Source organism: Thalassospira sp. SN3W, assembly GCF_038070535.1.
Classification (GTDB): Bacteria; Pseudomonadota; Alphaproteobacteria; order Rhodospirillales; family Thalassospiraceae; genus Thalassospira; species Thalassospira xiamenensis.
Window position 1 is genome coordinate 1,259,513 of sequence record NZ_CP121124.1, and the last position, 230,686, is coordinate 1,490,198.

Annotated in this window: 210 protein-coding genes, 2 tRNA genes and 2 riboswitches (2 of these 214 cut by a window edge); of the genes, 99 read left to right on the forward strand and 113 right to left on the reverse strand. The window is 55.7% G+C overall.

All coding sequences use genetic code 11. The annotated features are described in order from the left end of the window. The 5 genes in view from P8T57_RS05630 to P8T57_RS05650 are tightly spaced (at most 10 nt apart) and all read left to right on the forward strand, a layout consistent with a single transcriptional unit that may run on beyond the window. Window positions 1-918, forward strand: partial view of a hypothetical protein gene (locus tag P8T57_RS05630; RefSeq protein ID WP_341364854.1) — the 3' portion only. It extends 894 nt beyond the left edge of the window; 918 of the gene's 1,812 nt are visible here — the last part of the coding sequence; its start codon lies beyond the left edge, outside the window; it ends in the stop codon at window positions 916-918. Window positions 919-925: 7 nt separating this feature from the next. Then, a complete protein-coding gene (locus tag P8T57_RS05635; protein WP_341364855.1) occupies window positions 926-2,155 on the forward strand; it encodes a glycosyltransferase family 4 protein in 1,230 nt (409 codons plus the stop codon). Between the two features lie 10 nt (window positions 2,156-2,165). After that, on the forward strand, window positions 2,166-2,774 hold the full coding sequence (locus tag P8T57_RS05640; protein WP_341364856.1) for a sugar transferase: 609 nt from the start codon (window positions 2,166-2,168) through the stop codon (window positions 2,772-2,774). After that, window positions 2,762-3,388 (forward strand): acetyltransferase, encoded by a 627-nt coding sequence (locus tag P8T57_RS05645; protein ID WP_341364857.1) that lies wholly within the window; start codon window positions 2,762-2,764, stop codon window positions 3,386-3,388. The genes P8T57_RS05640 and P8T57_RS05645 overlap by 13 nt, the downstream gene beginning before the upstream one ends. Before the next feature lie 6 nt (window positions 3,389-3,394). After that, entirely contained in the window at window positions 3,395-4,627 is a 1,233-nt protein-coding gene (locus P8T57_RS05650; RefSeq protein WP_341364858.1) for a DegT/DnrJ/EryC1/StrS aminotransferase family protein, read from the forward strand. Between the two features lie 18 nt (window positions 4,628-4,645). Here the strand turns inward: P8T57_RS05650 and mntR are convergent, their stop codons facing one another. After that, complete coding sequence (mntR, locus tag P8T57_RS05655) at window positions 4,646-5,074, reverse strand: manganese-binding transcriptional regulator MntR (RefSeq protein WP_341364859.1); 429 nt, start codon at window positions 5,072-5,074, stop codon at window positions 4,646-4,648. A 143-nt stretch (window positions 5,075-5,217) separates the two neighbouring features. Between mntR and P8T57_RS05660 the strand changes: the two genes are divergently transcribed. The 5 genes from P8T57_RS05660 to P8T57_RS05680 all read left to right on the forward strand — a co-directional run bounded on the left by P8T57_RS05660 (window position 5,218) and on the right by P8T57_RS05680 (window position 10,317). Then, on the forward strand, window positions 5,218-6,192 hold the full coding sequence (locus P8T57_RS05660) for a zinc ABC transporter substrate-binding protein (protein WP_341364860.1): 975 nt from the start codon (window positions 5,218-5,220) through the stop codon (window positions 6,190-6,192). A 23-nt stretch (window positions 6,193-6,215) separates the two neighbouring features. Beyond that, complete coding sequence (locus tag P8T57_RS05665) at window positions 6,216-7,016, forward strand: metal ABC transporter ATP-binding protein (RefSeq protein WP_341364861.1); 801 nt, start codon at window positions 6,216-6,218, stop codon at window positions 7,014-7,016. Between the two features lie 39 nt (window positions 7,017-7,055). Beyond that, entirely contained in the window at window positions 7,056-8,276 is a 1,221-nt protein-coding gene (locus P8T57_RS05670) for a metal ABC transporter permease (protein ID WP_341364862.1), read from the forward strand. Next, window positions 8,273-9,223, forward strand: a complete 951-nt coding sequence (locus tag P8T57_RS05675) for a metal ABC transporter permease (RefSeq protein ID WP_063093206.1) — start codon at window positions 8,273-8,275, stop codon at window positions 9,221-9,223. The genes P8T57_RS05670 and P8T57_RS05675 overlap by 4 nt, the downstream gene beginning before the upstream one ends. 173 nt (window positions 9,224-9,396) lie before the next feature. Then, complete coding sequence (locus tag P8T57_RS05680; protein ID WP_341364863.1) at window positions 9,397-10,317, forward strand: hypothetical protein; 921 nt, start codon at window positions 9,397-9,399, stop codon at window positions 10,315-10,317. Between the two features lie 14 nt (window positions 10,318-10,331). Here the strand turns inward: P8T57_RS05680 and P8T57_RS05685 are convergent, their stop codons facing one another. Further along, window positions 10,332-11,405 carry a siderophore-interacting protein gene (locus P8T57_RS05685; protein WP_341364864.1) on the reverse strand — a complete coding sequence of 358 codons (1,074 nt, stop codon included), beginning with the start codon at window positions 11,403-11,405 and terminating at the stop codon, window positions 10,332-10,334. Window positions 11,406-11,603: 198 nt separating this feature from the next. Between P8T57_RS05685 and P8T57_RS05690 the strand changes: the two genes are divergently transcribed. The 4 genes from P8T57_RS05690 to P8T57_RS05705 all read left to right on the forward strand — a co-directional run bounded on the left by P8T57_RS05690 (window position 11,604) and on the right by P8T57_RS05705 (window position 16,013). After that, complete coding sequence (locus P8T57_RS05690; protein WP_007090150.1) at window positions 11,604-12,455, forward strand: GNAT family N-acetyltransferase; 852 nt, start codon at window positions 11,604-11,606, stop codon at window positions 12,453-12,455. A gap of 365 nt (window positions 12,456-12,820) precedes the next feature. Further along, window positions 12,821-13,594: a MotA/TolQ/ExbB proton channel family protein gene (locus tag P8T57_RS05695; RefSeq protein ID WP_007090151.1), complete on the forward strand. Its 774-nt coding sequence runs from the start codon at window positions 12,821-12,823 to the stop codon at window positions 13,592-13,594. Window positions 13,595-13,644: 50 nt separating this feature from the next. Next, a complete protein-coding gene (locus tag P8T57_RS05700) occupies window positions 13,645-14,541 on the forward strand; it encodes an OmpA family protein (protein ID WP_114093604.1) in 897 nt (298 codons plus the stop codon). Between the two features lie 17 nt (window positions 14,542-14,558). Continuing rightward, on the forward strand, window positions 14,559-16,013 hold the full coding sequence (locus P8T57_RS05705; RefSeq protein WP_341364865.1) for a pentapeptide repeat-containing protein: 1,455 nt from the start codon (window positions 14,559-14,561) through the stop codon (window positions 16,011-16,013). A 16-nt stretch (window positions 16,014-16,029) separates the two neighbouring features. Here the strand turns inward: P8T57_RS05705 and mutL are convergent, their stop codons facing one another. From mutL to P8T57_RS05745, 8 genes are all read right to left on the reverse strand, one after another. Continuing rightward, window positions 16,030-17,973, reverse strand: a complete 1,944-nt coding sequence (gene mutL / locus P8T57_RS05710; protein ID WP_341364866.1) for a DNA mismatch repair endonuclease MutL — start codon at window positions 17,971-17,973, stop codon at window positions 16,030-16,032. Between the two features lie 119 nt (window positions 17,974-18,092). Beyond that, a complete protein-coding gene (locus P8T57_RS05715; RefSeq protein WP_341364867.1) occupies window positions 18,093-19,451 on the reverse strand; it encodes a pitrilysin family protein in 1,359 nt (452 codons plus the stop codon). A 2-nt stretch (window positions 19,452-19,453) separates the two neighbouring features. Beyond that, window positions 19,454-20,875 (reverse strand): pitrilysin family protein, encoded by a 1,422-nt coding sequence (locus P8T57_RS05720; protein WP_341364868.1) that lies wholly within the window; start codon window positions 20,873-20,875, stop codon window positions 19,454-19,456. A 186-nt stretch (window positions 20,876-21,061) separates the two neighbouring features. Beyond that, complete coding sequence (locus P8T57_RS05725) at window positions 21,062-21,640, reverse strand: DUF3035 domain-containing protein (RefSeq protein ID WP_007090157.1); 579 nt, start codon at window positions 21,638-21,640, stop codon at window positions 21,062-21,064. Between the two features lie 50 nt (window positions 21,641-21,690). Next, window positions 21,691-22,164 (reverse strand): signal peptidase II, encoded by a 474-nt coding sequence (lspA, locus tag P8T57_RS05730; protein WP_007090158.1) that lies wholly within the window; start codon window positions 22,162-22,164, stop codon window positions 21,691-21,693. 69 nt (window positions 22,165-22,233) lie between these two features. After that, window positions 22,234-25,074, reverse strand: a complete 2,841-nt coding sequence (gene ileS, locus P8T57_RS05735) for an isoleucine--tRNA ligase (protein WP_341364869.1) — start codon at window positions 25,072-25,074, stop codon at window positions 22,234-22,236. 103 nt (window positions 25,075-25,177) lie between these two features. Continuing rightward, a complete protein-coding gene (locus P8T57_RS05740; RefSeq protein WP_341364870.1) occupies window positions 25,178-26,134 on the reverse strand; it encodes a bifunctional riboflavin kinase/FAD synthetase in 957 nt (318 codons plus the stop codon). 120 nt (window positions 26,135-26,254) lie between these two features. After that, complete coding sequence (locus P8T57_RS05745) at window positions 26,255-26,692, reverse strand: MaoC family dehydratase (protein ID WP_037987282.1); 438 nt, start codon at window positions 26,690-26,692, stop codon at window positions 26,255-26,257. A 233-nt stretch (window positions 26,693-26,925) separates the two neighbouring features. Here P8T57_RS05745 and P8T57_RS05750 point away from each other — a divergent pair, with 233 nt between their 5' ends. After that, entirely contained in the window at window positions 26,926-27,717 is a 792-nt protein-coding gene (locus tag P8T57_RS05750) for a class I SAM-dependent methyltransferase (protein ID WP_007090162.1), read from the forward strand. A 12-nt stretch (window positions 27,718-27,729) separates the two neighbouring features. Here P8T57_RS05750 and P8T57_RS05755 read toward each other — a convergent pair whose 3' ends face one another. Continuing rightward, the gene (locus P8T57_RS05755) at window positions 27,730-28,536 is read right to left on the reverse strand and encodes a sterol desaturase family protein (protein WP_341364871.1); all 807 of its coding nucleotides are present in this window, start codon (window positions 28,534-28,536) and stop codon (window positions 27,730-27,732) included. A 195-nt stretch (window positions 28,537-28,731) separates the two neighbouring features. Between P8T57_RS05755 and P8T57_RS05760 the strand changes: the two genes are divergently transcribed. The 5 genes from P8T57_RS05760 to P8T57_RS05780 all read left to right on the forward strand — a co-directional run bounded on the left by P8T57_RS05760 (window position 28,732) and on the right by P8T57_RS05780 (window position 31,666). After that, complete coding sequence (locus tag P8T57_RS05760) at window positions 28,732-29,760, forward strand: M23 family metallopeptidase (RefSeq protein WP_230729478.1); 1,029 nt, start codon at window positions 28,732-28,734, stop codon at window positions 29,758-29,760. Further along, window positions 29,747-29,971 (forward strand): hypothetical protein, encoded by a 225-nt coding sequence (locus P8T57_RS05765; protein ID WP_063094707.1) that lies wholly within the window; start codon window positions 29,747-29,749, stop codon window positions 29,969-29,971. The genes P8T57_RS05760 and P8T57_RS05765 overlap by 14 nt, the downstream gene beginning before the upstream one ends. A gap of 105 nt (window positions 29,972-30,076) precedes the next feature. Next, window positions 30,077-30,199: a hypothetical protein gene (locus P8T57_RS05770; RefSeq protein WP_255414996.1), complete on the forward strand. Its 123-nt coding sequence runs from the start codon at window positions 30,077-30,079 to the stop codon at window positions 30,197-30,199. A gap of 196 nt (window positions 30,200-30,395) precedes the next feature. Continuing rightward, a complete protein-coding gene (locus P8T57_RS05775; protein ID WP_007090166.1) occupies window positions 30,396-30,722 on the forward strand; it encodes a hypothetical protein in 327 nt (108 codons plus the stop codon). An 80-nt stretch (window positions 30,723-30,802) separates the two neighbouring features. Next, on the forward strand, window positions 30,803-31,666 hold the full coding sequence (locus tag P8T57_RS05780; protein WP_065701775.1) for an NUDIX hydrolase family protein: 864 nt from the start codon (window positions 30,803-30,805) through the stop codon (window positions 31,664-31,666). Between the two features lie 38 nt (window positions 31,667-31,704). On the opposite strand, the gene P8T57_RS05785 is transcribed toward P8T57_RS05780, so the two are convergent. From P8T57_RS05785 to P8T57_RS05795, 3 genes are all read right to left on the reverse strand, one after another. After that, window positions 31,705-32,184, reverse strand: coding sequence for a hypothetical protein (locus P8T57_RS05785; RefSeq protein ID WP_065701776.1), 480 nt, complete (start codon window positions 32,182-32,184; stop codon window positions 31,705-31,707). Window positions 32,185-32,290: 106 nt separating this feature from the next. Beyond that, a complete protein-coding gene (locus P8T57_RS05790) occupies window positions 32,291-32,752 on the reverse strand; it encodes a hypothetical protein (protein ID WP_065701777.1) in 462 nt (153 codons plus the stop codon). Window positions 32,753-32,887: 135 nt separating this feature from the next. Continuing rightward, window positions 32,888-33,550 carry an NnrU family protein gene (locus P8T57_RS05795; protein WP_341364872.1) on the reverse strand — a complete coding sequence of 221 codons (663 nt, stop codon included), beginning with the start codon at window positions 33,548-33,550 and terminating at the stop codon, window positions 32,888-32,890. A 224-nt stretch (window positions 33,551-33,774) separates the two neighbouring features. On the opposite strand from P8T57_RS05795, the gene P8T57_RS05800 reads away from it, so the two are divergent. Continuing rightward, on the forward strand, window positions 33,775-34,215 hold the full coding sequence (locus P8T57_RS05800; protein ID WP_007090171.1) for a GcrA family cell cycle regulator: 441 nt from the start codon (window positions 33,775-33,777) through the stop codon (window positions 34,213-34,215). Between the two features lie 96 nt (window positions 34,216-34,311). Here P8T57_RS05800 and P8T57_RS05805 read toward each other — a convergent pair whose 3' ends face one another. Together P8T57_RS05805 and P8T57_RS05810 are read right to left on the reverse strand one after the other, a co-directional pair. Then, window positions 34,312-36,294, reverse strand: a complete 1,983-nt coding sequence (locus P8T57_RS05805) for a bifunctional 2',3'-cyclic-nucleotide 2'-phosphodiesterase/3'-nucleotidase (RefSeq protein ID WP_341364873.1) — start codon at window positions 36,292-36,294, stop codon at window positions 34,312-34,314. A 170-nt stretch (window positions 36,295-36,464) separates the two neighbouring features. Beyond that, a complete protein-coding gene (locus P8T57_RS05810; protein ID WP_341364874.1) occupies window positions 36,465-37,751 on the reverse strand; it encodes an MFS transporter in 1,287 nt (428 codons plus the stop codon). Between the two features lie 138 nt (window positions 37,752-37,889). On the opposite strand from P8T57_RS05810, the gene P8T57_RS05815 reads away from it, so the two are divergent. From P8T57_RS05815 to P8T57_RS05825, 3 genes are all read left to right on the forward strand, one after another. Next, window positions 37,890-38,681, forward strand: a complete 792-nt coding sequence (locus tag P8T57_RS05815; RefSeq protein ID WP_341364875.1) for a helix-turn-helix transcriptional regulator — start codon at window positions 37,890-37,892, stop codon at window positions 38,679-38,681. Window positions 38,682-38,695: 14 nt separating this feature from the next. After that, window positions 38,696-39,055: a GFA family protein gene (locus P8T57_RS05820; protein ID WP_063094715.1), complete on the forward strand. Its 360-nt coding sequence runs from the start codon at window positions 38,696-38,698 to the stop codon at window positions 39,053-39,055. Window positions 39,056-39,274: 219 nt separating this feature from the next. Beyond that, the gene (locus P8T57_RS05825) at window positions 39,275-40,204 is read left to right on the forward strand and encodes a DMT family transporter (RefSeq protein WP_083195719.1); all 930 of its coding nucleotides are present in this window, start codon (window positions 39,275-39,277) and stop codon (window positions 40,202-40,204) included. Between the two features lie 37 nt (window positions 40,205-40,241). Here P8T57_RS05825 and P8T57_RS05830 read toward each other — a convergent pair whose 3' ends face one another. The 3 genes from P8T57_RS05830 to P8T57_RS05840 form a co-directional block, all read right to left on the reverse strand. Next, on the reverse strand, window positions 40,242-41,132 hold the full coding sequence (locus P8T57_RS05830; protein ID WP_341364876.1) for a 2-dehydropantoate 2-reductase: 891 nt from the start codon (window positions 41,130-41,132) through the stop codon (window positions 40,242-40,244). A gap of 81 nt (window positions 41,133-41,213) precedes the next feature. Then, window positions 41,214-42,437 carry a CaiB/BaiF CoA-transferase family protein gene (locus tag P8T57_RS05835; RefSeq protein ID WP_341365365.1) on the reverse strand — a complete coding sequence of 408 codons (1,224 nt, stop codon included), beginning with the start codon at window positions 42,435-42,437 and terminating at the stop codon, window positions 41,214-41,216. Between the two features lie 75 nt (window positions 42,438-42,512). Beyond that, a complete protein-coding gene (locus P8T57_RS05840; protein ID WP_037987260.1) occupies window positions 42,513-43,703 on the reverse strand; it encodes an acyl-CoA dehydrogenase in 1,191 nt (396 codons plus the stop codon). Between the two features lie 224 nt (window positions 43,704-43,927). On the opposite strand from P8T57_RS05840, the gene gcvA reads away from it, so the two are divergent. Further along, window positions 43,928-44,833: a transcriptional regulator GcvA gene (gene gcvA / locus P8T57_RS05845; protein WP_007090180.1), complete on the forward strand. Its 906-nt coding sequence runs from the start codon at window positions 43,928-43,930 to the stop codon at window positions 44,831-44,833. 9 nt (window positions 44,834-44,842) lie between these two features. On the opposite strand, the gene P8T57_RS05850 is transcribed toward gcvA, so the two are convergent. The 3 genes from P8T57_RS05850 to P8T57_RS05860 all read right to left on the reverse strand — a co-directional run bounded on the left by P8T57_RS05850 (window position 44,843) and on the right by P8T57_RS05860 (window position 48,905). Next, window positions 44,843-46,288, reverse strand: coding sequence for a hypothetical protein (locus P8T57_RS05850; protein ID WP_065701785.1), 1,446 nt, complete (start codon window positions 46,286-46,288; stop codon window positions 44,843-44,845). Further along, on the reverse strand, window positions 46,285-47,451 hold the full coding sequence (locus P8T57_RS05855; RefSeq protein ID WP_007090182.1) for a hypothetical protein: 1,167 nt from the start codon (window positions 47,449-47,451) through the stop codon (window positions 46,285-46,287). The genes P8T57_RS05850 and P8T57_RS05855 overlap by 4 nt, the downstream gene beginning before the upstream one ends. A gap of 296 nt (window positions 47,452-47,747) precedes the next feature. Then, window positions 47,748-48,905 carry a homogentisate 1,2-dioxygenase gene (locus P8T57_RS05860; RefSeq protein WP_341364877.1) on the reverse strand — a complete coding sequence of 386 codons (1,158 nt, stop codon included), beginning with the start codon at window positions 48,903-48,905 and terminating at the stop codon, window positions 47,748-47,750. Between the two features lie 236 nt (window positions 48,906-49,141). Here P8T57_RS05860 and P8T57_RS05865 point away from each other — a divergent pair, with 236 nt between their 5' ends. The 3 genes from P8T57_RS05865 (at window position 49,142) to P8T57_RS05875 (ending at window position 50,921) form a co-directional block, all read left to right on the forward strand. Further along, a complete protein-coding gene (locus P8T57_RS05865) occupies window positions 49,142-49,534 on the forward strand; it encodes a GFA family protein (protein ID WP_341364878.1) in 393 nt (130 codons plus the stop codon). 168 nt (window positions 49,535-49,702) lie between these two features. Beyond that, entirely contained in the window at window positions 49,703-50,335 is a 633-nt protein-coding gene (locus P8T57_RS05870) for a DUF5343 domain-containing protein (RefSeq protein ID WP_341364879.1), read from the forward strand. A gap of 178 nt (window positions 50,336-50,513) precedes the next feature. Next, window positions 50,514-50,921, forward strand: coding sequence for a Swt1 family HEPN domain-containing protein (locus tag P8T57_RS05875; protein ID WP_341364880.1), 408 nt, complete (start codon window positions 50,514-50,516; stop codon window positions 50,919-50,921). A 37-nt stretch (window positions 50,922-50,958) separates the two neighbouring features. On the opposite strand, the gene P8T57_RS05880 is transcribed toward P8T57_RS05875, so the two are convergent. The 4 genes from P8T57_RS05880 to P8T57_RS05895 form a co-directional block, all read right to left on the reverse strand. Further along, window positions 50,959-51,035, reverse strand: a tRNA-Arg gene (locus P8T57_RS05880). Between the two features lie 142 nt (window positions 51,036-51,177). Then, window positions 51,178-51,702, reverse strand: coding sequence for an acyloxyacyl hydrolase (locus P8T57_RS05885; protein WP_007090185.1), 525 nt, complete (start codon window positions 51,700-51,702; stop codon window positions 51,178-51,180). A gap of 83 nt (window positions 51,703-51,785) precedes the next feature. Next, window positions 51,786-52,748, reverse strand: coding sequence for a prolyl aminopeptidase (pip, locus tag P8T57_RS05890; protein ID WP_341364881.1), 963 nt, complete (start codon window positions 52,746-52,748; stop codon window positions 51,786-51,788). Window positions 52,749-52,821: 73 nt separating this feature from the next. Beyond that, window positions 52,822-53,646: a hypothetical protein gene (locus P8T57_RS05895; RefSeq protein ID WP_341364882.1), complete on the reverse strand. Its 825-nt coding sequence runs from the start codon at window positions 53,644-53,646 to the stop codon at window positions 52,822-52,824. Window positions 53,647-53,801: 155 nt separating this feature from the next. On the opposite strand from P8T57_RS05895, the gene P8T57_RS05900 reads away from it, so the two are divergent. Next, window positions 53,802-55,283 (forward strand): M48 family metalloprotease, encoded by a 1,482-nt coding sequence (locus tag P8T57_RS05900; protein WP_037987239.1) that lies wholly within the window; start codon window positions 53,802-53,804, stop codon window positions 55,281-55,283. A 78-nt stretch (window positions 55,284-55,361) separates the two neighbouring features. Here the strand turns inward: P8T57_RS05900 and P8T57_RS05905 are convergent, their stop codons facing one another. The 3 genes from P8T57_RS05905 to fdxA all read right to left on the reverse strand — a co-directional run bounded on the left by P8T57_RS05905 (window position 55,362) and on the right by fdxA (window position 57,394). Beyond that, entirely contained in the window at window positions 55,362-56,168 is an 807-nt protein-coding gene (locus tag P8T57_RS05905) for a hypothetical protein (protein WP_065701792.1), read from the reverse strand. 92 nt (window positions 56,169-56,260) lie between these two features. Further along, window positions 56,261-56,761, reverse strand: a complete 501-nt coding sequence (locus tag P8T57_RS05910; protein WP_007090190.1) for a CarD family transcriptional regulator — start codon at window positions 56,759-56,761, stop codon at window positions 56,261-56,263. Between the two features lie 297 nt (window positions 56,762-57,058). After that, complete coding sequence (gene fdxA / locus P8T57_RS05915; RefSeq protein ID WP_007090191.1) at window positions 57,059-57,394, reverse strand: ferredoxin FdxA; 336 nt, start codon at window positions 57,392-57,394, stop codon at window positions 57,059-57,061. A 373-nt stretch (window positions 57,395-57,767) separates the two neighbouring features. Here fdxA and P8T57_RS05920 point away from each other — a divergent pair, with 373 nt between their 5' ends. From P8T57_RS05920 to P8T57_RS05940, 5 genes are all read left to right on the forward strand, one after another. Then, window positions 57,768-60,197, forward strand: a complete 2,430-nt coding sequence (locus P8T57_RS05920; RefSeq protein ID WP_007090192.1) for an EAL domain-containing protein — start codon at window positions 57,768-57,770, stop codon at window positions 60,195-60,197. 65 nt (window positions 60,198-60,262) lie between these two features. Then, on the forward strand, window positions 60,263-60,637 hold the full coding sequence (locus P8T57_RS05925) for a response regulator (RefSeq protein WP_007090193.1): 375 nt from the start codon (window positions 60,263-60,265) through the stop codon (window positions 60,635-60,637). Continuing rightward, window positions 60,634-61,260 (forward strand): hypothetical protein, encoded by a 627-nt coding sequence (locus P8T57_RS05930; protein WP_007090194.1) that lies wholly within the window; start codon window positions 60,634-60,636, stop codon window positions 61,258-61,260. The genes P8T57_RS05925 and P8T57_RS05930 overlap by 4 nt, the downstream gene beginning before the upstream one ends. 14 nt (window positions 61,261-61,274) lie before the next feature. Continuing rightward, window positions 61,275-62,876: an ATP-binding protein gene (locus P8T57_RS05935; RefSeq protein ID WP_341364883.1), complete on the forward strand. Its 1,602-nt coding sequence runs from the start codon at window positions 61,275-61,277 to the stop codon at window positions 62,874-62,876. Window positions 62,877-62,913: 37 nt separating this feature from the next. Beyond that, the gene (locus P8T57_RS05940) at window positions 62,914-63,297 is read left to right on the forward strand and encodes a MerR family DNA-binding transcriptional regulator (RefSeq protein ID WP_007090196.1); all 384 of its coding nucleotides are present in this window, start codon (window positions 62,914-62,916) and stop codon (window positions 63,295-63,297) included. A gap of 41 nt (window positions 63,298-63,338) precedes the next feature. On the opposite strand, the gene P8T57_RS05945 is transcribed toward P8T57_RS05940, so the two are convergent. Next, window positions 63,339-63,761, reverse strand: coding sequence for a YbaN family protein (locus tag P8T57_RS05945; RefSeq protein ID WP_341364884.1), 423 nt, complete (start codon window positions 63,759-63,761; stop codon window positions 63,339-63,341). A gap of 164 nt (window positions 63,762-63,925) precedes the next feature. Between P8T57_RS05945 and arfB the strand changes: the two genes are divergently transcribed. Next, window positions 63,926-64,342: an alternative ribosome rescue aminoacyl-tRNA hydrolase ArfB gene (arfB, locus tag P8T57_RS05950; RefSeq protein WP_007090198.1), complete on the forward strand. Its 417-nt coding sequence runs from the start codon at window positions 63,926-63,928 to the stop codon at window positions 64,340-64,342. Window positions 64,343-64,356: 14 nt separating this feature from the next. On the opposite strand, the gene P8T57_RS05955 is transcribed toward arfB, so the two are convergent. Further along, entirely contained in the window at window positions 64,357-64,950 is a 594-nt protein-coding gene (locus P8T57_RS05955) for a helix-turn-helix domain-containing protein (protein ID WP_341364885.1), read from the reverse strand. A gap of 282 nt (window positions 64,951-65,232) precedes the next feature. Between P8T57_RS05955 and P8T57_RS05960 the strand changes: the two genes are divergently transcribed. Further along, window positions 65,233-66,015 (forward strand): acyl-ACP thioesterase domain-containing protein, encoded by a 783-nt coding sequence (locus tag P8T57_RS05960; protein ID WP_341364886.1) that lies wholly within the window; start codon window positions 65,233-65,235, stop codon window positions 66,013-66,015. A gap of 2 nt (window positions 66,016-66,017) precedes the next feature. On the opposite strand, the gene P8T57_RS05965 is transcribed toward P8T57_RS05960, so the two are convergent. From P8T57_RS05965 to P8T57_RS06040, 16 genes are all read right to left on the reverse strand, one after another. Further along, window positions 66,018-66,632, reverse strand: coding sequence for a ribonuclease HII (locus tag P8T57_RS05965; RefSeq protein ID WP_037987234.1), 615 nt, complete (start codon window positions 66,630-66,632; stop codon window positions 66,018-66,020). A gap of 58 nt (window positions 66,633-66,690) precedes the next feature. Then, entirely contained in the window at window positions 66,691-67,206 is a 516-nt protein-coding gene (locus tag P8T57_RS05970; protein WP_065701798.1) for a GNAT family N-acetyltransferase, read from the reverse strand. Between the two features lie 85 nt (window positions 67,207-67,291). After that, on the reverse strand, window positions 67,292-67,696 hold the full coding sequence (locus P8T57_RS05975; protein ID WP_007090203.1) for a Na+/H+ antiporter subunit G: 405 nt from the start codon (window positions 67,694-67,696) through the stop codon (window positions 67,292-67,294). A gap of 11 nt (window positions 67,697-67,707) precedes the next feature. After that, window positions 67,708-67,977: a K+/H+ antiporter subunit F gene (locus tag P8T57_RS05980; RefSeq protein ID WP_007090204.1), complete on the reverse strand. Its 270-nt coding sequence runs from the start codon at window positions 67,975-67,977 to the stop codon at window positions 67,708-67,710. Continuing rightward, complete coding sequence (locus P8T57_RS05985; protein WP_223304866.1) at window positions 67,974-68,468, reverse strand: Na+/H+ antiporter subunit E; 495 nt, start codon at window positions 68,466-68,468, stop codon at window positions 67,974-67,976. The genes P8T57_RS05980 and P8T57_RS05985 overlap by 4 nt, the downstream gene beginning before the upstream one ends. Before the next feature lie 20 nt (window positions 68,469-68,488). After that, window positions 68,489-70,021: a monovalent cation/H+ antiporter subunit D gene (locus P8T57_RS05990; protein ID WP_063094173.1), complete on the reverse strand. Its 1,533-nt coding sequence runs from the start codon at window positions 70,019-70,021 to the stop codon at window positions 68,489-68,491. Then, window positions 70,021-70,377: a Na+/H+ antiporter subunit C gene (locus tag P8T57_RS05995; RefSeq protein ID WP_007090207.1), complete on the reverse strand. Its 357-nt coding sequence runs from the start codon at window positions 70,375-70,377 to the stop codon at window positions 70,021-70,023. The genes P8T57_RS05990 and P8T57_RS05995 overlap by 1 nt, the downstream gene beginning before the upstream one ends. A 4-nt stretch (window positions 70,378-70,381) precedes the next feature. Next, window positions 70,382-73,252: a monovalent cation/H+ antiporter subunit A gene (locus tag P8T57_RS06000; protein ID WP_341364887.1), complete on the reverse strand. Its 2,871-nt coding sequence runs from the start codon at window positions 73,250-73,252 to the stop codon at window positions 70,382-70,384. 181 nt (window positions 73,253-73,433) lie between these two features. After that, the gene (locus P8T57_RS06005) at window positions 73,434-74,642 is read right to left on the reverse strand and encodes an MFS transporter (protein WP_341364888.1); all 1,209 of its coding nucleotides are present in this window, start codon (window positions 74,640-74,642) and stop codon (window positions 73,434-73,436) included. 207 nt (window positions 74,643-74,849) lie between these two features. Beyond that, window positions 74,850-76,085, reverse strand: coding sequence for an AMP-binding protein (locus P8T57_RS06010; protein WP_341364889.1), 1,236 nt, complete (start codon window positions 76,083-76,085; stop codon window positions 74,850-74,852). Window positions 76,086-76,131: 46 nt separating this feature from the next. Beyond that, the gene (locus tag P8T57_RS06015) at window positions 76,132-76,953 is read right to left on the reverse strand and encodes an ABC transporter ATP-binding protein (protein ID WP_110252530.1); all 822 of its coding nucleotides are present in this window, start codon (window positions 76,951-76,953) and stop codon (window positions 76,132-76,134) included. 110 nt (window positions 76,954-77,063) lie between these two features. Further along, entirely contained in the window at window positions 77,064-78,308 is a 1,245-nt protein-coding gene (locus tag P8T57_RS06020) for an ABC transporter substrate-binding protein (RefSeq protein ID WP_341364890.1), read from the reverse strand. Window positions 78,309-78,414: 106 nt separating this feature from the next. Further along, on the reverse strand, window positions 78,415-79,488 hold the full coding sequence (locus tag P8T57_RS06025; protein ID WP_037987222.1) for a branched-chain amino acid ABC transporter permease: 1,074 nt from the start codon (window positions 79,486-79,488) through the stop codon (window positions 78,415-78,417). Window positions 79,489-79,506: 18 nt separating this feature from the next. Continuing rightward, window positions 79,507-80,400, reverse strand: coding sequence for a branched-chain amino acid ABC transporter permease (locus P8T57_RS06030; protein ID WP_037987219.1), 894 nt, complete (start codon window positions 80,398-80,400; stop codon window positions 79,507-79,509). A 68-nt stretch (window positions 80,401-80,468) separates the two neighbouring features. Further along, a complete protein-coding gene (locus P8T57_RS06035; protein ID WP_341364891.1) occupies window positions 80,469-82,418 on the reverse strand; it encodes a long-chain fatty acid--CoA ligase in 1,950 nt (649 codons plus the stop codon). Between the two features lie 2 nt (window positions 82,419-82,420). Then, window positions 82,421-83,230, reverse strand: a complete 810-nt coding sequence (locus tag P8T57_RS06040; RefSeq protein ID WP_341364892.1) for an ABC transporter ATP-binding protein — start codon at window positions 83,228-83,230, stop codon at window positions 82,421-82,423. Between the two features lie 804 nt (window positions 83,231-84,034). On the opposite strand from P8T57_RS06040, the gene acnA reads away from it, so the two are divergent. Further along, on the forward strand, window positions 84,035-86,722 hold the full coding sequence (gene acnA, locus P8T57_RS06045) for an aconitate hydratase AcnA (RefSeq protein WP_065701805.1): 2,688 nt from the start codon (window positions 84,035-84,037) through the stop codon (window positions 86,720-86,722). Between the two features lie 224 nt (window positions 86,723-86,946). After that, on the forward strand, window positions 86,947-89,511 hold the full coding sequence (locus P8T57_RS06050) for an EAL domain-containing protein (RefSeq protein ID WP_341364893.1): 2,565 nt from the start codon (window positions 86,947-86,949) through the stop codon (window positions 89,509-89,511). A 75-nt stretch (window positions 89,512-89,586) separates the two neighbouring features. On the opposite strand, the gene P8T57_RS06055 is transcribed toward P8T57_RS06050, so the two are convergent. Next, window positions 89,587-90,924 (reverse strand): sodium-dependent transporter, encoded by a 1,338-nt coding sequence (locus tag P8T57_RS06055; protein ID WP_341364894.1) that lies wholly within the window; start codon window positions 90,922-90,924, stop codon window positions 89,587-89,589. Window positions 90,925-91,205: 281 nt separating this feature from the next. On the opposite strand from P8T57_RS06055, the gene P8T57_RS06060 reads away from it, so the two are divergent. The 10 genes from P8T57_RS06060 (at window position 91,206) to P8T57_RS06105 (ending at window position 99,090) form a co-directional block, all read left to right on the forward strand. Continuing rightward, entirely contained in the window at window positions 91,206-91,949 is a 744-nt protein-coding gene (locus tag P8T57_RS06060) for a DUF1223 domain-containing protein (protein ID WP_037987210.1), read from the forward strand. A gap of 179 nt (window positions 91,950-92,128) precedes the next feature. Further along, window positions 92,129-92,851 (forward strand): heme ABC exporter ATP-binding protein CcmA, encoded by a 723-nt coding sequence (ccmA, locus tag P8T57_RS06065; RefSeq protein WP_341364895.1) that lies wholly within the window; start codon window positions 92,129-92,131, stop codon window positions 92,849-92,851. After that, entirely contained in the window at window positions 92,848-93,513 is a 666-nt protein-coding gene (gene ccmB / locus P8T57_RS06070; RefSeq protein ID WP_007090223.1) for a heme exporter protein CcmB, read from the forward strand. Before ccmA ends, ccmB begins: the two co-directional genes overlap by 4 nt. Window positions 93,514-93,562: 49 nt before the next feature. Then, window positions 93,563-94,354, forward strand: coding sequence for a heme ABC transporter permease (locus P8T57_RS06075; protein WP_341364896.1), 792 nt, complete (start codon window positions 93,563-93,565; stop codon window positions 94,352-94,354). After that, the gene (ccmD, locus tag P8T57_RS06080) at window positions 94,351-94,554 is read left to right on the forward strand and encodes a heme exporter protein CcmD (protein WP_007090225.1); all 204 of its coding nucleotides are present in this window, start codon (window positions 94,351-94,353) and stop codon (window positions 94,552-94,554) included. Before P8T57_RS06075 ends, ccmD begins: the two co-directional genes overlap by 4 nt. Window positions 94,555-94,585: 31 nt before the next feature. Beyond that, window positions 94,586-95,074, forward strand: coding sequence for a cytochrome c maturation protein CcmE (gene ccmE, locus P8T57_RS06085; protein ID WP_341364897.1), 489 nt, complete (start codon window positions 94,586-94,588; stop codon window positions 95,072-95,074). 141 nt (window positions 95,075-95,215) lie between these two features. Continuing rightward, window positions 95,216-97,258: a cytochrome c-type biogenesis CcmF C-terminal domain-containing protein gene (locus tag P8T57_RS06090; protein WP_341364898.1), complete on the forward strand. Its 2,043-nt coding sequence runs from the start codon at window positions 95,216-95,218 to the stop codon at window positions 97,256-97,258. Next, window positions 97,255-97,791 carry a DsbE family thiol:disulfide interchange protein gene (locus P8T57_RS06095; RefSeq protein WP_007090228.1) on the forward strand — a complete coding sequence of 179 codons (537 nt, stop codon included), beginning with the start codon at window positions 97,255-97,257 and terminating at the stop codon, window positions 97,789-97,791. Before P8T57_RS06090 ends, P8T57_RS06095 begins: the two co-directional genes overlap by 4 nt. Then, entirely contained in the window at window positions 97,788-98,279 is a 492-nt protein-coding gene (locus P8T57_RS06100; RefSeq protein ID WP_007090229.1) for a cytochrome c-type biogenesis protein, read from the forward strand. Before P8T57_RS06095 ends, P8T57_RS06100 begins: the two co-directional genes overlap by 4 nt. 52 nt (window positions 98,280-98,331) lie before the next feature. Further along, entirely contained in the window at window positions 98,332-99,090 is a 759-nt protein-coding gene (locus P8T57_RS06105; protein ID WP_341364899.1) for a cytochrome C biogenesis protein CcmI, read from the forward strand. 28 nt (window positions 99,091-99,118) lie between these two features. On the opposite strand, the gene P8T57_RS06110 is transcribed toward P8T57_RS06105, so the two are convergent. Beyond that, entirely contained in the window at window positions 99,119-99,877 is a 759-nt protein-coding gene (locus tag P8T57_RS06110; protein ID WP_007090231.1) for a DeoR/GlpR family DNA-binding transcription regulator, read from the reverse strand. 259 nt (window positions 99,878-100,136) lie between these two features. On the opposite strand from P8T57_RS06110, the gene deoC reads away from it, so the two are divergent. The 7 genes from deoC (at window position 100,137) to rbsK (P8T57_RS06145) (ending at window position 107,612) form a co-directional block, all read left to right on the forward strand. Further along, complete coding sequence (gene deoC, locus P8T57_RS06115) at window positions 100,137-100,808, forward strand: deoxyribose-phosphate aldolase (protein WP_007090232.1); 672 nt, start codon at window positions 100,137-100,139, stop codon at window positions 100,806-100,808. Between the two features lie 135 nt (window positions 100,809-100,943). After that, window positions 100,944-101,990 carry an autoinducer 2 ABC transporter substrate-binding protein gene (locus P8T57_RS06120; protein WP_037987471.1) on the forward strand — a complete coding sequence of 349 codons (1,047 nt, stop codon included), beginning with the start codon at window positions 100,944-100,946 and terminating at the stop codon, window positions 101,988-101,990. 86 nt (window positions 101,991-102,076) lie between these two features. After that, on the forward strand, window positions 102,077-103,579 hold the full coding sequence (locus tag P8T57_RS06125; protein WP_341364900.1) for a sugar ABC transporter ATP-binding protein: 1,503 nt from the start codon (window positions 102,077-102,079) through the stop codon (window positions 103,577-103,579). A gap of 11 nt (window positions 103,580-103,590) precedes the next feature. Further along, complete coding sequence (locus P8T57_RS06130) at window positions 103,591-104,568, forward strand: ABC transporter permease (protein ID WP_341364901.1); 978 nt, start codon at window positions 103,591-103,593, stop codon at window positions 104,566-104,568. Between the two features lie 10 nt (window positions 104,569-104,578). After that, a complete protein-coding gene (locus P8T57_RS06135; protein ID WP_037987469.1) occupies window positions 104,579-105,571 on the forward strand; it encodes an ABC transporter permease in 993 nt (330 codons plus the stop codon). A gap of 13 nt (window positions 105,572-105,584) precedes the next feature. After that, window positions 105,585-106,670 (forward strand): aldose 1-epimerase family protein, encoded by a 1,086-nt coding sequence (locus P8T57_RS06140; protein ID WP_341364902.1) that lies wholly within the window; start codon window positions 105,585-105,587, stop codon window positions 106,668-106,670. A 15-nt stretch (window positions 106,671-106,685) separates the two neighbouring features. After that, on the forward strand, window positions 106,686-107,612 hold the full coding sequence (gene rbsK / locus P8T57_RS06145; protein WP_063092034.1) for a ribokinase: 927 nt from the start codon (window positions 106,686-106,688) through the stop codon (window positions 107,610-107,612). Window positions 107,613-107,705: 93 nt separating this feature from the next. On the opposite strand, the gene P8T57_RS06150 is transcribed toward rbsK (P8T57_RS06145), so the two are convergent. From P8T57_RS06150 to P8T57_RS06160, 3 genes are all read right to left on the reverse strand, one after another. After that, window positions 107,706-107,978 carry a hypothetical protein gene (locus P8T57_RS06150; RefSeq protein WP_110252522.1) on the reverse strand — a complete coding sequence of 91 codons (273 nt, stop codon included), beginning with the start codon at window positions 107,976-107,978 and terminating at the stop codon, window positions 107,706-107,708. Between the two features lie 9 nt (window positions 107,979-107,987). After that, on the reverse strand, window positions 107,988-109,844 hold the full coding sequence (locus tag P8T57_RS06155; RefSeq protein WP_341364903.1) for a lytic transglycosylase domain-containing protein: 1,857 nt from the start codon (window positions 109,842-109,844) through the stop codon (window positions 107,988-107,990). Between the two features lie 227 nt (window positions 109,845-110,071). Beyond that, on the reverse strand, window positions 110,072-110,965 hold the full coding sequence (locus P8T57_RS06160) for a uracil-DNA glycosylase (protein WP_341364904.1): 894 nt from the start codon (window positions 110,963-110,965) through the stop codon (window positions 110,072-110,074). Between the two features lie 245 nt (window positions 110,966-111,210). On the opposite strand from P8T57_RS06160, the gene P8T57_RS06165 reads away from it, so the two are divergent. Further along, window positions 111,211-112,848, forward strand: a complete 1,638-nt coding sequence (locus P8T57_RS06165) for an electron transfer flavoprotein-ubiquinone oxidoreductase (protein ID WP_341364905.1) — start codon at window positions 111,211-111,213, stop codon at window positions 112,846-112,848. Window positions 112,849-112,907: 59 nt separating this feature from the next. On the opposite strand, the gene P8T57_RS06170 is transcribed toward P8T57_RS06165, so the two are convergent. Beyond that, window positions 112,908-114,443, reverse strand: a complete 1,536-nt coding sequence (locus P8T57_RS06170) for an aldehyde dehydrogenase family protein (protein WP_341364906.1) — start codon at window positions 114,441-114,443, stop codon at window positions 112,908-112,910. Further along, window positions 114,440-115,339 carry an NAD(P)-dependent oxidoreductase gene (locus tag P8T57_RS06175; protein ID WP_341364907.1) on the reverse strand — a complete coding sequence of 300 codons (900 nt, stop codon included), beginning with the start codon at window positions 115,337-115,339 and terminating at the stop codon, window positions 114,440-114,442. The genes P8T57_RS06170 and P8T57_RS06175 overlap by 4 nt, the downstream gene beginning before the upstream one ends. 258 nt (window positions 115,340-115,597) lie before the next feature. On the opposite strand from P8T57_RS06175, the gene P8T57_RS06180 reads away from it, so the two are divergent. The 8 genes from P8T57_RS06180 to P8T57_RS06215 all read left to right on the forward strand — a co-directional run bounded on the left by P8T57_RS06180 (window position 115,598) and on the right by P8T57_RS06215 (window position 123,084). After that, window positions 115,598-116,527 carry a LysR family transcriptional regulator gene (locus P8T57_RS06180; protein ID WP_341364908.1) on the forward strand — a complete coding sequence of 310 codons (930 nt, stop codon included), beginning with the start codon at window positions 115,598-115,600 and terminating at the stop codon, window positions 116,525-116,527. Window positions 116,528-116,749: 222 nt separating this feature from the next. Beyond that, on the forward strand, window positions 116,750-117,580 hold the full coding sequence (locus P8T57_RS06185) for a DUF3100 domain-containing protein (protein ID WP_065702149.1): 831 nt from the start codon (window positions 116,750-116,752) through the stop codon (window positions 117,578-117,580). Window positions 117,581-117,582: 2 nt separating this feature from the next. Beyond that, entirely contained in the window at window positions 117,583-118,071 is a 489-nt protein-coding gene (locus P8T57_RS06190) for a hypothetical protein (protein ID WP_341364909.1), read from the forward strand. A 64-nt stretch (window positions 118,072-118,135) separates the two neighbouring features. Continuing rightward, entirely contained in the window at window positions 118,136-119,320 is a 1,185-nt protein-coding gene (locus tag P8T57_RS06195; protein ID WP_341364910.1) for a M20 aminoacylase family protein, read from the forward strand. A gap of 89 nt (window positions 119,321-119,409) precedes the next feature. After that, on the forward strand, window positions 119,410-120,033 hold the full coding sequence (locus tag P8T57_RS06200) for a DJ-1/PfpI family protein (RefSeq protein WP_341364911.1): 624 nt from the start codon (window positions 119,410-119,412) through the stop codon (window positions 120,031-120,033). 176 nt (window positions 120,034-120,209) lie between these two features. Continuing rightward, window positions 120,210-121,976: a tetratricopeptide repeat protein gene (locus P8T57_RS06205; protein ID WP_341364912.1), complete on the forward strand. Its 1,767-nt coding sequence runs from the start codon at window positions 120,210-120,212 to the stop codon at window positions 121,974-121,976. A gap of 28 nt (window positions 121,977-122,004) precedes the next feature. Beyond that, the gene (locus P8T57_RS06210; protein WP_341364913.1) at window positions 122,005-122,931 is read left to right on the forward strand and encodes a 4-(cytidine 5'-diphospho)-2-C-methyl-D-erythritol kinase; all 927 of its coding nucleotides are present in this window, start codon (window positions 122,005-122,007) and stop codon (window positions 122,929-122,931) included. Window positions 122,932-123,009: 78 nt separating this feature from the next. Next, window positions 123,010-123,084, forward strand: a tRNA-Gln gene (locus P8T57_RS06215). A 399-nt stretch (window positions 123,085-123,483) separates the two neighbouring features. On the opposite strand, the gene P8T57_RS06220 is transcribed toward P8T57_RS06215, so the two are convergent. The 16 genes from P8T57_RS06220 to coxB form a co-directional block, all read right to left on the reverse strand. Next, window positions 123,484-124,680, reverse strand: coding sequence for a hypothetical protein (locus P8T57_RS06220; protein ID WP_341364914.1), 1,197 nt, complete (start codon window positions 124,678-124,680; stop codon window positions 123,484-123,486). A gap of 130 nt (window positions 124,681-124,810) precedes the next feature. Continuing rightward, a complete protein-coding gene (locus P8T57_RS06225) occupies window positions 124,811-125,803 on the reverse strand; it encodes a hypothetical protein (RefSeq protein WP_341364915.1) in 993 nt (330 codons plus the stop codon). Between the two features lie 135 nt (window positions 125,804-125,938). Then, window positions 125,939-126,649, reverse strand: a complete 711-nt coding sequence (locus tag P8T57_RS06230) for a copper homeostasis protein CutC (RefSeq protein ID WP_341364916.1) — start codon at window positions 126,647-126,649, stop codon at window positions 125,939-125,941. Next, window positions 126,646-127,578: an ROK family protein gene (locus P8T57_RS06235; protein ID WP_341364917.1), complete on the reverse strand. Its 933-nt coding sequence runs from the start codon at window positions 127,576-127,578 to the stop codon at window positions 126,646-126,648. Before P8T57_RS06235 ends, P8T57_RS06230 begins: the two co-directional genes overlap by 4 nt. Before the next feature lie 120 nt (window positions 127,579-127,698). Then, on the reverse strand, window positions 127,699-128,958 hold the full coding sequence (locus P8T57_RS06240) for a pitrilysin family protein (protein WP_341364918.1): 1,260 nt from the start codon (window positions 128,956-128,958) through the stop codon (window positions 127,699-127,701). Window positions 128,959-129,005: 47 nt separating this feature from the next. Beyond that, window positions 129,006-130,403: a threonine synthase gene (thrC, locus tag P8T57_RS06245; protein ID WP_341364919.1), complete on the reverse strand. Its 1,398-nt coding sequence runs from the start codon at window positions 130,401-130,403 to the stop codon at window positions 129,006-129,008. Window positions 130,404-130,574: 171 nt separating this feature from the next. After that, on the reverse strand, window positions 130,575-130,994 hold the full coding sequence (locus P8T57_RS06250; protein WP_063092049.1) for a cyclic nucleotide-binding domain-containing protein: 420 nt from the start codon (window positions 130,992-130,994) through the stop codon (window positions 130,575-130,577). A 120-nt stretch (window positions 130,995-131,114) separates the two neighbouring features. After that, window positions 131,115-132,602, reverse strand: coding sequence for a carboxypeptidase M32 (locus tag P8T57_RS06255; protein ID WP_341364920.1), 1,488 nt, complete (start codon window positions 132,600-132,602; stop codon window positions 131,115-131,117). A 107-nt stretch (window positions 132,603-132,709) separates the two neighbouring features. Continuing rightward, window positions 132,710-133,432, reverse strand: a complete 723-nt coding sequence (locus P8T57_RS06260) for an SURF1 family protein (RefSeq protein WP_007092270.1) — start codon at window positions 133,430-133,432, stop codon at window positions 132,710-132,712. 9 nt (window positions 133,433-133,441) lie between these two features. Further along, a complete protein-coding gene (locus tag P8T57_RS06265; protein ID WP_037987152.1) occupies window positions 133,442-133,810 on the reverse strand; it encodes a DUF983 domain-containing protein in 369 nt (122 codons plus the stop codon). Window positions 133,811-133,827: 17 nt separating this feature from the next. Next, window positions 133,828-134,628, reverse strand: coding sequence for a cytochrome c oxidase subunit 3 (locus tag P8T57_RS06270; protein ID WP_007092272.1), 801 nt, complete (start codon window positions 134,626-134,628; stop codon window positions 133,828-133,830). Window positions 134,629-134,711: 83 nt separating this feature from the next. After that, window positions 134,712-135,302, reverse strand: coding sequence for a cytochrome c oxidase assembly protein (locus tag P8T57_RS06275; RefSeq protein ID WP_065701828.1), 591 nt, complete (start codon window positions 135,300-135,302; stop codon window positions 134,712-134,714). A 7-nt stretch (window positions 135,303-135,309) separates the two neighbouring features. Next, window positions 135,310-135,447, reverse strand: a complete 138-nt coding sequence (locus P8T57_RS06280; protein WP_156962616.1) for a hypothetical protein — start codon at window positions 135,445-135,447, stop codon at window positions 135,310-135,312. Beyond that, a complete protein-coding gene (gene cyoE, locus P8T57_RS06285; RefSeq protein WP_341364921.1) occupies window positions 135,444-136,370 on the reverse strand; it encodes a heme o synthase in 927 nt (308 codons plus the stop codon). Before cyoE ends, P8T57_RS06280 begins: the two co-directional genes overlap by 4 nt. Before the next feature lie 87 nt (window positions 136,371-136,457). Next, entirely contained in the window at window positions 136,458-138,044 is a 1,587-nt protein-coding gene (gene ctaD / locus P8T57_RS06290) for a cytochrome c oxidase subunit I (protein ID WP_007092275.1), read from the reverse strand. An 11-nt stretch (window positions 138,045-138,055) separates the two neighbouring features. After that, window positions 138,056-138,907 carry a cytochrome c oxidase subunit II gene (coxB, locus tag P8T57_RS06295; protein WP_007092276.1) on the reverse strand — a complete coding sequence of 284 codons (852 nt, stop codon included), beginning with the start codon at window positions 138,905-138,907 and terminating at the stop codon, window positions 138,056-138,058. Window positions 138,908-139,851: 944 nt separating this feature from the next. Here coxB and P8T57_RS06300 point away from each other — a divergent pair. After that, window positions 139,852-140,673, forward strand: a complete 822-nt coding sequence (locus P8T57_RS06300) for a hypothetical protein (RefSeq protein WP_007092277.1) — start codon at window positions 139,852-139,854, stop codon at window positions 140,671-140,673. A gap of 87 nt (window positions 140,674-140,760) precedes the next feature. Here the strand turns inward: P8T57_RS06300 and P8T57_RS06305 are convergent, their stop codons facing one another. Continuing rightward, a complete protein-coding gene (locus P8T57_RS06305; protein WP_007092278.1) occupies window positions 140,761-141,339 on the reverse strand; it encodes a YqgE/AlgH family protein in 579 nt (192 codons plus the stop codon). A 371-nt stretch (window positions 141,340-141,710) separates the two neighbouring features. Between P8T57_RS06305 and P8T57_RS06310 the strand changes: the two genes are divergently transcribed. Together P8T57_RS06310 and P8T57_RS06315 are read left to right on the forward strand one after the other, a co-directional pair. Continuing rightward, the gene (locus tag P8T57_RS06310) at window positions 141,711-143,939 is read left to right on the forward strand and encodes a protein-disulfide reductase DsbD domain-containing protein (protein ID WP_341364922.1); all 2,229 of its coding nucleotides are present in this window, start codon (window positions 141,711-141,713) and stop codon (window positions 143,937-143,939) included. Window positions 143,940-144,291: 352 nt separating this feature from the next. Then, window positions 144,292-144,774: a peroxiredoxin gene (locus P8T57_RS06315; RefSeq protein ID WP_007092280.1), complete on the forward strand. Its 483-nt coding sequence runs from the start codon at window positions 144,292-144,294 to the stop codon at window positions 144,772-144,774. An 86-nt stretch (window positions 144,775-144,860) separates the two neighbouring features. Here the strand turns inward: P8T57_RS06315 and P8T57_RS06320 are convergent, their stop codons facing one another. The 7 genes from P8T57_RS06320 to P8T57_RS06350 form a co-directional block, all read right to left on the reverse strand. Beyond that, a complete protein-coding gene (locus tag P8T57_RS06320; RefSeq protein ID WP_007092281.1) occupies window positions 144,861-145,265 on the reverse strand; it encodes a hypothetical protein in 405 nt (134 codons plus the stop codon). Between the two features lie 475 nt (window positions 145,266-145,740). Next, window positions 145,741-146,646, reverse strand: coding sequence for a protein phosphatase CheZ (locus P8T57_RS06325; RefSeq protein ID WP_341364923.1), 906 nt, complete (start codon window positions 146,644-146,646; stop codon window positions 145,741-145,743). A gap of 202 nt (window positions 146,647-146,848) precedes the next feature. Next, entirely contained in the window at window positions 146,849-148,345 is a 1,497-nt protein-coding gene (gcvPB, locus tag P8T57_RS06330; protein WP_341364924.1) for an aminomethyl-transferring glycine dehydrogenase subunit GcvPB, read from the reverse strand. Then, a complete protein-coding gene (gcvPA, locus tag P8T57_RS06335) occupies window positions 148,342-149,697 on the reverse strand; it encodes an aminomethyl-transferring glycine dehydrogenase subunit GcvPA (protein ID WP_341364925.1) in 1,356 nt (451 codons plus the stop codon). Before gcvPA ends, gcvPB begins: the two co-directional genes overlap by 4 nt. 3 nt (window positions 149,698-149,700) lie before the next feature. Continuing rightward, window positions 149,701-150,072 carry a glycine cleavage system protein GcvH gene (gene gcvH, locus P8T57_RS06340; RefSeq protein WP_007092285.1) on the reverse strand — a complete coding sequence of 124 codons (372 nt, stop codon included), beginning with the start codon at window positions 150,070-150,072 and terminating at the stop codon, window positions 149,701-149,703. A 90-nt stretch (window positions 150,073-150,162) separates the two neighbouring features. After that, on the reverse strand, window positions 150,163-151,275 hold the full coding sequence (gene gcvT / locus P8T57_RS06345) for a glycine cleavage system aminomethyltransferase GcvT (RefSeq protein WP_341364926.1): 1,113 nt from the start codon (window positions 151,273-151,275) through the stop codon (window positions 150,163-150,165). 57 nt (window positions 151,276-151,332) lie between these two features. Next, a riboswitch (glycine riboswitch) is annotated at window positions 151,333-151,435 on the reverse strand. A gap of 3 nt (window positions 151,436-151,438) precedes the next feature. Further along, a riboswitch (glycine riboswitch) is annotated at window positions 151,439-151,562 on the reverse strand. A 236-nt stretch (window positions 151,563-151,798) separates the two neighbouring features. Then, window positions 151,799-152,353: a hypothetical protein gene (locus tag P8T57_RS06350; protein ID WP_341364927.1), complete on the reverse strand. Its 555-nt coding sequence runs from the start codon at window positions 152,351-152,353 to the stop codon at window positions 151,799-151,801. Between the two features lie 266 nt (window positions 152,354-152,619). Here P8T57_RS06350 and ispH point away from each other — a divergent pair, with 266 nt between their 5' ends. The 4 genes from ispH (at window position 152,620) to P8T57_RS06370 (ending at window position 157,669) form a co-directional block, all read left to right on the forward strand. Continuing rightward, window positions 152,620-153,567, forward strand: a complete 948-nt coding sequence (gene ispH / locus P8T57_RS06355; RefSeq protein ID WP_007092365.1) for a 4-hydroxy-3-methylbut-2-enyl diphosphate reductase — start codon at window positions 152,620-152,622, stop codon at window positions 153,565-153,567. Window positions 153,568-153,599: 32 nt separating this feature from the next. Then, window positions 153,600-154,574, forward strand: a complete 975-nt coding sequence (locus P8T57_RS06360) for a homoserine kinase (RefSeq protein ID WP_341364928.1) — start codon at window positions 153,600-153,602, stop codon at window positions 154,572-154,574. Window positions 154,575-154,580: 6 nt separating this feature from the next. Then, the gene (rnhA, locus tag P8T57_RS06365; protein WP_063092061.1) at window positions 154,581-155,024 is read left to right on the forward strand and encodes a ribonuclease HI; all 444 of its coding nucleotides are present in this window, start codon (window positions 154,581-154,583) and stop codon (window positions 155,022-155,024) included. A gap of 245 nt (window positions 155,025-155,269) precedes the next feature. After that, window positions 155,270-157,669 carry an EAL domain-containing protein gene (locus P8T57_RS06370; protein WP_341364929.1) on the forward strand — a complete coding sequence of 800 codons (2,400 nt, stop codon included), beginning with the start codon at window positions 155,270-155,272 and terminating at the stop codon, window positions 157,667-157,669. 23 nt (window positions 157,670-157,692) lie between these two features. Here the strand turns inward: P8T57_RS06370 and P8T57_RS06375 are convergent, their stop codons facing one another. Continuing rightward, window positions 157,693-159,750, reverse strand: coding sequence for a protein meaA (locus P8T57_RS06375; RefSeq protein WP_341364930.1), 2,058 nt, complete (start codon window positions 159,748-159,750; stop codon window positions 157,693-157,695). Window positions 159,751-160,052: 302 nt separating this feature from the next. On the opposite strand from P8T57_RS06375, the gene ccrA reads away from it, so the two are divergent. The 3 genes from ccrA to P8T57_RS06390 all read left to right on the forward strand — a co-directional run bounded on the left by ccrA (window position 160,053) and on the right by P8T57_RS06390 (window position 165,488). Next, window positions 160,053-161,333 (forward strand): crotonyl-CoA carboxylase/reductase, encoded by a 1,281-nt coding sequence (gene ccrA / locus P8T57_RS06380; protein WP_007092360.1) that lies wholly within the window; start codon window positions 160,053-160,055, stop codon window positions 161,331-161,333. A gap of 153 nt (window positions 161,334-161,486) precedes the next feature. Continuing rightward, the gene (locus P8T57_RS06385; protein ID WP_341364931.1) at window positions 161,487-163,154 is read left to right on the forward strand and encodes an acyl-CoA dehydrogenase family protein; all 1,668 of its coding nucleotides are present in this window, start codon (window positions 161,487-161,489) and stop codon (window positions 163,152-163,154) included. A gap of 234 nt (window positions 163,155-163,388) precedes the next feature. Beyond that, window positions 163,389-165,488: a methyl-accepting chemotaxis protein gene (locus P8T57_RS06390; RefSeq protein WP_341364932.1), complete on the forward strand. Its 2,100-nt coding sequence runs from the start codon at window positions 163,389-163,391 to the stop codon at window positions 165,486-165,488. Window positions 165,489-165,564: 76 nt separating this feature from the next. Here P8T57_RS06390 and P8T57_RS06395 read toward each other — a convergent pair whose 3' ends face one another. The 7 genes from P8T57_RS06395 to P8T57_RS06425 form a co-directional block, all read right to left on the reverse strand. Continuing rightward, window positions 165,565-166,908, reverse strand: a complete 1,344-nt coding sequence (locus tag P8T57_RS06395; protein WP_341364933.1) for a ferric reductase-like transmembrane domain-containing protein — start codon at window positions 166,906-166,908, stop codon at window positions 165,565-165,567. A gap of 183 nt (window positions 166,909-167,091) precedes the next feature. Continuing rightward, window positions 167,092-168,273, reverse strand: coding sequence for an adenosylhomocysteinase (locus P8T57_RS06400; protein WP_341364934.1), 1,182 nt, complete (start codon window positions 168,271-168,273; stop codon window positions 167,092-167,094). A gap of 140 nt (window positions 168,274-168,413) precedes the next feature. Further along, window positions 168,414-169,118: a glutathione S-transferase N-terminal domain-containing protein gene (locus P8T57_RS06405; protein ID WP_341364935.1), complete on the reverse strand. Its 705-nt coding sequence runs from the start codon at window positions 169,116-169,118 to the stop codon at window positions 168,414-168,416. A gap of 253 nt (window positions 169,119-169,371) precedes the next feature. After that, on the reverse strand, window positions 169,372-169,812 hold the full coding sequence (gene cynS, locus P8T57_RS06410; RefSeq protein WP_341364936.1) for a cyanase: 441 nt from the start codon (window positions 169,810-169,812) through the stop codon (window positions 169,372-169,374). Window positions 169,813-169,848: 36 nt separating this feature from the next. Next, entirely contained in the window at window positions 169,849-170,778 is a 930-nt protein-coding gene (locus P8T57_RS06415; protein WP_341364937.1) for an ABC transporter ATP-binding protein, read from the reverse strand. Window positions 170,779-170,789: 11 nt separating this feature from the next. Then, window positions 170,790-171,620 carry a nitrate ABC transporter permease gene (gene ntrB / locus P8T57_RS06420; RefSeq protein WP_007092352.1) on the reverse strand — a complete coding sequence of 277 codons (831 nt, stop codon included), beginning with the start codon at window positions 171,618-171,620 and terminating at the stop codon, window positions 170,790-170,792. A gap of 1 nt (window position 171,621) precedes the next feature. Then, window positions 171,622-173,091 carry a CmpA/NrtA family ABC transporter substrate-binding protein gene (locus tag P8T57_RS06425; protein ID WP_063092069.1) on the reverse strand — a complete coding sequence of 490 codons (1,470 nt, stop codon included), beginning with the start codon at window positions 173,089-173,091 and terminating at the stop codon, window positions 171,622-171,624. 212 nt (window positions 173,092-173,303) lie between these two features. Between P8T57_RS06425 and P8T57_RS06430 the strand changes: the two genes are divergently transcribed. From P8T57_RS06430 to rbsK (P8T57_RS06465), 8 genes are all read left to right on the forward strand, one after another. After that, window positions 173,304-175,247: a sigma 54-interacting transcriptional regulator gene (locus P8T57_RS06430; RefSeq protein WP_341364938.1), complete on the forward strand. Its 1,944-nt coding sequence runs from the start codon at window positions 173,304-173,306 to the stop codon at window positions 175,245-175,247. A 127-nt stretch (window positions 175,248-175,374) separates the two neighbouring features. Further along, window positions 175,375-175,569 (forward strand): twin transmembrane helix small protein, encoded by a 195-nt coding sequence (locus P8T57_RS06435; protein WP_007092349.1) that lies wholly within the window; start codon window positions 175,375-175,377, stop codon window positions 175,567-175,569. A gap of 54 nt (window positions 175,570-175,623) precedes the next feature. Further along, window positions 175,624-176,196, forward strand: a complete 573-nt coding sequence (locus P8T57_RS06440; protein ID WP_341364939.1) for a cob(I)yrinic acid a,c-diamide adenosyltransferase — start codon at window positions 175,624-175,626, stop codon at window positions 176,194-176,196. Between the two features lie 242 nt (window positions 176,197-176,438). Further along, entirely contained in the window at window positions 176,439-177,188 is a 750-nt protein-coding gene (locus tag P8T57_RS06445) for an electron transfer flavoprotein subunit beta/FixA family protein (RefSeq protein WP_037987118.1), read from the forward strand. Window positions 177,189-177,203: 15 nt separating this feature from the next. Continuing rightward, window positions 177,204-178,139: an FAD-binding protein gene (locus tag P8T57_RS06450; protein WP_110252491.1), complete on the forward strand. Its 936-nt coding sequence runs from the start codon at window positions 177,204-177,206 to the stop codon at window positions 178,137-178,139. 81 nt (window positions 178,140-178,220) lie between these two features. Beyond that, a complete protein-coding gene (locus P8T57_RS06455) occupies window positions 178,221-179,108 on the forward strand; it encodes a 3-hydroxybutyryl-CoA dehydrogenase (RefSeq protein ID WP_037987116.1) in 888 nt (295 codons plus the stop codon). Between the two features lie 184 nt (window positions 179,109-179,292). After that, window positions 179,293-180,759, forward strand: a complete 1,467-nt coding sequence (gene xylB, locus P8T57_RS06460; protein WP_341364940.1) for a xylulokinase — start codon at window positions 179,293-179,295, stop codon at window positions 180,757-180,759. 152 nt (window positions 180,760-180,911) lie between these two features. Then, on the forward strand, window positions 180,912-181,835 hold the full coding sequence (gene rbsK, locus P8T57_RS06465; protein WP_037987108.1) for a ribokinase: 924 nt from the start codon (window positions 180,912-180,914) through the stop codon (window positions 181,833-181,835). Window positions 181,836-181,841: 6 nt separating this feature from the next. On the opposite strand, the gene P8T57_RS06470 is transcribed toward rbsK (P8T57_RS06465), so the two are convergent. Continuing rightward, window positions 181,842-182,402: a TlpA disulfide reductase family protein gene (locus P8T57_RS06470; protein ID WP_007092017.1), complete on the reverse strand. Its 561-nt coding sequence runs from the start codon at window positions 182,400-182,402 to the stop codon at window positions 181,842-181,844. 32 nt (window positions 182,403-182,434) lie between these two features. On the opposite strand from P8T57_RS06470, the gene argH reads away from it, so the two are divergent. The 4 genes from argH (at window position 182,435) to P8T57_RS06490 (ending at window position 188,782) form a co-directional block, all read left to right on the forward strand. Continuing rightward, complete coding sequence (gene argH, locus P8T57_RS06475; protein WP_341364941.1) at window positions 182,435-183,850, forward strand: argininosuccinate lyase; 1,416 nt, start codon at window positions 182,435-182,437, stop codon at window positions 183,848-183,850. Next, window positions 183,847-183,993: a lipoprotein gene (locus P8T57_RS06480; RefSeq protein ID WP_147250134.1), complete on the forward strand. Its 147-nt coding sequence runs from the start codon at window positions 183,847-183,849 to the stop codon at window positions 183,991-183,993. Before argH ends, P8T57_RS06480 begins: the two co-directional genes overlap by 4 nt. Further along, window positions 183,990-185,255, forward strand: a complete 1,266-nt coding sequence (gene lysA / locus P8T57_RS06485) for a diaminopimelate decarboxylase (RefSeq protein ID WP_341364942.1) — start codon at window positions 183,990-183,992, stop codon at window positions 185,253-185,255. The genes P8T57_RS06480 and lysA overlap by 4 nt, the downstream gene beginning before the upstream one ends. Before the next feature lie 1,106 nt (window positions 185,256-186,361). Further along, a complete protein-coding gene (locus P8T57_RS06490; RefSeq protein WP_341364943.1) occupies window positions 186,362-188,782 on the forward strand; it encodes a DUF4175 family protein in 2,421 nt (806 codons plus the stop codon). Between the two features lie 80 nt (window positions 188,783-188,862). Here the strand turns inward: P8T57_RS06490 and P8T57_RS06495 are convergent, their stop codons facing one another. Further along, the gene (locus P8T57_RS06495) at window positions 188,863-189,678 is read right to left on the reverse strand and encodes a DUF3426 domain-containing protein (RefSeq protein WP_341364944.1); all 816 of its coding nucleotides are present in this window, start codon (window positions 189,676-189,678) and stop codon (window positions 188,863-188,865) included. Window positions 189,679-190,044: 366 nt separating this feature from the next. On the opposite strand from P8T57_RS06495, the gene ftsE reads away from it, so the two are divergent. The 4 genes from ftsE to P8T57_RS06515 all read left to right on the forward strand — a co-directional run bounded on the left by ftsE (window position 190,045) and on the right by P8T57_RS06515 (window position 193,442). Then, window positions 190,045-190,722 carry a cell division ATP-binding protein FtsE gene (gene ftsE, locus P8T57_RS06500; protein ID WP_037987102.1) on the forward strand — a complete coding sequence of 226 codons (678 nt, stop codon included), beginning with the start codon at window positions 190,045-190,047 and terminating at the stop codon, window positions 190,720-190,722. A 47-nt stretch (window positions 190,723-190,769) separates the two neighbouring features. Then, on the forward strand, window positions 190,770-191,672 hold the full coding sequence (locus P8T57_RS06505; RefSeq protein ID WP_007092007.1) for an FtsX-like permease family protein: 903 nt from the start codon (window positions 190,770-190,772) through the stop codon (window positions 191,670-191,672). 120 nt (window positions 191,673-191,792) lie between these two features. Continuing rightward, entirely contained in the window at window positions 191,793-192,518 is a 726-nt protein-coding gene (locus P8T57_RS06510) for a YdcF family protein (RefSeq protein WP_181849867.1), read from the forward strand. Between the two features lie 72 nt (window positions 192,519-192,590). Continuing rightward, entirely contained in the window at window positions 192,591-193,442 is an 852-nt protein-coding gene (locus P8T57_RS06515; protein ID WP_037987098.1) for a 1-acyl-sn-glycerol-3-phosphate acyltransferase, read from the forward strand. Window positions 193,443-193,516: 74 nt separating this feature from the next. On the opposite strand, the gene P8T57_RS06520 is transcribed toward P8T57_RS06515, so the two are convergent. The 6 genes from P8T57_RS06520 to P8T57_RS06545 all read right to left on the reverse strand — a co-directional run bounded on the left by P8T57_RS06520 (window position 193,517) and on the right by P8T57_RS06545 (window position 199,038). After that, complete coding sequence (locus P8T57_RS06520; protein WP_037987096.1) at window positions 193,517-194,452, reverse strand: EamA family transporter; 936 nt, start codon at window positions 194,450-194,452, stop codon at window positions 193,517-193,519. Further along, the gene (locus tag P8T57_RS06525; RefSeq protein ID WP_114093527.1) at window positions 194,452-195,012 is read right to left on the reverse strand and encodes a gamma-glutamylcyclotransferase; all 561 of its coding nucleotides are present in this window, start codon (window positions 195,010-195,012) and stop codon (window positions 194,452-194,454) included. The genes P8T57_RS06520 and P8T57_RS06525 overlap by 1 nt, the downstream gene beginning before the upstream one ends. Before the next feature lie 43 nt (window positions 195,013-195,055). After that, entirely contained in the window at window positions 195,056-195,937 is an 882-nt protein-coding gene (locus P8T57_RS06530) for a DMT family transporter (RefSeq protein WP_341364945.1), read from the reverse strand. Between the two features lie 89 nt (window positions 195,938-196,026). Next, window positions 196,027-196,992 (reverse strand): prephenate/arogenate dehydrogenase family protein, encoded by a 966-nt coding sequence (locus tag P8T57_RS06535; protein ID WP_341364946.1) that lies wholly within the window; start codon window positions 196,990-196,992, stop codon window positions 196,027-196,029. Window position 196,993: 1 nt separating this feature from the next. Further along, window positions 196,994-198,091, reverse strand: coding sequence for a histidinol-phosphate transaminase (gene hisC / locus P8T57_RS06540; protein ID WP_341364947.1), 1,098 nt, complete (start codon window positions 198,089-198,091; stop codon window positions 196,994-196,996). Window positions 198,092-198,144: 53 nt separating this feature from the next. Next, window positions 198,145-199,038, reverse strand: a complete 894-nt coding sequence (locus P8T57_RS06545; RefSeq protein ID WP_341364948.1) for a chorismate mutase — start codon at window positions 199,036-199,038, stop codon at window positions 198,145-198,147. Between the two features lie 177 nt (window positions 199,039-199,215). Between P8T57_RS06545 and P8T57_RS06550 the strand changes: the two genes are divergently transcribed. The 4 genes from P8T57_RS06550 (at window position 199,216) to P8T57_RS06565 (ending at window position 202,282) form a co-directional block, all read left to right on the forward strand. Further along, the gene (locus P8T57_RS06550; RefSeq protein ID WP_007091998.1) at window positions 199,216-200,376 is read left to right on the forward strand and encodes a homoserine O-acetyltransferase; all 1,161 of its coding nucleotides are present in this window, start codon (window positions 199,216-199,218) and stop codon (window positions 200,374-200,376) included. 3 nt (window positions 200,377-200,379) lie between these two features. Beyond that, window positions 200,380-201,024, forward strand: coding sequence for a methionine biosynthesis protein MetW (gene metW, locus P8T57_RS06555; protein WP_051682054.1), 645 nt, complete (start codon window positions 200,380-200,382; stop codon window positions 201,022-201,024). A gap of 87 nt (window positions 201,025-201,111) precedes the next feature. Next, on the forward strand, window positions 201,112-201,981 hold the full coding sequence (locus P8T57_RS06560) for a hypothetical protein (RefSeq protein ID WP_341364949.1): 870 nt from the start codon (window positions 201,112-201,114) through the stop codon (window positions 201,979-201,981). Between the two features lie 10 nt (window positions 201,982-201,991). Continuing rightward, window positions 201,992-202,282: a hypothetical protein gene (locus P8T57_RS06565; RefSeq protein ID WP_341364950.1), complete on the forward strand. Its 291-nt coding sequence runs from the start codon at window positions 201,992-201,994 to the stop codon at window positions 202,280-202,282. Here P8T57_RS06565 and moaE read toward each other — a convergent pair. From moaE to P8T57_RS06600, 7 genes are all read right to left on the reverse strand, one after another. Next, window positions 202,279-202,737 (reverse strand): molybdopterin synthase catalytic subunit MoaE, encoded by a 459-nt coding sequence (gene moaE, locus P8T57_RS06570; protein ID WP_110252480.1) that lies wholly within the window; start codon window positions 202,735-202,737, stop codon window positions 202,279-202,281. The genes P8T57_RS06565 and moaE overlap by 4 nt on opposite strands. Window positions 202,738-202,761: 24 nt before the next feature. Further along, entirely contained in the window at window positions 202,762-203,313 is a 552-nt protein-coding gene (gene pgsA, locus P8T57_RS06575; protein WP_341364951.1) for a CDP-diacylglycerol--glycerol-3-phosphate 3-phosphatidyltransferase, read from the reverse strand. Between the two features lie 154 nt (window positions 203,314-203,467). Beyond that, complete coding sequence (locus tag P8T57_RS06580) at window positions 203,468-204,718, reverse strand: uracil-xanthine permease family protein (RefSeq protein ID WP_341364952.1); 1,251 nt, start codon at window positions 204,716-204,718, stop codon at window positions 203,468-203,470. A gap of 175 nt (window positions 204,719-204,893) precedes the next feature. Then, entirely contained in the window at window positions 204,894-206,813 is a 1,920-nt protein-coding gene (gene uvrC / locus P8T57_RS06585; RefSeq protein WP_341364953.1) for an excinuclease ABC subunit UvrC, read from the reverse strand. A 439-nt stretch (window positions 206,814-207,252) separates the two neighbouring features. Next, window positions 207,253-207,678 (reverse strand): dihydroneopterin aldolase, encoded by a 426-nt coding sequence (gene folB / locus P8T57_RS06590; RefSeq protein WP_051682075.1) that lies wholly within the window; start codon window positions 207,676-207,678, stop codon window positions 207,253-207,255. Between the two features lie 62 nt (window positions 207,679-207,740). Further along, complete coding sequence (locus P8T57_RS06595) at window positions 207,741-208,511, reverse strand: SDR family oxidoreductase (RefSeq protein ID WP_040060167.1); 771 nt, start codon at window positions 208,509-208,511, stop codon at window positions 207,741-207,743. Between the two features lie 158 nt (window positions 208,512-208,669). Next, complete coding sequence (locus P8T57_RS06600) at window positions 208,670-209,632, reverse strand: calcium/sodium antiporter (RefSeq protein ID WP_063094364.1); 963 nt, start codon at window positions 209,630-209,632, stop codon at window positions 208,670-208,672. Between the two features lie 317 nt (window positions 209,633-209,949). On the opposite strand from P8T57_RS06600, the gene P8T57_RS06605 reads away from it, so the two are divergent. Then, complete coding sequence (locus P8T57_RS06605) at window positions 209,950-211,710, forward strand: cation:proton antiporter (protein WP_007091987.1); 1,761 nt, start codon at window positions 209,950-209,952, stop codon at window positions 211,708-211,710. Window positions 211,711-211,772: 62 nt separating this feature from the next. On the opposite strand, the gene phoB is transcribed toward P8T57_RS06605, so the two are convergent. From phoB to P8T57_RS06635, 6 genes are all read right to left on the reverse strand, one after another. After that, a complete protein-coding gene (gene phoB / locus P8T57_RS06610) occupies window positions 211,773-212,468 on the reverse strand; it encodes a phosphate regulon transcriptional regulator PhoB (protein ID WP_007091986.1) in 696 nt (231 codons plus the stop codon). A gap of 17 nt (window positions 212,469-212,485) precedes the next feature. After that, window positions 212,486-213,208, reverse strand: a complete 723-nt coding sequence (gene phoU / locus P8T57_RS06615; protein ID WP_007091985.1) for a phosphate signaling complex protein PhoU — start codon at window positions 213,206-213,208, stop codon at window positions 212,486-212,488. Between the two features lie 21 nt (window positions 213,209-213,229). Beyond that, entirely contained in the window at window positions 213,230-214,033 is an 804-nt protein-coding gene (pstB, locus tag P8T57_RS06620) for a phosphate ABC transporter ATP-binding protein PstB (protein WP_037987065.1), read from the reverse strand. A gap of 1 nt (window position 214,034) precedes the next feature. After that, window positions 214,035-215,384 (reverse strand): phosphate ABC transporter permease PstA, encoded by a 1,350-nt coding sequence (pstA, locus tag P8T57_RS06625; RefSeq protein WP_341364954.1) that lies wholly within the window; start codon window positions 215,382-215,384, stop codon window positions 214,035-214,037. After that, entirely contained in the window at window positions 215,377-216,756 is a 1,380-nt protein-coding gene (pstC, locus tag P8T57_RS06630) for a phosphate ABC transporter permease subunit PstC (RefSeq protein ID WP_341364955.1), read from the reverse strand. Before pstC ends, pstA begins: the two co-directional genes overlap by 8 nt. 135 nt (window positions 216,757-216,891) lie before the next feature. After that, window positions 216,892-217,920 carry a PstS family phosphate ABC transporter substrate-binding protein gene (locus P8T57_RS06635; RefSeq protein WP_063094360.1) on the reverse strand — a complete coding sequence of 343 codons (1,029 nt, stop codon included), beginning with the start codon at window positions 217,918-217,920 and terminating at the stop codon, window positions 216,892-216,894. A gap of 427 nt (window positions 217,921-218,347) precedes the next feature. On the opposite strand from P8T57_RS06635, the gene P8T57_RS06640 reads away from it, so the two are divergent. Beyond that, window positions 218,348-218,638: a hypothetical protein gene (locus tag P8T57_RS06640; RefSeq protein ID WP_341364956.1), complete on the forward strand. Its 291-nt coding sequence runs from the start codon at window positions 218,348-218,350 to the stop codon at window positions 218,636-218,638. Window positions 218,639-218,729: 91 nt separating this feature from the next. On the opposite strand, the gene glcF is transcribed toward P8T57_RS06640, so the two are convergent. The 4 genes from glcF to P8T57_RS06660 form a co-directional block, all read right to left on the reverse strand. Further along, the gene (glcF, locus tag P8T57_RS06645; protein WP_341364957.1) at window positions 218,730-220,049 is read right to left on the reverse strand and encodes a glycolate oxidase subunit GlcF; all 1,320 of its coding nucleotides are present in this window, start codon (window positions 220,047-220,049) and stop codon (window positions 218,730-218,732) included. After that, the gene (locus P8T57_RS06650) at window positions 220,049-221,290 is read right to left on the reverse strand and encodes an FAD-binding protein (RefSeq protein WP_341364958.1); all 1,242 of its coding nucleotides are present in this window, start codon (window positions 221,288-221,290) and stop codon (window positions 220,049-220,051) included. Before P8T57_RS06650 ends, glcF begins: the two co-directional genes overlap by 1 nt. Before the next feature lie 90 nt (window positions 221,291-221,380). Next, window positions 221,381-222,865, reverse strand: coding sequence for an FAD-linked oxidase C-terminal domain-containing protein (locus P8T57_RS06655; protein ID WP_341365366.1), 1,485 nt, complete (start codon window positions 222,863-222,865; stop codon window positions 221,381-221,383). 16 nt (window positions 222,866-222,881) lie between these two features. Then, window positions 222,882-226,349: a pyruvate carboxylase gene (locus P8T57_RS06660; protein ID WP_063094352.1), complete on the reverse strand. Its 3,468-nt coding sequence runs from the start codon at window positions 226,347-226,349 to the stop codon at window positions 222,882-222,884. 434 nt (window positions 226,350-226,783) lie between these two features. Between P8T57_RS06660 and P8T57_RS06665 the strand changes: the two genes are divergently transcribed. From P8T57_RS06665 to P8T57_RS06675, 3 genes are all read left to right on the forward strand, one after another. Next, the gene (locus P8T57_RS06665) at window positions 226,784-228,187 is read left to right on the forward strand and encodes a cache domain-containing protein (RefSeq protein ID WP_037987450.1); all 1,404 of its coding nucleotides are present in this window, start codon (window positions 226,784-226,786) and stop codon (window positions 228,185-228,187) included. A gap of 60 nt (window positions 228,188-228,247) precedes the next feature. Then, window positions 228,248-228,919: a response regulator transcription factor gene (locus P8T57_RS06670; protein ID WP_007091662.1), complete on the forward strand. Its 672-nt coding sequence runs from the start codon at window positions 228,248-228,250 to the stop codon at window positions 228,917-228,919. Between the two features lie 166 nt (window positions 228,920-229,085). Further along, complete coding sequence (locus tag P8T57_RS06675) at window positions 229,086-229,802, forward strand: Crp/Fnr family transcriptional regulator (RefSeq protein WP_341364959.1); 717 nt, start codon at window positions 229,086-229,088, stop codon at window positions 229,800-229,802. Between the two features lie 19 nt (window positions 229,803-229,821). On the opposite strand, the gene P8T57_RS06680 is transcribed toward P8T57_RS06675, so the two are convergent. Then, on the reverse strand, window positions 229,822-230,574 hold the full coding sequence (locus tag P8T57_RS06680) for a hypothetical protein (protein ID WP_341364960.1): 753 nt from the start codon (window positions 230,572-230,574) through the stop codon (window positions 229,822-229,824). Between the two features lie 46 nt (window positions 230,575-230,620). Continuing rightward, window positions 230,621-230,686 carry the 3' portion of a TraR/DksA family transcriptional regulator gene (locus tag P8T57_RS06685; RefSeq protein ID WP_007091665.1) on the reverse strand. It continues 294 nt past the right edge of the window, so only the last 66 of its 360 coding nucleotides appear in the window; its start codon lies off the right edge, out of view; the stop codon is at window positions 230,621-230,623.

A 230,686-nucleotide genomic window follows, 5' to 3' on the forward strand; every position in this document is an offset into this window, starting at 1 on the left:
TCTGGGCCCGAATGTATTGTTCCCTTCTCAGGTGGTCGCGACAGCTGTTGGGGACTTCATCTGATTGTTAAAGATCTTGAGATGCGCCCGATCACATATACTTACGACTGGGGAATGGTTACGGACCTAGGCCGCCGAAATGTAAGCCGAATGTGTGCAGAGCTGGGTGTCGAGAACATTATCGTTGCAGATGATATTTCAAAAAAACGCCGCAATATCGCAATGAATCTTAAGGCTTGGTTGAAATCCCCACATCTGGGCATGATCAGCATTCTAACGGCTGGCGACAAGCATTTCTTCCGCCATGTTGAAACGGTTAAGAAGCAAACTGGAGTTCAACTAAACTTGTGGGGCGTAAATCCACTTGAAGTGACACACTTCAAAGCAGGCTTTCTTGGAGTTCCGCCCGATTTTGAAGAAAAGCGCGTCTACATGCATGGTATCTCAAAGCAGCTTAACTACCAGTGGTTACGTCTGAAGGCCATGATGCAAAGTCCTGGTTATTTTAACCGTTCTCTTTGGGATACAATATCAGGCGAGTATTATAGAAGCTTTACAGAGAAGAAGGATTATTTCCACATCTTTGATTATTGGAGATGGGATGAAGAAACCTGTAACGACACTTTAAAACAATATGATTGGGAACTCGCACCTGATACCAACACAACGTGGCGTATTGGGGACGGTACCGCAGCCTTCTACAATTACCTTTACTACACTGTTGCCGGGTTTACGGAACATGATACCTTCCGCAGTAATCAGATCAGAGAAGGACAAATCTCACGATCCGAAGCAATTGAGCTAGTGAATGATGAAAACCGCCCAAGATATCAAAACATTCGTTGGTATCTTGATTCGTTAGGCATGGATTTCCGCGAAGTCATACAGACTGTAAACAATATCCCAAGAATGTATTAAGCGTAGAATGGCAAAGACTATCTGGTACATCTCAAAGTATGTATCCCCTTCCCGCCCCGACAGCACAGGAGCGGGAGGGCGTGGTTATCTTTTGATGCGCGAATTCTCGGATGCAGGGTACGAATGTGTGATCATTACTTCCGACTCCAACCCGCTAGCAAATGTGCCTCACGCCAGCGAAAAATGCGAACAAGAGTTTATCGATGGTATCCAACTATATTGGGTTAAGACTCTTAAGTATGTTCGCGCGAAGTCATTACGCCGAATTCTAAGTTGGCTTGATTTCGAATGGCGATTGTGGCGCATGCCGAAACGTCGCTTACCAAAACCAGACGCCATTATTGTATCCAGCCTTTCTCTTCTGACTATCCTAAATGGCGTATTGCTCAGAAGGAGGTTCAATTGTCGGCTCGTATTTGAGGTAAGAGATATATGGCCGCTGACATTGACAGAAGAGGGAGGCTTTAGTCGCTGGAATCCCCTTGTTCTTGGCTTGTCATTGATAGAGAAGTTCGGATACTGCTATGCAGATGCGATTGTTGGAACAATGCCAAACCTTCGCGAGCATGTAGAAAATGTAACCTCCTGCAAAACACCGGTATTTTGTATCCCGATGGGTGTAAACACTGCAATTCAGGAGGAACAGAAATCCATACCTACTGAGTATCTGAATCAGTACATACCTAAAGGTAAATTTATTGTCGCTCATGCAGGGACAATAGGAGCGACCAATGCCTTGGATACTTTTTTTGAATGCGCCAGATTTTTCTCAGAAGATCCCGAAGTACACTTCCTAATCATCGGGGATGGTGACTTACGCAAAGCTTATCAGACTAAATATAGCTATTTGGACAATCTAACGTTTGCTCCGAAAGTTGAAAAATCGATGGTGCAATCCGTCTTGTCAAAATGTGATTTGTTATACTTCTCTGTCCACCTTTCAGCAGTTTGGAATTTTGGTCAATCCTTGAACAAGGTTATTGACTATATGCTTTCCGGAAAACCTGTAGTTGCTTCGTATAATGGTTTTCCTTCTATGATAAACGAAGCTGGCTCCGGCACTTTTGTTGAGGCAGGGGATATTGACGCATTAAAGAGTGAAATATTACGCATTAAAAATTTACCCTCCGCAGAGAGACAAAAAATGGGGGAGAATGGTCGCAGGTGGATTTTGGATAATCGAAATTATCAGATACTGGCCAAGCAATATTTGGATATATTATTCCCTGAACATTGAGGGTAATCAATTGATATTAAAACGCATTTTTGACGTTATCATATCGATCCTGGCTTTGCTTGTTTTGGCTCCAATTTTGGCTTTCATCTTTTTTCAAGTGCGACGCAAGATCGGGCATCCAGCTTTATTTCAACAAATCAGGCCTGGCCTCCACGGCAAACCTTTTAAAATGATAAAATTTCGGACAATGTCTGAAGAGCGCGATGCTAAAGGTCAGTTACTCCCTGACAGTGATCGCTTAACCGATTTCGGGAAAGCACTGCGAGCGACAAGTGTCGATGAATTGCCAGAGCTCTGGAATGTGCTGCGGGGAGATATGAGCCTTGTCGGTCCTCGTCCACTACTTATGGAGTATCTTCCGCTTTATAACGAAGCACAAAAAAGGCGACACGAGTTACGGCCTGGCCTTACTGGTTGGGCACAGGTCAATGGTCGGAATGCACTATCTTGGGGTGAGAAGTTTGCTCTGGATGTGTGGTACGTTGATAACCGCTCTTTTTGGCTTGATGTGAAGATTTTGCTTCTCACTGTAAAAAAGGTATTTACCCAGAGTGATATCAACGCAGAGGGAACAGTTAGCATGTCACGTTTTACGGGTAACGATCAATGCAGAGACTAGCAATCCTTGGTGCAAGTGGACACGGCAAGGTTGTAGCTGATACTGCGGTACAAGCAGGTTGGAAAATCATCTCATTTTTTGATGATTGTTGGCCGGCTCCGCATGATGGGCAACAAAACCGTATTGTTGGCAATACAAACCTCTTGATTGAGGAACGAGACAATTTCGATGGCATTATTGTAGCGATTGGCAATAACCAAATACGCCTTAGAAAGACCCAAGAATTGTCTCGAGCAGGACTGCCTGTAACCAGTTTAGCTCATCCCTTCTCATACATATCAAATGATGTGAAAATTGGGGAAGGTACGGTTATATTTGCGGGAGCAGTCGTACAGCCCGGTACAATTTTGGGCAATGCATCAATTGTTAATACAGGTGCAACAATAGATCACGATTGCAATATAGCAGCAGGATCACATATCTGCCCGGGTGCGCATCTGGCTGGCGGGGTCACAGTCGGAATGTGCACTTGGGTTGGCATTGGCTCAAGTATTAAGCAAAATATTTGTATTGGTTCAGATGTTACAATTGGGGCAGGGGCTGTCGTGATAAGAAATGTACCAAGCGACGTCACAATGGTTGGAGTTCCAGCACGCGCCGTCAAAAAGGATTGATCACCATTGTTAAATACCCCTTTCTCTCCATGGCCTAGTTTTTCTGAAGAAGAAGCAATCGCCGTCCACAACGTGATTAAATCCAATCGCGTCAATTATTGGACAGGAACTGAATGCCGTTCTTTCGAAGACGAATTCGCAAATTGGTCACAAACAAATCATGCAATTGCTCTCGCAAACGGAACAGTAGCGCTTGATCTTGCGCTAAAAGGAATCGGCCTACGCCCAGATGACGAAGTTATTGTAACGCCGAGAACTTTTATAGCATCCGTTTCCTGCGTTGCAAATCTGGGTGCTAAGCCAGTTTTTGCGGATGTTGACATCGACTCCGGAAATATCACAGCTAATACTATCGAAGCGGTACTTACGCCAAGCACTAAAGCCATCATATGTGTTCACCTAGCTGGATGGCCATGCGACATGGACCCGATAATGGAGTTGGCTCGAAAACGGGGTATCAAAGTCATTGAAGATTGCGCTCAGGCTCATGGTGCATCGTACAAAGGGCGAAGTGTCGGAAGTATTGGCGATATCGCTGCTTGGAGTTTTTGCCAAGATAAAATCATGTCTACCGGTGGAGAGGGAGGCATGGTTACGACAAATGATGAGGCTACATGGAGAACGATGTGGGCTTACAAAGATCACGGAAAGTCTTTTAAGGCTGTTTATGAAACACAGCATCCCCAAGGTTTTCGCTGGTTACATGAGAGCTTTGGTACAAATTGGCGAATGACTGAAATGCAGGCAGCTATCGGTCGAATTCAACTTCGGAAAATGAAAGAATGGTCAATCAAAAGGCAAGAAAATGCCAACATCCTACTCAAAGCTCTAGAACCATTTTCGCATGATTCAGGCCCGCTTCGCATTCCATATATAAAAAATGCTAAAAGGGGCTTGCCCCAACCATCTGCAACGACACATGCGAACTACAAATTTTACGCATATGTTCGTCCAGATAGCTTGAAGCCCGATTGGAACCGTGATCGAATTATTGCGGAGATCACAAGTCGCGGTGTTCCTTGCTATCAAGGAACGTGCTCGGAAGTTTATCTTGAGAAAGCGTTTGAAAACACAACCTTCAGGCCGCCCAGCCCTCTACCCCACGCACGTGAGCTGGGCGAAACATCTGTTATGCTTCTGATACACCCAACCTTAACCAGTTTGGAGATGGAAAAAACGGTCGAGGCAACAACAAAAGTTCTAAGGCTAGCCGCACAAAACCACGCGCCTATTGAGTGAACCCGTTACAGCCTTGATTCACAAATTGATAGCGTTCTTAAAAACCCTCAACGTCTCCTCACTGACATGATGCTCAATACCTTCGGCATCAAACTCAGCGACCTCGGGGGCGATCCCGATGGAAACGAGGAAGCTATAGACGATCTGGTGGCGTTCTCGGCATTTTTTGGCGAGCGCCTCGCCTTTTTCTGTCAAAAAGATTGACCGGTATGGGCGACTTGTGACGAAGCCGTCACGCTCCAGGCGTTTGATCGTGTTATTGACCGTCGCAGCCGTCACGCCAAATCGTTCGGCAAGGGCGACAGATCGCGCCTCGCCTTCTTCCTCGATCAGGTCGGCGATCATTTCGACGTAATCCTCGGTCACTTCGCGCGCATGGGCGTCACGCAATTGCGCAAAAACTTCGGCCTTGTTGTGTCGCGGATGACGCGCAGTCGGATCGCCCATTCACAGCTCCTTTGAAATCCCCAAGCTCTTCATATCAAGATAGTGCGCAAAAATCAATTTAGTCTTGACTAACTTTAAAAGTCCGCACATAAATAGGGGATATTGGCAGACTGATTTTAACTTGCATAACAGGACCATCTCACATGTCGCTTCGCCGCATCGCCCGGAATTTCGGTTTTGCCCTTGCTGCCGTCTGCGGCTTTGTTGCCGTTTCGGTGACAGCTGCCTCTGCCAAGCCGATTGATGTTGTCGCCACGACATCCATGATCGCCGACGCGGCGCGCCAGGTTGCAGGCGACCGCGCAAAGGTCACCGCCCTGATGGGCCCCGGGGTTGATCCGCATTCCTATCGCCAGACACGAAGCGACATTGCCGCCATGGCGCGCGCCGATCTGGTTTTGTGGCATGGCCTGTATCTTGAGGCACAGCTTGAGGAATTCTTCCTTGATCTGGAAAAGCGCCGCAATGTCATTGCCGTCGGCGAAGCAATCGAAACGTCAAAGCTTCTGAGCCATGCGCAATATAAAGGCCGCTATGACCCGCATGTCTGGATGGACCCACGATTGTGGGAAACCGTGGTGCTGGCGGTGCGTGACGCGCTGATCAAGACCGATCCCGAGGGCGAGGCCACCTATCGCGCCAATACCGACAAGCATATTGCCGATATCGAAAAGCTGATTACCTACATGCAATCGGTCATCAAAACCGTGCCGGAAAAAAGCCGAGTGCTATTGACCGCGCATGACGCGTTCAGCTATTTCGGGCGCGGCTATGATTTCGAGGTTCTGGGCATTCAGGGCATTTCAACAGAATCCGAAGCCGGCCTTCGTCGGGTCGAGGAACTGGTCGACACCATTGTTGATCGCAAGATCGCCGCGGTCTTTGTTGAAAGTTCCGTGCCGGAGCGTAATGTGCGCGCCCTGATCGAGGGGGCCGCCGCACGCGGCCAGAAAGTTGAAATCGGCGGCACGCTGTTTTCCGATGCCATGGGAGAGCCAGGAACCTATGAAGGCACCTATATCGGCATGATCGACCATAACGCGACCCTGATCACACGTGCGCTTGGCGGCGATGCCCCGGCCACCGGGATGCAGGGCAAACTGGCCGCCGGCTCCTGAGCCGCGCCACCGAAGGAACTGTCATGAGCAACGCAGAACTGATTGCAGAAGCCGGAAAGATCGTTGATGTCGCGGGCAAGGATGCGCCGCTGACGGTGCGTGGCCTTACGGTATCCTATGGCAACAAACCGGCGGTCTTTTCCGTCGATGCCTCTATCCCGGCGGGCTCCATGACCGCAATCATCGGGCCGAACGGGGCGGGCAAATCGACCTTCCTGAAAGGGACACTTGGCGTGATCCCCCGGCTGTCTGGCGAAATACGCATTTTCGGCAAACCGTTTCACGAGGCACGCGACCGGGTGGCCTATGTGCCGCAACGCGCCAGTGTTGACTGGGATTTCCCCGCACGCGTTATCGATGTCGTCCTGATGGGGCTTTATGGCTCGGTCGGGCTGTTTCGTTTCTGGCGGGCGCGCCACCGCCAACAGGCCACGGAATGCCTTGAACGCGTTGGCATGAGCGACTTCGCCACCCGTCAGATCGGGCAGCTTTCCGGTGGTCAGCAGCAACGCGTATTCCTTGCACGCGCATTGGCGCAAAATGCCGAGTTTTACCTGCTGGACGAACCCTTTGCCGGGGTGGATGCCGCAACCGAGCGCGCCATTGTTGCCGTGCTGAAGGACCTTAAGTCCGAAGGCCGGACAGTTGTTTGCGTGCATCATGACCTATCCACGGTTGCCGAGTATTTTGACCGCGTGCTTCTGATCAATGTGCGCCGCATTGCCGAAGGCCCGGTCGATACCACCTTTACCGCCGCCAATTTGCAAGAAACCTATGGCGGGCGACTGGCGACCACGCATATCGATGAATTGCGTCTTGCCTGATCCCGTATCCGCCAATGCGAAATCATCGGAAAAATTCAGATGAGTTTTCTTGATTACTTCATAAGCGCCCTGTTCCTGCAGGCCGGATATAACAGCGCCCTTGTCGCGGTTGGGGCCGGGTTGCTGGGCCTTGCCGGGGGTGGTGCCGGTGCGTTTATTTTCCTGCGCAAACGCGCCCTTGTTTCCGATGCAATCAGTCACGCCACCCTGCCCGGTGTCGGTATTGCGTTCATGTTGATGGTGGCCCTTGGCGGGGATGGGCGCTGGTTGCCCGGCCTGATCATCGGATCGGCCATTTCATCGGGCATCGGGCTTTTGATGGTCGAATGGATTACCCGCCAGACCCGCCTGACCGAGGATGCGGCTATCGGGGCGGTTCTGTCGGTTTTCTTTGGGCTTGGCATCGTTTTGCTGACGATTATTCAAACCATGTCGTCGGGGCGTCAGGCCGGGCTTGAAAACTTCCTGCTGGGATCGACCGCTGGCATGCTGATCAGCGAGGCAACCACAATTGCCATTGCCGGGGCCCTTGCCACCGCCTTTGTCTTCATGTTGCGCCGTCCGATGACTCTGGTGGCATTTGATCCGGAATATGCCGCAACAACCGGCATCAATGTCCGCCATATTGATCTGGCAATGATGGGGCTGGCGCTGATTGTTACCGTGATCGGGCTTAAGATTGTTGGTCTGATCCTGATTGTCGCCCTTCTGATCATTCCGCCGGTTACCGCCCGGTTCTGGACCAATCAGGTCGGACCGATGATCGGTATTGCCGCCGCCATTGGCGGACTTGCCGGTTATATCGGGGCGGTGTTTTCGGCCGCTGCCGCGTCGCTCCCGACCGGGCCGATCATTGTTCTGGTGGCGTTCGGGTTCTTTGTTTTTTCCGCATTGTTTTCACCGCTTCGTGGCGGCCTGGCATCGGCGCTGCGTCATTGGCGGTTCCAGCGCCGCGTGCATCGCCGTCAGGGGCTTTTGGCACTGGCGCGACGCGAACCGATCTATGACGGATTTACCCTTCGCATCCTGCGTCAGTCCGGCATGATACGGCCTGACGGGGTGGCAACCCTGCGCGGTAAAACCGCATCGCAAAAGGCCGCCCGCGATGAAGCCCGCTGGGCGATGGCGCGGCGCATCCTGCCCGATGATTCAGCAATTGAACGCTATGACGGTCTAACCCCGATCGAGGATATGATGACACAGGATCAGATCGATGAAATCGACCGCGTGATTGCCGAACAAACCGGAGCCCCCGCATGATCGACAATCTGATCACCGCCCTGGGTGCTGAATTTGTGCAACTCAGCCTGACACCAATCGTGATCGGTATTCTGGGTGCGGTTGCCTGTGCCCTGCCCGGGAATTTCCTTTTGCTGCGTCGCCAGGCCCTGATTGGAGATGCGATCAGTCATGTCGTACTACCCGGTATTGTCGTGGCATTTCTGGTAACCGGCACCATCACGGCCGTACCGATGATGATCGGTGCGGGCTGTGCCGCCATTGTTGCCGTCATCGTGATCGAGCTTGTCAAACGGCTTGGCCGGGTTGAGCCGGGGGCCGCGATGGGGCTTGTTTTTACAACCCTTTTTGCCGCCGGTGTGCTACTGCTTGAAATCACAGACACCAGTTCGGTGCATATCGATGTGCAACATGCGTTGCTGGGCAATCTTGAAAGCCTGATCTGGTTTGATGCCGAAGGCTGGCAATCGTTGTTTGACCCGGCGGCTCTGGCAACCCTTCCGCCTCAGTTACCGCGACTGGCGGTCGTTCTTTTCGGGATCGTGCTGTTCATCACGCTATTCTGGAAAGAATTGAAAATATCGACCTTTGATGCCGCCTTTGCCGAGGCGATTGGCATTCGAACCCGTGTGCTTGGATTTGCGCTGGTTGTCGCCACCGCAATTGCCGCAGTTGCCGCCTTTGATGCGGTCGGATCGATCATTGTGATTGCGATGTTTGTCTGCCCGCCTGCCGCAGCCCGCCTGATGACCAACCAGCTTGGCCGGCAGATCGGATGGAGCGTTTCGTTTGCCGTAATTTCGGCAGTTCTGGGTTATGTCTTTGCCGGATACGGGCCTGGCTGGTTCGGGTCGCCCTATGCAGTCAGCGCGGCGGGCATGATTGCCACGATTTCGGGTATTATCCTGTTGCTGGCCTGTCTGTTCGGACCGCAACGCAAACGCACCGGCCAGCGCGCCGAAGCGTAAAGGAGGCTTGCATGACAATGACAAAACGGACCGGATCAACACTTGATCTCAAACGGGCATCGCGCCGATTGGCAAAAATCCGCCGCGCGATTGCCGCCGCCCGCAAACTGGGTGCCTGAAACCGGCATCAGTTTGATCTCGCCCTGAGCCTTCCAGAACGGCATACTGGGAGCATGGTGAAATCTGTATTCTATCGCTATCTGTCGGCTGCCTGTTTTAGCTGTATGCTGTCGGGCATGGCGGGTGGCATGGCATTACCTGCAAAAGCACAGGAATTCAGAACCCTTGCCGACATCGAACGTGACCTGAACCGTTATGAAAAGGTTGCCCTGCACAGTTTCGCCGACCGTGCTTCCTTTCTGTCGATCATTGATCGGACGCTTGGCCTTGAGAACATAAAAGGTGCAGATCTGCTGTTTGCCAAACTGCCGCAGTCACCCTTTACCGTATCGGGACGCCGCGGCAACAATCAGGCAGTACCTTGCCAGATTTTCATTCCGGCAAAAATCGCACCGGGTAGCGGGACTGAAATTTTTGCCGACCTGATGCGTGGCTGGTTTGGCAATCAGCTTCACTATGCCAGCAGTGCCGATCTGACCTATGGCTGGTTGATGCGCCACGAAGTGCGCCATTGCGATCCGTCACATTTTGGCGATGGCGGCAACAAGGAACGCGATAACGAAATCGAAGCCGATCTTTTCGCGCTAAACGTTATCACCGATCCGGTTGTTCGTAAAAAGCTGGCGCAGGATGCGCTGGCATTTCGCATGATCACCGCAACCCTGTTTGCCAGCAGCAGCCACATGACCGGCCTGTCTCTGAAACGTGCCTTGCATGACACACAATCAGGAAACGATCCGACGGCTGCCGACGAAATCGCGGCCTTTCTTGCGGCGCGACAACAAGTCTTCGATCACGCCAAAGCCATCGCGACAGGTGCCCGTCCGACCAATCACGATATCATTCGCGCCGTGATCGAACTGGCAGGCACGCAACAAGGCAATCCGCTGGTTGCGGAAATTCTGGTCGACCTTGATCAGGCCATCGCCCATTTCGCCCCCGAACTGCACGACCGGAGCAAATCAGTCCAATAGCACCTGAACAAAAATCAGGCCGTCTTGCGCCAGAAAGTCATCGCCAGACACTGATCACGGTCAAGGCCGACTTCCTTGCGCCATATCTGATGAATGGATTTATAGCTGGCCTGCTCGACGCCGGCCCAGCAATAGACACGCGCCCGATCCTTGGGCACTTCGATACGACTGACCGCCTCGCGGATCGGACTGGTATCGGTTGCGAGATGGGTATCACGGCACACCCATTCAATCGCGATCCGGCTTTTGGTGGCCAGGTCAATGATGTCAGCCGGGCTTTCCACCTCGATCAATGCATGGCCGCTGGCATGTTCAGGCAGTTCTTCAAGATAACGGCCAATCGCCGGAAGGGCCGTTTCGTCGCCTGCAAACAGGAACCAGTCGGCATCGGGCAGTTCCCCACCCAGCGGCCCGGTCATGCCGATCCGGTCCCCCGGTTGCGCATGAAGCGCAAAGGCAGACCCGGGGCCGTTATCGCCATGCATGACAAAGTCCACCTCGATCCAGCCTGCCTTGGCATCGATCCGGCGGATGGTGTAAACCCTTGGCGCAACCGCATTGTCACCTTCGGGCCAGACCACCATGCCATTGGGGGCCAATGTCGGCCATTGTGGCTCGACAACATCACGTGGCGGGATCAGAAGGCGCATGTGAATGCCATCGCCGTCGTAAAATTGCAGATCATCCCCCGCCAGCCGCAATCGGCGCATATGAGATGACAGGTCCGTCACACCAATTACACGAAGTTCCCGGAAGTTCGGCAGCTTGCCATTGCTTTCCCCTGCCCCCTTCCAGCGGCAGTCAAGATCGGCTTCGGGTACGATGCTTTGCAGGATGGCAATAAGTGCGGCCTTCATCTGTGCAACACCGGCCTCGCTTTTTGAGCCGACTTCGATATCAAGGTGCTTTTCACCGGGCTGCAAAGTCAGATGCCCGACCGAAAGTGAAATCTTCGCACCGTTGTCATCGTTCGTCACATCGCAATCATGTTCGGCATAATAAGCTGCAACCGCGTTTGCGACATCGGCACTTGCGCTCAGAACGATGCGGGTTTTGGCAATCAGCGGGCTGTCAGACTTTACAGGCATTAGATGACTTTCGGTGGCGGTTGGCGGCAAAGATTGACCGTGCATCATTGATAATAAAACTGATAGGCATTCTCAATAAAATTATTGTCATTGCAATCGCCGGGTCATGTTACATCATGGCCTGAACCGCACCGGCCCGATGCATGCCAGACACATGAGCGGCCGGAAGTCCATGATCCATAAAGACGAAACAATGCCATGACCGATAAAATCCGCCGCCTGAAGTCCTTTGAATTCGCCACTGCCGTTGATTGGGCCGCACAGGAAGGCTGGAATCCGGGTTTTTCGGACGCGGATGCGTTTTTCAATACCGACCCGCTGGGCTTCTGGGGGACGTTTGACAAACAGGGGCTGGCCGCCGTGATTTCAGCCGTGCATTACAATTCGGATTACGGATTTGTCGGCTTTTACATCTGCCGCCCTGATCGTCGCGGCGAAGGCCTTGGTTTGCGGCTTTGGGAAACCGTGCTGGGCGAGGCGGTTGCCAAAACAATCGGTCTTGATGGCGTTGTCGATCAGCAGGAAAACTATCGTAAATCCGGCTTTGAGTTGGCCCATCGCAACCTGCGCTTTGGCGGCGTGGTTACGGCACAAAACCCGCAAAACGACGACCTGTTCGAACTTCTGATCAATGATATCGCCATCATTGATGCCTTCGAACAGACCTGCAACCTGTTCCCCGAAAGCCGGATCGAGTTTCTGCGCGGCTGGATTTCTGCGGAAAAGCACATCGCACTGGCCCTTCGCGGCCCGATGGGATTGCGCGGCTATGGCGTGATCCGACCGTGTCGCACAGGGCATAAGGTCGGGCCGCTTTTTGCCGACAATATCGACGATGCCCGCAGCCTTTTCCATGCCCTGCTTGCCACCCGCAAGGAACAGGATCAGCCGGTCTATCTGGATATTCCCGATGGAAATGAGGCTGCACGTGTGCTCGTTGAAGAACACGGCATGCAGGCGGAATTTGAAACCGCGCGCATGTATCGCGGCAAAGCCCCAGAACTGAATCTTGAAATGACGTTTGGCATTACATCGTTTGAATTAGGCTGACTATCCTTACCGGTGGGTTGAGCCCCCGACAAAAGTCGACTAACAAACGTATAGTATGTCCTAGACATTCGCGATAAGCATATAAGCGGATCGGGAAGGCACAGACATGGATTGTTCGCGCCGAGCGAACGAATTATGCCGGATTTTATCCGCTTGCTATGGAAAATCCGTCTGCAACCTCCCAATTTGATGGATTGAAACGGAAAATATAACCGCCAACACCATGACACGTATCAGGGGTACCGCGTTTTGATGTTTGCCAGAACAGAATGGCTGCCTGACAGCCTGGAAGAAAGATTGCCTTTTTCGATCCCGAACCAGCTTTTGCCGCATGAATTCATAACGCCGGAAAACGTATAAGCATCATGGATATTGCAACACTTATCGGGATCGTCGCCGGTATGGGGGTTATCTTTGGCGCCATCCTTATGGGCGGCAGCCTGAATGCCTTTGTCGATCTGCCATCGATCATGGTTGTTTTTGGCGGCACGGCGGCGGCAACGCTGATTAAATTCCCGATGCGTGATGTGATCAAGTCGCTGAAGATCGGGATCAGGATCGCCTTCAAGAATCCAAAGGAAGATCCGCTGTCGATCTATGAAAAGGCCATCGAACTTTCAACACTGGTGCGCAAGAACGGCCTTCTGGGGCTTGAGAATGTCGAAATTGAAAACGACATCATGGCACGCGGCATTCGCATGTGTGTCGACGGCCACAGTGGCGAAGTCATTCGAAGCTCGATCTCGAGCGAGGTCGAAAAATCGATCCAGAATGACGAACTTGGCGAACTGATGTTCCGCGGGATTGGTGATACCGCCCCGGCCTTTGGCATGATCGGCACACTGGTCGGTCTGGTGCAGATGCTGGCCAACCTGTCGGACCCCGATGCCATCGGCCCGGCCATGGCGATTGCGATGCTGACCACCTTTTATGGTGCGGTTCTAGCCAACCTGATTGCGCTTCCGGTTGCCGACAAATTGGCCCTTAAGGTCGAGCAGCTTAAAAGCACCAAGCAGCTGATTATCGAATCAGTGGTCCAGATTCAATCAAGCCAAAGCCCATTGGTGATGAAGGAAATTCTTGGGCCCTATTTGCCGGGCGGTATTCCCAAAGATACCGACAGCGAAGGCGGCGAATAAGCCGCGCAACATTCATTTACGACAGATACATAAGGCAGCAGGCGTAGAAGATGGCAAAGAAACCGGCAGCAGGAGCTCCCGCATGGATGGCGACATTCGCCGATCTCATGTCATTGCTGCTCGTGCTGTTTGTGCTGTTGCTCACCTTTGCCGAAATGGATGTCATCAAATACAAACAGATTGCCGGATCGGTCAAAACCGCGTTTGGCTTTAGCAAGCAGGACGAACTGGCCGGTGTTGTCGAACTTGATGGTTCGATCCTTGGCAAAGCCCTGAAACAGCCGACCCCTGACACCCCCCGCATTGTTTCCAATATCCCGCCCGTCGAAACGCCCGAGGTCGAGATAAAGGAAGGCGACAGCAAATCTGAAAAGGCCGAGGCCCTCGAAGAAACACTGGAAACCGTGCTTCATAAAATGGGCATGACAAACCAGATCGGCGTTGATCGAAAAGACGGCGACGTGGTTGTCCGTTTTCCAAACGAGATTGCCTTTCCATCCGGCTCGTCGGGGATGACAGCGGAATTTGCAGCCATCCTGAACCGGCTTGTACCGGTCATCAACCAGACCGAAGGTCAGGTCGTGGTTTCCGGCCACACCGATAACATTCCGGTATCGTCAAATTCGCCCTATATCTCGAACTGGGATTTATCGGCGGCGCGGGCCACATCGGTCATCCATTACATGATTGATCAGAATGGCACCGACCCGGCCCGCATGGTTGTGCAGGGCCACGGTGACAGTCGCCCGATTGCCGACAACAGCACGCCCGAAGGCCGGGCACAGAACCGACGCGTCGAAATCATGATCGAAATGGTCGATGACGCCGGAAACAATAGCGGCGCGACGACATTCGGACCGACCGGTGGCACAAACACGGAAACAGGCAGTGGTGGCATTCCATCACCCGAACAACGTCGAAGCTTTTCAGTACCGGGCAACCAGTAATCATCGGATGCAACCGGGTGACAAAACCCGATAAAGCAGGCAAGCTTGGTGGAATGACAACGCGGTCGCCAAAAAAACTATCCGTCCTGTATGCCGATTACAGTGATCGGAACATCAAGGCAGTGCAGACAGCACTTGAACCGCTGCATCTGGCGGCCTTCCATGCGAGTGACGACCGCGACGCCATCATCGAACTGACCCGTACGCACCGCCCGGATCTGATCCTGATCGGTCTTTATCTGGACGGTATTCGCGGTATTTCGACCATTCGCGATCTGCGTCAAAGCGCATCGGATGCCGATCCATTCTGCAATCAGGTCCCGGTCTTGCTAGGCGCGCCAAAACTGGATCGTCGCGCCATGCGCGATGCGGTCGAAGCCGGGATTGAAGGCGTCTTTCGCCAGCCGGTCGACGCCGACCGTTTGCGCAAGATCGTTCAAACCGTGATTAAAAAGCCGCGCCGCTTCGTATTCGAAGACAATTATTTCGGCCCGGCACGCGAAGGCGACAATGTCGCCGAACCATCGCGCAAAATACGCCAGCCCCGCAATGCCAGCGCCCTGATCGACCGCGAGATTGAAAAACCGGCCCGACGTCATGACGACATCAAATCGCCTGAACCTGCCGAGGAACCGGCATCGGATCAGAATGGCGAAAAGCCCGCAGCCAAACCGCGACCGTCGCGGTCCGTCACCCTGAAACCTGCGATGCCCTCCAAAACATCATCACGCAACGCTGCCACGGTCACACAGACGTTGGACACCAAACGCCCCACCAGTGCCAAGATCGGCATTGAAACCTCTGATGCCAAACCGGGGAAAACGCAGCGCGACTATAACCTTGATGCGGCAGAATCCGTTCGCGCGGTGCTTTCCCCCGTACCGCAACCGATTGAAACCGCAAAACTGACCGATGACAGGGCAGAAGACGCAGACCCGGTCGACACCAGCATTGATGAAAAGCTGGTTGAAATCGATCTGACCGAAGCCCTTAAGGGGCATCGGCTTTGGGTTGATACCGGCGGCAAGGAGGGGGCGATGATGTCGATCCGGCACGCCGATCTGCGCGATGCCGATCTTGAAGGCATCGACCTGACCCGATGTGCCTTGCCGCATGTGTCATTTCGCAATGCCAATTGCCAAAAGGCGGTGCTGCGTCGTTGCGATATGACGGCGGGCGATTTCATCGGCTGCAATCTGGATCATGCCGTGCTTGCCGCCACCCGTCTTTCTGGTGCCAGCTTTACCGATGCCATCTTGCGCAACACGGTGTTTCTCGGCTCTGATCTGTCAGGTGCGACATTTCGCGCCATGACACTGCACAATTGCGATCTGAGCGGTGCCAATCTTGCCCAAACCGATTTCCGCGATGCCGATCTGTCCACGGCGAAGGGATTGTTCGCCGAACAGATCCAAGGCGCACGGATCAACGCCAATACCCGCCTGCCGCGTGACATGAAGCTCAAGGATTAAGGATCAGGCTTAAAGCCTAGCGCCGACCAAACATCTTTTCGATGTCGTGCAGTTTCAGTTCAACATAGGTCGGGCGGCCATGGTTGCACTGCCCTGAATGCGGGGTGGCTTCCATCTGGCGCAATAGTGCATTCATTTCATCAGCATTGAGCTTCCGCCCGGACCGCACCGACCCATGGCACGCCATGGTCGCGCAGACATACATCAGCCGGTCCTTAAGGGCCATGCCCTGCCCCAGTTCGACGATCTCGTCGGCCAGATCGCGCACCAGTCCCGCAACATCAACCTTGCCCAGCATTGCGGGCACTTCGCGCACCACCAGCGCACCGGGGCCAAACGGCTCGATCACCAACCCCAATTCGGCAAATTCTTCGGCACGCTCAGCCACCCGTTCGGCAGATGCCTCGTCCAGTTCGACGACTTCGGGCAACAGCAATCCCTGCCGTTTAACGCCATTTTCCGCCAGATCGGCCTTCATACGTTCATAGACAATGCGTTCGTGGGCGGCATGCTGATCAACAATCACCAAGCCATCGCGGGTCTGGGCGATGATATAGTTTGCATGCACCTGCCCGCGCGCAGCGCCCAGCGGATGATCCACAAATTTGGCCACGTCAGTGTCATCAATCCGTGCCGACGGGGCGGCACCGGCATACCCGCCACCATATCCCCCGGCCAGCGCACTGGCAGCAGCCGCGGCAAATCCGCCATTATCACCGCCGGTCTCTCCACCGGCAAAATCACGCCCGCGATCAAACAGGCCACCAAACGAGGTTGCCGGTGCCTGTGCCGCGTAATCGCGCTGTATGGCTGTCGAATCTGGATGGCTGGGTTGATAGGACCCGAAATTATACCCGCCCGAGGCGGGGCGCCCGCCGCCATAGGGCAAGGATGGTCCGTCACCTTCGCGCCGGGCTGCGCCCAGCGCCATATCGGCCACCGTGGTCGATGCCCGGTGCCCGGCCCCGGCCAAGGCGTGTTTGAGCGCGCCGACGATCAACCCACGAACCATGCCCGGATCACGGAACCGGACCTCGGTTTTGCCAGGATGGACGTTGACGTCAACATCACGGGGCGAAAGTTCAAAAAACAGCGCCAGCAACGGATGACGGTCGCGCGCCAGAAAATCCTGATAGGCCCCGCGCACCGCCCCCTGCAACAGCCGGTCCTTGACCGGGCGGCCATTGACAAACATGAACTGCATCTGCGCATTGCCGCGGTTCAATGTCGGCACCCCGGCATAACCGGTCAGGCGAATGCCTTCGCGTTCGGCCTCGATCTGAAGGGCGTTATCCTGAAATTCGCGGCCCATAACTGCCCCCAGCCGTTTCAGGCGGGCATCGAACAAATCACCTTCGCAGGCCGGGTAATTCAAAATCTGCTTGTTGCCGTCCCCCGACAGGGTAAAGCCGACATCGGGCCGCGCCATCGCCAGCCGATCCATGATTTCGCGCGCATACATCTGTTCGGTCCGCGCGGTTTTAAGAAACTTCAGCCGGGCGGGTGTCGCATAGAAAAGGTCGCGTACCTCAACTCGCGTGCCAAACGGGTGGGCCGCCGGTTCCGGTGCGCTTTTCGCCCCACCTTCAACCGTCAACGTCCAGGCATTTTCCGCCCCGCGCACCCGACTGGTCAGGCGCATCCGTGATACCGATCCGATGGATGGTAAGGCTTCGCCGCGAAACCCCATAAAACCGATATTGAACAGATCATCATCGGGCAGCTTGGACGTCGCGTGACGTTCGACCGCAAGGCCAAGTTCATCGGGCGTCATGCCCTTGCCATCGTCAGTCACCGACAACAGGGTCCGCCCACCATCGCGCAAGGTCACGTCTACCCGCGTTGCCCCGGCATCCAGCGCATTTTCCACCAGTTCCTTCAACGCCGCAGCCGGGCGTTCAACCACCTCACCGGCGGCAATCTGGTTGATCAGGTTCTGGGGCAGGACACGCAGGGTCATGAAGGGAAATGCTCGTTAAATCGGGGTGATATTATTGTGATTGAAACGAACCTATCAAAGCACAAAGCGCGGCGAAATGCCTTTCACCGCGCTTTGTACATTTTAAAGTCAGGATCGGCTTAAAACGCCAGATCGCCTTCGGGTTTGCCCACCACCGTCACGGTAACATTGGCCGGATCAAGCAGTTCCCCGGCAACCCGGTTGACGTCATCAAGGGTGACGGCCTCGACAAAGCTGTTGCGTTTATCAAGGAAGTCCATGCCCAGATCCTGCATCTGCATGCCAACCAGCATGCCCGACAGGTTGCCAAGGCTGGTAAAGCGCAGCGGGAAGGCCCCGGTCAGATAGGATTTGGCGTTATCGAGTTCTTCCTGCGATACGCCCTTGTCCTTCATCTTCTGCCATTCATCACCGATGATCGACAGGCTTTGGCCGATGGCATCGTTGCGCGTCGCAACCCCGCCCGTGATCAGCTCAGCCTTGTCCATATCGGCCAGATAGCTGTAAACGCCGTAAGCAAGACCACGTTTTTCACGCACTTCTTCGGTCAGGCGCGATGAAAAACCGCCCCCGCCAAGAATATAGTTCATGACATAGGCGGCATAGAAATCCGGGTCCTTGCGCGCGATACCCTTCTGGCCCCAGACTGCCTGGCTTTGCGGGATGTCCTGCTGAATGACCTCGATCCCGCCAAATTTTGGCGTGACTTCGGGAATGGCCGGAAGGTCGCTTTTGTCCGGCAGACCGCCAAAGGCTTCGTCAAGCAATGGGCCGAGTTCCTCGGCCGTGATATCGCCCGCGACCCCGATCACCAGATTGTCGCGCGCCATGGCATGACGGACAAATTCACGGAAATCATTGGCGTTCAGGCTGCTGACCGATGCCATCGTGCCCGATACCGGATTGGCATAGGGATGATCGCCAAAGATCGATTTGAAAAACGCCTTGCCTGCAATATCGCCCGGATCATTTTCCGCCCGACGCAGGCCCGAAATCACCTGTGCACGGATGCGTTCAACCGCCTCATCGTCAAAGCGCGGCTCGGTAAGGGCCAGACGCAGAAGATCAATCGCCGTGTCGCGTTCGCGCGTCAATGTCACCATCGATCCGGAAAAATCATCGCGACCGGCATCAAAGGAAATGCTGATCGACCGGTCTTCCATTTCGGTGCGGAAGGTCTGGCTGTCCATTTCGCCAGCCCCTTCGTCGATCAGGCCCGACACCATATTGGCAAGGCCCCCCTTGCCTTCCGGGTCGGTCGCGGAACCGGCCCCCTTGAAGGCAAAATCAACTGTCAGAAGCGGGTTCAGGTGATCTTCGATCAGCCATGCGGTAATGCCGCCATCCGATGTGACTTCCTGTACCTCGACAGCCCTTGCATGGCTGGCAAATGACGTCATCAACAGGGTGGCCGATGCCAGCCCCAGCAGGGTTTTGCGCATTTTCATCACCGGAATTGTCTTTGCAATATAGCTCATGATCAATGCACCTCCTGCTCGCCGGTGACCGGCGCGATTGGCATGCCGTTCACCGGGCCGCCTTCGGGCGGTTGCAACCAGCCGGTTACTGAACGTTTATCGTCAAATACCGATTTGGCAGCTTCGTTGACCTGCTCGACCGTTACCGACTTGATCCGATCCGGCCAGCTTTCAACCTGATCGACGGTCAAACCAACCGCCAGCGCTTCGCCCAGGGTACGCGCAGCCGCCGAAAGGGAGTCACGGGCGAAAACCGCACTATCAAGAAGCTTCTGCTTGGCGCGTGCCAGTTCTTCCTCGGTCACGCCATTTTCCGCAACCTTGGCAATTTCGGTATCAACCGCCTTTTCGAGATCGGCCAGTTCGACACCGTCGCGCGGGACGGCATACAGGCCAAAGCTTGCCAGATCAACCGCAACCGGGTCATAGAAAGTCCCGGCACTGGTCGCAATCGACTGATCGACAACAAGCGAGCGGAAGAAACGGCTGGTCGTGCCAGATCCAAGGATTTCGCTCAGGACCTCAAGCGGGGCGGCCTGATCGGCATTTTCGCTGTTGTAGGACGGTGCAAGGTAATAGCGCGACATGGATGCCTGCCCGACGCGCGGATCGGTCAGCGTTACCTTGCGCGGGGCATGCTGGGTCGGTTCCTTGACACGGTGGCGGGTGGCAACGTCGCCCGCCGGAATGACACCATAATATTTTTCGGCCAGCGGTTTAAGCTGATCCATGGTGATGTCCCCGGCCACGACCAGAATGGCGTTATTGGGCGCATACCATTTGCGATAAAAGGCCAGCGCGTCATCGGTCGACAGGGTTTCCATCTCATTGAGCCAGCCGATGATCGACCGGCCATAGGGATGGGCCATATAAAGGGCAGCGCGCATCTGTTCACCCAGAAGCGCACCGGGATTGTTATCAATCCGTGATCTGCGTTCCTCGATGATCACGTCGCGTTCGGGTAAAACCACATCATCGGAAAGCTGAAGATTCTGCATCCGGTCGGCTTCCATCTGCATGACCATTTCAAGCCGGTCACGCGCGATATTCTGGAAATACCCGGTATAGTCCCATGCGGTGAATGCATTGTCATTGCCGCCATTGCGCGCAACGATCTTGGAAAAATCACCCGGCGCAATGTCCTTCGTCCCCTTGAACATCAGATGTTCAAGGAAATGGGCAATCCCTGATACACCCTCAGTCTCGTCGGCGGATCCGACCTTGTACCAGACCATATGGGTTACGACCGGGGCGCGGTGATTTTCCACCAGCACAACCTGCATGCCGTTATCAAGGGTCATGGTTTGCGGGCTGAAAACCGCCGCCCCGGCCAAATGGGGGCTCAGGATCATAAGAACAGCGGCAAGCAGGCCAATTGGCCCGCGCGCAAATATCGAAATCGGGGATCGGGTCGGAAATGTCATTACGTCATCCCAATGCTATAAGCAGGATCGCCAGAACCAGGCAGGGTGCCTGATCTATATGGCAACGGACAAGTTTTGATTAAGAACTGAATATGACAGAACAAGGGCGCGGAAAGACCGCGCCCTGCCATAATTCGAATTTTGTTCTATTTCCGGGACAACTCACCGGAAAGTGACCGCAACACCCTAGAAGATATCTTCCAGCCAGCCTTTCTGACGGCGTTCGATGACTGGTGTTTCACCTTCGGAAACCGACTCACCCAATGCCTGCTGATCGCGGATGCGCTTGGCTTCGGCTTCGGCATCGACCTGGGTGCCAAATTGCGGCTTTTCCTGCCAGAAGATCAGCTTGTCGACGACGCTGTCGCTTTCTTCGATAAAGATCGATGTTTCACGATCAACCGTGGTGCGGATTGCCGGATCGGCATATTGCGCGCCCGACTGCGACAGCAGGGCAACCTGCCCCTGGCTGCGATTGCCATCGGTGATATCACGCTTGACCGCGTCCGGGTCTTCACCGGTCAGGATACGACGCGCCTGATCGGTGGTCGTGCCGGTCTGCGGGCGTGGTGCGCCCGGTTCCGGAACACGCAGCGTGAAATCAGGCGGCAGGCTCAGCGGTGCACGGGAAACAACCTGAAACTCGTCCGGAGCCGTTTTGTTCAGACCAAACGTTTCACGCGTTGATTCACAACCGGACACGGCAAATGCCAAACCGCCCAGCAGCGCAACTTTGAAAATCGATGTCGATAGTTTCCGGGCCATTGATGCCTCTTTACCACTCAGTCTCCGGCACGGAAATGCCGGATCAAAAATTACCTGGATGATTTTTTACCGCCAAACAGGGAATCGATCAACAAAAGGACTGCACCAATCGTAATTGCGCTGTCCGCAATGTTGAAAACCGGCCAATGATAGCCTGCAACATGCATGTCGATAAAGTCGGTTACCGCCCCGTGACGCAACCGGTCAACAAGGTTGCCAACCGCCCCGCCAACCACAAGCGCCAGCGCAATGCCCAACAACCGGTCGCGCGTCCGCCACATCCAGATCAAGAAGCCGACGGTAATTGCCGCCGTCGCCAAAATCATGACCCACGGCGCCTGCCCCTGGAACAGGCCGAATGAAACGCCACTGTTCCATGCCAGCAGGAAATTCATGAACGGCGTGACTTCAATCACGCGATGCGGATTTGACAATCCGTCAATCGCCAGCTGCTTGGTCCACTGATCGACGGCAAAGACAACCGCAATAATGACCAGCCCAAAGACAAAGGCACGATGTTTCATCAACACTCTTTCTGTCTTGCCTGAACACGGTCTTCCGAATGGACAGACCAGAACCGGAAACGGGCCGCCTTATTCGGCGGCCTCGATCCCCATTTCATCAACGGCATCAGCACAGCGCAGGCACACGGTTTTGTGCACCGGGTGGCTGCCGACTTCGGGCAATGTCTGCCAGCAACGCTCGCATTTCTCGCCCTCGGCCAATGCCGGAACCACACCAACGCCGGTAACTTCCTCAAGGGTATAGGCCCCTTCGGGTGCGTCGCCGGTGATCAGTTCGACATCAGATGTGATGGCGATTTCGGCAAGATTAAGGCCATTGAGCGCTTCGACATATTCCGCCGTTGCATAGACCTTTGGCGCGGCATCAAGGCTGGCCCCAATGCGTTTTTCGGCACGTTCCAGTTCCAGCGCACCGGTTACAACGCGACGCAGCTTGCGGATTTTTTCCCACTTGGCGGCCAGCGCGTCGTTTTTCCAGCCATCCGAGATCGTGTTGAACGTCTCGGAATGAACCGAACTGTCGGCACCATAGCGCGCGCGCCATGCCTCGTCGGCGGTAAAGCACAGAACCGGTGCCAGCCAGCGCACCAGACTGTCAAACACGCGGTCCATGACGGTGCGCGCCGCACGGCGTTTGGCACTGCTTGGCGCGTCGCAATAAAGCGCGTCCTTGCGGATATCGAGGTAAAACGCCGACATATCAAGCGCACAGAAGTTATGCAGTTCGATAAACAGCGTATGGAAATCGAAATCCGCCGTCGTCTTGCGCACCAGATCGTCCAGCTTGCTCAGACGATGCAGAACCCAGCGTTCCAGTTCCGGCAATTCGCTATCCGCGACCTTTTCCGCCTCGGTAAAGCCGTCAAGATTGCCCAGCAGGAAACGCAGCGTATTACGCAGGCGGCGATAGATGTCCGAATGACGCTCGATGATCTCGTGGCTGATGCGCAGGTCATCGTGATAGTCGGAACTGACCACCCAAAGACGCAGGATATCCGCACCAAGCTTGTTGATGATGTCCTGGGGCGCGATGACGTTACCAAGCGACTTGGACATCTTGCGGCCTTCGCCGTCCAGAACGAAACCGTGCGTCAGAACCGCATCATACGGCGCACGACCGCGGGTACCGCACGATTCCAGCAAAGAGCTATGGAACCAGCCGCGATGCTGATCCGATCCTTCAAGATAAAGATCAGCCGGCCATTTCAGGTCCTGGCGTTCTTCCAGCACGAAGGCATGGGTCGAACCGGAATCAAACCAGACGTCAAGAACGTCGGTGACCTGTTCGAAATCCTTGGCGTCATATTTGTCGCCCAGGAAATATTGTGCATCGCGGGTGAACCATGCATCGGCACCTTCTTCGCAGAAGGCGTCGTAAACACGGTTCAGCACGTCCTGATCGCGCAGCGGTTCACGGGTGTTTTTATTGATGAACACCGTGATCGGCACCCCCCAGGCACGCTGGCGCGAAACGCACCAGTCCGGGCGATTGGCAATCATCGAATGCAGACGGTTACGCCCGCCTTCCGGTACAAAGCGGGTTTCATCAATCGCCTTCAACGCCTTTTCGCGCAGGTCATTATCCTTCATGGAAATGAACCATTGCGGTGTGGTGCGATAGATAATCGGGGCCTTGGATCGCCAAGAGCACGGATAGGAGTGCTTCAGACGCCCGCGCGACAGCAACGCGCCAACCTCGACCAGCTTGGCGATGACCGCCTCGTTGGCATCGGCTTCCTTCCCATTTTCATCATAGATGCGTTTGCCGGCAAACAGAGGCACGGTCGGGTAATAAGCCCCTTCACCATCCACCATTTCCGGGATTTCAAGACCGTATTTCAGACCGGTTTGGTAATCGTCCGGGCCATGCGTCGGCGCGGTATGGACAAAGCCGGTACCGGTGTCGGTCGTGACATAATCCGCCGCCAGAAGCGGCACGTCAAATTCATAACCCTGCCCACGGAACGGATGGGCGGCAATCGTACCATCAAGGTCGGAACCCTTGAAGCTACCAACGACCTTGTGCCCGGTGATGCGACCGTTTTTGCAAACGTCTTCGACCAGATCGGTACAGATCGCCATTTTCTCGCCGACCTTGGCCCAGGCTTCTTCGGCAGTTTCGGTCACTTCGATCACGACATAGTCGATCTCGGCTCCGTACGAAATCGCGCGGTTGCCCGGGATCGTCCATGGGGTCGTGGTCCAGATCAGGATCGTCGCATCGGAAAGGGCTTCGACCCTGGATGAAACAACCGGGAACCGGACATGGATCGTTTTGCTGGTGTGGTCGTGATATTCGACCTCGGCCTCGGCCAGGGCGGTTTTTTCAACCACCGACCACATGACCGGCTTCGAGCCCATATAGAGCGAGCCGTTCATCAGGAATTTGCCAAGCTCGCGGGCAATCGATGCCTCGGCCTTGTAATCCATGGTGACATAGGGATTGTCCCAGTCGCCCATCACGCCAAGCCGCTTGAATTCCTCGCGCTGGATATCAAGCCATTTCTGGGCGAACTCGCGGCATTCCTTGCGGAATTCGGCAATCGGCACGTCGTCCTTGTTCTTGCCCTTGGCGCGGTATTGTTCTTCGATCTTCCATTCGATCGGAAGCCCGTGACAATCCCAGCCCGGCACATAAACCGCGTTCTTGCCCAGCATCTGCTGCGAACGGGTGATCACGTCTTTCAGGATTTTGTTGAGTGCATGACCAATATGCAGATGGCCATTGGCATAGGGCGGGCCATCATGCAGGACAAACATTTCACGATCCGCCGAAATACCGCGAATTTTGCCATAGAGGTCCTCTTTCGCCCACTGTTCCAGCAGGGTCGGCTCCATCTTTGGCAAACCCGCCCGCATCGGAAAATCGGTCTTGGGCAGGATAACGGTCTTTTTGTATTCGACACTCATCGTGACGGTCCTGTCGTCTTTAAACAAATTACAAGGGCGAACCCCCGGTGATACTGGCTGCCCCCGTAAAGGCGCGCGGATCATAACGGGTTCGTCGACAAATTCAAATCTTGCCGAGAATCTCTTTGGCGGCAATCACATCCGCGGCGATCTGGGCTTTCAGTGCATCAAGCCCGTCGAACTTCTGTTCGCCCCGGATAAAGCCGTGCAAACGCACGCGAACGCGACGGCCATAGATGTCCTGATCGAAATCGAACAGGTGGGCTTCAAGCCCGGCATCCGCATCCCCGCCAAAGCTGGGGCGAACACCAATATTTGCGACTCCGTCGACCCAGCGTTCAACGGTTTCGTCATTTGCGTCCGATATCAGGCCAAGCTCGACGGCATAAACACCAAATTTCGGACGCAGATGATTGCCAAGTGCAACATTGGCAGTCGGGAAACCAATCGTCCGGCCGCGCTGATCGCCCTTGATCACCACACCGGCTACTTCCCACGGGCGCCCCAGCAAATGGGTCGCATCCTGCGGGCGGCCATCGCGCAGCGCCTGTCGGATCGCGGTCGAGGAATAGATGATCCCGTTATCATGCGTCACCGCCTCAATCGCCGTCACGCCAAAACCCGATTTTTCGCCAATTTCGCGCAGCAGATCGACATTGCCTGCCCGGCCCTTGCCAAAGCAGAAATCCCAGCCAACGACGACATGGCGAACACCAAGCCCGTTCACCAGAATGTGCTCGATGAATTCTTCGGCGCTCATGGCGGCAAAATCGCGATCAAAGCGGGCTTCGAAAAACAGCTCAATATCCAGATCAGACGCCGCCGTAATCCTGTCATCAGCCGATGTCAGGCGGAATTCCGGTTCACCAGCACGGAACAGCATCCGGGGATGGGGTTCAAACGTAAGGATCCCCAGCGGCGCATCCAGATCGCGGGCGATTTCGCGCGCATGATCAAGCAATGTCTGATGGCCTAGGTGAAGGCCGTCAAAATTACCAATCGCAACGACCGCACCGCGTGCGTCATCTGTCAGATTGTTAAAAGATCGAAAAACGCGCATCCGCGCCGGTCTCTCTTTTTTGCTCGTCATCATGCCGGCAGATCGCATATCCGCACGGTCCAGCGGGCAGCTATAAAGCGCGCAAGCCCGAAGCGTAAAGACTTTTCCGACAAAAGATGCTTATTGGCGTGACGGCACCATCACCATCGCCTCGCCCGCAATCACGCATTTATCACCGACATAACAATTGGTTTCCAGAACCACACGGCGCTTGGGCGCGATGATTTCGCGCACCGTGACCTTTGCGGTAACGGTATCGCCAATGCGGACCGGTGCCTTGAACTGCAAATTCTGCGACAGGTAAATCGTACCCGGCCCCGGAAGACGCGTGCCCAGAACGGTTGAAATGAAACCGGCCGACAGCATGCCGTGCGCAATGCGGCCTTCAAACATCGTGGTTTCGGCAAATTCCTGATTAAGATGAACCGGATTTGTATCGCCGGACAATCCGGCAAACATCACGATATCGGTTTCGGTGACGGTTTTGGCGTAACTTCCGACCATGCCGATCTCGATATCTTCAAGATACAGCCCTTCCAGTCCGTTCATCTCTCTCATTTCCTGACTTTCCTTGCCTGTTTTTGATCGCCACGTCTGACTTGTGATTTATTTTTGCGCCGCAGCATTCGCAATATTATTTCGTGTTTTCTTTTTTCGGCAATGGATAATTGGTTGAACAAGGTAATTTAACCGGCTTGCCATATCGGCTATGCCTGCCCAAATGGGAGCTTCCGTCACGCCCCGTCACGGTGCAAACTGCCTCTCAGAACAACAAATTGCGGAAAACGTCCATGAATGCGACCACTGCTGACATCTATGAAATCGCCATGGGCCGATGGAGCCGCCGCCTGTCGCGCAGCTTCCTTGATTTCGTTGCCGCCCCATCCTGCGGTGCGCTGATTGATGTCGGTTGCGGTACCGGGAGCCTCACACTTGCCGCCGCCACGCGCTATCCCAAGGCCCGGATTGTCGGGGTGGACCTGATCCCCGATTACCTGTCCGAAGCCCTTCTCAGCGCTGCGGAAAATGTCAGCTTTGAAACCGGCGACGCCAGCAATCTGCCCTTTGCCGATGACAGCTTCGACACCGCCTTTTCGCAATTGCTGTTAAACGATCTGGATGGTCCGGCGGGTGCTGTTTCGGAAATGGTCCGGGTCACGAAACCGGGCGGGCGGATTGCGGCAAGTGTCTGGGACCGTGCCGGGGGATTATCCTTTATCCGGCTGTTTCTGGATGCTGCCGCGGTTGTCGCCTATCCATCAGGCGACGAATTGCGCAGCAGGATTTTCGATATCCCCTATCAAAGCGAAGACGCGCTTTTTGATCTTTGGTCCGATGCGGGTTTGGGCGATGTTGATACCGCGACCCTGTCGATCCGCATGGATTTTCTGGATTTCGAAGATTACTGGCAGTCGCTTCTGGGGGCACACAGCCTGATCCGCGATTTCTTTAACGATCTTGATCCGGAACTGGCCCACCAACTGCGCACCGCCACCGAACGGTCCTATCTGGGGGGCAAGGATGATGGCCGCCGGTCGCTGGTGGCATCCGCCATGGTCGTACGCGGGATCGTAGGAGAATAAGCGGCGATCCCATCAAGAACGGCGAAATGGCATCCACAACACCGCCCAAAGGCTTTGGCTGCGTTTGTCGCGAAAATCTTCAAGTCCGATCTGCATGTCATGATCATTGGTTTGCGTGTGATCGACATAGCTGGCAAACAGCCGGTCCCACACAGACAGGATATTTCCGTAATTGCTGTTGGTTTCACACATCAGGCTGGAATGATGGACCCGGTGCATATCGGGCGTCACAATCAATCGGCGCAATAGCCGGTCAAACCCGCCCGGCAAATGAACATTACCATGATTAAACAGCGCAAAACCGCTTAGCATGCTTTCATAAATCACCACCGCCCACGGATCGGCCCCCAGCAGGATCACAAAGGTCGATTTGTAAATTGCTGACGCCACGATTTCGAACGGGTGGAACCGAACGGCGGTCGAGACATCAAATTCGATATCGCAATGATGCACCCGATGAAACCGCCAGAAAACCGGTATGATATGGGTCAGGCGATGCTGCCAGTAAACCGCACAATCCAGAACGACAATCGCGATCAAACCGCCAAGCCACGCCGGAACCCCGATCAATGCTTTGGCCTGATTGATCACGCCCCAGCCATGCTGACCTGCCAGAATGGCGGCCGCAATCATCGCCGCACCAACGGTAAACCGGCTAAGCGCGGTCCCCATCAGCAGCAAACCGAAATTGGTCAGCCACCGCCCCGGATGGCGAAGCCCGCCCGCCGGACGATAGGGGGCAAATGCCTCCCACATTGTCATAACGACAAGGATGGCGGCAAAGATGCCCAATCTTAAAAACCCTGCCTGTTGATCCATCTTGTTCCTGCCAAACACCACGCACTGCAACGACGACTGTGTCTTTATGGTCATAGTCGATGATATTGAAACAATACAGTACCTTGCCCATCGCAAGTCCATCACCATTATGTTAGATGAAGGATGTGTGACGAAGCAGTCCTGCCAAAAACCGTTTCTGAACCGGTTGTCGCAGGGCACCGGCAGGAGGATTTGATGGGTCAGGCGACAGGACGTATTGCGGCAATGCTATTCGGGGTTCTGATCCTCGTGCCGTTCGCGACCATCGCCCGCGCTGATGGCCCGCCTTTTGACCTGCCGGTCGATTGCCTTTATGGCCAGTGCGATGTGGTTCATTATGTCGATCACGATCCCGGCCCTGAAATCCGTGATTTTGCCTGTGGCACTACCACCTATGAAGGCCATCGCGGAACCGATTTTTCCATTCCTGACGAAGCCACCATGATTGGTGGGGTCGAGGTCAATGCAGTTGCTGCCGGAACCGTGATCGCCACCCGCGACGGGGTCGAGGATATCGACGCCGGCCGTCTGGTCGGGGATGCGCTTAAGGGGATCGAATGCGGCAATGGCATTCTGATCAACCATGATGACGGCTGGCAAAGCCAGTATTGCCATCTGCGCCGCGGATCGCTGGCGGTGAAAAAAGGTGATACGGTCGAACGCGGTCAGACAATCGGACTGATCGGCATGTCCGGTCAGGCCACCTTCCCGCATCTTCATTTCAACCTGCGCAAGGATAACCAGCTGGTCGATCCGTTCAGCGGCACGCCGATGGGTGCCGTCACCCCGCAGGATTGCAATGCCAGTAACGCCGTTCTCTGGAGCGAGACCGCCAAGGAACAGATGTCCTATCGCGCTATAACGCTTTATGCGTCGGGATTTTCGCCGGCCAAACCCAATGCCACCGACATTAAACGCGGCTATGGCAAAAGCAGCGAACTCCCCGCCTCAAGCCCCGGCCTGTTTTTCTGGGCTTATCTGATTGGTGCCAGCAACGGCGATATCATCCGTTTAAGCATGGATGGCCCGAACGGCATTGGCGGACACCGCGATTTCACCATCAATGTCGAAAACGATAACGGCCCGCGCGCCAAGTGGTTTTATGTCAATATCAACCGCCCCGGTGATCGCTGGCCCGCAGGGGCCTATCGCGGTGAAGTCACCTTTACCCGCCCCGGCCAACCACCCAGGGAAATCGGCATCACCGAGCTTGCCATTCGCTGACAACGCCGCCGATAACGCTGCGGATAACATCGACATTGCCGACGGGTATCGCAGCACAGCATGCCAATATCGCGGGAATCGGCAGCAACTGAGCCACGTGCCAATTCCGATTCTCGCGTTTTTTATGCGCCGCACCATCAACCTTTGGTTATTTATGACCAAAACAGGCACAGAAAAGCTGGCCTTTTCCATCAGGTTGAAAGTTTTTTGACGTTTTTATCAGGACAGCACTTGTATCGGGACCATATGCCTGCATATATTTCAACCGTGCACCGTGTGGTGCATTAAAAGATACCTGTCATAAGACGGAGTAAAAATGATGAATAAGCGCAAAGCCGTTGCTATCGCCATTGCCCGTGAACAGCAGATCGCCCGTTCGATGGAAATCCTGTTTGCTGGCACCATTCTGGCCCTGATTGCATCGCTCCTGATCCTCTGATCTTTATCCAAGCGCTTTGTCATTTTACCGGTCGTTAGCCAATCGGGGATAACGACCCGAAAGTTCAAGAACATCTTCATGAACAACCGCCGCCTTTTCATCGTTGCCATTACGCGAATTACCAGCCCGGTGGTCTGAGGACCCCGGGACGTGTCTTTTCGCCTACTGGATGCAATGAAAATGTGTGTGCATTGTCATGACCGATCATGCTTTTCTCGCGCCGCTTGAAAGCGCGCAGCCGACCAAATCCGTTTATTGTTTCGCCGTTCACGCCGCCGCAGAACCCGATGTTATGCCGCGTGTGCTGGAACTGTTTTCCAAACGCAATCTTGTCCCCGCAAGCTGGCATTCCACCGTCGCCGACAGCCATGCCGGTTTCAGCGAATTGCAGATCGATATCCAGATTCAGCAACTCGAAACCAAAGTTGCCGAACATATCGCGCGTTGCCTGCGTCAGATCGTGCATGTGAATACGGTTCTGACATCGGAAAAGGGTTATTCCAACTCTGCCCTTGGCGCTTAGGCCTTGGACGCTTAGTCTGTCTGGGTCGCGGCACTGCAACATGATCGTGTTGCAGTGCGCCCCAACCGACGGAGCCCGTCTTGACCTATCTTGACCATATCAAAGCCTGCAACAACGCCAATCCATCGCGCTATGTGCCATTCCGCATTGATGGAATGTCTCTGGGTGCCTTGCGTCCGGACTTTGCCACCGCCCTGTCCGCACTTGGCCCGGACTTTGTCCGCGATGAAAATGGCGAATTTTGCTTTGCGTCACATATCGGAACCCTTGATGATCGCAACCGTTCGCTCGATACCGCCACCAAGGCGCTTTGCGATCAGGGCGTCATCCGTCGTCTGCATGGCGAACGGTTCGATATTCGCCCGACACTGGGTCACGATCCCCTGTGTCAGTTGGATCGGTCCGCCATGCCCTATTTCGGGTTCCGGTCCTGGGGGGTGCATATGAACGGCTATGTGCAAAAAGATGATGGCATCCATATGTGGATTGCCCACCGCGCCAAGGACAAACCGACCTATCCCGGCATGCTCGACAATATGGTTGCAGGCGGCCAGCCGACCGGACTTGGTTTTCTTGAAAACATGATCAAGGAATGTGCCGAAGAAGCCGCCATCCCCGAAAACCTCTCCAGAAATTTGAAACCGGTCGGTACCGTTTCCTATCTTTACGAAACCACCGAAGGGCTAAAGCCCGATGTCATGGTCAATTATGATCTGGAATTGCCCGCCGATTTCGTGCCGCGATGTGCGGACGGCGAAGTCGAACGGTTTGAATTGATGCCTTTGGCCGAGGTTGCCGAAATCGTACGCAGCAGTTTTGATTTCAAATTCAATTGCGCGCTGGTGATCATCGATTTCCTGATTCGCCACGGCTTCCTGACCGCCGACAATGAACCGGATTACAGCCAGCTGACCACCGGGCTGCATCGCAATATTTTCCGATAGGGATTTGTTGATTTGTCCCGCGCAAAAGCGCCCCAAACTTACTGTTTGGTCGGCGGACCGCCCATAAGCGCCCCAACCGCCATCAGGGTCAATTTGGCGCGCAATTCCGGATCAAGCTTGTCCAGATCTTCCTGCTTGTTGCGGATGGCAACCAATGCTTCGGAAATCAGTTTGGCGCGCGCATCGTCGGCTGCACTTGGCATCCGGCTTTTCTTTTTGCCGATCTTGGCATCGGCGGCTTCAAGAGCCTTAAGGATCGCGGCCTGCGGATTATCCGACTGTTCTGTCAGGGTCTCGGCCAAGGCCTGTGCGCGGGCCTCCTCAAAGGACATGCCACTTTCCTGATAGGCCATCGCGCGGTCTTCGATCCGGCGTGCCTGTTTGGCCTGGGCAGCACTGCGTGCGGCCAGTTCGGGATCATTGAGTTGAAGGGACTGTGCATCGCCATAGGCCTTAAGGGCCTCCCGTCCGCGTTTTCCTACGAAAACGCGCAGCAGCGTCTCCTTGAGCATTCCCATCAATCGTTCCTGCTATGGTTTGGTTGCCCGCATCACAAGGCAACCATCATGCACCCAAAGGGTTTCAAAATCATTGCCTGCGGCCGGCAAGCAATATCGCAACGCCTTATATATGTTGCGCAACCCGGTCTTCTTCAATCTCAAGAATGTAACCGACCAGCGCCTCGCAATCATCCGTTCCCAGATGTTCAAGATCAAAGACGAAATCAACATTGTCACGCGCCGGGTCATCGGTTTTCCCGACAATGCCGAATTTGATATATTCCGCATCAAGGGCGGCCAGCGACGATATCACATCGGCTACCCCCACCCGGTCTTCAGCCGTCAGCGACAAACGGATCAGAACCAGAATATCGGCATCGCAATCCACCGCCTGACGGGCAATCGATTGTGCGTCGGAATTTTTCGGGGCGATATCAACGTCAAACCCGCCATCGGCAAACAGGGTCGCGACATGCTTGTGATGGGATTCTTCCGCCGACGATGCCGTCGCCAGAAGCAGTCTGGGGTGGCGGCCTTCCATCTCGGCGAAACGGGCAAGATTGGTCGCAAGTTCAGGAGACGTCATAACACCTCACAGAAATAACCTGTCCAGGATGGACATTCTGCGAACCAGTATTCCAATGAAACCTTGGAACTTCAAGCGTTGCGGCAAGGTTTTCTGCATCAGACCTCACAACCGCAAAATGCGGTCAATGGTGGTTCAGCCGCCGATTACCGCCGATGGATCAACCCCGATGACATAGGGATGCGCCCAAAGGAGCACGACATAAAGCAGAATTCCCAGCCCGATATCGCGCCAGCCAAGCGCGCCTTTGGCAAGCCCCGCGACGTCAAACCGTCGAGTCCCGTCAAGGATTGCCTTGTATTCGGCCACGTCCATGTGGCGGGCGCGGATTTTTTCCATCCGCCAGAACCCGGCAACGGCAAAAACCGTCGCCCCGCCAAAGAACATGAAAGCCACCAGATCACCATTGGGCACGATATGCCCAAGTCCCCACAACATCATGCCCAAAAGCAGCGGATGACGGGTCAAACGGTTGATCCCCGAGCGCGCCGGATCAAAGCCCTTTTTTCGTCCTATCGACAAAGGACAGGGTTGAATAATCGCCGCAGCCCACAAAATACAGGCAGGCAGCATGAAGGTCAGCGTCACATGGTTTTGCCAGATTTCGTAGGGCCACAGCGCGATGAAGTCCGCATGACGCACTTCATAAATCACCCATCCCAGCAGGAACAGCGACGTGACCGAAAACGTTATAATATATGCCGTGTGACCGATCCTTGCCGTGATCGCACCGCGCAGAAGACCGGGCACGATATGCCCCGCCATAAACACCGCGACTGAAACGAAAAACCATGTCAAATGACGATCTCCCCTTTACATTGACGCGCTGTCATGCAAATTGCGCATCTTTCCGCGTGCAGCAAGCCGGTCGTCAAACTGGTCCCGATTGGTCCAAAATGGCTAAGACCCTTGCGCCGCGTGATATTAGCGGATACGTCTGTATCCCTGTTTGACTTCGGACAATAAGCACCTGCCTATGGATTTTCCACCGGGCAGACAAAGAAACACGGAATATACTCGAAATGAGCTGGACGCCGGAAAAGATTGAACTGCTGACCTCGCTCTGGAATCAGGGCTGGACCACAGCACGCATCGGTGAAGAACTGGGCGTTGGCAAAAACGCCGTCGTTGGCAAGGCACACCGCCTTGGCCTGCCCAAGCGCCCCTCCCCGATCCAGCGCCGCGCCGAAGAGAGCGAGCCGAAAAAGGCACCGACCCCGAAAGTGCAGAGCAAAGGCATCAGCATCTTTGATCTCGGTGCCGGTATGTGCCGCTGGCCGTTCGGTGATCCGGGCGATGAAGACTTCCATTTCTGCGGCAAGAAATCTGTGCCGAGCAAACCTTACTGCGACGAACATTGCGCAGCCGCCTATCTGAACGGCAAAAACCCGCGCGAAGACGGCCCGCGGAATGTTCCGGGTCGCCCGAATGCGCCGCATATGTCGCACGGTCCCAAAAAGTAACAGTCTGGCTGTCGCTGACCTTCACGGTCTTCGCGCACGCCCAATTAAAAAGCCGCCCTCTTCCGATGGGCGGCTTTTTCTGTTTCGGGTCCAGTCCTATTTCGACTGAAGGACATATTGGGCAAAGCCGTTTTCATCCTCGCCGACAAAGCTGATATTGTCGGGTGCGTTCATTGCAGAGGATGCCTTGGGACTGGTGACAAACGTCACCTTGGATGCCTCCCCGATGGGGGCCAGGCTCCAGTTGCCGTCGGCCTTCGGATCGATTTCCTTTTCCTCAAGGATATAGTTCGCCAGAACCGTACGGTTTTCATCGGGTGCTTCGATGATGATGCTTGAACCATCAAGTCCCGGGAAATTGCCCCCGCCGCCAGCACGGTAATTGTTGGTCGCAACCACGAATTTCTGATCCTCGGCAACCGGCTTGCCATCATAGGTCAGATTGATGACGCGGTGTGCGTCCTTGTTTACCACCTCGCCTGATGCGTTGTATCTGGCCGGTTGGGTTACATCGATCTGGTAATCGACCCCATCAATGACGTCAAAGTTATAGGTCGGGAATGTCTCGTTGATCAGCGGCTGCTCTTCCCGGCTGTTCGGGTCAATCTGATTGAACTGTACGGCCGACATTTCCAACCATTCACGGACCTGCGCACCATCAAGCAGCACCGCCCGCAATGTATTGGGATAGATATAAAGATCGGCAACGTTCTTTAGTGCGATCTTGCCTTCGGGGATGTCGGTGAAATATTCCGGGCCGCCACGGCCACCGGCCTTGAACGGTGCACCCGCCGACAGGATCGGCATCCCGTCATATTCCGATCCCTTCAGGATACGTTCCAGATACCATTTCTGGGCATTGGTCACGATCTGGATCGACGGATCATCCGCCACCAGTGCAAAGAAACTGTTGATCGGGTCGACCGTCGTACCGACACCTTCGCGCATATAGGCAATGGTTGCCTCGTGCTCTTCTTTAACCGCCTCTATCACTTCCGGGTCGGCATCGACCAGCGGGGTGATATCACGGCCTTCGCGGTGATAAATCGGACGTGCTTCCGAAAAGCTGTCGGTCACCTTCCATTCCCCGGCATCATTGACCGAAAGTGTCAGGTCAATCACGCCAAGGTGGCTGCCCCAGAAGCCCGGCATAACGGCGGCCACACCATTGATCGTGCCTTTGGCAAGGTCGACACCGTCTATATTTGCATAGGCGTCGGACGGGAACACCGTATGGGCATGACCAAACAGGATGGCATCAATGCCGTCAACCTGGCTCAGATAATAGGTGGCGTTTTCTTCCATACCTTCACGTGCCAGTGTCGACAGGCCCGAATGCGGCACCGCAATCACGATGTCCGCGCCCTTTTCGCGCATTTCCGGCACGTATTTTCTGGCCATTTCGACAATGTCCTTGGTCACGACATTGCCTTCCAGATTGGCCTTGTCCCACTGCATGATCTGCGGCGGAACAAACCCGATCACGCCGACCTTGGCCTTGTGCTTTTTGCCGTCGCCATCGGTAAATTCACGATCAAGGATCACATAGGGCTGGAAATACGGTTTGTCATTTTCGGCATCATTATCGCCGTCATCGGCAAAAACATTGGCACTGACATAGGGGAATTTGGCCCCAGAAAGACTTTTGCCCAGGAAATCGAGACCATAGTTGAATTCATGATTGCCGATATTGGCCGCGTCATAACCCAAAAGGTTCATCGCCTTGTAAACCGGATGCACCTCGCCCTCTTTCAGGCCGTGGCGCTTTGCCATGTAATCGCCAAGCGGGTTGCCCTGGATCAGGTCACCATTATCGATCAGGACGACGTTTTCGGCCTCACCGCGCGCGTTTTTCAACAGGGTCGCGACCTTGGCCAGACCAACCGTATCCGACGAACTGTCGCGATAGTAATCGTAATTGACCAGATGCGTGTGGATATCGGTGGTTTCCAGAATGCGCAACGATACGGCGCTGTCGGCCAATGCCGTGCCGCTGGCAAGTGCGACCGTCAGCGACAAGACTGATCCCGCAACTGCACGACCAAAAACTGCACGACCGGCCAGACGAAAATATGACATGTGAAAGGGTCCCTGTTGAAGCGATGCTCGTGCCTGACATTATGATTGTTCGTTTGGTCAGGATTTGAAGATTTTGCGAAAATAGCAAGGCAAACACAAATGAAAACGCCCGCAAGATGATCGCGGGCGTTTGGCATATTGAAATTCTGCACCAGTTAAGGCGGCTTTTGTTACTCCGCCGGGCGCAGCATCGGTTGATCGGACTTGTATCCCATAACCACCTCGTTCCCCGGCTCCGGGTCATCGGGCACATTCAGCGCCAGGACCAGTGACACCAGCGCCATCGCCGCCCCGGCCAAAAACACCGCTGACGGCGAAATCAGCCACAACAACCCGAACGCCACCGGAATGAACACTGCGGCAATATGGTTGATGGTAAAGCTGACACCCGCCGTCGATGAAATGTCGGCCGGATCGGCAATCTTCTGGAAATAGGTTTTGATCGCAATCGCCATCGCAAAGAACAGATGATCGATGACATAAAGCGCCCCGGCCAGCTTGTCGCTTTCGACAAAGGCATAAGACACAAATACAATGAACAGACCTATATATTCAAATGTCAGGGCCTTGCGTTCGCCCCACTTGCCGATCAGCTTCCCGATCTTGGGGGCCATCACCATATTGATCGCATGGTTCAGAAGGAACAGAAGCGTAATGGTGGCGGCATCATAACCAAACTTCTCGACCATCAGGAACCCGGCAAACACGGTGAAAATCTGGCGGCGTGCCCCGCTCATGAAGGTCAGGGCGTAATAAAGCCAGTACCGTTTACGCAGGATCAGTTTCTTGGTCTGCGGGTGGGCATCGGCAAATTTCGGGAACGCCATCCAGGCAAACAGCGCGGCAATAATCGTCAAGGCCCCGCCAAACAGATAGACATAGCGATATTCGACATCGAGAAGTTCCAGCATCGCCCAGACAATGCCAAACATCACCAGCGACGATAACGATTTCGCCGAAAGCTGCCGGCCCATCACCATCGCAGTGCGGTCCTTTTTCACCCATTGCAACGACAACGCCTGCTGCATGGTTTCAAAATAATGGAACCCGATCGACATCAGGACCGTCGTACAATAAAGCCCGACGACGGTGGGGAAATAGCCAGAAATCGCTACCCCAATGCCCAACACCAGAAGCGAGATCAGCGCAAAAGTCTGCTCGCGAAGGATGATCAGCACAAAAATCGCGGTGAAGGCCATAAAGCCCGGAATTTCGCGCAACGACTGCAAAATCCCGATCTCGCGACCGGTAAAATCGGCCATCTCGACCGAAAAGTTGTTTAACAACGCCATCCAGGTCGAAAACGACAACGGCATCGCAGCCGCCATGAAAATCAGCAGCACTTCCGGGTTGCGCCATCCCTTATGCGCAACAGTCGCACCTGACAGATCGGGATTGCCCGGCACCTCGATGGGGGCGGCATGGGTGCTTGTTTCCGGTGGTAAATCCTTGGACATGATGTTTCCCCGCACGGAACCGGTGGCAATCGGGGCACGTGCTTTTATCTGTTTGGTTGGAAGGACTTCAAACTAGCGTTGCCGCACACGTCTGTCTTGCGATAATCTGCCATCATGTGTCGCAAACAGGACATTCTTATGGATGGATCACGGGATATCCCGAAATATCCGCAACATTCCCGTCCCCGGCCAGACCGCCTGCCGCGTCCGGTTTATGTCCGCATGAGCGACCTTCCCGCCGGTTACAGCATCGGCGCGCACAGTCACGACTGGCATCAGCTGATTTTTGCCATCGAAGGCACCATGACCGTCACAACCAAAGCCGGCATCTGGGTCGTCCCGCCCCAGCGCGCGGTCTGGGTGCCGCCGGGCGTTGAACATGCTGTCAGTCACGCCACCTTCACCCGTGCGCGCCATATCTATATCGATAAAAATGCTCCGGTCGATTTGCCGGATCGCTGCACGGTGCTGGATGTAAGCCCGCTTCTGCGTGAACTGATCCGGGCCGCAACCGAAATCCCGATTGAATATGACGAAGCCGGGGCTGAGGGACGGCTGATCCGCGTGCTGCTTGATCAGCTTAAACCGCCCAGAGACGATAACCTGCATCTGCCCGCCCCCAAGGACCCGCGCCTGGCGCGCATCTGCGAACAGTTGCAGGCCAATCCGTCTGATAACCGAACCCTTGATGAATGGTCGCGCGATTGCGGTGCATCGTCACGCACGCTGGCCCGCCTGTTTCAACGCGAAACCGGCATGCCGTTTCGCGACTGGCGGCAAAAGCTGCGCCTGCTTTACGCGCTTGAAAAACTGGCCCATCATAGACCGGTCACCGAGGTCGCTCTTGATCTCGGTTATGAAAACACCTCGGCCTTTATCGCGATGTTTCGCAAGGCCACCGGCAAAACGCCGGGTGGGTATTTCCGGTAACGCAGGAGGATGAAATGAGCGAGAAATCATACAATGGCGGCTGCCAGTGCGGTGCGGTGCGTTATCGTGTCGACAAGCTTGATCTGGATAAATCGATCACCTGCAATTGTTCACGCTGCCAGAAACTCGGATCGGTTCTGGCCTTTACCCCGCGCGATAATTTCGTGCTGAAATCCGGCGGGCAGAACCTGACCGAATATCTTTTCAACGATAAAAAGATCAGTCACCAGTTCTGCAAAACCTGCGGCATCCAAAGCTTTGCCTATGGCCAACTGCCCGACGGCAGCAAAATGGCCGCCATCAACGTCAACTGCCTTGACGATGTCGACCCGCGCAGCCTGACCCCGCATCATGTCGATGGCAAAAGTCACTAATTATCCCCTCACAATCATCATTCCTGCGAAGGCATGAATCCAGACGGGTCCGCAGGAACAGCTGGCAAATTGGTGTATCGACGGCGCGCGATCCCCAAAACCGACCACTGAGTTTCGCTCGACCCTGATATGAAAAAATCTCAGTATTTCATACGACTTATTCAGGGTACTGCTTGATAAGCGGGACATCCTTCCCGCCAAATGCAGGGTAATCCCGAAATGGGCAGTGTATGGTCCGGGATCGGCTTGCGGCTTGCCGCCACCGGTCTGTTTGCAGTGATGAGTTTGTTTGTCCGTCTGGCCTCGTTCGAGGCACCGGTCGGCCAAATCATGTTCTGGCGAAGCTCTGTCGCCCTGATCCCCATCGTCCTGTATCTGATGTGGCGACGCCAGTTTCCGCGCGGCCTTCGCACCGCCCGGCCGTTCGGGCATCTTAAACGCAGCACCTTCGGCCTTGTGTCGATGTTCTTTTCGTTTCTGTCGCTCGCCTATCTGCCGCTTGCCCTTGCGACGGCTCTTGGCTTCCTCGCCCCGCTTCTCGTCCTTCCGGTAGCGATGATAATGTTGCGTGAAAAGCCCGGCATGGCGGTCTTTACCGCGACCTTTGCCGGTTTTGGCGGGGTGTTCCTGATGCTGTGGCCAACATTCTCGACACCGGGGATCGATACCGGCGTTCTGATTGGCATCGGGGCGGGTCTTGCCATGGCGGTCACCACCGCCTTTGCCAAGGTGCAGATCAAGGCCCTGACCAGCACGGAATCATCGGGCACCATCGCATTTTATTTTGCCGTGATCTGCTCGCTTGGCGGTTTGCTGACCCTGCCGTTCGGCTGGGCCGATCCGTCGCCTGAAATCCTGATGTGGCTGATCGGGGCGGGTCTTACCGGCGGTCTTGCCCATATCTTCATGACCGAGGCACTGGCACGTGCGCCCGCATCCACATTGGCGGCATTCGAATATACCGCAATGATCTGGGCGTTGTTGCTGGATGTCACGGTATTTGGCCTGCTGCCCGAACCGGTTTCCCTGTTTGGTGCCTTCCTGATCGTGCTGGCCGCCGCCATCGTGATGTTTGGGGACAAGCTCGGTGTGCCCGTTCCCAAACCCGATATCACTGCCGCTCAAGCACAGGGAAAGCCGGGGGAATAGCCCCCAAAATAGCCCCCGGCCCATTACAAAGCCCGGATCAATCCCGGCTTTCGCGCAATTTGGTCATCGCATGCAGGGCAAGATTGGTGGGGGTTGGAATGCCAAGTTCCGCCCCCTTGCGCACAATATAGCCGTTCAGGAAATCGATCTCGCTGGTTTTGCCCCGCGCCAGATCCTGTGCGGTGGATGAATATTGCCCCGGCATGGTTTCGGCGATCTTTTCAATCGCCCCCCAGACATCGCCGGGTACGGTCACCCCGCATCCCTTGGCGACCGCAAGGCATTCATCAACCGCATTGCGCATGACATCCCAAATGCCTTCGCCCTGAACCAGACGGCCATAGGGCATCTGCGATATTGCCGATAACGCGTTATAGGCACAGTTCAAAATCATCTTGGCCCAAAGCGCACCTTGGGCATTATCCGAAATCTCGACCGGGATATGCGCCGGGCGCAGCGTTTCGGCAACGGTTGCACTTTGCGCAGACTGCCCGATTACCAGTTCGCCGCGCCCATGATGTTTGACATGCCCCGGCCCTTCCATGCTGGTCGCGACATACACCACTGTCGGGATCACCGGCAATCCAATGACGGCCGATAAACGTTCGGCGTTATCAACCCCGTTCTGAAGACTCATGACAATGGTATCAGGGGCCAGAAACGGCTTGATCTGCGCCCCGGCATCATTGGTATCGGTGGATTTGACACAAAACAGAACCAGACCGGCACCAGAAATTGCTGCCGCGTCGGCGCAGGCATTCATTTCAATATACTGCTGCGTTCCACCAAATTCCAGAAGCAGTCCATCTCGATTGACAGCATCGACATGGGCTGGCCGTCCGATCAGGGTCACATCATGCCCGGCCCGCGCCAGCATCGCCCCGTAATAACAGCCAACAGCCCCTGCCCCCATCACCGCGATTTTCATGTCCGGTATCCTGTCCTGAATGAATGTTCCTGCCGTTACCTTTTCATACCGGCGGGCATTCTGCCAAGCAGGAAGACGGCGTCAGATAATTCCGGCTTCGCGCAATCTGGCAATCTGCGCGTCGCTCAGATCAGCCACCTGACGCAGGATGTCATCGCTATGCTGGCCCAGCATCGGCGGGGCAGTTTCACCGGCAATTGGCGTTTTGGAAAATTTGATCGGATTGGCAACTGTGGGCACCTTGCCCGCGGTTGGATGATCAAGATATCGCACCGTATCGCGATGTTTGACCTGCGGGTTATCAAACACCCGATCCAGCGTATTGATCGGGCCGCATGGCACATTGGCGGTTTCCAGAATGGCGATCCAGTCATCGGTGGTTTTCATCACCATCGCCTGACGGATTTGCGGCACCAGCGTTTCGCGGTTGGCGACCCGGGACCGGTTGGTGGCATATCGTGCGTCATCGGGCAAATGCCCGATCCCGGCAACGTGGCAAAAGCTTCTGAACTGGCTGTCATTGCCGACCGCAAGGATGATGTAACCATCCGCCGTCGGGAACGCTTCGTAGGGCACGATATTGGGATGCGCATTGCCAAGCCGCCCAGGCGCCTTGCCCGTCGTCAGGTAATTCATCGCCTGATTGGCAAGGATCGCGGTCTGAACATCCAGCAGTGCCAGATCGACATGCTGTCCCTCGCCCGTCGCATCACGGTGGCGAAGGGCGGCAAGGATGCCAATCGTCGCATAAAGCCCGGTAAAGATATCGGCAACCGCCACACCAACCTTCATCGGCTGGCCGCCCGGTTCCTGATCGGGTGCGCCGGTGATGCTCATAAGCCCGCCCATGGCCTGGATCATGAAATCATAACCCGGCCGGTCCTTATAGGGGCCGGCCTGCCCGAAACCGGTGATCGAACAATAGACGATCTTTGGATTGATTTCCGATAGCGATGTGTAATCCAGCCGGTATTTGGCAAGGCCACCGACCTTGAAATTCTCGATCACCACGTCGCATTCAGCGGCAAGTTTATGCAGGATTTCCTGCCCCTCGGGCTTGGTCATATCAATTGTCAGCGACTTTTTGCCGCGATTGGCCGACAGGTAATAGGCGGCCTCACTGGTATCATTGCCCGCCGCATCCTTGGCATAGGGCGGGCCCCAGCCACGCGTGTCGTCGCCCGCGCCCGGACGTTCGATCTTGATCACCTCGGCACCCATATCGGCCAGTGTCTGGCTGGCCCAAGGCCCCGCCAAGACACGCGAAAGATCAAGCACACGAAGTCCAGAAAGCGCGCTGGTCATCATTCCATCCCGGGATCGTCGTCAAAAAGGAAAAAGGGCGACACCAAAGATCGGTGCCGCCCGTAATCGAAGTCCTCAGCCCTCGGCGCTGAACGCCTGAATGCCGGTCTGGGCACGTCCAAGGATCAGGGCATGCACATCATGCGTACCTTCATAGGTATTGACCGCTTCAAGGTTCATCACATGGCGGATGACATGGAATTCATCGGCAATGCCGTTGCCGCCATGCATGTCACGGGCAACACGCGCGATATCAAGCGCCTTGCCGCAGTTATTACGCTTCATCAGGGAAATGGCTTCCGGTGCGGCTTTTTCTGCATCCAGCAAACGGCCCAGCTGAAGCGCGCCCTGAAGACCAAGGGTGATTTCGGTCTGCATATTCGCCAGTTTCAACTGGATCAGCTGATTGGCGGCCAGCGGACGACCGAACTGTTTGCGATCAAGGGTATATTGACGTGCCGCATGCCAGCAGAATTCAGCCGCCCCCATCGCCCCCCATGCAATGCCGTAACGTGCCTTGTTCAGGCAACCGAACGGCCCGCCAAGGCCCTTGGCATTGGGCAACATGTTTTCCGCCGGGACAAAGACGTTATCCATAACGATCTCGCCGGTGATCGACGCACGCAGCGAAAACTTGCCTTCGATCTTTGGCGCGCTCAGGCCCTTCATGCCTTTTTCAAGGATGAAACCGCGAATGACACCTTCGTCATCCTTGCCCCAGACGACAAACACATCGGCGATCGGGCTGTTGGTGATCCACATTTTCGATCCCGACAGGGTGAAACCGCCATCGGCCTTGCGGGCACGCGTTTTCATGCCGCCCGGATCGGACCCGTGATCCGGCTCGGTCAGACCAAAACAGCCAACCCATTCTCCGGTTGCCAGTTTCGGAAGGTACTTCTTGCGCTGTTCTTCGCTGCCATAGGCATAGATCGGATGCATCACAAGCGAGCTTTGCACCGACATTGCCGAACGATAGCCGCTATCGACGCGTTCGACTTCGCGCGCGACAAGGCCATAGGCCACATGGTTGACACCCGGTCCGCCGTATTCTTCGGGGATGGTCGGGCCAAGCAGACCAAGTTCGCCCATCTCGGTCATGATTTCGCGATGGAAAATCTCGTGCCGGTTGGCTTCGAGAACGCGGGTCTGAAGGTTTTCCTGACAATAGGCGCGCGCCGCGTCACGGATCATGCGTTCTTCTTCGCTCAGCTGATCTTCAATCAGCAGCGGGTCTTCCCAGTGAAAAGGTGCGCGGCCTGCCATCGTCCTGATCCCTTATGAAATTTTTGAAACCAAAGCAGGGATGACGCCATAGAAGGGCGAGACGGCATCATCCCTGAAAGCTTATCGCTTCTGGGCTAAAGCTAGGGATTGGCAGGCAAGCTTGCAAATGATAAATCGGATATAGTTTATGCGTAAAACTCATAAACTAGCGACAACAAGCCCAGATAAAACGCAAATATCGACATATTTCGAGCAATCAGATCATGAGCCGCCGCATTCCGAGCCTGAAAGCACTCAGTTGCTTTGAACAGACCGCCCGCTTTGGCAGCGCATCACGCGCCGCCGAGGAGCTTTACCTGACGCAAAGTGCGGTCAGCCGACAGATACAGGGGCTTGAAGACTGGCTGGGCTGTAAACTGTTTGCCCGCCAGAAGCAGCGCCTCGTCCTGACAGTCGAGGGTGAAAGCTATTTACAGGCAATCCGCCCCGCACTCGATCAGCTGGAAACCGCCACCCTGACATTCCTCTCTGGCGGAGCCGAGGGCGGGGTTCTGACCATCGCCGCCCCACCGACTTTCGGGTCGCGCTGCCTGATCCCGTTGCTGCCCGATTTTCGCGGTCGCCATCCCGATATCGTCATCAATTTCATTTCACGGATCGGCATTCCCGATTTTGACCGTGAACAGATCGACATTGCGGTGCTGTTTGGCGATGGCAACTGGCCGGGGCTGGATGCGCATTTGCTGCATGGCGAGGAAATGGTCCCGATCTGCAGCCCGAAGCTGATCGAGAATCTCGATTACTCACCAAAACCAAATAATCTTCGTGATTATTCACTTTTACACATAGCAACCCGCCCCCGCGGATGGAGCGACTGGCTGGCCGCGAGTGACCTTACCGATATTGATGGGGAAAACGGTCCGAAGTTCGAACATTTCACCATGGCGATGCAAGCCGCCATCGCAGGCCTTGGGGTGGCGTTGCTGCCGACATTCGCGATCGAGGATGAGTTGGCCAATGGCCGGATCGTTGCACCGTTTGGCCCGCCACGCGCAAGCCCGTTTCATTATTACGCGACAAGCCCGGTCGGCCGGTCACGCAATCCGAAAATCCGGGCCTTCATGACCTGGCTTGATCAGCGCAAAAAACAGGAAGAACTGACGGCATAAAAGGCAGGCTCAACTTGCCTTTCTGCCTTCAAGCGCGCGCAGTGCATTCATGCCGCGACGGCGCAGAAGATCGGCTTCTTCGGGGCCATCGATGATTTCAAGCAGCCGGACAATCGCCATCATGTTGCGCTGGGCATTATCCAGTTCGTCGGCATCAAGCCGCCCCATGCCATCCACCCCGGCACGCCCGATCTGGTTGAGCTTTTTCTTGAGCTCCACCACCGCCTTTGTCGCCGAACTTTGAGCGGCCAGAACATGCGAAATGCGCGCGGTTTCGGCAATCGCCTCGGCTGATTGTTCGGCGGCCAGAACCTTTTCCTCGTCAAAGGGCTGGGCAAAAATCGGGCGCACACCCTGCCGGCCGGACCCCGGGCCCTGCTTGGTTTCGATCTGTGGCAGGGCATCGATGATGCGATCAGGGCTGGCGCCAAACATGGTATTGGCCATCGCCTTGGACACCCGACGACGCGTTTCCAGAAGCTTCTCGCCCCAGCGGCCATCCTTGCGGATGTTAAATTCACGCGTGATGCGGGTAAATTCCGACGCATACCAGCGCGCAAGCGACAGGATGTGATGTTCGCCCTTGCCCGCACCGACCCCCTGTTCGATCTCGATCACGGTTTCCGCCAGAAGATCAATGATCAGATCACCGGTGGTCGCAAGATTGGTGCTGGAAATCGTTCGGTCATCGGCCTTGCTTGATAGCACGCGGATCAGTTTGAAAAGTTCGCTTGGCCGAAGCAGCCGGGCCAGAACAGCCAAAAGGTAAACCGGCTCGTATCCCGGTTTTTCTTCGGAAATCTCAACAAACCGGTCGCGCAGCCAACTGATATCGGCCGTGCCCAGACTTCTGATCGGGGCCGATGGGAACCGTTTGCGCATCGCAGTGATTTCTTCGCCAACATTCAGGATTTTGCCGATCTGCTCGAATGCGGGAAGATGGCTGCGCGAACCAAGCCGCGTTGCCAATGCGCGTTCGGTCTTGACCCCGTTCAGCGAATTTTCGATTTCCTGCGCAATACACACCGACGCCAGCTTCCACATCCGGCGTTCTGCCTGTTCAAGCATATCCTGATCACGTTTGGCCGCCGCCTTTTCGATATCGGCAATCGCCTTGGTCATTTCAGGGCCGCCCGTGGCCTCGACCACCTTCCAGATCGGCATCAGGGATGAACGGCTGATACGGATACTTTTCTCGACCGGTGGTGCCGAAGTCAGCAGATCTTCGAAAGGGTCGCAGAACTGGCGCATCGGCGTCGGATAGCGTTCAGGCTTCAGCGACGCCAGACGCGGGCGCAGGATTTGCAAAATCTGTTCATGCGGCAGCGGCAGCTTGGGATCGGCGCGGTCACTTTCGATTGCGCGGGTAAAGCGGGCAATTTCCGAACTGCTCAGCGATTCAAACAGATCACCAAGCTGGGAAACACCCATATTAGCGGCATTTTCAACCTTCACGCCGACTGCCTCCGGAACCGCTCCAGCCGGTCGACCATGTCGGCGTCAATTTCACCACTGCCCAGTTTGCGCAACTCGGACGCCCACAACATCTGGTTAACACGGACATCGACCCAGAATTCATATTCAATTTTCTCTAGTGCCTCGATCGGCAGGACCGGCGCAAAACTTGCGATTTCCTCGACAATCTCGCGCTGGCGTACCCGATCATGTTGCGGACGCGACCGCCACAGATCAATCAGCTCCTGCCACCCGTCAAGCACCCACCACAAGCGGTCAATATGCTTTTGCATATCTTCCTTGGCCTTGGCCCAGTCTTGCAGGACCTTGCCCAGTTCATTGTTCCACAAATCAATCTTGCGCAGCAACCGCAAGGCATGGTCCTTTGTGGCACTGGCGGCATTGATCACGCGGGTCGCCATAAAGCGGAAATCGGATTGTTCGGAAATCGACCATTCCTCGACCTCGCCGGCAAGTTTCTGCAAACCGAATGTCAAATGACGCAGAGGCCCTTCGCAGCCCTCTATCGCAAGGCCTACCGGCGCGCTCAGGATGCTCCAGTCACCCAGGGTATCGATGATCGAATCATTTTCCAGACCGGTCGATGTCGCAAAACGGTTCAGCGCCTTGCGCGCCCTGATCTGACCATCCATGGTCAGCAGGTCTTCGCGCTTCATGTCCTGAACGTCATTACCGCCAAGCTGGCGCAGCGCCTGATAAAGCAGCGTCAGTTGCCCCAGTTCACGTGCGGCCTTTTCGTCCTTGTTGCCGGTAATCCCGGCACGAGCCAGCGCAACACCGCCAACACCAGTCACCGCCACCGCGCGCGCATGCTCGCGCACCATTTCCGGGGTGAATTTTTCAAGTGTGATCAACCGGTCAAACAGCATCCGGTCATGAACCGACAGATCAAAAACCTCGCGCAGGGTTTCAAGCGGCATTTCATAGGTGCCAAGCCCGCCCGAAAGCCCCGGAAGACTGACAAGCGTGCGACCGCTTTGGCCGATCAATACGCGCGAATAGCGCAAGCTTTTGGTCGTGAATGGTGTCCGCACGCCGCGCGACGCAAAAGATGCGGGCAAACAGGACAAGGCATCGGGCTGCCCTGCACCGATTTTGGGGGAACTACCTGCCCCTTTATTTGCAAGCTGCTGTCTGGTCATTCTCGGCTTTGATCAACCCATCCCGACTAATCTGTTCTTCGGTCCATCTGCTTTTGGCCCTTCGCGCTCTCAGCTCACGCCATCAGTACCGCTGCCAAGCTTATACTAACGCGCAGGCCAGTCCACGACAAAGGAACCGGTTTTGCGAACTTGCAGGTTACCGGGACAAGCTGATGAAACCCTTAACGCTTCGGATAGGTCAAACAGGCCGGAAGATCAATGCTCAATAACCGCAAAAGTGCAGAAACCCGCCCCAAAACAACTTTTGCCCCCTGCGCCCGGGGTCAGATCGAACATCAAAGTGTTTCCTTCGCCTTTTCCCAGGTATTGACATAAGCCTTCCATTCCGCGCCATCGGGGATGCTTTCATCGATATTGACCATGTCGGCACAGTCGATCATCACCGCCACCTCGTCGGTTTCAACCGGCACCTTGATCATGGTTTTCTGATAGGAGTACGGATGCGGCCCATGCGGGAAACCGCTGGGGTGGAAGGTTGCCATACCGGGCTTGATATTGCCCCGGCTGTAAAACTCGCCCCGGTGATAGAAGATGAACTCGTCGTAATCCTCGTTCGAATGATAAAACGGCACGCGAAGCGTCCCTGATTCACCTTCGCCAATTTTCGGCACAAAGGTACTGATGGCAAACCGGTTGGCGACAAAGGTGCTGTGTGCCGCGGGCGGCACCGGTTGGCCCGGTTGGCGGTCCTGTCGCAAGTCGCGCCAGTTCAACCTTACGACACTCAGGTCGCCCTGCCAGCCCACCGCATCCAGCGGGTTATAGGGATAGGTCAGGGTCGAAATTGCATTGCGACGCTTGATGTGAATTTCCCAATAGGCTTCGTCCTGCTGGGCACGGAATTTGTCATCAAGTCGCGGCACTTCGAAACTGGTCGGGTTGATCGACGGATGACCTGCCGACTGGGTGTCGTTTGGCAGGCCAAAGGCATCGTTGGTGGCCTCGATAAACAGGAATTCGGACGGATCGGTTGCCTCGAAACGCCAGGCCGTGCCGCGTGGCAGCAGGATGTAATCCCCATCACGATACGGCATGTGGCCGTAATCGCAATAAAGCGCGCCGCTGCCATTGTGAACAAAAGCCAGCGTATCACCATCGGCATTGCGCGCCAGCGCATGCATTTTGCCATCAAGCCGCCAATAGCGGACTTCCATCACGGCATTATGCACGATACGGCGCGCCTGCAACGGGCAATCCGGCCCGGCGGCCAACTTGTTCAGATCGAACGCCCGCGGTCGAAGCGGCCCTTCGAAAGAGGCCCAGCCTGCCGGTGGGTGTTTATGATAAATGTGGGCAGATGGCCCAAGGAACCCGTTACGCCCTATTTCGCGTTCATGAACGGTAACGGATGGGGAATTTGTTGAACCTGCGGCATTCTTGGACGCTGCAACGCAATTGCCTTCGCTGTTCGGAAGACGAATCCAGTTCTTCACCTGACACCTCCCGGCCGGATCGGCCATATAAAAGGGCTTGTCGGATTTGCCCGTTATATAAGGATATGTGCAGGACCGGAGGTCATTTCAAGGCGTGCAGGAAATTGCAAAAATACAACTTTTCGCTGCACCCGCAACAAGGAAGCCGTCAGGACGGAAATCGGCCGAAATCGGCAATGGACGCCCGCATGACCAAGGCACTAAACTTCCCGCTCCCTGATTAACTGGAGAAACCTATGGATAAAATCACCGGTGGCTGCCTATGCGCCAAAGTCCGGCTTGTGGCAACGGGAAAGCCGTACCGGGTTGGCCTGTGTCATTGCCTTGATTGCCGGAAACACCATGGCACGCTTTTTCACGCGTCGGCGGTTTATCCAAAGAACGCGGTAACGGTCGAAGGCGACGTGCGTAATTATCAGGGGCGCTATTTCTGCCCGACCTGCGGATCATCGGTTTTCGGCCATAGCGGGGACGAGATCGAGGTGAATATCGGGTCGCTCGACGCGCCCGATCAGTTAAAGCCCACCTACGAGCTTTGGACCATCCGCCGCGAGGGGTGGCTGCCGGAATTTCCGCTTGCGAAACACTATGAGCGGGACCGGGAGGGTAACGGGCGTTCGGAGGAATAGGCGCATCAAGGGCAAGCATCCCGATTCAAATCCGTTGAATTTTCACGTATTGAGATACTCAAAAAAAAACCCACGCCCCATTTACAATTAAATCTTAGGTAGCAAAAACTCTAATACTGCTTATAATATTAGACCAAATTAATAATACATGTATCAAGGAGTGAAATAGTGTCATCTTTGCCTTACGTGACATCTCCAGGAAACATCGACAAGGCTCTGAAAGAGATAAAAAAAGCCGCTGTACCTGAACGTGTCAGTCAAGATTTTGTTAAGACAATACTGAAAATACCCGGTGGCTCGGGTGATCAAATGACAACCTTCTTAAAGAAACTCGGGTTAGCTAATTCTGACGGTTCTCCTAACGACCAGTATCGAAAATTTCGAAATCCTAGCCAATCCGGCGCCGCAATCGCAGAAGCCATTAAGCATACATACGCGCCGCTATACACGCGGAATGAATTTATGCATGAACTGAATGACTCCGATCTTATGGGTCTAGTGGTAGAAGAAACTGGTCAAGCGCATGACTCTACACCAGTCAAACTGATAGTGAGTTGCATAAAGCACCTCAAATCTCATGCAGATTTCCAAAGCACATCAGCGGAGAGCATTTCTGACACCTCCCACGCACAACCAATCATGCAGCAAGCTCAGTATAGAGACTCTCGACCAACACAAGAGTTTGGCCTCAACCTCGGGTACACAATAAATCTAAACCTGCCTGCGACAACAGACCCTGCGGTCTTTGACGCAATATTCAAAAGTCTGAAAGAACACTTACTCCGGCAAGACGATGCCTAAACGACCCGATGGAATAATCCGTGCATTTGGTATGTCTGGATTACAGATCACAACCAATCTCTCAAAAATTGAGAGACAGCACGGTATCAACCTTGGCCATCTAACGCATGATGCAGCAGATAGAAAAGCGACCGAGTACTCTCAGTTTGAAGCCGACCTCCGCAAGGAGGCTGCAAGGATGTCCGAATTCTATGAGATTTTCTATTGTCTCGAAAACTCAATCAGAAAATTAGTCGCGGATATGATGGTTGAAGCTGAGGGAGCAGATTGGTGGAACAGTAGTCGTGTTGATGCAAAAAGGATAATGGAGCCTGCCACTGCACGAAGAAAGAAAGAAATAGACAGTGGGATTACGGCACGCTCTGAGCAATTGATTGATTACACCACTTTTGGAGAGCTCTCTCAGCTAATCACTGATAACTGGGATCTATTTGATCCAATTTTTCAATCCAAAACCGCAGTGAGCAACGTTTCCAATCAACTAAACCTGCTAAGAGGTCCTATAGCTCATTGTAATCCGACCGATGAACTGGAACAAGAGCGCCTAAATTTAGCCGTAAGAACATGGTTTAAAATCATGTCTTAGTATCTAAAACAACCTGCTAAGAGTTTTTAGATAAAAATGGTGCGCCCGACAGGATTCGAACCTGTGGCCCCCAGATTAGGAATCTGGTGCTCTATCCTGCTGAGCTACGGGCGCACTTTATCGGCAAGAGGCATTCAATTAGCAGCTTCGATAGCTGCGATCAATCCGCCAGCGCCGCAAATATGTCGTACCATGGCCAGAAAAGCAAAAAGCCCCGCAAAATGCAGGGCTTGAAGCGGCGTTCCGGAACGTCGGATCACTCAAAGATCGCGTCGATCGGAATGGCATAGGTCAGAGACAGGATTTCCGTGCCCGGGTTTTCGTCGCCGATGCTGGCGTTCGAAATGTGGGCGATACCGAGGCTCAGACGTTCGCGGCTGTCAAAGCGGAAGCCGAGCTCAAGACCGGAACGGAATTCGATCCAGTGACCGAGGTCTTCGCCGTCACCCTGATGGTAGGCACCAACCGAGGTATAGATGCTGGAAACGAAGTGATCGCCCCACAGCACATCCATCGCCAGACCGCCATAACCGTGTGCTGCCTTGTCGCTGGTGACCATCACGCCAGTGATCGGACGCAGAACGCCGAACATCGCGTGCTGGAAACGGTAATCAAGACGGAATTCAGCGGCTTCTTCATCCTGCGTGATATCGACCATACCGGTCGAGAATTCCAGCAGGCCGCTGTCATTGTTATTGCCAAGAAACTGCTGCGCGTTTGCCGCACCTGCAAATCCTGCGACCAAAAGCAGGGCCAGGATTTTCCCCAAAACCAACCGCATTAACCTAAGTCCCCTCTAGGATAAATTTGGGCATATACTACCCAACCGTATGATATAAACAACAAAACAATGACACGACTGTTTTAATTTTTATCAAAGCCGATGCCATTAAAGGAATTCGTGGCACGCACAAGTTCGCGCACGATCCCCGGTTCACTTGCCGCGTGACCGGCATCCTCAACGATATTCATTTCAGCACCCGGCCATTGCGCGTGCAGCTCAAACGCGGAAACCGGCGGACAGACAACGTCATAGCGGCCCTGAACAATGCGGGCCGGCAGATGACGGATTCGATCCATATTCCGAAGAAGCTGGTCAGGGGCAAAGAACCCCTTATTGACGAAATAATGATGTTCAAGCCGCGCCAGCGCCAATGCGATCCCGTCACCTTCGAAATCCGCGACCAAGCCATCATCGGGCAGCAACGTGCAGCAGGTCGCCTCGAACCCGGACCATGCGCGCGCCGCTGCAACCGCAGCAGCTTCGCCGTCCCTGCCGACAAAGACATCGCCATAGCGATCCAGCAGGGCAGCACTTCCGGGGTTGCGATCAAACCCGACAGCGGCGAGGAATTTTTTCTCGGCCTCGGCAAAGAATTTGCCCATGCCATCCATGAACCAGTCGATTTCCCGATCCCGGCACAGGAATATCCCGCGCAGAACAAAACCAAGCACCTGTTCCGGGTGGGCCTGCCCATAGGCAAGCGCCAGCGTTGACCCCCACGAACCGCCAAACACCAGCCATTTATCAATGCCGCGATCCTGACGGAGCGCTTCGATATCGCCAATCAGATGGTCGGTGGTATTGTTTTCAAGGCTGCCGAACGGGCGGGATTTACCGGCACCGCGCTGGTCATGCAGGATCACCCGGTATTTTTCGGGATCAAAGAAGCGGCGCGACTTGGGCGATATCCCACCGCCGGGCCCGCCATGCAGGAAAGTCACCGGAATGCCGTCGGGATTGCCGACTTCCTCCCAATAGATCGCATGCCCGTCGGGCCGTTCCAGCCAGCCGGAATAAGCAGGTTCGATCTCGGGATAAAGCATTGGGGAGCCTCTTGGAATCTAGCGGTTCATTCTTCTACACGTCCAGAGTGTAATTGGACAAGTCCAAAGCCGTTTACGGTTGACCGACAGACTGTTCCACACATAGGGACGCCGGATTGGTCAGTTCCAGGTACGGTCCGCCGCGATCTTCGATCATGCCGCGCACACGGATTTTATGGCCAATCCAGTCTTCCATATGCTGTCCGGCCGCTTTGATCGCATCGCGCAGATCGCGATCGACCATCACGGTGAAATCGTTGCGCCAGTCGGAACCAAAATTAAGGTAGCTGCGCCATTCGCGGTCTTCGATGCGTTGAAGGATGCCATCAATTACGGCAAATCTTCCAACGGCCCGCGCCGCATCGGGAAGATCACCATCAATTTCCGACGACCCGGCATAATGATAAGCCGGGCTCTGGCCCGGTGCCCAAAGCCCGATTTGCTGCGACATGGCCGCTTGCTCGGCCGCAAGTAAAGCATCAATCGGACGGCCTGTTTCGGGCAAAAGCATCACAAGCCCTGTTTCAAGCAGCTTTTCCTGCCAGAGTTTACCAAAACCATCCCGCATATCGGCCAGATGCCGCCCGGCGAAATCGGGCGTTTGATCATAGGCAACAAGATCGGTGATGGCAGAAGCCCCGTTTTGCATGGCACTTAAAGCCGCATCCTCGAATTCCGGAACAAAGGCGATATCGGCCAGCCGCCAAAGGATATCTGGCCGGGAGGTCGCAATCAGCGCATCGACGGTTTCGGGCTTTGCCAACCGGATCGGTATCGACCTGACATCACTTCCACGAGCATTGACGGAACCAAAGGACGGCCCGCACAGCCATTGATCCGCCTTTGCCGGGATGCCAAAGGCCAGAATTCCGGCAATCAGACACAAAAACAGCGACATATGGCAGATCGCCGCAAAATTTCCCGATTTTTGCGAATAGGTTTGATTGTTGCGAGATATTGATTGGCAAGCCAACACGCGCTACCACATCGTAAGGGATAAAATTGCGGTTCCGGCAAAGGATACGCATCGCGGGCACAAGAGGAAAGACTTCAATGAGCTGGCTTTTTCATCGCAAGACAAGACGATTGGCAACCGCCCTTGGCGCGCTGGGTCTGGTGGCAACCCTTGCGGGCTGTTCGACCAACCGCGCGACCGGCGAGGACAGCTTTACCGCCTTTATGTCCCCCGATCAGGAAAAACAGGTCGGCGCGGAAGAACATCCGAAAATCGTGCGCGAATTTGGCGGCGATTATGACGAGAAGAATATCGAGGCCTATGTGACCGAAATCGGCAACAAGCTGGTGGCGGTTTCCGAAGCCCCCGACGAGAAATTTACCTTCACCGTCCTTGATTCACCCGTGATCAATGCCTTTGCCTTACCGGGCGGCTATGTTTACATCACGCGCGGACTGGCTTCGCTTGCCTCGAACGAGGCGGAGCTTGCCGGGGTTCTCGCCCATGAAATCGGCCATGTCGTTGCACGCCATTCCGCCCAGCGTTACAGCCGCGGTGTCCTGACCCAGATTCTGGCCGGTGGCCTTTCGGCGGCCCTTGGCAATGGGGCCGGCGATATCGTCGGTGTCGGCGCGAACGCCTATCTGAAGTCATTTTCGCGCGAACATGAATTCGAAGCCGACATGCTGGGCGTGCGTTACATCACGCGCGCCGGATACGACCCCGAAGGCATGGCGTCGTTCCTGAAAAAACTGCGCGCCCATTCGCGCCTTCAGGCAAAACTGGCAGGCCGGTCGCCCGATGAAATCGATCAGTTTGATTTCATGGCCACCCACCCGCGCACCGTTGACCGCATCGAACAGGCCCACAAGGCCGCCAATGTTACACCGGTCGCAAATCCCGAAGTCGGCAGTGTCCGCTATATGCGCGCCATTGACGGGATTATTTACGGTGACGGCCCTGATAACGGTTATGTCCGTGGAACGTCGTTTATCCATGTGCCGCTTGATTTCCGGTTCGAGGTGCCCGACGGATTTTCGATGATAAACCAGCCCGATGCGGTGATTGCACAGGATGAGGGCGGCGCACAGATCGTGTTTGAAGGCGCACCAAAGGCCAAGGGTGTCGCGCTTGATCAATATCTGGCGCGCGGTTTTTCCAGCAAGATCGCCATCACCAATATCGAAAAAATCGATATCAACGGTCAGGAAGCCGCCACCGGATATGCCGATGTCAACCTGAATTCCGGTGGCAAGGCGCGCCTTCGGGTGGTTGTCATCCGGCACGGCGATAACGCCTATCAGTTCCTGTTCATCATGCCGCTTGATCAGGTTGATGCCTATAACGTTGCACTTCGCCGCACGACATACAGCTTCCGCCCACTGACCCGCGAAGAGCAGCAGAAATACCATCCGCTGCGCATCAAGGTGCGCGCCGTGAACCCGGAATATGATCTTTCGACCTTTGTCGGCCAGATGGCGGTATCACGTGAACCGGCCGAAACCTTTGCCGTACTGAACGGGCTTGAACCCGGGCAGCCACCGGCAACCAATTCGATGGTCAAGGTTGTCATCGACTAACCAGAACAAAGGGGCAGCAAATCCGGTTTGCTGCCCCTTTTGGTATCTAAAGCGTTTTGTGTTTAATGCCCTGAAAAATCAGCTTTCGATCTGATCGACAATCCTGCCGTCGCGCCCGATTGCAACCGCAATCAATGGGCCACCGCGCCCTGCCCCGCCGTCAATCGACAGGGTAAATTCGCGTTCCTGAAGGCCAAGATTGGCCAAGGCAGATCCGCGCACGATCCGGCGGCAATCGTAATAACGATCCGTGATGCTTTCAAACATCGACCCGCCCCACCAGAAGGTATCGGTCTGTCCGGTCAGCGGACGCGACGCATCAAGCCCGGCATGCACAAAGATCAACGAGCCATCCGTGGCATAGGCCGCGTGCTTCAGGTCCGACAAAAGCGAACTGTGACCAGGCCTGCGACGAAATGCTTCGCCAAACTGGCCGGTCCATTGCGAAATCGCATGCGCCCCCTGCCGCATCAGCGATTGGGTATGCGACGGATCAAAGCCATAGGCGCGCAGCGTCCCGGCAATACCGCGCGACAGCATCCAGTCGAATACCTCGCCCGGGTTCGGGGCAAAGTGAATCTGTTGCAGTTTGCTCAGCATTTCTTCGGTGGAACCGCGCAAAAAGGCGATATCGGCAATATCAACGCCTTCTTTCGCCAGGAAGTAACGCCGGAACAGCAGTAATTCATTGATAGCACCCGATACGGCCTCGGCCGTGCCATCGCCCCAGTAATTGCCAAGATAGATCAGGCGATCACCGGCTGTGATTTTGCCCCGAAGCTTGCCATGAACGGCTTGCAGCGCGGCAAGATCGCCATTGATCGCCCCGACGGTCCATATTTTATCCGCCGGTTTTATCGGTGCCAGAACTGCGCTCATCGCCATAACGTGCCCAAAATAAACAAAACCGGCCCAAGATTACCTTGTAGGCCGGTTTTTAAAAAGAGGTCTCTGTATAACAAAGCTGTACAGGCGTATCAGGCAGCTTTCTGCAACAGTTTTTCAAGCTTGCCCGAAGCCTTGTCCTTGTCGATCTTTTCGATCGCGGCCAGTTCATCAACAAGGCGTTCAAACGCTGCTTCGTAAATCTGGCGTTCGGAGAACGACTGTTCAGGCTGGGTGGCGGTGCGGTGCAGGTCACGAACCACTTCGGCGATCGAAACCGGGTCACCGGAATTGATCTTTGCCTCATATTCCTGCGCGCGGCGCGACCACATGGTGCGTTTGACGCGCGCACGGCCTTTAAGGGTGATAAGCGCCGAGTCCATCTGTTTTTTCGAGGACAGCTTGCGCAGCCCGGAGTTACCCACCTTGTTGACCGGCACGCGCAAGGTCATGCGGCTCGAATCAAAAGTGATGATGTAAAGGCGTAATTCCTGACCCGCGATTTCCTGGGTCTCCAGGCCATCAACACGGCCAACACCGTGTGCGGGGTAAACAACGTAATCGCCAACAGCAAAGGGCAACTTATCCGACATCAAGCTTCCTTCCGGCCCAAACAGGCCTGGTCATTCAACTGTAACACTATAGACCCAGCGACACGAAGAGCTGCACACGACGATGCTTTTGGCGAAGTCGCGGTTTTTGACAGGATATAATAGCGGAGATCCGACTGCGCGGAGCGAGCCTGCCGAGCCCTTGAACGCGAGTTGCCCACAATAACACAAAGAGCCGGCCTATCACAGATTTTTTCCGTGCGACCGGCTCAATGCAGCCATGCGCCAATAAAATCAGGGCGCAAAAACATTGGTTTTACAGGCGTTTAACGCGTTTTATCAATCACCGGTTCCCGGTGCTTCACTGAGCAATTCAGTCTTGCCCGACTTGCCATTCCATTCGTCGGCATCGGCCGGTGCATCACCCTTGCGCGTAATATTCGGCCAGACTTCCGCGAATTTGCGGTTGATCTCAAGCCAGTTATCCAGATTCGGTTCCGTATCGGGAATAATGGCCTCGGCCGGACATTCAGGTTCGCAGACACCGCAATCAATGCATTCGTCCGGGTGAATAACCAGGAAGTTTTCACCTTCATAGAAGCAATCGACGGGGCAAACCTCGACGCAGTCCTGATACTTACACTTGATGCAGTTTTCTGTCACCACATAGGTCATGGTGTAACTCCGTTCAGGTTGCGAGGCCGTGATGCGGCTGCGCCCGCGCTCGGCCTTGTTCTCTCTCGGGGCATTGGGTTATCACGCAGTGCGGTTGTGTGCAACTCCAATAAAATCCCATTTTTTTTAGTAGTATTGCCGTTTCGGTGCATTGCGATATCGCAGTTAAACAGACCGCATCGGACGTTCAAACCGGCTTTGGCGGGAAAATACATAAATCCCGGCAATTTTCCAGTATTAGAACCCGCGCAACAATTGCTTTTGCGGTGCCAAGCACATAGTCTGGACTGTGAAACATGGTCATAGAGCCATGCAGGGGTGTGGATTGGCGGAGGGTAGCCTGAAAACACAACGGCTCAGATGGCGTGACCGCTTGTCTGTCAAACAGGCACGTGCCGCTGTCGTTATCACCCTTCTGATTGGCCTGTTTTTCAGCGTCGTACAGATTGTCTGGGATCTTTATGAAGAACGCAGCCTGATTGACCGAACCGTTAATCAGGTTTTGTCGACGTTGCGCGAATCCGCAACACAGGCGGCCTATGGCCTTGACGAAACGCTTGCCGCACGCGTGGTGTCGGGCCTGTTTGAATATGAACCGGTTTACAGCGCGACGCTGCGCGACAATTTCGGAAATGTTCTGGCGCAAAAATCGCGCGCCCCGTCATCATCGGGGCGATCCGCATTTAGCGAAGTGATGTTTGGCAACAACCAGCAATATAACGTGCCGTTGCTGACCGGTGAAAGCCGTGATCTTGTCGGCCATCTGGTCGTTCGGATCGATACCGACCTGATTGCCGATGGTTTCATCAATCGCGCCACCCGCATCCTGACGTCGGGCATTTTGCGCAACTTCCTGCTGGGGCTTGCGCTGGTGGCATTCTTTTACCTGACACTCACCAAACCGCTTTTGCGCATTTCACAGGCCGTCACCGGCATTGATCCAGACAGTCCCGATGCAACGGGGCTGACCGTTCCCCGTCATCATCAACGCGATGAACTGGGCCTTTTGTCACGGTCCGTTGCCACACTGGTCGAGGGTATTGCATCAACACTTGGCAAATTGCGCCAGGCCGAACAGCAGATGCGTGATAACGAGTCCCGCCTGCGCGCGATTGTTCAGAACGTGGCCGATGGCATTCTGACCATCACGCCGAACGGCACCATTGTTGAGTTTAACAATGCATCCTATCCCCTGCTGGGCCTGAAAGAAGGTGAAACGCCAAAGGGACGGTCGCTTCTGGAATTTATCGCCCCGCGCGCCATTCCGAATTTCGAGGAAAGCCTTGCCGAGCTCTCGGGTCTGGACCTGCGTCATCATATCGCAGAGCAGCGCCTGACGCTGCCGCTGGTACGGATGGACAAGACCGAGATCGAGGTAAGCGCCGCATTTCGCCCGATCCCCGATGCGCAAACACCGCTGATTACGGTTGTTCTTCACGATATCACCGCGCGCAAACGCTATGAGGAACAACTGGTCTATATGGCCAATCACGATGCGCTGACCAACCTGCCCAATCGCAGCATGCTGGAATACAGCCTTAAATCAGCACTTGAGAATCACAAACGTGATGCCGCGAGCCCGCATGACCGGGCAACCGCGATCCTGTTTATCGATCTGGACCGGTTCAAGCTGATCAATGACAGCCTTGGTCACAATGTCGGTGATTTGCTGCTTAAGGCCGTGGCGGACCGTTTGCGCCGGGTGATCAGCCGACAGGAAATCATCGGCCGACTGGGCGGGGACGAGTTCCTGATTATCATCCCGCGCCTGCGCGAAACGCAGGATGCCGCCACACTTTCGCAGGCGGTTCTGGATGCGCTGGCCCCGGCCTTTGACATTCAGGGGCGTCACTTGTTCATCACACCGTCAATCGGCATCGCCCTTTGCCCCGCGGATGGCGATGATTTCCCGACCCTGATGCGCAATGCCGATACGGCGATGTATAGTGCAAAGGCCCGTGGCGGCGGGACCTATCACTTCTTTACCAAGACGATGAATGAAAGTGCGGTTGCGCGGCTTGCCATTGAAAATGACCTGCGCGAAGCCCTGAAAGAGGGACAGTTCGAACTTTATTACCAGCCAAAGATCGAACTGCTATCAGGCAAGCTTGCCGGGCTTGAGGCCTTGATCCGCTGGAACCAGCCGGGGCGTGGCTTTATATCACCAATGCAGTTCATCCCGGTGGCCGAGGAAACCGGACTGATTGGCAAGATCGGCGAATGGGTATTGCGCCGGGTCTGTGATCAGATCCGCGAATGGGATCTGCTGGGTCTGCCGCCGGTCAGCATTGCGGTCAATCTGTCCCCCAGACAATTGATCGAAGGCCGGATTACCGAAACGATTTCGCGCATCCTTGATGAAACCGCAACACCGGCATCACGCATCGTTCTTGAAATCACTGAAACCGTGATGATGCATGAAATCAAACGATCGGCATCAATCCTTGATGAATTGCGCAAGCTTGGCCTGCAGATCGCAATTGACGATTTCGGGACGGGTTATTCGTCGCTGGCCTATCTGAAACGATTGCCGATCAATTCGATCAAGATCGACCGGTCGTTTGTCCGCGATGTGACGACCGATCCAGACGATGCGGCGATCACCAACACGATTATCATCATGGGGCACAATCTTGGCCTGAAGGTGGTTGCAGAAGGGGTTGAAACACAGGAACAGCTTGAATTCCTTCGCGAACATGGCTGCGACGAAATCCAGGGCTTCCTGATTTCCGAACCACGCCCGGCCAATATCACAGCCAGACAGATCGAACAGCTTTCGCGCACGGTTGCGTCTATTCTATAATCGGCCCTATCCTTGCGGATGATGCCTGATACAACAAGAACACAAACCGAAAATCAGAGAAAAACATGTCCCAGAATCGATCCGTCCTGCTTGTCGATGACAGCAAATTTGCCAGACTGCTGGTAAAGGCCTTTATCACCAGCAACTATGCCGACTGGCGGGTGGACGAGGCCGAAGAAGCCGAAAAAGCCCAGGCAATGGCCGCCGAGCATGCCTATGATTACCTTTTGATCGATTTCAACATGCCGGGCATGAACGGGCTCGAATTGGGGGAAAAGCTGCGCGCGGCTTATCCCGATGCTGCAATTGCGCTTCTGACGGCCAATATACAGAAGGAAATCCAGAACAAGGCCCACGGGCTTGGCATGGACTTTCTGGCAAAACCGCCAACCGAAGAAAAGATTTGCGATTATCTGAAGGGCAAGGAAGCCGGGCGATGATCGACCTTAGCGAGCTTGAACACGACACAATAAGCGAATTGATCAATATCGGGGTCGGCCGTGCTGCCGCGTCCCTGTCGGAAATGGTTGATCAGCCGGTGGAACTGACAGTTCCGACGATCACCTTTGTCGAAAGGTTTTCCGATTCAAACCTGACATCTTCGCCCGAAGAAGTGGTTTCCGCCGTCAGCCAGTCATTCGATGGCCCGTTCAAGGGCGAGGCGATGCTGGTTTTCCCGGAAAAGCGCAGCCTTGAACTGGTGCGGCGGTTGCTTAAGGTCGATGTGCCGCTCGATACCCTGACCGATCTTGAACAGGAAGCCCTGATGGAGGTCGGCAACATCATCCTCAATGCCTGCCTTGGCAGCATTGCCAACGTGCTGGGCGAGCCGATCAATTGTTCGATGCCGACATTTCGCAAACGCGAAACCCGTGCATTGTTAAATGAAGACACCGCATTTGATGCCGCGTCTGGCAAGATGCCGGTTCTGATGATCCTGCATGTGCAATTCATGCTGCGCCAGAACGATATTGATGGCTATGTGCTGTTTGTCATGGATCTTGACTCCATCCAAACCCTGAAGGAACTGGTGCGACGCTTCCTTGAAAACGCACTTGGTTGACGGGCAGCGCCAAGATGACAAACCCTACCCCACCGATTGTCGATATCAAGGATGCCGCCGAGGCCGCCGACCTATACAGCAATCTGCTTGATACTGCCGATGTCGGATTGGTGGTGATCGGGTCGGATCATGCCATCTGTCACTGGAACCAGTGGATGCAAAGCCGGTCGGGTATTCCCGCCGATCAGGCCATTGGCAAACGGCTGAGTGCGGTTTTCACCGAAACACGTTTGGGGCGGCTCTGCCAAGCAATCAAGGATTGCTTGGAATTCGGCATGCCTGCGGTGATTTCGCCGTCGCTTAATCAAGGTGCGCTGCCGCTTCGCCCATTGCCGCAATTTGCCGCAACATTTGACCGTATGGAACAATCCATTCGCGTTCATCCGATTACGACATCGCGCGGCGAAAAGCTGTGTTCACTGACCGTACGTGATGTGACCCTTGCCGTGCAGCGTGACCGGCTTTTGCGCCAACAGGCCGCCGAACTGGCCGAACTGGTCACCCAGACCCGACGCAGCGAGGACCGCACGCGCGCGATTTTGCAAAACACCATTGATGCCATTCTGGTCGCATCTGATGACGGCAACATAGAACCGCTGAATGCCCGCGCACAGGAACTTTGCGGCCCGGAAGGCGACCCGGAACTCAGCAACATTATCCGGTTTCTGCTGCCTGATAGCGAACATACCCCACCACAACGCCCGACAGCCGACAGGTTACTGACCGATCTGGGGACCGGCGTGATCGAGGTTCTGGCATGCACCCCAAATGGCCGCAACGTGCCGCTTGAAGTTGCGATCAGTCATTTTTCGGCAGACGGACGCTATCATTACATCATCACGCTTCGCGATATTTCCCAGCGCAAACGCCATGAAATGGAAATCCAGCGCACCATGGCGGAACTGGAACGTTCCAACAGCGAACTTGAACAATTCGCCTATGCGGCGTCCCACGATTTGCAGGAACCGCTTCGCATGGTGTCAAGCTATACACAGCTGATTGCGCGGCGATACAAGGATCAGCTTGACGAAACCGCAGATGAATTCATCCATTATGCGGTTGATGGCACCCAGCGCATGCAGCGCATGATCGACGACCTTCTGACCCTGTCGCGGGTCGGACGGCATGGCAAACCGTTCAATGCGGTCCCCCTTGATAGTCTGTTTGATGCGATTGCCGCCAATTTCCGGCGCGCAGGCCTTGGCCCGGCGGGCAATATCGTGCGTGACGGGTTCCTGCCAACCGTAACCGGGGATGCCAGCCAGCTTTTGCTGCTGTTTCAGAATCTTGTTTCGAATGGCCTTAAATACAGCGACCCTGACAAGGGTGAAGTCCGGATTTATGCCACCGAAACCGATGAAAGCTGGAAGGTTTTCGTTGCCGATAACGGCATCGGGATCGAACCGCAATATCACGCGACAATCTTTGAAATCTTCAAACGCCTGCACGGTTATGGTGAATATGCCGGGACAGGGATCGGTCTTGCGATCTGCAAAAAGATCGTCGACCGGCATGGCGGAATGATTTCGGTAGAAAGTGAACCGGGCAAAGGCAGCACGTTCTGCATTGAATTGCCGAAAGAATTGCCGATTGTGATCCCGCCAGAAAGCATGTAGCTTTCGTTTACGTAAGCGTAAACCTGAACGGGATGTCATGAGCGACAATTATTCCATCACCGACCTTGCCCGCGAGTTCGACGTCACGACCCGTACCATCCGTTTTTACGAGGATCAGGAACTGATCGCCCCGGCCCGTCAGGGGCAGACCCGCATTTACAGCCATCGCGACCGGGTGCGCCTGCGCCTGATCATGCGGGGCAAGCGGCTTGGCTTTTCGCTTAAGGAAATCCGCGATCTGCTTGATCTTTATGACACCGACCGCAGCGAAATCATGCAGTTGACCATCCTTGTCGACAAGATCAATGAACGCCGCGACACGCTGCGCAAACAGCGTCAGGATATCGATGCGACACTTGATGAGCTCGATAAGCTTGAAGAAACCTGTCAGGAAGAATTGACCCGCAAATCGGGGAACTGATCTGCACTGTTGTGTGCCTTGACGTGGTCAGGGGTCAGGAATCAGGAGCCTGCACCCGGCTCCCCGCCCTGCGTCTGTACCTGTGCCATCGGCATCGATGCGGGCAGATGCGACGGGCGCGACAGGATAAAACAGCTGACCGGGATCGCGACAAGCAACTGGATCATCACCACCCAGCGGTTTTCGACAAAGATCAGGGATGCGGCAATCACCACGACAAAGGCCGACATCGCCATGATCTTGGCCCGGCGATGGATCACGCCATGTTCGTTCCAGTGCCGGATCGACGGACCAAAATGCGGATGATTGTAAATCCACGCATGCAGGCGCGGTGACCCTTTGCTAAACAGCCAGGCGGCCAGCAGCATGAAGGGGGTGGTCGGCAGAATTGGCAGAAATGCGCCAACAATTCCAAGCCCTACCGAAAGCCAGCCCAAGGCCAGATAAAGATACGATACCTGCACGTCTTATTTCCTGTTTACAGCCCTGCCCGCCCCTGACAGGGTAAGTGCCTTCAATGTAGGTGGAATGCCATTGTTTTTCAATCAACAGCACCCACCGGTTTTCGGGCTTCTGCCGTGCGGGTTCGCCGCATAACTTGCCGCCCCTATTACTTAGACGATCCGCCATGCTCGAAATCTCAAATGATCTTTATCTTGATGAACGCCATCTGCAATTCCAGTTCGTGCGCGCATCCGGACCGGGCGGCCAGAACGTCAACAAAGTATCGACCGCGGTACAGATGCGCGTGCGTATTGATGACCTGACGGAATTGCCGCAACGCGTGCGTGATCGCCTGCGTGAACTGGCTGGCAGCAGGCTGACCAATGACGGGGAAATCATCTTTGACGCGCAGCGTTATCGCACCCAGGAACGGAACAAGCAGGATGCCATCGAACGGCTTCTGGCCCTGTTGCGCAAGGCCGCCGAACGCAAGAAATTCCGCGTCAAAACCCGCCCGTCTCTATCGGCCAAACGCAAACGGGTCGACACGAAAAAGAAACGCGGCGACGTAAAGAAAATGCGCCAGCGACCGATGGATTAGGCCGCAGATACCGGTCAGGACAACGGGCATTTATGCAGCCAGTCATCCATCAGTGCCGCCATTTCCGAGTTTTCCACCCCCGCCTGTGACAGCGATTGCCAGGTCGAAAATTGCACCGAATGTCGCGCAACCGCTTGGCACATCTTGCCCTTGCGCCGTTCGGCAGGCAGGCTTGCCAGTGCATCGGCAGACAACATGTCGAGATAGGCATCAAAACCCTTCATCTGTTCATGAAGGGCTGGGACATTTTCCCGATCACGATAGCAATGATCCCACATATAAGCCGTTTCACCATAATAGTGATAAAGCATGCTCAGTATCGCGAGGCCCCAGTCAACTGGTGCCACCGACTCGCGCCATGATGCGGGATCGGGCGGCGGATTAAGGCTCCGCCAATGTGACGAGCACGCATCAAGCAATTCATTTTCTTCGGGAAAATGCCGATAGACCGTCAAACGCTGCACCCCGGCGCGGTCTGCAATCGCGCTGATGGTGGTGCGTGCCGGGCCGACTTCGCCATGCAATTTCATCGCAGCTTCGAGAATCTTGAGGCGCGTTTCGTCTTCTTTTTCTGCGCGTAATGTCTTGTTGTATTTTCGTTTTTCCATTTAATAAAACATCACTGTTCTTTTAAATTTAAACCAAAGGAACTGCGTTCTTCATTTTAAATGAACACATATGATCATTCACTTTTTGGCAGTTCCCCAAAGAGCCACAAAATACAAATGATGCAGCCCAACCCTGAATTTAACCATCATCACCAGCTTTGCCGAAATGAGCAAGATGAACCTTCGGGACATCCCGGTTCGTATTGCGGATTTCCAATCCGGATTTGCACGCAGCCAACCGGTTTTCTATAACAGTCATGGAATGACACAGGATTTGCCAACATGACAATCCAATGGGACGAAATTGCCAAGCCCGCCCTGCCCGCCAATTGCGGATGGCGCGGGAACTATCGCGTGAGGTATTCGGAAATTGGCGATAACGGCCTTGCGATGTTGCCGGCCCTCGCCGATTACATGCAAGACGCCGCTGGTTGGGGCGCACGCATCCTGAAACTCGCCTATGACGACACGGTTGATAAAGGCATGGCATGGGTGCTGGCGCGGATGGTCATTCATGTCCGACGCTATCCCGGCAATGGCGAGGAAATCATTGTCGAAACATGGCCATCGGGCGTTGCAAGGCGTGTGGCCACCCGCGATTTCCGTCTGATCGACGGCAAGGGTGATGTGATTGCAGTCGCGCAAAGTTTCTGGGTGATGTTTGACCTGCTGGAACGGCGCGCGGCAAGCTGGCCCGACTGGATCGAAGAACGGCTGCCGAAACCGCCCGGCCCGAAACTGATCGAACCACCATTCCGGCCGCCCTTCACCACCGACCCGTTACCCGAAATCGACAGCATAAAGGCCCGCCCATCCGATCTTGACCTGTATGGGCATGTCAATAATGTGCGCCTGATGCAGTGGGTGCTTGGAGCAACCGGTGCGGATGCAAAACCGGACTTCCATCCCGAAAGCATCGATATCCAGTTCCGCACCGAATGCCGGGTTCAGGAACGGGTCACGGTGCGCCAGAAGGACGGATTTGCCGCGATTACACGTGATGGCGACGGGGTTGATCTGGTCCGTGCGCACGTCGTGCCCAAAAACCGTACCGCATTAGCCTAGGATCAGGACAGAATTCCGAGCAGTTCGGCAATCGGTCTGAAACTACGGCGGTGATGCAGGGTCGGCCCGACAATGCCAAGCCCCTCCATATGCTTTTTTACGCCATATCCGGCATTGCCATCCCATCCGAAATGCGGATAGCGCGCGGCAAGGCGGGTCATGGCGCGGTCGCGTACGACCTTGGCAACGATGGATGCCGCCGCGATGGATAATGATCTGCCATCGCCCTTGATGACCGTTTCCACCGCGCACGGCAGCCCCGGATCACGATTGCCATCCACCAGCGCCTGATCGGGGCATTGCGGCAGGCGGGCTACCGCACGGCGCATGGCAACATAGGTCGCCTGAAGGATATTGATCCGGTCGATTTCACGGACTGATGCCGCGCCTATACCAACCTCGGCGCATCCCATGATCAGGTCAAACAACAGATCGCGTTTCTTGACCGACAGCTTTTTGGAATCGTTGAGTTCCCCCAGAAGGATGTCAGGCAGCCGTTCATCACGCGGCAGGATCACTGCCGCGGCAACCACCGGCCCGGCAAGCGGCCCGCGGCCGACCTCGTCGATCCCGGCGATGCGTCCGCGATATTGATCCTCGATGCTGAAATCCGGCATGTAAAACCTGTCCCTCCTGCCTTGTCCTCATAGCAAGGATGTGGGGCGGTCGACAATGTCATCTGTGATGACGTCTGGCAAAATCATCCGCCGTGATGGCATATCGCACGCCATCACTATCGGTCTTGTGATGGCGCATGCCGATCTTTCGTGCGACCGCAAGCGACCCGATATTACGTGCATCGATACAGGCAATGAAACTGTCCAGTTTCATTTTTTCAAACCCGTGCGATAACACGGCGTTGGCGGCCTCGGATGCATATCCCCGCCCCCAGAAAGCCGGTTTCAGACGCCAGCCGATTTCGATTTCGGGTCCAACGGCGTCCTCGGGGATCAGCAGAACCCAGCCAATAAAACTGTCCGGTTCCGTTTTTCGAAACAGCGACCAATATCCCAGCCCCGGCCCGTAATCCATGGTGATGCGATCATGGATAAAGGCGCGATGTTCGGTTTCATCGGCCCAAGGTCCCTGAACGAAATCGGTTACGCCGGGTTCGCGATCCATCGCAAAACAATCGTCAAGATCATCCAATGTCCGCGGGCGCAGCCATAGACGTTCGGTTTCAAGAATCATTCGGTTTTCCTGCCATTCGAGCACCGCAACAGCATAATAAAACGGCACCGCTTGAACGGTGCCGTTTTAAGGTTTGCAAACCCGGCTATTTTTCGTCGGGTTTATATTCTTCGCTGGGGTCATAGCCATCCGGGCCAACCGGATCAAAGGTCGCCCAACCTTCGTCCCGACCACTTTCCGGAAGGTCCTTATGCGGGTCAACATGACGCAGCAAATAGGCCTTGGCGATCAGGTTTGCGGTGATCGGTGCCGTCAGGAACAGGAACAGCGTGATCAGCAATTCATGAATGGTGAAATGCCCGCGTTCGATCCAGAAGAACAGCATCGAAGCAATCAGAATGGCGCCAACACCCACGGTGGTTGCCTTGGTCGGCGCATGGAGCCGCGGCAGCAATTCGCGCAGCTTGATCATCCCGAACGACCCGACCAGCAGGAAAATCCCGCCAATCACGATCAGAACAGAAATGACGATTTCAGCAATAAACGGCATCCTGTCTCTCCCTATTCGATGATGTCGCCACGCAAGACGAACTTGCAATAGGCAACGGTGGAGACAAAGCCGAACATGGCAAACAGAAGCGCGCCTTCGAAATACATCGAGGTCGCGCGGCTGATTCCGTACAGCACCAGAAGGGCAATGGCGTTGATCGCCATGGTATCAACCGCCAGAACACGATCAGCAATGGTCGGCCCCTTGGCCAAACGCCACAGATTCATCAACAGGGCCACCGCCACACAGATAAAGCCGAAATTCAGTGCATATTCGATCATTCGAAAATCTCCTTCAGACGGCCTTCGTAGCGGGTCTTGATATCATCAACCACGCCCTGCGGGTCCGGCGCATGCAGGCAATGCACCAGAAGGCTTTTGGCATCCGCACTCAGGTCGATGGTCACCGTGCCCGGCGTCATGGTGATCGTCCCGGCAAGGGTCGTGATCGCCTCGGGCGAGGTCAGATCAAGCGGCACAACCACGCTTTTGGATTCAAGGCTTTCGGTCTTGCGAAACAGGATCAGTCCGGCAACCACAACATTGGCGACCAGAATGTCCCACAACACGATCAACCCGTATTCGCAGATGGCATAGGCATTGCCGACCTTTGGGCGCGCGGGCCAGAAGTTTGACGTGATCAGCGGGATGGCAATCGCCAGGATCGCACCAAAGACCACGGCACCAGCCGATATTTCATTGACCAGCAACACCCAGACAACCAGCAGGGCCAGCGACAGCAGCGGGTGGGGAAGACAACGTTTCAACATCATCACTATCCTTTCATCACCGCTTACTGGCCAGGCTGTGTGGCGGGTATTTCACCCAGCACAGCCCGGATGTAATCCGTGGTGTCAAACAATTGCGCCGCCGTTCCCTGCAGGTAATCCGTGATCGGGGCGGCAAAGACCGTCAGCACAACCAGCGCACCAAGCATGCCGCAGGCGGCAATGATCGGAAGAACCGGCCAATTGGCGCCTTCGACCTCAATCACGCCTTCGACAGACGCGCTTTTCCAGAACAGCACACTGCCAGCCCGACCGAAACCGACAATCCCCATCAACGACGTCACAAGGATCACCGCCCAGATCCAGACGCCGAACGCGCTATCGCGTGCGGCATCAAGGATAAGAAGCTTGCCGATAAAGCCACTAAGCGGCGGCATCCCCGCCATGGCGATGGCGGCAATAAAGAACAGAACCGCCAGCAATCCGGACTGATGGAAAACTGGCGCAGTGTTCAGGCGATCGCCATACTGGCCACGGCGCGATGCCACAAGATCACCGATCAGGAACAGAGCCGCACCGGCAAAGGTCGAGTGCAGCAGGTAATAAAGACCTGCCGAAATGCTTTCGGGCGTAAACAGCGCGATGGAAATCAAAAGCGTTCCCATCGATCCGATCACGGAAAACGCGATCAGGCCATTAAGCCGCTTGGCCGCCAGAACCCCGATCATGCCAATCGCCAGTGTAACAATCGCGGCTGGCAGGATATAGGGCTGTGCGAGCCACGCCATATCACCGGCATTTTCACCAAAGCCCAGCGAATAGACGCGCAGGATCGAATAAGCCCCGACCTTCGTCATGATGGCAAACAGCGCCGCCACCGGGGCCGGTGCGTTTGCATAGGTGCCCGGTAGCCAGAAATGAACCGGCACAAGGGCCGCCTTCACACAGAACACCAAAAGCAGGATCAACGCCCCGGCACGCAGCAGCGCGGCATCACCAGCCGCCACCAGCGGCACCTGAACGGCAAGATCGGCCATGTTCAGCGTACCGGTAACGGCGTAGATCATGCCGACCCCGACCAGGAACAGCGACGACCCCGTCAGGTTGATGACGATATATTGCATGCCCGCCTTAAGGCGTTCCGCCCCGGCCCCATGCAGCATCAGACCATAGGATGCGATCAGCAGGACTTCGAAGAAGACAAACAGGTTGAACACATCCCCCGTCAGGAAGGCACCATTGACCCCCATCAGCTGGAACTGGAACAGGGCATGGAAATGCTGGCCGCGCTTGTCCCATTCGCTCGATGCAAACAGGATGACGCCAAGACCAAGGATCGATGTCAGAAAGATCATCATCGCCGACAGACGATCCAATACGATCACGATCCCGAACGGTGCCGGCCAATCGCCAAGCGCGTACATTTCCGGGTTGTTGTTATTGGCAAAAATCACCAGCGACAGGGTGACCGCCACAAGGGCGACGGTCGCGGTGATCGAGAATATGCGCTGCAAGACAATGTCGTGACGCACCGCCAGAACAATCAGGGCGGCCATCACGGCAGGCAGCAAAATGGGAACGACAATCCAGTGACCCATCAGTTTTTATCTCCTGCTTCGGATGGTGCGCCTTCCGGGCGACCGTCAACATGGTCATTACCGATTTCAAGATAGGCCCGGATTGACAGCACAACGATCAGTGCGGTCATCCCGAACGAAATCACGATCGCTGTCAGGACAAGCGCCTGGGGCAGCGGATCGGTATATTCGGTAACACCATCACGCAGGATGGGCGGCATATCGATGGTCAGGCGTCCCATGGCGAACAGGAAGACGTTCACCGCATAGGACAACATCGCCAAACCGATCACCACCGGGAAAGTACGACCACGCAGCAACATATATGTGCCGCACATGGTCAGAAGCCCGATACTGCTTGCTACAAGAAACTCCATGATATCAGGCCTCTTTCTCAGCTGTCGCGACCTTCGCGGTCGCGACGGACGGATCATGGTCCATCGGTTCCGGATTGATGTCGACATGTTCGGCCATGCGTTCCACCTGCGACAGTTTGGCAAGTGCAAGGGTAACCGCCCCCACCACCGTCAGGAACACGCCAAGATCAAAGCCCATGGCAGATGCCAGCTCAAATTCGCCGACAATCGGCAGATGAACATGGACAAAACCACTGGTCAGGAACGGCAGCCCCGCCACCCAGGCCGAAAGCCCCGTAATGGCGGCGGCAATCACGCCAAGCCCGATCATGCCATGGTAATTGGCCTTCATGCGATTCTGGGTCCAGCCAAAGCCCGACGCCATATATTGCATGACCAAGGCAACCGAAACGACCAGACCGGCAATAAAGCCACCACCTGGCTCGTTATGACCGCGCAGGAAGATGTAAACCCCCACCAGCAGCGACAGCGGCAGCATCACGCGCGTTGCAATGACCATCATCATCGGATGACGGTCTGCCGACCGGCGATTATCGACCACCCAGCTTGCAAGGCGTTTGGCGGCCTCGCCCTGGGTGACGGTTTCAATCAGGGCAAAGATCGACAACGCGGCAATGCCAAGAACAATGATCTCGCCAAAGGTATCAAAACCACGGAAGTCAACGAGGATCACGTTGACCACGTTGGTGCCACCACCTTCGGTTTTCGAATTGGCCAGATGAAACGCCGAAATCGAATTGGGCAGTTCACGGGTCATGATCGCCCAGACAGCCCCACCCATGCCAAGACCGGCCGCGATTGAAATCACCCAGTCGCGGAATTTGCGCCCCGGCTGGCTTTCTTTCGGGGTTTCCTTTGGCAGGATGTTAAGCGCCAGCAACATCAGGATGACCGTTACCACCTCGACCGAGATTTGGGTCAGGGCAAGGTCAGGTGCCGACAGATAGATGAAGCCAAGCGAGACAATCAAACCGATGACCCCCACCAGAAGAAGGGTCAGAAGCCGGTTATGATGCATCGCGACCGCCGCGATACAGGTCCCGACCAGAAGCACCCAGCCAATGGCGGCAGGTGGCGAAACGGCCAGAAGTTCGCGCGTACCAGCGGTGTGATCGGGTTCGGCATAGAAACCCGAAAGCCCGATGGCTATGGCGGCAAAGATCATGATCGCCAGATAACGTTGCAGCGATCCGTTCTGAAGATTGTCGGAAATCACGCGACTAAGCGCCACGACCTTGACGATCAGACAATCAAACATTGCCTTTGCATCCGGCCGCGACAGGTTGGAGGTTACCGACATCAGGCCGCCATGACGCAGAAGAATAAGCGCACCGGCAATCAGGGCAATCACGCTCATGCCAAGTGCCGGGGTCAGGCCGTGCCAAAGTGCCAGATGATATTCCGGAAGGTTCCCCCCCGTGACCGCATTGGCCGTGGCCGCAACCAGCGGTCCGGCAATGGCCGCCGGGAACAGACCGATCAGAACCACCAGAACCGTCAGAAACGCGGGCGGTGCCCACATGCCAAACGGCGGGTCATGGGGATGATGGGGCAGTTCGTCACGGGTTTTGCCAAACCAGACATGGAAGATAAAGCGCAACGAATAGGCGACCGAGAACACCGCACCAATCGTTGCCAGCAACGGCACAAGCCAGTTCTGATCGAACCAGACGGTGTGCCATGCTTCTTCCAGCATCATTTCCTTGGACAGGAACCCGTTCAGCGGAATGATCCCGGCCATCGATGCTGCCGAAATGATCCCGATGGTCCCGGCAATCGGCATCAGGTTCAGCAACCCGCCCAGACGGCGGATATCGCGCGTTCCGGTCTCATGGTCAATGATCCCGGCGGTCATGAACAGGGCCGCCTTGAAGGTTGCATGGTTGATGATATGAAACACGCCCGCAACGGCGGCCATCGGCGTCCCGAAACCAAACAGCATGGTCACAAGACCAAGGTGGCTGACGGTGGAGTAAGCCAGAAGTCCCTTGAGGTCATGTTTGAAGATCGCAATCCAGGCGCCCAGCACCATGGTCACAAGGCCCGCACTCGCCACGATATAGAACCATTCCTCCGTTCCCGAAAGAACCGGCCACATGCGCGCCATCAGGAAGATACCCGCCTTGACCATGGTCGCCGAATGCAGATAGGCCGAAACCGGGGTCGGTGCGGCCATGGCATGCGGCAGCCAGAAATGGAACGGGAACTGTGCCGATTTGGTAAAGCAGCCCAGCAGGATCAGAACAAGGGCTGGCACATAAAGCGGGGACGCCTGGATCAGGTCGGCATTTTGCAGGATCACCGTCAGATCATAGGACCCGACGATATTTCCAAGGATCAGCATCCCGGCAATCATCGCAAGTCCGCCTGCCCCGGTCACGGTCAGCGCCATACGCGCGCCCTGACGACCTTCGGGCAGATGCTTCCAGTAACCGATCAGAAGGAAGGATGACAGCGACGTCAGTTCCCAGAAAATCAGCAGAAGCAGGATGTTGTCGGACAGAACAATACCGACCATCGCGCCCTGGAACAGCAGCAGGAACACATAAAACCGCCCCATCGGATCGTCTTTCGACAGATAGAACCGGGCGTAAATGATGATCAGCAAACCAATCCCGAGGATCAGGGTCGCAAACAGCAAACCCAGACCATCAAGAAAGAAGGTCACGTTCAATCCAAGATCGGTCAGCCAGTCATAGCGGACCTGAAACACTTCGCCGCCAATGACGGCGGGTGCCTTGGCGATAAGCAGGATCAAGGCAAGCAGCGTGACCGAGCCGGTAGCTGTGGCGCACGCATTGCGCCCGGCCCTGATCATGACGGCGGGTAACACCGCCCCAAGGAAGGGAAGCAAAACAATGAGGGTGAGACTCATGAAAGACCCTTATTTTTGGAAAACGCCGCAGCGCCCCCAATTTGCGCAACAGCAAGAAAATTCTGGCAGAAAGTAATATTTGTACTGAAAATGGTCAAGAAAACCCAACCGGCGCAGTTTTTTACCTTCCGGTTGTCAAGTGAAGCGGATCACCGCCCATTTTCATTGTTTCAGTTCAAAATTATCGCCGCCCCCCTGCCAGACGGATCGCTTCGGGCATGTTGCGCAACCGGCCCATGGCAATAAAACCCAGTAACGGCCCCACCGCCAGCATGGCAAACGCCCCCCACCAGCCAGATGCGTCGGCAATCACCGGCACCAGATGGATGGATCCCAGTGCAATGATAAAGCCGATGGCATTTTGCAGGGTCAACGCTGTTCCGACCTGATGGGGATCGGCCAGCTCGATCACGCAGGATGAAAATTGCGCAGAATCGGCAATCACCGAAATGCCCCAGACGATACAGACAACAATCAGGATCGGGATCGACGTATCGCCTAGCGCACCGGCAACAAGTGCGCAGATGCCACTGATGGCCATCGCCGCCATGGTCACCGTCGTCCGGCCGATCCGGTCGGCCAGCAAACCGCCCGCAAGGCTTCCGAATGCGCCGATCCCCACAATGGCAAAGGTCAAAAGTGCTGCCCAGATACCCGGATTATCAAGTTCACGCCCGGAAAGGGCCCCATACAGGAACAACCCGATCCAGCCCCACATGGCATAAAGTTCCCACATATGCCCGAAATAGCCATAGCACGCATGACGCAATGGTTTGTTCGCCCAGATGTGCCCGACCATACGCGGATCAAAGCGCGGGGATTTTCCCGGTGTCCCGCCCAGTTTGACAAACAGGATCGCCACACCCGCGATATAGGCCGAAATACTTGCCGCCACGATCACCATCCGCCAATCGAGCGGCACCGCCACCGCAAACAGATGCGGCAGGGCCGACCCCATGGTCAATGCCCCAACCAGCAAGCCGACCAGAAACCCGGTATCACCGCGAGACCAGGTCGCGACCATTTTCATGCCAATGGGGTAAATCCCTGCCATGCAGATACCGGTAATCAGGCGAAGCCCGATCACAACAACCCCGTCGACGGGCACGGCAAGGATCAGGATATTGGCCGTCGCGGCAATGAATGCCGATGCCGCCCAGAAATGCCGTGCCTCGACCCGGTCGGCCAGACCGAAAAAGGCGCTGATCAAAGTCCCCAGAACAAAGCCCAGCAAGACCGAACTGGTAAACAGGGATGATTGAATGGCACCAAGGTCAAACTCGGCGCGCAATTGCGGCAATACCGCCGTTGCCGAAAACCACAGCGAAAGCGCCATCAACTGGCAAATCGTAATCATGCCAACGGCAAATGGCTTGCCTGCCTGCGCCATGCTTTCCCCTGTAATCATTCAAATTTATGCACCATCATACATTCCCGAAGGGCGATGAACAGTGGCCCCATGCACAAAACAAAAAAATGCCGCCCGAACCAAGCCGGACGGCATCAAGTTTCCCGAGCGGGAATGAAAAATATCGATGCCCTCGTGACGGGCCCGGTCCCGTGACGGGGCAGCGTCAAAAAGGGTTCTGGCGGTTGCTCAGGAATAGTCGCGCTGGTCGTCGATCACCTTGCCATCATTGGGCAGGCTGCCCGGTGTTGCAATTTCGACCTTGCCGCGCAGCTTGCAGATCGCATGCAGGCTATCCATCACCGCATCGGCACTGAACCCGGCGGCATCGGTTTCACAGGCCAGCGTCATGACATCGACATCATTTTCACGGGTCACGATCAGGCGCGCCTTGCCGATATCAGCATGTCGTTTGACGACCTCGGCAATCTGATGGGGATGAACAAACATGCCCTTGACCTTGGTCGTCTGATCGGCACGCCCCATCCAGCCTTTGATACGCATATTGGTGCGCCCGCACGGGCTTGGTCCGCGTGCAATCGCCGAAAGATCACCGGTGGCAAACCGGATCAGCGGATAATCCATATTAAGGGTGGTGACGACAACCTCGCCCACCTCGCCCTCGGCCACCGGGTCACCGGTGCCGGGACGCACGATTTCAAGGATGATGTCCTCGGCAACGATCATGCCGCTTTTGGCATCGCTTTCATAGGCAATCAGCCCCAGATCGGCACTGGCGTAACATTGCAGCATGGCAACACCGCGTTCCGAAAACCAGTCGCGCAATGACGGTGGCAATGCTTCGCCCGAAACAAGCGCACGGGTGATCGATGATACATCCCCGCCCAGTTCATCGGCCTTTTCCATCAGGATTTTCAGGAACGACGGCGTCCCGGAATAACCGGTCGGCTTCAGGTCGCTGATCGCCTTGATCTGGGCTTCGGTCTGGCCAACACCGGCCGGGATCACCGCACAGCCACACGCACGTGCGCCGCTGTCAAAAATGAAGCCCCCCGGCGTCAGATGATAGGACAGGCAGTTATGGATGATATCGCCCGGCCGAAACCCGGCGGCAAAAAACGCGCGCCCCATCCGCCACCAGTCATCCCCCTTGCCTTCGGGATCATAAATCGGCCCCGGACTTTGGAAAATACGGCCAAGGGCCGGAACCGGTGTTGCATTCAACCCGGCAAAGGGCGGGTTTTCCGCCTGCATGGTGATCAGATCGGATTTGCGCGTCACCGGAAGTTTGGCCAAAGCGTCCCGACTATTGACCGTCTGCGGATCAACCCCTTCAAGGATACGGCCAAAGCCCGCTGCCTTGCTTTTTGCGTGATGAACAACCCGCGGCAATGCCGCCATCAATCCGGTTTCACGGTCTTTGGGGCTGCGGGTTTCACTGGCGTCAAAAAAGGTATTGAGCATGATGGCCGGGTCCGTTTTCTGGTCATTGAAAGGCGGCAAACACGTGTTAAAGCCAGCGTTTGCGGCGCTTGTATGATTTGATGTTCTTGAAGCTTTTGCGTTCTTCCGAACCACCGCCAAGATAGAATTCCTTGACGTCTTCGTTGTTCAGAAGCTCGTCACGGGTACCATCCAGAACCACCTTGCCGCTTTCCATGATGTAACCGTAATCGGCAACCTTCAGCGCAAAATTGGCATTCTGTTCCACGATCAGCATGGTAATGCCCTGTTCGCGGTTGATCTTTTCGATGATCCCGAACACTTCCTTCACCAGCAAGGGTGACAGACCCATCGACGGTTCATCAAGCAAAATCATTTTCGGGCGTGCCATCAAGGCCCGGCCAATCGCCAGCATCTGCTGCTCCCCGCCCGACAGGTAACCTGCAAGCCCGGTACGTTCGCGCAGGCGCGGGAAATATTCAAACACCATGTCGATATCGTCCTTAACGCCCTTGTCCTTGCGGGTATAGGCGCCAAGCCGAAGGTTTTCGACACAGGTCATGTCTTCGATGATGCGGCGGCCTTCCATGACCTGAAACAGGCCGGAACGCACGATATCCTCTGGATTGCCGTTGGCAATCTGCTGCCCCATGAAATTGATATCGCCGCGGGTCACCTTGCCATCCTCGGTCTTGAGCAAACCGGAAATAGCCTTGAGCGTGGTCGATTTCCCCGCACCGTTCGGGCCCAGAAGGGTCACGATCTTGCCTTGCGGGACTTCAAGCGACACCCCGCGCAGGACAAGGATCACCTCGTCATACACGACTTCGATATTATTGACCGACAGCAACGATTCTGCGGTTTCGGTTTTGCGGGCCGGCTCTGCCATGGTGTCCCCTTCGATCACGTTCTGATTACATCCCCCGGTGTCGGGGCGGACGCGCTTTTCGCCACCCCGCCCCGAACACCATCGGGAGACATCCGTCTTCTGACTACGACTTAATAGCCAAGCCAGTCGTCACGGCGCGGCAGGGTCACGGTTGCCGCCTTGGTTACGGTCGGCTCACCGCCGATTGCACTGCCGTTATAGATATTCACGGTGTTGATGCCGCGATGGTCTTCGGCAGTCCAGGTCGCGGGCATGCAAACGCCTTCAAGACCGGCAGGCACCCAATCCGTGCGGGCATACATGCCGGCCTTGATGTTTTCGCCGGTGATGCCGCCATTGGCCTTGGCCCATTCCATGGCTTCTTTCATGTAATAGGCCGAGCAAATGCCGCGGATATAGTGATGGGTGCGGAACTGTTCGCCCGAACTATCGGACATTTTCGAAATTTCGCGCACAAGATCCATGCCCGGTACGCCCTCGTCGCTCCAGAAGCTGGTCATCGCCGGGAAGACATAGTTTTCAACATCACCGATGGTTTTCAGCGTTTCGTAGTCCCCCGCCCAGATATTGGCCAGCCATTTCGGACTTGCACCAACCGTATCGCAGGATTTGACCAGCGAAACGACCGACGGGCCGAGGTTGCCAAGGTAACCATAATTGGTTCCGGCTTCCTTGATCGTCAGGCACTGCGCCTTGAAATCGCCCGGCTTCATCGAAACGACGACCGGCTCGGTCACGTCAAAGCCAAGTTCGGTTGCGTATTCGGCACAGGCTTCTTTCGGTGCATTCGGATAGGGATGGTTATCCCCGATATGCGAGAAGACCGGTTTGCCCGAACCACCCGATGCTTTCCAATCCTCGGCAGCCCACTGAACCAGTGCACGGCAGGCGTCGGAATAGGATGCGCCATAGAAGAAGTTATAAGGTGCCGGTTTCGCGGTTTTCGGGTTTTTGCCGGTCGGATCGGTCAGATGGCCGGAATAGGACGCGGAATAAACCGGGACCTTGTCCTGGGCCACAAAGCTGATCAGGGCTTCGGTGTCGCCCGTGCCCCAGCCCTGCATGGCGACCATGTTGTTGCGCGAACGCCATTTTTTGTAGTTCGCAATCGCCTGCGGAACCTTATAGGCGTAATCGACCGATTCTGAATCCAGAACCGTCCCGTCAATGCCACCGTGGGTATTGATATACATAAGCGCGTCACGGACACCATCGGCATAGAATTTGCCAATGAACCCGGTCGCCCCGGTGATGTCCATCAGATGGCCGACAAAAACCATGTCGTCATCTGCTTTGGCTGCCGAAACCGACAGGCCGGTTGCAACAATCGCTGTCGCAGCAATCAGTCTTTTCATCACGACGTCTCCCTTGGACGTTTTTCTAAACAAAGTAGCCTCCCGGCCTTCGCCGATTTTCGTCCCGATCTTTGTTTTTTAAGCGACCGGGTTTCGGCGATATTGATCAGTACGAGAAGGGATAAAGCTTCCAGTACGCCCTGATCTGCTGCCAGCGGTGCGCGAGCCCGTCCGGTTCGAAGATCAGGAAAAGGATGATGGCCAGACCGATCGCCATCTCCTTGATATAGGCCAGCCCGTCGGTCACAGCCGTCGAATTGGCCCAGTCGAAAACACTTAAAAGCCCGACACCGTTTTCCATGACTTCGGGCAGCAGAACCATAAAGATGGTCCCCATCAGCGTGCCCTTGACCGAGCCAAGGCCGCCAATGATGATCATGCCCAGAAACTGGATCGACAGCAGGATGGTAAAGCCCTCGGCCGAAACGAAGCCAAGGTAATGGCCATACATTGCCCCGCCGATCCCGGCATAGAACGATGAAATCGCAAAGCTCATCAGACGGTATTTCGTCAGATTGATGCCCATGATTTCCGCCGACAGATAATGATCCCGTACCGCAACAAAGGCGCGCCCGTCACGGGTCCGCATCAGGTTGGTGCCCAGCAAGTACATGATCACCAGGAAGAACAGGCAGACATAGAAGAAGCTGAAATCATCGAGCACTTCATAGCCAAACACATTGACCGGATTTGCCGCCGCCCCGTATGAGCCGCCGGTAAACCAGTCGGCCCGGGCAAAGAAATCTTCCAGAATGAACTGGGCGGCCAATGTTGCAATCGCCAGATAAAGGCCCTTGATCCGGGCCGCAGGCAGACCGAACAGAAGCCCGACAGCCGCCGTCATCAGACCGGCCAGCGGGATCGACAGCAAAACCGGAATGCCGGTCGTATTGTTGATCCAGGCCGATGCAAAGGCACCAAACCCAAAGAATGCCGCATGACCCAATGAAATCTGCCCGGTGAAGCCGACCAGAATATTCAGACCAAGGGCGGCGATGGCAAAATACGAAATCTGAATGAACAGGTTAACGTAATAGCCGTCCAGAACAAACGGGATCAGGGCGGTTGCAATCACACCCAAAATCGCGGCATTGCGGACAAAGGTGGTATCAAAAATCCGCGTATCCTGTCGGTAGGTGGTGCGAAAATCACCGCAGGGACGCATCGAAAATCCAGCCATAACCTATTACTCCGCCCCTTAGATGCGTTCGATGTCTTTGGTGCCAAACAGACCGTATGGCTTGATGCAAAGAATGATGATCAGCACATAGAACGGTGCGATCGAAAACAGGTTGCCCCAGTGCAGATACTGACCGTCGACAAACTCGGCGGTGTTTTCCAGAAGTCCGATGATCACACCCCCGACAATCGCACCGATGATTGAATCAAGCCCGCCCAGAATGACCGCCGGGAACACCTTGATCCCGATGACCGAAAGCGCCGATGAAACCCCGTTGACCATCCCGATCACGATACCGGCAACCCCCGATACCAAGGCCGAAATCGCCCAGGACATCGCAAACACGGTTTTCACCGAAATACCAAGGCTTTGCGCGACCTGCTGGTCAAAGGCCGTGGCCCGCATCGCAAGGCCCAGCTTGGAATATTTGAAGAACCAGTAGAACGCCGCCATGATCACCAGCGAGATCACGAAACTCATGATATAGGCGGTTTCGATCTGCATCCCCATCAGGTTGACCGACCGTGTTTCAAACACCTGCGGATAGGTCGCCGTGGTCGCACCGAATATCCATTTGGTCGCCGCCTGGAAGAAAATCGAAAGCCCGATCGTCACCATGATCACCGAAATGATCGGCTCGCCAATCATCGGGCGCAGAACCACCATTTGCAAAATGATGCCAAACGCCATCATGAACAGTAATGTAAAGATAAAGCCCAGCCAGAATGGCATATGCATTTCGACAAGGAATGCGTAACAGACCCACGCCCCGATCAACAGGAACTCGCCCTGTGCGAAGTTCACGATCTGGGTCGATTTGTAGATCAGCACGAAACACATGGCGACGACGCCATACAATGTTCCGACAATCAGCCCGTTAAGCAGAAGCTGGAACAGAAGTTCGAAATTCATGTTGCCATCCCTGTAATGGCGGCCCCGCAACCTTGATGGCGTTTGGGGCGCACTGTTTTATCGCAGCCTTATTCGGCGGCTTTGGGGGCCGTCTGTGCGGCCTTGTCCCCGTCCAGATCGACAACCTTCACACTTGTCTGGATGCGGGTTTTCGACCCGTCCTGGAAGGTGATCATGGTGTCGATATCAACCTTGTCATTGCCGGCATAAACCGCATCGATGATGTCGGCGTATTTTTCGGCGACCACACTGCGGCGGACCTTGCGCGTGCGCGTCAGTTCGCCGTCATCGGCATCCAGTTCCTTGTAAAGCAGCAGGAACCGCTTGATGCGCTGGGCTTCCGGCAGGGTTTCATTCACCTGACGGATTTCATCAACGATCATGTCATAGACCTGCGGCTGGGCCGACAGATTGGTATAGTTGGTAAAGGCAATCCCGCGCTGCTCGGCCCATTTGGCCATGATCGAGTACCGGATGCAGATCATGGTCGACAGGAACGGCAATCCCTTGCCAAGGATCACGGCCTCGGCGATGAAGGGAGAGAATTTCAGTTTGTTTTCAATAAACTGCGGCGAATACCGCACGCCTTTTGATGTTTCCGCCAGATCCTTCAGACGGTCGATCACCACAAGATGCTTGTTGTCTTCCTTGAAGTAACCGGCATCGCCCGTATGCATCCAGCCATCCCGGACATCCTCGTCATAGGCGGCCTGATTTTTATAGTAACTGGTAAACATCCCCGATGTGCGCGCGACAATTTCGCCAACACCGTTTTCATCGGTATTGATGATTTTGATTTCCGAATTGTCGAACGCGCGCCCGACCGTATCGAAATCAATGTCATCGGGCTGATGGATCGTATAGGCACCGCAAAGTTCGGTCTGGCCATAAAGCTGACGCAGCGGAACACCCATGGCATGGAAGAACTTGAAGGTTTCCGGCCCCATCGCCGCCCCGCCGGTCGCAGCAGACCGCAAATTCGAAAAGCCCAACCGATCCTTTAACGCATTCATCAACAGAACATCGGCGACCTTGGAATGCCCGCCACCATCAAGGGCGGTACGGGCCAAAGCCATGCCGAAATCATACATTTTCTGTTTGAACAGGGTGGCATCCATCATGCGGGCGCGGACATCGGCGGCAATCGCCTCCCAGACGCGCGGTGCCAGCAGAACGAAGTTCGGTCCGATCTCGCGAAGATCGGCCATCATCGTTTCCTGTTCTTCGACGAAATTGACGATCTGGCGGCTGATCAGCGACTGACCAACGACATAAACCTGTTCCATGATCCATGGCAGCGGCAGAACCGAAACATAATTATCCCCCGGATATTTCGGGTCGGCCCGCAGATAGGCGGCACAATGATCAAGGAAATCCCCGGCATTGAGCATCGCCATTTTCGGCTTGGACGTCGTACCCGATGTCGTACACAGGATCGCGCATTCATCACCGCGCGTATCGGCGACCATCACATCATAGGCACCGGGGTCTTTTGCCTCGATCTCGCGACCAAGTTCATAAAGCTTTTCGATATCCATCAGGCGCGGATCTTCGTATTTCCGCATCCCGCGCGGATCGCAATAAACAATGTGCTCAACCGTCGGAATCTGATCAGAAAGTTCCAGAAGCTTGTCGCACTGTTCTTCGTCCTCGGCGATCAGAACCCGCGCACCGGAATAGGTGATCAGATAAGCGACTTCTTCATGAAGACTGTCCTGATACAGACCGACCGACATCGCACGCAGCGCATGGGCGGCGATTTCACCCCAAACCCATTCCGGCCGGTTTTCGCCAATAATACCGATCACATCGCCGGGCGTGATACCCATATCGCGCAGACCAAGCGCCATCCATTTGACGCGGTCGTTGTAATCTTTCCACGTGAATTCCTGCCAGATGCCGAATTCCTTCTCGCGCATGGCAATTTCGTCGCCCCAGTGGCGCGCGTTATACGCCAGCACCTTCGGGAAGGTATCAAGCGCCTGCACATTTGCGTAATCGGGGGTATTGCTGCTCATGTTCAGGCCACCTGCTCGTCTTCGTCGGTTGCGTCATCGTCTTCGCCGAGATAGGCCTTTTTGACATGCTTGTTGGCCATGACTTCTTCGGGCAGGCCAGCGGCAATCTTGCGACCGAAATCAAGAACCATGACCCGGTTGGAGATATCCATCACCACCCCCATGTCATGTTCGATCATGACAACCGTCATGCCCCATTCTTCGTTCAGATCGATGATAAAGCGCGCCATGTCCTCTTTTTCTTCGAGGTTCATGCCCGCCATCGGCTCATCAAGCAGGATCAGATCGGGGCGCAACGCCACCGCACGCGCCAGTTCGACACGCTTGCGCAATCCATAGGACAGCGTCCCGGCGGTTGCCTTGCGGATATGGGAAATTTCAAGGAAGTCGATCACGTCTTCGCAGAAGCGCCGATGTTCAAGCTCTTCCTTCTGCGCGCCGGAAAACCAGTAAAGCGGCCCGGTCAGGTAATTGTTTTTAAGCAGGTGGTGCCGCCCGACCATGATGTTGTCAAGGACACTCATATGACCAAAAAGGGCCAGGTTCTGGAAGGTACGCCCGATGCCAAGCTCCGCCCGGTCATTGGGCTTAAGCCCCGTGACATCCTGCCCCTTGAAGGACACTGACCCGGTGGTTGGCTGATACCGACCCGAAATGCAGTTCAGCATCGATGTCTTGCCGGCCCCGTTCGGGCCAATGATTGAAAACAGCTCGCCGGGCTGGACGGAAAAGCTGACGTCGCTTAGCGCGCGCACGCCGCCAAACACAAGCGATACGTCGCTGATCTGCAAAATGGGACCCTGTGACGTCATAACGTCGCTTATCCTCCCTGACTTGGGCCGCAGGCACCCCTTCTTCCGGTTGACCGGATTTTAAGGTGGATACCCCGTGCCTCTTGTTCAGTTTCCCTGATGATGTACCGGTTTTTATCTGACCCGGACCTTACGGAAACCGGGCTTGGCACATTTAATACGTATTTAAGTACCAATTTCAGCAAATGCCGTCAACGTGTTGCACAGCAACGCATTGACACTTTTCACAAATTCGCATCGCACAATTTTTGCGTTCTGGTCTGATGAATGTACTTCTACCTATAATTCCGTAAGGTCATCACGACACAACCCGCATACTGAAAGGCTGAAAATTATTGCATCGCAACATTCAGGTTCCTGTTCGCGCTGCACCAACTGTGCTCTGACAAATGCCGAAATTGTCCCCTGTTGCATTCAGGCGATCACCCGATTCGTTCCCCTTCGGACAGGATTTCCCCCAATAGTACAGGGCATCCTCTACATTCGAGTCTTTCCAGATATGGCGGTGATCCTGTGGACTCGCGAATGATCTTCGGGCGGATTTACGGTGTTTTTCACCCGAATCAGATACCTTCTGATTGCCATTACGCGCCAACCATTCACCAATTCGTTGTTATCGCAGGGATTTCAAGAATGACCCTTTTGCGGGTCTGGACTTTCAGGGGGAATTGTGGTGTAACCCCGTGGCACATACATATGTAGCCGTGACCCGCGTCACGAGATACAGATAGCCCACCGCTCGGCGCTCCGACGGTCGGGGTGTCTTGTCACGACAAGCCCTTTAACCACCTTGAGGAGGGTCTGATGTCCATTTGTGGCAAAGACAACCTGCAAACGCGCCGCACGCTGAATGTCGGGGACAAGTCCTACGACTATTACAGCCTTAAAGTTGCTTCCGAAAAAATCGGCGACGTTTCCAAGCTTCCGTTTACGCTGAAGGTCGTTCTGGAAAACCTTCTGCGCTACGAAGACGATTTCACTGTCAAAACCGACGATGTCAAAGCTGTTGTCGAGTGGCTCAAATCCCGTTCGAGCTCGCACGAGATCAACTATCGTCCGGCCCGCGTTCTGATGCAGGACTTCACCGGCGTTCCTGCCGTTGTTGACCTTGCCGCGATGCGTGATGCCGTCGTCAAGATGGGCGGCGACGCCCAGAAGGTGAACCCGCTTTCACCTGTTGACCTCGTCATTGACCACTCGGTCATGATCGACTTCTTTGGCACCGACGACGCACTCGACAAAAACATGGAAGTCGAGTTCGAACGTAACGGCGAACGCTACGAGTTCCTGCGCTGGGGCCAGAATGCGTTCAACAATTTCCGCATCGTTCCGCCGGGGGCTGGCATCTGCCACCAGGTGAACGTCGAACATCTCGCCAAGGTCGTATGGACCGGCAAGGATGATAACGGCAAAACCGTTGCCTACCCCGATACGCTGGTTGGTACCGATTCCCACACCACCATGGTCAACGGCCTTGCCGTTCTGGGCTGGGGTGTTGGCGGTCTCGAAGCCGAAGCAGCCATGCTCGGCCAGCCGATCTCGATGCTGATCCCCGAAGTCGTCGGTTTCAAACTGACCGGCTCGATGAAAGAAGGCATCACCGCAACCGACCTCGTGCTGCGCGTCGTTCAGATGCTCCGCGAGAAGGGCGTTGTTGGCAAGTTCGTCGAATTCTATGGCGACGCGCTGGATCATATGAGCCTGCCGGATCGTGCGACCATCGGTAACATGGCACCGGAATACGGTGCGACCTGTGGCTTCTTCCCGATTGACGATGAAACGCTGAACTATATGCGTAACACCGGTCGTTCCGAAGAACAGATCGCACTGGTCGAAGCATATGCCAAAGAACAGGGCATGTGGCGCGACCCGAGCTTCGAAGCCGAATATACCTCGACCCTTGAACTCGACATCTCGACCGTTGAACCGGCCCTGTCCGGTCCGAAACGTCCGCAGGACCGCGTTCTGCTCAAAGATGCCGTTTCAAGCTTCACCAAGACCTTTGCCGACATGGCACCGGGTGTTGATGCGGATCGTTCTGTTCCGGTTTCGAACGAAAACTTCGCAATGAAAGACGGTAACGTCGTTATTGCCGCCATCACGTCCTGCACCAACACCTCAAACCCGAGCGTGCTGATCGCAGCCGGCCTGCTGGCGAAAAAAGCGGTTGAACTCGGCCTTAAAAGCAAACCGTGGGTGAAAACCTCGCTTGCACCGGGCTCGCTGGTTGTTGCCGACTATCTCGAAAAAGCCGGTCTTCAGACCTATCTCGACAAGCTTGGCTTTAACGTTGCCGGTTTCGGTTGTACCACCTGTATCGGGAACTCCGGTCCGCTGGCCGACCCGATCATCGAGGCAATTGACGGCAACGACATGCTCGTGACCGCCGTTCTGTCGGGCAACCGTAACTTCGAAGGTCGTATCAGCCCGCAGGTCAAGGCAAACTATCTTGCCTCCCCGCCGCTGGTTGTTGCCTATGCTCTTGCCGGTAACCTGAAGGTCGATCTGAACAAAGACCCGATCGGCACCGACAAAGATGGCAAAGACGTCTTCATGAAAGACATCTGGCCGACCAACAAGGAAATCGCGGACACCATCGCGTCCTCGATCTCTGCTTCGATGTACAAAGATCGTTATGACAACATCTTTGCCGGCCCGAAACCGTGGCAGGAAATCGAAGTCACCGAAGGCGAAACCTTCGAATGGGATGGCAAATCGACCTACGTCCAGAACCCGCCCTACTTCGTCAATATGGCGAAAGAACCGGGTGCGTTCTCGGAAGTTCATGGTGCACGTCCGCTCCTGATCCTTGCTGACTCCGTGACCACCGACCACATTTCTCCGGCCGGTTCGATCAAGGAAGAAAGCCCGGCAGGTGAATACCTCAAGGCGCACGGCGTTGCGGTTCGTGACTTCAACTCCTATGGCGCACGCCGCGGGAACCACGAAGTCATGATGCGCGGCACCTTTGCCAACATCCGTATCCGTAACGAAATGGCACCGGGCACCGAAGGCGGTGTTTCGGTTCATTACCCATCTGGCGAACAGGGCTGGGTCTATGATGTTGCCATGCGTTACCAGGCCGAGGGCACCCCGCTGGTTGTCATCGCGGGTAAGGAATACGGCACCGGTTCGTCCCGTGACTGGGCAGCCAAAGGCACCAACCTGCTTGGCGTCAAAGCTGTTCTGGCCGAAAGCTTCGAACGTATCCACCGCACCAACCTGGTCTGCATGGGCGTCCTGCCGTTGCAGTTCAAGAATGGTGAAGGTCGTGCGACTTACAAGCTGGATGGCACCGAAGTCTTCGACGTTCTGGGTATCGGCAACGGTATCAACCCGATGCAGGACGTTACGGTTCGTATCACGCGCAAGGATGGCTCCACCGAAGAGGTCATCGCCACCTGCCGTATCGATACCGAAAACGAAGTCCTCTACTACCAGAACGGCGGCATTCTGCAGTTCGTTCTGCGTAACATGATGAAAGCTGCCTGATTTCGCCTGAAATCAGAAGCTTGCTGAATGCGAAACACCCCCGTCCTTGACAGACGGGGGTGTTTTTGCAGAAACCCGCACCTTTAAATTGCGCCAAATCCAAACCACATCTATCCATTGATTTATAACAAGTCAGCCGTCCCGACGATTTGATAGGGATGAGGCTAGAGCGATAATGCCCGCAAACCGGGTGCCAGACAGGATTTGGACAGCAACAGGTTATCATGACGCGCCCCAGTTTTGCCGATGGCAATACCACCCACCTGACCGTAGGTACGATTTCCCCCGGCATCGTGTTGCGTTGCGGGCCGGAAACCGCGATTGGTCAGGCCATCGACATGATGCGCGAAGCCAATTGCAGCTCCATCATCGTGACACAGGATCACCTGCCGATCGGAATCTGGACGGAAAAGGATTGCCTGTCCCTGCCCGCCGACTGCGAAGCCACCCTGAACGAGCCGATATCGAAATGGATGTCGGCCCCGGTTCACAGCATATCGGTCCATGCCACGCCCGAAGCCGCCATCATCCGTATGCGCGAACGCCATGTCCGTCATCTGGTCAGCGTGGACGCGGAAAACCGCCTTGCCGGGATCATCAGCCAGTCTGACCTGATCCGCCAACAGGGCAGTTGGCGCAAACTGGGCGATGGGGATGTCGGGGCCGCCATCCGCCGCACGACAATCTTTGTCGATGGCGATATCCCGATGTCGGAACTGCGCGCGCGCATGCATGATGCCAAATGCGATTGTGCGATTGTCTATGATCCGTCGGTCGCGACCGACCCGGTTTCGATACTTGATCACACCGGGATCATTACCGAACGCGATATCCTGCGCAATCTTGCCAATGGCGATCACGCAACACCGGCCATCGAAATTGCCAGCCGCCCGCTGCGTGTCATTTCCGCCAAGTCCAGCCTGAACAACGCCCGCGACACGATGCTGGCCCAACATATCCGCCATCTTGCGGTCATTGATGAAACCGGCAATGTCATCGGTGTTCTGTCATTCGCCGATCTGCTGGAATTCATCGAACAGGATTACTTCGCCCATCTCAGGTCCGTTATGGAAGGCCGCGATGTCGAACTGACCAAGGCGCGCCGGTCGCTGTTTCTGGCAGACAAGATCATTGAAACATCGCCGGACGGGATCATGGTCTGTGCCGCCGATGGCACGATCGAACTGGTCAATCCGGCCTTCACCCGGGTCACGGGTTACAACGCATCGGACGTGATCGGCAAAAACCCCAATATCCTGCAATCGGGTCGTCAGTCTCCCGAATTTTACACCTCGATGTGGCGCGATATCCAACAGCACGGTAAATGGGAAGGCGAAATCTGGAACCGCCGCAAATCCGGCGAAATTTATCCCGAATGGCTGTCAATCATCGCGATCCGTGATGCCGATGGCCAGATCAGCCAGTATGCCTCGATCTTTACCGACATCAGCGAACGCAAGAAAAACCGCGAAGACATTCTGCGGCTTGCCCATATTGACGAACTGACCGGCTATCCCAATCGCCGCCGGTTCCTTGAACTGCTGGCCCACGGCATCGGCGAGTCCCGCCGCAAGGGAACCCGCCTGACGATCCTGCTGCTCGATATCGATAATTTCCAGCGGGTGAACAACACACTGGGACACAGTGACGGTGACGACGTTCTGGTCGAAGTTGCCCGTCGGCTGCATCGCCGTCTGGATCAGGGGGGTGTTCTGGCGCGTGTTGGTGCGGATGAATATGCCATTCTGCTTTCGGGGGGGACTTCCGCCGATGATGATGCCGCACTGGCCGATGATCTTTTAAAAGCGTTAAACCAACCGCACCTGACCAGCAAGGGACAGGAAATCTATATTTCGGCCAGCATCGGCATCGCATCCTTCCCGCACGACGCCAACGATACCGCCAATCTTTTGCGCAATGCCGAAATTGCGATGATGCATTCCAAGGAACAGGGCCGAAACCGGTTCAGCCGCTATAACCGCGCCAGTCATTCACGCAGCGATGCCGACCTTGCCCTTGAAAGTGCCCTGCGTCAGGCGCTGGATCGCGATGAATTTCATCTGGTCTATCAACCGCAATTCGAAGCCCGCACCGGCAACCTGCACGGGGTCGAAGCCCTGTTGCGCTGGAACCACCCGCAACGGGGGGCGATCCCCCCCTCGGTCTTTGTTCCGGTAGCCGAGGAAATGGGCGTGATCGGCGAACTGGGGCGCTGTGTATTGCGTCACGCCTGCCGTCAGGCGGTCGCATGGCGTGAAAAGGGCCTGCACAACGTCACGATGGCGGTGAATGTCTCGGTCCAGCAATTCTATGGCACCATTGATCTTGCCGAACAGATCAGAACCATTCTGGTCGAAAAGGGCATGGCGGCGGACCGGCTGGAAATCGAAATCACCGAAAGCCTGTTCATGCAGAATATCGAAGAAATGCGCGCCAACATGCAGCGCATTCGCGATCTGGGCGTCAAAATCGCACTCGATGATTTTGGCACCGGTTTTTCCAGTCTCAGCTACCTGCGCAAACTGCCGTTTGACACGATCAAGATGGATCGCAGTTTTGTCGACGACATCAATCAGGGACGCGAAGGCAGTGCGCTTGCGATCACCATCCTGAATATGGCGCAGAACCTGCACAAAAAATGCGTCGCCGAAGGTGTCGAAACCAACGCGCAGCTCAAACTGCTGCGCGATGCCGGATGCGATTACATACAGGGATACCTTCTGGGCAAACCGATGTGTGCGGATGAAATCCTCACCCTGTCTCAGCAAAGACCGGCCGAAGCCTCCTGATCCGGTTTGATCCCCAGCAAAAAGGGCGGGGAAATTCCCCGCCCTTCGCATGTCGTCTGCTGTGAAAAAAGCGGCCTAAAGCACGCCAAGTCCCTTCAGCAGAATGAAGGCAATCGCAAGCGGTGCGATGAACTTCACGATAATGCCCCAGCCATTGATCCAGAACGGCACCACGCCATTATGGGCGGCAATATCTTCCTTGGCCTTGCCCCAGACAACCCAGCCGACAAACAGCGAGATGAACAGGCCACCAATCGGCAGCAGCAATTTCGAGCTGACATAATCCATCAGATCAAAGAAGCCGAGGCCAAAGATCTTGAACTCGCCCATGAGCCCCATCGACAGCGAGGACGGAATCCCCAGCAGGAAGATGATCACCCCCACCGTGATCGATGCCCATTTGCGGCTGATGCCGCGGTCATCAACGAAATAGGCAACAACCACCTCAAGGATCGAAACCGCCGACGTCAATGCCGCAATCCCCAGCAACAGGAAGAACATGAACGCAAAGATCGACCCCATCGGCATATGCGCAAACACCGCTGGCAACGTAATAAAGGTCAGGCCCGGACCGGCACTTGGATCAAAGCCGAATGCAAACACGGCTGGCAGGATCAAAAGACCGGCCATGACCGCAACCGACGTATCAAGCAGCGTCACCCAACCGGCCGAACTGGCGATATTTTCCTTTTTGCTCAGATACGAGCCATAGGTAATCATCGCCCCCATCCCAAGCGAGAGCGAGAAGAACGCCTGCGAAAGCGCTTCCGATACCGTTGCCCATGTCACTTTGGAAAAGTCCGGCGACAGCAGGAAGGCAATGCCTTCACCCGCACCTGGCAGGGTCACGGAACGCACGATCAGCACCAGCAACAACGCAAACAGGGCCGGCATCAAAATCTTTGACGCACGTTCAATACCCGAACCAACACCCGCCAGGACGACAAAAACCGTCAACGCCATGAAGATCGCATGATAGATCAGCGGCGAAACCGGATCGGCAATGAACCCGCCAAAGATGCTGCCCAATGCGGCCGGATCTTCAATCGCCAGCGCCCCGGTGATCGATTTGACCATATAGGAAATCGTCCAGCCGGCGACGACACTGTAAAATGACAGGATGATAAAGGCAGCCGCAACACCACAAAGCCCCACCAGCGGCCATGCACCGCCCTTGAGCTTTGCAAACGCGCCAATCGCGTTCTTTTCGGCCATCCGGCCAATGACCATTTCAGCCAGCATGACCGACAGGCCAATGGTGAAAACCAGCGCCAGATAAATCAGCAAGAAGGCACCACCGCCATTCTCGCCCGCCATATAGGGAAACTTCCAGATGTTGCCCAGCCCCACCGCCGACCCGGCAGCCGCCAGGATAAAGCCGAGGCGTGACCCCCAATGCTCTCGTTTAATCATTGCCTGCAAACCTTTCTTGGACTGGCATCCGCGGTAAGTCGCTCCCGCCGCAGTGCCGGTTCCTCATTTTTCTCTATAAACGCAAAGGTGATTTCACCTCACGCATTCCGTGAAGACCTTTTGCCTCCTTTCGGAATTGACCGGAGCTAATAACACCGATCTTCCGAAATCTCCTGTCTAAATTGCCGTGTTTTGCGCAAAAATCGGTCGTTTTGGCGCAAACGGACCTTTCAACGCCTTGTGATTGGTGGTTGATAGACATTTTGGGGCATCATCAATGCATGAAACAGCTTCGCCCCATTATCTTCATGCTTGGAACCGCGTTCATGGGTGGTTTATCGCTGGCACATGCTGGCGAGTCCACATCACCCCGCGCCGTGATCGAGCTTTACACATCCGAAGGATGCAATTCCTGCCCTCCGGCGGATCGTGTTCTTTACGAATTAAATCAGGAACATGGTGACCTTCTTGCCCTGTCGTTTCATGTCGATTACTGGAACTATCTGGGCTGGGAAGATCCGTTTTCCAGTGCGGCCAATACCGAACGGCAACGCGACTATGCTGGTCGCATGCGTGAACGCTATGTCTACACCCCGCAGGTCGTGATCAACGGCGATCAGGTCGTTCGCGCCACCGACAAAGGCCGAATCGTCACCACCAGCAATGAAACGACCCCGCTTCGGGAATGGGCGGAACTGGCCCTGCTATCGGATAATCGAACCAGCCCCGCCAGTGGCAAATTAAAGCTCGGCATGCTCAATACCCCGCCTGCCGGGCAGTCCTATCAGCTTTGGCTGATCGGGTTTGATCGCGAGCAGGCACGCGATGTCCGGTCTGGTGAAAATGCCGGGCGGCGTCTGGTTCATGCCAATGTCGTGCGCGAAATGATCGATCTTGGGCAGTGGGACGGCATGCAGCGCGAACTTGATTTCGCCCTGAACCAGCCTTGCGACGGCGGTGTCGCGGTCCTTGTTCAGGAAGGCCGCGGCGGGCCGGTTCGAAGTGCCTCGGTCATCCGCTTCTGATCTGCTATCGCTTTGCCCGCGCCGCAGCCGATTTTTGATCGCTGCGGCGTTTCACGTCTTTTTGGATTGATTTGAAACAATGTCATCACATCCAATGTCGGATAAAGCATGATTAATAACGTCGGGCGCGGTATAGAAAAAGCGCATCCGGCATGAATTCCGACAGTCAAACGAGTTAGATGACAGTTTTTACCGGTTCTGATCTGACCTGTCTGCGTGGCGAACGTCTGGTCTTTGGCGATCTTTCCTTTAGCGCCAATACCGGCGATGCCGTGATGCTGCGCGGTCGCAATGGTGCAGGAAAATCAAGCCTTTTGCGCCTGATGGCGGGCCTCATGGCCCCGCGCCGCGGCACCATCCGCTGGCAGGGTGACGATATCGCCGATGATAAAATCGGCCATCGCGCGCGCCTGCATTACCTTGGTCATCAGGACGCGATCAAACCGGTCCTGACCGTTCGCGATAATCTGCGCCTGTGGGCCGAACTGCGCGGTATTTCCGATATTGATGCCGAAATCGATCAGGCGCTTCGCGCCCTTGATATTCATCACCTTGGCAAAACCGCCGGGCGATATCTTTCAAGTGGTCAAAAACGCCGCACCGCCCTTGCCCGTATCCTGCTGGGTCAAAGCGACCTTTGGCTGCTCGACGAGCCGACCGTTGGCCTTGATCGCGAAAGCTGTGCCGAACTGGCGCGTCTGATCGCCGAATTCCGGGCCAAAGGCGGCATCGTGATTTATTCCACCCATGTCGATCTGGATATCGCGGCACCGATCATCCTTGATCTTGATCCGTTTGCCATCCCGATGATGGAATGGCTGATCGAACATGATGATGAAGATGCCAACCAGCATCTCTCACTCGACATGGATCAAGGCAGAGCGACGGAGGCCGCGATATGAATGCCTTTGTCGCCATCCTGCGTCGTGATTTGCGATTGGCCCTGCGTCAGGGCGCGGATTCCGTGATGGTGGTTGCCTTCTTTATCGTAACCACCACCCTGTTTCCGTTTGGTGTCGGCCCCGAAGCCAATATTCTGGCGCGCATTGCATCGGGTGTGATCTGGGTCTCGGCCCTGCTGGCGGCCATGCTGTCACTCGAACGTGTCTTTCAGACCGATTACGAGGATGGCACGCTGGAATTGCTGACCCTGTCGCCTGCACCGCTGGAATTGCTGGTTCTGGGCAAGGTGTGCGCCCATTGGCTGACGACCGGCCTGCCGCTGATTATTGCGGCACCCGTGATGGCCGTGATGCTCAATATGGATCAGGATGGCTTTGGCACCCTGATGATCGCCATGCTGATCGGCACACCGGCACTCAGCCTGATCGGGGCGATTGGTGCGGCACTGATTTTGGGGGCACGACGCGGCGGTGTTCTGGTGTCATTGCTGGTCCTGCCACTATATATACCGGTACTGATTTTCGGTGCCGGTGCGGTCGAGGCCGCATTGCTTGGCATTTCCGCCCAGGCACAGTTACAGATCATGGGGGCGATCCTGTTACTGTCTTTGGCTGCCGCCCCGTTTGCCACGGCCCACGCCATCCGGCAGGCCGTGGAATAACTTAAAACAGACGACCTTCGGCGGCATCGCCGCAAACGGACGAGAGAAAATGCATCGTTTCGCCAAACCAAGCGTGTTTCTGAAACTGACCAGGGCCATGATGCCCTGGGTGGTCGCGCTGACCGTCATTCTGACCGCCGTCGGGCTTTATCTGGCCCTGATCGGATCGCCGGTTGACTATCAGCAGGGCAACACCGTCCGCATCATGTATATCCACGTGCCCGCGGCATGGATGGGCCTGTTCTGTTATGTCGGCATGGCTCTTTGCGGGGCCATGAGCCTGATCTGGAAACATCCGCTTGCCGATATCTGCGCGCGCGCCACCGCCCCGGTTGGCGCAACATTCACCGCCCTTACGCTTATTACCGGGTCGCTTTGGGGCGAACCAATGTGGGGAACATGGTGGGTGTGGGATGCGCGTCTGACATCAATGCTGATCCTGCTGTTCCTCTATCTTGGCTATATCGCGCTTGTGAATGCCTTTGACGATCCCGAACGCGGATCAAAGGCCGGATCGGCTCTGGCACTGGTCGGCGCGATCAATGTGCCGATCGTCAAATTTTCCGTCGACTGGTGGAATACCCTGCATCAACCGGCATCGGTTGCCCGTATGGGCGGGCCCAGCATCGATCCCAGCATGCTCGCCCCGCTTCTGATCATGGCCTTTGCCTTCACCGGTTATTATTTCATCGTTCTGGTGCTGCGCGTTCGCCTTGAACTCAACCAGCGGCGCATCCGTGCGCTTCAACTGAGCGGCCTGTTTGACGAACGCCCGGTTGCCAGCGGCGATCATGACGAACTCGCCTATGATCAGGGTCACAACGCCGGAGCCAGCAAATGAACGAATTCTTCTCAATGGGCGGCTATGGCAGCTATATCTGGGCCAGTTACGGTATCGCAGCCCTTGCGATGATCATTCTTCTGATCATGACCCTGCGTGGCCTTCGTCAAAGCCAGACCGAACTTGATCAGCTTGAAACTGTTCTGAAAGCTCGCCGTCCCAGACGTGCCCGCACAACAGACCAGTCCCCGACTTCCTGAGCCCAAGCCTTCCTGAGCGGAGAATATCAAAGTGTCTCTTTCGCGTGCCAAATCCCGCAAACGTCAACGCATGTATATCGTCATGGCTGCCCTTCTGGCGGTCGGGGCGGCGGCTGCCTTGGCCCTTACGGCATTTGAAGATTCGGTTGTGTTCTTCTTCAGCCCGACCGAAATCGCCGAAAAATCGCCGATTGATCCCGATCAGCGCCTGCGCGTCGGTGGCCTCGTCGAAGAAGGATCGCTTAAAAAGCTTGGCGGCGGTGAAACCGTCACCTTTATCGTCACCGACATGGCAAATTCGGTCACCATTTCCTATACCGGCATCCTTCCCGACCTGTTCCGTGAAGGCCAGGGGGTCGTCGCCGAGGGCCATATGGGTTCCGAGGGCCAGTTCATCGCATCCGAAGTTCTGGCCAAGCATGATGAAAACTACATGCCGCCCGAGGTCGCTGACTCATTGAAAAAAAGCGGTTATTGGGAAGAAATCGAAGCCCGCAACGCCGAAGAGATGCGTAATTAAGCCACATTCTGCCATCATAAAAACCTCATATTGAAGCCATCAAAGCGGCATTAAACTGGGTGGATGCCTTGCTGTTTGACAGCAGGGGCTGAGTGGTGTTCGTTTGGTGAACACCACATATCGGGGAAATCTGAAGAACGCATGATCGCAGAGTTTGGACATTTTGCCCTTATCCTGATTCTTGCATTGGGAACCTGTCAGGCCGTCCTGTTCTGTCCGGCCCTGTTTCGCGCAAGCTATCGCGCGCTCGGCCCGACAACGGCAATTGCTGGCGGAACCTTGCCAGATGGACTGACCGGCAATATCCGGACTTCCGAAAATGTCGGTTTCGGTGTCTGGCCCCTGCCCTTTGCCATGTGCGTTCTGGCAATCATTGCCGAAGCTGCCCTGATCCATTCCTTTATTGTCAGTGATTTTACCCTGCCCGTGGTGGCCGATTACAGTCATTCATCTACCCCGATGATTTACCGTATCGGTGCCTCCGTCATCTCCGATAGCGGCGCCATGCTGTTCTGGGTCGCGACCAGCACGCTGGCGACACTGATATACGCGCTGCAAAGCATTGCGCGCGGCGTTACCGAACAGGATCGTGTCGCCCTTGGTATCCTTGGCATCATTGTCGCCCTTCTGGCGGCGGTAACAATCATTGACGCCGATCCGTTTATCCGGTCGGGCATCGCACCGCTTGATGGCAACGGTCTTGATCCGGAATTGCAGGACCTTGCCGGTATGGCACGCGGGCCGATCCTGTATGCCGGTCTTGCTGGATTATCGGTGATTTTCGCGGTGACCTTTGCCGCACTGCCGGGTGCGAAGCTTGACCGTGCATGGTCGGAACAACTGCGCCCGTGGACGATGGTTTCCTGGACATTGCTGGGCGGTGCCATCGCCATCAACGCTTACCGTGCTTATACCGAACAGGCATGGGGCAACTGGTGGTACTGGGATACATCCGAAAATGCACTATTGCTACCCTGGCTGTTGACCACGGCATTCCTGCATTGTCGGGCCGTTCTTGAAAAAACCGAAACCCTGAAACCCTGGACGGCTCTTTTGGCGCTGTCGGCCTTTGCTGCCGGCTGGTTCGGGACATTCCTCGTACGCTCCGATCTATTGGGTCCGTTGCCAACCGCCCTGCTCAGCAGCGGCGACGCTGTTGCCCTTCTGGTTGCCTTCTGCGTTCTGTTTGGCGGGGCCTATTTCATGTTCTGGCGGTGCGCGACCGACATGATCGATGACAAGGACTTCTCGCTGGTATCGCGCGAAAGCGGCATGTTCCTCAACAGTGTGATGCTCTCGGTTGCGGCGGCCACAGTCCTGATCGGCACCATTTATCCGCTGTTCCTGCGCTGGCTGGGCGGCGATATCATCACGGTTGGCCCACCGTTCTTTGTTCAGGCCCTGATCCCGATCGGTTTGCCGCTTCTGTTTCTGATGGGCTTTGCCCCGACGCTGCGCTGGCGCAAGGACGAGGCATGGCAGATCGGGCGGCGGATGAAGCTGGCCGCCATGATGTCGCTGATCGTGATCCTGTTTGTCTGGATGCGCTTTATCGATGCGTCCCCGCTGCCATTGCTGGGTATTGGTCTTGCGGCCTGGGTCTTTACCGCCGCCCTTGGTGATCTTTGGGAACGCCTGTGGCGTCAACCCGACCACGGCGAAGGCAAATACCGCAATCTGCAGCTTCTTGGTCCCCGCTATCTCAGCATGACCTTTGCCCATATCGGGATCGCCATCCTGATCGCAGGCGGATCGGCCAGTGCCATCTGGGAACAGCAGATATCGCTTTCGGCGCGCACCGGACAGAGTATTCAGATCGGCCCCTATAACCTGCAATACGAAGGTGTGGCGCTGCTGCCCGGTGAAAACTTCGCCACCCGCAAGGCGACCTTCATCATCTATCGCAACGCCCAGCCGGTCGCCGAACTCTTCCCCGAAGTCCGCTATTATCCAATCCGCGGCATCGAAACCAAGGAAGCCGATATCTGGCATGGACGCGATGGGGATTTGCATGTTTCCGTTGGCGAACGGGCCGAAGATGGCGGGCGTGTCGTGACCGTCCGGTTCCTGCCAATGATGCCCTGGGTTTGGGGCGGAATGTTACTGATGCTGATCGGCGGTGCCATCAGTATCTGTACGCGCATTATCCTGCGCTATAAGAAAAACGGAGTTCCCGCTTCATGAGATTCTGGATCGCAGTCATCCCGCTGGTACTCTTTGCTGCTCTTGCCGGTGTCTTTTTGACGAATATTGGTAAAGATACATCTGTTGTGCCGTCGGCCTTGCTGGGTAAACCGGCACCCGATTTCCAGTTGCCCCCATTGCCAGGCCGTGACCGCGGATTGTCACGCGCCGATATTTCAAAAGGCGAGGTATCGGTTCTGAACGTGTTCGCCAGCTGGTGCATTCCATGTCGTGCGGAACATCCGCTCATCAAGCGCCTCGCGCGTGAGGCTGACGTTCCGGTTTATGGCCTGAACTACAAGGAAAAAGACCCGCAGGACGGTGTCAACTGGCTTGATGAACTTGGCGATCCCTATGCCGCGGTCGGGATGGATTTATCCGGGCGGACCGGTATTGATTTCGGGGTCTATGGCGTGCCGGAAACCTTTATTATCGATGGCACCGGTCAGATCCGGTACAAACATGTCGGGCCCATCTCAAATCAGGTTCTTGAAGAAGTCTTACTGCCAAAGATTGCGGAGTTAAAAGGATGATCCGTCGAAATTATTCACTGTTCGCGGCCTTTGTCATTCTGCTGGGCCTGCATACGGCACCGGCTTTTGCGGTCAATCCTGACGAGATGCTGTCCAATCCCAAGCTTGAAGAACGCGCGCGCGACATCAGTCAGGGCTTGCGCTGTCTGGTCTGTCAAAACCAGTCGATTGACGATTCCGATGCCGATCTGGCCCGTGATCTGCGCATTCTGGTGCGCGAACGTCTGGTTGCTGGCGACACCAACGAAGAAGTCGTTGATTACATCGTCGAACGCTATGGCGATTATGTTCTGCTGAACCCGCCGCTGAAACCCGAAACCTACATCCTGTGGATCAGCCCCGCCGTTCTGGCATTTCTGGCCCTGATTGCGGTGATCGCCTTCTACCGCCGCAAACAGCGCGAAGACGGTGCGGGCCCGAAATCGCTTTCCAATCAGGAACAGAAGCGGCTTGATGAAATCCTTGGCACGTCACAGGATCGCTCGTAACGATGCAGTTTGGCCGCCCCGCATATAGTATTCTCCCGTCGCGAGGTTCCTTTTGATCTGGCTTGGCCTTGTCATACTTGCCGCGTTTGGCGGGCTTGCGATCTATGCCAGCCTGCCGCGTCGGCCTGCGGGGGTGGATAGCCACAATACACCCGATGCCCGCCGCGCCTTTGGCCCGATGGCGCGGATCGGCTTTTCAACCCTGCCCGTGATTGCCGCAGTTATTTTGTATAGCGCGATCGGCATGCCACAAATTCCGTCGCGCCCCTATTCCGAACGGGCGGGCGAACGCAATCTTGCCGCCGCTGCGGCCGCGGCAAACGATGTGACTGATCCCGACTTTCAGACCGATCAGCAGATCCGCCGTCTGCTCAGCCAGATCGTCCTGTCGCTTGAAGCCAATCCCCGCAATTTGCAGGGCTGGGTCGTTCTGGCGCGTGGGTCATTGCGTCTGGGCGATATCGAGCGGGCGGTTGCCGCCTTTGCGCGTGCCTATGCGCTTTCCGGTCATAATCCGTTACTCGCCATCGAATATGCCGATACACGCATTACCGCCCAACAAGGCCAGATTGACAAGGTGTCACGCGATCTGATCCTGCATGCGCTTGGCCAGATGCCAAACCATCAGCTCAGCCGCTATTACTATGGCATGATGCTCAAACAGCAGGACAAGTATCAGCAGGCCCTGAATGTCTTTACCGATCTCTATCGTGACATTCCAAAGGACGACCCGCTCAGCGGTGCGACCGAGGCGGAAATACAATTGCTGAACGCAGAAATCGCCGACGCAACACAGGCCGAACCGAACTAGCTCAAGCGACAGCCCTTGATGCCCTTCGCTATTGCGTAATCAGGGGACAACCGGTTTTGGTTGCCAGTTCCGGATCGCATTTCGGATCGGTACAGATCATGTCGAACTGCTCCAGCTTGGCAAACAGCATGGGCTTGATGACATTGAACTTTGTTGAATCGACAACAAGGATCTTGTTGGCCGCGGTCTCAAGAACCGCCTGTTTGATATCAACCTCATGCGGGTTGGAACAACTGACACCCCGGCTGATATTGACCCCGCCCGCCGACATGAAGGCGGTATTGATATTCAGGTTCAGAATGGCATTCACGCTGTTGCTATCGGCAAAGGATGCCGAAGACGCGTGATACATCCCGCCCAGCATGATGACCCGAAGGCCCGGCTTTTTGCACAGGATTTCGGCGACATTGATCGAATAGCAGATCGCCGTGATATCCCGATTTTCTGGTAACGCATTGGCGAGATAGGGAATGGTCGTCCCGCAATCAAGAAATATGGTATCGCCCGGTTTGACATAACGCGCGGCAATCTGACAGGCTGTGCGCTTGAGATCGGTATGCGAACCGCGTTCACGGTCCAAGATATATCCAAGGCCACCGGCTGCTGGCGACTTGAGCGTGATGTACCCCCCCATATATGTGAAAATATTTTCACAATTGGCGACATCACGGCGGACCGTCATTTCCGAAACGCCCAGCAGATCGGCGGCATCCTTCAACCGAATGACATTGCTGACCTCCAGATTGCGGGTCAGGGCTTCTATCCGGTCCTGCGATTTGATCGACATTCAGACTCCGTTCACTGCCGATATACTGGCTGACAGGCCGCAGACACACCTGAAATGATGTCGAAAACCGCTCAGCACAACCATAAATTTCATCCTAAAACCCCTGATTATAGCGAGACGGGCAGCAACTCAATCAAGTTCTGTTCTGATATGTTTTTGGCTTGACCGGATGTTAACCCGATGACAGGATCATTTCAATAAATGTTAAAAATTTAACAAAACGGCGATAGCAACCCGTTATCGTCGAGGGAAACGTTACATGTCGAATGCTCCACTTCCCGCCGTTGCAGGCGATCTTGCCGCTTATATTGATCACACCCTTCTGGCGGCGGACGCCACCCCCGATCAGATTGTCTCGCTGTGCGCCGATGCGCGAAAACACGCTTTCAAGGCGGTCTGTGTCAATCCGATCTATATCCCGCTGGTCGTGCGCGAACTGGCCGATACCAATGTTCTGGCATGCTCTGTGGTGTGTTTCCCGTTCGGGGCCGATCCGGTTTCCGCCAAGGTTTCCGAAACCCGCTGGGTGGTTGAACAGGGTGCCCGCGAAGTCGATATGGTCATAGCACTTGGCCTGCTCAAGGCTGGCGATACCGATGCCGTTCGCGCCGATATTGCCGCGGTAAAAGAAGCCTGCGGCGATGCCACCCTCAAGGTCATCATCGAAACAGCATTGCTGACAGACGAACAGAAAGTCCTTGCCTGCGAACTGTCCAAACAGGCCGGTGCCGATTTCGTCAAAACCTCGACCGGTTTCGCCGGCGGCGGTGCCACTGCCGAAGACATCGCCCTGATGCGCAAAACCGTTGGCCCGGATATCGGGGTCAAGGCGTCGGGCGGCGTTCGCACCACCGAAGACGCATTCAAGATGATTGCAGCCGGGGCATCGCGCATCGGTGCCAGCGCCAGCATTAAGATTATCGGTCAGTAAACGGTGCCGGTGGCCGCATCCCGGCCACCGGAAAATTGCTGTTTTCGGAACGAACCGCGTGAAAAGCCTTGGCTTTCATGCCAATAAGACGCAGAAAACTGCCAGCTAAAAAACGATTTCAATTTGGAGGTAACAATGAACAAGCTTCTTTCATCGCTTGTCGTCGCCGGTTCCCTGCTTGCAGGTGCGGCCCATGCAGACGAAGCGGTCAAAACGCCGGACATCATTTCGAAATTCACATCCGAAACCACCGGCAAGGAATATTCCATCGCCACCGTGGTCAAGGTTGACGGCATCGCATGGTTTGACCGTATGCGCGAAGGTGTCGAACAGTTCGGCGCAGACACCGGTCACGATACCTGGATGGTCGGACCGAGTGCCGCGGACGCCGCCGCACAGGTGCAGCTGATTGAAAACCTGATCGCACAGGGCGTTGATGCCATCAACATCGTGCCGTTCTCGGTCGAAGCCGTCGAACCGGTTCTGAAAAAGGCCCGTGACCGCGGTATCATCGTGATCGCCCACGAAGCATCAAACCTGAAAAACGCCGACTACATCCTCGAAGCGTTTGATAACAAGGCATATGGCGCGAAGCTGATGGAAGTCCTCGGGACCTCCATGGGTGGCAAGGGCAAATATGCCGCCACCGTCGGCAGCCTGACCTCCAAATCCCAGAATGAATGGATCGACGGTGCCGTCGAATACCAGAAAAAGCATTTCCCGGACATGGAACTGGCGACCGAGCGTCTCGAAACCTATGACGACGCCAACACCGACTACACCAAACTCAAAGAAACCCTGACCACCTACCCGGACCTTCAGGGTATCGTTGGCGGCCCGATGCCGACCTCGGCAGGTGCCGGTCGTCTGATCGCCGAACGCGGTCTTCAGGGTAAACTGCACTTCGCAGGTACCGGTCTGGTGTCGGTTGCCGGTGAATATCTGGCAAATGGCGACATCGAATACATCCAGTTCTGGGATCCGGCGGTTGCTGGCTATGCCATGAACATGCTGGCCATTATGGCGCTCGACGGCAAAGGCGACCAGATCAAGGCTGGTCTCGACCTTGGCCTTCCGGGTTACACCAATCTCAGCACCCCGGAAGGCAGCAATGCCAACCTGGTTTATGGCCAGGGCTGGGTCGGTGTGACCAAGGAAAACATGGACAAGTATAACTTCTGATTTCATCCTTTGGTGAAGGCGTCCATTAAGGACGCCTTCATTTTATTATGAGATCAGGCCCTTTGTTTCACGTTGACGGGCTTGTCATGTCTGAAAATTTCATTGAATTGCGAAACGTCCGGAAAGAATTTGCCGGCGTTGTTGCGCTTAAGGATCTTTCGCTGACGATCCGAAAAGGCGAAATCCACTGTCTTGCCGGTGAAAACGGTTCGGGCAAATCGACCCTGATCAAGATCATGTCCGGTGTATATCAGCCAAATGCCGGCGAGATTTACATTGATGGCAACAAGGTTGAAAGCCTGCACCCCATGGCCTCCATCGAACATGGGGTGCAGGTGATCTATCAGGACTTCTCCCTGTTCGGGAACCTGACCGTGGCCGAAAACCTTGCCATGAATGTGCAGCTTCGCGAACAGCGTCAGGTTCTGAACTGGCGCAAGGTCCGCGAGATTGCCAAGGAAGCGGTCAAACGTCTCGGGGTTGATATTGACCTTGATACCGATGTCGAAAAACTGTCCACGGCAGGCAAACAGCTTGTGGCGATTGCCCGTGCGCTGATGTCAGATGCCCGTCTGATCATCATGGACGAACCGACAACCGCCCTGACCGGCAAGGAAATCGAAACGCTTTTTCGCATCGTCAAGGATATCCAGTCGCGCGGGATTGCCATTTTGTTTGTCAGTCACAAAATGCGCGAAATGCTGGAAATCAGCGAACATATCACCGTCATCCGTAACGGCCAGAAAGTGGCCGACGGCCCGACCGGTGATTTTGACGAAGCCCTGATCACCCGTCACATGACCGGGTCTGATATCATTTCCGAACCCTATATCTGGGACCAGCAGAAATATGGTTCGATGCCGCCGCGCATTGAAACCAAAAACCTGACCCACGGAAACGATCTCGACAATATCAACCTCGCGATCAAACCGGGCGAGATTGTCGGTGTTTCCGGCCTGCTTGGGTCGGGTCGCACCGAACTTGCCCTGTCCCTGTTTGGCATGATGCCCGGTTACAGCGGCACCATTTCGATCAACGGCACGCAAACCGTGCTTGATACGCCGCAAAAGGCGATCAGGGCCGGGGTTGCCTATGTTCCCGAAGACCGTCTTAGCGAAGGACTGTTTCTAACCCAGGGCATTGATCGCAACATGCTTGCGACCAGTTACGAAAAACTGGCCCCCGGCCTGCTGATTGATCATAACAAGGCCGAAGAATGGGTTGAAACCATGATCCGCGACATGCAGATCGCAACCCCCACCGGCAAAAAGCTGGTCAAGGAACTCTCGGGCGGCAACCAGCAACGTGTGGTGATTGCCCGCTGGCTTCTGACCAATGCCAAATTCCTGATCCTGAACGGCCCGACCGTCGGGGTGGATGTCGGATCGAAGGCGGAAATTCACCGGATCATTCGCGAACTGGCCCAAAAAGAAGGGCTGGCCGTGCTGATGATTTCCGACGACGTGCCGGAACTGGTCCATAACTGTAACCGTATTGTCCTGATGCATCGCGGAGCCTTTGTCGAGGAAATGGCATCTGCCGATACCTCCGAAGACCAGATCAGCGACAAGCTCAAGAATTTAACGTAAGGAAAAACTCGATGGCCTGGTTTCAAAAATCAGAGGTGGTCATCGCGGGCATTCTTGTGCTTGCCATGATCCTGATCGGGCTGGTCAACCCCGCCTTCTGGAGCCTGGACAACATGTTCAGCCTTCTGCGCAGCAACGTGATCATCGGCATCATGGCGCTTGGCGTTTTGCTGGTGATGATTTCCGGCGGGATTGATGTTTCGTTCCCGGCATTCGCTGTTGCCGCGATGTATCTGACCATCAAGGGCATGCTGTATTTCAATTATGACGGTGTTGTCCTGCCCTTCGTTGCCGCGGCGACGATGGGGGCGCTGTTTGGCTGCCTGAATGCGTTCTTTGTTTATAAATTCCGCATGATCCCGCTGATCGTGACCTTGGGTACGGGCAGCATGGTGCGCGGGTTCCTGCTGGGCGTTGTTGGCACCAGCATGATCAACATCAACAAAATGCCCGATGCCCTGATTGATTTCGGAAAGTCCGATATCATCAGCATGGTCAAACCCGATGGCACGACCTATGGCCTGACCGCGATGGTTGCTGTCTATGTCGTTCTGGCCGTGGCCCTGCATCTTGTGCTGCGTTATACCATGATCGGCCGCGGGGTTTATGCCATGGGCGGCGATCCCGAAGCCGCCAGCCGCGTTGGCTTCAACATCCGCAAGATCACCTTCTTCATCTATTGTGTGGCCGGGGCGTTGGCCGGTTTTGCCGGCCTCCTGCACAGCGGCATGATCTGGCTTGCCAACCCGCGCGATTTCGTCGGTCTTGAACTGGACGTGATCGCGGCTGTGGTTCTGGGCGGTGCTTCCATCTTTGGGGGGCGCGGTTCCGTTCTGGGAACCATGCTGGGTGTGTTCATGCTGGTGATGGTGAAAAACAGCCTGATCATCATGAAGATCGACACGACGTGGCAGCGCGTTGTTGTCGGCGTCATCATTGTAATTGCCACCGCCATTACGGCATGGCGTGACCGCCGTGCGAATGCGTGAGGGGGCCGATATGAAACGTGAACTCGATTTCCGCAACCTTCTGAACAAGGACAACAATATCGTTCAGCTGATCGCCATGACGATCCTGATCTTTGTTGTCATGACCGCCCTTAGCCCGGATAAATTCCTGCGCTATTACAATTTTGAATCCATCACCTACACCTTCCCGGAACTGGGCCTTCTGTCGATTGCAATGATGATTGCCATGCTGACCGGCGGCATTGACCTTTCGGTGATCGGCATTGCCAACCTGTCGGGCATCTTTGCCGGGGTGATGTTCAAGAAATTCGCCACCGACGCAGGTGTTGCCGATACCGGTTTTGGCATTGTTCTGCTGGGTGGTGTTGTCGCCCTTGGCACCGGGCTTGTCGCTGGGGCTTTGAACGGTCTGTTGATTACCCGGTTAAAAATCACGCCCATTCTGGCCACCCTTGGCACCGGGCAGGTCTTTACCGGCCTTGCCATCGTCATGACCGGCGGCCCGGCAATTGTCGGCTTCCCCGAAGCCTGGGCCTTTATCGGCAATGGCAAGATCTTTGGTCTGGCAACGCCGTTTGTCCTGTTCGTGGTTCTGGCCTGCCTGATTGCCTTCATGCTGCGCCGCACGACCTTTGGCATCAATCTGATGCTGATCGGTACCAACCCGAAGGCCGCCCTGTTTGCCGGTCTGAAACGCGAAAAGATGGTCCTGCTCAGCTACATGCTGACCGGGGTGATGGCGTCCATCGCCGGAATCATTCTTTCGGGGCGTACCAATGCGGCAAAGTCGGATTACGGCACATCCTATCTGCTTCAGGCGGTTCTGATTGCGGTTCTGGGCGGCACCAACCCGGCCGGTGGCCGTGGCACGGTGCTCGGTGTGTCGATCGCGGTTGCGGCCCTGATGCTGCTGTCAAGCGGCTTCCAGATTCTGCGGTTTTCCAACCATCTGATCGATTTTATCTGGGGCGTGTTCCTTCTGCTGGTGATTGCGCTCAACGCCTATAAAAACCGTTCGCGTTAAACGAGGTGACTTCATGACTGCGTCAACCAAGGTTAACCTGCGCAAAACCTTCTTCGGCGACGCCGAACATGTCATCGCATCGCACGGTGGCATGTCGGCCAGCCTGTTTCGCTATGAAACCGGCATCGAAGCAGTCCGGCTGAAAAACGAACGCGGCTATCTGGTCATTCTGCCCTTCATGGGGCAGATGATCTGGGATGCGGTGTTTGATGGCGTGGATCTGACCATGGAAAACATGTTCAGCATGCCGCGCCCGGCCAACGTCATTGTCGAAACCTATGGCTGTTTTGCGTTCCATTCGGGGCTGCTGACCAATGGCTGCCCCGGTCCGACCGATACCCATCCGCTGCATGGTGAAATGCCCTGTGCCGAAATGGATAGTGCCGCCATTGAATTTGGCCATGACGACGACGGTGCCTTTATGGCGATCAGTGGCACCCGCGAATATGTCATGGGCTTCCGGGCGCATTACATGGCGCGACCCCGTGTGGTTCTGCGCCCGGATGCGACGCTTTTCGATATTCAGATGAATGTCGAAAACCTGTCGGGTGCAGCAATGGACCTGATGTATATGTGCCACGTCAATTTCGCGTTCTGTGACGGCGCACAAATCATCCAGCCCGCCGGTTTCACTCCCACCGACACCATCGTTCGCACCGAAGTCCCGGCCCATGTGCCGCGCAACCCGGATTACGATGCGTTTCTTGAAACGCTGGCGCAAAATCCGGCGGCGATGGAAACCCTCGACGAACCGCATCGCTATGATCCCGAACAGGTGTTTTACATCCGCAACGCCAAAACCGATGCGCATGGCAACACCGCCTGCATGATGCGCCGCGTCGAAGGCGATGCGTTTCACATTGCCTATAACACCAATGATTTTCCCAAAACGGTCCGCTGGATACTGGCAAATCAGGATCAGAAGGTCGCGGCCTTTGCCCTGCCATCCACCTGCGAACCCGAAGGCTTCAACGCCGAAAAAGCCAAGGGACATGTCATTTCCCTGCGATCTGGCGAAAGCCGGAATTTCTCGGTAAGGCTGGGCTATATGACGCAGGCCGAAAGTGACACGGCCGAACAGGCGATCCGTTCGCTGTAAATCAGGAGAATGAATATGGCAGGCAAAATTGCCATTGTCGGAAGCAACATGGTCGATCTGATCACCTATACGGATCGTATGCCGTTGCCCGGCGAAACCATCGAAGCACCACGTTTCGAAATGGGATGTGGCGGCAAGGGCGCCAATCAGGCCATCGCGGCGGCACGTCTTGGCGCCGATGTCATGATGGTCACCAAGGTCGGCGACGATATCTTTGCCGATAACACCATCCGCAATTTCGAAACATCGGGCATTGATACCCGCTTTGTCGAACGGGTACCGGGCACCTCAAGCGGCGTCGCCCCGATCTTTGTCGAACCGTCAGGCGAAAATTGCATCCTGATTGTCAAAGGGGCCAATGCACAACTGTCCCCGGCCGATGTCGACCGTGCTGCCGATGCGCTCAAGGAATGCGACCTGATTTTGATGCAGCTCGAAATTCCGCTGGAAACGGTCTATCACACCGTCGCCTTTGGTGCCGAACATGGCATTGAAACGCTGGTTAATCCGGCCCCGGCCCCGGCTGACCTCGACAGCACCAAAATCGAAAAGGCCACCTTCCTCGTCCCGAACCAGACGGAACTTGCGACGATTTCGGGTATGGCCGTGAATTCACTGGCCGATGCCGAAGCCGCCGCAAGAAGCCTGATCGCCCGTGGTGTCAAAACCGTAATTGTGACACTGGGCGGCGATGGCGCGCTTCTGATCAATGGCAATGACGACGCAGTCCATATTGATCCTGTATCGGTCAAGCCGGTCGATACGACCGGTGCTGGCGATGCCTTTATCGGCAGCTTTGCGCGCTACTATGCCGAAAACCGTGACGTCAAAGCCGCCCTTGAAATGGCCGTGCGGTATGCGGCAGACAGCATCACCCGTCCGGGTACCCAGAAATCATATGCAACCGTGCAGGATTTCGAAAAATTCTGCCAGTCGCTGTAACCCGGTCTGATCTTCGGACAACAAAAACGGGCGCAGACATCTGTGCCCGTTTTTTTATGTGGTCCGACGACGCGGCACAGATTGCACCGTCCCCTAGGAACCAATCAGATACAGCACACCCAGCAAAGCCGCGACAATCAGAATGAAAGTTCCCGCGACCGCCGCAAATCGCATCACCGGATGCAGTTTGGCAAGTTCCGTGGTTTCATCGCTCTGTGATTTATGGCCGCCTGCTTCGCGGTCTTTGTGGAACCGGCGAAGCGCCTCATCGCCACTCATCGGTGGCATCTGCATCCGGTCCAGAACCGTTCCCTGATCACGACGATCAGATGCCGGTTCACCATTGCGATTATTGTCTGCGGTCATCAATCCCGATCAGCGTTCGGCGGTCAGGCCGTCATCACCAGCACCAAGGTCCTGCGACTGGTAAACCGGCCACTGCCCCGCAGCAAGACGATCAAGCGACGGGCTGTCCTGCCCCAGACGCGACCGATACATCCAAAGGTTCGCCATCACACGCTCGATAAACAGGCGCGTTTCACGCGACGGAATGCTTTCGATGAAATAAAGCGGATCTTCGTTATCCTTCAGCGCCTTCTGCCAGCGCCCCAGATTGCCGATCCCGCCATTATAAGCCGCCATCAACTGCAAGAAGCCGTTATCGACCCCGTTCTGCCCCAGAAGATGATCGACATATTTCTGACCCAGCGACAGGTTGACTTCCGGCTCGTAAAGTTCTGCACGCTTTTCACCGCGATAACGGGTATTGCCGATATAGCTTGCGGTTGCGGGCATCAGCTGCATCAAACCACGCGCCCCGGCGTGGCTCCGCGCCTCGGCATTGAAGCCGGATTCCTGACGCATCAACGCATAAATCAGCGCCCGGTCAACTTCATACCCGCCTTGCGGCGCCCATGGCGGCACCGGATAAAGCGCATTGACGATGACCTCGCCGGTTTTCTGCGCGATATAACCGCCAAGCCGCATGGTCAGCGCCGCAAAATTCGCACTATCGGCAAGCGCCAGGGCCGCACGGCGCAGCTTGGCATCGTCGCTGGCTGCGGCCTTGCGCAATTCCTGTTCGGCCTCTTCACGCCTGTCGATCTGGATCAGGGCAAGGGCACGACGGCCATGCGGATCAAGCTTCAGCTTGTTGGCGCGATTTTCATCAAGCGCCAGACTGTCCCAGTCAAAAACGTCATCCCGGCCAAGCGACCGCAACGCCAGAAGCCCGTAAAACGACCGCGGATATTCCGCGGCCTTCTGCAACATCTTGTCGGCTTCAACAAAACGTCCCGCCGCCAGATCAATCCTTGCGGCCCAGAACGCCCCGGCCGACCGCGTCCAGCTTGACGCATAGTCGTTCTTGGTCAGGGCCACAAAATGGTCATGCGCCTGATCCATCTTGCCCAGCCGCCACGCCGTCAGGCCCGCCGTCCAATGCGCCTGCGGCAGGTATTTGCCCGACCGCTTTGCGGCTTCGGCGGCATGGCGCAAAGCCAGATCGGGCTTGCCGAAATAATAATATCCCGATGCAATCGACGTCCGCGCTTCGTCCTGCTCATAGGCATCAAACAAACGCTTGGTTTCCAGTGCCTCAAGCACCTCAAGCGCGCCGGTGGGCCAACCGCCGCCGATCCGCTGGCGAATACGACGTTTCAGAACCGAAGCGCGCGAACGCTGTGCCGATGAAAGGCTTTTGGTCGATTTGTGGTAATAGGGACGGATATCTTCGTAATCATATCCGGCACCGTTGACATACCCGCCAACCGGTTTCTTCGGATAGGTTGCATTGCCACGGCGTTGCAACGCCAGTTTGTAGATGGTCGGCGCTTCGGGCAGATCGGCATAAAGTGCCAGCCAGTCCTTGAGTTCCTTGTAGCGCGACCGATACGCCGTCGGATGCAGATAGCGCTGTGCTTGGACATGCCCCATCAGCAGGTCATCGGACAGACGCGAAATCAGGTTGTCCGCATCTTTCCAGCGGCCCTGCTCCTGCACGGCAAAAATCTGTTCGTAAAGTTCCGCATCACGCTTGGACAGCACAGTCGGTGTTTTGACCGAGCCCGCATCATCACTGGCCGCAGGCGCACTAAGGGCAGCCTGTTCCTTGGTCGCCTGGGCGTCCGTTACAGGCAGCACCAATGCAATGGCACCCAGTCCGGAAATGAGAACGGTGCGCCGAAATGCCGATATGGCACGCGGCAGCCTTGTTTGTAGTGCTTCGATCAAAACCAGTCTTTCCCCTACGAGACTCCGGCAAAGCCGTGTTTGTATCCCGAAGCAGTTTCTCGTCGCAACCTGTAGAGTGCGGTGTCCCCCCGCATTTGGCAGAGATATATACCAGCAAAAGCCGGTGCCGCGAAATGATTTCTCCGAAATCAACCACTTGGCGGGGGTGGCCGCACATTGCCTGCCCGCTGCATATCGGCCATGCATCGTGCGTTTCGTAAGGTAATTTACGACAATTTCTGCGCAACAGCCCGCAAATCGCGCCACGCCATCCGTTTCTGTTCCGGTGTCCGAAGCAGATAGGCCGGATGGAACATCGCCGTCACATCGGCAACACTGGCAGCCCCCAGCGGAATTTCTTTCCATGTGCCGCGCAACCGGGTGATGCCGCGGTCTTCTTCCATCAGGGTCTTGGCCGCACTGCCGCCAAGGCAGATAACAACCTTTGGCCCGATCAGTTCAAGATGACGGCGGACAAATGGTTCGCACACCGCGATTTCGGCGGTGGTCGGCTGCCGGTTTCCCGGCGGACGCCAGGGCAGGATATTGGTGATATAGACTTCCTCGCGCGCAAAACCGATGGATCGCAACATCGCATCGAGCAACTTGCCGCTCGGTCCGACAAAGGGTTCGCCCTGCCGGTCCTCTTCCGCCCCCGGTGCTTCGCCGACCAGCACCAAACGTGCTTCGGGGTTCCCCACGCCAAAGACGGTATTGCTGGCCGATTTCTTAAGTGCGCAGCCTTCGAACTTTTCGACCGCTTCCTTTAGATCGGCCAGATTTGTTGCCGCCGCGGCAAGGTCACGGGCCGATTGGCGGGCTTCGTGTGGCGTATCGGATAACAGGAACCCTGCCCCCGGTGGCATGGGCGGCGGCGGGGTCATCGGGGTTGCACCACCGGCGGGCCGTGGCATCGCCGGGCGGGCAGCCGCGCCACCATTGGGCGGCAATGACGCACGGCCGGGCTGGCTTGCTGCCTGTCGGCTCAGGCTTTCGGATGCCTTGAAACGGTCCAGCGGCTCGTCGGCAATCGCCTCGTCCGCGCCCATTTCAAACTGCCAGATCAATGCCTGCAGCGGGTCCAGGTTATTTACATCAAAATCTGTAATTGGTTTGCTCATCTACACAGGAACGGTGTATGTTGCGGCGCATTCTTTGGAATGGCGCATGGATTTCAATCGACTTTAACGATTTTGGATCACTTGCACCATATACAAACGTGACTCAAATCGGTACACCTATACCGATTAAACAATGAATGTGAGAAATCAGGGCTTGGGCGAGACTCTGATCGGTGAATACCGGCTTGTGACCCATACGGGCGAAAACAGTCCGAAACGGTCGGCAGCCAAAGGAGAGAGGCCATATGGAACGCGAATCCATGGAATTTGACGTGGTTGTCGTCGGTGCCGGTGTATCCGGTCTGTCGGCTGCCATTCGACTGATGCAACTCGCCCAGGAACATGAAAAAGAAATCACCGTCTGTGTGGTGGAAAAAGGTTCCGAGGTCGGCGCGCATACGCTTTCGGGTGCGGTGATGGAACCGCGTTCGATGAACGAACTTTTCCCCGACTGGAAAGAACGCGGCGCACCGCTGAATGTCCCCGCTGGCAAGGACGAGTTCCTGATGCTGAGCGAAACCGGCGGTATCAAGCTCCCCACCCCACCGCAGATGCATAACAAGGGCAACTATATCGTCAGCCTCGGCAATGTGTGCCGCTGGCTTGGTGAACAGGCCGAAGCCATGGGGATCGAAGTTTATCCCGGCTTTGCCGCCGCCGAAGTCCTGTTTAACGAGGACGGTTCGGTCAAGGGGATCGCGACCGGCGATATGGGCATCGCGCGCGATGGCACGCCCGGCCCGAACCACGAACCGGGCATGGAACTGCATGCGAAGTACACCTTCTTTGCCGAAGGTTGCCGTGGCTCGCTGTCCGAACAGCTGATCAAAAAGTTTGATCTGCGCAAAAATTCCGATCCGCAAACCTATGGCATCGGCATCAAGGAACTGTGGGAAGTTGACCCCGAAGTTCACGAAGAAGGCAAAATCACCCACACCACCGGCTGGCCGCTCGATAAAAACACCTATGGCGGGTCGTTCCTGTATCACCTTGATAACAATCAGGTCGTGGTCGGTTTTGTCATCGGTCTTGATTACGAAAACCCGCATCTCAGCCCGTTTGACGAATTCCAGCGGTTCAAAACCCATCCGAAAGTCCGCAAGATTTTCGAAAAGGGCCGCCGCATTTCTTACGGTGCGCGTGCGCTGAACGAAGGCGGTTTTCAATCGATCCCCGATCTGGTCTTCCCCGGTGGCTGTCTGATCGGCTGTTCGGCCGGTTTCATGAATGTGCCGAAAATCAAGGGATCGCACACCGCGATGAAGACCGGCATGCTCGCCGCCGAAGCCGCGTTCGAGGCGCTAACTGCCGAAACGCCACCCGCCTCGATGGAAAGCTACCCGGAAAAACTTAAAAACAGCTGGGTCTATCCCGAACTGCACAAGGTCCGCAACATCCGCCCAAGCTTCGCCAAATGGGGCTTCTGGGGCGGCATGGCCTATAGTGCGGCTGATACCTATCTGTTGGGTGGCAAGGCCCCCTGGACCTTTAAAAACCATGCGGACCATGCCTGCCTGAAACCGGCTGCCGACATGCCGAAAATCGACTATCCGAAACCGGATGGTGTGGTCAGCTTCGACAAACTCTCGTCGGTGTTCCTGTCAAACACCAACCACGAAGAAGACCAGCCGATCCATCTGACGCTCAAGGACGCCAGCGTGCCGGTGAACGTCAATCTTGCGGTTTATGACGGGCCCGAAGCCCGCTTCTGCCCGGCAGGTGTTTACGAATTTGTCGCGGACGAGGACAAAGGCGGCAAACGTCTGCAAATCAACGCGCAGAACTGCGTGCATTGCAAGACGTGTGACATCAAGGACCCGACCCAGAACATCGTCTGGGTAGTGCCCGAAGGCGGCGGTGGCCCGAACTATCCCAATATGTAAACGTCAAAAGGGCCGCGTCATGCGGCCCTTTTTCGTGATCCTGATGATCGATATGCGTTCTATTCCGGCGCATAGCCAAATGCGGCGGGCGGATTGGCCGCCGTTTCGGTCCAGACACTTTTGGGCTGCATATATTCCATCAAGCCTTCCTTGCCGCTCGACCTTCCATACCCACTGGCACCAAATCCGCCAAACGGCGACATGACATTGATCGTCTTGTAACTGTTGATCCAGAACGTCCCGGCACGGACATTCGCCGCCACCCGGTGCGCCCGGTCCACCGATTGCGTCCACACCGCCCCGGCCAGACCAAACTTGCTGTCATTGGCAATCGCCACTGCCTCGGCTTCATCCTCGAACGGAATGACGGAAACCACCGGGCCAAAGATTTCCTCGCGCGCAATCGCCATCTCATTGCGCACATTGCCCAACACCGTCGGACGCAGGAAATAACCCTCCTGACACGCGGCCCCTTCCGGGCGGATACCCCCGGCCAGCAATTCCGCGCCTTCTTTCTGGCCTGCTGCCACCAACCGGCGCACCGTCTGATATTGTGCGTCATTGTTGATCGGGCCGATCTGGGTTGCGCTATCCATCGGATCACCGACCGGAATGCGATTGGCCCCGTCAACCAGCATATCAAGGAAACGATCAACCACATTGCGCTGCACCAGCAACCGCGATCCCGCGACACAGCTTTGCCCCGCCCCGCTAAATATTGCGGCCTGCGCGCCGATCACCGCACGGTTAAGGTCGGCATCACCAAACACGATATTGGCCGACTTCCCGCCAAGTTCCAGCACGCAGGGCACAATATTCTGTGCCGCCTGTGCCGCAATGCTCGCCCCGGTGCGCGGTGATCCAACGAAAACAACCTTGCGCGTGACGTCATGGGTGGTCGCCGCCGCCCCGGTCGTCATGCCAAGCCCGGTCAGAACCGTGATCACGCCGTCGGGCAATCCGGCCTTTTTGGATAAAACACCAAGGGCAAGTGACGTTAACGGCGTCATTTCCGATGGTTTCAAAACCGCCGCATTGCCGGTGCAAAGCGCCGGGGCCAACTGCCATCCGGCGGTAAAGATCGGCGCGTTCCACGGCGTAATCTGTGTCACCACGCCGTATGGTTCGGGCCGCGTATAATTCAAATGGCTGCTCGGCACCGGGATCACATCGCCATGCAGCTTGTCGGCCCAACCGGCGTAATATTCAAACATCTCGGCAACTTTAAGCACCTCGACCTTTGTATCGCGGATCGGCTTGCCCGCGCTCACGGTTTCCAGCAACGCAAGCGCATCAAGGTGATCACGCACCTGTTGCCCGATCCGCCACATGATCCGGCCACGTTCAGCCGCCGTCATGCCCCACCAGACTTTCTGCCCGGCCACCGCGGCCTCCATCGCTGCATCGACAACCTCCGCCCCGGCATCCTTAAGGGTCAAAAACGCCTTGCCGGTCGCCGGATCGATCAGTTCGAACATATCGCCACGTCCGGGCATCATCGCCCCATTGACCCAGCTTCCGATCTCATCACTGCCAAAAAACGGCGCCATGGCCTTGTGATAGTCACGCGCCATCATATTGGAATCACTGCTCATGATTTGGCTCCTTTGTGGGTCGGGTCGCATTCGGTGATACGGTTGAAATCGGCATTGTCAGACAGCAGTTCCTCGCTCGCCGCCCAGATCTGCCCCGCCAGTTCCGAAACCGGCATCGCAACACTCTTGTCCTTGGCCAACGCCATGGCAAGGCGCACGTCCTTTCGCATCAATCCCATGGTAAAGCCGCTGTCAAAGGCCCCGTTCATCACCCATTTCGGATAATTGACCTCGCTGATCGCACTGCGGCCCGACCCAGCATTAAGGGCTGCAATCAGGTTTTCGGTGGTAACACCTGCCGCATTACCAAGCCGCACCGCCTCGCTCATGGTCAGAAGGTGGCTTGCCACCAGCATGTTATTGACGATCTTGACCGCATGGCCCGCCCCCACCGGCCCGACATGGGTGATCTTGCCACCCAACGAGCTTAGAACCGGCATCGCACGCGCCACATCGGCATCCCCGCCGCCGACCATCATGGTCAGATTGCCGCTATTGGCACCGGCTGGTCCGCCGCTGACCGGGGCATCAATCAGGATATGCCCCTGCATGCGCAGCACCGCATCAAGTTCGCGGGTCACATCGGGCTCGGACGTGGTGGTATCAATCACCAATCGCGGATCGATATCGCGTCCGCCAAGGCCCTCATCACCGCCAAGAACCTTGCGCACATGGTTTGCCGTCGGCAATGACAGGATGATCGTCGGGCACGCCTCAAACAATTCGGACAGTCCGGCGACAATCGTCACCCCCGATGCGGCGGCCTTGGCCTGGCATTCCATCGAAACATCAAACCCGATGACCGAAAAACCATCCCGCAACAGGGTGCGCGCCATGCCCAGCCCCATATTGCCAAGACCAACGACACCAATGGTGCCGGTTTCTGGATTACTCACGATATTTGCCTCTTTGCTTTCAGACAGCCGGGCTCAGCCGGTGAAGGCACGCGCCTTCCCGTCACGGCACCGATGCGGTCCGATGTGATTTTTTGATTTTGCCCCCGAACTTTCCGGTGGATATCGGGCGAACTCAAGATCAATTGCCGGAACATGTTGTTGCCGAAACAGCAACACATATGCTCTGATTACGTGATCAGCTTCACAAGCACCAGACATCAACCACCCAATCAGGCACCCCAAACAGGCACGAACACCATGAAGATCGACGACAAGCCACTGCGTTATTTCCTTGCCGTGTTCGAGGCCGGATCCATCCGCACCGCGGCCGAAAATCTGCGCATCGCCCCATCCGCCATCAGCCGCCAGATCGCCGCCCTCGAAGCCCATCTTGAAACGCTTCTGATGGAACGCACCAAACGCGGCATCATCTTTACGGAATCGGGCCATATGGTCGCTGCCCATGCCCGGCGGCGTTTTGAAATGGACGAGGCCTTTTCGGTCGATCTGGCGGCTGCGCGCGGTGCCATCGCCGGAACCGTGCGCATTGCCACCGGCGAGGGATTTGTGGTTGATCTGGTCAATCACGTTGTCCGCCCGCTTCGCGATGAATTCCCCGATATCCGCCTTGAAATCGATGTCGCGGGCACCGAAAAAATCACCCACGGCATCCTGCGTGATGATTACGATATGGGGCTTGTCTTCAACCCGCCGCGCAATCCCGATCTGGAATTGCTGGCCGAGGATCACGCACCGCTTTGCGCCCTTGTCCCGCCGGGATTTGATCTGGCGAAAAAGGAAAACTGCACGCTTTCCGATACGCTGAATTACCCGGCGGCCTTGCTTAACCCGCATTTTGGCGTTGCCAAACTTCTGGCCAATGTCGATCAGGGCAACCGGCTGGCCCGTGATGCGTTCCTGACCGCCGATTCGATCAATGTCGCGGTGCATTTCGTCCTGTCAGGCGGCGGCATCACCTTTCTTCCGGCCTTTGCCGTATCGCGACAATTACGCAGGGGCGAGGTCGTCGCGATCCCGATGACCGACCCTTTTCTCGCCCGTGTTCCATCGCATCTTCTGGTGCGCAAGGGACGCCCGAAAACCGCCGCCGTGCGGGCGGTTACCGGCATGATCCGCGACCGGATGGAGGCCTTCGGCTCCGCCTGGTATCCCGAAGAACACGCATAGCATCAAGGCACCTGTTGCCGTTCTGGCAACATAAGCATCCCAAAATGGCACTTGCTCCACCCCGGTCGAGTTTTCATTGTCGGACAAAATCCCCGGCGCCAAAAATGGCAAAATTGTGAAATCTGCCAATGCCGGGATACCGCAGGGATGATGCAACAGTTCTGGCCTTTTTTGACCGTGGCCATGGTTGCGTCGAACACGCCACGTCAAGGAGACTGGGAAATGAACGCGCTTCGGGGACAATTGGAGCTCTGGCGGCTCCACCTCGCCGTTATCGTACTCGGCGCCATCGCCGAACTGATCGGCATTCAGAAAATTCCATTTGGCATCGGCGCGATTTTGCTGCTGCCGCTGCTTTACGCCTTCGTCATGGCGGCATTGATGAACCCCAATATCATGCCGAAATTCGGGAAATTCATCCGCCAGAAGGAAGTCAAGGCCGCATCACCGCTGATCGTGATTGCGATCATGCCGTTTATTGCGAAATTCGGCACCACCATTGGCCCGGCAATCCAGACCATCATTGATGCCGGTCCGGCCCTTCTGTTGCAGGAACTGGGCAACCTTGGCACCATCGTTCTGGCCTTCCCGCTGGCGGTCTGGGGCCTGAAAATGGGCCGCGAGGCGATTGGTGCGACCTTCTCGATTGCACGTGAACCCAACCTTGCGATCATCGCTGACCGCTATACCCTCAAAAGCCCCGAGGGCACGGGTGTGATGGGCGTTTACGTGATCGGCACCCTGTTCGGGACCTTCATCTTTGCCATTCTGGCGTCCCTTTTCGCCAGTGCGGACATCTTTGATCCGCGCGCCCTTGCCATGGCATGTGGCATCGGCAGTGGCTCGATGATGGCGGCCTGCACCGGTGCGCTGACCGAAGTCATCCCGACCATGAAGGACGAAATCCTTGCCCTTGCCGGGGCCAGCAACCTTCTGACCTATGCGACCGGGCTGTATGCCGGCCTGTTCATCGCCCTTCCGATTGTTGAAAAACTCTATAACGCGACCGCTGGCAAAAACGATATCGCCACCGCAAACAAGAAGGAGGCCTGATCATGTCCGAGAATGCAATTGCAATGGAACGTACCCGTCCGAACATTGATCTGACAGATCACGCCGTTACCCTTGTCATCGTCTGCCTTGTCGGGCTGGTGATGAATACGGTCGGCCCGGCCATCCCGCTTGCCGATGGCTTTGTCGGCATGGTGGTGATCTATCTGATCACCATGGCCGGCCTGCTTCTGACCCGCTTTGCACCGTTTTACCTGCCAAGTGTCGCATGGATTTCGCTGGTCGGTATTCTTGCAACCCTGCCCTGGACCCCGGGGTCGGAATGGATCGTCGCACAGGCCAAATCGGTCAACTTCCTGGCCCTTGCCACCCCGGCCCTTGCCTATGCCGGTTTTGCGATTGCCAAAAAGGAAATCGAGGTCGCCAAACATTCCGGCTGGAAACTGGCACTGGTTGCCTGCCTTGTCTTCCTTGGCACCTATGCCGGGTCGGTTCTGGTTGCCGAACTGATCCTGCGCCTGCAAGGCGCCTGATCCAACACCATATAAACGGGGGCCATCCGCCCCCGTTCTTTATGACACGCAACAGAGTATGCAGATGACTGTCACCCAATCCTCCCTTCATCCTCGCGCCACCGAACTCGTTGATGAATTCACCCAATGGCGACACCATCTGCATGCCCATCCCGAAACCGCGTTCGAGGAAAAGCTGACCAGCGCCTTTATCGCGCAAAAGCTTCAATCCTTCGGGCTTGATGTCAAAACCGGCATTGCCAGAACCGGCGTTGTCGCCACCCTTCACGGTAAAAAGGGTTCGGGCAAACGCATCGGCCTTCGCGCCGACATGGATGCGCTTGATATCCACGAAACCACCAATCTGCCCTATGCCTCGAAACATCCGGGCAAAATGCATGCCTGCGGTCATGATGGTCATATGACCATGCTACTCGGTGCGGCCAAAATCCTCGCCGAAAATCCCGATTTCACCGGCACGGTCGATTTCATCTTTCAGCCCGCCGAAGAAAACGAAGGCGGCGGGCGCGAAATGGTCGAAGAAGGCCTGTTTGACAGCCACCCGGCCGATGCGGTTTACGGCATGCATAACTGGCCCGGTCGCGATGTCGGCACCATGGCGATGAAGCCCGGCCCGATGATGGCCAGCTACGATATTTTTGAAATCATTGTGGATGGCCGCGGCTGCCATGCCGCCATGCCCCATCTGGGCCGCGATCCGATTACCGCTGCCGGTCAGGTACTGCTGGCCCTGCAAACCATTACCGCGCGCAATGTCAATCCGCTGCAAAGTGCGGTGATCTCGCCGACCCAGATTTTCGCGGGCGACACATGGAATGTCATCCCCGATACCGCCACCATCCGCGGCACGGTGCGCACCTTCGCACCCGACATTCAGGATCTGGTCGAAGACCGCCTTAAAACCGTGGCCGATGCCACCGCCAAGGCATTCGATTGCACCGCGCGCGTGATGTATCAGCGCCGCTACCCCGCCACGATCAACAGCGAAGCCGAAACCGCCATCGCCTTTGCCGCCGCCTCACGCGTCGTCGGGGCCGATCAGATCGACCAGAACCCCGAACCCTCGATGGCGAGCGAGGATTTCGCCTTCATGCTCAATGCCAAACCCGGAAGCTATGTCTGGCTTGGCAATGGCCCGACCGATGGCAACTGCCTTTTGCATAACGCCGCCTATGATTTCAATGACGCTGCCATCCCCTATGGTGTCAGTTACTGGATATCACTGGTCGAAGAATGCCTTTCCGCATGATTTTCTGACGGAAATCTCGCATTTTTCTTGTCTAAGCCCCAATCTGCGCGTTCAATGTCCGCCCTTTTTTGACTGGCGATGGATGTGTGATGGAAATCGCGATTGTAACGCTTGATGGTTTTAACGAGATCGACAGCTTTGTCGCCCTCTCGATCCTGAACCGGGCCAGGGGCAATGGCCTTCGTGCCGCCATTACCGGGCCCGGCCCATCCGTGACCTCGATGAACGGGGTCGAAGTCAGGATACAGGAACCGTTATCCTTCACCGCCACGGCCGATGTCGTCCTGTTTGGCAGCGGCATCCACACCCGCGATCATATCAATGATCCCGACCTGATGGCGCAAATCCAACTTGATCCGTCGCGCCAGATGATCGGCGCGCAATGTTCGGGTGTGCTGTTCCTGCACAAACTGGGCCTTCTGCCCGCGACCATCACGACCGATACCAAAACCCGGTCCCTTCTGGCGCGCACCGACACGGTGCTTGAAGACCGCCCGCTGGTCGCACAGGGCAATATCGTCACCAGTGGCGGCTGCCTGTCATCGCACTATCTGGCCGGGTGGGTTCTCGCACGTGCGCTTGGCACTGACAGGGCGATGGCCATTCTGGAATATGTCGCCCCGGTCGGCCAGAAATCACATTTTACCAAACAGGCGCGCGACATCATCGTGCCCCAGCTTGATGTTCCCGCCAAACGCCCGCTTTACTGCTAGCTATATCCTCATCACGGGAACGTTTCTGGCTTTGCGCAACCACCTGTGGGAAGTCCCCGTACAATCCCGTATGCTGGCCCATATGCTGGCCCGTAACCGGTCGCGCAAAATGCAAATGCTTTGCCTTATATTTGCCGACTGGTTAGGGTTAGCTCCATAAAAGTTAGTGGCCCGCATTGAGCGCAGAAAATGCGGCCGGTTGGGAATTGCAGACGCAGGACAAGTTTTTGAAACGCCATCTGTTAAACATCGTCATTCCGATGACGGCTCTTGCCCTTTCGGCCTGCGGCACCATGTCGCAGTCCGCTGATCGTGCCGAGTTCGAATATCCGCAAAGCAACAGCTTCTCGGGCAATTTCCTTGCCGGCAAGGCCGCCCAGATCGAAAACCGCACGGATTATGCCGCGCGCTATCTGCTGCGTGCCCATGAAATCGATCCGGGCAACGATGATCTGCGCCGCCGCGCCTTTCTGGCCCTGATCGCCGAAGGCCGCATTGCCGATGCCGAACCGGTTGCGCGCGTGCTCGTCGATGAAAATCCCGAAGACCTGTTTGCCATCATGACGGTGATGGATGCCGAAATCCGCGATCAGGATTATCAGGCCGCCCTTGATGCCGTATCGACCCTGCCGCAACGCGGGATCACAGCCCTGATCGTACCGCTGGCCAAGGCATGGATCTATACCGGCCTTGATCAGCCGCAAAACGCCATGGCCGCCCTTAACGAATTGCAGGGCAACGGCTCGCTCAATCCGCTGTCGGAATATCATCGCGGTCTGATCCTGGCCTATTTCGATGACCTGAACGCCGCCGAAGTCGCCCTCGCCAGCGCCTATGGCGATCCGGCCGATGCGCCGCTGCGCGCGGCCGAAGCATTGGGGTCGGTCTATGAACGCAAAGGCCAGACGCAAAAGGCATCCCTTCTGTATGAAAGCTATATGGACCGCCATCCGCAGTCCCTTGCGATGCCCTATCACCTTGACCGTCTGGCAAAGGGGGAGCCCCCCACCAGCGTCATCCTGACCCCGGCATCGGGTCTGGCCGAGGCCTATCTTGATATCGCGACCCTGCTTAGCCAGGAAAACGCGGTTGATCCGGCCTTGCTCATGGCGCGCTATTCGCTGTCGCTGCGCCCCGGTGATGACATCACCCGCCTTCTGGTCGGCGAGATCATGGAAATCCAGGAACGCTTTGACGCAGCCGTCATTGTGTATGAATCGATCCCCAAAGACTCCCCGCATAGCTGGAACGCGCGCCTGCGCGCCGCGTCAAGCTATGAACAGCTTGGCAAGACCGACGATGCGATTGCCCTGCTCGAAACCATGGTCAATGAACGCAGCGACCGTCCCGATGCCCTGATCCAGCTTGGCGATATCCTGCGCATCGATCAGGACTTTGCCGGGGCGGCCAATGCCTATGACCGGGCGATTGAACGTCTGGGCGGCACGGATGCTGTCGGCTGGCGTCTGCTCTATCGTCGCGGCATTGCCTATGAGCGCGCCGGAAACTGGCCAAAGGCCGAGGCCGACTTCCTCAAGGCGCTCGAACTTGAACCCGATCAGCCCTATGTCATGAATTATCTTGGCTATAGCTGGGTCGATATGGGCAAAAACTTCGATCAGGCCGAAGACATGCTCAAACGTGCCGTCGAACTGCAACCCGATGACGGTTACATCATCGATAGCCTTGGCTGGGTCTATTACAAGCTCGGCCGTTATGATGATGCGGTCGAACAGCTTGAAAAGGCGGTTGAACTCAAACCCGATGATCCGACCATCAATGATCATCTGGGCGATGCCTACTGGCAGATCGGCCGCTTCCACGAGGCCCGCTTCCAATGGCACCGTGCGCTTTCGTTCAATCCGACCGACGAATTGCGCGCCGATGTCCAGGCCAAGCTTGACGGCAAAACACCCCATGCCGGTGACGTTGCCGCAAACTGATTGATCGGGGATAAAGGGCATCCGCATCATGTCTTCGACCCATACCGAACCGGCCCCGGCCAAACTCAACCTGTTCCTGCATGTCACCGGCAGGCGCGATGACGGCTATCACCTGCTCGATAGCCTCGTCTGCTTTGCCGATTGCGGCGATGTGATTACCGCAACCGCGCGCGATGATGCCGAACTGACCCTTGCGATCACCGGCTCGATGGCGGGTGATCTTGGCCATGGCAATATCGAAGACAACCTGATCCTGCGCGCCGCCCGCCTGCTTCGGGCGGAGGCCAATGTGACACAGGGCGCTGACCTCACGCTTGAAAAAAACCTGCCCGTGGCGTCTGGCATCGGCGGCGGATCGGCCGATGCGGCCGCCACCCTTCGCGTGCTCTGCCGGGTGTGGCAGCTTGATATCCCGACCCCGGAACTTGAAAAACTCGCGCTTAAACTCGGGGCCGATGTGCCGGTGTGTTTGCATGGCAAGACCGTTTTGATGCAGGGCATCGGGGAAAAACTGATCGACCTGCCGGAATTGCCCAGCCTGTCACTGGTGCTGGTCAATCCGGGCAAGGCGGTTTCAACGCCCGAAATCTTTGCTGCGCGCGATGCCGGTTTTACCGAAGAAAATCTGTGGGATCGCACGGCAAAGTTTCAAAGTGCCGCCGCCCTTGCCGCCGCCCTTCAGGACTGCCGCAACGACCTCACCCTTCCGGCATCGGGCATTTTGCCCGAAATCTGTGACGTACTGACTGCGCTGGCCCGCGAAGACGGATGTTTACTCGCCCGCATGTCGGGCAGCGGGGCGACCTGCCTTGCGATTTACGACACCGAAAATCAGGCGGAACGTGCCGCAAACGCGATTGCCGAAAGCCAGCCCGACTGGTGGGTACAGGCCACCGGAATTCAAACAATGCAGGATCGCGCACGCGCGCAGATCGGCGCATCCTTCCCGGCCTAAATCCCCGGCAAAAAAAGGTTCAAATAGAGGGTTGCACTCCGGCGCGGGGAACGCTATTTTCCGCGCCACACACGCTGATGGGGCGTGGCCAAGTGGTAAGGCATCGGTTTTTGGTATCGTGTACCGTAGGTTCGAATCCTACCGCCCCAGCCAAGACAAACCGCTTTGAGGTTTTCCTCAAAGCGGTTTTCTTTTATCCACGTAATAAGCGAATTACGACCCTGCCATTGTGCGGCGCAATATAGTTGGTGGTACACGTTTGATGTAACACTGCCACAAAATTTCAATTCAAATATCACTCTGTTGGTGAACAGATCTTTGCTAACTGTGTTGAAAGTCCCCCTAAATCGGATTTAGCCTTCTCATGGGGATCAAGTAATCGGACAGCGAGGGCCGGGTTACTACCTCACAAACATCGGCCACCACGAACCAAGGGTCATCATCAATAGAGACAACCCGGATGTCATACTTGTTGTTCGAGCTTATGGTCGGGCAGGTTTGAAAGTGAAGGCGGCAAGGATGTTAGCCACGAAACCGAACCAACAGAAGGGCTTAAAAATGATCCTTGGGATCGGGGTTAAGTAGCGCATCCCATTGAGAAGGATGGCCTTGCTTGGCTACTGTATGCGTTTCTATTGCATCTAGCATCGGCCTCAACCGTGCATATGTTTTCTTTCGTTGCTCTTCGGTCGAAGGCATTTCCTCATCTACAAATTGCTTTCGCCAGTCCGGCCAGCAAGTATCCCATACTTTCTCTGAATAGCTATTCGGTAAAGGATGGCGAACGAAAGACATAGTACCTGACGTACCATCTTGGTTTGTATCCCAAGCGTCAGCAATTTCGCGAAGGTCTTGCTTGAGATGCTCAGCCTCTAAAAAAACCTGACCATCTCGAAGAAAAAATGGCACCAAACTTTGATGAAAGCGATCACCAGAGACAAACACTTTGCAAAATGGAAGATAATATAAATATTGCAAATCTATTAGATTTGTTGGTCTAGTACTTAAAGTGTCTGATGCTATCCCAATGGAAAAGAATATATTTACCGAAAAGCAGTGCACCGCATAAGGTGCGTATTCAATAATTTTCGGCCTTCCATTCATTCTCCAGTTTCTTATAACATTCTTTTCATATTCGATGTCTCCGGGTTCAAGTGTATTAATTATTTGCCTTAGCAGTTCAAAATTTCCCGTTCTACCGCTGCTTATCTTTGCAACCACATCTTGAATCGAACTTAGATCAGGAGCCACTTCTCGCCATTTTGGATAGACCTTTCTATAGGATTTTCCCAGTTCTACTAGATCAATTAACTTAATCGCATCTCTCCACCGCTGAGCCAGCACTCCTTCAAATTCATTGAACCTCCCTTCTACCCATCTACTCATTGCTTTGTCTTCAGGGGAACGGCCTAGAAAATTCGCCTCCGCTCCAGTGGCATCAACTATGCGCTCTCCTCGCGGCACCAAAACGTGACCATCCATTGGCACTTCGTAACCAAGCAGATTGTGGTACCAGATTTCCCGATGATGGAGGTTCTGCCAAACGTCAATTTGAGGGATTTTATTTGCCAAGCCCTGAACGTGACCCTCCGGTGCCCTCCCGTCCCTCCAATCTTTCTTTAAATTGGCTAGTATCTCCATAAACAGAGTTGGCACTCGGTTTAATGCATACAGGTTTGTCAGCCATCGGGATTCTCGTTCCGATAAACATTCAATAACAGATTTATCAAAGACTAAAGTTGGTCCCATTCATGTCTCTCTTAAAAATTAGGCATGAATACTTTATGGATGCCGTCTTATCGAATTAAGGCATTCCAATTGCACCTTGCAAATATGCAGCAATTAGAGTTGCGGCCAGCCCAGCAGTCAACGCTATTGCTCACGAGACAACAGAAGGGAAAGCTCTTCTGATTAGACTATCAGATTTCTCTGATAGATATATAGCCGTAAATGGAAGGTACTTAGTATGTAAGTAGGTTACTAGGCGAGTTATGAAAAATACAGATACAAAGAAAATGAATCTTTGGCCTAGATTATTTAGGCTAGGTATATAAACTAATGCACCAGCAAATATAATCTGATTTGCTCCAAGATTTAACTTCTTAAAATGTGTTGCATATGACCTTTCATATCTTTTGAAATCATTCTTGATTTTCTCAAGCCTCCCCAAAGTCCATGCTTCGCTAGAGCTTTGGGTCATAGCCGAATTAACGTGAGGCCCTAATTCGATTTCGATCAATCTCTTGGTACCTTCCGGCTCAGGCTCATTGACTGAAATCTTAAGAATCTCGGCACGCTCATTCTTGGCAAACTCTAAGAGCTTGAATGCCGGGAGAAAACGAGCCTGCTCCGCCCCTCCTTCTTTGACAATCGTAACAACTACATTTCCTCGTTTGAATTCCTGCTGTAAATTTTCTGCTACACGAATGATTTGCTCATGATCAATGCTAATAGCACCGAACCTCCAGCGAGAGGTGTGTAACTGCATCATAGAAAGATCAGGTAATTGTTGTTCACTGGGAGCATCTTGAGCAAACAAAGTGAAAGCACCTCCAGTGCCTTCATCTGCTTCCCATTGCCCATCAATCGAGCCTTTGGATGACAACTTGCCTTTTGCGGTGAGGTTATTCCACCTGTCTTCGGGGGTTTCGACGCGATGCACTCCGACAATGCTTAGATTCTCGCCATCGAAATTGCCTGAGATATCGTAGAGAGTAACGCCGTCCCTGTCAGTTTCGTTAAACCTCAGCACTCCGACGAGCGCATTATCTGGACCAGAAAGCTCCAAAAACAATTTCCCAGTATTGGTACCTCTGGCTGTACCAGCCCATAGTTTTGCAAGCGTCATCTGTGCCTCATCAATAAACCGCATATGCTGCTTCTGCGTAATTTATAGCACAGACTGGCCAATCTATATTGCTCAATGAAAATCTAATGTTGGTCAGATCGATCTTACGAGCGGAGAACATCTGGAAGAATTGAGACGCACTCAGATTTAAGCCGGTCTTCATCCCGCCATCCCCACCTTAACCCCCCGCACAATATCCCCATCGGTCGCTACCCGTCCGGCCGCGTAACCGTCCCCCGCCGGGTTCGCTTTCTTGCACGATGCATGCAGTTCCGTGGCCCCGGTTGTGCGCAGCAATTTTGCCGCATTTTCCGGCGTGATGCCCGATCCGGGCAGGATGGTGATCCGTCCGTCGGCCTGTGTGATCAGGCGCGCAATCATGTCCGCCCCCTGTTCGGCAGTCGGCTGCTGGCCCGATGTCAGGATACGGTCAAAGCCAAGGTCGATGGCACCTTCAAGCGCGTCAAACGGATCGGGCACCGCGTCAAACACCCGATGCAATGTCGCCCCAAGCCCGCCCGCCACGGACAGAAGATCGGCCAGCATGTCGCGATCAAGCCGCCCATCCGGCGTCGCCGCGCCAATCACGATCCCCTCTGCCCCGTGGTCGCGGGCAAGGGCGATGTCATGTTTCATCATCGCCACGTCAGACGCGCCATAGATGAAATCGCCGGGCCGTGGCCGGATCATCACCCGGCAGGGCACCGGGATATCGCGCAAACCGGCCATCGCCCCGGCACTTGGCGTCACCCCGCCGACCGCAAGGGCCGCGCAATATTCAATGCGGTCCGCCCCGGCGCGCGCGGCCACCATCGCATCGTCAAAACTTTCAACACAGATTTCCAGAAGCGGCTTTTTTGCGGTTGTCATACGCCCGCCCCGTCATCCAGAAGATGCAGCATCGCCGCCCCGCGAAGCCCGCCATCGCGGCTATGCTGCCCCGGCACCACCAAAGGCGCGTCATAGCGGCCCAGAACCCGTTTGCGGACCGCGTCATCGATCATCGCAATCAGGCGGCTTTCGGATGCCAGTCCGCCGCCGACCGGCACGCAATCGGGGTCAAGCACATTGACCATCAATGCAAGCTCCCCCGCGATCAGATCAACAAAGATGTCCACCGCGCGGGTCGCCAGTGCATCCCCTGCCTGCCAGCCGTCGGTGATCTCGTAACTCGGCCGTTCCTGTCCGGGGGAAAGTCCGGCAATCTGCGCGTAAATCCGTTCAAGCCCCCGCGCCCCGCCCCAGGCATCAAGGCACCCGGTCCGGCCACAGCCGCACACCACCGGCGCAAGCCCATGACGGATCAGCGCACCCGAAACATCATTGCCATGCCCCCATTCGCCGCGAATGCCGCTGCGCCCGCCAATGAACTGCCCATCCACCACAATGCCGCCGCCCACCCCGGTGCCAAGGATGATGGCAAAAACCGTCCGCGCGCCCTTGGCCGCCCCGCCGCGTGCTTCGGCAAGTGCAAAGCAATCGGCATCATTGGCAACCCGCACATCGCGGGTAAGGATTCTGGAAAGTTCCGGGCCAAACGGCCATCCCTTGATCGCCGGAATATTGGCCGAAATCACCGCCCCGGTCTTGGGATCAAGCCCCCCGGCAAAGCTGATGCCGATATCGGCATTCTCGCCAAATTCACCGTCCGCATCGGCAATCAGCCCGGCAATCGCCGCAACAAAGGCATCGCGATCTTGCGTGGGTGTCGGCACCTTGATCTGGGACCGGATATCGCCCCCGCCATCAAACACCCCAAACTCGATTTTCGATCCGCCAATATCAAATGCGTAATGCATGCCAGCCTGCCCAAAACCCCGTGATCTTTCCTATCGGATATACCACAGGACCGCCGCCCGCAAAAACAAACGGCGTCCGCCACATGTGCGAACGCCGTTCCATATCGACAATCAGATTGATCAGGCGCGCAGCCGTGCCGCCAGATCATCATAACCCGGCATGCCCTTGACCGGGCCAAGCGCTGTCACCGTCGGCGTCCCGCCCAGAAGCGACTTGCCCGCCGCACGCACCCGTTCAAGGTCAACCGCCTCGACCTTGGCAATGATTTCTTCCATGGTCTGCGGACCACCAAAAATCTGGATCTGGCGCGCAAGCGTTTCGCAACGACCGGAATTGCTTTCCATGCCCATCACGACCGATGCCTTAAGCTGTGCACGCGCCCGGTTCACTTCTTCCTCGGTCAAATCGACCGTGGCGCGGACCAGCTCGTCACACATCACCGGCATCAATTCGCCAATGTCGTTCGGCCCGGTTCCGGCATAAATCGAAAACAGCCCGCCATCGACATAATGTGACGAGAAGCTATAGACCGAATAGACAAGCCCGCGCTTTTCACGGATTTCCTGGAACAGCCGCGAAGACATGCCGCCACCCAGAAGCGTGTTGAACACCTGCAGATCATAGAAACTGTCATCGGTATAGGACACCGTCGGCAGGCCGAAAATCACATGCACCTGTTCAAGGTCGCGCTGCTCGATCCGGCTGCCGCCCTCATAGCGAAGGGCTTCCATTTCATGATCTTCATGCGCCGGAAGGTTATCGAACTTTTCCGAGACCAGATCGACAATCTGCTGATGATCAACCTTGCCCGATGCCGAAAACACCATGCGTTTCGGGCTGTAACGCCGCGACATGAAATCAAACAGATCATCACGCGATAGCGACGATACATTTTCAGGGCTGCCAAGGATCGACCGGCCCAACGCCTGATCCGGCAGGGCCGTTTCCTGGAAATAATCGAAAACAATGTCATCGGGCGTATCATTGGCCTGCCCGATTTCCTGCAAAATCACCTGACGTTCGCGCTCAAGTTCCTTCGCATCCAGCGTCGAATTCTGCAAAATATCGGCAATCACATCAATCGCCAGTTCCTGATCTTCATGCAGGACCTTGCAGTAATAGGCCGTATTCTCGCGCGAGGTATAGGCATTCATCTGCCCGCCAACATTCTCGATTTCCTCGGAAATCTGAAGCGCGCTGCGACGCCGCGTTCCCTTGAACGCCATATGTTCAAGCATATGGGAAATGCCGTTGATATCGGGTGTTTCGTTGCGCGCACCCACATCAACCCACGCGCCAAGCGCTACGGATTGAACATGTTCAAGGCGGTCGGTCGCAACGATCATCCCGTTGTCAAGCCGGGTGAGCTCGACTGTCATATAGCTTTACTCCTGTGTTTCATTTCATGCCCTCGTATTACTGTATTTCAGGCCGCACGTCGCCTGTCGCGAACATGCGCCATCAATGCACCAACATCATTGGACATGGGCTCGACCTTCTCAGGCCGGTCATATAGGTCAGACAGCCGTGCGGGCAAGTCCGGATAAATCCCCGATGCCTGTTTGACCGCATCCGGGAACTTCGCCGGGTGTGCTGTCGCCAGCGCCACCATCGGCACCGATTTGTCACGATTGCATTTGCGCCCGGCGACAATACCGATCACCGAATGCGGATCAACAAGCTCGCCACTGGTCGCCAGCACATCCCGGATCGCCGCCCGGGTTTCATCATCGCTTAGCCGATAACCGTCAAAATGTTCGCGCGCCCGGGCAAACTGCCCCTGCGACATTTCCATGATCCCGGTTTCGCGGAACTTCGTCAGCATCCCGGCAATCGCCAGACCGTCACGATCATAAAGATCAAACATCAGACGTTCAAAGTTCGAACTGACCTGAATATCCATCGACGGGCTGATGGACGGCTCGACACCTTCCATCTTCATCACACCACTTTCGAAAAAGCGGGCCAGAATGTCATTGCGGTTGGCCCCGACCACAAACTGTTTGATCGGAAGCCCCATCTGCATCGCGGCATATCCGGCATAGACATTGCCGAAATTGCCCGACGGCACGGAAAACGATATTTCGCGTTCCGGCGATCCAAGCTGCGCCCCCGCCCAGAAATAATAGGCGATCTGGCACATGATGCGCGCCCAGTTGATCGAATTGACCGCCGAAAGGCCGACCTCGTCACGAAAGGCATGATCATTGAACAATGCCTTCACAAGGTCCTGACAATCATCAAACGATCCCTCGACCGCGATGTTATGCACATTGTCCGACAGGATGGTCGTCATCTGGCGACGCTGCACTTCGGAAACGCGGCCTTTCGGATGCAGGATGAAAATATCGATATTTTCCCGGTCCCGGCACGCTTCAATCGCGGCCGATCCGGTATCACCCGACGTCGCCCCGACAATCGTGATCCGTTCGCCGCGCTTGGCCAGAACATGGTCAAACAGTCGCCCGACCACCTGCAACGCATAATCCTTGAACGCCAGTGTCGGCCCATGGAAAAGCTCCATCACCCAGTCATTGGCACCAAGCTGCTTAAGCGGTGCGACGGCTTCGTGATCAAACCCGGCATAGGTTTCTTCAAGGATGGTTTTAAGCGCCGCATCATCGACCGATCCGGTCGTAAAGGGCTGGATCACCTTATAGGCAACCTCGGCATAAGTCAGGGTCCGCAGCGCACGAATGTCATCGGCAGTAAAAGTCGGCCAGATTTCCGGCACATACAATCCACCATCACGGGCCAGACCGGCCAAAAGGACATCATCAAACTGCAAAACCGGCGCGGTTCCCCGCGTGCTGACATAACGCAACGACCTATGCTCCTGAACTGGGCTTTCACAACATTCAGGCACCCCTGCCCCAAACGGGCAAAGACACTCCAAACCGAAAGTTAGTGAGGGGAACAGCCGCCATAGTCAAGGGTCAATCCGGCAGATCAGGCGTGCTTTGCGCAATATCGCGTAACGCCGCGTGATCGCTGCCTATTTATCAAGCTCGATCCCATGTTCCTTGAGCTTGGCTTCCGCCACCGCGGCACGACGCACCACCGTGCGGTAGTTATTCAGCAGAATCCGCAGGATCGCCTTGATGAAGCGATCCGACGCCGCCATTTTCTGCTCAAACGTCTGGCGATTGATCGCAATCAGGACCGTGCGTTCACGCGCCCGCGCCGATGCCATCCGCGGCTGGTTGTCCACCAATGCCAGTTCACCAAAAAGCCCCCCGGCTTCGATGGTGCCAAGGATGACTTCTTCGTTGCCATTCATGGTCTTGAAGATTTCAACCCGGCCTTCCTGCACGACAAAGGCTGCACTGCCGGGTTTTCCTTCCCGGAAGATCACCTGATCGGCGGCATATACCTGCCGATCCATCACTTTCTTGTTGCCGTCGGTTATCCCCATGACACTTCCGGGAAAATGGACATTAAATCAGAATATCCTGATGTGGGGCTATTTGCCTGCCGTCACCTGTGCCGGAAGGACGAGTGATGCTATCAGATAAGCATCGCCAATCAATCAGTTTCACCCGCCATATCTGTTTTCCATATGCGCCTTGAAGGCCGCCACGCCAAGCGGTTGACCGGTTGCCTCGATCAGAATCTCGTCGGTTGATTTGCTCGATGCCTTGCCGTGGATATTTTCGCCAAGCCACCCCATCAACGGGCTGAAATCACCGCGCGACAGTGCTGCGGGGATTTCCGGCTTGGCCTTTTTCGCTGCGGCAAAAATCTGGGCCGCTGCCATCGCGCCCAGCGTATAGGTCGGGAAATATCCCCACGCCCCCGACGGCCAATGAATATCCTGCAGGCAGCCATCCCTGTCATCGGGCGGCGTAATGCCCAGCAATTTGCCCATCATTTCGTTCCACGCCTCCGGCAGATCGGCAAGCTTCATGTCGCCTTCGATCAGGGCACGCTCCAGCCGATAGCGCAGGATCACATGCGCCGGATATGTCACCTCGTCGGCATCCACGCGGATCAGGCCCGGCTCGACCCGTGTATAAAGCCGATGCAGGTTGCCTGCATTCCATGCCGCGTCATCGCCACCAAACGCCGTCTTGAAGACCGGCCCGGCATAGGTCAGGAATTCTTCCGACCGGCTGGCCTGCATTTCCACCAGAAGCGACTGGCTTTCATGCAGGGTCATGCCGCGCGCCTTGCCCACCGGCTGATTGCGCCACGCGCCGGGCAATCCGCGTTCATACATCGCATGGCCGGTTTCATGCAGAACCCCCATGATCGCCGATGTGAAATCATTCTCGTCATAGCGCGTCGTAATGCGCACATCATCGGGAATGCCGCCACAGAACGGATGATGCGAAATATCCAGACGGCCATGCTCGAAATCAAAACCGACCGCCTGCATCAGATCAAGGCCGACCTTGTTCTGAACCGAAACCGGGAACGGCCCGGTCGGGCTTATCGGGGCTTCTTCGTACTTCTGGCGTTCAATCACCTCGGCGGTGAAAGACGGCAGGAACGATTCCAGTTCGGCAAACAGGCTATCGATCCGATCAGACCGCATCATCGGGTCATACTGATCGAGAAGCGCGTCATAGACCGACGTGCCAAGGGCTTCGGCCTTGGCTTTGCCCGCCTCTATCGACAGGTCAAGAACCGTCTGAAGTTTCGGCAAAAGCCCGGCAAAATCATTATCGGCACGCGCCCCGCGCCATGCGACTTCGCAACTGGTCGCCGCCAGCGACATTTTCTCCACCAGATCGGACGGCACCGCCGTGCCATGCACCCAATTGCGTTTCATTTCCGCCAGATTGGCTTTCTGCCACGCATCAAGGTTTTCACCCCCTGCCGCTTCGATCAGATCGCCCATATCGGGTGCGGTGATCAGTTCATTGGCCATGACATCAAGGGTCGCCAGTTGCTCGGACCGGGCATTGGCCCCGCCGTTGGGCATCATCGCCGCCATGTCCCAATGCAGCATACCGCCAATATCGGACAGAACATTGATGCGGCGAAAACGGGCTTCAAGCGATTTATAGGCGTCAGTCATGGAAACTCCTGTTCGGCGGAACCGGAAAACGGGGCAAAAAAGCACGGCCAACATGCCGCACAATGGCGGCATCCGGCAATCAAAGGGCTGGACCACAGGCAGCCAGATCAGCTGTCTGTGCCATCCTTCTGCGGGCGGCGGTGATACAGAATAAAGATCACAATCAGTGAAAGCGCAAGGCTGTACCATGTGATCGCATATTGAAGATGATTGTTCGGAAGATCGATTTTGGCCTGACCACCAATCGGCAACCCGCCGGGGATTTCCGTTTCGTCAAGTTCAAGATAATAGCGGCTGGCAAGATCCGCCCCGCTATCCTCGGCCATCGCATCGACATCGACAAAGAACCACTGATTTTCCAGCGGTTCGTTTTCCGGCTGAACCCAGTGTCGGGTCTGCGGCAGGCGCAACACGCCGGTCACCCGGACATTGCCTTCAATCAGGCTGTCAGGCCGGGTTGACGGATCGCGATAATCCTGCGGCACCCAGCCGCGATTGACCAGAATGATCCGGCCATCTTCCTGTTCCAGCGGCGTGATCAGATGAAACCCGATATTGCCCCGGCGTGTGCGCGCCATCAGATACATTTCCTGATCGTTCAGGAAATGGCCGTCGGCATAGGCGGCCCGGAATGCCATCGCCGGGTCCGGTGCCACATCGGTTGGCACGGCAATCGGCGGCTCGGACGCATGCGCCTGACGTTCCGCGATCAGGTTCTGTTTCCAGAACAGACGATCCACCTGCCAGGACCCAAGTCCCAGAAGGATCACAAGGGCAAGACCGGCACAGATTTTGATCGCAGGGCTGGGGCGTGTCGTCAGAAGGGGCATCTATTGGGTTCAATCCTGTTCGGAAGTCGACCGATGGCGATATTGCAGCGCCACCATGAGGCCTTTTAACGGTCGCAGCAAGGCCAGTGTTACCCCGATGATGGTCGGAAACCATAACACCGCATGCAACCACAAAGGCGGCATATAGGTCATCTCGACCCAAAGCGCCAGCGGCACCACGACAAAGCCGAGGATGAAAATGATGAAAATCGCCGGGCCATCACCGGCATCATGACCACGAAGGTCAAGACCGCACTGATCACAGCTTTCGCGAACTGTCAGAAAGCCCGAAAACAGCTTTCCCCCACCGCAGCGGGGGCATTTGCATGCCAGCCCGGTGCGTATGGGGGAAAGTGCAGGATAATAATCCATGGTCATTGGGTGACCGGTATCCTTTATTCGCCGCCCCAGATGTAAACGGCAAAGAACAGGAACAGCCAGACAACGTCAACGAAATGCCAGTACCAGGCTGCGGCTTCCAGACCGAAATGATGATCGGGTTTGAAGCCGTCCTTGATCGCGCGCCCAAGGCACACCGCCAGGAACACTGTACCGACAAACACATGGAAACCGTGGAAACCGGTCGCCATATAGAAGGTCGATGAATAAATGCCATCGGCAAAACCGAATGCGGCATGGCTGTATTCATAAGCCTGAAGACACAGGAAGATAACGCCAAGGGCAACCGTAATCGCCAGCCCCTGCACCATATCCTTTTTCTTGCCTTCAAGGCAGCCATGATGCGCCCAGGTCAGCGTGCAGCCCGACAGAAGCAGGATCAGCGTATTGAGGAACGGCAAATCCCACGGATCAAGGACTTCAACGCCTGCTGGCGGCCATTCGGTCACACCGGGGCTGAAAATCACAAACGCGTTGTGGAAGAAGGCCCAGAAGAAGGCGACAAAGAACATCACCTCGGACGCGATAAACAGCGACATGCCATACCGCAAGCCGATCTGCACCACCTTGTTGTGGTAGATGCTGGACTCGCTGATCACGTTGCTCCACCAGCGGAACATCACAAAAAGAATGCCCGCCAAACCAAGTGCTGCCAGCCAGAAATCTGTCGGCGCACGATCCGAATGCATGAACATGACCATGCCACCGGTAAACAGCCCTGCCGACATCGCAGCCACCAACGGCCACGGGCTCGGGTCTACCAGATGGAACGGATGTTTCTGAGCGTGATCACTCATTCCTCGCCCCCCTCAATCCTCACAAATGAAACCTTTAAAGCTCTCTTCATTGGAAACCGGGATACCTGCACAATCATCAGGCCCTAGCCTCCATTTTCTTCGTCCCCGTCCGGCCCTTCAACCGATGCCTCGGCCTTATAGAAGGTATAGGACAGGGTAATGGTCTTCACGTCTCGGGTATTCGGGTCTTCTGCAATCGCCGGATCGACATAGAAACTGACCGGCATATCCACACGCTGGCCGGGTTCAAGCGTCTGTTCGTCAAAACAGAAACAGGCGATCTTGCTGAAATACTGCCCGGCCTTAAGCGGCGTTACATTGTAAACCGCCTGACCGGTGATCGGTTTGACCGACATGTTTTCGGCCATGTAATGGGCAAGGTTGTCTTCGCCCAGTTTCACGGTCATTTCGCGCTGCTCGGGCTTGAACTGCCACGGCAGACGGGAATTCACATCGGCATTGAACCGGATTTTGATGGTCTGTTCCGAAACATCGCGCGGCGCATCGGTGCCAACCTGTGTTGTGCCGCCATATCCCGTCACCTGACAGAACAGCGCATAAAGCGGGACCGAAGCATAAGACAGGCCAATCATGCCGCCAACAACGGCAACACAACCAAGCAATACGCGCTTGTTGCGCGCCTTTGTTTTGTCCGCATGCTTCTGATCAGCCATATATGCCCTAGCTCATCTTAAGAATGGTGATGGCGAAAAACAGAACCGCCAGCCCGCCAAGAATGACAAGAAACGCCCAGTTCTTTTTGCGCCGTTTGGCGTAAAACGCGTCGAGTTCGGCTTTACTCATTTTGGGCTCGGTCATGCCAGATATCCTTTGATCCAGACATCGGCGACCATCGCCCCGAACAGAACGAACAGATACAGGATCGAATATCCGAACATCTTGTGCGGTGCTTTTTCTTCCGCATTGCGCAACACGCGAACCGCATGACGCAGGAACCAAAGCCCGGTCAGTCCCGCCGTCACACCGTAAAACACGCCAAGCAATCCGGTCGCGACCGGCACAAACGTGATCGGCAACAACAGGATCGTATAGATCAGCATCTGTTTTTTGGTTGCGGCCTCCCCGGCCACAACCGGCATCATCGGAACCCCGACCTTGGCATAATCACCACACCGGAACAGGGCCAGCGCCCAGAAATGCGGCGGCGTCCACATGAAGATAATCAGAAACAACGCAATCGAATTGATATCGATCCCGCCGGTCACCGACGCCCAGCCGATCATCGGGGGAAATGCCCCGGCGGCACCGCCAATGACGATATTCTGCGGTGTGCTGCGCTTCAGCCACATGGTGTAAACGAACACGTAAAACGCAATCGACACCGCCAGAAGGGCGGCGGCGGCAAAATTGATCGCAACCGCCATCACGGTCACCGAAAGAATGGATAACGCAATCCCCAGCGAAAGCGCCTCGTCGGCGGGCACACGCCCCGCCGGGATCGGACGGTTCTGGGTGCGTTTCATGTGGATATCGATGTCGCGGTCGTACCACATGTTGATCGATGCCGCCGCACCGCTGGCAACGGCAATGCAGGCAATCGCAACCAGTGCCAGGAACGGATGCATTGTTTCCGGTGCAATCAAAAGACCCACGGCACCGGTAAACACCACAAGGGTCATCACACCGGGTTTAAGCAACGCGATATAGTCGCGCACTTCCGATACCGGTAATGCGGCGATGTTATCGATTGCAAGGGTCTGCTGGGCGGCCTGCTTGGTCATGTAATTCTGGTCTTCTTTTCTCGGGGCGGTCGTATGTTCCCCGCCGGGAACCCATGGTCACCGGCGGGGAACGCAAGATCGGATCAATTACTTGATGCGCGGCAGTTCGTCAAAGGTATGGAACGGCGGCGGCGAGCTGACGGTCCATTCCAGTGTATCCGCACCTTCGCCATATGGGTTGGCTTCGGCCTTTTTGCCACGGATGAAGGCATGCGCCACCACCCCGACAAAGAAGATCGTCGCTGCGAATGAAAGATACGCACCATAGGACGAAACAAGGTTCCAGCCTGCAAACGCATCCGGGTAATCGGCATAACGGCGCGGCATGCCGGCCAGCCCCAGGAAGTGCTGCGGGAAGAAGGTCAGGTTGACACCGATAAAGAACAGCCAGAAATGAATCTTGGCGCCCAGATCGGAAATCTCGTAACCCGACATTTTGCTGAACCAGTAATAGAAGCCCGCAAAGATCGAGAACACCGCACCCAGCGACAGCACATAGTGGAAATGCGCCACCACGAAATAGGTATCATGCAGCGGCAGATCCATGCCCGAGTTCGCAAGGATAACGCCGGTCACACCACCAACCGTGAACAGGAAGATAAAGCCGATCGCCCACAGCATCGGTGCGCGAAGCTCGATCGAGCCGCCCCACATCGTTGCAATCCACGAAAAGATCTTAACCCCGGTCGGCACCGCAATCACCATCGTTGCCGCGGTGAAATAGGCACGCGTATCAACATCAAGGCCGACGGTATACATGTGGTGTGCCCACACGATGAAACCGACAACACCGATTGCGACCATGGCATAGGCCATCCCGAGATAGCCGAAAATCGGCTTGCGCGAGAAGGTCGAAATGATGTGGCTGATGATGCCAAAGCCCGGCAGGATCATGATGTAAACTTCGGGATGACCAAAGAACCAGAACAGGTGCTGATACAGGATCGGGTCACCGCCACCGGCCGGATTGAAGAAATCCGTGCCAAAGTTACGGTCGGTCAGAAGCATGGTGATCGCACCACCCAGCACCGGCACCGCCAGAAGCAGAAGGAACGCCGTTACCAGCATCGCCCACGCAAACAGCGGCATCTTGTGAAGCGTCATGCCCGGCGCACGCATGTTGAAAATGGTGGTGATGAAGTTCACCGCCCCCAGGATCGAGCTTGCACCGGCAAGGTGCAACGCAAAGATCGCCAGATCAACCGATGCATCGGGATGGCCAAGCGAGGCCGACAGCGGCGGATAAACCGTCCAGCCGGTCCCGGCACCACTGCCGACAACCGCCGACAGCATCAAAAGCGCAAAGGCCGGCACAAGCAGCCAGAACGAAATATTGTTCAGTCGCGGGAACGCCATGTCGGGCGCACCGATCATGATCGGCACGAACCAGTTGCCAAAACCGCCAATCATGGCGGGCATGACAACAAAGAACACCATGATCATGCCATGTGCGGTGACCAGAACGTTAAAGAACTGGTGATCTTCGATGATCTGGGTGCCCGGATGGGCCAGTTCCATACGGAACCAGACCGAAAACGCACCACCGATCAGACCGGCAACCAGCGAGAATGCAAGATAGAGCGTGCCGATATCCTTGTGGTTGGTCGAAAGGAACCAACGGGTAAAGAAACCGGGCATGTGATCATCATGCGAATGTGTGTCAGCGTGAGCCATAAATCTCTCCCTCACTCTGCCGAAGCCACAGAAACCGGCGACGGCAGATCAACCGACGCGAATTTCTCCTGGGCCTGTGCGACCCATGCTTCGTATTCTTCCATGGTCACGGCCTTGACCGCGATCGGCATGTAGGCGTGGTTCACGCCACACAGTTCCGAACACTGACCATAGAAGGTGGTGCCTGCATATTCGCCCGGAATGCGGGTCCAGGTTTCGTTCAGGCGGCCCGGCACGGCATCCAGCTTGATGAACAGCGACGGCATGGCCCAGTTATGGATCACATCGTCCGATGTCATGATCAGGCGGATATTGGTGTCAACCGGCAGAACGACGGGGTTGTCCACATCCAGAAGGCGCATCTTGCCCTCTGCAACGGCGGTTTCCTCGTCGATCATCAGGGAATCGAACGTGAAATTGCCGCTGTCGGGATATTCATACGTCCAGTACCACTGCTTGCCGATGATCTTCAGCGTCATATCGGCGTCTTCGACGCGGTCTGCGAAATACAGCAGACGGAACGACGGGATCGCAATAATCAGAAGGATCAGGACCGGCGCCACGGTCCATACGATTTCAAGAAGCGTATGGTGGGTGGTCTTGGACGGGATGGGATTCCGTTTCCGGCTAAAGCGGAAAAGAACATAAAGCAACAACAGCAGGACGATCACCGTAACGGCGGTCATCAGCCATGTCAGAAGAATAAAGAAATCATGGCCCTGTACAGCCACCGGCGAAACCGGGTGCTGAAGACCCAGTTGCCATGGCTCAGGCTGACCAACCGCGGCAAGCGCGGCACTATCCAGTCCGGTCAGAACTGCCAATCCCAGCAAAAGAATGGGAAACAGCATCTTGATCGACATGCGAATCTGCCCCCTCGCATTACATCTCAAGGCAATTTGTCCAAAGGAAAGCCACATCGTGACCCTCGACATATACGAACATAACGGGTTGTTCGTTCATCGAAAAGGCATGCCGTGATGACTCAACCATAAATCGGCATAGCCACCAGGATCTCGACGTAACATCAGACAAACCTGATTTTCAAACCCGCATGCACTGCGGCACAACGGTATGGAAGGCGAATAGCCTATCTTAACAGCCTGTTCCAGAAAAAACCTCGCTGCGTTGCACAAAAATATTACTTTTCCTTTCAGGAATTTAGCGCATGGGTTCAATTTTTTTCTAAATCCAATCCCCTACCCTTGCGATAGAAATGGTGCCATTCCTCATCGCGCCGGACCATCATAGCCCGCTTTGCTGCCACGCAACAGACAGGGCAAAATTATCCTTTAGGCGATACAAACCGCAGGTAAAATCCTTATTTAGGTACGGATTTATCGGCATCCCCCGAACGACGCGTGTTTTACCGCCAGAATCACCCCCGTTTGCCCACTTTATCCACAGGCAAAACCATCACAATCAATCATTTACCCTGTTCCGAGTCGTAAAATCATCACTCCCCGTTTCAACACCGGGCCCGGCATGCCCCGACCGCACGCATGAAGTTTTTCGAATGCACCGCACAAAGGTTGATAAACGCTGCGATCTCTGTGATTGTAATCACAAGGAAATCACCGGAAAAAAGCGCACCGGCTTCCGTATTTCGGGACACGAAACCTACATAAAAACGCGCAGATGCCTTTAATTGAGGGAATCTTCCCCAATATCAGGGGAATGGTCTTGCCAAACTGATCGTTTGGCTGAAACCATTCTATGCAAAAGTATTATATTTTTCTGTTCCGGGATGATTTGTGGATTATCATCGGAACAGGATTACCGTGACGTTTCAGATCGAGGTTCGCTCATGTCCCGCCAAGGAAGCAAAAAGCTTTTCACCGCAGAGCTCCGGCTGCTCAACAAGCTGGAAAGTATGAGTGATATCGTCTCCCTGCCGCTACCGGCCCCGTCCCCTGATGGCGGCGGCGCAGTGGGTGGCACGGATATGTCGACACTCCATAATGCGATCGAGGATCTGAAGGCAGAACTTCTGTCCGACATCCGCATCATGATGGAAGAACAGAAGAAACTGAATGCGCGCGCCGATGATGATGATCAGGACGACGCCCGCAAAGAGCTTCGCATGCTCAAGACCGAAATTCGCGCCCTTGCCAATTCCATTCAGGAAACCAAGCGCGAAATCGCCGCCCTCTATACCGCGCCGGACGACAGCAGCGGCACGCGGATCAACATCGTCAAAGGCGAGCTTGATTCCGTCGTCGCCGCGACCGAGGATGCCACCGCCAACATCCTTGAAACCGTCGAAAAAATCGATGCGGTTGCCCATAATATCCGCTCTGCCGCCCCTGATGACTATACGCAGGGGCTGGCCGACGATATCGTCGATCTGGTGGTCAAGGTGTTTGAATCCTGCAACTTCCAGGATCTGACCGGGCAGCGCATCACCAAAGTCGTCAACACCATGAAATATATCGAGGAACGCGTCACCCGCGTCATCGAAATCTGGGGCGAGGATGACTTTGGCGAATTCGATCTGCCCGCCGACCCCAAAGGTCAGGACAATCTCGATAAAACCGTCACCCGCGCGCCGCAAAACGTCGAACGCGTCAGCCAGGACGAAATCGATCAGATATTCTCGCAGGAAGAAATCGACGCCCTGTTTGACTGATCCGTTTACTGGCCTGAAACGTCACCAAAACACCAAAGCCTGCCGGAAACGGCAGGCTTTTCACGTGCAGGGTTTGGTCCCGTGGCCTTAGGCGTGGCCCGCTTCGCCTGAAAGAAGTTCCGGGGCAAAGCCCAGCTTGGCAAAGGCCTGTTCCCATTTGTCTTCGCAATCAACACCAAACAGAAGGTCGGCATCGGCATCGACATGCAGCCAGCCATTGGCAAGAATCTCGTTTTCAAGCTGCCCGCTGCGCCATCCGGCATAACCAAGGGCCAGAATGCTGCTTTTCGGACCTTCGCCCAGCGCAATCTGTTCAAGGATATCGACCGTTGCCGTCACCGAAACACCCGGATCGACATGCAATGTCGCCTCGTTCTCAAAATCGGTACTGTGCAGAACAAAGCCCCGCCCGCTTTCGACCGGTCCGCCGAAATGCACCTGAATATCTTCAATCGTCGGTGCCGGGCGCGCAATGCCAAGCTGTTCAAGCAATTCCGGGAAGGTGATGCTGTCGATCAGCCGGTTGATCACCAGCCCCATCGCCCCATCCTCGTTATGGGCACAGATATAAACCACGCTTTGCGAAAAACGCGGGTCGCGCATGCCCGGCATCGCCACAAGCAGCTTCCCTTCAAGATATTCGCCAGTGTGATCTCTAATTCCCATTCCCAAACTTTTCCTGTGCTGTTCACTCAAGCCTAGCGCGATCCGTCACACATTACCATCGAAAGCCACCCTTGGCGTCAAAACGGGTAAAAATGACATTGATCAAAGACGCAGCGCGCCACTGCGTTACATGTAGGTAGCCTGACACGCAATCGACAGCAACACCGGCATAAAAATATGGTGTTGAAGATCACATCGATGCGCACACATCCCGGTAACGCAGTCGTGCCTTGCCATGAACATCAACAGCTATTAGCCATCGCCACATGGCACAAAGCAGCCATTTGTGCCATATCCATGAAATGGAACATCATCGTTCCTGCCGCGCCCCGAAAGATGTAAAAAGACTTCACGACCAGAAGGAAGCCACCGTGATCCGATCTTTGTTCCTAGCCCTTGGCCTTGTGATTGCGACTATCCCCCCGTTTGGGGCGGGTGCAAGCGCGCAGACAGCGGCCAGCAACTGGGTTGACGAGGATTTTGCATCACTCCGCCTGATCAGTGCGCGCGATGCCATCAATGGCCGCGATGAAATCCGTCTTGGTCTTGAATTCGAACTTAAGCCCGACTGGAAAATCTATTGGCGCAGTGCCGGGGATGCCGGTTTCCCGCCGCAACTCGACTGGACCGGATCAACCAATATCGGCGACGGTCAAATCCGCTGGCCCGCCCCGCATCGTTTTTCGATCTTTGGGCTGGAAACCTTTGGCTACAAGGATCACATCATCCTGCCGATTGATGTGCCGATCACCGATCCGGCACAAGGCGCAAACATCAGTCTTGATGTCGATTATCTGGTCTGTAGCGACGTCTGCATCCCCGCACAGGCAAACTTCACCCTCGATATCCCCGCCAGCCTTTCGGATGGCGCAAACAGCGATACAGCAGGCATCAGCCGCTTTGCCCATGATATCGAAAAATTCGCATCCCGTGTGCCGCTTCGCGGGGACAACCTGCCGATGTCGGTCACCGATATCTGGCAGTCGACAGCACAATCAGGCGAAAATGACCAGACCGTCCTGAATGTCGCGATCACCGGCCTTGATCAGACCGCATCCGACCCGGTCGAAATCCTGATCGAAGGCAATGTTCGCCTTGGCTTTGGCGTGCCGGTCCCGACCGCAACCGATGCAGCAACCGGCACACAGCAGTTCCGGATTCCGATCTATGGCCTGAAAGACGATCAGACCACGATTGGCGATGACGTGATCGTCACCGTTATCGCCGGCCCCCTTGCCATCGAACAGGACCGTCAGATTGCCGCCGCGCCGTCTGGCACAAGCAGCACAAGCACCACCACCAGCAGCAACGCGACGTCCAGCCCCGGCATCGCCACCACCAGCCTGTGGTTGCTGGGCGCGCTGGCCCTTCTGGGCGGGTTTATCCTCAATTTCATGCCCTGCGTCCTGCCGGTCCTGTCGCTCAAGGTGATGTCGGCGATGAAGGCCCAAGGTTCTGCGCGCAGTGCGACGCGCCGCGGCTTCCTTGCCAGTGCGGCGGGTATCATCACCTCCTTCTGGCTGATCGCGGCCGTCCTGATCGCCATCAAGCTTGCCGGTGGCACGATTGGCTGGGGCATTCAGTTCCAGCAACCCCTGTTCCTGACCGTGATGACGATCATCGTCGCCCTGTTTGCCTTCAATATGTGGGGCCTGTTTGAAATCAATGGCCCGGCCGAACTCGGCAATGCCGCCAACGATACCATCACCGCACGCGAAAAATCCGGTCACCATCTTGGCGGTCACTTCCTGACCGGCATGTTCGCAACCCTGCTGGCAACGCCGTGCTCCGCCCCGTTCCTTGGCACGGCGGTCGGTTTCGCACTGGCCGGCAGCAGCTTTGACATCTTCTGGATATTCACCCTGCTCGGCATCGGGCTGGCCGTGCCCTATCTGGCGATTGCCGCCCGTCCCGAAATCGCCCGCCTTCTGCCCAAACCGGGCCGCTGGATGGGCTTTGTCAAAGGCATTCTGGGCGTGGCCCTTGCTGGCACCGCCATCTGGTTGCTGTCGGTTCTGGCCGTGCAGATCGGGATGGCCGGGGCGATTGCGGTTGGCATCGCCCTTGTCATGACCGGTATTCTTTTGTTTGCCCGCCATCGCACGACGGTGCAGAAACGCAAATATGTCTTTACCGCACTCGCCACCCTTGGCGTGCTGGCCGCCCTGTTCGCACCGGGCTTTTCCAAGGCCCCGCTCAAGAACACCGCATCGCGCACCAGCAGCCAAACCCTGCCGTGGCGGCCCTTCGCCCCGGATGAAATCGCCCGCCATGTTGCCGATGGCAAAACCGTGCTGGTCGATATTACCGCCGAATGGTGCGTGACCTGTCAGGTCAATAAAAAGCTGGTCCTTGAAACCGACGATATGACCGCTGCCCTGACCGCCGATAACGTCATCCTGATGCAGGGCGACTGGACCCGTCCCGATCCGGTGATTTCGCAATATCTGGCGGGTTATGGCCGCTATGGCATTCCGTTCAATGCCGTATTCGGGCCCAAGGCACCGGACGGTGTTCTGCTGTCCGAACTGCTTGGCAAACAGGAAGTCCTTGATGCCATCGCCCGCGCATCCGGTGGTACCGACCTTGTGAAAAAGTGATGTGATGCACATCTTTTCGGGATCACGATAAACCGTGACAAAGATTTGAAACCATCGAAACCCCAACGGATATGATTGAAGATCAACCCGTTTTGCTGTTTGATGGCCCTAGAGCCTTTTCCGTTGGGATTGAAGCGTTTTGCCGGAGGCATTCTTCTGTCCCGCAAGGAAGGGATCGCAGAGCGTAGCGGGGCTACGGTCAAGATCCCTGACGCTGCGGGGCAGAAGAATGTCCCGGCCCGAAGGGTTCGGGTTTGGCGAACAAAATCGCTTCAATCCCAACGGAAAAGGCTCTACCCAATCACCAGAACAAGGGCGGCAATCAAGCCCCCCGCATGACGGAGAAAACCCCATGACCATCGAAGTCGGCAGCAAACTTCCCGAAGTCACGCTTTTCCGCGCCACCGCCGACGGCCCCGAAGCCGTCAACACCAACGAATTTTTCGCCGGTCGCAAGGTCGTTGTCTTTGCCGTGCCGGGCGCTTTCACCCCGACCTGCTCGGCCAAACATCTGCCGGGCTTCGTTGCCAATGCCGATGCCATCAAGGCAAAGGGTGTTGATGAAATCGTCTGCCTGGCATCGAACGATGCCTTTGTTCTGAACGCCTGGGCAAAGGCCGAAAATGCCGGTGAAAACATCACCATGCTGTCCGATGGCGACCTCGCCTTCGTTAGCAAGACCGGCCTTGAACTCGACCTGACCGGTCGCGGTCTTGGCAAACGCGCCAACCGCTTTGCCATGATTGTCGATGACGGCAAGGTCACCGATCTTGCGGTCGAGGAACCCGGCGCCTTTGACGTGTCGAGTGCCGAAACCGTGCTGGGCAAACTCTAAGCCCGAAACACCCGCTACAAAGCAAAAAGCTCCGCCTGATCCGCGGAGCTTTTTTCTTTTGATGCCGTATCCTTGGGGGCAGGCCCCTAACGCGGCAGCAAAACCGGTATCGGTTCTGACCGGCTGTCAAAATCGCATTCAAAAGTCGGGTCGGTGTGTTTGGCAATGAAATGCACCACACCTTCGCGGAAATCTTCCTTGATCGGCGACCAGCTCATGAAGACACCGCCGCGATTGTCATATTCGCGAATGTCTCGGTCATGGGACAGTTCAACAAAACTGTGGCCCAGATCTTCGGTGGCCCCGGCGACAAGCCATGACGGTTTGATCCCGCCATGCCACAGCAGATAGACACCGCCAACATTGTCAAGTTTCAGCTCGCTGAAATCATCGATCATGAACAGGCGATAATACTCGCCACGCGGGCTTTTCCGCCATTTGATATCTTGTGCCTTTGGCTGGCGCAAAGTGCCAAGCGACCAGAATCCCATTTCATCCTCCAAGCGCACCAAAACGCGCGCAACTGCACGTCACACGCATCCCAACGCTGCTTTTGTTTTTTATGAATTCCACTATATCGGAAAACCGTAAACTTTTGGTTGACCGATGAGAAGTCGGAAATTCGTAAAATCTTGTTCAAGGGTCTGGATCTATTAATTTGTTTGAAATGGTCAATCAGATTTGTGCGGATACGCGGAGCAAAAACGCAGGAAGATATTTATCTTTCAAGGTTTTGCGACAAAGTAGCCCGTGCAAATCCGATTGATCCGTAGGACAGGTTTTATCTTTGCGAACTCCAGCGTCAAACCCCTTGTGCGGGGTACCAACCCGCTCTGCGGGCTTTTCCTTGCATTTCGCAAAGATAAAACCTGCCATTCCAATCAAATTAATAGGTCCAGACCCTAGACAAGACTTCTTCAGGGCTTCAACCCTGAATATAAGACGCGTACCCCGATTTGGAAATACTCAGTCGAACAATTTGTCGATGTCGTCCTGACTGATCCCCTCGCCTTCCAACTGCGGACCATTCAGAAGATCGTCATCCTCGTTCTTCGGCGTCCCGTCATCATTTTCGGGAACCGGCAGATCGGTAAAGGCATCCTCGCCCCAGATCAGGATCATGTTGTGAACCCGTTCTTCAACGAATTCAAGGGTCCGAACCACCTTGTTGATGCGCTGGCCGGTGATGTCCTGGAAGTTACAGGACTCGAAAACCTTGGTGACCAGAAACGCGATCTGTTCGACATGTTCGGCCACAAAGTCGGATGGTGCCGAATTTTTAAGCGTCATCGCCAGATCGTCGATCTGTTCGGCGGATTCAAGGATCGTATGCGTTGCCATTTCCGTATCCTTGATGATCGCATCAAGTTCGGTGGTCGCACTGACAAGGCGGTCATCCTCGGCCTTCGGATGACGCAGCGACGCGATCTGCATCTTCGCCCTGTGAATATGTTCGTTCATTTCCTCGATCTGCTTGCGGATCAGTTCAAGGTCGTCTTTGTCCGGTTCCGACGCACCCGGACGATTGCTATGGGTAAAATTGCTGCTGACCGGATCGGGCAATACATCCATCGCATCACCATCCGATGCCGGTGCGATATGGGCGGCATCAATACTGCCACCGGCACGCACCGCATCGCGAAGCTGGGCGACTTCCGACCTCAGGGCACGAATTTCATCAAGTACAGCCTGATTGATCCCGGATGGCTCAACGGTCGCAGCCGGTTTCGGCGCTGGCAATGGCGCACCTGCACCCATACCGGTTTCAAGCGTCGGATCGAAAAAGGAATCCGACCAATCTTCGACCACACCACCCGAACGTTCTTTTAAACGGCGTTCTGCGGTGAAAACCTTCTGCACGCGACGTGTCATGGCTGACTTCAATCCTCCGGCAACGGGCTTTACCCGATCCCTGTTCCCCCGATCACCCACCCCCGTGGTCAGATGATCACATTAAAACGAGTATAAGGGTCCAGATTGCTACAAGTCCAATGGGTTTCAAGAACAAGCCCTTGAAAAAGAACACCCCGGCCAGATGACCGGGGTGCGCAAAAAGGTTATGTTGCGTTGCAAATCAAGCAGTTTCAGGCATCCAGCGCAGAACCGGCTTTCTTGCCGCCGCCGTTTCGTCAAGACGACGACGCGGTGTCAGATACGGCGCATTTTTAAAGAATTCCGCATCGCCCGATTCTGCCTTGGCCACCAATGCCAGCACCGCATCGCAGAACTGGTCAATCGATTCCTTGGTTTCGGTTTCCGTCGGCTCGATCAAAAGCGCACCATGCACCACCAGCGGGAAATACATGGTCATCGGGTGGAAGCCCTCATCAATGATCGCCTTGGCAAGATCCAGCGTCGAAACACCGGTATCTTTCAGGAAATCATCGTCAAACAGCGCTTCATGCATGCAATAGCCGGGGAATGCCACGCTCAGCTTGTCTTTCAGACGCGCCAGCAGATAGTTGGCATTCAGCACCGCATCGCCCGACGCCTGACGCAATCCATCCGCCCCGTGGCTTTTCATATAAGCCAGCGCACGAATGAACATGCCCATCTGGCCGTGGAACCCTTTCAGGCGACCGAACGGCTTGTTGCCATCCTTCTCGTCTGCCGTTTCTACCAGATGGAATGTCTCGCCCTTGCGCACGACATAGGGGATCGGTGCGAACGGGGCCAGTGCGTCGGAAAACACAACCGGACCCGAACCCGGTCCACCGCCGCCATGCGGGGTCGAAAAGGTTTTATGCAGGTTGATATGCATCGCATCAATGCCAAGATCGGCCGGGCGCACCCGTCCGACAATCGCGTTGAAGTTCGCCCCGTCGCAGTAAAAATACCCACCGGCCGCATGGACCAGATCGGCAATCTTGCGAACGTCGCGTTCAAACAGGCCACAGGTATTCGGGTTGGTCAGCATGATACCCGCCACATCGTCGCCAAGCTTGGCTTCGAACGCGGCAAGGTCCACACGGCCATCTTCGGTGGCCGGGATCGAATCAACCGTGAAACCGCACGCTGCGGCGGTTGCCGGGTTGGTCCCGTGGGCCGATTCCGGCACCAGAACACGACGACGGTTTTCACCGCGCGCATCAAGGGCCGCCCGGATCGCCATCATGCCGCAAAGTTCGCCCTGTGCGCCCGCTGCCGGCGACATGGCAACCGCTGGCATCCCGGTCAGAACCAGCAACCAGTGTGCGCAACTGTCAATCAGTTCAAGCGCGCCCTGAACCGTGCTTTCGGGCTGCATCGGATGCAGGTCGGCAAGACCGGGCATCCGCGCAACCTTTTCATTCAGGCGCGGGTTATGTTTCATCGTGCACGAACCCAGCGGGAAGAAGCCAGAATCGATGCCAAAGTTTTTCTGCGACAGGCGCGTGAAATGACGCACCACCTGCGGCTCGGACAGGCCCGGAAGACCAACATCGCTATCGCGATCAAGGCCGCCAAGGCGTGATTTGATGCCCGCTGGCTTCGGAAGGTCAACACCGGTACGACCCGGTTCGCCCATCTCGAAAATCAGCTTTTCCTCGAGCACAAGGCCACGGTTACCGGTATGGGTGGTAAAGCTCATGCCAGCACCTCCTTCAATGCAGACGCAAGGTCCGCGATGTCTTCGTCGGTGTTGGTTTCGGTCGCCGCCACCAGCATGTAATGGTCCAGATCGTCCCGGTTCGGATACAGGCGCGACAACGGAACCCCGCCAAGGACACCCTTGCCAACCAGTGCCTCGACCACCTCGGCTGCCGGTTTGGCAAGCTTGACGGTGAACTCGTTAAAGAAGCTGTCATTGACAACTTCCGCACCCGGCACCGCATCAATCGCATCGGCGGTCTTGCACGCGGTTTCATGGTTAAGCGTTGCCACACCACGATACCCGTCTTCACCCAGAAGGCTCATATGCACCGTAAAGGCCAACGAACACAGCCCGGAATTGGTGCAGATGTTCGATGTCGCCTTTTCACGACGGATATGCTGTTCACGCGTCGAAAGTGTTAGAACAAAACCACGTTTGCCGTCCTGATCGACCGTTTCACCGCACAGGCGACCGGGCATCTGGCGTACCAGTTTGCTGGTCGTGGCAAAAAGCCCGACATATGGCCCGCCATAATTCAGGTTGTTACCGATCGACTGGCCTTCGCCGCAGACGATATCCGCGCCAAAGCTGCCCGGCGATTTGATCGCGCCAAACGCCATGGCCTCGGTAAACACCACGATCAGAAGCGCCCCCTTGGCATGGCACGCATCCGCAAGCTTCGTGTGATCCTGAATGCGTCCGAAAACGTCCGGGTACTGGACAACCACACACGCCGTCTGATCATCAATCAGATCGTCAAGCTCATCCGCGGTTGCCTGCTTTTCCGGGTGCCCGTCACGACCGGCAACTTCGGTATCGCTATACTGGCAATAGGTTTCCGTGACTTCACGGTAATGCGGATGCAACCCACCCGACAGAACCGCTTTCTTGCGGCGCGTGGCCCGGCACGCCATCAGAACGGCCTCCGCGCACGACGTTGCCCCGTCCCACATCGATGCGTTGGCCACATCCATGCCGGTGATCGATGCCACCTGGGTCTGGAATTCGAACAGATACTGCAACGTACCCTGCGCGATTTCCGGCTGATACGGGGTATAGGCCGTCAGAAACTCACCGCGCTGGATGATGTAATCGACCGTGGCCGGAACATGGTGGCGATACGCCCCCGCGCCCAGGAAACTTGGCACGCTGGCCGTGCCGATGTTTTTGGCGGCCAGTTTCGCCATGTCGCGTTCGACCTGCAATTCACCAAGATGATATGGCAGATCGACCGGCTCGGACAGCAGCGCGCCGTCGGGCACGTCGCTATATAACTCGTCAACGGACCCGGCCCCGATGGTTTCAAGCATCGAGGCGCGATCCGCACTGGTTAGCGGAAGATAACGCATATCTTAAAGGCCTTCGACAAAGTCTTTATACGCAGCTTCGTCCATCAGCTCATCAAGCTGGGACTCATCGGAAAGTTCCATGCGGAAGAACCAGCCATCGCTTTCCGGGGCTTCGTTCACCAGTGCCGGATTGTCATCAAGCTCTTCGTTGGCTTCGACAACGACACCATCAAGCGGCGCATAAACGTCGCTGGCGGCCTTGACCGATTCGACAACCGCCGCATCGCCATCCTTGGTCAGCTTTTTGCCAACTTCCGGCAGCTCGACATAAACGATATCGCCAAGCGACTGCTGGGCGTAATCGGTAATGCCAACGGTCGCGACACCGTCTTCATATTCAACCCATTCATGTTCCTGCGAGAATTTTTTAGCCATGGTAATTCGTCCCTGTAAGATCAGTTGTCTCTAAAATCTCGGTATCTTTTGCGGGCCGCAAACGCTGCCCGAACTCTTTTTTTCTGATGATCAGCCGCGATAGTAACGATGTGCCGCAAACGGCAGCTCGACGATTTCCGCCGGGCGTGCCTTGCCGCGCACCATCAGATCGACTTTGGTACCCGGGGCGGCAAATTCAATTGCGACATATCCCATCGCAATCGGGCCATCCACGGTCGGGCCGAAACCACCGCTGGTGATTTCGCCAATTTCTTCACCGTCACTGTTCAGGACAGCCGTATGTTCACGCGCCGGTGCCTTGCCTTCGGGTTTGATCCCGACACGTTTGCGATCCGCGCCATTGGCAAGCTGATCAAGGATGACATCCGCCCCCTTGAACCCGCCTTCTTCGCGACGACGCTTGTTGATGATCCAGTTAAGGTCGCCTTCGACCGGGGTGGTCGTGGTATCGATATCGTTGCCATACAGGCAAAGACCAGCTTCAAGACGCAGCGAATCACGCGCGCCAAGGCCAATCGCCTCGACCTCTTCCTCGGCCAGAAGCTTGCGCGCCAGCTCTTCGGCGCGCTCGTTCGGCACGGAAATCTCATACCCGTCTTCGCCGGTATAGCCCGACCGGGTGACAAAGCACGCGATACCGGCAATATCGATCTCGGCAAAGCTCATGAATTTCATATCGGCAACCGAGGGTGCAAACCGCGCCAGCACGCGGGCGGCATCCGGGCCCTGCAAGGCCATCAATGCGCGGTCATCAATCTCGATCAGCTCCACACCGTTATCCAGATTGGCCCGCATATGGACAATGTCATCATCCTTGCACGCGGCATTGATCACCAGAAACAGGCTGTCGCCCGCATTGGTGATCATCAGATCATCCAAAATCGTGCCATCGTCATTGGTGAATGCGGAATAACGGGTGCGGCCGGGTTTCAGGATCGCGATGTCACCGGGCACCAGCTTTTCAAGCTCGGCCACGCGATGTTCACCGGTCAGGCGGACCTGCCCCATATGCGAAACGTCAAACAGACCGGCCTTCGCACGGGTATGCAGATGTTCGCCCTTCACCCCCAGCGGATATTGCACCGGCATGTCGTATCCGGCAAACGGCACCATCTTGGCACCCAGTTCCACATGCAAATCATAAAGGGCAGTTTTCAGCAGTTCGGTTTGATGATCGGCCATCAAGGTCTCCAGACAGTCGTTGCGAAACATAGCCGACCAGTGGCCAACCACGTCCCCCTCTGTCTTGGAGCCTGAAAGAATCACAGCCGGTTTGAATACCGGTCTGCTTACATCTTCGGCGAGGCGCACATCCATGTTCGATGCCGCCTGCTTTCCAGAGTCCCATCTCCCCGCGGTCCGTTTGCCTGAGAGTTTCCGGGGTGGTTGCTCCTTCGGCGTCCGCGCAATCCCTATCGATGTAATCACGCACATCGATCAAGACCGTGGCACTCTCCCACGGGGATCATTTGGGTATGCCTCCTTATACGGATTTGAATCCGACCAGACCAGCCCCAAAAATCATATCCTCTCCACCCCATCCATTGGTATGAGGATTAAAAGCCCTTTTTTAGCCCCTCCGGCAAATGCCCATTATTTTGTATGAGGATTACCGAAAACGAACTTTTGTTCAAAAACGAAAACCCCGCCACGCGAGGCGGGCGGGATTTGATTATTCACCAAAAATGAATAATAGGCGGGATTATTAATTTTTTCCGAAGCGCCGATTGTAATCAAGCTGATCGGCACTCAGCTGGAAACCAAGGTAAATTTCATAGTCCGGACCGGCCCAGACATCATCCAGCGGCACGTTCAAAGTCACCTGCTCGTCGCGATAGCGCGCCAGGTTCAAATTGCTCGGAAACGCCATCTGAACATCAAACAGATTCTTCTGGATAAACTCGCCAGACGGGTCCTTAAGTGCTACGAAATACTGGAGTTTTGCGTTGCGCCCCTGTGCGGCCGGGCCCAGTTCGGCATTGATCACCGGGCTGATCACGACGTTCAGCACCTTGTCATCAAGGTCATAGCCGCAATCACCCAGATAACCGCCAAATTCGGCTTCAAGGATCACATCGGTCAGGTCTTTGCCCTGACCGCTGAACTGCACCAGTCGGGCGGTATCATTGGGCAGGAAGGCCCGCGGACATGCCGGAACCGGCTGCTCTTCGAACGGGTTGCTGCTGCACGCCGCCAGAAAACCGGCAAACGACACCAAACCCAATGCACAAACACGCCGCAGTCCGTTCGCAATCGTCATCCAAGCCTCTATAGAACTGGTCAAATTCGCGGTCATCCCCCACCATGGGCACAACCGCGCGCAGTCTATTCGCTCCGATATGGCGACACAACCCGCTTCCGTTTCAAATCGCGGTATGCGGCGTAAATACATGGCCGGACATAGCTGAACATGCATCTTTACACGGTGTCTGTCATTGCGTGCACGGTGCTGGCAGGTTATGTAACGAAGACATTTGAATAATCGCGCGGCTGGTGTCGCGCATCATGAACATTCGGACCCGTATCATGTCTGACAAAGCCGACCTTCGGATCATTCTTGCCAACCCGCGCGGTTTCTGTGCCGGGGTGGATCGTGCGATCGAGATCGTCGAAAAGGCGCTGGTGAAGTATGGCGCGCCGGTCTATGTCCGCCACGAAATCGTCCACAACAAATTCGTGGTCGACCGCCTGCGCGATATGGGCGCTGTTTTTGTCGATGAACTCGATAGCGTCCCGGATGGCGTGCCAGTAATCTTTTCCGCGCACGGTGTGCCGAAATCGGTCCCCGAAGCCGCCGAAAGCCGCCAGCTTGAATATCTTGATGCGACCTGCCCGCTGGTGTCCAAGGTCCATCGTGGGGCTGAACGCCACCATGCAGATGGCAAACATATCCTTCTGATCGGCCATGCCGGTCATCCCGAAGTCATCGGCACCATGGGGCAGTTGCCACCGGGCAGCATGACCCTGATCGAGACCGAAGAAGACGCCGAAAACCTTCAGGTCGAAAACCCCGAAAACCTTGCGTTTGTGACCCAGACCACCCTGTCGCTGGACGATACGGCCAAGATCATCTCGATCCTGCAACGCCGCTTCCCGGCGATCGAGGTCCCGAAGAAAGAAGACATCTGCTATGCGACCACCAACCGCCAGCACGCGGTCAAGCTGATCGCAACCGACGCCGATGCCATTCTGGTTCTGGGCGCGCCAAACTCGTCAAACTCGAACCGACTGGTCGAAGTAGCCAAACGCGAAGGATGTGACCGTTCGGTTCTGGTCGAACGCGCCAAGGATATCGACTGGTCCAAGCTTGACGGCATTTCGACGCTTGGCATTACCGCGGGCGCATCCGCCCCGGAAATTCTGGTCGAGGAAGTCATCGATGCCTGCCGCGAACGTTATAACGTCACGGTCGAAACCCTGACTTTGACCAATGAAAACGTCACCTTCAAGCTGCCCCGCCAGCTTGCCAGCTAACCCCGCCCTGATGCAGGAAATCCGGATATCCCATGGCCGTCTATACCGACGTTTCTGACGAAGATATCGCCCGTTTTGTTGCCGAATACGATATCGGCAATGTGATTTCGTTCAAGGGAATCGCCGAGGGTGTCGAAAATACCAACTTCCTGCTTCAGACCGATCAGGCATCCTTCATCCTGACCCTGTATGAAAAGCGTGTGAACCCCGATGATCTGCCGTTTTATCTGGGCCTGATGGATCATCTGTCGGCCAAGGGGCTGAATTGCCCGACACCGATCCACGGCAAGGACGGGGTTGCGTTACGCCGTTTGTGCGGACGTCCGGCCGCCATCACATCCTTCCTGAACGGCATGTCGCCACGCCGGATCATGCCCCATCACTGCACCGGGCTTGGTGCAGCACTGGCGCAACTGCACACCGCCGGTCAGGATTTCGACATGTATCTTGGCAATGCGCTAAGCGTTACGGGCTGGCGCCCGCTGTTTGAAAGCTGCCGTGCTGATGCCAACGGCGTTCAGCCCGGCCTTGAAAAACTGATCGAGGATGAGCTGGCCTTTCTTGAAGCCAACTGGCCCCATCAGTTGCCCGCGGGCGTGATCCATGCCGACCTGTTCCCCGATAATGTGTTTTTCTTCCCGGGCAAGGATGACGTATCGGGCCTGATCGATTTCTATTTCGCGTGCAATGACCTTCTGGCCTATGACATTGCGATCTGCATGAATGCCTGGTGTTTCGAACCTGATAACAGCTTCAACGTCACCAAGGCGCGCAACCTGCTGTCAAGCTATGGCAAGGTGCGCGCCTTGTCCGATGACGAACTGGCCGCCCTTCCGATCCTTGCGCGCGGGGCGTCGTTGCGGTTCCTGCTGACCCGTCTTTATGACTGGATCAATACGCCCAAGGATGCGCTGGTCACACCGAAAAACCCATGCGAATACATCAACAAACTGCGCTTTCATCAGCGGATCGACAGTGCCAGCGCCTATGGCCTGGGCGAGGAATAGAATTACATGACCGGAACGGACAATAAACGCGTCGAGATTTATACCGACGGCGCGTGCAGCGGCAACCCCGGCCCCGGTGGCTGGGGCGCGATCCTGCGATTTAATGGCGTGGAAAAGGAAATGTCGGGCGGCGATCCCGAAACCACCAACAACCGCATGGAAATGATGGCCGCCATCAGTGCGCTTGAAGCGTTGAAACGCCCCTGTGTGGTCGATATCTACACCGACAGCAGCTATGTCCGTGACGGAATTACCAAATGGATTTTCGGCTGGCAGAAACGCGGCTGGAAAACGGCGGATAAAAAGCCCGTCAAAAATGTCGAGCTTTGGCAAAGGCTTCTGGATGCCCTGAAACCTCACAAGGTTGAATGGCACTGGGTCAAAGGACACGCCGGACACCCGGAAAACGAACGATGCGATGAACTCGCCCGTCAGGCCGTGCCGAAATAAACCCGCCCTAAATAAGAAATCCGAAATAAACTGGCATACAAGTGCTTGAAGCTGCTGCACTTCGATCCAAAATAGATGGATCGGATTGCTTTTTGTGAACGCTATATGAAAAAAATGAAATCAAACTTGCTTTTGGGCTGACTTCCAGATTGAGTAACGTCAGTGTCAGGGATGTTGGACCCCGTCCTAAGGTCGGGTATGGTTGCCATTAACTAGTCGATAGTGGGTGCCGAGGAGAAATACGCTTGTCGCGCGGATCGTACGGCTTTTTACAACGGAAGTCGCTTAGCAGCCGATTGCTTTTTATCGCGCTGCCGCTGGTTTCCCTGTTCTCCCTCGCGCTGTTCGTTGTCTTCGGATACGTCAGTTACACGGTTCTGCGTGACGACCTGACTGAAAAAATCGAACAGACCGCCGATATCAATGCCCGCGTTCTGGCGACACCGTTCTGGTATCTGGATGTCGACAATATCGAATCCGCCCTGAATGCCATGAGCCGGGATCGCGATATTGTCGCCGTGCTGGCACTAGGTGCTGACGGCACCGAATTTGCCCATACCGGCGTGTCACAATCCGAACTGAACGACACCCTGCGTCTGTCGCGGCGCGTGTTCTTTGAACGCAATAATGTGCGTCATGACGTCGGCGAACTTGTGATTTACTTCACAGAAGCCCGCGTTCAGGATTTGCTGTTCCGCCGGATGGTGATCGACATGATCCTGTTCGGCCTGCTGATTGCGGTTGTCGCCGCCAGCCTTCTGATCGCCAACAAACGGTCGATCAAGGAACCGCTGAACCGGCTTTTGCATTCCATCCGCATGACCAAGCATGGCCGCCTGCGCCGTCCGGTGGAATGGAACAGTTCGGATGAACTGGGTCTTCTGATCCGCGAATATAATGAAATGGTGACCCTGCAAGGGCAGGCACAGGAAGAAGCCCAGCGCAAACAGGCTCTTCTCGAAGCAACCCTTCACAATATCGGCCAAGGCATATGCCTGTTCGATCAGGACCTGAACCTGATGGTCTGGAACGAACGCTATATCGAATTGCTGAACCTGCCGCGCGATCTGGTCAAGGAAGGCACACCGCTTTCCGATATTCTGCGTTACAACGCCGAACGCGGCGAATATGGCGATGTCAGCATTCAGGCCCTGATTTCCGACCGGGTGGCGATTGCGCGCCGTCGCGAACCGTACCGCATGGAACGCACCCGCCCGAATGGCCGGGTCGTTCAGGTGGACCACAACCCGATGCCCGGCGGCGGTTACGTTGCGACCTATACCGACATTACCGAACGCAAACAGACCGAAGCCCGCATGCGCCATCTCGCCGTGCATGACGTCCTGACCAGCCTGCCGAACCGCACCCTGTTCCTTGACCGTCTGCGTCAGGCATTGCTATCCGCCCGCCGGTTCCAGCGCGGGGTCACGGTGCTGTTTGTCGATCTGGACCGGTTCAAGGACATCAACGATCACTTTGGCCATGATGTCGGCGATCTGATGATCCAGGAAATGGGGCAGCGCCTGTCACGGATCATCCGTGATTCCGATACCGCCGCCCGCCTTGGCGGCGATGAATTTGCCATCATCCAGACCGATGTGCAGAATATCGAAGACACCATCGCCCTTGCCCAACGCATCATCGATGAACTATGCCAACCGTTCGATTGCCGCGGCATCCGCCTGCATTCGACCGCCAGTGTCGGCATCACCCTGTTCCCCGAAGACGGCGAAAATCCCGAACAGCTGGTCAAAAACGCCGATATGGCGATGTATGCCGCCAAGGCCGAAGGGCGCAACAATTACCGGTTCTTCCTGCCGTCGATGCACGAGAGGGTCAAGGAACGCAAAACCATCGAAGAAGATCTGCGCAACGCGCTCGAATATGATCAGCTTGAACTTTACTATCAGCCGAAAATCGACTGCCGCACCGAGCGGGTTGTCGGCGCGGAGGCACTGGTGCGCTGGCACCACCCGGATCGTGGTCTGATCCTGCCGGGCGAATTCATTTCCGTGGCCGAGGAATGCGGCCTGATCAACCGGCTGGGCGCATGGGTTATGAACAAGGCCTGCCAACAGACGCAAATCTGGCGGGAAACCACATTGCCGGGCCTTCGGATCGCGGTGAACCTTTCACCGGCACAGTTCCAGGATGCCGAACTGGTCAGTTCTGTTACCAAAATCATGGATCAGACCCGCCTGCCCGATGGCACGCTGGAACTGGAAATCACCGAATCGATCCTGATGAATAACCCGGAAAAGGCCGTTTCCACCTTGAACGAGCTTAAGGCCCTTGGCGTGCGGATCGCGATTGACGATTTCGGCACCGGTTATTCATCGCTGAACTATCTGAAACGTTTCCCGGTATCCTCGATCAAGATCGACCGGTCGTTTGTCAACGACATCCATGTCGATATGGATGACAAGGCAATTGTCGATGCGGTGATCGGCCTGGGCCACAGCCTTAATCTTGAAGTCGTCGCCGAAGGTGTCGAAGAAGTCGAACAGCACGAATATCTGCGCGACAAGGGATGCGACTTCATTCAGGGCTTCCTGTTTGCCAAACCATTGCCCGCCGCAACCTTTGAAAGCTGGGTTCTTGAACGCCACAGCAGCGAACCGGCACGGGTTGCCGTCAAGAGCTGAGCAAATCCGCAAAACCGCCGCAATCAATAAATCGCCGTTCCGGCCCCTTCCGGCTTGCCTTCGATGTTACGCGGTGCCGGATGTTCGGTTGATTTGCGATCCACCAGATCGACAATTTCGGAAATCACCCGGACCAGCTGGTAATCCTTTGGCGTATAAACCGCCGATACCCCCATCTGGCGCAGGACAAGCATATCCGCATCCGGGATGATGCCGCCAACAACGACCGGGATATGCCCCGCCCCGTGGGCACGCAACCCATTCACGACTTCGCGCACCAGCGGCACATGCGACCCTGACAGGATCGAAAGCCCGATCACATGCGCGCCTTCGTCGATAGCATTGCGCACCAGTTCATCGGGCGTCCAGCGAATGCCGTCATAAAGCACGTCGATCCCGGCATCGCCCGCCTTGACCGCGATCTGTTCCGCCCCGTTGGAATGGCCGTCCAGCCCCGGCTTGCCGACCAGCATTTTCATGCGTTCGCCAAGTTTTTCGGAAACCTCGTCCACGCGACTGCGCAGTTTCTTGATGTCTTCTTCGTCACCGGTCACGATCATCGATGTGATGCCGGTCGGTGCACGGTATTCGCCAAACACCTGACGCAGCGTTTCCGACCATTCCCCGGTCGTGACCCCGGCATGGGCACACGCAATCGAACTTTCCATGATGTTGCGATCTTCGCGGGCGGCGGCTTCAAGATCGGCAAGGCTTCTGGCAACCGCGGCCGGGTCGCGACCGGCCCGCCATTCTTTCAGCTTTTCAATCTGTTCCTGTTCGGCCATGTCATCGACCGTCAGGATCGATTTTTCCCCCGATGTCAGGGGTGATGCTTCGGTTTCGGTATAGGCATTCACACCGATCACCTTGGTCAGCCCGGTTTCGATATCGGCCAGACGGCGCGCATTGGATCGCACCAGTTCCTGTTTCATGTAACCAAGATCGACTGCGGCAATCGCCCCGCCCATGGCATCGATTTTCGCCAGTTCTTCGCGTGCACCGTCCTTAAGCAATCCGACCTTGCGTTCAATCGCCGGATTGCCGTCAAACAGGTCGTCATATTCCAGAAGGTCGGTTTCATAGGCCATGATCTGTTGCAGGCGCAGCGACCATTGCTGATCCCACGGGCGCGGCAGGCCAAGGGCCTCGTTCCACGCCGGAAGCTGCACGGCACGCGCGCGCGCATTCTTTGACAGCACCACCGACAGCATTTCGATCAGGATGCGATACACATTGTTTTCGGGTTGCTGTTCGGTCAGGCCAAGCGAATTGACCTGCACGCCATAGCGGAACCGGCGATATTTTTCATCGGAAATGCCATAACGATCCCGCGTGATTTCATCCCACAATTCGCAAAATGCCCGCATCTTGCAAATCTCGGTCACAAACCGGATACCGGCATTCACGAAAAATGAAATGCGCCCGACAACCTTGGCAAAATCTTCTTCGGGCACCTGACCGGATGCCTTGACCGCATCAAGCACGGCAATCGCAGTCGCCAGCGCATAGGCCAGTTCCTGCTCGGCAGTCGCCCCTGCTTCCTGCAAATGGTACGAGCACACATTCATCGGGTTCCATTTCGGAACCTCGCGATAGGTAAAGGCCGCAACATCGGTGATCAGTTTCAGACTGGGTGCCGGCGGGAAGATATAGGTCCCGCGTGACAGATATTCCTTGATGATGTCGTTCTGGGTCGTGCCTTGCAGGCTGTCGCGCGGCGTTCCCTGTTTTTCGGCAACGGCAATATAAAGCGATAAAAGCCATGCCGCCGGTGCGTTGATCGTCATCGATGTGTTCATCTGATCAAGCGGAATAGCCTCAAACAGGGTCATCATGTCGCCCAGATGCGATACAGGCACGCCGACCTTGCCGACCTCGCCGCGCGCCAGAACATGGTCCGAATCGTAACCGGTCTGGGTCGGCAGATCGAACGCGACCGACAGCCCCGTCTGCCCCTTTGCCAGATTCTGGCGATACAGCGCGTTCGATGCGCTGGCCGAACTGTGCCCGGCATAGGTACGGATCAACCACGGGCGGTCGCGTTCCGGCTTTGCTGCACTGCGTTGATTTTTCATCGACATAGCGACCTCGCGTATCTTTATTACCCAAAAGCTTTATGTTTGTTACAAGAAAACGTTATTAAATTACCTACTAGACATCACTTGGATAATTATATAACAATTTGTGCAACGCGATAAAAGCAAAAACTAAGAAAGCATTCGGGGAACCCGGCTACAACCCAAGGGAAACCGGTGCATTTCAGGGAAAATATCACAAGTTCCGTGGCTTGGAGGATTCGTCGACCGCAGCGCAACACAAGGTAATTTTATTACCAGCCATTTACAGCGCATCCCGGATCGACCCCGAACAAGGAGTGAAGGCCATGAATACGACTGCTGAAGTTCTGCCGTTCCGTGGTGGTCATGAAGAAAAAGACCTGTATGAAATCGGCGAAATCCCGCCGCTGGGTCATGTGCCGAAAAATATGTATGGCTGGGCCATTCGCCGTGAACGTCACGGCGAACCCGATACCGCCATGCAATGCGAAGTCCTGCCCGTCATCCAGCCCGACAGCCACGAGGTCCTCGTCCTCGTGATGGCGGCAGGTGTGAACTATAACGGTGTGTGGGCGTCGCTTGGCAAACCGATCTCGGTCTTTGACGTGCATGACCTGCCCTATCACATCGCGGGATCGGATGCGTCGGGCATTGTCTGGGCGGTTGGGTCAAAGGTCACGCGTTGGAAAGTCGGTGACGAGGTCGTCATTCACTGCAATCAGGATGACGGCGATGACGAGGAATGCAACGGCGGTGACCCGATGCTCTCGCCCACCCAGCGCATCTGGGGCTATGAAACACCGGACGGATCATTCGCCCAGTTCACCTGCGTGCAGGCCCAGCAGCTCATGCCACGGCCCAAACACCTGACATGGGAAGAAAGTGCGTGTTACACGCTGACCCTTGCCACCGCATACCGCATGCTGTTTGGCCATCGCCCGCATATCCTGCGCCCCGGTCACAATGTTCTGGTCTGGGGGGCGTCGGGTGGCCTTGGATCGATGGCGATCCAGCTGATCACCACGGCGGGTGCCAATGCGATTGGCGTGATTTCCGATGAAAGCAAACGCGATTTCGTGCTGGGCCTTGGGGCCAAGGCCGTGATCAATCGCAAGGATTTCAATTGCTGGGGCCAGCTGCCAACCGTGAATGGCCCGGAATTTGGCGACTATATGAAAGAAGTCCGCAAATTCGGCAAGGCGATCTGGGACATCACCGGCAAGGGCAATGATGTCGATATCGTCTTTGAACATCCGGGCGAACAGACCTTCCCCGTATCGTGCAATGTGGTCAAACGCGGCGGCATGGTCGTGTTCTGTGCCGGAACGACGGGCTTTAACCTGACCTTCGATGCGCGTTTTGTCTGGATGCGCCAGAAACGCATTCAGGGCAGCCACTTTGCCAACCTGAAACAGGCCGCCCAGGCCAACAAGCTGGTGATTGAACGCCGCATTGATCCCAGCATGTCCGAAGTGTTTGGCTGGGACGATATTCCGCGTGCGCATATGAAAATGATGCGCAACGAACACAAGCCCGGAAACATGGCCGTTCTGGTTCAGGCCAAACGCCCGGGCATGCGCACCCTTGAAGAAGCAGTCGACGCCTAACCCACATAAAGCGTCGGCTGACCGTTGGTGGCCCTGATGCGTTCTCGCCCGATCCGCATCGGGGCTGCCACTTTTCAATCCTTGCCGAACCGGCAGGACAACAATGATAGTCTGCTTCATGCACCAGATGGACCGAACCCGAGGACCAGACCGATGACCGATAATGCCCTGCTGCCCGAACTGACCCGGCTTTGCGATGATGCGCTGGCGGCCCTTGCCCCGGTGCATCACGCCGCCGAAACCGCCATGCGCGAAGACGTGACGGTGGATGGCAAAATCGATGCCAGCGCACTGGATGAAAACCAGTATGCCGCCCATGGCTTTGCATGGTTTTCCACCTATGTCACCGCACTTAAGCAGATGAAGGCATGGGCTGATCGGCTTGAAACGCAGGGCAAATTCGGAACACTTGAACAATTGATCCTTCAGGCGGCCTTTGGCGAATATCTGGCGCAAATTCAGGGCGGTATCGCGATGTCGCAGGGCGAGTTCATCCGCCTTTCAACCCTTGGCGTTCCGGGCGATGTGATAGCAGCCCTTGGCGACAGCCGTGCGGTCACGACCCTGTCAGGCATGGGCAACAGCGACGCCACCCGGCGCGCCATTGCCGATCAGATCAAGGACAGCCTTGATACCGGCCGATTTGGCGAAACCGGGCTTGAAGACGAAACCCTTGATATGGTCCGCGATCAGTTCCGGCGCTTTGTCGATGAAAAGGTCAGCCCGCACGCCCATGGCTGGCACGAACGCGACGAACTGATCCCGATTGAAATTGTCAACGAGATGTCCAAACTGGGCGTTTTCGGCCTGACCATCCCCGAAGAATACGGCGGGCTTGGCATGGGTAAAACCGCGATGTGCGTCGTGACCGAGGAACTCTCGCGCGGCTATATCGGGGTCGGATCGCTTGGCACCCGGTCCGAAATTGCCGCCGAACTGATCCGCCTTGGCGGAACGGATGCGCAAAAGCAACATTACCTGCCCAAACTGGCATCGGGTGAAATCCTGCCAACCGCGGTCTTCACCGAACCCAATAACGGATCGGATCTGGCGCATCTGCGCACGCGCGCGACCAAGGATGGCGATACCTATAAGGTCACCGGCAACAAAACATGGATCACCCACGCGGCGCGTTCCGACCTGATGACGCTTCTGGCGCGCACCAACCCCGATGAAACCGGATATCGCGGGCTATCCATGCTGCTTGCCGAAAAGCCGCGTGGCACGGAAACTGATCCGTTCCCGGCCAAGGGCATGAGCGGCGGCGAGATCGAGGTGCTTGGCTATCGCGGCATGAAGGAATACGAGCTGTCCTTTGACGGCTTCGAAGTCCCCGCCGAAAACCTTCTGGGCGGCGATGAGGGCCAGGGCTTCAAGCAATTGATGGCGACCTTTGAATCGGCGCGCATCCAGACGGCTGCGCGTGCCGTTGGCGTCGCCCAGAACGCGCTTGAAATCGGCATGCGCTACGCACAGGACCGCATCCAGTTTTCCAATCCGCTTTACAGCTTCCCGCGGGTTTACGGCAAAATCGCCTGGATGGTGGTTGAAACCATGATCGCGCGCCAACTGACCTATTTTTCCGCCATCGAGAAAGATCAGGATATCCGCTGCGATATCGAAGCCGGCATGGCAAAGCTTCTGGGCGCGCGCGTTGCGTGGTCAAATGCCGATAACGCGCTTCAGATCCATGGCGGCAATGGCTACGCGCTTGAATACCAGATCAGCCGGGTTCTGTGCGATGCCCGCATCCTCAACATCTTCGAAGGGGCGGCCGAAATTCAGGCGCATGTGGTAACCCGCGGTCTTCTGGGCCGATAGCCAACGATTGGTCCCTGATGTCGTCTCTCTCCAGCGAACCGTGGCCCCGGTGAAAAACCTGGGTAAACTTGGCCCGTCACCCTTGACGGGCCTCTTTCTTGTGTCAACCTAAAGTATGATATCTCTATACCTACCTTGCGGTGGTAACATCACCCCAATCAGCAGGTAAAAAATCGAAAAAATCGAAGCCTGCGCGGCCTGATGTGCCGATGGGGAAACAGGGAGAGACGTTTCATGAATCACGCGTCTGCATCACCGGAAAATGCAATTTTCACGCGTGCACATGCTGCGCGTGAAATCTTTGACAAACATGCCGACAAGCTCGCCGAAAGCCTTCTGGCAGAGCTGTTTGGCACAGGCCAAAGCAGCCGCAATCCGCACGATCCGAAGGCCCATGTCAGCGAACTGGCCAAACGCCTGCGCACCTTGATGGCAGCCAATAGCGGATCGGATTTCGATGCCTGCTTTGCCGATCACATTCTGGCCGATGCCATTGCCGGCATCCCCGCCAGCCGCATCGTCCAAGCCTACCACAACACAATCGAAAATTTCGCCAAACTGGCGGCAACCGAGGGGCGCGGCCGACGCGATCCCGGCGTTCTCGATGCCTGCCGTTCGATGCTGATGGGCGATATGGCCTGCCTGATGGCCAAGGCCGAACGCCACGCGGCACAGGCAAGGTCGGCATCGGAAATCCAGTCGATGTCGGAAATCATCGAACGCGAAACCGATAACATCATCGCCGAAGTCGGGTTTCAGGCCGGGCGCACCAATGACGTCGCGCAAACCATGGCGTCCGATGCGCATGATCTGTCGGAACTGGTTGAACGGATCACGTCAACCACCGCCATTGCCAGCAACAATGTTTCCACCGTCGCCTCCGCGACCGAGGAATTGCAGGCATCGAGCGAGGAAATCGCCGACCGCATCCACAAAACCAACGACATCGCCAGTCAGGCCGTGACCCGCGCACAGGAAACATCGGTCACGATGAACAGCCTGTCAGACACCGCAAGCGAGATCGGCAAGGTTGTCGATATCGTCAAACGCATTTCCGATCAGACCAAGATGCTGGCGCTGAACGCCACCATCGAAGCCGCCCGCGCGGGCGATGCTGGCAAGGGCTTTGCGGTTGTGGCAAACGAGGTCAAGAACCTCGCATCCCAAACCGAAAAAGCCATTTCCGACATCAACGCTCAGATCACCGCCATTCAGGACGCAACCTCCGACGCCGTTGGCGCGATTGAGGGCATCGGCGGCGCGATTGACGAAGTCAGCCAGCTGTCATCGGATATCGCATCATCGGTTCAGCAACAGACCGCCGCCATCAGCGAGATTTCAACCAGCGCGCAGGAAGTTTCCACCCACATGCAGGGCATTTCCAGCGACATCGCACTGGCCAGCGAAAGATCGCACAATGCCAGCAAGACATCGGAAAACCTGCGTATTCTTTCTTCGAATATCCGCAAGGATATCAACGAAATGGAAAACCGGTTCCGCGTTGTTCTGCGCACCAGTGACAGCAGCAACCGCCGCAATCAGGAACGCGTCCCGATTGCCGTTGATATCGAAATGGATTTCGGCAATGGCGACAAACGCAAGGGCGTTTCCGCCGATATGTCGGTTGCCGGTCTTCTGGCGCGCATCAAGGCCAGCGATCAGGACAATGGCAAACCGGTTTCGATCCTGCTTGATGGCACCACACGTTTGCATGGCATTTTAAAAGCGGTTTCAGGTCTGGGATCGCATGTCCAATTCACCGAACTGGACGAAGACGCCAACCGCACGATCATGGGGCTTTTGCAAAAAACCCGCGATCACGACAACAAGATCTCCGAACTGGGTGCCCCCTTGGCGGCCCAACTGGCAAAGGTTCTGGAAAACGGCATCCGCAGCGGCGAGATCCGCAAAGATGATCTGTTCCGTCCCCGCTACGAACCGATCGAGGGCTCTGATCCGATACAGTTCATGACGCCCTATATCCCCTATACCGACCGGCATTTCACCCCCTTGCAGGAAGAAATCCTGCAAAAGGACAAACATATCGTCTTTGCCGCCGGGGTCGATATCAACGGCTTCCTGCCGACCCATAACAAGGTTTACAGCCAGCCACAACGCCCCGGTGAACCGGCATGGAACATGGGCAATTGCCGCAACCGCCGTATCTTTGACGACCGGGCGGGCCTGATGGCGGCCCGCAACACCAAACCCAAACTGTTGCAGACCTATTTCCGCGACATGGGATCGGAAGTCGTGTTCATGAAGGAATGCGACATCCCGATTGTCGTGAATGGCGAACAATGGGGCAATCTGCGCATCGGATATCGCGCCTGATCAGATCGGGCTGCCCGCCAGATCGCAGATTGAAAAAAGGGGCAGATCACAAGACCTGCCCCTTTCGCATTTTGACCTAGCGAAATTCAAACAGTTCGGTATGGAATGATTTGGCAGGCAACCCCTCACGGACCAGATCGCGTTTCAGGGCTGCGGCAAAGGGCTGTGGCCCGCAGAACCAGAAACTGGCGGCATGCCAGTCGGGGATATCGGCCCGAACCCGCTCCGCTTTCAAAAGGCCATCCTCATCATCACGCCAGACATGCAGGGTAACCCCGGCCTTGTGCGCCAGTTGCCTGATACGGTCCATCAGGGTCGCATCCTCGCTCGGGGCGACCTGATAGAAATCGATCTTCTGTTCGCCCGCAGCCGGTTTCAGCGCGAGTTCTTCAAGTTTTGCAAGGAACGGGGTCAAACCGATACCACCAGCAATCCAGACCTGACGATCATTGCCCTGCCCAAAGGTGAACCGGCCATAGGGCCCTTCAAGCCGGACGTCACCCCCGACGCGCAAATTGTCTGGCAGTGTTTGCGTATAATCGCCCAGTGCCTTCACCAGCAGGGTGATCTGCGGGAATTCCGGGTTCCAGTTCGAGGAAATCGTAAAGGGATGCGGGCGTTCGTCATCCCCAAAGGCAACGCAGGCAAACTGCCCTGCCTTGTGCCCCTGCCAGCCCGCCTCGGGCATGATGGTGATCTGCACGGTATCGATATCATGCAGACGCACGATATTGACGATCTTTCCGGCGACCTGCCGGTTACGGCCGACCCGCCCGGCAAGGACAATACATGCCGATATCGTGCCCGCGATCAGAAGCACAGCCGTCACAATGCCAATCGGGCTGATCCAGTTGCCAAATTCAAACAGGAACATCGCATGCACCACCAGCACCAGATACGCCGCAGCGATAAAGGTGTGTGTTTTGGCAAACCAGCGATAGGGAAACCATTTGATCAGCGCAATAATCATCAGGGCCGCGGCAACATAGAACGCCCATTCGCCAATCCCCTCGGCAAAGCCGCGCTGACCGGCAAAGAAGCCCTGTAACTGGGAAAATCCGGTCTGATCCCCATGCGACCTGCGCCGATCGCCTTCAATCAGGCCAAGGGCCGATGCCCATTTCGGGCCATTCGACCAAAGCCAGTGGATCACGGATGTCACCAGAACCGTAATGCCAAGCCATTTATGCAACCGATAGGTTTTATCCAAGCCGCCGGTATAATCTTCAAGCCATACCGGACGTGTCGCCAGGATCATGATCAGGCTCATGATAGCAATCGACAGGGTGCCGAAATACTGGACCATGAAATTTCGAAGCTGAATGAATTCGGCAACCTCGAACAGGCCCGGATTGGCCGCCAGCCAAAGCAGCGTAATCACAGAAAGAAAACCGGCATAAATGAAGGATATGTTTTTCATGATCGTGGTCCCGAATGTCACCCCGCAGCCGGGAACACCCCGACATCGGAATGAACTAACCAGAAAAACTTCACCATATTATGCCAGATGGGGCATTAACTTGTATCAAACCGTATCAAAATACCGATTCTGATACAAAAGGCGGGAAATCGATATCCCCGCCCTGTTGCATCTTCCGCCCTATCAGCTGTGCGAATGCAAAACCGCCTCGGCAATTTCGCGTTCGACATCGGCCGGGTAATCATAGAATCCCGGCTTGAACGACGATGCACCACCCGATGCCAGCCAGTCGATCCCGCGGATCAGAATGGCGGAAAACGGATCAAACAGATCCTTGCCCGATCCCCCCATGCCCGGCGCGAGGTTAAGCAGGCTACCACGGTTCAGAAGGTAAACTTCCTTGCCATCATCAAGCGTGAAACGCTCGATATAGCGGCGCATGCGGGTGCGTTCCTGCGTATCAAGCCATTTGACGTCAATTTCGGTATTGGAATGCCCGACATTGATCAGAATGGCACCGCGACGCGCCAGCTTGATCTGATCCGCGCCAAGGATGCCGGAAAAACCCGTCGCGGTAACAACAATCGCACACTCCCGAAGCCCGTCTTCAAGGCCAACAACCCGGCAACCGTGATGCTGGGCCTCAAGCGCACGAACCGGATCGCGTTCGGCGACGCAAACCACTGCACCCAGATTACGCGCCCGTTCGGCAACGCCGCGCCCGACCGGGCCAAAACCGATCACCAGAACCGAACGCCCATAAAGCGCCAGACCGGTGACATTGGAAAAGACCGGCCACATTTCCTGTGCCACGTGATGGCGGTTATGCAGGCGATCCTTGATCGCGATATCGTTCCAGTTAAAGACCGGGAAGGTGAAATCAAGCTTTTCAACGCGGTGAACGCCGGTCGTGGTCGCTTCAAGCGCGCCATCAACCTTATGGCCCTTTTTCACGAACGCCTCGATCAGCTCCCCACCCATATCGGCCACGATATCGGCCGGGCTGTCTGACAGGATATCGATGCTTTTGGCATATTCATCGGGCGTCATGCCGGAAAAGGCATGGACCTCGACCCCGTTCGCCGCCAGATAGGCCGCGGCAACATCATCGGTGCTATCGGGGTTGCACGCCCCCACCTTGACCGTGGCCCCCGCTTTGACAAACGGCAGCAGGGTCGGAATGGTGTCTTCAAGAACGTGCTGGAAACTGACGATGGTTTTGTCACGCAGGTCGCGTTTGGCAACGTAATTGCCGTATTTGGCGGTCACCGGGCAGATCACCTCGCGCCAGGCAAGGGTTTCATCGGTGATATTGGCGGCAAGTGCCGGATCCTTGATACGGCTGGTGGTCTGGGCGGTGCTCATGGGTGGGCTCGCTTGAAACGTGGGACGAATACTGGATTACCCCCATGTGTTAATCCCAGCCCGGCCGGATGAAAAGCATTTCTGACCGGCTGGTCAGATTTTTCATCCGGCGGGCCAATTGATTACACAACCCCGGCAAACTAAGGACGCGCCGGAATTTCCAGACCGCGCTTTACCGCCGGTCGCGCAAGCCCGCGTTCAAGCCATGCCGGAACATTTTTCAGGCTGTCATAATCCACCAGTGCCCCGGCATCATAGAAACCGATCAGGTTGCGCACCCAGCCAAGGGTCGCGATATCGGCAATGGTATATTCATCACCCATGATCCAGTCACGCCCGGCAAGACGGGTTTCGAGAACACCCAGCAAACGTTTGGATTCCCCAACATACCGATCCCGCGGGCGTTTATCCTCGTACTCGCGCCCGGCAAATTTGTGGAAAAAGCCAAGCTGACCAAATATCGGGCCAATCGCCGCCATCTGGAAAAACACCCACTGGATGGCTTCGATCCGGGCAATCGGATCAGACGACAGGAATTTTCCGGTTTTCTCCGCCAGATACAAAAGAATTGCGCCCGATTCAAACAGGCCAACCGGTTTTCCATCCGGGCCGCTCGGGTCAATGATGGCCGGGATTTTGCCATTCGGGTTCAGCGACAGGAATTCCGGTGTCCAGGTTTCGTCCTTGCCGATATCAATGAAATGCGGCTCGTAATCGATACCGGTTTCTTCCAGCATGATCGAAACCTTGACCCCGTTTGGCGTCGGCAGGGAATAAAGCTGCAGGATATCGGGGTCCTTGGCGGGCCAGCGTTTGGTGATGTCAAATGCAGACAGATCAGCCATCTGAATATTATCCTTCCTGATGAGGGTCATGGCGGTTGATGGGATCGCACATTGCGCCAGATCATCAACCCTTATCCAATGTGATGTCCCCAAGATGCAGGATAAGACGGCCTTCCCGCCAGCGCGAATTTGGCAATTGACTGTTTCCCGCCCTGTTTCAGTCCTACGGCAACAACAGATCAGGCCAACCCGCTGATGCAGATTGGCCTGACTGGACTGCGACATGCGGATCAATATTCATCCGCTGCCGATATTACCAGGCGCGATACGGCAGGAATTTACCATCAAGGGTCACAACAACACGGTCGCCCTTCGGATCGGCCTTGCGTTCGATATACATCTCGTAATCAATCGCACTCATGATGCCGTCGCCAAACTTCTCATGGATGATTTCCTTGATCGTTTCGCCGTAAACGCCCATGATTTCATAAATGCGGTAAACAGCCGGATCGGTCGGCACGGCCTGTTCCCAGATTTTCATCGGGCATTCCTGCAACACGGCGGATGCCTCCGCCGGAAGCTCCAGCAGGGCCACCAGCATATCGGCCTTTTCCTTGGGCGCGGAATTCATGCCAAGGCAGACCGAGGTGGTCCAGACCGGGGACATGCCGATCTTGCTGGCGATTTCTTCCCAGCCAAGGCTCTTGGCTTTTTTGGACGTAATGATCAGTTCTTTCACATCTGCTTTTTTCACAGCTTTTCTCCACTTCACTGTCTGTGTCGTTACGGATTAGTCGGCACCATTCACCACCCGCGCACGCGCAGGTGTTTCCCCGGCACCTTTGTTGGATGTATTGGCAACCTGCCCGTTCACGCCAAAACGGATGACGTTTGGCTCGGAAACGCCATCTTCGTCGCGTTTTCCGGCCAGTTCGCGGGATCGCTTGGCAAGGAATTCGACCAGATGGTTGCGAATGTCGTAATAGTCGGGATGATGGATGATATCGGCGCGAACGCGCGGGCGTTCGATATCGACCTGTACCGATTCCGCGACCCTGGCATAGGGGCCGTTGGTCATCAGAAGGATACGGTCGGCAAGAAGGATCGCCTCGTCGACATCATGGGTGATCATGAAAACGGTCTGATCCGACCCGGCCCAGATACGGATCAATTCATCCTGAATGCTGCCACGTGTCAGGGCATCAAGCGCGCCAAACGGCTCATCCAGCAACAACAGTTCCGGCTGAATGGCAAAGGCCCGCGCAATCGAAACGCGCTGCCGCATACCACCTGATAATTGCGATGGTTTGCGAAGCTCCGCCCCGCCGGTCAGCCCCACCATTTCCAGATATTTGATCGAATGATCATGGACCTGTTTTTTGGTCCAGTTGCGATGGCGCGCCTGCACGGCAAAGGTCACGTTTTTAAGCGCGGATAACCACGGCAACAGGGAATAGTTCTGAAACACGATACCGCGATCAAGACTTGGCCCCGATACTTCCTTGCCATTCATGATCACCGCCCCGTCGGTCGGCTCGTCCAGCCCGGCAAGGATATTCAGGATCGTCGATTTGCCGCAGCCCGAATGACCGATGATGCAGACAAATTCGCCCTTTTCGATCCCCAGATTGACGTTCTCAAACACGGTTAACGGATCGGAGCCCTTGGGGCCGGGAAACCGTTTGCTTAGTCCCTGTACGCTCAGGAAGGGTGTTGGCATGGTGCTTTTCCTTATTCCTGGTACTGCACAAGGCGGGCGCAATAGGCGAACGCCGTATCAAGAAGCATCCCGACAAGGCCGATCATCAGGATCGAAAAGATCACACTGGTCAGATCCAGATTGTTCCATTCGTTCCAGACGTAATAGCCAATGCCGGTACCCCCCACGAGCATCTCGGCGGCCACAATCACCAGCCACGCAATCCCGATGGAAATCCGCATCCCCGTCAGGATGGTCGGTGCCGCCGCCGGAAGGATGACGATCCACGCGGTTTTAAGCGTACCAAGTTCATGGGTGCGCGCGACATTGACCCAATCCTTGCGCACACCGGCAACGCCAAAGGCCGTATTGATCAGCATCGGCCAGATCGAACAGATAAAGATCACAAAGATCGCCGATGCCTGACTGTCCTGAATGACAAACAGCGCAAGCGGCATCCACGCCAGCGGCGAAATCGGGCGAAGGATCTGGATGAACGGATCAAGCGCGCGATACATCAATGGCGACATGCCAATCAGGAACCCGGCCGGAATGGCAATTGCGGCGGCCAGAAAATAGCCCGACAGCACGCGATAAAGCGAATAACCGATCTGGATGCCAATCCCCTTGTCGTTGGGACCGGCATCATAGAAAGGGTTGGAAAGTTCTTCCCACGCCTTGACGAATACCGCAGATGGCGGCGGCACGGCGGCCTTTGGCTCCGCCCCGCCCATCAGGATTTCATATTCTGTCAGTTCACTGCCCAGTTTCTGCTGGGGGCTGGCGGCCTCCCATATTCCAAGAAGAACCGCCAGCAAAACAGCAGACAACAGCAGCGCCCTGGCATTCAGGGATGCGATCATATCAGCTTACCCCTTTACCAATCGGGAAGCTGTTGACATAGGCCTCGGGCTGATCAGGATCGAACACTTTGCCCATGATCGTGTATTTCTGATAGGTGCTGTCTGGCGCTTCGTAACCAAGGTCTTTCATGATCTTGGCACAGTCAGCCGCGACATAGACTTCTTCGGCGATTTTCTTGTAATCGACATCGCCGTCGATATAGCCCCAGCGCTTCATCTGCGTCAGAATCCACACCCCCATCGAATGCCATGGGAACGGATCGAAATCGATGCGATCGGGCACATTTTTGACCTCGCCCAGACCATCGGCATAACGCCCGGTCAGGACCTGCTCGATCACCGGCACCGGCTGGTTCAGATAGTTGGTCGGCGCAATTGCGGCCGAGATTTCCTTGCGGTTTTCGGGCTTGGATGCGTATTGCGTCGCATCGACAATCGATTTCAAAAGCGCGCCATAGGTATTGGGCATTTCATCGGCAAATGCCTTGGAACAGGCAAATGCGCAGCACGGATGACCTTCCCAGATATCCTTGGTCAGGGTGTGGATGAAACCGATTTTTTCCCAGACGGCACGCTGGTTGAACGGATCGGGCGACAGATAACCATCAAGATTACCGGCACGCAGGTTCGCGACCATTTCGGGCGGCGGAACGACACGGATCTGGATGTCTTTATCCGGATCAAGGCCATGTTCGGCGACGTAATAACGCAGCAGGAAGTTGTGCATCGAATATTCGAACGGCACACCGAACTTGAAGCCCTTCCACTGTTTCGGATCGCGTTTATCAAGGTGGTCGTTATGCAGGACAATCGCCTGCCCGTTGATGTTTTCAACTGCTGGCATCAGGAACGGGGTCGCGGTCGAACCGGCCCCCATGGTGATGGCAAGCGGCATCGGGGTTAGCATATGCGACGCGTCATATTCATTGTTCAATGACTTGTCACGTGCGACCGCCCAGCCCGCCGTCTTGATCACATCAACATCAAGACCGTATTTCTCATAAAAGCCCATCGGCTGGGCCATGATGATCGGTGTGGCGCAGGTGATCGGAACAAAACCGATATTCAGTTTGGTTTTTTCCGGCGTGCCCAGATCATCAAGGATCGCCGCCTTAACCTTATCAAGCGGCAGGACGGATGCCAGTGCCGCCATCATCGTGCCGCTACCAACCATTTTAGCAAAGGAACGACGCGAAATCTCGTTATGCCCGAAGACAGAGCGGACCACCGCACTTTCAATCGCGCGATCCAGCATTTCCTCGCTGCTGGCAAGCTTGCCAGATGCTGATGCCGCCCCATCCACAGCCATATCGCTATGGGCGGGCATCGATGCCAGATCGTATGTGTCTTCGTGATGGTCATGACCGGCATGGTGATGTTTGCCGGTTGCGCAAGCCTCGCAGCCGCACGATTTGCTATGCCGCAGATCGCTTTCGCCACTGAATGGATCGCCCAGACTTTTGATAGACATGTGGTCACCCCCTGTTTTGTTTACGTCGCCCATCAGGCGACACCGATATTCGGGGTGATAACAGCAACCGGCGTGCCAGATTTGTGCGGCGCGACAAACTCTAGGGAAAGACTGGACTTTGGCGCGAAACAGGCGCAATCTCAGGCAATACGAAATTTCGTAATTTACGATATTTCGTAACCATATTTACGAAATATCGTAGGCCGACCACGATGGATCAGATTGCAAACCCTCCACCCCCAACGGTTTCGTACGCCCTGTATCAACAGGCCCTTGCATCGCATATTCATCCGACTTTGCTGGTGCATCCGCAAAGTGATCGCATCATGTTTGCCAATCAGGCAGCGGCGCATTTGCTGGGCCGCAGCATTTCCGATCTGAAATCCACCGCCATGAGCAGCCTGCACAAGGGACAGGTGCCAAGCCTTGTGGTGTTCAGCCAGGCCGCCCTTTATCACGGTTTTGCCTGGACACGGGGCCTGAACCTGATGCATGCCGATGGCACCGAAATCCGGCTTGAACACGAAGCCCGCGCCCTGCATTGGGAGGGCGAGGATTATCTGATCATCATCCTGTGCGATCTCGATGCCCGCCACCGCCGCGATGTCGATTCCGAAGCCGATAATTACCTGCGCGAAGGCATTGCCGAATGGCGGCGCGCCGAACGTTTCTTCCGTGAAATCGAACGCGAAAACCAGTTGATACTGGGTGCGGCGGGCGAAGGCATTTACGGGGTCAACAGCGACGGCGTCACCACCTTTGTCAATCCCGCCGCCGAACGCATGCTGGGCTGGACGGCCGAGGAACTGGTGGGCAAGGAAATCCATTCGATCATCCACCATTCGCATGTCAATGGCGATCCCTACCACGCCGAACATTGCCCGATTTACAATGCGTTTCGCGAAGGCATCGTTCGGCGCGTTGACGACGAAGTCTTCTGGCGCAGCGACGGCAAACCGATCCGGGTTGAATATACCTCCACCCCGATCCGCGATCATGGGCTGGTGATCGGGGCGGTGATCGTGTTTCGCGATATCACCGAACGCAAGATTGCCGAGGAAAAGCTGCATGCGGCGCTTGCCGAAGTCGACCGCCTGCGCGAAAGGCTGGAACTTGAAAACGCCTATCTGCAGGAAGAAATCCTGTCGACCAACAACCACCACGAAATCATCGGCCAGTCCGAGGCGATCAACAGTGCACTTAAACAGATCGATCTGGTCGCCCCTACCGATGCCAACGTCCTGATCACCGGGGAATCGGGGACCGGCAAGGAACTGATCGCGCGCGCCATCCATCAGGCCAGCCATCGGCGCGACCGCGTTCTGGTGCGCGTAAACTGTGCCGCCATCCCCCATGAACTGTTCGAAAGCGAGTTTTTCGGCCATGTCCGCGGTGCCTTTACCGGCGCGGTGCGTGATCGCGTCGGGCGGTTTGAACTGGCCGATGGCGGGACGCTGTTTTTGGACGAGGTCGGTGAAATCCCGCTGGAGCTGCAGGGCAAGCTTTTGCGCGTTCTGCAGGATCAGAAATTCGAACGCATCGGCGAGGAACGCACCCGCGAGGTCAATGTCCGCCTGCTGGCCGCAACCAACCGCGATCTCAAGGAAGAAGTCCGGCTGGGCCGCTTCCGCGAAGACCTGTATTTCCGCCTCAATGTATTTCCCATCGAATGTCGGCCACTGCGCGAACGGCCCGACGATATCCCGCCATTGGCGACACATTTCCTGCGCAATATCTGCCAGCGGCTGAACATCCCGCAACTGACCCTGACCAACGGGCAGGTCCGAAGCCTGATGAAATATGACTGGCCGGGCAATGCGCGCGAACTTGAAAACATTATCGAACGCGCCGCCATTCTGGCCCGTGACGGCAAACTGAATTTTGACCTGCCCGAACCCAACCGCCGTGAAACCGACCATGGCAATGCCAACCCCACGCGTGATCAGGCAAGCCCCCAATCGGCAATCCTGACCGAAGATGACCGGCGCAAACGTGAATATGACAATATCATCCGCGCCCTTGAAACCACACGCGGCCGGATTTTTGGCCCCGATGGCGCGGCGGCCCTTTTGAATGTAAAGCCGACAACACTGGCATCGCGGATCAAAAAGCTTCGGATTGACCGGCGCGATTTCACGCCATCCGGCCAGCAATAGGAACCAGTCATCAGAAATCGCAAAGATTTTTCGATCTGCGACCTTGCCCCCGCCCGCAGTTTGACGCAGCATGTCGCCCCGCCCGGCACATTACCACCGCAAGGGCGGCACAAAGGAGTAGTCCGGTATGGCTGGATTTTTACAGATTGGCGTTCTGATCGCGATGGCCGCGGTCGCGGTTATTCTGGTTCTTGGCATCGTCACCATGGCGCGCGGCAAGGATGCCAGAAAATCCAACAAGCTGATGCAGCTTCGCGTACTGGTACAGGGGATTGCCCTTTTGCTGCTGGTCATACTGTCCTTCATGGCGCTTGGCAAATAAGCCCGCCGAAGGTCTAGCCTCAGAAAGTCACGTCTCAGAATAACGGAATTCAAGATGGTTCAACTGACCCGCATCTACACCAAATCCGGCGACAAGGGTAAAACCGCCCTTGGCAATGGCACCCGCGTTGCCAAAAACGATGTCCGCGTTGCGGCCTATGGCACGGTGGACGAAACCAATGCGGTGATCGGGGTCGCCCGCCTGCATGCGACCGGTGACGCTGATGCCATGCTGGCCCGCATCCAGAACGATCTTTTTGATCTTGGGGCTGATCTGTGTACGCCCGGTGACGGCAGTGACGATAACCCGGAACGCCCGGCCCTTCGCATTACGGCCACGCAAACCGAACGGCTGGAAAGCGAAATCGATGCGATCAATGCCGGTCTGGATCCGCTGACATCCTTTGTCCTGCCCGGCGGCAGCGCCCTTTCCGCCCAGCTTCATGTCGCGCGCACCGTATCGCGCCGCGCCGAACGGCTGATTGTCGAACTTGCGGGAATCGAGGCGATCAACCCCGAAGCGGTGCGCTACATCAACCGCCTGTCGGACCATATGTTCGTTCTGGCCCGTCATGCCAATAATGGCGGCAAGGACGATATCCTGTGGCAACCCGGCCTGACCCGCTAGGCAAATATTCGAATAAATCCCTGTCTTTTCGGGGGCTGGTTGCCTATCAATGCCGCCAGATACTTCAGAATTTCAGTAAAGAGGTTATCGTTAACGTTAACCTCTTTACGTAAATTGACAAGCCCCGTAGCACCCCCTATTGTGCATCGCGGGGAAAACAGTAACATCGGGCCCCGCTACGGACTGCCCCGGCAGAACGCAGCAAGCCCATAGCTTCGACAACAAAAACGAACAGGTCTGTCATGAAGGTTCTTGTCGCCGTTAAGCGCGTTGTGGATTACAACGTCAAGATCCGTGTCAAACAGGACCAGTCTGGCGTTGAATTGAACAACGTCAAAATGTCCATGAACCCGTTTGACGAAATCGCCGTTGAAGAGGCCGTCCGCCTCAAGGAAGCCGGCACCGCGACCGAAGTGGTCGCCGTATCGCTGGGTGTGAAACAGTGTCAGGAAACACTGCGTACCGCCCTTGCCATGGGTGCCGATCGCGGCATTCTGGTCGAAACCGACGACGAACTGCAACCGCTTGCCGTTGCCAAACTTCTCAAGGAAGTCGTTGCCAAGGAAAGCCCGGATCTCGTGATCCTCGGCAAACAGGCCATTGATGACGACGCCAACCAGACCGGTCAGATGCTGGCCGCCCTTCTGGACTGGCCGCAGGGCACATTCGCGTCCAAGGTCGCCGTTGCCGATGGCAAGCTTGACGTCACCCGCGAAGTCGATGGTGGCCTTGAAACCATCAAGATCGATCTTCCGGCCATCGTCACCACCGACCTTCGCCTGAACGAGCCGCGCTATGCGTCACTTCCCAACATCATGAAGGCCAAGAAAAAGCCGCTTGATACGTTAAGCCCGGCTGATCTTGGTGTCGACACCGCGCCGCGCCTGAAAACCCTGAAAGTGACGGAACCACCGGCACGTCAGGCAGGTGTGAAAGTTGCCAGCGTCGCCGAGCTTGTCGACAAGCTTCGCAACGAAGCCAAAGTGATTTAAGCGGGGGCCGATCAAATGAGCATTCTTGTTATTGCCGAACACGACAATACCGAACTGAAGGGCGCAACGCTCAATACCGTTGCCGCCGCACAGAAAATCGGTGGCGACATCACCATTCTGGTCGCGGGCGAAAACTGCCGTGCGGTTGCCGATGCGGCCGCAAAGGTTGCGGGCGTCTCGAAGGTTCTGGTTGCCGATAACGCGGCCTATGGCCATTTCCTGGCCGAAAACATGGCGGGTCTGGTCAATGAACTGGCCGGTGATTACAGCCACGTTCTGGTCGCCGCCTCGACCACGGGCAAAAACTTCATGCCCCGCGTTGCCGCACTAAAAGACGTCGCACAGATTTCCGACATCACCGATGTCGAAAGTGCCGATACGTTCGTCCGTCCGATCTATGCCGGTAACGCGATGGCAACCGTTCAGTCGTCCGACAGCCTGAAACTGATCACGGTGCGTACCACGGGCTTTGATCCGGTCGCGGCCGAAGGCGGTTCCGCATCCGTCGAAGATATCGCAACTGCGAAAGATGCCGGAAAATCCGCTTTTGTCAGTCAGGAACTGACCGAGTCGGAACGTCCGGAACTGACCGCAGCCAGCGTTATCATCTCTGGCGGTCGCGGTATGGGCTCGGGCGAGAACTTCCACCTGATCGAACCGATTGCCGATAAACTCGGCGCTGCCATTGGTGCTTCGCGCGCCGCCGTCGATGCGGGATACGCCCCGAACGACTGGCAGGTCGGCCAGACCGGCAAAGTTGTTGCACCGCAGCTATACATTGCGGTAGGCATTTCAGGTGCGATTCAGCACCTTGCCGGCATGAAGGACAGTAAGGTCATTGTTGCGATCAACAAGGACGAAGAAGCACCGATCTTCTCGGTTGCCGATTACGGTCTTGTCGCGGACCTGTTCGAGGCCCTTCCCGCATTGGCGAGCGAACTCGACAAATAATCAGATCCCATCTAGGGTCAGAACAATCTAAAGAACGTTGTTCTGACCTTGTTTTGACCCTTGGGGATGAGTGGGGAACAAATGGCTTCGCTTGAAGATATCAAGACCATTGGCGTAATCGGCGCCGGTCAGATGGGCAATGGCATTGCTCATGTGATTGCACTTGCCGACTACGACGTCCGACTGCTTGACGTATCGGCAGAGGCGCTCGACAAGGCGCTTGGCCTGATTGGCAAGAACATGGATCGTCAGGTCAAGAAAGACCTGATCACCGAACAACAGAAAGCAGCAGCCCTCGCCCGGATTACCACGGGTACGGAATACAGCTTCCTGTCTGATTGCGATCTCGTGATCGAGGCCGCAACCGAGAACGAAGAAACCAAGAAACAGATTTTCAAGGCTCTGTGTCCGGTTCTGGGCCCCGAAGCCATCATTGCGACGAACACCTCGTCCATTTCGGTGACGCGTCTGGCATCCTATACCGACCGCCCGTCGAAATTCATGGGCATGCACTTCATGAATCCGGTGCCGCTGATGAAGCTGGTCGAACTGATCCGCGGCATTGCCACGGACGAGCCGACCTATCGCACCATTCATGAACTGACCAAGAAACTGGGCAAAGACACGGCAAGTGCCGAAGATTTCCCGGCCTTCATCGTCAACCGCATTCTGCTGCCGATGATCAACGAGGCGATCTATACGCTTTACGAAGGTGTCGGCAATGTCCGGTCCATCGATGATGCCATGCGCCTTGGCGCAAACCATCCGATGGGGCCGCTGCAACTGGCCGATTTCATTGGTCTGGATACCTGCCTGTCGATCATGCATGTCCTGCATGATGGTCTGGCCGATACCAAATATCGTCCCTGCCCGCTTCTGGTCAAATATGTCGAAGCCGGTTGGCTTGGCCGCAAGGTCGGCCGCGGCTTCTATGACTATAGCGGTGACGAGCCGGTCCCGACCCGCTAATCATTGCCAGGTTACGCATTCAAGGGCCATCGCATCGCTGCGGTGGCCTTTTTGCATTGGATTGATGATTTAACCAACGTGCAAAGCTTTTGATCTTTCGATCAGAAATTGCCCTGCTATGATGACGGCCAAGGAACCAAGACCAAAAAAAGAGTCCAGGTCAGGACCCAGGAGGCCGTCCCACATGTTTCTCGGAATAGATGTCGGTACATCTGCCGTTAAAGCGCTTCTGATGGATGAACATTCGGTCACCGTCGCCGAAACCGATGTGCCCCTGACGCTGAGCAACCCCAAACCATTCTGGAGCGAACAGCACCCCGATGACTGGTGGGCTGCGACCTGCACCGCGCTGGATCAGTTGAAATCATCCAACCCCAAAGCCCTTGCCGCGGTTCGCGCGATTGGCCTGTCGGGCCAGATGCACGGTGCGGTGATCCTTGATGCCGATGATAAACCACTTCGTCCGGCGATCCTGTGGAATGACGGCCGGGCCAAGGCCGAATGCGATGAATTGCAGGCCGCCCTGCCCGATCTGCCATCGCAGGCCGGTGTGGTTGCCATGCCCGGTATGACCGCGCCCAAACTGATGTGGCTGCGCAAACACGAACCCGAAATCTTTGCCCGAATCAAAACCGTCCTGCTGCCCAAGGATTATATCCGTTTCTGCCTGACCGGTGAAAAGGTCACCGAAATGTCGGATGCCGCCGGAACCCTTTGGCTTGATGAAGAAAGCCGCAGCTGGAATTTTGACGCCATTGCCGCAACCGGCATGGATATCGCCCAATTGCCCCGCCTTGCCGAAGGAAGCGATCCCACCGGCCATCTGCGCGGTGAACTGGCCGCGCGCTGGGATATGAAGCCGACCGTGATTGTTGCCGGTGGTGGCGGCGATGCCGCGACCGGTGGTATCGGTGTCGGCGCGGTCAGCCATGGCGACGGCTTCATTTCGCTTGGCACCTCGTCACAGATTTTCGTGGCATCCGACCGTTATCGCCCGAAACCCCAGGAACTTTTGCACAGCTTCGCCCATGCCGTGCCCCAGCACTGGTTCCAGATGGCGGTATTGCTCAACGGGGCAAGCTGCCTTTTGTGGGCGGCAAACCTGTTGGGGGAAAAGGATATCGGCGCATTGCTGCAACGCACCGAAGCCGCGCATAAGGCCCCGTCGGATGTTGTGTTCCTGCCCTACCTTAATGGCGAACGGACCCCGCATAACGATCCCTATGCACGCGGCGTGTTCTTTGGCCTTGGTAGCGACACATCGCGCGAAACAATGGTCCAATCGGTGCTCGAAGGTGTCGGCTTTGCCCTGCTGGACGGGCAATCGCGCCTGCATGCCGCCGGAACGCATTGCGAATTGCCCGGTGTCATTGGCGGCGGCGCGCGCAGCCGATACTGGATTCAACTGATATCTGACATCATGGGATGCCCGCTTGCCCGATACGAAGGGGCGGCCAAGGGCCCGGCATTTGGCGCGGCCCGTCTGGGGCGGCTGGCACTTGATCACGAAACGGTCGAGGATGTCTGTCAGAAACCGGTCATTCAGGAAGTGATCGAACCCGATATGCGCAAACATGCCGATTATCAGCCGCGATTTGCCAAATTCAGACGAATCTACGCTGCCCTGCGCGATGAATTCCAACCTGTCTGAATACGTCATCAGACCATACCGATTGCCTTACCTGACCGGCCTTTCAGCGGTGTGATGCATTTCACCTGAAATGTTGCATCCGGGTTCTTTAAACACCTGAAAAGATGCCAATATCAGTAAAAGGTATTAGAAATTTTCTAATCGGATAGTCCATGACCATTGCCATCGTCGGAAGTTCCAATATCGATTTTGCCGCCCGCGTTGCCCAATTGCCCAAACCCGGCCAAACCGTATCGGCCAAGGATTACATGACCGGCCCGGGCGGAAAGGGATGCAATCAGGCGATTGCCGTTGCACGACTGGGTCAAATGCCTGTTTTCATTTCCAAAATCGGCAATGATGTTCTGGGACGCAGCCTGATCGATACCCTGAACGCCGAAGGCTTTGACACCAACCAGCTGATCCAGTCGGCCGACGCCCAGACCGGAACTGCCCTGATATCCATCGACGATGCTGGCGAAAACATCATCACGGTGGCCGGTGGGGCAAACATGACCATGAGCCGGGCCGACATCCGCGAAAAACAGGTGTTTCTGGAACATTGCAATTATCTGCTGGTGCAGCTCGAATGCCCGGTTGTTGCCATTGCCTGCGCAATGAAATACGCCCGCGAAGCTGGCGCAACCATCATCCTTGATCCGGCACCGGTGCCCGACCGGGTTGTTTTGCGCGATCTGATGGAACTGACCGACATCGTCACCCCGAATATCAGTGAATGTTCTGCCATGACCGGCATTCACCCCGACAATGATGAAACCGCCCACGCGGCCGCATCAAAACTGCACGAAATGGGCGCGCGTATCGTGGTGATCAAAATGGGATCAAGGGGCGCATTTTATTCCGACGGCGACCAGTCGGGCAGGGTCGAACCCTTTGACGTTGCCGCAATTGATACGGTTGCCGCGGGGGACTGTTTCAATGGCGGGCTGGCCGTTGCCCTGCATGACGGACGACCACTGCGTGATGCCGTCCGGTTTGCCTGTGCGACCGGGGCATTGGCGACCACGCGCTATGGGGCTGCCGACGCCGCCCCGACCCTTGATCAGGTTCTATCACTGATGGAAAGTGCTGATTGATCCCAATCAGGACGCGGCATCAATCAGATTGTTGAAATAGTCGATAACCCCGTCGGCATCCCATTTGGCCGTGCCTTCCAGTTTGCCGATAACCTGCCCGTTGGCATCGATCACGAAACTGGTCGGAAGGCCGCGCGCGCCAAATGCCCGTGCGGTTGCCCCGCGCGGATCAAGCACGACATCAAGATGGCCGATTCCGTTTTCATCAAAGAATTCCTGCACGATTTCCGCCCCACCGCGATCCTGACTAAGCGCAAGAACACGGAACGGCTTGCCATCCATTTTCGCCGCCAGTCGATCAAGATCGGGCATTTCCTCGATGCAGGGCGCGCACCATGTCGCCCAAAGATTGACCAGAATAACCTTTCCTTTCAGGTTCTTAAGGTCACTTTCGCTGCCATCGGCCTCGATGAAAACCGCCTTTTCCGGCAGGCTTGAGCCCTCAGGCACCGTCTCCATTTTCGAAAGTTCTTGCGGCAATTGCGTATCTGCAAAGGCAGGGCTTGCATAAATGGCCGATATGGCGACAATCACGCCCAGTTTTACGTAACGAAGCAATGCCTTCACAATACTCACCTTTCCAACGCTTGCGGATCACAATGACCGATCAAAACGCCACCGACCAGAAAAATGCCAACGCCCTGTGGGGAGGCCGCTTTGAAGCGGGCCCGTCCGCCATCATGGAAGAAATCAATGCTTCCATCGGCTTTGACAAACGCCTGTACGCCCAGGACATTCAGGGTTCCAAAGCCCATTGCGCCATGCTGGTCAAGCAGAAGATCATCCCCGCAGAAGATGGCGACAAAATAGTCGCGGGTCTAGACCAGATCCTTCAAGAAATCGAGAGCGGCCAGTTTACCTTCTCTGCCGCCCTTGAAGACATCCACATGAATGTCGAAAGCCGCCTGCGTGATCTGATCGGGCCTGCCGCCGGTCGTCTGCATACCGCGCGCTCCCGCAATGACCAGGTCGCGACCGATTTCAAACTCTGGGTGCGCGACGTGGCACTGGCCGATCTTGAAGCCGGGCTCAAGGGCCTTCAGGAAGCATTGGTCGAACAGGCCGGCACCCATGCCGAAACCATCATGCCGGGCTTTACCCACCTTCAGGCCGCCCAGCCGGTCACCTTTGGCCATCATCTTCTGGCCTATGTCGAAATGTTTGGCCGGGATCGTGGCCGCGTTGCCGATTGCCGCACGCGCGCTAATGAAAACCCGCTGGGTTCGGCGGCCCTTGCCGGAACGCCCTATCCGATTGACCGCCACATGACGGCATCATCGCTTGGCTTTGATCGCCCGACCGCGAACTCGCTGGATGCGGTGTCGGATCGCGACTTTGCGCTGGAATATCTGAACGCAGCCTCGATCACCGCCATGCACCTGTCGCGCCTGGCCGAGGAAATGGTGATCTGGTGTTCGGCACAGTTCCGCTTTGTCGGCATGTCGGACAAGTTTTCGACCGGCTCCTCGATCATGCCGCAGAAACGCAACCCCGATGCCGCCGAACTGATCCGTTCCAAGATCGGCCGTATCGTTGGCTGCTACAATTCCCTGATGCTCTCGATGAAGGGTCTGCCGCTGGCCTATTCCAAGGACATGCAGGAAGACAAGGAACCGGTCTTCGAGGCCCACGACCATCTGGGTCTTTGTGTCGCCGCCATGACCGGCATGATTGCCGACATGAAGGTGCATAAGGACAATATGCGTGCGGCCGCCGGTGCGGGTTACACCACCGCAACCGATCTGGCCGACTGGCTGGTTGCCGAACTGGGCATGCCGTTCCGCGACGCCCATCATGTGGTGGGTGCCACCGTGAAACTTGCCGAGGGCAAGGGGTGCGATCTCGATCAGCTTTCGCTCGAAGACCTTCAGGGGATCGAACCGAAAATCACCAGCGCCGTTTACGATGTCCTGACTGTCGAGGCATCGGTCAGTGCGCGTCAAAGCTTTGGCGGCACCGCCCCGGTCCGGGTGAAGGAACAGGTCGCGGCGGCAAAGGAAAGGTTCCTGAAATGAGCAACCCGATCTTTAAACGCAGCACAGTGATCGTACTGGCGGTGATGCTGGGCCTGTCTGTTGCCGCCTGCGGCAAAAAAGGCCCGCTTGAACCACCGACCGACGAAGGCAACAAATATCCACGGACATATCCGGCACAATGAACCATTTTGAATATATTGATGGCGTCCTTCACGCAGAAGGCGTTTCCATCCCCGAGCTTGCCGAAAAGGTCGGCACGCCGTTCTATTGCTATTCCACCGCCACCCTTGAACGTCATTACAGGGTTTATGCCGGTGCGTTTGACGGGCTTGATGCCACGGTTTGCTATGCGATCAAGGCAAACTCCAATCAGGCTGTCCTGAAAACGCTCGCCAAACTGGGTGCGGGTGCCGATGTGGTTTCGGTTGGTGAAATGCGCCGCGCCCTGCGTGCCGGTGTCGCCCCGGGCAAAGTCATTTTTTCCGGCGTTGGCAAGGCCGATGCCGAAATGCGCGAAGCCCTTGATGCCGATATCGCCCAGATCAATGTCGAAAGCATCCCGGAACTTGAAGAACTCAACCGGGTTGCCCTCGACATGGGCAAAAAGGCCCGCATCGCGATCCGTATCAACCCGCATGTCGATGCCAAAACCCATGAAAAGATCGCCACCGGCAAGGCCGAAAACAAGTTCGGCATCGACTGGACCCGCGCGATCGAGGTTTACCGCATGGCAGCCGCCATGGACGGGATCGAGGTCACCGGCATTGCGATGCATATCGGATCGCAGCTAACCGATCTTGCCCCCTTCCGGGAGGCGTTCACCCGTCTTGCCGGGCTGGTCGAAAAGCTTCGCGCCGAAGGCATCAATATCCGCAACCTTGATCTTGGTGGCGGGCTTGGCATTGCCTATCAGGGCGAAACACCGCCCCTGCCCGATGCCTATGGCCAGATGGTGCGTGAAACCGTCGGGCACCTTGGCTGTCACATCACGCTCGAACCGGGCCGCCTGATTGCGGGCAACGCCGGTGTGATGATTTCGCGCGTCATGTATATCAAGGATGGCGAGGCCAAACGCTTTGTCATTCTCGATGCCGCGATGAACGATCTGATCCGGCCAACCCTTTACAACGCCTATCACGAAATCATCCCGGTCGATGAACAGGGTGAAGGCGACAAACAGGCAACCGTCGATATCGTCGGCCCGGTCTGCGAAACCGGCGACACCTTTGGCAAGGACCGCAAACTGCCCGATGACCTGAAACCGGGTGATCTGGTCGCGGTCATGTCGGCAGGTGCCTATGGTGCGGTGATGTCATCGACCTACAACACCCGTGCCCTGACGCCCGAAGTTCTGGTCAAGGGCGACGACTTCGCCATCGTCCGCCCGCGTCAGTCGATTGACGAACTGATCGGTCTGGACCGTATCCCCGACTGGCTGGACTGACCCGGACCGACGGCAGAACCCGAAAAACTTTGCAAGGCGGCCTTTCAACCCGAAAGGCCGCCTTTTGCATATCCCCATCCTGCCCGGCAGGTTTCATCGGCCCCTGACACCCCAAGGGTATCGTTGATCGTATCAGCACTTTCGGCTCATCCCTTTCGATCTCCCGGATGCAGGTCAATGCCCTGCCCGGACAAACCTCCGGCCTCCGCCAGCCCCGCCAGCAAACGGCCCACGGCCTCGCTGCCCGCTCCGGTCCCTTTCGGCAATGCCATGACACCGACGCCGGACAAACTCCGGGCCCTCGTCAGACTCGCCCTCAGACGCCCCACGACCTCGCTGCCCGTCCCGATCCCGTCCGGCACGGCCACGACCATCGACGCCGGACAAACCTCGGGCCTCCAGCAACCCAACCGTCGCCGACGGACAATCAATCGGGCTCTCTGCCGCCTCGATCACCGTCCGGCCAAGGCGGCAACCTGCCACCCCGACATCCAGACACTCTTCGGGCGTTCGCCATTTTCACCAGCAGACACTCTTCGGGCGCACTGCCCCCAACCTGCCCACCGCTGACGGGCCACAAATCCCCGCAGCCACTGCTGCCATTGCTGCCGCTTCCGGCAAATTCGGGGTCCGTTCCCCGACAAGACGCACCTCTCCCGTCATGACAAATAAGCGTTTTCGAAACCTGTTAGCACCAACGCGGAATGCCGCCGTAATGGCTTCGCCATCCGCCGATGAGCATCCTGCGGAGTGCCCCGCCGCCCTGCCTCAATCCTTGCCGCTGCATCCTGATCACCTCTTTGATCCCGGCCCCAAACGCAAAAACCCGCAAGGCACAAGGCGCTTCGCGGGTTTCGGTCCGGGTGCATTTCTCCCGTTGACTTTGTCCTTATGCCACAATGAAAAGAACAAATCAAGAACTTTTTGAAAAAACTTTATATACCGCCAAAAGCCGCCCCCACCCGGGACCGCCTTTTATTTTGGCTCACGCGCGATCCTGACTTGACCCGCCGCGTCAAAGCCCCAAACTTAGATGAGGGTCCTGTCAGACCCCGCTGGCGTCACATGTCTCGGGCACGGGGCGATTGCAGGGGCCGAAATTCGATATGTCGATCATACCACCCAATCCCCGACTGGAACGGCATCTGCGACTGGCGCGGATGATCATGTCGTGGGAACGGGTATGGCCGCGGCTGATCCCGCCTTTGACAATCGTGATGCTGATTGCCGGTCTGACCCTGACCGGTACCTTTGAAATACTGCCCGCGACCGGGCATATCATTTTGCTGTCGATCCTCTCAGTTGCCGGTCTTGCTGCCATTATCCTGCCGTGGCGCCATTTCACATGGCCCAATCGCCGTGCTGTCCTGCAAAGGATGGAACAGGAAAACGGCCTTGAAAACAACCCGCTGCAAAGCCTTGAAGACCATATCGAAGATCGCGACGATCCGCTGACCAGCTATCTGTGGCAAAAACAGTTGCAACGCCACGAGGCAATGCTGAACCATCTGCATCTGCCCCGTCCGGTGCCGTCCCTTGCCAGGGTGGATCGATACGGGTTGGTCATCTTGCCCGTATTGCTTCTGAGCGTTGGCCTGTTTGCCGGTCACGACCGCATGAGCGAGCGGTTTTACAAGGCATTCAGCCCGCTGCAACGGCTGGGTGCTGCTGATTTCAGCACGACATTGTGGGTGACCCCACCGGCCTATACCGGACAAATCCCGCGCGTCCTGCGGTTCGAGCAGGTTAAAGGCCAGCAAAAGCAGGATGATGGCGGCTCTGACGCATCGCGCGTCATTGATGTCGACGTGCCTGTCGGGTCGACACTTGCCGGCAGCATCGGCAGTGTCTGGCAACCGACCCTGCATACGCCGACCGGTGAACGCGACATATCCGAAAGCAGCGACAACAGCTATGTCCTTTCGACCGCACTTGATCAGGCCGGACCATGGCGCATTTCGGTCTGGGGCACGGATCGGCTGACCCTTAATGTCAATCTGGTTGCCGATAAACCGCCCGCACTTTCATTTGCAAGCCCGCCTTCGATTACCCGGCGCGAACATATCCGGCTGGACTACGTTGCGACCGATGATTACGGCATGAAAAACCTTGAACTGGTTATCACGCCCGCAACCGACGGCACTGATCGCGAACAGTTTGGCACCATCGATAATATCCGTATCGATCTGTCTGGTGGCAACACCCCGGGTGGTACGGCCGCCATGCCGACACGGATCGAAGGCCCCCGCTTCATTGATCTGGTATCCCATCCATGGGCGGGGCTTCCGGTTAATCTGCAACTGGTTTCGCTCGACAACGCCGGACAAAATGGCGAAAGCGACATACGTTCGATCATTCTGCCCGAACGTGAATTCACCCATCCCGTGGCCAAAAAACTGATCACGATCCGCCGCGGATTGCTGCGCTATCCCGACAAGGCCCTTGAAATGCGCAACGCCCTTATGCCTGTCATTTATGCCCCGCAGGCATTTAACGGCCATATCGGCATTTTTCTTGCACTTTCCGTGACAGAGGCAAGGCTTTCGGCACATCTGCGCGACCGTAAGGTCCATCAGGACGTGGCCGGTTTGCTTTGGCACATCGCCGAAGAGATCGAACGCGGCAGCTATGGCATGGCCGAACGCAATCTGATGGAGGCCGAGGAACGGCTGCTGGATGCCCTTGCCAACCCGGACGTGACCGAAGCCGAAATCGCCGATCTGATCGAAAACTATCGCCGCGCCCTTAACGAATATATGGCCGCCCTCGCCCGCGAGGCACCGCAGAATCAGCAGAACCAGCAACAGGGCCCCGCCGCCATCCTTGAACAGCAGGACCTGTCACGTATCGTCGATCAGATCGAAGCACTCATGCAGGCTGGTGCGCGTGATCAGGCGCGCGCCCTGATCGACCGCCTGCGCGAACTGGTCGAAAACATGCAGGTTACATCGGGCGACGGCGGGGCCGATATCACATCCACCTTGCGCGAAATGCTTGATGGCATTCGCGATCTTGCCCGCCGCCAGCAGGACCTGATGAATCAGGGGGATAATCCCTCAAGCCCCGGCGGCAATGGCAACCGCGCCCGGCAGCAGCAAAATCTTGCCGGGGATGCGCAGAACCTGACCAATAATTCCGGCTTTGGCCAGTTTGGCAATCTCAGCGGCATAGAAACCGCGATAGAGGCCATGCAACGCGCCGCAGAGGCCCTTGACCACAATCGCGCCCACGAAGCCCTGCAACAACAGGGGCAGGCCATGGAAGCCCTGCAACAGGGTATTGGCGAGCTAAGCCGTGCTCTTGAAGGTTTAAGCCAGATGATGCCGATGCTTGATGAACTTCAGGGGTCGGGCAATCGTGATCCGCTTGGTCGGCCGGTGGGCGGCGATGGCACCACCGTCATCCCCGAAGTCGACACCCTTGAACGGGCATGGCGTATCTTGCAGGAACTCCGCCGTCGTTCCGGCGACCCGGACCGCCCGGTGATCGAACAGGAATATATTGATCGCTTGCTGAAACGGTTCTAAAGGCCGGTCAAAAGGACCACACAGATAAAACAAAAGGGCAGCGACGGATCGCTGCCCTTGTCATTTTCAGATCAAACCGATCAGGGCTCAACCGCCTCGCGCGGGTCAAGGAATGTGACTTGCAAACGGGTTGCTGTCGGGTTCGGACGACGGATTTTGGTTTCGACCGTCATGGTTTCGCCAACCGGCAGCATCTGGGCTTCCATCGGCATGTCCGCCCCGCCCTGCACCGCACTTTCGTCATAGATCAGCGGCACTTTTTTGCGCTGAACCACACGATCCAGCGGATCAAGAAGCTCGATCAGCAGATAGGGCAGAACGCGGTCGATCTCGCTGATATTGACGATCTCGGCACGAACGACAAGAACATCAACCCCGTCTTCCTCTTCGCGAGTCGGCGGCAATTCCCGAATATCAAGGCCTTCGCCAACATGGGGTACATCAAGCCCGACCATGTCATAGACCTTGGCAATCGGCGGCCATAGGTTGATCAGGATATCTTTGGCAAAATATCCGCCCGCACCAATCCCGCCAAGGATCAGGAAGAACAGGATCCAGCCAATCACACCCTTTTTCGATTTCGCAGGCGGTTTCGGATTGTTGCGAATCAGCTGCTGCGGGATGGGGGGCGGATCGGGAATTTTGTCCGCATCCTCGAAACCGGGATCAACCTGACCTGGCATCTGATCGGCATTGAAATCGGCACCAAGCGCGCCATCCTGATCGAAAGGCGGCGGCAGCTTGTTTTCCTGTGCTGGCGACGGGGTTTTCATTCCCGGCGGGTCCTGATGCCAGCTATTGCCGCAGTTTTTGCAGCGTACGGTTCTGCCCTTTGGGCCGATCGCCTCTGTTTTCACAGAGTATTTTTTTGAACAATCTGGGCAAGTAATGATCATTGCAAACCTGGCATCTCGATGTCAGCGGCATGAAACCCGGGGCACGGCCATAACCTGAGTGATTTCCGACGATCCCCCGAATTCGCCGGTGTAGGGCAGAACCTACACTATATGTAAATAGCGGCGATTTAACAGACTGTTAAGCACAGATAACTGAAGCTGCCCCAATTTGGATGGCACAGCATTGCACATATGGTGCTTAGATGACATCCGAAGAACTGTTTAAGTCGTCATATTTTCGGCCAATCTATAATGATACCCACTCTGGGATCAGCCAGATCGGACTTTTGCAATTGTTCAAGCGGCCCCATCATTATCATGTTATGTCGGGTCTGATACGTCGTGCTGCGATATGGAGCGCAAGTTTTGACTGAAGTCGTAAGTTTCAGGAATGTGGGTGTCCGCTATGAATCCGGGCCGGAGATTCTGCGCGATCTGAACTTTACCCTGCATCGTGGCAGCTTTCATTTCCTGACCGGGGCTTCTGGTGCAGGCAAATCGACATTGATGCGCCTGCTCTATCTTGCCCTGCGCCAGACACGCGGCGAGATCAATATTTTCGGACGCGACAATATCCGCATTCCGCGCGACGAACTGCCCGCCATCCGCCGCAAGATCGGCGTGGTGTTTCAGGACTTCCGCCTGATCAATCATTTGACGACTTTTGAAAATGTCGCCCTGCCGCTTCGCGTCGCCGGGGTCGAGGATCTGCAAATCCGCAAAAATGTGACCGAACTTCTCGAATGGGTCGGCCTTGGTGATCAGATCAATGCGGTTCCATCGCGGCTTTCCGGCGGGCAGCAGCAACGCGTTGCCATCGCGCGCGCGGTTATCGGCCGCCCGGCTCTGCTTCTGGCTGACGAGCCGACCGGCAACGTTGATGACCGGATCGCCATGCGGCTGTTATATCTTTTTGAAGAACTGAACAAACTTGGCACCACAGTGCTGATCGCCACCCATAACCGGCAACTTGTGCGTCGCTTTGGCCATAATCAATGGCTGCTTGAGGCTGGCACCCTGCACGACATCACGCATAGCGCGTAACCGACCAAACCGACGGCAACTGGCTCAGACAGGACCCAAAATCGATCATGGCTTTTCGTTCGCAACCGTCACATCTGCCACTTGATAGCGACTCATCGACGCGCTTTTTGCCAAGCATCGTCGCATTGATGGTGGCCTTACTGACGTTTTCGATCGTTGGCCTGGCGGCCCTGCATGACAGTGTCGGCAAATGGTCCGGTCAGATCGAAGGCAGCCTTTCGATACAGGTTCCCCCGACCGGCATGGCGGATCGCGACACCGAAGAACGCGAACAGGCTTTGCAGGCAACCGTTGACGATATTATCGAACAGCTCGCCGACATGCCCGGCATCTCCCGGATCGAGGAACTCAGCCCCGAAACCATGTCGGCCCTTCTTGAACCGTGGCTTGGCCCCGATGAAATCGTCAGCGAATTACCAATCCCGCGCATTATCGAAATCACCCCGGAAACCGGGTTTAATTTCGATATGCTTGAACGCCGTCTGGGTGAAATCGCCCCCGAAGCCGTTCTGGATGATCATCGCATCTGGATAGAACGGATTGCCGATGTTGCCTTTTCGGTGGAACTGGCATTGATGGCGTTAATCGTCGTGCTGTTTGGGGCAACGATGCTGTCGGTTGTTTTTGCCACACGTTCGGGTCTTTCAATCCATCGGACGATCATTGAATTGCTGCATCTGATCGGGGCACAGGATTCCTATATCGCGGGCCAGTTTGCCCGCCATAACCTGCGGCTGGCATTTTTCGGGGCATTGATCGGCCTTCTGATCGCCCTGCCGGTTTCGGGTGTGATCGCGTGGCTTGGCATGCGGGCGGGATGGCCAATCCCGACACTGGTTTTCAGCCCGCTTTTCATCGGCATCATCATCGCCATTCCGTTCGTGGTCGCCGGTGTCGCACAGATGACGGCCAAAAGAACTGTGCTGCGTGTCTTGCGCAGAATGTTGTAACCTGCCTCACTCCTCCGTATAGTCGGCCTGCAGCGTCGTGATCATTTACTGTTTCGGATCATGACCTTGTCCCAAAAGGAGAGCCCTGTCGCATGCCAGCGTCCCGTCAGGCCCAATCATATGAATAGGCCGCCCCTTTCCGTTCAGCACCGACGACGCTTTCGCCGGTTCCGGTTTTTGCTATCGACCCTGATCCTGCTGGGGCTGGTCTGGGCGGGTGGCTTTATCTGGTATGTCGACATCATTCCAACTGCGGTTGATGAACCTGATCGCAAGACTGACGCCATCGTTGTTCTGACCGGTGGCAGTGAACGGCTTTCGGAAGGGCGCCGTCTTCTGACCCGCCAGCTTGCCAGAAAGCTGTTTATTTCCGGCGTCTATCGCGGGGTTGAAGTCGACGAGCTTCTATCGGCGGGCAAAGCCGATCCCCGGCTGGTTTCATGCTGTGTGGTTCTGGGTCATGTTGCGGAAAACACCCGCGGCAATGCGCAGGAAACGGCGGTTTGGGTGTATGAGGAAGGCTATAAAAGCCTGCGCATCGTCACGGCAAACTATCACATGCCGAGGTCGCTTCTGGAATTTCGCAGCCTGATGCCCGATGTCGAAATCATCGCCCACCCGGTGTTCCCCGATAACGTCAAGGTCGACAGTTGGTGGCGGTGGCCGGGAAGCGCCAGCCTGATCGCAAGCGAATATAACAAATTCCTGTTTGCCAGCCTCAGGAACTATATCCTGCGGCTGCTGCCAGACGGTGATCGCGCCAACCTGCATGGCCCCGCCCCGACACCAGAACCCTCCGGACAGGATTATTCCGCATCAAATCGCCCGGCACAGAAATCGGGTTGAAGATACAGCGTTTCACTCGTGTCGTATAACTGTTACAAACCCTTTGACTAAGTGTTTGAAGGATCTGTCTGCATGAGAGCCCTGCGCGCGTTTTTGTTTAACGTGTTGTTTTTCGCCGGTACAACAGCACTTTGCATTTGTATGGTTCCCCTGATGCCGTTTGGTCGCAAGGCCAATCAGCTTGTTGGACATATGTGGTGTCATTTGACGCAAGGCGCGTTGGCCATCTCTGTTGGCATGTATAAACGTATTCGCGGCCTTGAAAACCTGCCCAAAGGCCCCTGTATTCTGGTTGCCAAACATCAGTCTGCGTGGGAAACCCTGACCTTTCACACGGTCGTGCCTGACCCGGCCTATATCCTGAAAAAGGAACTGACCCGCATTCCGTTGATGGGGCAGTTCCTGTTGTTTTCCGGGCAGATTGCGGTCGACAGATCGGCTGGATCATCCGCCCTGAAAGACATGATCAAGGGTGCCGAACGTGCGCTTGAGGACGGCAGGCAGATCGTAATCTTCCCCGAAGGAACCCGCACACCGCCCGGTTCGGATCGGCCGTATCATCCCGGTATTTATGCGCTATACAAGGCGTTCCCCAATACGCCGGTCATTCCGGTTGCCATCAATTCCGGCATGTTCTGGGGACGTCACAGCTTCATGAAATACGGTGGCGAGGTCACCATGGAATTCCTGCCCGCGATTGAGCCGGATCTGGATCGCAAAACATTTATGAAAACGATCAAAAGCAGGATTGATGACCGCACGCGGGAACTTGAACGCGAAGCACAGGCCGAGTTTAATCTGCCGACCCTGACATCACGTGACGTCGAGATCGAGGAAGCCCGCGAAAAAGCCGAAGCCGAACAGCAGGAAGCCAAAACCGCGATTCCGATGAAATCCGTCGACCAGGAAAAAACGCCGTCCTGATCATACGGATCGTTCGAACACCCAAAAGGCCGGAGTTTGATCCGGCCTTTTCGATTCTATCCGTCCGGCAGCTTTTATGCTTTCCGGCGTGTTGCCTGCCAGATGCCAAAGGCAATCAATGTGATCCCGCCCAGATGGTAAATGTGCAATTCCTCGCCCAAAAAGATGATGGCAAGGATGCTGGCAAACACCGGCATCAGATACAGAAACACACCGGCATTTGCCGGGCCGACAACCGCAACCCCCTTGTTCCAGAACAGATAGCCCAAAAAAGCGGGCCCCGCGCCGATATAGAAAATCTTGAGCATATCGGGCCATGCCGGATCAAGATGGGTAAAGAACGGCTCATTGCGAACAGTCACCGACCAGATATAAAGCGGAGTCAGGAACACCAACCCGATCAGGGCCGAAACAAACACGAGGCTTAGTGGATGGACCCCTTTGGGGGCACGTTTCAAAAGCATCGAGTATGCCGCCCAGACCATTGCTGAAATCATCGCAAACAGATCGCCCGAGACAAAGTTCATCTCGGCAAAGACCGAAAAGTCGCCTTTGGCAATGATCACCGCCGTCCCGACACCGGCAATCAGCACACCGGCCCACTGGCCAAGCTTGGGTTTATCGGCCGTAAGCACCGCTGCAAATAACAGAACCCAGACCGGGGTTGTCGCATTGAGAAGCCCGGTATTGACCGCCGTTGTGTTGTAAGCCGCCAGATAAATGACGATTGAAAACATGAAAACGCCGGTTGTTCCGATCAGGAACATCGACATTTTATGATCGGCCATCAGCCTCAGATCGCGTTTAAGGTGCGGAATACAAACCGGAAACAATAATACGGCGGCCACAACCCAACGCCAGAACGCCAATGCTTCAAGCGGCACCGTGGCATTCACCCCGCGTGCAACGACATGGTTTGACCCCCACATCATCGCGCAGGCAACCAGCATCAGATAGGCGGCCATCAATGGGGCATTGGCACCTTTGGACGTTGTGGTGGCGTCCGACATCAGATTCCGGCTCCCATATTGATTTCACCGTATTCGCGGCGCACCAGATCCATCAGATCATGCAACGGCGGGTCGACAATTCCCATCTCGTCAAGATGGCAGACCGTGTTTTCAAGATATTCCAGGTTCGGGCCAATATTGCCATGTGCCGCAACAATGATTTCAACCGCCGTTCGCACCGGCAGGTTTCCGGCGAACTGTTCATGCGTTGGATCGGCGACATAGGTGTGCGCGATGACCGTGCGTCCGTCGGCAAGCTCGACCTCGACATCGGCGGGAATATAGGTGTTGGTCACCAGTTCGCGTTCATCAAGATAGGCCTTGACCAGCAGCCAGTTGTCAGGCGCGATCCGAAACGCGTTCCCGACACATTCCCCGCCAACATTCAGCCCCAGAACCAACCCCGGATTTTCCGGTGTGCCGCGATAGTGATGGGAATAGATACAAAAGGACCGGTGATAGCCACGCAGCGTCGCGCGTGCCCGTTCTTCAAATTCGAAGCCCGGACGCCACAGCAGCGATCCATATCCAAATACCCATCTTTCCTGGGGCTCAGTCAAAATTTCCTCCGGTCATGCTGGCGTTTTATGTCCGGTTCTGAACCTAGCGTTTCACCATCACCAATGCCACCCCAAGTGCGGCAATTGCAAATCCGGCAAAGCCGAGCATGCCCAGATGTTCATCAAAAAGCAGCCAGGCAAAGAAGGCAGCCGTGGGCGGGACAAGGTAGAACATGCTTGCAACCCGGGTTGCCTCGCCCTGCTTGATCAAAACCATCAGAAGCATGATCGCGCCGATTGACAACACCAGAACCAGCCACGCCATCGCAAGAATGAAGTTCATGCTCCATTCGATCACCAAGGGTTCCTTGATCAGGGCAACCACCCCGACAAAAGCCGCCGCGGCAACATACTGGATGGCCGTACCGCTCATCAGGTCCATGCCCGTGCAGAACCGCTTCTGATAAAGCGTCCCGGCCGTCATGCCAAACAGTGCCATGATGGCAAGCCCGATGCCAAAGGCCGTAATACCGATCCCATCACCGATTTTGGGCACCAGCACCAACGCCACACCGATCAGGCCAAGAACAAGCCCCGCCCACTGGCGTCCACTGACACGTTCCCCAAGAAGGGCACCGACGACCGATGCGGTCACGACCGGCTGCAATCCGACGATCAAGGCCGCCAAACCCGACGGAAGCCCCGTATCAATTGCCCAGAAAACACCGCCCAGATAAATCCCGTGTACAAGAACACCGGTCGTGCTGATATGGGCAACCTGCCGCCAGCTTTTGGGCCATTTGGTACCTAGCAACGAAATCACCGGCACCATCAGAACAATCACAATGGCGAAACGGGCAAACAGAAAGGTAAACGGGTCGGCATAGGGAAGTCCGAACTTTGCGCCAACAAAGCCCGTGCTCCAGAGGAACACAAACAAGAACGGCATAATCAGTGCAAAAGCCGGATGATCGGTGGCAGGCATGACGTTCCCCTTTTTCCCGCAAAAGATGCTGTTTGGGGCGCATCTTTCCGCCCGACGACGGCCTGCCATTTGCAAACCGTGAAAATTGATTATTTATCGGTCTTGTTTTTGCCCTTGGCGTCGCTTTGGCGGTCTTCACCTTCGGCCGAGAAATTGGTGAAATACTGCCCGGCATCGACAATACCACGGCGGATTTCACGCGTACGGCTGAACAGGTCGAACAGTTTTTCACCCTCGCCCCAGCGGATCGCGCGTTGCAACGCCATCAAATCTTCCTGAAAACGGCCAAGAACCTCAAGGACCGCTTCGCGGTTGTTCAAAAACACGTCGCGCCACATCGTCGGGTCGGATGCGGCAATACGGGTGAAATCACGGAAACCCGATGCGGAAAACTTGATGACTTCCTGACGCAGTGCATCTTCAAGATCGGTTGCCGTCCCGACGATGGTATAGGCGATCAGATGCGGCAGATGCGATGTGATGCCAAGAATGCGATCATGATGATCGGCATCCATGCATTCGACTTTCATGCCACATGCTTCCCAAAGAGCCTGCACGCGTGCCGTCGCACTTTCCTTTTCACCGGGAACCGGGGTCAGAATGCACCACCGGCCTTCGAACAGTTCGGGAAAACCTGAATCCGGTCCGGAATGTTCGGTCCCGGCCAAAGGATGGCCCGGCACGAACGAGACGCCTTCGTCAAGATGCGGCGCAATGTCGCGAATGACCGCCTGTTTGACCGATCCGACATCGGAAACAATCGCACCTTTTTTAAGGTTTCCGGCAAGCTGTGCGCCGATGGCTTCATTGGCCCCCACCGGCGCACAGATCATCACCAGATCAGCATCTTTAACCGCTTCCTTGATGCCGCAATAGGCTTCATCGGCGATACCAAGTTCAAGCACCCGGTCACGGGTGGCTTCGGAACGCACGGCACAAGTGATCTTTTTCGCCAGACCATCGCGCAGGATACGACGGGCAAGTGACGAGCCAATCAGCCCCATGCCGATAAAGGCAACGGTATCAAAAAGCGGTTCGGATGCGGTGTTGGTCATTTTACCTGTTCACAAAGTCTTTAATCGCCTGAAGGCAGATTTCCATTTCTTCCTTCGTACCGATGGAAATACGAAGCATCTGCGGCAGGCCATAAGCACCGATTTTGCGCGGAATAACGCCCTGTGCCATCATGAAATCATTGGCAGCATCCGCGTTCTTGCCTTCTTCCTTGGGGAATTCGACCAGAACAAAGTTGCCATAGCTCGGATGGGCGATCAGCCCGTCAATCGCGTTCACCTGATCGCGGAACCACGCCAGTGTTTCGGCATTGTGACGCACGCAGGCATTGACGAATTCATCATCATCAAGTGCCGCAAGACCGGCTTCCTGTGTCGGAAGGGCCACGTTAAACGGATTGCGCAGGCGTTGCAGAACATCGGCAATATCAACCGGCGCATAGCACCAGCCAAGGCGAATGCCACCAAGACCATAAATCTTGGAAAAGGTGCGGGTCATGACGGTATTTTTACCGGCACGCACCAGTTCTTCACCGGCAGAATAATCTTCCTGACCAGTCATGAATTCGGCATAAGCCGCATCAACAACCAGAACGATATCTTCGCGCAAACCATCACGCAGGCGTTTCATTTCCACATCATTGATGTAGGTGCCCGTCGGATTGTTCGGGTTCGCGACAAAAACGATTTTGGTTTTTTCGGTCACAGCCGCCAGCAACGCATCAACGCTGGTGGTCATATTGGTTTCGGCCGCAGTCACCGGAACCGCACCGACACCCTTGGCCGCAATCGGATACATCAGGAAGCCATGCTGCGAATACAGCACTTCATCCCCCGGACCCGCATAGGCACGGATCAGAAGGGTGATCAACTCGTCCGAGCCGGCACCGCAGACAATCTGATCGGCTTCAATATTGTATTTTTCGGCCAGCTTGTTTCGGAGCGCCTCGCAACCGCCATCGGGATAGCGATGCAGCTTTTCAGCCGACTTGCGGAGCGCCTCGATGGCCTTGGGGCTCGGACCAAGCGCGCCTTCGTTCGATGAAAGCTTGATCACGCGGGTTGCACCATCGGTGCGCGACTTGCCGCCAACATAAGGCGCAATATCAAGAATGCCGGGACGTGGGGTGGGCGCAGACATTTCCTAGTTTCTCCCAGTGGGCAGGGCCGGTGACAATCAACCGACCGGTATTATCAACTCAGCGCGTCTTCAGGAATCGGCACGCCATAGGAACCGACAACACTGAGCCCTTCGGGATCAAGTCCCTGATCGGTCAGTGCACGCTGAAACGCTTCGGCGCGATTACAAAAGAATCCCGGCACATCAACAAGAACAAAACGTCGATCACCGGTTTCATCGGCAGAAAAGCCAAGGATTGCCGATCCATCGATGCCATTCGCAATTTTTTTGCGCGCCGTATCCATCGAAATCTCGTTTGGCAGGCTGACGATAAACAGCGTGCGATCATCACCGCTTTCTTCAAGCTCGATTGCCGCAAGAACAAATCCTTCGGTCTGCTCACCCCGTCCGACCGGACGTCCGCCAAATGGCAGTTTCGAGACAATGCGCACCGGGCTGTCATCGGACAACAAGGTCCACCATGGCTGTGCTTCGCCAAGTTCGGGTTTCGGGAACACACCGACCGCCGCACGGCCTTCTTCAAGGGCATAAAATGCTTCGCGCGGTGTATCGAACTCGACGATTTCGTTCAGGCAGCCAAAGTTAAGGCGCGCAAGTTCCCAGCAATCCACCCCGTCGGCATTGCGGCAAAGGGCGACCGTATAAGGGGCTTCAAGGCGCGTTCCGGCAGCGATCATTTCGCGCCAGATCTGGATCAGGGCCGTTTTCGGAAAGGCACCATCGTGACGATCAACCAGTGTACGCATGATACGGGCTTCACGTGCCGGACGATACGGCACCTTGACCTTGCCACCGGCCGCAATCACCCGGTCCTTATAGGCCCCGACTGCCTGCACAACCTTGGTACGCCGAATGATCAGGGATTGCAGTGCCTGATCGATATCATCGATTTCCGCCCTCAGCCCGTTCAGGTCAAGATTTACTAAATTTTCGTCGCTTTGCGCCATGATCCGCTCTTTTGTCAAACGGGGCCCAGTATTAGGACAGGGCAACCGAAAAGCAAAGAAAAGATTGACTAAATCCCGGTCTATTCCTAGCTAGAACAGGCTTGTTTTCTTTGATGCCAAGGAACAGCCAGCCCTGCCTGCAACAAAAACAACCTAATCCAAGGGAAACGGACATTCATGTCGACCGCCGCCAGCACAAATCAGCGCAGCAAACTTCCCGGCCATCACATGGTTCTTGGGGAAACGGAAAAGCTGCGTCTTGATAGCGGCATCGAATTCGGGCCGTTCACCATTGCCTATCAGACATATGGTGAACTTAACGCCGACAAAACCAACGCCATTCTGGTTTGCCACGCCTTGACCGGCGATCAGTATGTCGCCGATGAAGTCCACCCGATCACCGGCAAGGAAGGCTGGTGGCGTGAAATCGTCGGGCCGGGCAAAATCATCGATACCAACAAATATTTCGTCATTTGTTCGAACGTGATTGGCGGTTGCCTGGGAAGCACCGGACCCAAGGAAATCAACCCGGCTACCGGCAAGCCTTGGGGCCTTGATTTCCCGGTGATCACGATTGCCGATATGGTGCGTGCGCAGACCATGCTGATCGATGCATTGGGCATCGATACCCTGTTTGCGGTTATTGGCGGCTCGATGGGCGGCATGCAGGTTCTTGAATGGTGCAAAAGCTATTCCCATCGCGTTTTTGCCGCCGCGCCGATTGCAACCAGCTTCCGCCATTCGGCGCAAAACATCGCGTTTCACGAAGTCGGGCGTCAGGCGGTCATGGCCGATCCGGACTGGTGCGGGGGCAATTACCTGCTGGAAGGCAAAAAGCCTTCCCGCGGGCTGGCCGTGGCGCGGATGACGGCGCACATCACCTATCTGTCGCAACCGGCCCTGCATCGCAAATTCGGTCGCAAGCTTCAGAACCGCGGGGCGATTACCTATAGCTTCGATCATGATTTCCAGATCGAAAGCTATCTGCGCCATCAGGGCAAAAGCTTTGTCGACCGGTTTGATGCCAACAGCTATCTTTATATCACGCGGGCGATGGATTACTTCGATCTGTCCGCCGATGCCGAAGGCCGTCTTGGCGAAGCCTTCGTTGGCTGCAAAACCCGTTTCTGCGTCATTTCGTTTTCCAGCGACTGGTGCTTTACCACCGCCGAAAGCCGCCAGCTTGCCCACGCATTGAATGCGTCATCGTGCAATGTCAGTTGTGTGGAAATCGAAAGCGACAAGGGGCATGATGCCTTCCTGCTCGACGAGCCGGATTTCCATATGGTGTTAAGCGGCTTTATCGAAGGCGCTGCTGAAATCCGGGGATTGAAATAGGTTATGAATCACTCTTTACCCAATGGCAGCGGCGTTATTCCGAATGATCGCATTCGTGTCGATTTGCAGGTTATTGCCGATATGGTCGAACCCGGCACCCGTGTGCTTGATATCGGGTGCGGCGATGGTGAATTGCTGGGTTATCTGACGCGCAGCAAAAATGTTGATGGCCGCGGGCTTGAGCTTTCCAACGAAGGGGTTCGCAATTGCGTGGCACAGGGTCTTCCGGTGATGCAGGGCGATGCGGATCGTGATCTTGGTGATTATCCCGACGGGGCGTTTGATTACGCCATCCTCAGCCAGACATTGCAGGCGACCAACCGCCCGAAACAGGTTCTGACCGAACTGCTTCGCATCGGCCAGAAGGCCATCGTTTCCTTCCCGAATTTCGGTCACTGGCGTGCGCGGTTTGATTTGATGTTCCGCGGGCGCATGCCGCAAAACCCGAACCTGCCGATCATGTGGTACGAAACTCCGAACATCCATTTTTGTACCGTCCGGGATTTTGTCGCCCTTTGTGATGAATGCGGCTTTAAAATCGAACGGTCGATGGTGCTGAATGAAAGCGGATCGAAAGTCAGCCTGGATAGCCATTCACGGCTTGCCAATTTCTTTGGCAATCAGGCGCTTTTCATGCTGAGCAAGTAGTTCCTGCCAACGCCTTTGTCATTTTTGCCATCACAATTACCCCCCATCCCCGTCAGATGACGAGCATGATCACGTGATGGGGACGTTATGGCAGTTTCATCGATCTACCAATTCACACGCAAGGCAGTTCTGATTATTGGCATCGGGCTCTTGGCAGCCTGTTCGCAAAAGGCCGAAACCCTGAAAATCACGGTCACCCAGTTTGGCAGCGCGACCGAGGATGCCTTTGATGCCTATGGCACGGCACAGACCGCGCAATTTGCGCCAGCGCCAAAATCGCAAAACGCCCGGCAATCGGAATTCATCGCGAATATGGAAGCCTTCACAGGCAAGGTGACGCCATCCAATCTGCCCACCCTGCTTGATCCGGATGCGGTTAAAATCGATCCGAATGTTGCGCAACAATGGCAAAAGACACTGGCCAGCCTGCGAAACCAGTATCAGCAATTTGTCGCGATTTTCGATCAGATCGAAGCCGGATCGGCACTTGGGGCATCGGCGGTAACGGATTCCGGTCCGATCCTTGAAAAACTACGCAATCAGCTTGACGCCATCACAAGCGATCTGGCCAAAGACCCGCCGCAATTTCTGGTGCGCCGTGGCACACTGATTGCCGATTTGAACAAAATCCGTTCCGAACCGAACGATGATGACGATGCCAAATCACTGCGTCTGCAAATCTGGTGGCAGGATTGGAACGCTTTGATGGCCGAAGAAAAACTGCTTCAGGCACATACATTGCGCAGTTTCATGGCAGCATCTGCGTTAGGCAGACATTTGCAAACGCAGATCGATAATTACGCCAAGCTGGATGTAAATGCCCTGATCGGGGCTGCCGAACAAGGCATAACACTGGCCGGAAAAGTGCGCAGCCTGTCCCCAACGGAACTTGTCGCCGAGGGCCGCAATCTGTTTGAGACCGCAACCGGCAGCACAACAGCCACACCGGCACAATAGGGAGATTCCCATGAACAATCTTGATGAATTGATCCGTGCGGCCAAAAACAGCTTTGTTGAAATTGACGCAGCCTATCAGGCAGCCGACATCAACGAAAAACTCGTGATGGCCGAAACGCGCAACAAGGCCGCCGATCAGCTTATAGCGCTTCAGGCCAAGCGACTTATCCGGAATGCATCGGCAATTACCGATGCGGATATAACCGAGATGAAAAGCCTTAAAGACCGGGTCGACGATGCCGCCCAAATCCAGACAGCCCTGCTGAAATTTGTCGGGTTGCTGGCAAAATTTGTCGGTTAATCCGTGTTCCAGCGCTCGGCATCGGCATCGTCCGATGCCTTCGCTGTGACCCAGTGATCGCCTTTGGGGGTTTGTTCGCGTTTCCAGAAGGGTGCACGGGTTTTAAGGAAATCCATGATGAAGTCGCAGGCTTCGAACGCGGCGCGACGATGGGCCGACAACGTGATCACCAGGACAATCCGTTCACCGGGCAACATACGGCCGAACCGATGCACAATCCGCACATCATCAAGCGGCCAGCGTCTGGCGGCCTCGTCTGCGATATTTTCAAGTTCGCGTTCGGTCATCCCCGGATAGTGATCAAGGGTCAGAGCCGAAACCTGATCACCGCCATGAATATCACGCACCAGTCCAACGAAACTGACCGCCGCCCCGATATCGGTACGGCCATCGGTGAGGGCGGCCAGTTCGACGCCCGGATCAAAATCGTTTTCCTGAACGGATACGCGTGCCATGCGGAACCTTATCCTATGCAGCCCTTAGTCGAGATGCTTAAGCCCGGTGCGAAGATAGATATACCCGGTCTGAACCGTCACCAGCCCGGCAATCCATAACAGGATATCACCAATCAGGATCGACGGGATCATGTCCGGCGACGCATCGCCAACCAGAAGAAACCCGATGGCAAGGATTTGTGCCGTGGTTTTCCATTTCGCAAGCACCGTCACCGGCAGCGGTACTTTCAGTTCGGCGAGATGTTCGCGCAGGCCCGACACCATGATTTCCCGGCACATGATGATCACAGCCGGCAAAACAGCCAGACCGGAAATACGTTCAAACGCCACCATCATCATCAGGGCGGCGGCAACCAGAAGCTTGTCCGCGATGGGATCAAGGAACCGGCCAAGCGGCGAAACAACATTCATGCTGCGCGCAAGGTAACCATCAAAAAAGTCCGTTACCCCGGCAAAGGCAAACAGCGCAAACCCGATCCAATTACCAACCGATCCGCTGATATAGAAGGACGCAACCAGTGCCGGAATCACAATGATGCGCGACAAGGTTAGCAGATTGGGAATCTGGTTTTTCATAAGGGGCCTGTTTGCGGATATGTGCGGCAGTAAAAAGTGTGGATGACCTGTTATGAGCCAAACCGCACAATTATTAAAGTCTTGAATATATGACAACAAGGGCGATGTTTCAGATGTCAAACAACCGAAACATCGCCCTTGCGTTTCAAACGCCTCAGTCCGCGGGGGCCTCGGATGATTTGCGACCAATGCTCAGCAACTGGTAGAGAATGATTGCCGCAAGCGTCGCCGTGCCGATCCCGCCAATCGCGAAACCACTAAATTTCACCGTGAAGTCGCCGCCCCCGAAAATAAGGGTAATACCAACGGTGAACAGATTGCGCGGATCGGAAAAATCGACCCGGTTATCCACCCAAAGGCGCACCATTGCCGCCGCAATAAGTCCAAATACCGCAACACCAAGCCCGCCCAGAACCGGTGCCGGGATGGTATGGAGCAACGCCCCGAATTTCGGCGAAAAGCCCAGCAGGATTGCAATTACCGCCGCAATCACAAAGATCAGGGTCGAAAAGACGCGCGTTACGGCCATGACACCCATGTTTTCAACATAGGTGGTCACCCCCGTACCGCCACCGGAACCGGCCAGCATGGTTGCCAGACCATCGCCAACAAAGCCACGGCCGATATAGCGATCCATATTCTGTTTGGTCATGCCGCCAATCGCCTTGATATGGCCGAGGTTTTCCGCCACCAGAATGAAGGCCACCGGGGCGATCATGAACATTGCCGAACTTTCAAAGCGCGGCCCGACAAAGGATGGCATGCCAAACCACGCTGCCTGCGAAAGTTCTGTAAAGTCAATCGCTGGCATCAGGCCAAACCCGTTCCCCAACACCAGAACCAGCACGTAACCCGCCAGAATCCCGATCAGAATCGAAACACGGCGCACTGAAACCGGCGCATAGACAGAAACCATCGCCACCGACAGCAATGTCAGAAGCGCCACCAGCATATGCATGTTATCGCCGGAAATACCGTTGATCCCGACGGGTGCCAGATTAAGACCGATGGCCGCCCCCACCGCCCCCGTCACAGCCGGTGGCATCAGTTTTTCAACCCAGCCCGTCCCGGTTGCCATGACGATCAAACCAATCACGACATAAAGTGCACCCGCCGCAATAATACCGCCAAGCGCGCCACCGATATCCGGGTTGGGGCCAGATCCGGCATAGCCGGTCGCGACAATAACCACCGCAATAAAGGCAAAGGAAGATCCCAGATAGCTGGGCACACGCCCCGCCGTGCAGATAAAGAAGATCAGCGTGCCGATCCCGGAAAACAGGATCGCAAGGTTCGGATCAAACCCCATCAGAAGCGGGCCAAGAATGGTGGCACCCGACATGGCGACAAGGTGCTGCAAGCCCATCGGGAACATTGCCCCCCACGGCAGACGTTCGTCAGGCATGACGGTAGAAGACCGGGTCAGAGACCAGGAAGGAAAATATCGCATCGGTTTCCTTAAGCTGACTTTTAGACGTTACCCCAGTAACGCACTCTGCCCGATCAGCATGGCGCGTTATCAAACCGCGTCGGGTATCGCGCCCTGACCGGCAAAAAGCAAGATGCCTGCCGCAGGTTTTTTATTCCGTGTCATGAAAATGATCGTAAATCTTGCGGGCAAGGGCGGCACTGATGCCATCCACCGCCTCAAGATCGGTCAAACCGGCATCCGCCACGCCGCGCGCCGATCCGAAATGATGCAGCAACGCCTTTTTGCGTGCCCCGCCAACGCCGGGCACATTATCAAGAACGCTTTTGCCGATCTGCTTGGACCGTTTGGCGCGATGCGTGCCAATCGCCCAACGGTGCGCTTCGTCGCGCAAACGCTGGATGAAATATAAAACCGGATCCTGCATATCAAGACGCACGGGCGGTTTTCCGGGGATATGCAGCACTTCCTTGCCCGCATTGCGATCAACACCCTTGGCAACGCCGACAAGCATCACGTCTTCGATCCCAAGGTCTTCAAACACTTCGCGGGCCACGCCAAGCTGCCCCAAGCCACCATCGATCAGACAAAGGTCCGGCCATGTACCGTTTTCCCGGTCCGGGTCTTCCTTTTGCGCACGCGCAAACCGCCGGGTCAGAACTTCGCGCATCATGGCGAAATCATCACCCGGCGCGATATCGCCCTTGATATTGAATTTGCGATAGGCACTTTTCATAAAACCCTCGGGTCCGGCAACGATCATGCCGCCAACCATGTTGGTGCCCTGAATATGACTGTTATCGTAAACCTCAATCCGTTCTGGCGTGCCGTCCAGTTCGAGTTTATCGGCCAGATCTTCCAGCAATTTCCGTTGCGAAGCACTTTCGGCCATGCGCCGCCCAAGCGCGTCCTTGGCATTGGTCAACGCATGTTCAACAAGCTTGCGTCGACCGCCACGCTTGGGCACCTGCAAGGTGATCTTACGGTTATTGTTGATCGACAATGCGGTTTCGACCAGTTCCTGACCTTCGATCTCATGCGATAGCAGCACCTGTTTCGGGGCCGGTTTATCGGCATAGAACTGCCCGACAAAGGCCGACAGGATTTCGGCAATTTCCGCCCCCTGTTCATGGCGCGGAAAATAGGACCGGTTGCCATAGTTAGAGCCCGAGCGGAAGAAGAAGACCTGAACACAGCTTTGCCCGCCTTCATGATGCAGGGCGATCACATCGGCCTCTTCTACGCCTTCCAGATTGATGTCCTGATGCGACCTGATCTGGCTTAACGCACGGATACGATCGCGATACATCGCGGCCTGCTCGAAATCCATCCGTTCAGACGCGGCAAGCATGTCGGCTTCAAGCTGCTTGAGGATTTTCTGGCTGCGCCCGGTCAGGAAGTCACGGCAGATATCGACAAGCCGGTCATATTCTGCCTTGGCAACCCGATCCACACACGGTGCGGAACAGCGTTTGATTTGATACAGCAAACACGGACGCGACCGGTTGGAAAATACGGCATCCGTGCAGGAGCGCAGCAAAAAGGCACGCTGCAAATGGTTGATCGTGTTGTTCACCGCCCAGGCGGACGCAAACGGACCAAAGCAACTGCCATCCTTGGCCCGTGCCCCGCGATGCTTGACGATGCGCGGATAATCATGATCCTCGGTGATCAGGATATAGGGGAAACTTTTGTCATCGCGCAGAAGGATGTTGTAACGCGGTTTAAGCTTCTTGATCAGGTTGGATTCAAGAAGAAGCGCCTCGGCTTCGGTGTGGGTGGTGATGATTTCCATCCGCACCGTCTGTGCGACCATACGGGCAATCCGTATCGGCAACTGCATCAGACGGGTATAGGCCACCACCCGCTTTTTAAGGTTCTTGGCCTTGCCGACATAAAGAACCCGGTCCTTGTCATCAATCATGCGATAGACACCGGCCGATCCCGGCATGGTTTTCAGCGCATGTTTGATGGCCTCGACACCGCGCGCAGCCCCCCCGTCATAATCATCGCCATCAAGCGACAATCCGATTTCCCGAGCGGGGTTTTCGGATGGGGTTTCAGGCTTCATCAGGCGTCTCCGGCAGATTTATTAAAAATCAAAAGTTGTGACGGCTGTCACTTCTCAAAGTGGCTTCCGACAATACCCAAAAAGATTAACGTCGCAACATCACTTCACAGAATCGCAACCCAAAAAAGATGTCCACCAAGGCTGTGGATAAGTTTGTGGGTAATAGGGGGGCTCTTTGCTGCACCCCTTGAGAGTCTTAACGTTCTATGAAGTGCACATTTATTGAGCAAACAATCTAAGTTATTGTTTTTAAAAACAAAAAATACTGTCAACCTGAAAACATTCGGTAATACAGGAGTCAAAAAAGAATATTTTCCTTTGATTCCATGCCCCCAGATGCTTGTGCATAAGGGAGACAGCGATTCGGCCTAGAGGAATCACAGAGTCCCCGTCCAAAACCGTTAACAAAAGTAAATTTTAAGCAGATTTATGGATGGGATCAGCGCGCGATATTAAAGCGCTCTATTTCCACTCCGACCGCGGCAACGTCGTCAAAGACATCAAGCTTTTCAACCCGGACGTTTACCTTGCGTACCCGACGATCCGCCAGGCACATATCGGCCAGTTTTTCCCCAAGGGTTTCCACAAGGTTCACATGACCGTCGCGGCAAATTTCCCGCGTGCCGGTCACCAGATCCTCGTAGCTTAAAACAGTGGCAATATCGTCATTCTGGACACCCTCGCCTTCCAGAACGGCAAGGTCCAGATTGATCCGCACCCGCTGCGGAGCATGTTTTTCATGGTCATATACGCCAATGGATGTCTCGACAACCATGTCACGCACGAAGACACGACGCAAACTGCCGGCATGATCTGCATAGGGCAGTGTCGTAATGTTATCGTCCTGCTTAAGGCCTGCGGTCATGGTCTGGTCTTCCTTGTGCTGCGCTTGGTGCGGCCAGATGTCCGGAACCCAAGCCCGACGCATCATTCCTCTGGCATATTCTGTTCGCCACTGGGCGCCCAATTGAGGTGCTGCCCGCCGTCAAGCGCTAACATTTGCCCGGTGATGGCTGGCGCGGCAAGGAAAAATCGTACCGCGTCGCAAATCTCTTGCGGGTTTGTCCCAATTTTCAGGGGCGTCTGATCGCATTGCTGATCGAAAACTTCCTGTGTTTGCCGGACACTAGGCAGTGCCGGGCCGGGACCAATCGCATTGACCCGGATGTGCGGCGCCAATGCCAGTGCCAGTGTCTGGGTCAGCGTCCAAAGGCCGGCCTTGGACAAGGTATAAGTCATGAAATGCGGTGTCAGATTCCAGACACGCTGATCAATCAGGTTGATGATGACGCCCTTTTGCCCGGCGGGCAGCCGTTTGGCGAAATCCTGCGACAACACAAACGGTGCGCGCAGATTGGCTTCCATATGATAGTCCCAGCCCTCACGCGTGGCGGTGCTGATATCATCATATTCAAAGGTGGATGCATTATTGATCAGCACACCAATCGGGCCAAGTGCAGCCGTTGCTTCGCGTACGACACGGCTGCTGTCTTCTTCCTTGCCAAGATCAGCGGAAATAACGCAGGCGCGACGACCAAGGGACCGGATTTCCTCGGCAAGCTGTTCCGCATCCCTGCGCGAGGAATGGCAATGAAGGGCAACATCATAACCCTGTGTCGCCAGATCAAGCGATAAAGCCCGTCCGATACGCTTGGCAGCCCCGGTTACAAGAGCCGTTTTAGGCATTTTCCCTGTCATCTGGTTTCCATCCCGTTCATCAAGATGCGCCCCTTCCCGGGGAAGGCAGCCCCCTTAAATATCGGCCGCCGTCATTTATGTTTGGTCATTCCGGAACTTACAATCAAACCCGCCAGCCGGTCCATAACCGCATTTACCGTTTCAGGCATGAAGATCAATCATGCCGTAACCAGACTCGCGACATATCCCAGATAAGCCAGAACAAAGACGATCCCGGTGATCCGCGACACTCCGCGCAGGAAATAGCCGACCACCAGCAAAAGAATGGTAACTGCCAGCATGATCCAAAGATCGGATTGCAGAATCTGGTCTGGCACGGCAATCGGCGCAATCAGCGATACACCACCGATGATCACCAGCAGGTTCAAAAGATTGGAACCAACAACATTGCCAAGTGCAACGTCGGAATGCCCGCGGAACGCAGCAACAATCGATGCCGCCAGTTCAGGAAGCGATGTTCCGAATGCGACAAGGGTCAAGCCAATGACGGCTTCGGACACACCGAACTGACGCGCGACAGAAACACCACCATCCACCAGCAGATCCGCCCCATAGGTCAAGGCGACAATCCCGATAACCGTAGCAACAATCGGCTTGAGCCAACCACTTGGTACTTCGCCGACTTCGTCGACTTCTTCCTCATGCAGGTGGCTGGCATCACCCGGGCTTTTTTTGTCATGCTGATAGGTAAAGTACCAGATCGCTGCCAGAACCAGCAGCATCACCGCCCCAGCCCAGCGTTCGACAACGCCAAACATGCAAAGCCCGATGAACAGAACGGTTCCCAGCAGCATGGTGCCGCCATCGCGTACAACCATGGTCCGCGATGCCGTAATCGGTTTTAGAACCGCTGTTGCGCCGAGGATCAAAAGAATATTGGCAATGTTAGAACCAACCACGTTCCCCATCGCGATGTCGCCCGACCCGGCAAGCGCCGCATTCAGCGACACGACAAATTCGGGGGCCGACGTCCCTGCGGCAACCACGGTCAAACCGACAATGATCTTGGAAACCCCCATCAACAGCGCCAGACCGACAGCACCGCGAACAATGAACTCACCACCGGCAGTCAAAAGCACAAGACCACCGATAATCTGCAAATAGGGGATGAACTGTTCCAATTCCGGCCTGCTCGTTTGGGGAAATTTCTGATTTTTTCATGCCCTTTTACAGGCCAGCGGAACATGGCATTGCGAACGCAGAATAGCAAGCTGCGTCGTCCCGTCGTAATACCATTCTTCACATCGGTGTGATGCGGTTCCCACACTGGCACGCATGCCGAAAGCAATCGTCGCGGTCGCCTGCTCTTAAGACGTGTCATCCATCACAGATGCCCTCTCATACGCGAAATTTCCATAGAAATCATAGGGGTATTTCCGCTATCCTGATTTGAACGACTTCCTTTACACGCCTATCTGCGCCGGACGCATAATCCATCATGTCACACAGCGTTCTTTTCGAGCTGTTCCTTGTCCTGACCGCCGCGGTGATTGCCGTCCCGCTGGCACAGAAATTACGTGCGAACTCGATCATCGGTTTCCTGATCGGTGGCTTTTGCATCGGCCCTTTCGGTTTTGGCCTGATCAGTGACCGCGAAGACATTTCAACCGTCGCCGAGCTTGGCATTGTCTTTCTGCTGTTCATGATCGGTCTTGAATTGTCGCGCGAACGCCTGCGTGTGATTGGGGGCCGGTTCGCGACCCTTGGTTTCCTGCAGATCGGCGTCACGATGGCCGTGATGTTCGGTGTATTGCTGCTGATCAATTACGATATGCCCGCCTCCATCGTGATTGCCGGGGCGCTCGCCCTGTCATCAACAGCCATTATCCTTAAACAGCTTTCCGATGAGCGCCAGTTGCACACACGTTTCGGGCGTGCAGCCCTTGCCATCCTGCTGTTGCAGGACGTTGCGGTTGGTCCCTTCCTGATCATGGTGCAGGCCGCAGGCAATGCCGGGAGCGAAACCAGCCCCTGGATCAGCGCACTAAGCGGTGTGGGGGCGGTTGCTGTATTGTTGCTGACCGGTCGTTATCTGCTGCCACGACTGTTTCGGTATATTGCGGCCCTTAAAAACCCGGAACTTTTTGCAATCGGGACCCTGTTTGTCGTTCTGGCTGCCAGCACATTGACCGAAGCCGCGGGCCTTTCAATGGCGCTTGGTGCCTTTATCGCCGGAGTAATGTTGGCCGAAACCGAATTCCGCCATCAGATCGAAGCCGACATTTCGCCATTTCGCGGTGTTTTCCTGTCGCTGTTCTTCATGTCTGTGGGAATGTCGGTCAATGCCAATGTGGTCATCGGTCAGGCCGGAACGATCATTTTGTGGCTGATCGGGCTTCTGGTCATAAAGGCAGCGGTTCTTTTCGGATTGTCCCTGCTGATCGGCTTTAACCGGGCATCGTCAATCCGGGTCGCCATGAGCCTGGCCGCCGGTGGTGAATTCGCCTTCGTCATGCTTGCACTGGCATCGCAGAACGGGGCGGTTCCGATTGACATCGCCGTGATGCTGATCCCGGTGGTTGCGATTTCGATGGGTCTGACGCCGACTTTGATTTCGCTCGGCCATCGCATCGAACAGAAGCTTCATCCCAAGGAAACCGATCAGCTAAGCGAGATCTCGGATGAAACCGACGGCATTCAGAAACATGTTCTGGTGATTGGTTGCGGGCGCGTGGGCCGGGTTCTGGCCCGTCTGCTGCGCACCAAGGAAATCCCGTTTATCGTTCTGGAATCCGATGCCCAACAGGTTTCGCGTGGCCGAGCCGAAGGTCTGCCGGTTTATTTTGCCGATGGGTCCCGACCGGAAACATTTCGTGCCGCCCATACCGAACAGGCCCATATTGCCGCCGTTGCCATGGGCAACCCGCACGCAACGGAAAAGACCGTCGCCTTGCTGCGACAGCATTATCCGCATCTGAAAATCTTTGCCCGTGCCCAGGACATCACCCATATCGGTCCGCTGTCACGCAGTGGTGCCGATGCGGCCATCCCAGAGGTACTTGAAACCGGTTTACGCCTGTCCGATCACGTTCTGGCGGCCTGCGATATCCCGCAGGAAGATATCGATATCGAAATAGCCAAGTTCCGGCGTGCCGATATGCTGCTGATGAACGAACTTGCCCCGCGCACCGCGCGCCAAAAAACCGAAGACCAGGCACAAAAAACTGCCAAACCGGCAAAATCCAGGAAAAGCACCTGAAACGCAAAGACCCCCATCACAATAATGGGGGTCTTTCGTTTCGTCTTCCGGAATAACCGCAATCAGGCGGCTTCGACATCCAGTGCATAACCCGCGGCACGAACCGTGCGGATCACATCGCGCGTTCCCTTGACGTCATTCAATGCCTTGCGCAGACGACGAATGTGAACATCAACCGTGCGGGTTTCGACATAGATATTCGGCCCCCAAACCGCATTCAGAAGCTGCTCGCGCGAGAAAACCCGCCCCGGATGTTCCAGGAAATAACGCAGCAGACGGAATTCGGTCGGGCCAAGATGGATAGCCTTGCCGTTACGACTGACACGATGGGCGGCCAGATCCATTTCGATATCGGAATAGATCAACTGCCCTTGTGGTTGCGCCGGACCGGATCGACGCAGAAGTGCGCGAATACGAGCCAGCAATTCACCAATCGCAAACGGCTTGGTCACATAATCATCGGCCCCGGTATCAAGGCCGCGGATGCGGTCGCCTTCTTCGCCACGCGCCGTAACCATGATCACCGGCAAATCGCGGCTTTCAGGCTTCCGGCGGATCTGGCGGCAAACCTCGATCCCTGACATCACCGGCAGCATCCAGTCCAGAAGGACCAGATCGACATGGGTTTCGGCCAGAATTTTCAACGCTTCGTCACCGTCCCCGGCTTCGACAACCTGCATCCCCTCGCGTTCGAGGTTGTAGCGCAACATGGTTACGATTGCAGCTTCGTCCTCGACGATAAGAACCGTTGGGTCCATCTTCCTATGCTCCAGTGTCACTCATTCGGTTCTACGACGGCAAAGTTCGCCGCGTCATTTTTTGGCCGAGTATCCATCGGCAGGTCTTCGCCCTTGATCCGGTAATAGATCGTTTCGGCAATGTTGGTCGCATGATCGCCAATACGTTCGATATTCTTGGCGATAAACAGCAGATGGGTCGATGCCGTGATGTTACGCGGATCTTCCATCATATAGGTCAGCAGTTCACGGAACAGGGAATTGTACATATCGTCAACTTCCTGATCGCGCGCCCAGACACGCTGGGCCTTTTCCGCATCACCTTCGATATAGGCATCCAGAACGTCCTTGATGATTTCCTGGCACAGCTTGGCCATGTTCGGGATCACCTGAACCGGGCGGATCGGCGGCACCTGGTTAAGAACCTGCGCACGCTTGGCGATGTTTTTCGCCAGATCACCGATACGTTCCAGATCGTTGGACAGTTTAAGCGCGGTCACCACCTGCCGCAGGTCATCTGCCATCGGCTGACGCAGGGCCAGAAGACGTACGGCAAAATCCTGCACTTCCTGTTCCAGCGTATCGATACGGTGATCGGAAAGAATGACCTTCTCGGCCAGTTCCGAATCCCGTTTAACGATCGCACGAATGGCGGAAATCAGCTGACTTTCGGCAAGCCCGCCCATCTGCGAAATGATGTTGTTCAGACGGGTCAGTTCTTCGTCAAACGAACTGACGATATGATGTTTCTCATCGACCATCGAAAATACTCCTGCCCGGACTTAACCGAAGCGACCCGTAATGTATCCCTTGGTGCGTTCGTCCTTGGGATTGGTGAAAATCTGATCGGTTTCGCCCACTTCGACCAGCTTGCCGAGATGGAAAAACGCCGTGCGCTGCGACACGCGGGCAGCCTGCTGCATGGAGTGCGTCACGATCACAATGGTGTAGTTCGAACGAAGCTCGTCGATCAGTTCCTCGACCTTTGCGGTTGCAATCGGGTCAAGTGCCGAACACGGTTCATCCATCAGGATGACTTCGGGGCTGACGGCAACCGCACGTGCAATGCAAAGACGCTGCTGCTGCCCACCAGAAAGACCGGTTGCCGGTTCCGGCAGACGGTCTTTGACTTCTTTCAGTAGACCCGCCCGTTCAAGCGAGGTCATGACGATTTCATCGAGCTCGTCGCGCGAATTCACCAGACCGTGAATACGCGGGCCATAGGCCACGTTGTCATAAATCGACTTCGGGAACGGGTTCGGTTTCTGGAACACCATGCCAATGCGCGCGCGCAACTGAACAACGTCGATTGCCTTGTCATAGATATCACGGTCATCAAGCGTTACCTTGCCCTTGATCGTGACACCGTCAATCGTGTCATTCATGCGGTTCATGCACCGCAGGAAGGTTGATTTGCCGCAGCCCGACGGGCCGATAAGTGCTGTGACCTGGCGTTCGACAATGTCAAGATTGACATCAAAAAGCGCCTGGTTGTCGCCGTAGAAAAGATTGAGGTCACGGGCCGTCATTTTCGGGCTAGTGACTGACGGCTCTGCCGTCATTGCGCTTTGAGTTACAACAGCCATTTTACCACTTCCGTTCAAATTTCTTGCGCAGATACACGGCCAATCCGTTCATCAGGATCAGGAAGCCCAGCAAGACCATGATGGCCGCCGAAGTCTTCTCGACAAAGGCACGTTCCGGACTATCCGCCCACAGATAAATCTGCACCGGCAGAACTGTCGCCGGATCAAGTGCACCGCCCGGGATATCAACAATAAACGCCACCATACCGATCATCAGAAGCGGCGCGGTTTCCCCAAGAGCCTGCGCCATGCCGATGATGGTCCCGGTCAGAATACCGGGCATCGCCAGCGGTAACACATGATGGGTCACCGTCTGAACCGGCGACGCCCCAAGACCAAGGGCCGCCTGCCGGATCGACGGCGGCACTGCCTTGATCGCCGCACGTGATGCGATGATGATGGTCGGCAATGTCATGAGGGCCAACGTCAGACCACCAACAACCGGGGCCGACCGCGGCAGGTGCATGACATTAAGGTAAACCTCAAGCCCAAGAAGACCGAACACGATCGACGGCACAGCCGCAAGGTTGTTGATGTTGACTTCGACAATCGTCGTGAACCGGTTTCGCGGTGCAAATTCTTCCAGATAGATCGCCGCCAGAACACCAATCGGAAACGACAGTATCAGTGTCACAGCCAGGGTATAGAAAGACCCGACCGCAGCGCCCCAAATCCCGGCCAATTCCGGTTCGCGGGAATCACCATTGGTAAAGAACCGCGTATGGAACTGCTTTTCAACCGATCCTTGGGAGACCAGTGAATTGTACCAACCAATTTCCTGATCATTCAGGCGACGGTCGCCTTCGTCTGTGTTTGCACTGATGTAACCTTTGTTGAGCATATCAAAGTCGTCACCGGAAATCAGCCAGACCTTCCGGGTCTGTCCGATCAGAGACGGATTTTCAAGCACCCTCTCGCGCAGATCATAAGATGCCCCGCCCGAAACAATGTCATAGAGATCACGCCGTTCGCTACGTCCGCTCACTTCCGGGAACTGTTTGCTCAGTGCATCCCTGATCAGACCATCAAAATTGGCCCGGCCAATAATTGCCGGGTCACCTGTTCCGTCCGGATCGATCTTGGCCGGGTCGAAAAAGATTTCCATCTGAACATAGGTCTGGAAAAAGGCACTATAACCTTTCGAAATGATCGAATAGCCAAGCACAACCAGCGCCATAAGAGCGATGGCAATTGCGCTTAAGCCGTAAATCTTGAACCTGCGTTCCGCTGCGTAACGTTTTTTAATGTTACGTGCCAATTTCGGGCTGTCCCAGTCAACCGGCGTGTGCAGATTGCCAGAGATCACTTTTGCGGCGGCTCTGTCTTCCATAAGCGATGCCATATCAGTCATATTTCTCGCGATACTTCTGAACAACCTTAAGGGCAAACACGTTCAGACCCAAGGTGATAAGGAAAAGAAGCAGACCCAGTGCAAATGCCGACAGGGTTTTGGCACTGTCGAATTCCTGGTCACCGACCAGAAGTGTTACGATCTGCACGGTAACAGTGGTCACGGCCTGCAACGGGTTTACCGTCATGTTGGCGGCGAGTCCGGCAGCCATCACAACGATCATGGTTTCCCCAATCGCACGCGACACCGCCAGCAATACCGCACCAACAATACCGGGCAGGGCTGCGGGGAAAATCACATGCCGAATGGTTTCAGACCTTGTTGCACCAAGGCCATACGATCCGTCGCGCAACGACTTCGGCACCTGTGACATGACATCATCAGACAGCGATGACACGAACGGAATGATCATGACCCCCATGACCAGCCCCGCAGCCAGCGCACTTTCGGAACTGACATCAAGTCCAAGCACAGCACCATTGTCGCGCAAGAACGGAGCAACTGTCAGGGCCGCAAAGAAGCCGTAAACAACCGTCGGAACACCCGCCAGAATTTCAAGCGCAGGTTTGGCAACGGCCCGGAATTTGGGCGATGCATATTCACCCATATAGATGGCAGAGAACAAACCGACCGGCACCGCCACAAACATTGCAATCAGCGTAATCAGCAATGTTCCAACAAAAAGTGGGATTGCGCCAAATGCACCGTCGGACGCCACCTGATCTGCGCGGATGGCCGTCTGCGGGCTCCATTCCAGACCGAACAGGAAGTCCAGCGGGCTGACCTTGCCAAAGAAATGCAGCGCTTCAAACAAAAGCGAGAAAACAATGCCGACCGTCGACAGGATGGCAATCGCCGAACACACGATCATGATATAGCGAAACAGCCGTTCGACATTGTTTCGCGCGCGCATTTCCGAAGAAATCCGGCGATAAGACAGAGCCAAGCCCACCAGGGCAACAGACACCATCACGACAATAAGAGCCGCATTTGCGATGGTGTTAAGATTGGCAAGCCGATGGCCGGCCTCTACAATCTCGGGAGAAACGGTAAGATGTTCCCCGCCTCCGGCAGCAATTTGCGAGATGCTGTTAAGCGCCAAAGATAACAGCCCGGAATTGGACGTCACTTCTTCGGGAAGATCGGCAACGATCATTGTCTGAATGATCGTCCCTTCAAACATCATCCAAACCAGCAAAAGGCCCAAAGCCGGCAGGCCGCACCACAACGCCGTATACATCCCGTAATGCGCAGGCAGCGAATGAAGATTGCTGTATCGACCGTTCGACAGGGCAACCGCGCGCTGTCGACCGAAATAAAATGACACGGCACACAGGAGTGCCAAAGCAAGCAGCAAATAGGTCAGGGACATTGCGATTAATCCATTTGCCAAAGAATGACCAAAAAACTTGGTGCGCGTTTAAGGCAGGTCCAAGAATAAATCAATTAAAGCCTGAAAACAAAGAAACCGGTGGCAGAAAAGGCTGCCACCGGTTGAAAGATCGCGTTACATGCTCAGCGGAGCAAGGTTCAGCGCAGCATTACGGACTGCTTCACGCTCGGCCGCATCCATCGGGATGAGACCACGGTCAGCAAGGTAACCTTCGTCACCAAATGCTTTGTCGGAGGTGAATTCGGTCAGATATTCTTTGATACCCGGAATGGTACCAACATGGGCGTTCTTGACATAGAAGTACAGCGAACGCGAAACCGGGTAATCACCAGCAGAGATGGCTTCGAAGGTCGGCTCAACACCGGCAATCAGGGAACCCTGAAGTTTGTCGCCGTTCTGATCAAGGAACGAGAAGCCGAAGATGCCAAGCGCATCATGGTTTGCTTCGAGTTTCTGAACGATCAGGTTGTCGTTTTCACCGGCTTCAACATAGGCACCGTCTTCACGAACGCCTTTGCAAACTGCACCGTGCTGATCTTTGTTGTCCTTGATTGCCTTAATGGCTTCGAAGGAGTCACAGGCTTCTTCAAGTACCAGCTCGGTGAAGGCATCACGGGTACCGGAGGTCGGGGGCGGGCCGAGAACTTCGATTTTAACGTCCGGCAGGCTCGGGTCGATTTCGGCCCAGGTGCTGTACGGGTTATCGATCAGCGACTTGCCGTCTTTCGAAGGAACGGTTTTGGCCAGCGCCAGGAAGATCTGTTCTTTGGTCAGGTCAAGACGCGGAGCATCTTTGGAGTTCGACAGAACGATACCGTCGTAACCGACTTTGACTTCGGTGATTTCGCTGATGCCGTTTTTGGCACAGGTTTCAACTTCGGACTTCTTGATGCGACGCGAAGCATTGGTAATGTCCGGATGCTGTTCGCCAACACCGGCGCAGAACAGCTTCAGACCACCGCCGGAACCGGTCGATTCAATAACCGGTGTCTTGAACGAGGTGGTTTTACCGAATTCTTCAGCAACCGCAGTTGCGAACGGGAAAACGGTGGACGAACCAACGATACGAATCTGGTCGCGTGCCTGAGCCGCGCCAACAAAGGCAACGCTCATCAGCGCCGCAACAGCAAGAGTCTTCTTCATGGTAAATTCCCCAGTAATTGTTCCAAACCGGAACGGTGCAACGATCTGCGAGGCGGACTCTAACGCTGGGTGCTTACGGTATTGCGTCACTTTTGTTAACATTATGTGACAACGCATCGGAGATGAAAAAAACCTCGAAAAAACCTTTATTTATCAAAGGTTTTCTAAAATAGATCCGGGCCGGAATCAAAACTGAAACCGGCATTTTTCCTGTTTCCAGCCGCAGGTTTTACAGTCTTCGTTACATAAACTGTAACATTGCCCCGAAACATCACCCGGACTGGATAGACGACGGCACGGCAGCAGACCGTTAACTGTTTTCGGTTTCCCTGCCTTTACAAAGCCCCCCGAAAACACGAAGCTTGTTCATAAGATATCAATCCGTTGGGAACAAAGTAGCGCAGAACCGCGCAAAAGGGAGACGACCATGAGCACTTCGCTCGACGAGATTCAGGAACTGATCCAGAAGCTTTCCGGTGAACTGGGCGACATGTCCGAAGCCGCATCACGCCACATTGATGACCTGCATGTCGCGGTCAATAACATTGCGTCTCATGTCCTTGCCATGGAAGCCGTCATTGCGGTGATGGCAACAAAGGTCGATGTCAGCGAAGCCGAAGTTCAGAACTGGATTCGCGAAAAAACCGCTGCTTTTGCCGAAGACAGCAGCGAAGGCTCTGCCGCCGAAAGTATCGCCAACAGCCTGCTTGCGAAATAAGCGGTTTCGTAAGCAGTCTTTGCCAGATTGCATAAAAGCTCGCACGACGCAACGTCGGCGGGCTTTTGTATTTAGACGTCCAAACCGTTGTCTAGGCGATCTTTTCAGCATAATACGGTAAAAGCTTTTCGGGGGTCGGTCCCCCTGCTGCCCAGTCAAGCAATTGCACCGTATGCACAACTTTCAACGCACCGGTTTCAAGCTGCACCATGCAGCCGATATTGCCCGTCGCAACCAGATCCGGTGCCGTGTTTCTGATATTGCCAAGTTTGCGGTCGCGCAGTTGGCCCGCGATTTCAGGCTGCAACAGGTTATAAACCCCCGCCGACCCGCAGCATAAATGCCCCTCGGCAATTTCAAGCACCTCGTACCCGGCCTTTTTCAGAAGGTCGCGCGGTTCACGAATGATCTTCTGACCATGCTGCATCGAACATGCCGAATGATAGGCAACCCGCGCCCCGCCATGAGTCGCCCCGGCGAAACGATCCGCCGGGACATCAATCCCTGCCAGATATTCGGTCACATCACAGGCAAGGTCGGAAATTTTGGCCGCTTTCGCCGCGTAATTCCGATCATGGCGCAACATGTGCCCGTAATCCTTGACCGTTGTGCCACATCCCGATGCCGTAATGACAATCGCATCAAGCCCCACGCCCGCAAGTTCCCGGGTCCAGGCATCAATGTTGGCTTTGGCCTGTTGATGGGACTGCGCTTCCTTGCCCATATGATGAACAAGCGACCCGCAACAACCCGCCCCTTTGGCCACAACGATTTCGATGCCAAGGCGTGTCAGTAAACGCACGGTTGCCTCGTTTATCTCGGTCTCAAGAACCTGTTGCGCACAGCCGGTCAGGATGGCGACCCGGCCTTTGCGTTGACCAATTGCCGGGATCACCTGCGGCTTGTCGACCCAGCTTGGCGGCGGCATATGGCGCGCTCCCATTTTGACCATGCCCTTCAGACGGCCCGGTAAAAAGCGTGCGAATGGCGATGCCAGTTTCACCCCGATCAGCGAAAGCCTGAAAAGCATCGGGTTTGGCACGACAATCGATAAAATCCGGCGCAGCCATTTATCAGCAAACGGCCGGTCATAGGTTTCTTCGATATGGGCGCGCGCATTGTCGATCAGGTGCATGTAATCGACACCCGATGGGCATGTCGTTGTGCAGGACAGGCACGACAGGCAACGATCAAGATGTTTGACCACCTTTTCTGTCGCCGGTTTATCGTTTTCCAGCATGTCCTTGATCAGGTAAATCCGCCCGCGCGGACTATCAAGTTCATCCCCCAAGGTCACAAAAGTCGGGCATGTCGCGGTACAGAACCCGCAATGCACGCATTTGCGAAGGATCTGTTCACTTTCGGCAATTGCCGGGTGGGCAAGCTGGGCGGCGGTAAAGTTCGTTTGCATTACGCGTTCCCCCGCTTGGCAATCATGTGTCCGATCCGGCCCGGATTAAGGATACCTTCAGGGTCAAAATTCTCGCGGATTCTCGCATTGATCAGGGCCAAAGCCGCGTCCTCGGCATGGAAAACCGGCACCTGATTTCTAATATCTTCGGGCGCGCGCACCAGAACCGCCCGCGCATCGTAGGACACGGCAATGTCGCGCACTTTATCGGCCATCGCATCACCCCCGGCCAGTTGCAGCCAGGTTTGCGCCCCGGCCCAATCCATCATGATCTTCCCGCCGGTTTCGTCGGCCAGTTTCGCAGCAATCGCCCCCCCAGATGCCGGTGGCCCGGAAACACGCCATAGCAATCCGATCCCCCCTGCAAACGGGGCAACATCGGCAACCGCCTGCCAGAACGCGTTGCTGTTGGCGCTATGAAGTTCTTCACTGGCACCGATATCGGACAGAAGCTTACGCAATGCCTCGCACCGCCAGGCAACCGAGGGTGCAGGGCCTTCAACGCGCAGCGCAACAATACCGGTCCCGATGCCGGTCACAATGTCCAGACCAAGTTTTACAACCTGTTCCCGCGCAATCCATGCGGCGGCCGAAACCTCGTTCTCGCTGCCCAGGGCACGCGTCATGGCACTGCCTGCAATTTGCATATCGTCACAGGCGATCAGAACAGTTCGGGTTTTCTCGTCGCGCGGCATGACTTTCATGGTGATGGTATGCATCACGCCAAGCGTGCCAAACGATCCCGCCATCAGCTTTGACAGATCAAACCCGGTTACGTTCTTCATGACCCGTCCACCGGATTTAAAATCCTCCGCCCGGCCGCTGATGGCTTCAAATCCCAAAAGATGATCGCGTGCCGCACCGACCTTGATCCGGCGCGGTCCCGAAAGATTGGACGCAATCAGTCCGCCAATCGTTCCGGCATGATCCGCAACACCATCGACGAGCAACCCCGGAAAATTTCCGGGTTCAAAATGGAATTGCTGGTTCTTATCGCGCAGCAATGCGTGAATTTCGGCAAGAGACGTGCCCGCCCGCACAGAAACCACCAGTTCTTCCGGTTCATAAAACATGACCCCGGTCAATTTCGACAGGTCCAGAACATGGTCGGCTGCTACCGCATGCCCATATGTTTTCTTGCTGCCCGATCCAATGATTTCAAGCGGGTTTTTTGAACCAAGCGCCCAACTGATGGCCTCACGCAATTGTTCGGGCGTGGTGGGGGATATGACTTCCGTCATTGCGGCTTCTCTCTTCCTCTCCTGATCCTTGCCAACCGGTTGGTGGGAACCGGTGGCAGGATTATTTTTCTTCTCGTCTCTCGTTCCGGCCTAAAAGCGCGGGATATCCGGGAACTTGTTGGCAACTTCGCGCGCATGCAGGGTTTTAAGCTCGCCACAACCATGCAAGGTCGGGAAAACCTTGCCGGGGTTCAGCAATTCATCCTCGTCAAACGCCAGTTTCAGGCGTTCCTGATGTTTCATGTCATCTTCGGTGAACATTTCAGGCATCAGATCGCGTTTTTCGACGCCAATCCCGTGCTCGCCCGACAAAACCCCTCCGACCTCGACACACAGTTTCAGGATATCGGCACCAAATGCCTCGGCCCGTTCCAGTTCGCCGGGCTGATTGGCATCAAACATGATCAGCGGATGCAGATTGCCGTCGCCTGCATGAAAAACATTGGCAACCCACAACCCGTGGCGTTGCGACAAAACCTGCATCCCGGTCAGGACTTCGGCCAGACGTCGGCGCGGGATGGTGCCATCCATGCAGATATAATCGGGCGAAATACGGCCAATCGCCGGAAAGGCATTCTTGCGCCCCGACCAGAACAGCAGTCTTTCATCCTCGCTTTCGGAAATACGCGAATAAACCGCACCGCATTCCCTGGCAATCGCGCCCACCCGTTCAATCAGGTAATCGACCTCGACCTTTGGCCCGTCAAGTTCGACAAGCAACAACGCCTCAACATCAAGTGGATAACCCGCATGGACGAAATCCTCGGTCGCCTTGATGGCCGGGGCGTCCATCATTTCAAGACCGCCCGGAATGATCCCGTCGGCAATGATCCGGGCAACGCAATTGCCACCTTCTTCGCTGCTATTAAAGCCAAGCAGAAGCGCGCGCGCCGTTTCAGGCTTTCGCAGGATGCGCACCGTGACTTCGGTTACAATGCCCAGCAAACCTTCGGACCCGGTAATCACCCCCAAGAGGTCATAGCCCGACTGATCCAGTCCCTTACCCCCGATCCGAAGGATTTCGCCTTCGATCGTGACCATTTCAACACCAAGGACATTGTTGGTGGTTAGTCCGTATTTCAGGGAATGCACCCCGCCCGAATTTTCCGCGATATTGCCGCCAATCGAACAGGCGATCTGGCTAGACGGGTCCGGGGCGTAATAAAACCCCTTATGTTCGACCGCGCGCGTGATCCCAAGATTGGTCACACCGGGCTGCACGACGACCGCCCGATTGTCCCAGTCGATATCCAGCACGCGGTTGAATTTCATCATGCTGATCGTGATCGCATCCGCCATCGGCAACGCCCCGCCCGAAAGGCCGGTGCCCGCCCCGCGTGGAACGACACGAATTTTGTGGGTATGGCAATATTTCAGAATGGCCGCGACCTGCCCGGTATTTTCGGGCAGGACCACGATCATCGGAAGCTGGCGATAGGCCATCAACCCGTCGCATTCATAGGGCCTGAGCTGGTCTTCATCAACAATAACCCCGCCGTCATTGGGGACGATGTCCCGCATGGCGGCAATGATGTCCTTGCGACGCGCAAGGGTCGATTGATCCGGCTCAGGCATCCTAAGCATGCGACGTTTACTCCCGTAATTCGATCAGCAAATCCTTGCTGTCGACCTGTGTACCGGCGGGGGCATGAATGGTGGCCACAACCCCGTCCCTTTCCGCATGAACCGCGGTTTCCATTTTCATCGCCTCAAGCGAACACATCACATCGCCCGCCTTGACCTTCTGGCCTTCGGCAACATGGACCTCGACGACAAGGCCCGGCATCGGGGCGGCAATATGAAGCTGGTTACCATCCTCGGCCTTTGGTTTGACCTTGCCAGTCGCAGCCAATGTCTTGTCGGCAACCTTGACGGTCCGGGGCTGGCCGTTCAGTTCAAAGAACACGGTCCGATTGCCTTCCTCGTCCCCGCCTTCGGATGTCGCGAGATAGCGGATCACAAGCGTCTTGCCCTTTTCCAGATCGACGGAAATCTCGTCATTCTGGCTCATGCCATAGAAGAAGATCGGGGTCGGCAGGATCGAGACATCGGCGTTGTGACTACGATGTTCGGCATATTCAAGGAACACCTTGGGATACATCACATAGGATGCAACCTCGGCATCACTGATGCTGCGATGGGTTTTCTTTTCGATTTCCTTGCGGGTTGCTTCGAAATCAATCGGGGCCATGGATTTGCCCGGTCGATCCGAAAGGGCTTCGGCCCCCTTAAGCACCTTGCGCTGAAGGGCTGGCGGGAAGCCACCAACCGGTTGACCGATTTCACCACGGAAGAACGAAATGACACTATCGGGGAATGCGATGTCCTTTTTCGGGTCCAGCACATCCTTTTCGGTAATGCCCGACGTCACCATCGTCAGCGCCATGTCACCGACAACTTTCGAACTTGGCGTCACCTTGACGACATCGCCAAACATCTTGTTGACTGCGGCATAAGCTTTGGACACTTCCGGCCAGCGTTCCTCGATACCAAGGGAACGTGCCTGCTGGCGCAGGTTGGTATATTGGCCGCCGGGCATTTCATGGACATAAACATCCGATGTACCGCTGCGGATATCGCTTTCAAATCCGGCATAATACCGCCGGACCTGTTCCCAATAGGTCGAAACTTCTTTAAGCGCCTCGGTATTAAGCCCCGGATCACGTGGTTGCCCGATATAGTTATTGGCAATCGAACCAAGGTTTGGCTGAGATGTCAGGCCAGACATCGAATCCATGGCTGCATCCACCGCATCCACCCCGGCATCAATCGCGGCAATCACGGTGGCCGCCGAAATGCCGCTGGTATCGTGGGTATGGAAATGGATCGGAATATTGACCGTATCCTTCAACGCCTTGATCAGGGTCGTTGCCGCTGCCGGACGCAGAACCCCCGCCATATCCTTAAGTCCAAGGATATGCGCACCGGATGCCTCAAGCTCCCGGGCCATTTTGACATAGTAATCAAGGTTATATTTCGGGCGTTTCTCGTCAAAGATATCGCCCGTATAGCAAATGGTTGCTTCGCACAGCTTGTCGGTTTTCAGAACCGCATCCATGGCAACCTTCATGTTTTCGACCCAGTTCAGGGAATCGAACACACGGAAAACATCCATGCCGTGTTCTGCCGCCTGCTTGACGAAATATTCGACCGCATTGTCGGGATAGTTGGTGTAACCGACCGCGTTCGACGCCCGCAACAACATCTGTGTGAGGATATTGGGAACCCGTTCACGCAACTTGACCAGACGATCCCACGGGTCTTCCTTAAGGAACCGCATCGCGACGTCAAACGTCGCCCCGCCCCAGCATTCCAGCGAAAACAGCTCCGGCAGCCCATGCGCATAATAAGGCGCGATTTCAAGCATATCGAAGGTTCGCATCCGGGTCGCCAGCAACGACTGATGCGCATCACGCATCGTGGTGTCGGTGATCAGAACGCGTTTCTGATCCTTCATCCAGCGTGAAAATCCCTCGGCCCCCAACTGGTCAAGCTTCTGCTTGGTGCCCGGGCGGATTTCACCCAGATCAATCGATTTCGGCATCACCGGCGCATGCAGGTTTGTCGGCACGACCCGGCCTTCGACTTCGGGGTTACCGTTGACCGTAACCTCGCCAATGAAACGCAGCAAACGGGTCGCGCGGTCGCGACGGCGCACGAACTTGAACAGTTCAGGCGTTTCATCAATGAACCGCGTGGTATATTCACCGGCCCTGAATTTCGGATGATTGATCAGGTTTTCAAGGAAGGCCAGGTTGGTCGCAACACCGCGAATACGAAACTCGCGAAGGGCACGGTCCATACGGTCGACCGCTTCGCGCGGGGTACTTCCCCATGCGGTGACCTTTTCCAGCATACTGTCATAAAACGGGGTGATCACCGCCCCGGAATAGGCCGTGCCGCCATCCAGACGGATGCCAAAACCGTTGGCCCCGCGATACACCTTGATGATCCCGTAATCGGGCACAAAGCTGTTTTCGGGGTTTTCCGTCGTGATGCGGCACTGAAGCGCATGATCACGCAGCTTGATCTTGTCCTGCCACGGAATGCCGGTTTCCGACGGGAAACCGATGCGTCCCCCCTGCGCAACAAGGATTTGCGCCTTCACAAGGTCAAATCCGGTCACGCATTCCGTCACGGTATGTTCGACCTGGATGCGGGGATTGACCTCGATGAAGTAAAACTTGGATGTATCAACATCCATCAGGAATTCGACGGTCCCCGCATTGACGTAATTCGCGGCCTTCCCCAGACGAAGGGCTGCTTCGCAAAGTTCTTTGCGCTGTTCTTCGTCAAGGTAGGGGGCGGGTGCGCGTTCAACGACCTTCTGGTTGCGGCGCTGAACCGAACAGTCACGTTCAAACAGATGCACCAAAGTGCCATGCGTATCACCCAGAAGCTGGACTTCGACATGGCGGGCGCGACGGATCAGTTTTTCAAAATAAACCTCGTCATTGCCAAATGCAGCGGCGGCTTCGCGTTTGGCGGCCAGAACCTGCTTGGAAAGATCCTTGGAATTCTCGATGACGCGCATCCCGCGGCCACCACCGCCCCAACTGGCCTTCAGCATGATCGGATAACCGACCTGATCGGCGATGCGGGTAACTTCATTCATATCGTCAGGCAATGCACCCGATGCCGGCATTACGGGCACACCGGCACTTTCTGCCAGATTACGCGCGGCAACCTTGTTGCCCAATGTCCGCATGACTTCGGAATCAGGACCGATAAACGTTATTCCGGCCTCGGCACAGGCGTCGGCAAAATCGGGGTTCTCAGACAGAAACCCATAGCCCGGGTGAATGGCATCAACACCGGCTTCACGGGCAACACGCAGGATATCCTCGATATCAAGATAGGCGCGAATGGGTTTGTTGCCCTTGCCAACGGTGTAACTTTCGTCGGCCTTGAACCTGTGCAGGGCAAAACGGTCTTCGTCGGAAAAGATGGCAACTGTGCGAATGCCAAGCTCGTTGGCGGCACGCAGAACACGAATCGCGATTTCACCGCGGTTCGCGACCAGAAGTTTACGGATACGCTTTGGTGCAGAACGCGTCATGGACACCGGGCTCCTACCAGATTTGTAGGGCAGGTGCGTCCCTGTGCGCCCCTGCCGAAAACCAAGAGAAACGCCACGATATGATCCCGGAATGCGTTGCGGTGCGGGATGCCTGCAACGCCATACCATCTGTGGCGATAAAGGATGTCTGTCACGTTAAAACGCGTGCAGCGCATCCAGGGTTCCTGGCGCCCGGTGGGCAGGCGACGTGTCTGATATATGCGCAATGCGCTGCCTCTGTCAAAGCATGATCTTCGAAATTGGTAATACCAATTTCACTTTATCGCAGCCAGTGTCTTTTCACCATGTGGAAAATCGCGCCCGCGCCTAATGCAACCCAAAGGTTCAAAACCTGTTATCAGGCGCAGACTTTTGGTGCTTTTGTGATATTGTCCGGCCCGAAAATTCTTCCTGTATCCGAGACTGTTGTGCCCATGCGGAAAATCAATCTTCGACTAAAGTTTTTGCTGCTGTCGATCCTGCCACTGGTTCTGGCCGCCGCGGCAATATCGTATCTGGTATTTGCACAGGCCGAACGACTGGCCGAAGCAGAAATCAGAACGTTCGAACGCAATATTCTCGAAGCCCGCAAGGAAGAGCTTAAAAGCTATCTTGAACTCGCCCTTGCTTCGATAGATCACATTTATTCGGTAGCAAGCCCGCTGGATGCCGTTTCCAAGGAACGGGTCAAAAGCATCATCGAAGACCTGTCCTATGGCGAGGATGGCTATTTCTTTATCTATGACCGTGATGGTACGGCCCTTGTCGACCCGCCACAGCCATGGCGTCTGGGGCGCACATATTGGAACCTGCGCGATCTGAACGGAAATTCCGTCATTCAGGCGCTGATTTTCAATGCCGAAAAAGGTGGTGGTTTCCTGCGCCATGTCTGGGAAAAACCGTCAACCGGCGAACCCGCCGAGAAAATCGCCTATTCCCTGATGCTTGAAAAATGGGGCTGGATGATCGGTACCGGGATTTATATCGATGACATTTCCGAACAGGTGAAGGAAATCGAGACCGAGGTATCATCCCACATCCGTGACACGACAATATCGATTGTCGGCATCACCATTCTGGCGGTTTTGCTGGTCGGCATTTCGGGCACCGTCGTCACCCTTTCGGAACGCAAACTTGCTGATTCGAAGCTAAAGGAACTGACCCATCGGGTTGTTGATGTTCAGGAACAGGAGCGTTTGCGGGTGTCGCGCGAATTGCATGACGGCATCAGCCAGATTCTTGTTTCCGTCAAATATTCGGTCGAAACCGCAATCGCACGCCTGGGACCGGAAAAGAATGCAGCAACCGAACCTATGGAAAAGGCCGCCAAGCGATTGCAGGATGCCATCCACGAAGTCCGTCGCATATCGCGCGACCTGCGTCCGGCCGTGCTTGATGATCTTGGCCTGCGCCCGGCGATTGAAAGCATGTGCAAGGAACTGGCAGACCGGTCCGACATGCAGATTGATGTCAAATCGGACAATATCGATGTGGTTCTCGATATCGCAAAGAAAACGACGCTCTATCGCGTCTTGCAGGAAACCCTGACCAATATCGAACGTCACGCCGATGCCACGCATATCAAGGTCACGATCCGCCGCGAAGGTCAAAGTGTCGTGATGAAAATCATCGATAACGGTGTCGGATTTGAAACCAATCGGTATATTCGCAACCGTGATCCGCGTGCGGGGATCGGCCTTCGCAATATGCGCGAACGCATGGAATTCCATGGTGGGGGCATGACCGTCAAATCCGAACCGGACGATGGAACAACCATAACTGCCTATATTCCGGTTTCGCGTGATAATGATCTACCCGTCACCGTCATCAGCGGCTAAGGTGGCAACAGATGTTTCGGCCCAGATGTTTCAGCAATGTGACAGAGAACTGAATTGACCATGAGCAGCGCAAATACCCCCTATTCGCCCAACCGTCCCATTCGTGTTTTGCTGTGCGACGACCATGCGCTGGTCATGGATGGCATTCGTTCGCGTCTTGAATGCTATGACCATATCGATATCGTCGGCGAGGCTGGAAACGGCATGGAAGCCCTGTCGCTGGCCGGAAATGTCAAACCCGACATCGTTCTGATGGATATCTCGATGCCGGTCATGAACGGGCTGGAAGCCGCCGAAAAATTCCGCGAAACCATGCCCGATATCAAGGTCATCATCCTGACCATGCATGAGAATCCGGAATATCTTCGTACTGCCCGACTGGCAGGTGCGCGCGGCTTTATACTGAAAGATGTATCGTCAAACGACATGGTGCGCGCGATCGAGGCAATTGCAAATGGCGGCGAAGCTTACAGTCCGACATTTGATCGCATCAGCAACACCGAAGGCGTGCCTGACGATGGCATGCCGCTGACCACACGGGAACGCACCGTCTTGCGGCTTCTGGCCAAAGGTGCCAGCAACAAACATGTCGCCCGCGAACTTGATATCAGTGTGCGTACCGTGGAAACCCATCGCCGCAACATCAAGCGCAAGCTCGACATCGACAGCTCCGCCGGCCTCGTGCGTTATGCGATAGAAAAGGGCCTTGTCACCCTGGACAGCACCGCCTGACGGCACGCCCGAAAAAGTCGTACTATTGTGATGTTTTTCACCTTTTGATCGCTATTAGGTTGAATTTACAAACCAATAGGATAGATTGCTCAAAGATTTAGAGTGCTTCCATTTAACAGCCTGCGGCGACCGATCCTGCATCTGTCCCGTTCCGTCAGGGGGTTTTGTGAATTACTCCGCGCCGCAACCAACCATGCCCGACATGTTGCGCTGCCGCCGATGCGGCGTCCGGCAACTTGCGCTTTTCAACGATCTGACGGATGACGATTTCAAACTGGTTCATCTGCCGATTGAGGACATGGCAATTGCCAAACGCGCGATCCTTTACAATGCCGGGGACACTGCAAACGCGCTGTTCACCTTGCGCAGCGGTCTGATCAAATTGACGCATTATCTGGCCGATGGTTCACAACGGGTTGTGCGCCTCGTCCGCCCCGGTGGCACAATCGGCCTTGAAGCCCTCGTCAGCGACAGCTTTGCCCATCACGCCGAAGCCCTTCAGGACAGCGCGTTATGCCGGATTCCGGTTGCGGTTGTTGAAAAACTTGATCGCGAAAGCCCCCATTTACACAAACAGTTGCTCACACGCTGGCATCAGGCGGTAATGGAATCAGATAACTGGTTGACCCAGATGTCGACCGGATCTGCCCGGGAACGGGTTGCACGGCTGTGCCTTTATCTATGTGATCATGCGGATGACAGTTGCGTTCTGCCCGGACGGGAAGATATTGGCGCAATGTTGGGTATCACCACCGAAACCGCCAGCAGGATCATCGCCGAATTTCGCCGAAACGGTCATCTAAACCCGCGCTGCCGTTCGGAATTCGATCTTGATGTCAAAGCACTTCAGGTCGTCGCCGGACTTGATCACGAAGCAGCCTGATCAGATTGTGCAAAATCCGTCAGCGCATTGCATCGGGCAATGTTGTCTGGAATGCCGAATTTGGCCCGCACGCCTTCGATAGCCGTTCATATTCATCCGGGGTATCTATCGCGCGATGGTCTTCGCGCCGCGCAAGATCGATGGTGCGCAAACGGCGTTTGAAATCCTGTCCATACTGGTTCAGTAACCGCCGTTGCAGGCGTTGCACCTCGCCCGCACCAACCGGTCGCATGGCGGCAAAGTCCGCCATGATTTCGGAGACCATGGCATCAAGTTCCCGCTGGATATCCTGTTCCATATGCTGATTGATCTGCACGTGCTGCCCTTCATGGGCATAGACCACGTCATATTCACATGTGCCACGCTCTAGCTCGGATGCGACATACACCAGATGCTTGATCACTTCGACCTCGGGGTTAATCCGGATCGGATACAGACAGAATGCCCCAACGCCGACCTCGACCGGCTCAAGGCGCATGTCAAACCGCGCCTGAAGTTCATATTCGGTCAAGCCGGTCACCAGATAACGACTTCCCTGATTGGCCCGGTTGTTAAGCCAGCGCACAGACCGATGACGATCCAGCATCGGGTCCTGATTGATAAATGACAGGCTTGCAACAGGCGCACGCGCAACCGCACAACTGTTTTGCTGTGCGGAGGCATGATCGTTGGGCGTCACAAACAGAAACACCGCGATCAGAATGCATACTGCAACCGCGCCCCACCTGATCGATGATTTGGGTGCAACGTGTTTCGCCCTTTGATCTGCCATATAAAAGATACGTTAATTCGGTCTGACCGGTTTGATCAATCCGTCCCTAACTGTGTTTGACATGGGCAGCGCAATCAACGCAAAGCGGTGTGGTCGGGTCAAATTCCAGACG

What these genes read in the sequence shown, in the direction of transcription:
- ileS (WP_341364869.1), bottom strand. Translation starts at nt 25,074, where the DNA reads ATGAGTGTCGAATACAAAAAGACCGTTATCCTGCCCAAGACCGATTTT.
- fdxA (WP_007090191.1), bottom strand. Translation starts at nt 57,394, where the DNA reads ATGACCTATGTGGTGACAGAAAACTGCATCAAGTGTAAGTATCAGGAC.
- P8T57_RS06315 (WP_007092280.1), top strand. Translation starts at nt 144,292, where the DNA reads ATGACCATCGAAGTCGGCAGCAAACTTCCCGAAGTCACGCTTTTCCGC.
- P8T57_RS05645 (WP_341364857.1), top strand. Translation starts at nt 2,762, where the DNA reads ATGCAGAGACTAGCAATCCTTGGTGCAAGTGGACACGGCAAGGTTGTA.
- ispH (WP_007092365.1), top strand. Translation starts at nt 152,620, where the DNA reads ATGTCTGACAAAGCCGACCTTCGGATCATTCTTGCCAACCCGCGCGGT.
- P8T57_RS06605 (WP_007091987.1), top strand. Translation starts at nt 209,950, where the DNA reads ATGTCACACAGCGTTCTTTTCGAGCTGTTCCTTGTCCTGACCGCCGCG.
- P8T57_RS06000 (WP_341364887.1), bottom strand. Translation starts at nt 73,252, where the DNA reads ATGAGTCTCACCCTCATTGTTTTGCTTCCCTTCCTTGGGGCGGTGTTA.
- P8T57_RS05930 (WP_007090194.1), top strand. Translation starts at nt 60,634, where the DNA reads ATGATCGACCTTAGCGAGCTTGAACACGACACAATAAGCGAATTGATC.
- P8T57_RS06490 (WP_341364943.1), top strand. Translation starts at nt 186,362, where the DNA reads ATGTCGATCATACCACCCAATCCCCGACTGGAACGGCATCTGCGACTG.
- P8T57_RS05725 (WP_007090157.1), bottom strand. Translation starts at nt 21,640, where the DNA reads ATGGCCCGGAAACTATCGACATCGATTTTCAAAGTTGCGCTGCTGGGC.
- P8T57_RS06595 (WP_040060167.1), bottom strand. Translation starts at nt 208,511, where the DNA reads ATGACAGGGAAAATGCCTAAAACGGCTCTTGTAACCGGGGCTGCCAAG.
- P8T57_RS06200 (WP_341364911.1), top strand. Translation starts at nt 119,410, where the DNA reads ATGGAAATCGCGATTGTAACGCTTGATGGTTTTAACGAGATCGACAGC.
- P8T57_RS06075 (WP_341364896.1), top strand. Translation starts at nt 93,563, where the DNA reads ATGCATCGTTTCGCCAAACCAAGCGTGTTTCTGAAACTGACCAGGGCC.
- P8T57_RS06550 (WP_007091998.1), top strand. Translation starts at nt 199,216, where the DNA reads ATGTCGACCGCCGCCAGCACAAATCAGCGCAGCAAACTTCCCGGCCAT.
- P8T57_RS06030 (WP_037987219.1), bottom strand. Translation starts at nt 80,400, where the DNA reads ATGAATTTCGAACTTCTGTTCCAGCTTCTGCTTAACGGGCTGATTGTC.
- P8T57_RS05865 (WP_341364878.1), top strand. Translation starts at nt 49,142, where the DNA reads ATGGATAAAATCACCGGTGGCTGCCTATGCGCCAAAGTCCGGCTTGTG.
- P8T57_RS06095 (WP_007090228.1), top strand. Translation starts at nt 97,255, where the DNA reads ATGAGATTCTGGATCGCAGTCATCCCGCTGGTACTCTTTGCTGCTCTT.
- P8T57_RS06305 (WP_007092278.1), bottom strand. Translation starts at nt 141,339, where the DNA reads ATGGGAATTAGAGATCACACTGGCGAATATCTTGAAGGGAAGCTGCTT.
- P8T57_RS06395 (WP_341364933.1), bottom strand. Translation starts at nt 166,908, where the DNA reads ATGAAAAACATATCCTTCATTTATGCCGGTTTTCTTTCTGTGATTACG.
- P8T57_RS06510 (WP_181849867.1), top strand. Translation starts at nt 191,793, where the DNA reads ATGAATAGGCCGCCCCTTTCCGTTCAGCACCGACGACGCTTTCGCCGG.
- P8T57_RS05835 (WP_341365365.1), bottom strand. Translation starts at nt 42,437, where the DNA reads ATGACCAGCGCGCTTTCTGGACTTCGTGTGCTTGATCTTTCGCGTGTC.
- P8T57_RS06235 (WP_341364917.1), bottom strand. Translation starts at nt 127,578, where the DNA reads ATGCATTACGCATTTGATATTGGCGGATCGAAAATCGAGTTTGGGGTG.
- P8T57_RS06025 (WP_037987222.1), bottom strand. Translation starts at nt 79,488, where the DNA reads ATGGCTGGATTTTCGATGCGTCCCTGCGGTGATTTTCGCACCACCTAC.
- P8T57_RS05690 (WP_007090150.1), top strand. Translation starts at nt 11,604, where the DNA reads ATGACCGATAAAATCCGCCGCCTGAAGTCCTTTGAATTCGCCACTGCC.
- P8T57_RS06140 (WP_341364902.1), top strand. Translation starts at nt 105,585, where the DNA reads ATGACTGCGTCAACCAAGGTTAACCTGCGCAAAACCTTCTTCGGCGAC.
- P8T57_RS06405 (WP_341364935.1), bottom strand. Translation starts at nt 169,118, where the DNA reads ATGGCTGATCTGTCTGCATTTGACATCACCAAACGCTGGCCCGCCAAG.
- glcF (WP_341364957.1), bottom strand. Translation starts at nt 220,049, where the DNA reads ATGCAAACGAACTTTACCGCCGCCCAGCTTGCCCACCCGGCAATTGCC.
- P8T57_RS05995 (WP_007090207.1), bottom strand. Translation starts at nt 70,377, where the DNA reads ATGGAGTTTCTTGTAGCAAGCAGTATCGGGCTTCTGACCATGTGCGGC.
- P8T57_RS06390 (WP_341364932.1), top strand. Translation starts at nt 163,389, where the DNA reads ATGAATCACGCGTCTGCATCACCGGAAAATGCAATTTTCACGCGTGCA.
- P8T57_RS05965 (WP_037987234.1), bottom strand. Translation starts at nt 66,632, where the DNA reads ATGCCGGATTTCAGCATCGAGGATCAATATCGCGGACGCATCGCCGGG.
- P8T57_RS06445 (WP_037987118.1), top strand. Translation starts at nt 176,439, where the DNA reads ATGAAGGTTCTTGTCGCCGTTAAGCGCGTTGTGGATTACAACGTCAAG.
- P8T57_RS06635 (WP_063094360.1), bottom strand. Translation starts at nt 217,920, where the DNA reads ATGAAGAAGACTCTTGCTGTTGCGGCGCTGATGAGCGTTGCCTTTGTT.
- P8T57_RS06265 (WP_037987152.1), bottom strand. Translation starts at nt 133,810, where the DNA reads ATGACCATGGATTATTATCCTGCACTTTCCCCCATACGCACCGGGCTG.
- P8T57_RS06450 (WP_110252491.1), top strand. Translation starts at nt 177,204, where the DNA reads ATGAGCATTCTTGTTATTGCCGAACACGACAATACCGAACTGAAGGGC.
- pgsA (WP_341364951.1), bottom strand. Translation starts at nt 203,313, where the DNA reads ATGAAAAACCAGATTCCCAATCTGCTAACCTTGTCGCGCATCATTGTG.
- P8T57_RS06520 (WP_037987096.1), bottom strand. Translation starts at nt 194,452, where the DNA reads ATGTCGGACGCCACCACAACGTCCAAAGGTGCCAATGCCCCATTGATG.
- P8T57_RS05760 (WP_230729478.1), top strand. Translation starts at nt 28,732, where the DNA reads ATGGGTCAGGCGACAGGACGTATTGCGGCAATGCTATTCGGGGTTCTG.
- P8T57_RS05680 (WP_341364863.1), top strand. Translation starts at nt 9,397, where the DNA reads ATGGTGAAATCTGTATTCTATCGCTATCTGTCGGCTGCCTGTTTTAGC.
- P8T57_RS06415 (WP_341364937.1), bottom strand. Translation starts at nt 170,778, where the DNA reads ATGCCAACACCCTTCCTGAGCGTACAGGGACTAAGCAAACGGTTTCCC.
- P8T57_RS06195 (WP_341364910.1), top strand. Translation starts at nt 118,136, where the DNA reads ATGACTGTCACCCAATCCTCCCTTCATCCTCGCGCCACCGAACTCGTT.
- P8T57_RS05900 (WP_037987239.1), top strand. Translation starts at nt 53,802, where the DNA reads ATGAGCTGGCTTTTTCATCGCAAGACAAGACGATTGGCAACCGCCCTT.
- P8T57_RS05715 (WP_341364867.1), bottom strand. Translation starts at nt 19,451, where the DNA reads ATGAGCTATATTGCAAAGACAATTCCGGTGATGAAAATGCGCAAAACC.
- P8T57_RS05785 (WP_065701776.1), bottom strand. Translation starts at nt 32,184, where the DNA reads ATGGGAATGCTCAAGGAGACGCTGCTGCGCGTTTTCGTAGGAAAACGC.
- P8T57_RS06055 (WP_341364894.1), bottom strand. Translation starts at nt 90,924, where the DNA reads ATGATTAAACGAGAGCATTGGGGGTCACGCCTCGGCTTTATCCTGGCG.
- P8T57_RS05960 (WP_341364886.1), top strand. Translation starts at nt 65,233, where the DNA reads ATGACAATCCAATGGGACGAAATTGCCAAGCCCGCCCTGCCCGCCAAT.
- P8T57_RS05970 (WP_065701798.1), bottom strand. Translation starts at nt 67,206, where the DNA reads ATGATTCTTGAAACCGAACGTCTATGGCTGCGCCCGCGGACATTGGAT.
- P8T57_RS05985 (WP_223304866.1), bottom strand. Translation starts at nt 68,468, where the DNA reads ATGATGTTGAAACGTTGTCTTCCCCACCCGCTGCTGTCGCTGGCCCTG.
- P8T57_RS05830 (WP_341364876.1), bottom strand. Translation starts at nt 41,132, where the DNA reads ATGAAAATCGCGGTGATGGGGGCAGGGGCTGTTGGCTGTTATTACGGG.
- P8T57_RS06150 (WP_110252522.1), bottom strand. Translation starts at nt 107,978, where the DNA reads ATGACCGCAGACAATAATCGCAATGGTGAACCGGCATCTGATCGTCGT.
- P8T57_RS06035 (WP_341364891.1), bottom strand. Translation starts at nt 82,418, where the DNA reads ATGAGCAGCAATACCCCCGATTACGCAAATGTGCAGGCGCTTGATACC.
- P8T57_RS06190 (WP_341364909.1), top strand. Translation starts at nt 117,583, where the DNA reads ATGTCCGAGAATGCAATTGCAATGGAACGTACCCGTCCGAACATTGAT.
- P8T57_RS06005 (WP_341364888.1), bottom strand. Translation starts at nt 74,642, where the DNA reads ATGGCGCAGGCAGGCAAGCCATTTGCCGTTGGCATGATTACGATTTGC.
- P8T57_RS06495 (WP_341364944.1), bottom strand. Translation starts at nt 189,678, where the DNA reads ATGATCATTACTTGCCCAGATTGTTCAAAAAAATACTCTGTGAAAACA.
- ccmD (WP_007090225.1), top strand. Translation starts at nt 94,351, where the DNA reads ATGAACGAATTCTTCTCAATGGGCGGCTATGGCAGCTATATCTGGGCC.
- pip (WP_341364881.1), bottom strand. Translation starts at nt 52,748, where the DNA reads ATGCTTTATCCCGAGATCGAACCTGCTTATTCCGGCTGGCTGGAACGG.
- P8T57_RS06530 (WP_341364945.1), bottom strand. Translation starts at nt 195,937, where the DNA reads ATGCCTGCCACCGATCATCCGGCTTTTGCACTGATTATGCCGTTCTTG.
- P8T57_RS06230 (WP_341364916.1), bottom strand. Translation starts at nt 126,649, where the DNA reads ATGACAACCGCAAAAAAGCCGCTTCTGGAAATCTGTGTTGAAAGTTTT.
- P8T57_RS06165 (WP_341364905.1), top strand. Translation starts at nt 111,211, where the DNA reads ATGGAACGCGAATCCATGGAATTTGACGTGGTTGTCGTCGGTGCCGGT.
- P8T57_RS05975 (WP_007090203.1), bottom strand. Translation starts at nt 67,696, where the DNA reads ATGCCGTTTATTGCTGAAATCGTCATTTCTGTTCTGATCGTGATTGGC.
- P8T57_RS05770 (WP_255414996.1), top strand. Translation starts at nt 30,077, where the DNA reads ATGATGAATAAGCGCAAAGCCGTTGCTATCGCCATTGCCCGTGAACAG.
- moaE (WP_110252480.1), bottom strand. Translation starts at nt 202,737, where the DNA reads ATGGCACGCGTATCCGTTCAGGAAAACGATTTTGATCCGGGCGTCGAA.
- P8T57_RS05685 (WP_341364864.1), bottom strand. Translation starts at nt 11,405, where the DNA reads ATGCCTGTAAAGTCTGACAGCCCGCTGATTGCCAAAACCCGCATCGTT.
- P8T57_RS06505 (WP_007092007.1), top strand. Translation starts at nt 190,770, where the DNA reads ATGGCTTTTCGTTCGCAACCGTCACATCTGCCACTTGATAGCGACTCA.
- P8T57_RS06435 (WP_007092349.1), top strand. Translation starts at nt 175,375, where the DNA reads ATGGCTGGATTTTTACAGATTGGCGTTCTGATCGCGATGGCCGCGGTC.
- P8T57_RS06280 (WP_156962616.1), bottom strand. Translation starts at nt 135,447, where the DNA reads ATGACCGAGCCCAAAATGAGTAAAGCCGAACTCGACGCGTTTTACGCC.
- P8T57_RS06090 (WP_341364898.1), top strand. Translation starts at nt 95,216, where the DNA reads ATGATCGCAGAGTTTGGACATTTTGCCCTTATCCTGATTCTTGCATTG.
- P8T57_RS05825 (WP_083195719.1), top strand. Translation starts at nt 39,275, where the DNA reads ATGGGCAGTGTATGGTCCGGGATCGGCTTGCGGCTTGCCGCCACCGGT.
- P8T57_RS05740 (WP_341364870.1), bottom strand. Translation starts at nt 26,134, where the DNA reads ATGCGCGTTTTTCGATCTTTTAACAATCTGACAGATGACGCACGCGGT.
- P8T57_RS06480 (WP_147250134.1), top strand. Translation starts at nt 183,847, where the DNA reads ATGAGCAACCCGATCTTTAAACGCAGCACAGTGATCGTACTGGCGGTG.
- acnA (WP_065701805.1), top strand. Translation starts at nt 84,035, where the DNA reads ATGTCCATTTGTGGCAAAGACAACCTGCAAACGCGCCGCACGCTGAAT.
- P8T57_RS05700 (WP_114093604.1), top strand. Translation starts at nt 13,645, where the DNA reads ATGGCAAAGAAACCGGCAGCAGGAGCTCCCGCATGGATGGCGACATTC.
- P8T57_RS06160 (WP_341364904.1), bottom strand. Translation starts at nt 110,965, where the DNA reads ATGAGCAAACCAATTACAGATTTTGATGTAAATAACCTGGACCCGCTG.
- P8T57_RS06565 (WP_341364950.1), top strand. Translation starts at nt 201,992, where the DNA reads ATGAACAATCTTGATGAATTGATCCGTGCGGCCAAAAACAGCTTTGTT.
- P8T57_RS05635 (WP_341364855.1), top strand. Translation starts at nt 926, where the DNA reads ATGGCAAAGACTATCTGGTACATCTCAAAGTATGTATCCCCTTCCCGC.
- P8T57_RS06275 (WP_065701828.1), bottom strand. Translation starts at nt 135,302, where the DNA reads ATGGCTGATCAGAAGCATGCGGACAAAACAAAGGCGCGCAACAAGCGC.
- argH (WP_341364941.1), top strand. Translation starts at nt 182,435, where the DNA reads ATGACCGATCAAAACGCCACCGACCAGAAAAATGCCAACGCCCTGTGG.
- P8T57_RS05790 (WP_065701777.1), bottom strand. Translation starts at nt 32,752, where the DNA reads ATGACGTCTCCTGAACTTGCGACCAATCTTGCCCGTTTCGCCGAGATG.
- P8T57_RS06430 (WP_341364938.1), top strand. Translation starts at nt 173,304, where the DNA reads ATGGATCAGATTGCAAACCCTCCACCCCCAACGGTTTCGTACGCCCTG.
- P8T57_RS06300 (WP_007092277.1), top strand. Translation starts at nt 139,852, where the DNA reads ATGTCCCGCCAAGGAAGCAAAAAGCTTTTCACCGCAGAGCTCCGGCTG.
- P8T57_RS06320 (WP_007092281.1), bottom strand. Translation starts at nt 145,265, where the DNA reads ATGGGATTCTGGTCGCTTGGCACTTTGCGCCAGCCAAAGGCACAAGAT.
- metW (WP_051682054.1), top strand. Translation starts at nt 200,380, where the DNA reads ATGAATCACTCTTTACCCAATGGCAGCGGCGTTATTCCGAATGATCGC.
- P8T57_RS06545 (WP_341364948.1), bottom strand. Translation starts at nt 199,038, where the DNA reads ATGGCGCAAAGCGACGAAAATTTAGTAAATCTTGACCTGAACGGGCTG.
- P8T57_RS06440 (WP_341364939.1), top strand. Translation starts at nt 175,624, where the DNA reads ATGGTTCAACTGACCCGCATCTACACCAAATCCGGCGACAAGGGTAAA.
- P8T57_RS06580 (WP_341364952.1), bottom strand. Translation starts at nt 204,718, where the DNA reads ATGCCTGACGAACGTCTGCCGTGGGGGGCAATGTTCCCGATGGGCTTG.
- P8T57_RS05940 (WP_007090196.1), top strand. Translation starts at nt 62,914, where the DNA reads ATGAGCGACAATTATTCCATCACCGACCTTGCCCGCGAGTTCGACGTC.
- P8T57_RS05810 (WP_341364874.1), bottom strand. Translation starts at nt 37,751, where the DNA reads ATGTCCAAGGATTTACCACCGGAAACAAGCACCCATGCCGCCCCCATC.
- P8T57_RS06255 (WP_341364920.1), bottom strand. Translation starts at nt 132,602, where the DNA reads ATGACTGACGCCTATAAATCGCTTGAAGCCCGTTTTCGCCGCATCAAT.
- pstB (WP_037987065.1), bottom strand. Translation starts at nt 214,033, where the DNA reads ATGGCTGTTGTAACTCAAAGCGCAATGACGGCAGAGCCGTCAGTCACT.
- P8T57_RS06325 (WP_341364923.1), bottom strand. Translation starts at nt 146,646, where the DNA reads ATGACACGTCGCGTGCAGAAGGTTTTCACCGCAGAACGCCGTTTAAAA.
- hisC (WP_341364947.1), bottom strand. Translation starts at nt 198,091, where the DNA reads ATGTCTGCGCCCACCCCACGTCCCGGCATTCTTGATATTGCGCCTTAT.
- ccmA (WP_341364895.1), top strand. Translation starts at nt 92,129, where the DNA reads ATGACAGTTTTTACCGGTTCTGATCTGACCTGTCTGCGTGGCGAACGT.
- P8T57_RS05925 (WP_007090193.1), top strand. Translation starts at nt 60,263, where the DNA reads ATGTCCCAGAATCGATCCGTCCTGCTTGTCGATGACAGCAAATTTGCC.
- P8T57_RS06250 (WP_063092049.1), bottom strand. Translation starts at nt 130,994, where the DNA reads ATGGGGATAACCGACGGCAACAAGAAAGTGATGGATCGGCAGGTATAT.
- pstC (WP_341364955.1), bottom strand. Translation starts at nt 216,756, where the DNA reads ATGTCCCTGACCTATTTGCTGCTTGCTTTGGCACTCCTGTGTGCCGTG.
- P8T57_RS06560 (WP_341364949.1), top strand. Translation starts at nt 201,112, where the DNA reads ATGGCAGTTTCATCGATCTACCAATTCACACGCAAGGCAGTTCTGATT.
- P8T57_RS06425 (WP_063092069.1), bottom strand. Translation starts at nt 173,091, where the DNA reads ATGTCTATCAAAAGTCTGGGCGATCCATTCAGTGGCGAAAGCGATCTG.
- P8T57_RS05820 (WP_063094715.1), top strand. Translation starts at nt 38,696, where the DNA reads ATGAGCGAGAAATCATACAATGGCGGCTGCCAGTGCGGTGCGGTGCGT.
- P8T57_RS05980 (WP_007090204.1), bottom strand. Translation starts at nt 67,977, where the DNA reads ATGATCGAATATGCACTGAATTTCGGCTTTATCTGTGTGGCGGTGGCC.
- P8T57_RS05910 (WP_007090190.1), bottom strand. Translation starts at nt 56,761, where the DNA reads ATGTCGGATAAGTTGCCCTTTGCTGTTGGCGATTACGTTGTTTACCCC.
- P8T57_RS05905 (WP_065701792.1), bottom strand. Translation starts at nt 56,168, where the DNA reads ATGGCGATGAGCGCAGTTCTGGCACCGATAAAACCGGCGGATAAAATA.
- lysA (WP_341364942.1), top strand. Translation starts at nt 183,990, where the DNA reads ATGAACCATTTTGAATATATTGATGGCGTCCTTCACGCAGAAGGCGTT.
- P8T57_RS06125 (WP_341364900.1), top strand. Translation starts at nt 102,077, where the DNA reads ATGTCTGAAAATTTCATTGAATTGCGAAACGTCCGGAAAGAATTTGCC.
- P8T57_RS06015 (WP_110252530.1), bottom strand. Translation starts at nt 76,953, where the DNA reads ATGGCAGAGCCGGCCCGCAAAACCGAAACCGCAGAATCGTTGCTGTCG.
- ccrA (WP_007092360.1), top strand. Translation starts at nt 160,053, where the DNA reads ATGAATACGACTGCTGAAGTTCTGCCGTTCCGTGGTGGTCATGAAGAA.
- folB (WP_051682075.1), bottom strand. Translation starts at nt 207,678, where the DNA reads ATGACCGCAGGCCTTAAGCAGGACGATAACATTACGACACTGCCCTAT.
- P8T57_RS06640 (WP_341364956.1), top strand. Translation starts at nt 218,348, where the DNA reads ATGAGCACTTCGCTCGACGAGATTCAGGAACTGATCCAGAAGCTTTCC.
- P8T57_RS06455 (WP_037987116.1), top strand. Translation starts at nt 178,221, where the DNA reads ATGGCTTCGCTTGAAGATATCAAGACCATTGGCGTAATCGGCGCCGGT.
- P8T57_RS06515 (WP_037987098.1), top strand. Translation starts at nt 192,591, where the DNA reads ATGAGAGCCCTGCGCGCGTTTTTGTTTAACGTGTTGTTTTTCGCCGGT.
- phoB (WP_007091986.1), bottom strand. Translation starts at nt 212,468, where the DNA reads ATGGACCCAACGGTTCTTATCGTCGAGGACGAAGCTGCAATCGTAACC.
- pstA (WP_341364954.1), bottom strand. Translation starts at nt 215,384, where the DNA reads ATGACTGATATGGCATCGCTTATGGAAGACAGAGCCGCCGCAAAAGTG.
- P8T57_RS06650 (WP_341364958.1), bottom strand. Translation starts at nt 221,290, where the DNA reads ATGACGGAAGTCATATCCCCCACCACGCCCGAACAATTGCGTGAGGCC.
- coxB (WP_007092276.1), bottom strand. Translation starts at nt 138,907, where the DNA reads ATGTCGATCAAGATGCTGTTTCCCATTCTTTTGCTGGGATTGGCAGTT.
- rbsK (WP_037987108.1), top strand. Translation starts at nt 180,912, where the DNA reads ATGACCATTGCCATCGTCGGAAGTTCCAATATCGATTTTGCCGCCCGC.
- P8T57_RS05775 (WP_007090166.1), top strand. Translation starts at nt 30,396, where the DNA reads ATGACCGATCATGCTTTTCTCGCGCCGCTTGAAAGCGCGCAGCCGACC.
- P8T57_RS05720 (WP_341364868.1), bottom strand. Translation starts at nt 20,875, where the DNA reads ATGACATTTCCGACCCGATCCCCGATTTCGATATTTGCGCGCGGGCCA.
- lspA (WP_007090158.1), bottom strand. Translation starts at nt 22,164, where the DNA reads ATGAAACATCGTGCCTTTGTCTTTGGGCTGGTCATTATTGCGGTTGTC.
- P8T57_RS05855 (WP_007090182.1), bottom strand. Translation starts at nt 47,451, where the DNA reads ATGACCAGACAGCAGCTTGCAAATAAAGGGGCAGGTAGTTCCCCCAAA.
- P8T57_RS05895 (WP_341364882.1), bottom strand. Translation starts at nt 53,646, where the DNA reads ATGTCGCTGTTTTTGTGTCTGATTGCCGGAATTCTGGCCTTTGGCATC.
- rnhA (WP_063092061.1), top strand. Translation starts at nt 154,581, where the DNA reads ATGACCGGAACGGACAATAAACGCGTCGAGATTTATACCGACGGCGCG.
- P8T57_RS06040 (WP_341364892.1), bottom strand. Translation starts at nt 83,230, where the DNA reads ATGACGTCACAGGGTCCCATTTTGCAGATCAGCGACGTATCGCTTGTG.
- P8T57_RS06020 (WP_341364890.1), bottom strand. Translation starts at nt 78,308, where the DNA reads ATGAAAAGACTGATTGCTGCGACAGCGATTGTTGCAACCGGCCTGTCG.
- uvrC (WP_341364953.1), bottom strand. Translation starts at nt 206,813, where the DNA reads ATGAAGCCTGAAACCCCATCCGAAAACCCCGCTCGGGAAATCGGATTG.
- P8T57_RS05755 (WP_341364871.1), bottom strand. Translation starts at nt 28,536, where the DNA reads ATGGATCAACAGGCAGGGTTTTTAAGATTGGGCATCTTTGCCGCCATC.
- P8T57_RS05800 (WP_007090171.1), top strand. Translation starts at nt 33,775, where the DNA reads ATGAGCTGGACGCCGGAAAAGATTGAACTGCTGACCTCGCTCTGGAAT.
- P8T57_RS05745 (WP_037987282.1), bottom strand. Translation starts at nt 26,692, where the DNA reads ATGAGAGAGATGAACGGACTGGAAGGGCTGTATCTTGAAGATATCGAG.
- ccmB (WP_007090223.1), top strand. Translation starts at nt 92,848, where the DNA reads ATGAATGCCTTTGTCGCCATCCTGCGTCGTGATTTGCGATTGGCCCTG.
- gcvA (WP_007090180.1), top strand. Translation starts at nt 43,928, where the DNA reads ATGAGCCGCCGCATTCCGAGCCTGAAAGCACTCAGTTGCTTTGAACAG.
- deoC (WP_007090232.1), top strand. Translation starts at nt 100,137, where the DNA reads ATGTCGAATGCTCCACTTCCCGCCGTTGCAGGCGATCTTGCCGCTTAT.
- P8T57_RS06350 (WP_341364927.1), bottom strand. Translation starts at nt 152,353, where the DNA reads ATGACGATTGCGAACGGACTGCGGCGTGTTTGTGCATTGGGTTTGGTG.
- P8T57_RS06660 (WP_063094352.1), bottom strand. Translation starts at nt 226,349, where the DNA reads ATGACGCGTTCTGCACCAAAGCGTATCCGTAAACTTCTGGTCGCGAAC.
- P8T57_RS06240 (WP_341364918.1), bottom strand. Translation starts at nt 128,958, where the DNA reads ATGACAGTCGAGCTCACCCGGCTTGACAACGGGATGATCGTTGCGACC.
- mntR (WP_341364859.1), bottom strand. Translation starts at nt 5,074, where the DNA reads ATGGGCGATCCGACTGCGCGTCATCCGCGACACAACAAGGCCGAAGTT.
- xylB (WP_341364940.1), top strand. Translation starts at nt 179,293, where the DNA reads ATGTTTCTCGGAATAGATGTCGGTACATCTGCCGTTAAAGCGCTTCTG.
- P8T57_RS05955 (WP_341364885.1), bottom strand. Translation starts at nt 64,950, where the DNA reads ATGGAAAAACGAAAATACAACAAGACATTACGCGCAGAAAAAGAAGAC.
- ntrB (WP_007092352.1), bottom strand. Translation starts at nt 171,620, where the DNA reads ATGATCGCATCCCTGAATGCCAGGGCGCTGCTGTTGTCTGCTGTTTTG.
- mutL (WP_341364866.1), bottom strand. Translation starts at nt 17,973, where the DNA reads ATGACCCTGCGTGTCCTGCCCCAGAACCTGATCAACCAGATTGCCGCC.
- ctaD (WP_007092275.1), bottom strand. Translation starts at nt 138,044, where the DNA reads ATGGCTCACGCTGACACACATTCGCATGATGATCACATGCCCGGTTTC.
- P8T57_RS06170 (WP_341364906.1), bottom strand. Translation starts at nt 114,443, where the DNA reads ATGAGCAGTGATTCCAATATGATGGCGCGTGACTATCACAAGGCCATG.
- P8T57_RS05990 (WP_063094173.1), bottom strand. Translation starts at nt 70,021, where the DNA reads ATGGGTCACTGGATTGTCGTTCCCATTTTGCTGCCTGCCGTGATGGCC.
- P8T57_RS05935 (WP_341364883.1), top strand. Translation starts at nt 61,275, where the DNA reads ATGACAAACCCTACCCCACCGATTGTCGATATCAAGGATGCCGCCGAG.
- P8T57_RS06385 (WP_341364931.1), top strand. Translation starts at nt 161,487, where the DNA reads ATGACCGATAATGCCCTGCTGCCCGAACTGACCCGGCTTTGCGATGAT.
- P8T57_RS05665 (WP_341364861.1), top strand. Translation starts at nt 6,216, where the DNA reads ATGAGCAACGCAGAACTGATTGCAGAAGCCGGAAAGATCGTTGATGTC.
- P8T57_RS06270 (WP_007092272.1), bottom strand. Translation starts at nt 134,628, where the DNA reads ATGAGTGATCACGCTCAGAAACATCCGTTCCATCTGGTAGACCCGAGC.
- P8T57_RS06185 (WP_065702149.1), top strand. Translation starts at nt 116,750, where the DNA reads ATGAACGCGCTTCGGGGACAATTGGAGCTCTGGCGGCTCCACCTCGCC.
- P8T57_RS05660 (WP_341364860.1), top strand. Translation starts at nt 5,218, where the DNA reads ATGTCGCTTCGCCGCATCGCCCGGAATTTCGGTTTTGCCCTTGCTGCC.
- P8T57_RS06680 (WP_341364960.1), bottom strand. Translation starts at nt 230,574, where the DNA reads ATGGCAGATCAAAGGGCGAAACACGTTGCACCCAAATCATCGATCAGG.
- P8T57_RS06130 (WP_341364901.1), top strand. Translation starts at nt 103,591, where the DNA reads ATGGCCTGGTTTCAAAAATCAGAGGTGGTCATCGCGGGCATTCTTGTG.
- P8T57_RS05875 (WP_341364880.1), top strand. Translation starts at nt 50,514, where the DNA reads ATGTCCGAATTCTATGAGATTTTCTATTGTCTCGAAAACTCAATCAGA.
- P8T57_RS06220 (WP_341364914.1), bottom strand. Translation starts at nt 124,680, where the DNA reads ATGGGACCAACTTTAGTCTTTGATAAATCTGTTATTGAATGTTTATCG.
- gcvPA (WP_341364925.1), bottom strand. Translation starts at nt 149,697, where the DNA reads ATGCGTTATCTTCCGCTAACCAGTGCGGATCGCGCCTCGATGCTTGAA.
- gcvT (WP_341364926.1), bottom strand. Translation starts at nt 151,275, where the DNA reads ATGGCCGATCATCAAACCGAACTGCTGAAAACTGCCCTTTATGATTTG.
- P8T57_RS06210 (WP_341364913.1), top strand. Translation starts at nt 122,005, where the DNA reads ATGTCTTCGACCCATACCGAACCGGCCCCGGCCAAACTCAACCTGTTC.
- P8T57_RS06670 (WP_007091662.1), top strand. Translation starts at nt 228,248, where the DNA reads ATGAGCAGCGCAAATACCCCCTATTCGCCCAACCGTCCCATTCGTGTT.
- P8T57_RS05675 (WP_063093206.1), top strand. Translation starts at nt 8,273, where the DNA reads ATGATCGACAATCTGATCACCGCCCTGGGTGCTGAATTTGTGCAACTC.
- P8T57_RS06050 (WP_341364893.1), top strand. Translation starts at nt 86,947, where the DNA reads ATGACGCGCCCCAGTTTTGCCGATGGCAATACCACCCACCTGACCGTA.
- P8T57_RS06260 (WP_007092270.1), bottom strand. Translation starts at nt 133,432, where the DNA reads ATGCCCCTTCTGACGACACGCCCCAGCCCTGCGATCAAAATCTGTGCC.
- P8T57_RS06375 (WP_341364930.1), bottom strand. Translation starts at nt 159,750, where the DNA reads ATGTCGATGAAAAATCAACGCAGTGCAGCAAAGCCGGAACGCGACCGC.
- P8T57_RS06665 (WP_037987450.1), top strand. Translation starts at nt 226,784, where the DNA reads ATGCGGAAAATCAATCTTCGACTAAAGTTTTTGCTGCTGTCGATCCTG.
- P8T57_RS06135 (WP_037987469.1), top strand. Translation starts at nt 104,579, where the DNA reads ATGAAACGTGAACTCGATTTCCGCAACCTTCTGAACAAGGACAACAAT.
- P8T57_RS06120 (WP_037987471.1), top strand. Translation starts at nt 100,944, where the DNA reads ATGAACAAGCTTCTTTCATCGCTTGTCGTCGCCGGTTCCCTGCTTGCA.
- P8T57_RS06010 (WP_341364889.1), bottom strand. Translation starts at nt 76,085, where the DNA reads ATGCTCAATACCTTTTTTGACGCCAGTGAAACCCGCAGCCCCAAAGAC.
- P8T57_RS06060 (WP_037987210.1), top strand. Translation starts at nt 91,206, where the DNA reads ATGAAACAGCTTCGCCCCATTATCTTCATGCTTGGAACCGCGTTCATG.
- P8T57_RS06360 (WP_341364928.1), top strand. Translation starts at nt 153,600, where the DNA reads ATGGCCGTCTATACCGACGTTTCTGACGAAGATATCGCCCGTTTTGTT.
- P8T57_RS06655 (WP_341365366.1), bottom strand. Translation starts at nt 222,865, where the DNA reads ATGCCTGAGCCGGATCAATCGACCCTTGCGCGTCGCAAGGACATCATT.
- P8T57_RS06535 (WP_341364946.1), bottom strand. Translation starts at nt 196,992, where the DNA reads ATGACCAACACCGCATCCGAACCGCTTTTTGATACCGTTGCCTTTATC.
- P8T57_RS05695 (WP_007090151.1), top strand. Translation starts at nt 12,821, where the DNA reads ATGGATATTGCAACACTTATCGGGATCGTCGCCGGTATGGGGGTTATC.
- P8T57_RS06225 (WP_341364915.1), bottom strand. Translation starts at nt 125,803, where the DNA reads ATGCGGTTTATTGATGAGGCACAGATGACGCTTGCAAAACTATGGGCT.
- arfB (WP_007090198.1), top strand. Translation starts at nt 63,926, where the DNA reads ATGCTCGAAATCTCAAATGATCTTTATCTTGATGAACGCCATCTGCAA.
- P8T57_RS05670 (WP_341364862.1), top strand. Translation starts at nt 7,056, where the DNA reads ATGAGTTTTCTTGATTACTTCATAAGCGCCCTGTTCCTGCAGGCCGGA.
- P8T57_RS06400 (WP_341364934.1), bottom strand. Translation starts at nt 168,273, where the DNA reads ATGAGCACCGCCCAGACCACCAGCCGTATCAAGGATCCGGCACTTGCC.
- phoU (WP_007091985.1), bottom strand. Translation starts at nt 213,208, where the DNA reads ATGGTCGATGAGAAACATCATATCGTCAGTTCGTTTGACGAAGAACTG.
- P8T57_RS05815 (WP_341364875.1), top strand. Translation starts at nt 37,890, where the DNA reads ATGGATGGATCACGGGATATCCCGAAATATCCGCAACATTCCCGTCCC.
- P8T57_RS06100 (WP_007090229.1), top strand. Translation starts at nt 97,788, where the DNA reads ATGATCCGTCGAAATTATTCACTGTTCGCGGCCTTTGTCATTCTGCTG.
- P8T57_RS05840 (WP_037987260.1), bottom strand. Translation starts at nt 43,703, where the DNA reads ATGGCAGGCCGCGCACCTTTTCACTGGGAAGACCCGCTGCTGATTGAA.
- gcvH (WP_007092285.1), bottom strand. Translation starts at nt 150,072, where the DNA reads ATGGCTAAAAAATTCTCGCAGGAACATGAATGGGTTGAATATGAAGAC.
- P8T57_RS06180 (WP_341364908.1), top strand. Translation starts at nt 115,598, where the DNA reads ATGAAGATCGACGACAAGCCACTGCGTTATTTCCTTGCCGTGTTCGAG.
- P8T57_RS05750 (WP_007090162.1), top strand. Translation starts at nt 26,926, where the DNA reads ATGAATGCGACCACTGCTGACATCTATGAAATCGCCATGGGCCGATGG.
- gcvPB (WP_341364924.1), bottom strand. Translation starts at nt 148,345, where the DNA reads ATGAGCTTTACCACCCATACCGGTAACCGTGGCCTTGTGCTCGAGGAA.
- P8T57_RS05805 (WP_341364873.1), bottom strand. Translation starts at nt 36,294, where the DNA reads ATGTCATATTTTCGTCTGGCCGGTCGTGCAGTTTTTGGTCGTGCAGTT.
- P8T57_RS05885 (WP_007090185.1), bottom strand. Translation starts at nt 51,702, where the DNA reads ATGCGGTTGGTTTTGGGGAAAATCCTGGCCCTGCTTTTGGTCGCAGGA.
- rbsK (WP_063092034.1), top strand. Translation starts at nt 106,686, where the DNA reads ATGGCAGGCAAAATTGCCATTGTCGGAAGCAACATGGTCGATCTGATC.
- P8T57_RS06110 (WP_007090231.1), bottom strand. Translation starts at nt 99,877, where the DNA reads ATGTCGATCAAATCGCAGGACCGGATAGAAGCCCTGACCCGCAATCTG.
- cyoE (WP_341364921.1), bottom strand. Translation starts at nt 136,370, where the DNA reads ATGACCAAGCAGGCCGCCCAGCAGACCCTTGCAATCGATAACATCGCC.